General features: G+C 37.8%; 120 protein-coding genes, 2 tRNA genes and 2 pseudogenes. 58 read left to right on the top strand and 66 right to left on the bottom strand.

All coding sequences use genetic code 11. The features are described 5' to 3' along the window. The first annotated feature begins 254 nt into the window (after positions 1-254). Together BC008_RS08465 and BC008_RS08470 are read left to right on the top strand one after the other, a co-directional pair. On the top strand, positions 255-3,695 hold the full coding sequence (locus tag BC008_RS08465) for an Ig-like domain-containing protein (RefSeq protein WP_456152288.1): 3,441 nt from the start codon (positions 255-257) through the stop codon (positions 3,693-3,695). A gap of 1,018 nt (positions 3,696-4,713) precedes the next feature. Further along, the gene (locus BC008_RS08470; RefSeq protein ID WP_058183426.1) at positions 4,714-10,152 is read left to right on the top strand and encodes an Ig-like domain-containing protein; all 5,439 of its coding nucleotides are present in this window, start codon (positions 4,714-4,716) and stop codon (positions 10,150-10,152) included. 262 nt (positions 10,153-10,414) lie between these two features. On the opposite strand, the gene BC008_RS08475 is transcribed toward BC008_RS08470, so the two are convergent. Then, on the bottom strand, positions 10,415-10,903 hold the full coding sequence (locus BC008_RS08475; protein ID WP_027846734.1) for a hypothetical protein: 489 nt from the start codon (positions 10,901-10,903) through the stop codon (positions 10,415-10,417). 170 nt (positions 10,904-11,073) lie between these two features. On the opposite strand from BC008_RS08475, the gene BC008_RS08480 reads away from it, so the two are divergent. Next, entirely contained in the window at positions 11,074-13,095 is a 2,022-nt protein-coding gene (locus tag BC008_RS08480) for a protein kinase domain-containing protein (RefSeq protein ID WP_063800753.1), read from the top strand. A 222-nt stretch (positions 13,096-13,317) separates the two neighbouring features. Next, complete coding sequence (locus BC008_RS08485; protein WP_058183427.1) at positions 13,318-13,638, top strand: GIY-YIG nuclease family protein; 321 nt, start codon at positions 13,318-13,320, stop codon at positions 13,636-13,638. A 605-nt stretch (positions 13,639-14,243) separates the two neighbouring features. Here BC008_RS08485 and BC008_RS08490 read toward each other — a convergent pair. From BC008_RS08490 to ndhL, 7 genes are all read right to left on the bottom strand, one after another. Continuing rightward, positions 14,244-16,037 (bottom strand): SdrD B-like domain-containing protein, encoded by a 1,794-nt coding sequence (locus tag BC008_RS08490; RefSeq protein ID WP_027843954.1) that lies wholly within the window; start codon positions 16,035-16,037, stop codon positions 14,244-14,246. A 133-nt stretch (positions 16,038-16,170) separates the two neighbouring features. Further along, a complete protein-coding gene (locus BC008_RS08495) occupies positions 16,171-18,504 on the bottom strand; it encodes an OmpA family protein (protein ID WP_082650514.1) in 2,334 nt (777 codons plus the stop codon). Between the two features lie 4 nt (positions 18,505-18,508). Continuing rightward, positions 18,509-22,471, bottom strand: a complete 3,963-nt coding sequence (locus BC008_RS08500; protein WP_235595825.1) for an Ig-like domain-containing protein — start codon at positions 22,469-22,471, stop codon at positions 18,509-18,511. Next, on the bottom strand, positions 22,468-23,394 hold the full coding sequence (locus tag BC008_RS08505) for a DUF11 domain-containing protein (protein WP_027843952.1): 927 nt from the start codon (positions 23,392-23,394) through the stop codon (positions 22,468-22,470). The genes BC008_RS08500 and BC008_RS08505 overlap by 4 nt, the downstream gene beginning before the upstream one ends. Positions 23,395-25,589: 2,195 nt before the next feature. Continuing rightward, positions 25,590-26,252, bottom strand: coding sequence for a hypothetical protein (locus tag BC008_RS08515; RefSeq protein WP_027843951.1), 663 nt, complete (start codon positions 26,250-26,252; stop codon positions 25,590-25,592). Between the two features lie 926 nt (positions 26,253-27,178). Continuing rightward, a complete protein-coding gene (locus BC008_RS08520) occupies positions 27,179-27,487 on the bottom strand; it encodes a DUF3007 family protein (RefSeq protein ID WP_027843950.1) in 309 nt (102 codons plus the stop codon). A gap of 25 nt (positions 27,488-27,512) precedes the next feature. After that, positions 27,513-27,761 carry an NAD(P)H-quinone oxidoreductase subunit L gene (gene ndhL, locus BC008_RS46180; RefSeq protein ID WP_072207702.1) on the bottom strand — a complete coding sequence of 83 codons (249 nt, stop codon included), beginning with the start codon at positions 27,759-27,761 and terminating at the stop codon, positions 27,513-27,515. Positions 27,762-29,236: 1,475 nt separating this feature from the next. On the opposite strand from ndhL, the gene BC008_RS08525 reads away from it, so the two are divergent. Further along, entirely contained in the window at positions 29,237-30,547 is a 1,311-nt protein-coding gene (locus tag BC008_RS08525) for a hypothetical protein (RefSeq protein ID WP_027843949.1), read from the top strand. Positions 30,548-30,567: 20 nt separating this feature from the next. On the opposite strand, the gene BC008_RS08530 is transcribed toward BC008_RS08525, so the two are convergent. Beyond that, on the bottom strand, positions 30,568-31,500 hold the full coding sequence (locus BC008_RS08530; protein ID WP_027843948.1) for a lysylphosphatidylglycerol synthase domain-containing protein: 933 nt from the start codon (positions 31,498-31,500) through the stop codon (positions 30,568-30,570). 2,145 nt (positions 31,501-33,645) lie between these two features. Here BC008_RS08530 and BC008_RS49330 point away from each other — a divergent pair. Further along, positions 33,646-33,795, top strand: coding sequence for a hypothetical protein (locus tag BC008_RS49330; protein WP_161938090.1), 150 nt, complete (start codon positions 33,646-33,648; stop codon positions 33,793-33,795). 542 nt (positions 33,796-34,337) lie between these two features. On the opposite strand, the gene larC is transcribed toward BC008_RS49330, so the two are convergent. Next, positions 34,338-35,627 carry a nickel pincer cofactor biosynthesis protein LarC gene (larC, locus tag BC008_RS08540; RefSeq protein ID WP_027842004.1) on the bottom strand — a complete coding sequence of 430 codons (1,290 nt, stop codon included), beginning with the start codon at positions 35,625-35,627 and terminating at the stop codon, positions 34,338-34,340. 305 nt (positions 35,628-35,932) lie between these two features. On the opposite strand from larC, the gene BC008_RS08545 reads away from it, so the two are divergent. The 3 genes from BC008_RS08545 (at position 35,933) to BC008_RS08555 (ending at position 39,155) form a co-directional block, all read left to right on the top strand. Next, positions 35,933-36,574, top strand: a complete 642-nt coding sequence (locus BC008_RS08545; RefSeq protein ID WP_027842003.1) for an L-threonylcarbamoyladenylate synthase — start codon at positions 35,933-35,935, stop codon at positions 36,572-36,574. A gap of 386 nt (positions 36,575-36,960) precedes the next feature. After that, positions 36,961-38,184: a HetZ-related protein gene (locus tag BC008_RS08550; protein ID WP_027842002.1), complete on the top strand. Its 1,224-nt coding sequence runs from the start codon at positions 36,961-36,963 to the stop codon at positions 38,182-38,184. A gap of 482 nt (positions 38,185-38,666) precedes the next feature. Next, positions 38,667-39,155, top strand: coding sequence for a PD-(D/E)XK nuclease superfamily protein (locus BC008_RS08555; RefSeq protein WP_027842001.1), 489 nt, complete (start codon positions 38,667-38,669; stop codon positions 39,153-39,155). A 27-nt stretch (positions 39,156-39,182) separates the two neighbouring features. Here BC008_RS08555 and BC008_RS08560 read toward each other — a convergent pair whose 3' ends face one another. After that, positions 39,183-40,016: a DNA adenine methylase gene (locus BC008_RS08560; RefSeq protein WP_027842000.1), complete on the bottom strand. Its 834-nt coding sequence runs from the start codon at positions 40,014-40,016 to the stop codon at positions 39,183-39,185. 257 nt (positions 40,017-40,273) lie between these two features. Here BC008_RS08560 and BC008_RS08565 point away from each other — a divergent pair, with 257 nt between their 5' ends. The 3 genes from BC008_RS08565 (at position 40,274) to BC008_RS08575 (ending at position 43,154) form a co-directional block, all read left to right on the top strand. Continuing rightward, positions 40,274-40,480 (top strand): DUF751 family protein, encoded by a 207-nt coding sequence (locus BC008_RS08565; RefSeq protein WP_058183430.1) that lies wholly within the window; start codon positions 40,274-40,276, stop codon positions 40,478-40,480. A gap of 458 nt (positions 40,481-40,938) precedes the next feature. After that, the gene (rbfA, locus tag BC008_RS08570; RefSeq protein WP_027841999.1) at positions 40,939-41,346 is read left to right on the top strand and encodes a 30S ribosome-binding factor RbfA; all 408 of its coding nucleotides are present in this window, start codon (positions 40,939-40,941) and stop codon (positions 41,344-41,346) included. Positions 41,347-42,911: 1,565 nt separating this feature from the next. Then, positions 42,912-43,154, top strand: coding sequence for a DUF4327 family protein (locus BC008_RS08575; protein ID WP_058183431.1), 243 nt, complete (start codon positions 42,912-42,914; stop codon positions 43,152-43,154). Positions 43,155-43,636: 482 nt separating this feature from the next. On the opposite strand, the gene BC008_RS08580 is transcribed toward BC008_RS08575, so the two are convergent. Further along, positions 43,637-43,996, bottom strand: a complete 360-nt coding sequence (locus BC008_RS08580; protein WP_027841998.1) for a hypothetical protein — start codon at positions 43,994-43,996, stop codon at positions 43,637-43,639. A 354-nt stretch (positions 43,997-44,350) separates the two neighbouring features. Here BC008_RS08580 and BC008_RS08585 point away from each other — a divergent pair, with 354 nt between their 5' ends. Continuing rightward, positions 44,351-48,880, top strand: coding sequence for a WD40 domain-containing protein (locus BC008_RS08585; RefSeq protein WP_027841997.1), 4,530 nt, complete (start codon positions 44,351-44,353; stop codon positions 48,878-48,880). Positions 48,881-48,968: 88 nt separating this feature from the next. On the opposite strand, the gene BC008_RS08590 is transcribed toward BC008_RS08585, so the two are convergent. Next, positions 48,969-49,178, bottom strand: a complete 210-nt coding sequence (locus tag BC008_RS08590; protein ID WP_027841996.1) for a hypothetical protein — start codon at positions 49,176-49,178, stop codon at positions 48,969-48,971. Further along, a complete protein-coding gene (locus BC008_RS08595) occupies positions 49,168-49,611 on the bottom strand; it encodes a PIN domain-containing protein (RefSeq protein WP_235595827.1) in 444 nt (147 codons plus the stop codon). Before BC008_RS08595 ends, BC008_RS08590 begins: the two co-directional genes overlap by 11 nt. 425 nt (positions 49,612-50,036) lie before the next feature. Here BC008_RS08595 and BC008_RS08600 point away from each other — a divergent pair, with 425 nt between their 5' ends. Beyond that, positions 50,037-52,055, top strand: a complete 2,019-nt coding sequence (locus BC008_RS08600) for an ABC transporter ATP-binding protein (protein WP_082650515.1) — start codon at positions 50,037-50,039, stop codon at positions 52,053-52,055. Between the two features lie 150 nt (positions 52,056-52,205). On the opposite strand, the gene BC008_RS08605 is transcribed toward BC008_RS08600, so the two are convergent. Further along, a complete protein-coding gene (locus tag BC008_RS08605; protein WP_407657042.1) occupies positions 52,206-53,210 on the bottom strand; it encodes a mechanosensitive ion channel family protein in 1,005 nt (334 codons plus the stop codon). Between the two features lie 153 nt (positions 53,211-53,363). Here BC008_RS08605 and BC008_RS08610 point away from each other — a divergent pair, with 153 nt between their 5' ends. From BC008_RS08610 to BC008_RS08630, 5 genes are all read left to right on the top strand, one after another. Further along, positions 53,364-54,281, top strand: coding sequence for a histone deacetylase family protein (locus tag BC008_RS08610; RefSeq protein WP_027841993.1), 918 nt, complete (start codon positions 53,364-53,366; stop codon positions 54,279-54,281). Positions 54,282-54,518: 237 nt separating this feature from the next. After that, positions 54,519-55,655 (top strand): glutamate--cysteine ligase, encoded by a 1,137-nt coding sequence (gene gshA, locus BC008_RS08615; RefSeq protein ID WP_027841992.1) that lies wholly within the window; start codon positions 54,519-54,521, stop codon positions 55,653-55,655. Positions 55,656-56,271: 616 nt separating this feature from the next. Continuing rightward, the gene (locus tag BC008_RS08620) at positions 56,272-56,733 is read left to right on the top strand and encodes a tRNA (cytidine(34)-2'-O)-methyltransferase (protein ID WP_058183432.1); all 462 of its coding nucleotides are present in this window, start codon (positions 56,272-56,274) and stop codon (positions 56,731-56,733) included. 833 nt (positions 56,734-57,566) lie between these two features. Beyond that, on the top strand, positions 57,567-59,696 hold the full coding sequence (locus tag BC008_RS08625; RefSeq protein ID WP_027841991.1) for a peptidoglycan DD-metalloendopeptidase family protein: 2,130 nt from the start codon (positions 57,567-57,569) through the stop codon (positions 59,694-59,696). 241 nt (positions 59,697-59,937) lie between these two features. Beyond that, a tRNA-Met gene (locus BC008_RS08630) sits at positions 59,938-60,011 on the top strand. A 295-nt stretch (positions 60,012-60,306) separates the two neighbouring features. On the opposite strand, the gene BC008_RS08635 is transcribed toward BC008_RS08630, so the two are convergent. Beyond that, the gene (locus tag BC008_RS08635; protein ID WP_027841990.1) at positions 60,307-62,418 is read right to left on the bottom strand and encodes an amylo-alpha-1,6-glucosidase; all 2,112 of its coding nucleotides are present in this window, start codon (positions 62,416-62,418) and stop codon (positions 60,307-60,309) included. A gap of 142 nt (positions 62,419-62,560) precedes the next feature. Here BC008_RS08635 and BC008_RS08640 point away from each other — a divergent pair, with 142 nt between their 5' ends. Both BC008_RS08640 and BC008_RS08645 read left to right on the top strand, forming a co-directional pair. Next, positions 62,561-63,172, top strand: a complete 612-nt coding sequence (locus BC008_RS08640) for a peroxiredoxin (RefSeq protein WP_027841989.1) — start codon at positions 62,561-62,563, stop codon at positions 63,170-63,172. A gap of 523 nt (positions 63,173-63,695) precedes the next feature. Next, a complete protein-coding gene (locus BC008_RS08645; protein ID WP_027841988.1) occupies positions 63,696-64,232 on the top strand; it encodes a peroxiredoxin family protein in 537 nt (178 codons plus the stop codon). Between the two features lie 48 nt (positions 64,233-64,280). Here the strand turns inward: BC008_RS08645 and BC008_RS08650 are convergent, their stop codons facing one another. Further along, the gene (locus tag BC008_RS08650) at positions 64,281-64,508 is read right to left on the bottom strand and encodes a hypothetical protein (RefSeq protein ID WP_235595828.1); all 228 of its coding nucleotides are present in this window, start codon (positions 64,506-64,508) and stop codon (positions 64,281-64,283) included. A gap of 672 nt (positions 64,509-65,180) precedes the next feature. Further along, the gene (locus BC008_RS08655) at positions 65,181-66,551 is read right to left on the bottom strand and encodes a pyridoxal phosphate-dependent decarboxylase family protein (RefSeq protein WP_027841987.1); all 1,371 of its coding nucleotides are present in this window, start codon (positions 66,549-66,551) and stop codon (positions 65,181-65,183) included. Between the two features lie 738 nt (positions 66,552-67,289). Between BC008_RS08655 and BC008_RS08660 the strand changes: the two genes are divergently transcribed. Beyond that, complete coding sequence (locus BC008_RS08660; protein ID WP_161938092.1) at positions 67,290-68,465, top strand: pentapeptide repeat-containing protein; 1,176 nt, start codon at positions 67,290-67,292, stop codon at positions 68,463-68,465. Between the two features lie 18 nt (positions 68,466-68,483). Here the strand turns inward: BC008_RS08660 and BC008_RS08665 are convergent, their stop codons facing one another. Next, positions 68,484-69,854, bottom strand: a complete 1,371-nt coding sequence (locus tag BC008_RS08665; RefSeq protein ID WP_027841986.1) for a lipid-A-disaccharide synthase-related protein — start codon at positions 69,852-69,854, stop codon at positions 68,484-68,486. A gap of 137 nt (positions 69,855-69,991) precedes the next feature. Between BC008_RS08665 and BC008_RS08670 the strand changes: the two genes are divergently transcribed. Beyond that, positions 69,992-72,421, top strand: a complete 2,430-nt coding sequence (locus BC008_RS08670; protein ID WP_082650516.1) for a BamA/TamA family outer membrane protein — start codon at positions 69,992-69,994, stop codon at positions 72,419-72,421. A gap of 480 nt (positions 72,422-72,901) precedes the next feature. Continuing rightward, positions 72,902-74,563 carry a serine/threonine protein kinase gene (locus tag BC008_RS08675; protein ID WP_036266278.1) on the top strand — a complete coding sequence of 554 codons (1,662 nt, stop codon included), beginning with the start codon at positions 72,902-72,904 and terminating at the stop codon, positions 74,561-74,563. Positions 74,564-74,585: 22 nt separating this feature from the next. Here the strand turns inward: BC008_RS08675 and BC008_RS08680 are convergent, their stop codons facing one another. Then, complete coding sequence (locus BC008_RS08680; protein WP_235595829.1) at positions 74,586-76,142, bottom strand: mechanosensitive ion channel family protein; 1,557 nt, start codon at positions 76,140-76,142, stop codon at positions 74,586-74,588. A gap of 1,792 nt (positions 76,143-77,934) precedes the next feature. Between BC008_RS08680 and BC008_RS08685 the strand changes: the two genes are divergently transcribed. Further along, positions 77,935-78,312: a hypothetical protein gene (locus BC008_RS08685; protein WP_027844369.1), complete on the top strand. Its 378-nt coding sequence runs from the start codon at positions 77,935-77,937 to the stop codon at positions 78,310-78,312. 609 nt (positions 78,313-78,921) lie between these two features. On the opposite strand, the gene cobT is transcribed toward BC008_RS08685, so the two are convergent. The 4 genes from cobT to BC008_RS08700 form a co-directional block, all read right to left on the bottom strand. Then, positions 78,922-80,175: a nicotinate mononucleotide-dependent phosphoribosyltransferase CobT gene (cobT, locus tag BC008_RS08690; protein ID WP_027844368.1), complete on the bottom strand. Its 1,254-nt coding sequence runs from the start codon at positions 80,173-80,175 to the stop codon at positions 78,922-78,924. A gap of 52 nt (positions 80,176-80,227) precedes the next feature. Then, positions 80,228-80,980: a DUF2232 domain-containing protein gene (locus BC008_RS08695; protein ID WP_027844367.1), complete on the bottom strand. Its 753-nt coding sequence runs from the start codon at positions 80,978-80,980 to the stop codon at positions 80,228-80,230. Positions 80,981-80,993: 13 nt separating this feature from the next. Further along, positions 80,994-81,113: a helix-turn-helix domain-containing protein gene (locus tag BC008_RS52640; protein ID WP_072207703.1), complete on the bottom strand. Its 120-nt coding sequence runs from the start codon at positions 81,111-81,113 to the stop codon at positions 80,994-80,996. A gap of 77 nt (positions 81,114-81,190) precedes the next feature. After that, positions 81,191-81,862 carry a Crp/Fnr family transcriptional regulator gene (locus BC008_RS08700; RefSeq protein ID WP_027844366.1) on the bottom strand — a complete coding sequence of 224 codons (672 nt, stop codon included), beginning with the start codon at positions 81,860-81,862 and terminating at the stop codon, positions 81,191-81,193. Positions 81,863-82,684: 822 nt separating this feature from the next. Here BC008_RS08700 and BC008_RS08705 point away from each other — a divergent pair. Both BC008_RS08705 and BC008_RS08710 read left to right on the top strand, forming a co-directional pair. Next, positions 82,685-87,172, top strand: a complete 4,488-nt coding sequence (locus tag BC008_RS08705; RefSeq protein WP_027844365.1) for an acetate and sugar kinases/Hsc70/actin family protein — start codon at positions 82,685-82,687, stop codon at positions 87,170-87,172. A 393-nt stretch (positions 87,173-87,565) separates the two neighbouring features. Continuing rightward, positions 87,566-88,720 carry an extracellular solute-binding protein gene (locus tag BC008_RS08710; protein WP_027847021.1) on the top strand — a complete coding sequence of 385 codons (1,155 nt, stop codon included), beginning with the start codon at positions 87,566-87,568 and terminating at the stop codon, positions 88,718-88,720. A 235-nt stretch (positions 88,721-88,955) separates the two neighbouring features. Here BC008_RS08710 and BC008_RS08715 read toward each other — a convergent pair whose 3' ends face one another. From BC008_RS08715 to BC008_RS08730, 4 genes are all read right to left on the bottom strand, one after another. Next, the gene (locus BC008_RS08715; protein WP_027846863.1) at positions 88,956-89,468 is read right to left on the bottom strand and encodes a hypothetical protein; all 513 of its coding nucleotides are present in this window, start codon (positions 89,466-89,468) and stop codon (positions 88,956-88,958) included. A 489-nt stretch (positions 89,469-89,957) separates the two neighbouring features. Beyond that, on the bottom strand, positions 89,958-90,827 hold the full coding sequence (dapF, locus tag BC008_RS08720) for a diaminopimelate epimerase (RefSeq protein WP_027846862.1): 870 nt from the start codon (positions 90,825-90,827) through the stop codon (positions 89,958-89,960). Further along, positions 90,824-91,582 (bottom strand): sulfite exporter TauE/SafE family protein, encoded by a 759-nt coding sequence (locus tag BC008_RS08725; protein ID WP_027846861.1) that lies wholly within the window; start codon positions 91,580-91,582, stop codon positions 90,824-90,826. Before BC008_RS08725 ends, dapF begins: the two co-directional genes overlap by 4 nt. 76 nt (positions 91,583-91,658) lie before the next feature. After that, positions 91,659-92,414 (bottom strand): class I SAM-dependent methyltransferase, encoded by a 756-nt coding sequence (locus BC008_RS08730; RefSeq protein WP_027846364.1) that lies wholly within the window; start codon positions 92,412-92,414, stop codon positions 91,659-91,661. 450 nt (positions 92,415-92,864) lie between these two features. Here BC008_RS08730 and BC008_RS08735 point away from each other — a divergent pair, with 450 nt between their 5' ends. Continuing rightward, positions 92,865-93,755 (top strand): LysR family transcriptional regulator, encoded by an 891-nt coding sequence (locus BC008_RS08735; RefSeq protein ID WP_027846363.1) that lies wholly within the window; start codon positions 92,865-92,867, stop codon positions 93,753-93,755. A 123-nt stretch (positions 93,756-93,878) separates the two neighbouring features. On the opposite strand, the gene BC008_RS08740 is transcribed toward BC008_RS08735, so the two are convergent. Next, on the bottom strand, positions 93,879-94,310 hold the full coding sequence (locus tag BC008_RS08740) for a hypothetical protein (protein WP_027846362.1): 432 nt from the start codon (positions 94,308-94,310) through the stop codon (positions 93,879-93,881). Positions 94,311-94,499: 189 nt separating this feature from the next. Next, positions 94,500-94,763: a hypothetical protein gene (locus BC008_RS08745; RefSeq protein ID WP_027846361.1), complete on the bottom strand. Its 264-nt coding sequence runs from the start codon at positions 94,761-94,763 to the stop codon at positions 94,500-94,502. 652 nt (positions 94,764-95,415) lie between these two features. On the opposite strand from BC008_RS08745, the gene BC008_RS08750 reads away from it, so the two are divergent. From BC008_RS08750 to BC008_RS08760, 3 genes are all read left to right on the top strand, one after another. Continuing rightward, entirely contained in the window at positions 95,416-96,960 is a 1,545-nt protein-coding gene (locus BC008_RS08750; RefSeq protein ID WP_027846360.1) for an HlyD family secretion protein, read from the top strand. A gap of 333 nt (positions 96,961-97,293) precedes the next feature. Then, a complete protein-coding gene (locus BC008_RS08755) occupies positions 97,294-98,559 on the top strand; it encodes an ABC transporter permease (RefSeq protein ID WP_027847029.1) in 1,266 nt (421 codons plus the stop codon). Between the two features lie 218 nt (positions 98,560-98,777). Beyond that, a complete protein-coding gene (locus tag BC008_RS08760) occupies positions 98,778-99,440 on the top strand; it encodes an ABC transporter ATP-binding protein (RefSeq protein ID WP_027843211.1) in 663 nt (220 codons plus the stop codon). Positions 99,441-99,525: 85 nt separating this feature from the next. Here the strand turns inward: BC008_RS08760 and BC008_RS08765 are convergent, their stop codons facing one another. From BC008_RS08765 to BC008_RS08775, 3 genes are all read right to left on the bottom strand, one after another. Continuing rightward, a complete protein-coding gene (locus BC008_RS08765; RefSeq protein ID WP_027843212.1) occupies positions 99,526-100,644 on the bottom strand; it encodes a geranylgeranyl reductase family protein in 1,119 nt (372 codons plus the stop codon). Positions 100,645-100,914: 270 nt separating this feature from the next. Further along, a complete protein-coding gene (locus tag BC008_RS08770) occupies positions 100,915-101,364 on the bottom strand; it encodes an FHA domain-containing protein (RefSeq protein ID WP_058183435.1) in 450 nt (149 codons plus the stop codon). A gap of 686 nt (positions 101,365-102,050) precedes the next feature. Continuing rightward, entirely contained in the window at positions 102,051-104,618 is a 2,568-nt protein-coding gene (locus BC008_RS08775) for a U32 family peptidase (protein ID WP_027843213.1), read from the bottom strand. Positions 104,619-104,817: 199 nt separating this feature from the next. Between BC008_RS08775 and BC008_RS08780 the strand changes: the two genes are divergently transcribed. After that, positions 104,818-107,376 (top strand): CBS domain-containing protein, encoded by a 2,559-nt coding sequence (locus tag BC008_RS08780; RefSeq protein ID WP_058183436.1) that lies wholly within the window; start codon positions 104,818-104,820, stop codon positions 107,374-107,376. Between the two features lie 48 nt (positions 107,377-107,424). Here BC008_RS08780 and BC008_RS46195 read toward each other — a convergent pair. Then, a pseudogene (locus BC008_RS46195) lies at positions 107,425-107,595 on the bottom strand (U32 family peptidase); the annotation flags it as partial. Positions 107,596-107,721: 126 nt separating this feature from the next. Here BC008_RS46195 and BC008_RS08785 point away from each other — a divergent pair. The 3 genes from BC008_RS08785 (at position 107,722) to BC008_RS08790 (ending at position 111,231) form a co-directional block, all read left to right on the top strand. Beyond that, positions 107,722-109,185: a CBS domain-containing protein gene (locus tag BC008_RS08785; RefSeq protein ID WP_058183437.1), complete on the top strand. Its 1,464-nt coding sequence runs from the start codon at positions 107,722-107,724 to the stop codon at positions 109,183-109,185. A gap of 310 nt (positions 109,186-109,495) precedes the next feature. After that, the gene (locus tag BC008_RS52045; protein WP_268768206.1) at positions 109,496-109,624 is read left to right on the top strand and encodes a hypothetical protein; all 129 of its coding nucleotides are present in this window, start codon (positions 109,496-109,498) and stop codon (positions 109,622-109,624) included. Further along, positions 109,591-111,231, top strand: a complete 1,641-nt coding sequence (locus BC008_RS08790; RefSeq protein WP_027843215.1) for an alpha-keto acid decarboxylase family protein — start codon at positions 109,591-109,593, stop codon at positions 111,229-111,231. The genes BC008_RS52045 and BC008_RS08790 overlap by 34 nt, the downstream gene beginning before the upstream one ends. Before the next feature lie 102 nt (positions 111,232-111,333). Here BC008_RS08790 and BC008_RS08795 read toward each other — a convergent pair whose 3' ends face one another. After that, positions 111,334-111,921: a metal-dependent hydrolase gene (locus tag BC008_RS08795; protein WP_027843216.1), complete on the bottom strand. Its 588-nt coding sequence runs from the start codon at positions 111,919-111,921 to the stop codon at positions 111,334-111,336. Between the two features lie 241 nt (positions 111,922-112,162). After that, positions 112,163-113,485, bottom strand: coding sequence for a dGTP triphosphohydrolase (gene dgt, locus BC008_RS08800; RefSeq protein ID WP_027843217.1), 1,323 nt, complete (start codon positions 113,483-113,485; stop codon positions 112,163-112,165). Between the two features lie 353 nt (positions 113,486-113,838). Between dgt and BC008_RS08805 the strand changes: the two genes are divergently transcribed. Beyond that, on the top strand, positions 113,839-114,510 hold the full coding sequence (locus BC008_RS08805; RefSeq protein WP_027843218.1) for a hypothetical protein: 672 nt from the start codon (positions 113,839-113,841) through the stop codon (positions 114,508-114,510). Positions 114,511-115,065: 555 nt separating this feature from the next. Continuing rightward, entirely contained in the window at positions 115,066-116,307 is a 1,242-nt protein-coding gene (locus BC008_RS08810) for an S-layer homology domain-containing protein (protein WP_027843219.1), read from the top strand. A 217-nt stretch (positions 116,308-116,524) separates the two neighbouring features. Here the strand turns inward: BC008_RS08810 and BC008_RS08815 are convergent, their stop codons facing one another. After that, positions 116,525-117,844 carry a sensor histidine kinase gene (locus BC008_RS08815; protein WP_027843220.1) on the bottom strand — a complete coding sequence of 440 codons (1,320 nt, stop codon included), beginning with the start codon at positions 117,842-117,844 and terminating at the stop codon, positions 116,525-116,527. Positions 117,845-118,115: 271 nt separating this feature from the next. On the opposite strand from BC008_RS08815, the gene BC008_RS08820 reads away from it, so the two are divergent. Continuing rightward, complete coding sequence (locus BC008_RS08820) at positions 118,116-118,439, top strand: DUF3155 domain-containing protein (protein ID WP_027843221.1); 324 nt, start codon at positions 118,116-118,118, stop codon at positions 118,437-118,439. 498 nt (positions 118,440-118,937) lie between these two features. Here the strand turns inward: BC008_RS08820 and BC008_RS08825 are convergent, their stop codons facing one another. Then, positions 118,938-119,468: a cofactor assembly of complex C subunit B gene (locus BC008_RS08825; RefSeq protein ID WP_027843222.1), complete on the bottom strand. Its 531-nt coding sequence runs from the start codon at positions 119,466-119,468 to the stop codon at positions 118,938-118,940. Between the two features lie 52 nt (positions 119,469-119,520). Beyond that, positions 119,521-119,868, bottom strand: a complete 348-nt coding sequence (locus BC008_RS08830) for a PadR family transcriptional regulator (RefSeq protein ID WP_027843223.1) — start codon at positions 119,866-119,868, stop codon at positions 119,521-119,523. Positions 119,869-120,760: 892 nt separating this feature from the next. Between BC008_RS08830 and BC008_RS08835 the strand changes: the two genes are divergently transcribed. From BC008_RS08835 to rpsN, 6 genes are all read left to right on the top strand, one after another. Then, positions 120,761-121,342 (top strand): DUF3611 family protein, encoded by a 582-nt coding sequence (locus tag BC008_RS08835; protein WP_027843224.1) that lies wholly within the window; start codon positions 120,761-120,763, stop codon positions 121,340-121,342. Positions 121,343-122,149: 807 nt separating this feature from the next. Next, on the top strand, positions 122,150-123,541 hold the full coding sequence (locus tag BC008_RS08845; protein WP_027843226.1) for an RNA-guided endonuclease InsQ/TnpB family protein: 1,392 nt from the start codon (positions 122,150-122,152) through the stop codon (positions 123,539-123,541). A gap of 205 nt (positions 123,542-123,746) precedes the next feature. Beyond that, on the top strand, positions 123,747-125,027 hold the full coding sequence (gene serS / locus BC008_RS08850) for a serine--tRNA ligase (protein ID WP_027846669.1): 1,281 nt from the start codon (positions 123,747-123,749) through the stop codon (positions 125,025-125,027). A gap of 646 nt (positions 125,028-125,673) precedes the next feature. After that, entirely contained in the window at positions 125,674-126,768 is a 1,095-nt protein-coding gene (rseP, locus tag BC008_RS08855; RefSeq protein WP_027846670.1) for an RIP metalloprotease RseP, read from the top strand. Positions 126,769-126,826: 58 nt separating this feature from the next. Beyond that, positions 126,827-127,495: an endonuclease III gene (gene nth, locus BC008_RS08860; protein WP_058183438.1), complete on the top strand. Its 669-nt coding sequence runs from the start codon at positions 126,827-126,829 to the stop codon at positions 127,493-127,495. Between the two features lie 253 nt (positions 127,496-127,748). After that, positions 127,749-128,051, top strand: a complete 303-nt coding sequence (gene rpsN, locus BC008_RS08865) for a 30S ribosomal protein S14 (protein ID WP_058183439.1) — start codon at positions 127,749-127,751, stop codon at positions 128,049-128,051. Positions 128,052-128,127: 76 nt separating this feature from the next. Here rpsN and BC008_RS08870 read toward each other — a convergent pair whose 3' ends face one another. Next, on the bottom strand, positions 128,128-128,457 hold the full coding sequence (locus tag BC008_RS08870; protein WP_027846533.1) for a hypothetical protein: 330 nt from the start codon (positions 128,455-128,457) through the stop codon (positions 128,128-128,130). Between the two features lie 415 nt (positions 128,458-128,872). Between BC008_RS08870 and aat the strand changes: the two genes are divergently transcribed. Together aat and BC008_RS08880 are read left to right on the top strand one after the other, a co-directional pair. Beyond that, positions 128,873-129,451, top strand: coding sequence for a leucyl/phenylalanyl-tRNA--protein transferase (gene aat / locus BC008_RS08875; protein ID WP_027846534.1), 579 nt, complete (start codon positions 128,873-128,875; stop codon positions 129,449-129,451). 90 nt (positions 129,452-129,541) lie between these two features. Then, on the top strand, positions 129,542-130,501 hold the full coding sequence (locus BC008_RS08880; RefSeq protein WP_036268569.1) for a threo-3-hydroxy-L-aspartate ammonia-lyase: 960 nt from the start codon (positions 129,542-129,544) through the stop codon (positions 130,499-130,501). On the opposite strand, the gene cobD is transcribed toward BC008_RS08880, so the two are convergent. From cobD to pilM, 6 genes are all read right to left on the bottom strand, one after another. After that, entirely contained in the window at positions 130,485-131,630 is a 1,146-nt protein-coding gene (gene cobD / locus BC008_RS08885) for a threonine-phosphate decarboxylase CobD (protein ID WP_027846536.1), read from the bottom strand. The two genes, BC008_RS08880 and cobD, sit on opposite strands and share 17 nt — an antisense overlap. Before the next feature lie 26 nt (positions 131,631-131,656). After that, complete coding sequence (locus BC008_RS08890) at positions 131,657-131,941, bottom strand: HU family DNA-binding protein (RefSeq protein WP_027846537.1); 285 nt, start codon at positions 131,939-131,941, stop codon at positions 131,657-131,659. A gap of 792 nt (positions 131,942-132,733) precedes the next feature. After that, positions 132,734-135,166, bottom strand: coding sequence for a type IV pilus secretin family protein (locus BC008_RS08895; RefSeq protein ID WP_027845781.1), 2,433 nt, complete (start codon positions 135,164-135,166; stop codon positions 132,734-132,736). Between the two features lie 362 nt (positions 135,167-135,528). Beyond that, positions 135,529-136,293 (bottom strand): hypothetical protein, encoded by a 765-nt coding sequence (locus BC008_RS08900; protein ID WP_027845782.1) that lies wholly within the window; start codon positions 136,291-136,293, stop codon positions 135,529-135,531. Then, entirely contained in the window at positions 136,290-137,054 is a 765-nt protein-coding gene (locus BC008_RS08905) for a PilN domain-containing protein (protein ID WP_027845783.1), read from the bottom strand. The genes BC008_RS08900 and BC008_RS08905 overlap by 4 nt, the downstream gene beginning before the upstream one ends. Positions 137,055-137,158: 104 nt before the next feature. Then, positions 137,159-138,265: a type IV pilus assembly protein PilM gene (pilM, locus tag BC008_RS08910; RefSeq protein WP_027845784.1), complete on the bottom strand. Its 1,107-nt coding sequence runs from the start codon at positions 138,263-138,265 to the stop codon at positions 137,159-137,161. Between the two features lie 953 nt (positions 138,266-139,218). Between pilM and BC008_RS08915 the strand changes: the two genes are divergently transcribed. Then, positions 139,219-139,707 (top strand): hypothetical protein, encoded by a 489-nt coding sequence (locus tag BC008_RS08915; protein WP_058183440.1) that lies wholly within the window; start codon positions 139,219-139,221, stop codon positions 139,705-139,707. A gap of 110 nt (positions 139,708-139,817) precedes the next feature. On the opposite strand, the gene BC008_RS08920 is transcribed toward BC008_RS08915, so the two are convergent. The 3 genes from BC008_RS08920 to BC008_RS08935 all read right to left on the bottom strand — a co-directional run bounded on the left by BC008_RS08920 (position 139,818) and on the right by BC008_RS08935 (position 142,364). Beyond that, the gene (locus BC008_RS08920; RefSeq protein ID WP_027845785.1) at positions 139,818-141,137 is read right to left on the bottom strand and encodes a bifunctional folylpolyglutamate synthase/dihydrofolate synthase; all 1,320 of its coding nucleotides are present in this window, start codon (positions 141,135-141,137) and stop codon (positions 139,818-139,820) included. A 359-nt stretch (positions 141,138-141,496) separates the two neighbouring features. Next, positions 141,497-141,622, bottom strand: coding sequence for a photosystem II protein Y (locus tag BC008_RS08930; protein ID WP_027842249.1), 126 nt, complete (start codon positions 141,620-141,622; stop codon positions 141,497-141,499). Between the two features lie 208 nt (positions 141,623-141,830). Further along, entirely contained in the window at positions 141,831-142,364 is a 534-nt protein-coding gene (locus tag BC008_RS08935; protein ID WP_027842248.1) for a gamma carbonic anhydrase family protein, read from the bottom strand. Between the two features lie 282 nt (positions 142,365-142,646). Here BC008_RS08935 and BC008_RS08940 point away from each other — a divergent pair, with 282 nt between their 5' ends. The 6 genes from BC008_RS08940 to BC008_RS08965 all read left to right on the top strand — a co-directional run bounded on the left by BC008_RS08940 (position 142,647) and on the right by BC008_RS08965 (position 151,362). Continuing rightward, positions 142,647-143,156, top strand: a complete 510-nt coding sequence (locus tag BC008_RS08940) for a TIGR02652 family protein (RefSeq protein WP_058183442.1) — start codon at positions 142,647-142,649, stop codon at positions 143,154-143,156. A 52-nt stretch (positions 143,157-143,208) separates the two neighbouring features. Next, positions 143,209-143,652, top strand: a complete 444-nt coding sequence (locus BC008_RS08945) for a VOC family protein (RefSeq protein ID WP_027842247.1) — start codon at positions 143,209-143,211, stop codon at positions 143,650-143,652. A 386-nt stretch (positions 143,653-144,038) separates the two neighbouring features. Then, entirely contained in the window at positions 144,039-146,723 is a 2,685-nt protein-coding gene (locus tag BC008_RS08950) for a M16 family metallopeptidase (protein WP_058183443.1), read from the top strand. A 250-nt stretch (positions 146,724-146,973) separates the two neighbouring features. Further along, positions 146,974-147,801: a type I methionyl aminopeptidase gene (gene map, locus BC008_RS08955; RefSeq protein WP_027842246.1), complete on the top strand. Its 828-nt coding sequence runs from the start codon at positions 146,974-146,976 to the stop codon at positions 147,799-147,801. 534 nt (positions 147,802-148,335) lie between these two features. Continuing rightward, complete coding sequence (locus tag BC008_RS08960) at positions 148,336-149,763, top strand: amidase (RefSeq protein WP_027842245.1); 1,428 nt, start codon at positions 148,336-148,338, stop codon at positions 149,761-149,763. A gap of 702 nt (positions 149,764-150,465) precedes the next feature. Beyond that, positions 150,466-151,362, top strand: a complete 897-nt coding sequence (locus tag BC008_RS08965) for a cation diffusion facilitator family transporter (RefSeq protein ID WP_027842244.1) — start codon at positions 150,466-150,468, stop codon at positions 151,360-151,362. Between the two features lie 538 nt (positions 151,363-151,900). Here BC008_RS08965 and guaA read toward each other — a convergent pair. From guaA to BC008_RS08985, 4 genes are all read right to left on the bottom strand, one after another. Next, entirely contained in the window at positions 151,901-153,523 is a 1,623-nt protein-coding gene (guaA, locus tag BC008_RS08970) for a glutamine-hydrolyzing GMP synthase (RefSeq protein WP_027842243.1), read from the bottom strand. A 633-nt stretch (positions 153,524-154,156) separates the two neighbouring features. Continuing rightward, a complete protein-coding gene (locus BC008_RS08975; protein ID WP_027842242.1) occupies positions 154,157-154,456 on the bottom strand; it encodes a DUF7734 family protein in 300 nt (99 codons plus the stop codon). A 253-nt stretch (positions 154,457-154,709) separates the two neighbouring features. Continuing rightward, the gene (locus BC008_RS08980) at positions 154,710-155,300 is read right to left on the bottom strand and encodes a DUF3177 family protein (protein WP_027842241.1); all 591 of its coding nucleotides are present in this window, start codon (positions 155,298-155,300) and stop codon (positions 154,710-154,712) included. A 446-nt stretch (positions 155,301-155,746) separates the two neighbouring features. Beyond that, positions 155,747-155,968, bottom strand: a complete 222-nt coding sequence (locus tag BC008_RS08985) for a Calvin cycle protein CP12 (RefSeq protein WP_027842240.1) — start codon at positions 155,966-155,968, stop codon at positions 155,747-155,749. 441 nt (positions 155,969-156,409) lie between these two features. On the opposite strand from BC008_RS08985, the pseudogene BC008_RS08990 reads away from it, so the two are divergent. Beyond that, positions 156,410-157,480, top strand: a pseudogene (locus BC008_RS08990) (FIST signal transduction protein); the annotation flags it as partial. Here BC008_RS08990 and BC008_RS51210 read toward each other — a convergent pair. Beyond that, on the bottom strand, positions 157,475-158,728 hold the full coding sequence (locus BC008_RS51210; RefSeq protein ID WP_082650518.1) for a metallophosphoesterase family protein: 1,254 nt from the start codon (positions 158,726-158,728) through the stop codon (positions 157,475-157,477). The pseudogene BC008_RS08990 and the gene BC008_RS51210 sit on opposite strands and share 6 nt — an antisense overlap. 464 nt (positions 158,729-159,192) lie before the next feature. Here BC008_RS51210 and trmB point away from each other — a divergent pair, with 464 nt between their 5' ends. After that, positions 159,193-159,831, top strand: a complete 639-nt coding sequence (trmB, locus tag BC008_RS08995; protein WP_027842239.1) for a tRNA (guanosine(46)-N7)-methyltransferase TrmB — start codon at positions 159,193-159,195, stop codon at positions 159,829-159,831. A gap of 352 nt (positions 159,832-160,183) precedes the next feature. Here trmB and BC008_RS09000 read toward each other — a convergent pair whose 3' ends face one another. The 6 genes from BC008_RS09000 to glmM all read right to left on the bottom strand — a co-directional run bounded on the left by BC008_RS09000 (position 160,184) and on the right by glmM (position 168,577). Next, on the bottom strand, positions 160,184-160,591 hold the full coding sequence (locus BC008_RS09000; protein WP_027842238.1) for a response regulator: 408 nt from the start codon (positions 160,589-160,591) through the stop codon (positions 160,184-160,186). Positions 160,592-161,134: 543 nt separating this feature from the next. After that, positions 161,135-162,349 (bottom strand): hormogonium polysaccharide biosynthesis glycosyltransferase HpsP, encoded by a 1,215-nt coding sequence (gene hpsP / locus BC008_RS09005; protein ID WP_027842237.1) that lies wholly within the window; start codon positions 162,347-162,349, stop codon positions 161,135-161,137. Between the two features lie 69 nt (positions 162,350-162,418). After that, entirely contained in the window at positions 162,419-163,594 is a 1,176-nt protein-coding gene (hpsO, locus tag BC008_RS09010) for a hormogonium polysaccharide biosynthesis glycosyltransferase HpsO (protein WP_027842236.1), read from the bottom strand. A 230-nt stretch (positions 163,595-163,824) separates the two neighbouring features. Beyond that, entirely contained in the window at positions 163,825-164,835 is a 1,011-nt protein-coding gene (gene hpsN / locus BC008_RS09015) for a hormogonium polysaccharide biosynthesis glycosyltransferase HpsN (RefSeq protein ID WP_027842235.1), read from the bottom strand. A gap of 187 nt (positions 164,836-165,022) precedes the next feature. Continuing rightward, positions 165,023-166,687 carry a hormogonium polysaccharide biosynthesis protein HpsL gene (gene hpsL, locus BC008_RS09020; protein ID WP_036265001.1) on the bottom strand — a complete coding sequence of 555 codons (1,665 nt, stop codon included), beginning with the start codon at positions 166,685-166,687 and terminating at the stop codon, positions 165,023-165,025. Positions 166,688-167,113: 426 nt separating this feature from the next. Continuing rightward, the gene (gene glmM, locus BC008_RS09025; RefSeq protein WP_058183444.1) at positions 167,114-168,577 is read right to left on the bottom strand and encodes a phosphoglucosamine mutase; all 1,464 of its coding nucleotides are present in this window, start codon (positions 168,575-168,577) and stop codon (positions 167,114-167,116) included. A gap of 569 nt (positions 168,578-169,146) precedes the next feature. Between glmM and BC008_RS09030 the strand changes: the two genes are divergently transcribed. Both BC008_RS09030 and BC008_RS09035 read left to right on the top strand, forming a co-directional pair. After that, positions 169,147-169,863, top strand: coding sequence for a biliverdin-producing heme oxygenase (locus BC008_RS09030; protein WP_027842233.1), 717 nt, complete (start codon positions 169,147-169,149; stop codon positions 169,861-169,863). Positions 169,864-170,069: 206 nt separating this feature from the next. After that, complete coding sequence (locus tag BC008_RS09035; RefSeq protein ID WP_027842232.1) at positions 170,070-170,531, top strand: ABA4-like family protein; 462 nt, start codon at positions 170,070-170,072, stop codon at positions 170,529-170,531. A gap of 148 nt (positions 170,532-170,679) precedes the next feature. On the opposite strand, the gene BC008_RS09040 is transcribed toward BC008_RS09035, so the two are convergent. The 6 genes from BC008_RS09040 to moaC all read right to left on the bottom strand — a co-directional run bounded on the left by BC008_RS09040 (position 170,680) and on the right by moaC (position 175,172). Next, on the bottom strand, positions 170,680-171,252 hold the full coding sequence (locus BC008_RS09040; RefSeq protein WP_153009552.1) for a YqhA family protein: 573 nt from the start codon (positions 171,250-171,252) through the stop codon (positions 170,680-170,682). Positions 171,253-172,111: 859 nt separating this feature from the next. Continuing rightward, entirely contained in the window at positions 172,112-172,420 is a 309-nt protein-coding gene (locus BC008_RS09045) for a DUF3181 family protein (RefSeq protein WP_027842231.1), read from the bottom strand. Positions 172,421-172,548: 128 nt separating this feature from the next. After that, the gene (locus BC008_RS09050) at positions 172,549-172,797 is read right to left on the bottom strand and encodes a 2TM domain-containing protein (RefSeq protein WP_027842230.1); all 249 of its coding nucleotides are present in this window, start codon (positions 172,795-172,797) and stop codon (positions 172,549-172,551) included. 124 nt (positions 172,798-172,921) lie between these two features. Further along, the gene (locus tag BC008_RS09055; RefSeq protein ID WP_027842229.1) at positions 172,922-173,506 is read right to left on the bottom strand and encodes a fasciclin domain-containing protein; all 585 of its coding nucleotides are present in this window, start codon (positions 173,504-173,506) and stop codon (positions 172,922-172,924) included. A gap of 378 nt (positions 173,507-173,884) precedes the next feature. Beyond that, positions 173,885-174,463 carry a TetR/AcrR family transcriptional regulator gene (locus BC008_RS09060; RefSeq protein ID WP_058183445.1) on the bottom strand — a complete coding sequence of 193 codons (579 nt, stop codon included), beginning with the start codon at positions 174,461-174,463 and terminating at the stop codon, positions 173,885-173,887. A 196-nt stretch (positions 174,464-174,659) separates the two neighbouring features. After that, positions 174,660-175,172 carry a cyclic pyranopterin monophosphate synthase MoaC gene (gene moaC, locus BC008_RS09065; protein WP_027842228.1) on the bottom strand — a complete coding sequence of 171 codons (513 nt, stop codon included), beginning with the start codon at positions 175,170-175,172 and terminating at the stop codon, positions 174,660-174,662. Between the two features lie 38 nt (positions 175,173-175,210). Here moaC and BC008_RS09070 point away from each other — a divergent pair. Continuing rightward, a tRNA-Arg gene (locus tag BC008_RS09070) sits at positions 175,211-175,284 on the top strand. Positions 175,285-175,538: the final 254 nt, after the last annotated feature.

Below are 175,538 nucleotides of genomic sequence, written 5' to 3' on the forward strand. Positions count from 1 at the left end.
TCGATAATGGTCCTGTTAGGGTAGAAGCAATTTCCACTGATGCAGCAGGTAATCCTTCCAATCCTGTTAGTGAAACAATTACTCTAGATAAAACTCCACCAATCACACCAGCTATCAAAACTCCAATTGAGGTTGATGATGTTGTTGACGCTACAGAAATTGGGGATGTTCTAGTTGAAGGTACAGCAGAACCTGATAGCACNACAATTACTCTAGATAAAACTCCACCAATCACACCAGCTATCAAAACTCCAATTGAGGTTGATGATGTTGTTGACGCTACAGAAATTGGGGATGTTCTAGTTGAAGGTACAGCAGAACCTGATAGCACCATTGATGTTAAATTTACTGACCCCAATGGTAATCAAGTTACTACTCAGGTTAAAACAAACCCCAATGGTGATTGGACATTAACTGGAAATGAAGTTGATTTAACACCTTTAGATGATGGTCCTGTTAGTGTTGAAGTAATTTCCACTGATGCAGCAGGTAATCCTTCCAATCCTGTTAGTGAAACAATTAATCTAGATAAAAATCCACCAGCACAACCAGCTATCAAAACTCCCATTGAAGTTGATGATATTGTTGACGCTACAGAAATTGGGGATGTTTTAGTTGAAGGTACAGCAGAACCTGATAGCACTATCGATGTTAAATTTAGTGATCCTAATGGTAATCAAGTTACTACTCAAGTTAAAACAAACCCCAATGGTAATTGGACATTAACTGAGAATAAAGTTGATTTAACACCTTTAGATGATGGTTCTGTTACTGTCGAAGCAGTTGCAAAAGATGAAGCCGGAAATAAGTCTGCACCTGTGAGTGAAACAGTCACCAAAGACATTACTTCAAATCCACCGATCGCTCCAGATTTGGAAGCAAGCGATGATAGTGGAGTATCTGACACAGACGATATTACATCAAACACTACACCAACATTTACTGCTCCAGCAGAAACTGCGACCCCTGGCGATACAGTTACTCTTTACGCTGATGGAAAACCAGTTGGTACTGCAACGATTGAAGCAGATGGTAGTTATAGTGTCGTTCCTGACAGCCCATTATCAGAAGGTAAATTTGATATCGGTGTTACTTTTAAAGATTCTGCAGATCCAAATGCTACTGAGTCACCTTTATCTCCTGTATTACCAGTAACTATTGATAGTTCTACTCCTGAACCAATAATCACTACTCCCCGAAAAACTGGCGATATCACACCAGAAATTACTGGTTCCGCAGAACCTGGAACTACAGTTACTGTTGGTGTCGATATAAATAGTGATGGTACGCCAGAAGCTATCTATGAAATCATCACAGACGTTGGAGATAACTGGAACATAGATCTGGAAACTGCAATACCTAATATCGGTTCTACCCCCACATTTAATGATGGTGATAGACCCACAATTACTGCGTTCGCAACTGATGAAGCAGGTAATACGAGTCCAGAAGCAAGTAAACCTTTAGAAATTGATATTGATATCCCTGCACTGACCCCACCTACCATCACTTCAGCTGCAACTACCAGTGACACCACACCAGAAATTAGTGGTACCGCACAACCTAATATCAAATTAAGCCTAGAGATTGATGCTTCGGATGATGGTACCCCAGAAGCAACTTATGAAACTACTGCTGACCCACAAGGTAATTGGAGGATCGACCTAGAAACTGCGACTCCAAAAAATGGCGCTGCTCCCACATTCAATAATGGCGATCGAGCAAATATTAAGATTATCGCAATTGATAATGCTGGTAACAGCAGTGATGCTGCAACTCAACAACTTATCATTGACCAAGCTGTAACAGATGCACCGGTAATTAATTCTCCCACTATTACTAATGACACTACACCTGAGATTACTGGTACTGCACAACCCGGTATTAATCTCACAATCGAAATTGACAGCGATGGTGATGATACTCCAGAAGCGACCTACCAAACCACTGCTAACGATCAAGGTAGATGGAGAATTAACCTGGAAACCGCTGACCCCATTACCGGTTCTACTCCTAAACTAAGTGATGGCGATCAGGTTGGTATTACAGCGATCGCTATTAGTCCCGATGGTAATAATAGTCTAGAAGTAAATCAAAAGCTAACGATTGATACTACCGCACCCACAATTACAATTAATCCTCTAACAACTAGAGACAAAACTCCGGAGATCGCGGGTACAGTTAACGATCCACAAGCAAAAATCTCAATTACCATCGATGGTATTAATTACGATGGTATTAACAATGGTAATGGTTCTTGGGTCCTGACTGATAACACTATTGCTAGCCCTCTACCAAATGGTAGTTACAGCATCATAGCTTCTGCTACTGACCCTGCAGGTAATTTTAGTCAGTCTGAGAATCGACTAGTTATCGCCGCTCCACTCCCTAAAGACGATAACATCAGAATCCCGAGAGGTCCCAGTGGCGATATTAGGATCGACGTTCTAGCTAATGACTTGGATCTGCAAGGGGAGATTTTATCTATTATTGATGTCAAACAACCAAAGAATGGTCGCGTTTCCATTGATGATAATGGTACTCCCAATGACTCAAGTGATGACCGCTTAGTTTATATTCCCAGTGCTAATACAACTAATAACGTTGTGATTAAGCAAAGTAATATTAGCAGGGGTGTTTTCTCGCTTGGTGGCGATTCATTCCAAGATAGTTTCTCCTATACCGTTCGCGACTCCAGCGGTAACGAGCAAACCGCTACGGTAAATGTGAAAGACCAAGTCAAACTGAAATTCAACTTGGATATAAATAACGCTGATTGGCGTAATGAAATCGGTATCTTCAAAGTTGATGATGCTGCTGGTACCATCAATGGTATTGCTCCCGGTCAACCCGGTTATATAGAAGCTGCTTTGTCATCTGGAAAGGTTATTTTCTCCGCTTTGAGTCAAAAGTCTCAGCTATTTGGTCAAAACCCAACTCGTATTATTGATAGCTTCAGTAGTAACGATAATCTTGGTTTCTTCTTGGTACAAAACAGTACTGTTGATGCTGTCCTTGCGGGGGGTAACGCCACTGTTATATTTGGTAGTGCAACTGCTAATGGTGACCAATTCCAGAACTTAAATGCTGCTCAAATTGCTAGCGGTCAATTCACCTTGAATTGGGAAGATACCACTGGTGGTGGTGACCAAGATTTCAATGATTTGGGTTTGACTGTAGAAACTACTACCGAAGATGGTCCTCTTGGTTCTGCTTTACAAGGTGGACAAAATCGCGAGTTAATTGACGTTACAGAAACTAATTCTGCTGTTACTTCTACTCAAAAAGTGATTGCGACAATGGAAGTATTTGGCGATTCTGCTTTCGATAACGTTACTGGTTTGTACCGCATTGCTGATGAAAGTGGAAAAATTATTGATTCTCTTACCGGTCAAACTTTCAATCCTGGTGACCAAGGTTACGCCGAAGCTGCGATGAGACAAAGTATGGGTCAATTTAGCGAAGACGATAATGGTGCAACTATTACCCTTGATGGTGATGCTCTTTATGCTCCTTATCTTCTTGCTAATGGTAACACCGATGATATTTACTTCACCTTTTTAGATGCTAACAGCGATGGTGCTGACCACATTCGTTTACTTGGTGACAATACCTTTGGTTTTGAAGACCTTAGAGGTGGTGGCGATCGCTCCTTTGATGACCTAGTTGTCAAGATGAATCTCACTATTGGCTAATATCAATCCAAATAGGGCTTTGCTGCAATATTGTGCCAAAGTCTGCTTATTCAAATAATGGTAGAGAGATTCTATATTCTTTGTTTAATTACCTTATCAGTTAAAACACGTGTATTGTCATTAACACATAGTAAAGCTTTTATACTTTTTATATTACATTGTTTTGTACAGGTAAAAATACTGATGTTATAAGTCACTTATAACACTATTATTAAGGTTAGATTAATATTGACTCTGTGTGACTGTTGTTATTCAAAATAAAATATTAAATATGGTGAGATTAGCTGTCGATAAGTTTTACGAAAATTCAAAAAATTGGTGTTTCCATAAAAGCAAGACTCATGAGGCAATTTCGTACCCATTCCTTTCATAGGGTAAATGGAAAATACCTTATGGCTAAAATTGATGCAGCAATAGATTGAGCAAGGGCAAGAATTAAGTGAGAATTATCGCAATATTCTTTTACGGCTAACTTTAAATAGGCAAATTTAATTTTTGAGTATCTTCAACAAAAATTTATCTAGAAAATAATCATCAAATATAGGTAGCTCAATAACAACAGTAAATCCATAAATAGCTCTAAAAGAGAGGGAATATAGCACTACGTGATTAGCAAAGTTAAAAAGTTAAGAAATTGATGAATGCTGAAATATTTAACTTGTAAACTTATGTCCTAGGGACACGCATTCACGCAGTGTGACGCGTTCATAAAGTGTTAGCAAGGCGGGGCGTAAGCACAGACACTGAAGTGTCTACAGCGTCATAACCTATAGCTGCGCTACCTACGGATCCGGTACGCAATAACTACGTTACGCTAACGCTAGCCGCTAGGCGCTAATGCATTTTGCTGTCTTTATACCCGGCTACATTAATGCCGTATATACAGTATTTTGAGTTTTTTATTTGACTCGCGTGTAGTGCTATAGCCTTATTACCATTTCAGTTTTCTGGACTATCTCAATTACACAATTTCAATACTACTCACTGAATAGACTCAAATATAAGGATTATACCAATTATGACTATTGACGCATATCAAGTTACTAAGTTTCAAGAAATAGCTTTTTTTGATAGCAATGTCAGCGATTATCAAGGTTTGATTGCTGGTTTGAAATCCGGAATTGAAGCAATTATTCTCGATCCAACAAAAGATGGTGTCGAACAAATTACGACTGTGCTGGCTAATCGTTCCAATATTGCCAGCATTCACATTATTTCCCATGGTTCACCCGGTTGTTTGTCTCTCGGGAATACTGAACTTAGCCTTTCCAGTCTCAACCGTTATACTGAGTATTTGAAAAGTTGGTTCCAAAATAGCTCCTCACAATCCCAACTCCTCCTTTACGGTTGTAATGTTGCTGCAGGAGACGCAGGTGAAGAGTTTATTACTAAGCTCAATCTCTTCACTAGAGCCAGTGTGTACGCTTCTACGACTAAAGTTGGTAACTCAAACTTAGGAGGGAAATGGGAACTGGATGCAATTATTCCTACATCTACCCTCAAAAGTGAAATTCAGGAAATCTCACCTTCTCCTTTTTCCCAAGAAACTCTCAGGCTCTACTCTGGAATTCTAGCTGATACAGATGGTGATGGTGTTGATGATGACTCCGACCTAGACGACGATAACGACGGTATATTGGATACGCAAGAAGGGTTTGTCCCTGGAGGCAATACAGGAAAGGTTGTAGATATCCTTCCTGGAAAAACAGGAAGTTACACTATCGGTGGTGCAAGCTTTGGAAACCTTAATTCAAAAGTCAATAATCCCTCCAACTTTGGAACTGGCGGAACAGTCACCGAAGCTGCGGTCACGATTAAGAGCCAAACCGATACGATTGATGCGACCTATCTCGACCAAGGAAATCTTCTTTTTGGTGGATATAACTCTGATGGTTCCTACTCTGCAGCAGAATTCACCGCGATTGAAAATTGGTTAAATAATGGTGGTGTTTTCCTATCAACCAATGATAATAATAGTTACGATCCTGTTTCAGAGCATTTTGTATTGCCTGCAGGTTCTAACCGGAATGTTTCTACGAACTGGATCATTCAGAATGTGGATCACCCGTTGGTAAATGGTAATAGCGGTTTAGGCGTCGATCTTCGCGGTAAGACGATTGTTGCAACTGGCGCTTATAGTGGCTTTGCTGAAGCAGATCTTCTACCCAGTGATATTGTCTTAGCACGAGATAGTGCAGGTGCAAATTTACCGACTGTTGTGCTCCGAGAGTTTGGTGACGGTTACATCATCTTCACAGGAGATGAAGGGATATTCCGTAATGTTTCCTCAGGTTCATCTTTCTTATCTTCAGATAACGAAGATGCTTTTGCCGCAGCCATCATCGGCTGGGCTGTAAATACTGCAAGTACCCCCGCAAGCACGGATACTGACGGTGATGGTGTCGCTGACTACTTAGATCTTGATAGCGATAATGATGGAATCTCAGATTTGATAGAAAGTGGTCAGGATGCGAGCGCTGTCGATAGTGATGGCGATGGTATGCACAATGACAGTGGTGAAACTTACACTGATGGGGTATCTGATGATGCAAACGGCGGTGCAGGAGTAACCCCAGTTGATAGCGAAGCTACCAAGGATGGCGTTGCCGATTTCATCGATCTCGATTCCGACGACGATGGTATTCCTGATGCGGTGGAAGCCCAAGCTACTAGTAGCTATACTGCCCCTGATATTACCAATAACGCTACCAACAATGGGGTCAACGACAGCGGTTTATTCGTTCCCATTGATAGCGAAGCTACCCCCGATGGTACCCCCGATTTCCGGGATACCGACTCTGATGATGACACCACAGATGACGCTACAGAATCTGGTTTAACTCCTGGTGCTGACAGTAATGGGGATGGTATTGGTGATGGAATTAATGCGTCTTACACTGACCCCGATGGTGATGTGAATGATCCTGCAACAGACTTGGCGGAAGCGGACGGTAACACTAGTGACGTCGATTTTCGTTCATTACCCAACCTAGATCCACCGATCGCTCCAGACTTGGAAGCTACTGACGACAGTGGAGCATCTGACACAGACAATATCACCTCGGAAGACACACCAACATTTACTGCTCCTGCAGGAAGTGGTAATCCTGGAGATACGGTTACTCTCTACGCAAATGGAGACCCAGTTGGAACAGCAACGGTAGACAAAGATGGTAGTTACAGCGTCAATCCTGATGACCCATTACCAGAAGGTACCCATGATATTGGTGTAACCTTCACTGACYCARCAACTGGTACTGAATCACCTCTATCTCCTGTTYTACCAGTAACCATTGATAGTTCTGCTGTTGACCCAATAATTACCACTCCAATTGAAGGTGATGACATTATCGATTCGGGTGAAGTTGGTGATGTGGTGGTAGAAGGTACTGGTGAGGCTGATAGCGTTGTTGCTGTCAAATTTACTGACCCAGCAGGTAATGAAGTTACTGCTACTGTGACCACAGATCCCAATGGTGATTGGACATTAACTGGTAATGAAGTCGATCTAACTCCTCTGGATGATGGTCCGATCACTGTAGAAGCAATGTCTACAGACCCGGCAGGAAATGAATCTGCACCTGTAACTGCAACTGTTAATAAAGACACTACTCCAGATACACCGATCGCTCCAGACCTAGAAGGTACTGACGACAGTGGAGCATCTGACACAGACAATATCACCTCGGAAGACACACCAACATTTACTGCTCCTGCAGGAAGTGGTAATCCTGGAGATACGGTTACTCTCTACGCAAATGGAGACCCAGTTGGAACAGCAACGGTAGACCCAGATGGTAGTTACAGCGTCAATCCTGATGACCCATTACCAGAAGGTACCCATGATATTGCTGTCAGCTTTACCGACCCAACAACTGGTACTGAATCACCTCTATCTCCTGTTTTACCAGTAACCATTGATAGTTCTACTCCAGAAGTAGCAATCACAACTGATGAAACAACTAACGACATCACACCAGAAATAACTGGTACCACGGAACCGGGAGCTAAGGTTAGTGTCAAAGTTGATGTTTCGGATGACGGTACTCCAGAAGCAACTTATGAAACCGTTGCAGATCCAGAAGGTAACTGGAGTGTGGATCTAGAAACWGCAACACCAGTAGATGGTACAACTCCCACACTTAATGACGGTGACGTACCCAAGATTACTGCAACTGCAACTGATGAAGCGGGTAATACCAGCCCAGAAGTGAGCAAATCTCTGGAAATCGATACTGCTGCTCTAACTCCACCTGTTATCACCTCACCTGCGATTACCAGTGACACCACACCAGAAATAACTGGTACCGCACAACCAAATATCAAACTAAATCTGGAAGTTGATGTAGATGATGATGGTACCCCAGAAGCTACTTATGAAACCATTGCTGATGATGAAGGTAACTGGAGTGTTGATTTAGAAACTGCAACACCGATAGATGGTAATACCCCTGTATTAAGCAGTGGAGACAAACCTCAAATCAGTGTGACAACAGTTGATGCTGGTAACAGCAGCGACCCTGCAACTCAACAGTTGACCATTGAACAGTCTGCACCTGATACACCTGATACACCGGTAATTAATCCCCCCAATATCACAAACGACACTACCCCTGAAATTACTGGTACCGCACAACCCGGTGTTAACCTCACAATCGAAATTGACAGCAACGGTGATGACACTCCAGAAGCAACCTATGAAACCACTGCTGATAACCAAGGTCGATGGAGAATTAACCTCGAAACTCTAGCACCAAAAACTGGTTCTACTCCTATACTCACAGATGGTAACCGGATTGGTATTGCAGCAATTGCTATTAGTCCTCTTGGGAACCCTAGTCCCAGAGCAAATCAGCAATTAACCATTGATACTGCTGCACCCGGTATCACCATCAATCCCCTTAGAACCAGGGATAACACTCCACAAATTACTGGTACGATTGACGACCCACAAGCCAAAATCTCCATTACCATCGACGGTATTAACTACGATGGAATTAATAATGGTGATGGTTCGTGGATTCTTGCCGATGGTGCGATCGCTAACCCCTTACCAAACGGTAGTTACAGTATTATTGCCACAGCTACTGACCCTGTAGGTAATTCCAGTCAGTCTGAGAATCAACTTGTTATCAATGCTGTGCGTCCTCAAAATGATAATGTCAGAGTTCCTAGAGGTGGCAATGGTAACATCAGGATTAATGTTCTTGCTAACGACTTTGACCCTGAAGGAGAAACTTTATCCATTGTCAGTGTCAGACAGCCAAGAAATGGTAGTGTTTCAATTGATGATAACGGTACTCCTAACGACTCAAGTGATGACCGCTTAGTTTACACTCCCGGCGCTGGTACAACCAATAACGTTGTCATTGAGCAAAGTAGCATTAGCAAGGGTGTTTTCTCACTTGCTGGCGATGCATTCCAAGATAGTTTCTCCTACACCGTTCGCGATGCTAGTGGTAACGAAGAAACCGCCACAGTTAATCTACAAGACCAAGTCAAACTTAAATTCAACTTGGATGTCAATAACGCTGATTGGCGTAATGAAATCGGTATCTTCAAAGTTGACGATGCTGCTGGGACCATCGACGGTATTGCTCCCGGTCAAGCTGGTTACATCGAAGCTGCTYTATCATCGGGTAAAGTTATCTTCTCTGCTTTGAGTCAAAGGTCTCAACTATTTGGTCAAAACCCAACTCGTATCATTGATAGTTTTAGTAGCAACGATAATCTTGGTTTCTTCTTAGTACAAAACAGTACTGTTGACGCTGTCCTCGCTGGTGGTGGAGCCAATGTTATATTTGGTAATGCATCCGCTAATGGTGGTCAGTTCCAAAATTTGAATGCTGCTCAAATTGCTRGCGGTCAATTCACCTTGAACTGGGAAGATACCACTGGTGGTGGTGACCAAGATTTCAATGACATTGGTTTGACTGTAGAAACTACCACTGAAGATACTCCCCTTGGTTCTGCTTTACAAGGTGGTCAAAATCGCGAGTTAATTGATATCACYGAAGCTAATTCTGCAGTTACTTCCACTCAACAAGTGATTGCAACAATGGAAGTATTTGGTGTTTCTACTTACAATAATATTGCTGGTTTATATCGCATTGCTGATGAAACTGGCACAGTTATTGACTTTGTTACTGGTCAAACTTTCAATCCTGGGGATGAAGGTTATGCTCAAGCTGCTTTGAGACAAAGTATCGGTCAATTCGGTGAAGAGGATACTGGTGCAACTATTACCCTTGATGGTGATGCTTTGTATGCTCCTTATCTCCTTGCAGATGGTAACACCGATAATATGTACTGTGCCTTTTTGGGAGCTAACAGCGATGGTGCTGACCACATTCGTTTACTTGGTGACAATACCTTTGGCTTTGAAGACCTTAGAGGTGGTGGCGATCAGTCCTTTGATGACTTAGTTGTCAAGATGAATCTCACTATTCGCGCTTAGTCAATTAAAAATAACACTTTGCCACGATACTGTAGCAAAGTTCTAATTTCATAAGTTTGTAGAGATATTACTTGCGGTATCTCTACAATTTTTTTGATACAAGTGACGTAGTCGTAGCCTCTAATTTTTGGTACATCTCTACCTCATTACTTGCTGTTACTTATTACTTATTACTCATTACTGTGCGCTGTCGCGCCCCGCAATACCTTACGGTACGCTACCGCTAGCTGCTAACATTACTCATGACTCATTCCCCAATTTCCTAATCCGGTAATCCAGCAAACACCTGCTTAACTATTTCCTTAGTTTTTTCATCCAGATTATGCCAATCTACATCTCCTGTCTCATCAATTAAAGTAGTATCGATCGCAACATCTGAATTTTCTGTGGAAGAATAATCTAAAAAACATATTCGATAACACAATTCCCACATATCAATATTTATCTCTTTCCCTTGACGCTGCAAACACAGATGATATCCTGGTTGTGGGGTTGGTAACTCGGCAAGATTTTGTCTAATTTTTAAAGCTTGTTCAGGTGTAGCACTTTCTAACTCTTTAAGTAGCTGAGTTACAAGTGTCTTTACTTCATCTGTGGTATCAGGATTCCAAATAGTTACATCTTGGTAATTTCCCTTCCAAGAAGAAATTTCTAGTTCTTTGCGGATATTATCAACCAAACGAATAAATGCAGGTTGCATCAAAATTTCAGCCTGTTGCCACGTAACAGAATCTGATATGGTTGGCGGCATATGTATAAATCGGTATAAAAAATAGGTTATAAAAAATTTAACAAAGTGGAATGAGAAAATTAAAGTTCTTCTCACAAATCTTTTTTTTCAAGATAGCGGATTTTGTTCGCCAGAGAGTGGAGATATTTATTATCACCTTTAAAATCGGGTGTTAACACTGGGGAGGGATTATGATAAATACACTATTAGACCATCGATATCAAATAATTAGAGTTTTGGCAACTGGAGGATTCGGTAAAACTTATATTGCCGAAGATACAAAAAGACCAGGACGTCCTATTTGTGTAGTCAAACATCTTAAGCCCACCAGTGAAGACCCAAAAATTTTTGAAACAGCCAAACGTTTATTTCAAAGTGAAGCAGAAACTTTAGAACAACTAGGTAACCACGACCAAATACCCCGTTTGCTAGCATACTTCGACCACAATCAGGAATTTTTCTTAGTACAAGAGTTTATTGAAGGACATACTCTGAGTGATGAACTGGTTACAAACCAAAAATGGAGTGAAAGCGAAGTTGTAGAACTTTTAGAAGAAGTTTTAAGTATTCTGGAGTTTGTCCACGATCAAGGAGTAATTCACCGCGATATCAAACCGGATAATATTATTCGTCGCGCTTCAGATAATAAATTAGTTCTGGTAGATTTTGGGGCTGTCAAACAGTTGCGCGGTTCTCACCCCCATGGAATTGGTATTCCTCAACATACAGCAACAGTAGCAATTGGTACCCCTGGTTATATGCCCACGGAGCAAGGACAGGGTAAACCCCGTCCCAACAGCGATCTGTATGCTTTGGGGATCATTGCAATTCAAGCACTTACGGGTGTAGCACCAATCGACCTACAAGAAGACTTGGATACGGGCGAAATACTATGGCAAAACTTAGTTGCAGTTGACGATCAGCTAGCGGCATTTTTGAACAATATGATATCTTATCATTTTAAAGACCGCTATCAAAATGCAACTCAAGCCTTAAAGGTATTGCATTCCTTTACTCCTGAAATCTCAAATCGAGGATACGCTCGTCATTCTAGAAATTTGGGTGTTGGGTCAATGCGTGTAAATACACAACAAAAAACAATTGCATTTGCACCCGCAAACCCGGATATTCCCGCAGAAAAACCAATAGAAGTACGAAGGAGATCGAATCGTCGTGATTCTGGGGGGTTCGATTTCTTACAAGTTCTTTTTTTAGCAATGTTAACTGGTGGTGCAGCAGTTGTTACTCCTTTAGCAGTTGAAGCATTCCAAGGTCTAACAAATAATTTCTCCTTTGCTAGCAACACTTTACCTGGATATTGTGTTGCTGTAGTTGCGGGTGATAGCAACATCCGTACGGAACCAAGTTCTGTAAATCCAAGAACTATTGTCAAAACTCTTAGTAAAGATACTAAATTAGAAGCTATAGGTAAACGTACTACCCGTGGTTGGGTACAGTTAAAACTTAATTCCGGAAAATTGGTTTGGGCGCATTCAGATGCAATTAAAAATAATGATGAATGGAAGTCCTGTCTGCGAGATAAACATATTACTATCACGACTGTTGATGATCGCAGTTTAGTTGCAGATATTCCCGTACCTCAAACCCAAAGAAAATCTTCTCAGGAAACACCAACTACTTCCGATGAAGTAACAGAATCTCCAAAAGCTTCTTTCTGGGATTTATTTAAAAATAAAAAACAGGAAAAAACAGATTCTGCGACTCAAGAGGGGAATCGAGGAGATAAAGCTGTTAAAGAAGCTAGAGAAAAATATGAAAATGGGGATATTAAAGGAGCAGTAAGCATACTACGTTCCCTTGAATCTAAAAAAAACCAGGTTAAAGAAACAACTGATATGATTTCCCAATGGCAAAAAGATTGGGCTAAGGCGGAATCTTTATTTGAAGATATTGATCGCGCAGTTTTAGAAGGTAAGTGGGATAAAGTACTCGAATATAAAAATAACCCAGAAAAATTACCCGATATTGAGTATTGGAGAAAAAAAATAGATCCTTTGTTTCAGCAAGCGAACAAAAATTCAGTTGATGATAAAACTAATGGGAGTGAAACAACTGAAACTGCTCGAGCAAAAGAGTCTAAAGCTGACAAAGAATCTTCTGATACTGGGAAATTAACAGAAAATAAAAATATTAAACCTAAGCCAGAAAAATCACTAGCTGACAATATTCTCCAATGGTTTGAAGGTAATTAAATTTTATGTTTTATTAAAAGCTAAGTAAAGCTCTTGTAAATTGCAATTGTAGCTGAGTTAATCCTTCTTTCAATATTTGGTTTGGCGAGAGTTCGATCTGACAACAGCTTGTGAATTTATAAGCATCGTAATAATTTTTCAAAATGTGTCTTATTGTATAGGTTGACTGACTTCCTAAATGAGCTGTGTCATTATTCTTTCACCAAACCTAAAAAAGATAAGATGATCGTTCCCAAAGCAGTCAAACCAAAATTATTACCTTCTATAAGATTAGACAATCTAGAAAAATTACCTGAGATCGCTGCGATCTATTTTGTTCTTAACGATAAAGAAGAAGTTCTATACATAGGAAAAACCGAAAATATAAAACAGAAATGGAATAGCAATGCTAAACAAGAATTATTAAAAGTGACGAGGAATGCAATAATAACCTACTTCCCAGTAGCTTCTGCTGATAGTTTGAATCAAATTGAGACAACTTTAATCAAATGGTTCAAGCCAGAATACAATGTCACAGAGAAAAATGACTGCCAATTTCGATAAAAAATATAAATTTCAAATCTCAATTTTTATCAATCATTTTGATTTTGCAACGCTTCAAAACCCCAGTCGTATTACGTCCGGCTAAACAGTTATCACATCTGTGGGGGCGAAGTGATGAGTAATAAGTAATAAGTAATAAGTAATAAGTAATAAGTAATAAGTAATAAGTAATAAGTAATAAGTAATAAGTAATTGTTAGCGTTCACCGCAGGTGCATCTTGGACGCGCTTACAGCGAACAGCGGGGCGCGTAGAAGCAAGCACGTGTACCGGTTTGGACGCGTCTAAAGACGAATGCACGCGTCTGACTACGTTAGCGCAGCAAGAGGCTTTGCCGTCGCCTTTCTGCTCTAGGTATTGCGCACAGTAAAAGGGTTATTAGGTAATAACCGCCGTCTTTTCAATAGGGTTATATAGTAATACCAATTTAGAAAAATAATCTGTTGCAATGATTTATTTAGTTGGTATTACTAATTAAAATTAAGCGGACTTGATATCAAATAAGCAAAATATAATACAGGGGCTTACTTGTCGTAAACCCCTGTGAATCATCAAAGAAAATATGGCGTAAATTGTTTTTTGAAAAGTAATTTTACCAATAAATGGCTAATCAATTTTTACTCGGAAACGAATCAAACCAAAGTTATCAGGAAGAATTTCGTTAATATTGACAACTACTGCACCATCGGGATTATTAGGATTTTGACAGGCGTCTCCACCGGTTCGATCTGCCAAAGGTCTGAGGGGAGAATAAAATGTTCCTCCGTCTGTATCTTCAGTATTTGTCAAACTCCTTGCTGATGCATTCCCCTGTTGTAAACTAATTCCCCTACCAACACCAAAAGTATTTAGACTAAAGGATGTTCCCTGAGGAATCAAGTCACATATACGGACGTTTTGCTGCGGTGCACCACCTTCAGCTAAGAAGTAAATTGTATATTCCACCTCATCGCCACTTTTTGTTGGCAGTTCCAGTACGCCAAAAAGTCTATTCCCCAACGCTCGATTTAATACATTATCATCATTGCCAGTACCGTCTACAAAAGTATTAAATGAACCAATAGGTTGACCGTTGCTTCCAAATGCACCGGTAATTCGTTTCACCAACCGCAGATTAGTTGGAGCTCCTTCGCCAACATTTCCGCCACGCAGACCAAAATCAACATCATCTACATTTTGTCCGATGAGAAGATTAACTGTTCTTTGCGAACTACCAGTAGTAATTTCAGGAAAATTATCAGGAGGAGTAAGGGTTACTCGATAAGGACCAGGAGGTAAAAGCTCAAAGCGATAAAACCCATTGTCATTGGTGGTAGTTGTCCTGTTAATGTCATCAGCGGTGCCTAACTGATTGTCTTGTCCAGGTAAGGTAAGAGTTACAGTTGCGTTAGGAATTCCAGGTTCGCCCTGATTTTGAACCCCATCACCGTTACGGTCATTAAAAACTGTGTCGCCTATAGAACCAGGTCCAATACAAAGATTGAATCTGGTTAAACCAATAGTCTCATCCTGTTGGGGTACCCCGAATTCCGTTCCTGCTGTATATTGAATTTGAATTTGGGTTACCGGAGCAGTAATTGTGGCTTCTACATTACCATCACTACTATCACGAGTAGCATTTTCGTTAACACCTCTAGCGACATTATTATCTACAGCAACGTTTGGTCCAAGCGCTGTAAGATTTACGCCCACGGGTGTATTAGCGTTGAATGCTCTAACCGTTACCTGGTCTTGAAAAGTAAAGCCAAGATCGCGCTCTCCGTCACGGTCGATATCCACTAAAAGCAAAGGATCGAGCTGAATTGGTTGAGAAAAATTTATGGTCAAAGTCGCGCTACTACCTGGTGGTGCTGCTCTATCTTCTGCTCCAGTTGGATCCTGCAAACCTATATTGAATTCTAAATTGGGACCGGGTTGTCCTCCATAAACCCCGGAAGTAATTCTAGTTTCCTCATTGTCAATTACTTGTCCGGGGATACTTTCAGTAAATTGAAAAGTTGTTATAACTCCACCTGTATTTGGGCTTTGACTTTCAATTCCCGCTCGATTATCCGTAGGAGTCCAATTAACGACGGTTGGAGTTGTTCCCGCAGGACAACTTGTAGTTGGGGTTTGTGCCAAAACTCGATTATCTTGTAACAGGTTTCCCCCAAATATCAGTTGTGGTACGGTAAAAACCAAAGTTAGGAAACTGCTTCCCAAAGGTTTCATCATTCCCCTGAGCATGGGCTGAGTCTGAGAAGGGGAAAATAAAATTGGGAATGAATACTTCTGATTAACAGATACTTTGGTTGAAATTTTATCGTATCTTATTGGCGAGTTATTCTTCGAACTACAAGGCTCGCGATCTTGTCCGCGATTATTTGGTTTTGCCAGTAAATGTTTAAATAAAGCTTTCATTTTTAGCTTGCTAAACAATAAAAAATGACCAGTTGGGCTGGGAATTATGGGTTACTAAGGACTGCCTGGAATTGCAAACTGGAAACAAATTAGGAACCAATTACCAATTACCGATTACCAATTAGCAAAACCTTTATCTTCCTTCTCTTTTACGTCTTCTTTCGATTTGCAAATCATCTTCTTGTTCTTCAATAATTAGATCGACCCCTCTAATATCCTTGAAGATAATTTCAACGCGGCGATCGCGAGCATAATCTACAACACCTGTACCATCTGGAACTTTACGTTGAGATTCACCAAAAGTACGGATCGTCATTCTTTCCGGAGCAATACCTTTGCGGAGTAAATAATTTCTTACGGATAACGATCGCCTTTTACCCAAAGCTAAATTGTAAGCGTTACTAGCACGGGGGTCAGTATGACCTTGCAGTTCCACCACAATGAATGGATATTTCTGTAATACTTCTGCTACGCGATCAAGAACTTCCCCACTAGTTTCACTAATAAAAGATTTATCTAAGGCGAAGTGAACGTTACGTGGAACTTTGATTTTAAGTGGTGGTGGTGGCGGTGGCGGTGGAGGAGGTGGTGGTGGTGCCGGTGGAAGCGGTCGAGAAATACATTGGGGTATCGGTATGGGGGTTTGTTTCTTCGGACTAGGACCAATATTGGGTTTAGTTTGAGGTGTCCCAATTAATGCGGCAGCTGCTGGTTCTGAGGTACCGTATTTGGGATCGCTTGCGATCGCACTGACTAAATCCCCAGTTTTTAAATTATTTAACTGAACTGTGAATTTACCATCTTCATTAACTGGTACCTGGGTTAGGATTTCTGATAGTGCTCCATATCCAGGAGTATAAATTGCTTGCTTTCCTGTTTGATAATCACTAAGGCGATAAATTGTTACTTCACTGCCCCGATCAGCTTTTCCTTCCACAGTGACTGTAGTACCATTAGGAGCAAATGTCCGAGAAGTAAATTTGGGAGCATTAATTGCTGCATTTCCCGTATCTCGACGTCGGTTAGAAGAATTTCGCTTGGGGTTAGGACCATCTCCCCTTTGAAAATCAGACACTCCTAAATTTCGTTGAGTATTTAGATCGATACTCAAACCTTCTAAGGCAGTAAATTTATTTTTTTGAATTAAATTACGTTTTGTTTTAGGGAAAGCAGAAACTACAACCCCAGGACCTGTTTGATTGTCAATTTCATTACCAGTAACCCGGTGGTCGCTACCCATCAAATAGACAGCCGCTCTACGCAAACGTCTGCCATTGTAAGTAATTTTGTTATTTTGCAGCAGTACATTACCTTTTGGTTTAAATAAATATACTCCAGCGCCATCATTCGCACAAATTAAATTTCCGGTAATTTGGGAATTATTAACTATGCCTTCAAGCCTAATGGCGTCGGGCATTCCAGCAATTCCGTTACCTATGATAATATTTTCAGTTACTGCGGTATTCTCCGCCCTGACTGAAGTAATAATTGCACTACCTTCATGAAAGGAAATTCGGTTGCGACGAATTGTTGCACCTTGAGAATTGAAAGCGTATATTCCAAAAGCTGACGTTTGTTCCGGAAGTTTTTCATCTCGGGTCAAACCCAACCAATTATCTTCAATGACAACCCCCTTCGGCGCTACGTCTTTGTCATAAAAGGGAAAGTTATCATTGGGGGGTTGTTGTTGGCTGGTATCGGGCGGAGGTAAGCGATGGGCAATGACAATATCTCCTGGTGGAGTAGTCAAAGTTACTGGTTTGGGAACACCATCGTAAACTAATAAGTTACCCAATTGTTGCTTAATTGGGCTGGCATTAAACCCGTACAAATTTAAACCGCGAATAGTAATTCGATCTGCAACAACAGTTAAACCCCGAAATATTTCTTTACCAGCACCTGGGGTAACTGTCACCACTGGAATTGGAATTGCAATTTCAGCCGTTGCAGATTTATCGGGCTCGTATCCCGGTTGGGTAGTACCATCGACGATTAATCCTGGTACAGCTAAATCTGGTAACTGTTTGTGCAGTTCAATCGTAGTCGCGTTAGGCAAATTAAATTCAATTCGGGAAGTGCTCCTATCACCCACAGCTTTAACTTGCGCTCGTTCGCGATCGCTGAGTTGCTCGATGGTTAATGTGCCATTTACCAGTTCAATAGCTTCCCGTAGTGTTAGCTTTTCATCAGGTTGAACGTCACCATCTCCCTCGCTATTTACTACTACCTGCAAAGGTGCAGGTAAAGTAACCCCTGAGTTTTTTCCTGGTAAATTTTGCTTTTGAGCAAGCGCTAACCCTGAGGGAAACAGGTAAAAAGAAACAGGTAACAGATATAACGGAGCAGGTAAAAATTTAGCTTTTGGTATTCGGATAAACGAATGAAAATTGGGGGTGGGGAGTTTACCTCTCCCCAATCGCCAGTTCCCACTCACCATTCGTTTAAGATGAACTTTGAAACTGGGCATTAAATCACTCCTTTCGCACCACACTTGGTTTGTCTTGTTGCTGTTTAAGGTTATTTATCTGGTTAATTTGAGAATCTTGAGAAGTCTGAAAATTATTGTTTGACTGTTGTTCAACATGTTGTTCAACATATTTTCTCGGTTTATTGTCTTTGTTAGATTGATTGTCAACAGTTAGCAAATAATTAACAGGATTAGAACTAGATTGGGGTGGTTGTTTAACATTTAACGCTTGTTTTTGTTTTAAAGTGCGTATTAAACGTTCTTGGGAAGTTTTTTCCTCCGAGTTAGGTTTTTTTCGTACCAACGATTCACTTTCAGACTCCTGTTGCTGTTTGGGTACGGGCTTTTGTAGTCCAAAACCATTTAACAGTTCGTTCAGCTTCAAACTGACATTCAGATACACACCACCCCGAGAACGATAACCAGAAAAATCCCGATCGTCGACACTACCAAAGCTGTATCCTACACCAAGTCGTAAATCGGGCGATAAATAATATCCACCTTCCAATGCCCAACCAAATTCATCAAAATTTGGATTATTGTTGGAATTTTGACCAATCCAGCGTCCTTCTAGAGCTAAATCTGTACGATAGCCAGTACGGTAAGTTGCTCGCATTTGCGCCAAGTTAACATTACCGTTAAATCTATCGCCGTCAAAATAAGTGACACCATTACGGAATGCATATTTACCATATAATTCCCAGCGCCAATTTGGGGCGTAGATACCTTCCGCAGACAAGGTATGACCTGTAGCCGTAGAACCAGTAATTTGGTTTTCTATTGTCGAGTCAAAGTTTTGTCGCCACTCATATTTGAGCAAAGCATTGAATTTATCGTTGTTAGGGTCGCGATATGCCAAACCAACTTTTAGATTAGCGGTGTCTCCTAACTCTTGGAATCTTGTTCCACTGGCCCCAATATCGCTTACATTTGAAGGTAAGAACACATTTGCCTCACCTGCTTGCTGATAACGAACAAGTGCTGTGAGGGCTGGGGATATTTTACCGGCAGCCGCTGCAGAAATTACTGTATTATTACCTTCGGCACCGTCGCGATATTCCATCCTGGCACTAGCTTTTAAGTCAGGATTATCCGTGTATTCCAGACCCACGCTATAAACTGAACCAGAAAATAGCCCTAAAGAGGATGCAGTTTGTCCAACTGCGTAATACTGGGGAAATGTATTACCTGAACCTGTAGCGTTAAACACGTTTTTGAATACGTATTCATAACCGACATTCATGCGTAATCCTGGTGCTACAGCCCAACCATGACCTAAGCCGACGGCTCCTTGACCTTGCAAACCATTAAAGCCTGAAAGTACGGAATAACGACCTGTCAGGGCTGTATTTTCCGAAAATTTATGATCTAAAAGCGTGTCAAAAGTTGTAATAGAATTACCTTTGAGCAGCTCGCTACGGTCGTAGAATTGATGTGCTAGTCGAAACGTCACACCCGGATAGGCTTTCCAGTCCATTGCCAAGGTGGTACGGTTTGGATAAAGGGGATCGCTATCGCCCAAATTTAATTCATTTTGCGCCTGAAAAGTTAAAGATTGGGTTAAGGGTAACTTGAGACCGGAGACTAATTGGTTTGCATCTCCATCAAAGCGATCGCTAACTCTATCTTCTCTCGAGCGATTAACATATTCCAGGTTTAAATCTGCATTGCCAAACTTTTGCAGTATTCCCGCCCGGAAAGTTCTCAATTCATTATTGACTCTTTCACCCGGACGTGCTTGTGGTTGTGGGTCAAATAGATCGAAGAAATTAATTAAATTACTGGCTGCGACACCATAGTTTTCTTCAATATCGTAGGATGTCCGCAAGCTGGTTGTGTTAGTAATTTTGCTCAGCAAAGATGCCCCATAACGAGTTTGTCCGGGGAAAAAGCTAAACGTGGCATTATTAACAAAATTTGGTTCTACTGCTCGGTAATAAGCTGTACCTTCAAAATTGCGACTAATTTTACCAAAAGCTTCTATGCGATAAGCATTACCGCTAACATCTCCACCGTTGAGTAAATCACTGTTAGAACGAGCATACTCACCAATGATTTTACCTTTATCTCCCAAAGATACTTGGAAGTCTGCACCAAATAGCTCAAAATCTCGATCGCCTTGGTCTTCTAACAAATAACTCCCCGCAACGAAGGATTTTTTTTCGGCTTCCTGGGAGAAGTTATATTGCAAGCGTCCGCCAAATAAGTCAGAATCATCACCACCATCATTTTGGTAGGTAACTACTACTTTTCTAACTAAAGTGGTGCCAAAACCAGGATTGAGTTCCGTTGCCAAAATTGGACGCCGAAACAGTAAGGTACCCCGGTCATAATCTATGTCATAATCCTGACCGCGAAATAGTTGTTTGCGTTCAACTACTGTTCCTGGACGGTTAATTTCTTCAGATTCTAAATAAACGGTTTCACTACCAGGAACTAATAAGCGTCGAGACAGGAAATAGTTACCGCTGGTACCGTTGGGAATAAAGGTGTCCCTTTGGAAACCCTCAATGTTATTTGCATACAAGCCTGTAAATTGCAAATTCCCAAAATTATAGTTGGCTTTGAAACCATGTAATTGTCGCGACGTCGCTGTATACAACTGGGAAGACCGAGTAAACTCTTTGGTGTTGTAATCCCCCCACATGAAGTAATCTGGCTCTGCTCCTGGAATAGAAGGAGTACGTTCCAAACGAGCATAAAAACTATCTATAGAAGGAGCAGTGGAAGTAAAGGAAGAACTATCGCCGTAGACGGGATATTTCTGTTCGCAAAATTGAACCCCGCCAAATAAACGATTTCGACCTTCACAGTCTTCATTCAAAGGACGATCGCTATTAAAAGCTCCTGTAAACAACCATTCTCCAATGGAACCAGTAGCAAAAACAGCCGCATCAACATCAAATTCAGTACCACTGTCTCCCGGTCTGAGAAATTCACTCCGGCTTCCCCAATAGTCAGTACCTTTAGCACCAAGGCGAAGATTAACAACTCCTGTAACCAAAGAAGGTCGCAAATAAGTGGTAAATTCTACCTGCGTGTAGGCTTGAATTGGTTCATCTTGAAATCTATTCCAGGCTGTAGAGTCAGTTTGCTGGGGAAATGATGGGTTTCCCAACAGACCTGTTTCTCGACGTAAATTGGGGGATGGCTTTCTAATTTTCACAACAGCAGCCCGAATGCGAACTTGTTGCGCCTTAATCCCAGATTTCAGAGTGGCTATAAATTCTCCACCCCTAGCTATAACCTGAAATCCTGGTTGGTCTTTATTTTGGTCTGCACCAATAAATTTCCCCGCAGAACTAGTCAAAGTTACCATCACATCATCATTGATGGGTTGATTGTTCGCGTCGGTAATTTCCCCTCGAATTTTAATTGTGGAACGCCCGTCAGCTTGTATTCGCGGTTCCCCTATGGGTGCAATCTCAATTTTTGGTACTTCTTGACGAATTTGTTTTAAATTATCGATTTTGTCAGTACCAGTTTGTGCAGTTTCTGGTTGGGAAGATATTTGAAACTGTTTTTGATTTTTATAATATTTTTTTCCTTTTTTGAGTCGTTCGCGTAACTCACTTGTGCTACGAGCAAACTTTGTACTTGCAGGATTTGTACTTGCAGGATTTGTATTTGCAGGGTTTGTATTTGCAGGGTTTGCCTTTTCTTGGAGAGATTCTTCCAATGAAGGAGTGTTCTGGCTTTCCTGAGGGTGGAAATCAAGTAACTTATTTGAAGCAGATACAGTTGACCGATCGCCAATACCACTTCCTTTATTTAAGTTTACTTTTTGATTTTTATCAGATTCTTGAGCAAAAGTTTTGCTTGAATAAGCAGCTTCAACCCCCAAAAATGCCGGTACAACAGTTGCAAAAACCGCAGATAACATACTTGCGCGATTGCGACTGATGAGGATAAGTCGCAAAATACTAACATTTTTGGCAATGAATACTCCTAGTTTTTGACGTTTCATCGCTTTTCCTCCGAAAAAGCCGGTGTTACCGCAAAATTAACCCGCACCATGCTGTTAGGTGCTATTTTCACTAACCGTGATTGGCTGTTCCTTTCGATGAAATATTTATTGGGAGCAAGGGCATAGCCGGGTAAACTACTTAGATCGAGGGCAGCTGTTCGAGAACCAGATACAACACCAGGCAAAGAGTACAAACCTTTGGCATCAGTGACAATCCGATTGCCATCATCCATAAAAATTACCGCATTCGGTACTCCCGGTTCATTTGGTTGTTGTTCGCCATCAAAGTTTTTATCAACGAATACCCTACCAATTAGGGTGCCACAATCTGATAGAATACCACCCCTAATGCGGACGCGAAAACTGCTAGGTGGACTATTATTGACCTGTGCAACGTTTATACCATCTCCCCTAATAGCGTCTGGAGTAACTTCCAGAGCATAAAATACATTCAAAATTTCATTTGGCTGCAACACTTCATTTGTTGCAATAGAAATAGTGCGACTGGAGGTCTGATTGGCGGTTAAATTAACTGTTCTATCTCCTGTTCCCCCTTGTATAGTTCCTTTAAGAGATTTAGAAATAAACCGCAAGCCCACAGGTAAGCGATCGCTGATGGTTAAAGACTCTGTTGCTGCATTTCCAGTATTCTCAATTGCGAGCCGGTAGATTACAGTATCCCCAGGTTCAGCCGCAGCTCGATCCCCAGTTTTAATAATCCTTAAGTTTGCTTGAGAAGCTGTGAGAGTTACAGTATTCGACTCTACTTGTTCGTCAGGTTGATTGTCGGTTCTGGCAGTAGCTGTATTATTTATCGTTCCATTTTGGGCTATACTTACTCCACTACCGTAAGTATAAATACCGAAAAATAAAAAAGTTAAAAAGAGGCCGTTATGCCTCAACCAGGAGCTGATCTGTTTCATGGGAAGGCATCAATGGTGTATGTATATTTCCCAAATTTTTTAGGGTTTTATATTTACAAAAGACTGTACTTTAGCGTATTTTTTTATACGTTAAAGATGTGAGGATGCTTCCAGTTACATTATGGAGAAACTATCAGAAACTCATCCATTTTTAGCTGATTCGCAAACACTTTTACAAACTCTTCAATCTTACTTTAAGAATATTTCTTTCCCGAGATAGATATATACTTACTAATGCTTCAGAAGGGTAAAGATGTGATTTTTTTATTGTCATGGCAAATACAACCCAACTCCTCAAATATATGTGTATTTCAACACCAAAATTCAATCTTTAAGTAAAAAAAGCTCTGAACTCAGAATCACTTTGTCAGATCGCTAAAATCGATACTAGCTTGACATTAGTAGCTTTCAAAAGAAATGAAAGCCTGAAATCATGGCTAAAACCAAATTACAACTTGCAATCCATTAGGACATCAGCAAGTTAAGGTTGATTCCTTATATTTCATTCTAGGTTTTACATTATCTTCACATAAATAGAGTTTTTTATTACTCCTTTACAAAATCTTTGTTTTTGTTCTAAGAGCATATTATCTAATATCCAATATCCTCAACAATAATATTGTTGATTTTTTTTGATGCTGGATGCCACCTTGTAATTAAACTTTGAAATATAAATGTATATTTCAGATTCAAAATAATTCAAAATGATAGGAAGCAAAAAGATATTATTTGATATTGACATGTTCCACAAAATCAGTATTTTACCCACGAGCAAAATTGAAAATAATTAAAACAAGTTAAACGCACAGATGTAGACAAATAAATGAATCATTTGTCATCCATGATAATTTTTGACAGCAAAACTTTAATTTGCGTTGACTTTCTCCACACCGAGATGTAATGGAACCACACCATGAAAGCAATGCTTAGCAGGTATGCTTTTTGGAGTATCGCAATTTTCGTCTTACTTCTAACTGAACTCTTGGAAGGCGAACAAAATAATAAGGTCATTGTGCCTGGGTTATTCCGAGGAGTATCCCCAGTTTTGCCTGCTCAAGTAATTATATTGAACTCAAGCACTCTGATAAGTGGAAGTATGCACCAGGTTGCTTGCCGAATCTTAAACTTTTGAAGGTCACACTTAAGTAATATTACCTGTGGATTATACACAATTAATCACTATTCACAAAACTTTCTCAGTAATTTTTCTTGTTTTATAAACTGTATTATATTTATCCAAGGCTTGACTGTTAAATAAATCATAACGGAAAAATATAAAAAAATACACTTTTTTTGCTGATAAATTTACGGCTGTCAATTAAACTATCTTATTTGACTAAATCTCCTATTTTTATCATGTTTGCAGTTGTTGCAGTTATACTACAAAGTTATATAAAATACACTATTTTCTCTAGTCTATTTTTTCATTTCTAAATTTTAGTCTTTGAAATCGTATAATTTTAAATTTCAAAAAAATATAAAATTATGATTGAAATTCGAAATTAGAGAAAATGGATTTATACGCAAAAATTTGTCATTATGTATTTGTGCATACATGCAGCTGTTAGTATTACGAGTTAACGAGAACTATTTTTCTATACATTTCTCATATAGTATTAGGCGCAAGTGAAAGTTTTTTAAATTCATCAATCTTCTAACCCAATTACGCAGTGTTATATATTTAAATCAAGCGGGCGTAGATAACCAAGAATAATCACTCTATGGTGAATTATGAGATACGATGACGCCTTCATAATTTCGGTTCGGGTTTGGGAAAGCGTCCTCAAGGAGTTCTGTTATCAAGAAGGAAAAAGGACTTAGTGCTTCAGAGTATTGGAGAGATTGATTATAAAAGATTTGAACTGCACCTCATCCGGTGAAGCCATCCCGTAGGGTAAGGTGCTTGCACTATATCCCACCACTGAAGCGCGTGGGTTTTGTGCTCCGATACTATAAATTTGAAGAGTTTTGTAATTGTGTAGATGCTGTAATGGTAAAAATGTCCTAACCTTTATAGGCAATAATCCATCTCCATAAATTAATTTAGGGTTTTGAGCGCAATTCCGATCAAACCCAGGATAAAGACAATTCTGCAAACAAGATAATACCTCCGCGCAACTATGTGGTGGAGGTTTCTTAAAATGAGATTCTAGATTAATCAGACAAGAAAAAATGTCAGACAATATAAAGAATATTTAGTATATATCCTCATATTCTGTAGCTTCAGCCCTTCTGTGTTCTGGGCGTGGTGGCAAAAATTCCGCACGTCTCACAGGAGTTAATGTTGGATTAGGAGAATTATAAGGATGAATTACCTGTACAGCACGAGTAGAACGTGGTTTTTGGGAAAACAAAGCAGAAACTCCCGCTACCACAACTCCACCACCGACAGTAAGAGCCATTCCACCAACTGCTCCCCACAAAATACCTGAAGACCACCACTGATTTTCAACAGCAAGAGGTGAAGCGACTTGTTGTGGAGTATGCTGAATAGTTTGAGGATTTAGAACCTGTAACTGTGCTTGATATTGTTGACTAATTTGAGTTTGCAACTGCTCGTTACGATTTCTCAGTCGATCATTTTCCCGTTGCATGTTTTCCATTTGCAACTTCACGCGATCCACATCAGAGCGTAGTTGCTCGTTGACTAGGCTCCCAGGAGAAGATGAAGGATTTTGCGGTACATAAGAATATTGATTCGCAGGTGGAATTGCAGGTGGAGCAACTACAGGTTGCTGTGGTTGCTGGGAAGATATGGAAAAATTCTGTGCTGCATTCCCACCAGCTCCTTTTAATAGCAAAAGTGCCGCTAAGCCTGCTACAGCGACACCACCGATAAATGCCATACTTTCACTCATCGTCTTTGCCCCCTAACCACGAAACCAATATTTACTGATAAACAATTACACTCTCTCACATTCATAAATTTACTACCCTAGAAGACTTTTCATAAAATTTATACTTTAACAAATTGTACCTTAACGGTAATAATAAATAGTTTTTTCACCGTCTAATATGTGCCTTATATATTCAAGATCATATCCGTTAAATTGTCTACTCGAAGAGATGATAACAAACATTAGAGTTATATATTTTTAATATTCTCTTCCAATTCCATCAAAATTAATAATTGAGTCATATTACAGATTGACAGACCGGACGTCCGGATTTTACAAGAATTTACTTTAGCTCCAGATCTCCGATATACAGGCAAATCTTTACATTTATTTGAAATTTTATCTGAAAAATATTTAAAGTTAGTAAAAATATTATTACCTGCTGGGACTGGCTTGAAAAGCTAGGGGCGCAATCCTAAAGATTTTAAATTTCATTTATGAAACCACTAGACATCGTAGGTAGCGCAGCTAGAGGCTAGAAGCTAGAGACTAGAGGCTATCACTAACGTCACCTTGGGGATCCGCCGACGCCATAAACGCTCTAGCCATAACATGTCCGTAGTACAAACAGGATTACAAATGTCCTAACCTTATTGCGTAGTCCTACAGATTAACCGATGTAGATTTAATCAATTTTTGTGGGGGACAAGAATATCTACTCCACAGTAGTTAAATTTAAAATTCCCCTTGATAATTCCGACTGCAGTTAACGATTTACTTTATTGTTCTGACTACGTCAACTTGATAACTACAGACGAATAATGACAGACAATTAAATTTCAAATGAATAATAAAAATTAATAGTAATTTTGAACTTCTAAGAAAAATATAAGCGCTTAACAGAGTTAGGAATAGATGAAAACACAAAATCTATTTACAAAATATGTTTAGTTATTCATTTTTTCCTGTTCTATCTCAGCTTGTATTTTTGCTAATTCTTCCTCAGAAAGTTCATCCAAACGTTTTTGAAAAAAAGCTTGTTCGTATTCTTCCCGTTGTTGATGGTAGGTCATTTTATTGCCCACTGCACGAAACAGATAGGTGAATAACCAGCCAAGCAAACCGCCAACTAGTAATACCTGGCTCCAAATACCAGCAGACTGGCTATCTAAACCAACTTGTTGCAGCACCAAATATATCAAACCACCTGCAACAAAAACACCTAAACCAATTCCAATCGCGTCAATGCGTCGCATCCAATTTATGACCTACCAATTAGGACTACACTACAATTTTGCGTCGCCGGGGTCGCAAGTTTACGATGGGCGAGAGCAACAATAAACCAGGGAAGAAAAAGAAAACTAAAAAGTACATAAAAGCGCGCTCTAGTGAACTGGCAACATACCAGCGAAAATTGAGATATAGCAAAATAAAAACAGGCATGACTAATAAGTAAGTTCCTGCCAAAGCCAGATATAGTAGCGCTACAAGCATCTCTTTTACTTTGTACTCATTAAGGACATACAACATGTTCCGCTTGAAAAAGTCTAGCAATACTAGACCGAACTCCACGGAGTTTGTTTGGTTAATGGTAAGCCTTAGCCCTTAGTTCCTTTGCCTTAACGGTGTGGTTCCTCGAGCAATAACGAAAATACTGCAAGCTGCAGCACAAGGCCTTATATTATCATAACGCTTGCTTTTAATTTATTTCACATTAACCTTCGTACTTTGTTTTTGTGTTTGGTTTTATTTACTTTCCTAAAATTCTTTAGTTTCAAGAAGTCATTATTTTGACGATAGTATAACTTAAAAGTCAATACTGGAGAGACTTGTAAGATTTTTGAACACTGTTGATTTATTACAGTAAACTGCAAATGTTCATACTTAATCCCAAGAGGTCGAAAAAAAAAATTCAAAATTTAATGGACAAAAAATACAATTCATGCTGGAATATATGAGGAGGTTTTTTCGGGCCTAGCTTAGCAACAGGTCTAAAAAGTCTTCAGTTATGTTCAGTTTCGGGGGTGTGGCGGAATGGTAGACGCTACGGACTTAGAAAACTGAGCCTTGATAGAGAAATCTTTCAAGTGGAAGCTCTCAAACTCAGGGAAACCTAAATCTAATTAACAGACATGGCAATCCTGAGCCAAGCCAATTAAGATTTACTATCTTTAATTTGGAAGGTGCAGAGACTCGACGGGAGCTACCCTAACGTTTAGGACGAGGGTAAAGGGAGAGTCCAATTCTCAAAGTCTAAAGAGTTGATTTAGCTTGTAGACAGTAGCGAAAGCTGCGAGAGGATGAAAATCCGTTGACCGTAAAAGGTCGTGAGGGTTCAAGTCCCTCCACCCCCATTAGATAAATTAAATAATTATAAGTTCGGTAGTAAGGATAGTCTCTTACTATCGATATTTTTTATTGTGAAGTGAAATAAACATACCGTGCGACAATCTTTATCTCTCATAAAACCAAGACTTACACAAACCAACTTGGATATTCTTTTTTAAAGATTTTAGCCCAAGGGTTAATTAACGGTTGGATGGGAGCTTTTGAAACTTTATGTTGATGCTGCAATTGAATTTTTGTGACATCTTCCACTCAAACCTTCTTCCTTCCGACGGAGTCGGTCACGCTTTGCTAACAGCTACGCTGCGGGCTAGTATTAGCGACATTGCTATCTCCCTTTGGGAGACGTAATACCTATAGCTGCGCTACCTTACGGATCCGCTTACGTTGCGTAAGTCCTATTAATAAAATTGTGAAATAAAAAATTAAATAGAAAACTATTACTAGCAAAGTTTTGTACGGAAATAAAAAGTATAAAAAAAATAATAATTAAGTATTTTCTACTGAATTCCGAAGTATTTTAAAGTCGTATTTTAATATTCTGTCAGAGTTGTGTAAAAGAAATAATTAGATATGGAATATCACATTGATAGTGCAGAATACTAAGGTTAAGCTGAGAAAACTATCAATACCTAATGTTCGAGTTTTGAGTAACTATAATGAGCGAGAGTAGGTTACTAAGAATTCAGGGTCGTCATCTGATTTCAACGAGTGAGCAGTTAACGCTTAATATACAAACACTACAAGATAAACTATATTGTTTTTTATTAGAAATTGTTAAAGTCTCACATCCAAAGGATGTATTAAATGAATTCAAATATTTATTTATCGAGCCTTTAGAAATATACGAAACTGATGCATATCTTGGAATATACGAGATTTTTGTCGGCTGTGATGAAATTGAATTCCGTAATACCCTAAAGCGATGCTGCTATATACTTATCAATAATTGGGAAAGTCGTAGAAATCACAAGTATATTCAAGACTTAGTTCATCTATTTGCTGAATATAAACCTCAGGAACAGATCACAAGATTTCCCAAGCTCAATATATTTCGTTCTTGGCTTAAAAACTTTATTAACAGTGATGATTATAAAGGGTTAAATTTATTTGTATCCAAACATGAAGGACAATTTCAAAATCATTGGGTAAATCGCTATCGTTCTTATTTACTAGTTAATCAATATTTAAATAAAGATAATCCTATAGAACAAAAAGAAGCTGCAAAAAAACTATCTAAAAAGCTCAAGGATAAATATAAGTTCGAATTAGCAATGTATATTGCTCACTCCCAATCTAACTATTCCCATGTAAATAAATATCAAAATCCTAGTATTTTAGGGGAAAAGGTTTTATGTCTAATCAAATCAATCGTCATAAAAAAAGGAATATTTAGCCACGCTAACATTGCCAATATTTTTCTAAAACAAACTCAAAGTCAAAATTTTCAAGAGTTTAAAGTAAGCTTTGAAAAATACTTGATTTTTTCTCTTAAAAAAGAAACGGAAATTGAATATATTCGAGAACAACTATCAAACAAACTTTTTAACTGGAAGCAAAAATATCACGATTACCAAGTCAGTCAAGGATTAATTCTCAGAACTTGCACCAAAGTAATTGATTTTCTCACCGTCGAAAATGGGAGTAAACCATCACCAATATTTATTTCTTTGCTTGAAGAAGGACATCCCTTAACTCTGGTAGTGATACTACTAAAAATTATTTTAGTGTGCAAAAATGCTCGTAATCATTTAGAAATGAGAATTGGAAATCTGATTTGCTACTACGAAAGTTATCCAGAGCAAGAATGTCAAAAAATAATTAATTTTCTTGAGATTTTCAATATTACCTTTGCAATTTATGCAGATGACGTTGAATATAATCTGATTAATATGGAAACTAAAAGTAATTCAAAAGCAGACTTAGAAGGTTACCATGTCTTTTCCTTAATCAAGGGACATAGTAAATAATCAAGGGACGTAGTAAATAATTAAGCGAATAAATATCTATCTAACCAAGACAAACCAGCTGCTACGCTTTCTGCAATTATACTTATGATTCTATATAAAACTGTAGCCGTCACTATTTGCGCTTCAGGAATAGTGTACTGAAGAATTGCAATTGCAGTAACTTCAAATATACCCAGACCACCAGGTGCTCCTGGGGTAACTAAACCCAGTAACCAAGAAAAACTAAAAGCTCCTACGAGTAAGGGTAGTTGATTTAAATCTACCGGACCAATTGCATAAAGGGTGAGAATAAAGCCGATACTACGCAATCCTAAGAAACCTATCTCTCCAAGTAGGGGTAACAAAGGATATCTACGAATGCTCTTAAGCATACTGGACATGCTTCCACTTTGATTTTTTTTGATTTTTAAGCGTTGTAAAAAAATCACAACTGGATTTAAAATCCATGGGTGGATCCCGCAAAGTACAACAGCCAAGGCGAAAACTTGTGCAATTACGATCCAAGCTGATGTATTATAAGCAACGAATATTCCCCCAACTAAAACAGTAATTAAAGCTGCTGCTGCCATTAATAGCGGTTCCAAAATTACACTTAAAGCGGCTACAGCAGTCGAACCACAGGCTTTAGTAGCAGCATTAACCCGCAAAATATAATGCCAAACGTTACCAGGAAGATACTTGGCTAAGTTTGTATGTAGATATACAGGTATCAATCCTGAAGAATCGGTTCTTTGGTCAAACTCTTTGATTATCCAAGTCCATACTAATCCCGACCAAGTATGTGCGAGTAAAGTCACCCCAGTTGCAATCGCTAAAATTATTTGTTCTGCGTTACTAATTTGTCCGATTTCTAGAGTGATTTTATCCCAATTACTGGCTAGGGTTTTAAATAAAAAAAATAGTGTTATACCTAGAATTAGGTATTTTAAGAAGGGAATAATTTTTTTCTTCATTTTAGTAGTTTAAACAACAACTATAATTGGGAATAGCCACATCAAATCATATGGGAAGATATATTTATTCACCAAGCTTACAGACAACTTTGTTAATTTATATTTGAGTTTATGTTCTGAATACTACAAGTTTTAAATTTAACTTTAATTTTCTATTAATTAATAAGATATCAACTTTGATTTTTTGTGATTAGTACTTTCGGCGATTAAAAATAATCCAAACTTTTACTAAGGAAAAAAATTACACTACTTCAAAATACTAATTTTTTATCTGAGCCATATCTATTATTTTCTAACAGCCAGACTAATTTAAGCTGAATATATAATTTTGATTTGTGTACAAAAAAATACTAAAAAGGTATGCAGTTATTTTACCGAACTATGATTTTCAACAATTCAGGTGCTTCTAAACTTTATAGTTTCATCATTTAACTAAATTTTAATCTTAATATTAATTTATCTTTTCTTTTTAGATTTATTAATTGGCTATTGACATCTAAAATATCAAAATGTTTTGTATTGCTGTTTCGTCAGGCATCAATGCAAAACTGGCTATGTTATTGGCTCCATTTTTTAACTTCCCATTAATTCACAAACAAAGTAATCCGATGAGAGGGGAGGAGAGTGACTCGAGACAAGCTTAGCATAAGTAATTTTAATGTTTGCAGTGACTTAGGTACAGAATAAGCAATATATTTCTTAAGACAGAAACTAGCTTTCCATAATCTGCCAGAAGATAGTCAAAAAAATATAGCTTTTTGTAGAATATGATGTTATTTTCCTATTTGTGAGATTTAGCATTTATCTCTTTACTATTTAGCAGAGGTAATTTCGATCGTGTCCCATATAGCCAATATTGGCAAAACTATTAACGAAAAATATTTTGCTAATTACTAGTAGCAGATTGTAGGTATTGCTAATTCAGTTTATTTATACAATTTGAGTGTAAGTCAGCTTATAAAGTTTATTAATAATTTCTTTAGGAATGTGGAGGTTTCATCTGATTGCTTAGAATTTAATTGTTAAAGCTAGATATTTTTATATGGTTATTCCTGTGTAAAATTTGTATCTCGAGCAATATTTATATATCAGATAAAATTATTATATTTCCGCTAATTTCATGTAAATAGCATAAACAAAAACAGATATATAATTTATATTTATAATAGTTTATCCCTCAATTTTGCCAATAGATTATATATCTGTTTATGTATATTGGTTTTAGCATTACTCCTAAACAATATACAGATTAATTTTCTCAAAGAAGTGTTTATCCAAAAAAAAAATTATATTGTTTCATTTGCTTTTATACTAATCGTAAATTTTATCAAAATCAGTTCATGGATTAAGGATATTTCGTTTTGTTTTTAGTCAAAGCGAATCTATGTAGATTGTCAAACATGTAGAGAATATAGGAGTGTTCAAGAGTATGAATAGTTTATTTACTTGGCTAAGAAAAATTCAGTTCAAGCAAATTCTAATTACTTTAATTGCGGGAATATTTTTGTTTTTTACACAAGCTTGTAGTACCATATCCGCGTACAATACGACTTCTCCATCTGTAGGCGAAGATTTAGGTACCAACGCCAAAGAAATTTTTGATGAAGCTATTAAAAATGCAAATAATTTTGCAAATACCTTCAAAGAAGGTACTGAAGATTTGTCACATCTGATTCAAGATAGTACTAGCAATTTAACTACTGAGATACAGGAAGAAGTACAAGCACCTGTAGAAGAAGCTGCAAGTAATCTAGAAACTAAAGTCAGTGAAGATATCGAAACTACTAGTACTACATTAGAAAAAACTGCCGAAACTATAGAAGATAAGACCAGCCAAGATATTAAAGCTACAGCAGAAAAATTAGAAACAGCTAGCAAAGTAGTTGAAGATAAAGTTGAAGAAACTCAACAACCTTTGGAAACAGCTAGCAAAGTAGTTGAAGATAAAGTTGAAGAAACTCAACAACCTTTGGAAACAGCTAGCAAAGTAGTTGAAGATAAAGTTGAAGCAACTCAACAACCTTTGNTCAACAACCTTTAGAAACAGCTAGCAAAGTAGTTGAAGATAAAGTTGAAGAAACTCAACAACCTTTAGAAACAGCTAGCAAAGTAGTTGAAGATGAAGTTGAAGCAACTCAACAATCTTTGGAAACAGCTAGCAAAGTAGTTGGAGATGAAGTCGAAGCAACTCAAAAATCTTTGGAAACAGCTAGCAAAGTAGTTGGAGATGAAGTTGAAGCAACTCAACAACCTTTAGAAACAGCTAGCAATCTGCCTCAAAACATTGTTAACTAAGTAATTGACTGTTTGCTCAATTTACCTGGTGGTGGTAAAAGAACATTTGCTTTAGTCTTAATTTTTGGTAACTTCAAGACAATTTTCTGGATAAATCATAAAAATTTATGGGATGCATGAGAATTAATTGTCTCATGCATTTTTTTTATCACTGTCAAATTTGGACAAAATCAATGCATATATAACTTGTGCAAATCTGTATAAATATACTCAAAAATTAATTAAATTAGATAATTGGATATATTTGCTTTTATTGTATAAATTTATTTGATTTTTTTAAGCTTTGCTAGGGCTCAATCCAAAGGTTTTAATCGCCCGTAGCAACAAAAAGAGTTATGCAATGAAGATTGGTCATTGCAACCGGAATGCAGTACAGGGTTAGCGTAAGCGCGTAAGCGTACAGGACCGCAGGTAGCGCGTGTACGCTATCGCTTTTCCTTACGGAAAAGTTACACTAACGTAATTACGTAATTACGTTTATTTTGCGTCAGTCCTGAGATATATGAGTTGGGATTGATTATCCTGCTTGGCAGAACATGAAATTATTGCTGCATCTCAGAAGCTTGCTTTTGGTACCAGTTCTGGAGAGCCAGACGTTGAACCTCTCGCCATGGAACATTTTGATTGCGGGCTATTTCGGCACAATCCTCAAATTCAGGTTGAACATTGATTATTAATTTTTCTTCTCCATTTCCTTTCCATGCAACCTTTACCCTAACTTCACCGTATTCAGTTTCAACATATTGAATTTGTCTTTGCAAGATAGCCCGTTCTTGGAGCAAACGCCGCACTCCCAAAGTACTTGTCTCGCGAAATAATACTGCTTCACAGTCAGCTATTTTTGCGGGAGGACAAACTACACTTAGCAATATTCCGGGACGAGATTTTTTCATCCCAAGGGCTTGGGTAAAGACATCTAGAGCTCCTACGTTAAATAAGGCTTCAAAAATATAGCCAATGGCTTGGGGACTCAAGTCATCTATTTGAGTTTGCAAAACATAAATTTTTTCCAGACTAGGACTGATATTTGTCTGTGCAAAATTATGGGTATTAGTTGGTTTTGTAGTGCGATCCCCAACCCACAAACGTAAAATATTGGGAACTGCCAAATCCATAGAACCTGCACCCCATCCAACTTTTTCGATACTCATGGATGGGGGTGCACCAAAATCGCTTGCTAAAGTCGTCACGATCGCAGCACCTGTAGGAGTGACTAATTCTTTATTTATGTTGTTGCTATAAACCGGACAACCACGCATTTCCCACAACTTTAATACGGCTGGAACCGGTACCGTCATCTCACCGTGGGCTGCATGAACGGTCCCGCCGCCAGTAGGTTGTTCCGAACAGAATAATAATGGAAATTCCCGCTCATTATTATCAATTCCCAGCCAGTCTAACCCCAAACAAGTCCCAACAATATCAACGATCGCATCTACTGCTCCTACCTCATGAAAATGAACCTTTTGGGGATCTATTCCGTGCACCGATCCCTCTGCAATTGCCAAGTTCCGAAATATGGCTAAGCTCCATTTTTCTACTCTTTGAGGTAGTTGAGCCCCTACGATAATTTTTTCAATCTCAGGTAGATGACGCCCGTGATGGTGTTGATGTTCCCGAGCGCGATCGCAAACTAAATCGACATCTACTTTTGTCGCTTCTTGAGTTCCCCTGCGAACAAGTTCAGCCCTCAGGCGATATTCACCTCCAATTCCTAACAGATTCAACTTGTTTATTAAGTACTCCAAAGGAATTCCCAAACTGACCAAAGCACCCAAAAACATATCACCGGAAATACCTGTTGGACATTGAAGATAAATAATTTTACTCATGGTTAAAATTCCTGAAAACACTTGCCTTTCTAGCTTTAGGCTGAAACTCTATGGAGAATTTTTATGCCCTCAGGGTAAATTATGCCTGTTTGGAACGCTTAAATATACGAATGAATTAGGTGTTGCTCCCCTGAGGGAGGTACGATAGCGAAAATATTTCCTGTAAGGAAATGCTGACAACTGATTCTTATATCCTGATTCCAAGAATGAGAATCTTCAGACTAATGACTAACTCTTAAAACTTGCTGCTGCGTTTGTTGAGAGTTTTGTTGACTTTTCCTCCGGTCCCATTCTTCCAGCGATTTATGGCAAAAATTCTGACAGTCCATCCTGATAATCCGCAAATACGCCGAATAGAAGAAATAAAAGCAGCGCTGCAGCGTGGTGCATTGATGCTTTATCCCACAGACACAGTCTATGCAATTGGTTGTGATTTGACTGTAAAGTCGGCAGTAGAGCGAGTGCGGCAAATAAAAAGCCTAGCAAATGATAAACCCCTAACATTTCTATGCCCCTCTCTTTCTAATGTTGCATCTTACGCCTTCGTGAGTGATGCTGCCTATCGAATCATGAAAAGGTTGATTCCCGGTCCTTATACCTTTCTATTACCCGCGACGAAATTGGTTCCAAAGCTGGTGCAAAACCCCAAACGTAAAACAACTGGAATTAGGGTACCCAAGCACAACGTGTGCTTGGCTTTATTGGAAGCTCTAAGTAATCCAATTATCTCCACTTCCGCCCACTTCCCAGCAACAGAAACAGAAGACATAAATCTACCAATGACACGAATGGAATTATTTGACCATTTGGAAAATTTTGTTGATGTCATTGTAGACACCGGCAAAGAACCAACAATCGACGTATCCACAATTATCGACTTAACAGGAGACCCACCGAATATTATTCGACAAGGCTTGGGTTGGCAGGAAGCTGAAGTCTGGCTGTAGAAAATTACTGCTACAGCAAGAACAATGTTTTTTAAAACACTAGCCGGGGTGCTCCAGTTTTAGGATTGTCATACTCAAAACCCGGAGGTTAAGTCTGCCACAAATCACGGCAAACTTAATTCTATCAAGGGTTTGAATGTATTTATCCTAATTTTTTTGGGTGGTGTGCCACTCACAATTAAAGTTGCTTGCCAATAAACCGACACATGAATATCACCGTAACTTTTTTAGATTTTTTACAGTCATATATGTAAGCGGTAACCACAAGCAGAGCTAATAGATGGCAGCATCGGGCTAGGAAAACATTTAACCCTGTACTCTGATCGCTTTTGGTACTGTCTCAATCAATTGTAGTTAATGGTGCTATACCAATCTCATAAAAAATTATGAAAGTCAACCTTGCTAATCTACCAACTTGCAAACCCGAATCAGAAACACAAGTTTCTAGTACTGAATTTTCCCCAATATCTCATGATTCATTCGTAAAACTACTGTGTCAGGAAATACAGCCTCAAGTTAAGGTCGGATCTCATAAAGGTGTAGAAGCTTTAGCCAAGCGCATCGCTTACGAAGTAGAACGTATATGTACAAAAAGCTCTCGAATTCAAACTTCAGGTGAAATCAGTTCCTGGAAAATGACTTTGGCACGTCACAGGTTACAAAAGTGCCTGCGTTACTACAAACTCGGTTCCCAAAGAGGAAGGGTAGAATTACATAGTAGCCTGGGAGCGATGGTTTACCGGCATATTTCTACTCCCAATGGTCATCTCAGCTTTGATGGACGTTACAACTTAATAGAAGATTTTTTACAAGCGTTCTATATCGAAGCAATTAAAGCCTTCCGGAGAGAAAATGAACTTCCTGAAGATTACACTCCCCGGACTCGCTTACAACTAGCGGAATATATGGCATTTACAGAACAATATGCCAAGCGTCGAATTAATTTACCCGGACGTTGTAATCAACAGTTGATTATTTTGCGTGCCCAAGGCTTTAGCCGTCGTCAGCCCCAAGAAACGACTGTAGATATTGAAATGGCTGTGGAATCGGCAAGATCGGAAGATGCAGAAGCTTATCAGCGCAATTCCGCAGTACAGCAAGTTAGAGCACAAATGGTTGCTCAATCTCAGTACGATATTGCAGAGGATGCGGAGCGCAGCCGTGTAGTTAATGAACTAGTCAAATACCTAGAGTCCCAAGGTCAACAAGATTGTATAAATTATCTTGCCCTCAAACTTCAAGATTTAAGTGCGCCGGAGATAGATCAAATTCTTGGTTTAACTAGTCGCCAAAGGGATTATTTGCAACAACGTTTCAAATATCATGTGGAAAAGTTTGCTCGCACCCATCACTGGCAATTAGTTCATCAATGGTTAGGTGCTGGACTAGAACAAAAATTAGGATTGTCTTCTAACCAATGGGATAACTTCTGGAACCAACTCTCCGAGCAACAACGGCAGATGTTCCAACTCAAGACAACTCAAGAAAGCGACCAAACTATTGCCAAAAAGCTTAAATGTACTCCTAAGCAATTACAAAAACGTTGGTCTCAGTTACTAGAACTTGCATGGAATATCCGTAACACTAGCCAGGAAGCGCTAACAAGCTAAAGCCTAATGAACTTTTATTTGCAAAACCTAAAGTAATTCATCATTTTTGGCTTTATTTCGTCGCTCATTATAGTTAGTTAAGCATGATAGCTGCCGATATTCAATCTACTTCATCTTATCTTTTCCAAATTTGGAAGGAATAGTAAAGAATTTCAAACCTTTCACAGACCGAATAATTCAAACAGAATCATCATTTGTGTGAGAAAAAAAGCTAAGAGTTGTTCCCTCAGATCTCGGATATCCAGTTAATTATTGCATTGAAAAGTTCATTTAATTCATGAGTCTTTCTCGATAGAATTAAGACATTTCTATTAATACATTTGTATCTTTGTCGAGTGCATCTGTACCATCAAAAACCGTCATTTTTAATGTTTTATAGAGATTGAAAATAGAAATGGATAATTCATATTAAGTAAAAGAAAAAAATCTGCTATTTCCGCGAAAATTTAAAATAGTCGGCATTTATAGCAGAGACCCAAAAGATGGTATTAACAAAGGGTGCACGAGCAAATAAATCTGGGATAATTTTAGAAAATCAAGTTGAGAATATATTAAGGACGTACAATTATTTCCAGATATCTCCCCATTTACCCAAAAAACAACAAAGAGAATTTATTCTCAATTCAATTCTTTTGCCCAAACGCTATGCCAAACAAGTACATATTGGGACGGGGATTTATCATACAGATATTTATGTTGATTTTTTCGTCGTTGGTTTACCTGAAATGCCTAAAGGTTTAATCATCGAATGTAAATGGCAAGAAAGTGGTGGATCTGTAGATGAAAAATTTCCTTATTTAAACTTAAACATTCAAAATTCATATCCTGCTCCAACCATCATAGTTATTGGTGGAGAAGGAATGCGAGGAGGAGCAATTGACTGGTTAAAAGCAAGAGTTAAAGATAATCACAATTTAGTTGGCGTTTATACTTTAGATCGCTTTATCGCTTGGACTAGCAAGCATATTTAGTATCAGTATTTCGCCTGATTTTCGCTGTTAATATGATGTAATTATTAACTCATCAACAGTGCCGCGTTTTTTGACATTAGAATTAATTGCCCTGTTGGCTTTAATAGGGTAAATATTGAAGTTTACTTCACTGTAAATTTGCCTAATGAATTGGCAATCAGAGTTAGATATCATAACTTTTACGCCCCGCGAAGCTAATTCAGCACAACTGTCTCGTAATCGTGTTTGTTCGATTTCACCAAAGGGATGCCTACTGTAAGCGGTAAAATAGCTAGTGTCGCTAATTGGGTGATAGGGCGGGTCTAAATATACAAAATCATCACTACCGCGAGCGCGATCTAAAATTTGCTCAAAATCCGCAACTTTCACTTCAGCATTTTTGAGTAATTCAGATGCAGAAAATAACAAATCTATCTGACAAATTTTCGGGTTATTGTATCTACCTAAAGGTACATTAAACTCGCCTTTGGAGTTAACTCGATAAAGTCCGTTAAAACAAGTCCTGTTGAGATAAATAAATCGAGCCGCAATTTCTACATCGTTTTTGCCCGGTTTTGCACGTAGATTATAATAGTAATCCTTAGAATGATAATGTTCGTGTTCTTTCAGTAACGAAATTAATTCTTGCAAGCGATCCCTGACACAGCAATAAGTAGTAATAAGATCGGGATTAATATCTGTTAATATAGATAACCTAGGCCTTAAGTAAAAAAATACGGCACCACCACCTAAAAAAGGTTCGTGATAATTGCGGTAATTGGTGGGAAAGTGCTTAATGTACTGTCCTATTAGTCTGCCTTTACCCCCAGCCCATTTAAGAAACGGACGGGGTAAAGATGGTTTATATACTTCACGTAACATTAAATTGTAATTAAATTTACCTATATTGATTATGAGAATTGGAGAATCATATATTATCTTACCGTCGTAGCATCTCATTCTCTCCATTAAGATCCTAGCTATACTTTGGTAGTTAATTAATAATTAGGATTATTAATTCCGAATGTTTTAATTTAGGTTTAAATTTAGGAAGTGGCAAGTCGTAGATTACAATAAAACTGCTGTTGGCAAATCAAACAAACAGCCGTATTGTTTAGAAAAATAAACTCTAAGTCAACATGTTTGACGGATTTTGGGACAACGTTATTCGCTATCAACGCTATTTCATCAGTACTCTGTTGGGCTTGTTGTTAAACACTTTTGCCCCTGTGATTCCACTGTTAAAACGTCCAATAACCTCAATCGCCATTGTGGGGATCTTTGTAGGTACTTTAGTTTTTTTAACTTTCACATTGCGGGCAATGCTAGGTTTAAGTACAACTTGATGAAATTTAGATTTTGGGGGCGAACGCCCCCATGTTAGTGTAACGATCCCTAAATTTAAAACTAATTTTAAAACTAAATAAAAACACTAATTGACACATATAGAGGACTATAGATACTCACTGCATCAATGGCTACATTAAAGTTTCATTAGCACCATCCAAAATCGCTATCGTTACAGGCATCATGGTGATATATTGGGAACTGGTTGTAACCCTGGCAGACTATTTAAACACTTGCACAAGTACTAAGATAGTAACTTCAACTGTCAATCATTGATATCGGTTGAGATGGAAAACAGGAAACATAACAACCAAATAGATCCATATACGGATCTACAGGTGGATGTTGCTGAAAAATACTCACTATAGTGTGTTCCAAGCAAGCTGGTTTAGTAAAAAAATCTCGCGTTATTCGCGAGGGTATTAGTGGTACAACCTCTGTTAGGAGGAATTAGTTTATGGCTACAAATCGCCGTGTATCTCGCGTCGCGGAATTAATTAAGCGAGAAGTTAGTCAATTGCTGCTTAACGGTATTAAAGACGATCGGGTAGGTAGCGGTATGGTTAGTGTCACCAATGTTGACGTTTCTGGCGACCTCCAGCATGCTAAAATCTATGTGAGCGTTTACGGAACGGAAGAAGCAAAAGCTCAAACAATGGCTGGTTTAAAATCAGCCACAGGTTTTGTTCGTAGCGAACTTGGAGCAAGAGTGCGTTTGCGTCGAACGCCGGAGGTAGTATTTATTGAAGATACTGGGATCGAACGTGGTAGTAAAGTACTGTCTATATTAAATCGTTTAGAACAAGAACGTTCGCCGAAAGATATGCCAGAGGAGAGTCAAGAAGTTGGTGAAATAAGGGAATAAATTTTAACCTGCTAATATCAGCATAGATTCTCCAAAATAGATTTTCTTGCATGTATTTTCCGACTAAATCCTGAAGTGAATTGTTACTAGTCGAACTCACCAAATAATTTTGTCGATTTGTTTAAGCTGTAAAATATAAGCTGTAGATTTGAGATTATAGAATTTAGCTATAGCCCTTTAATTACAGAATACAAGCTTCGTAATCCTACGCGTGAAATTTTAAGTCAGCTAGTAACAATTCACTTAAAGTAATTAGCAAAATATATGACAGAAACCATAAATATATATTTGCTTAAATAAAACCATAGCTGAAGGAAGTATCAGGAAATTACTTACGTAACCTTGTCGTCATATTATGTGTGCTTTCTAGGTGGTGTGAGTGCAAACTAATTAATATCCACGAGGAGAGCATATAGTTAATGGTAAACCGTTTGGAAAAACAGTTCCCATTATTTCATGATTACTATCAGCTATCAAAAATAATCAGTTATACAGCCACCAATTAGCCTTATCTAACCAAGCCAAAATTTCCATGCAGCGAAAAACGCTTCATAGTAACAAATAATGCACAGTTAACAATACTGTGCTTTTTACTTATTGCTTTTATTAAAGTATGTTGAACTTTATTCAATTCGATAAGGTTAAGCAAAGATAAACTTTTAACTATGATACCGAATACAAATACTTTAAATTTCTATGAAAGATGTAATTAATTTACACTTATCTTAACCCATAATTATATATTTATCGCTTCTTTGTATTTGAAATAAAATCACAATACTCAATAAAATTTAATATCAATTAATTAGCAAAAAAATAAGTTAGTCTTTATATCTCTAGTATATGAGTAAAACAAATTACTTTATGCCATACGTTATATTACTTGTACATTTGCACCTATTTTTCACTCCTACGCTTGTTTGTAGGGTTAGAGCAAATAACAGACAAGGATTGACCTGTATAAGGTTGCTACACTTGCTACTTCAGGGTAATATCTTGCGTAATAGCGCCAGACTTATGCAAAATTTCGTTTATTTAGTTAAGAATTTATTAATAATAAGTAATCTTAAAGCCTTATTAGTGTACGGTAGCCCTTATATCAAGAAATTATCTACATCTCTGCCAGGAATTCATATACTTACTGTATTCCTTCATAAATTAATGAATGCTATCAACCACAGTTTTAGGTACTTTTCTTACCATAGTCAGTTATTTTTTGTGAGTCACTAAAGCAACTTCCTATTATAGGCAATTCCTATCTCAAACATCAAAGAGTAACATGGCGACTTTTCAATAAATCCACAGCTATCAAAAAACTGCGTTGAGCATTCACTAAGTGCTAATTAATACTTGTTATCCAGTTACGAAACACATTCAAACAAAATGTTATGCTTTGCTGATAAAATTAACATAACTTTACATATTTTCAGGATGTATAGCGTCAAAATGAAAATAGTTCCGTATAGTAAACTACAAAAAATTAGCGGGTAGTTTATTGCGATGTCGTGATTTGTTCCTAATTATTTTGGGAACACTAAATAGGTGTTACTTTGTGAGTCAAAACAATGAGTGTAAATACGGTGCCTTCTATTTCTACTAGCTACTATTCTCTGGGGGTAATTCAAGACGAAGCACGTCGATTAGTGCAGAAGGGAGTAGTTAGTCGTCAACAGCCAATCTATACCCTGTGTCAGTACATACCTGCGAGGGAATGGGTTTGTATTGAGTGTGAATTAGAAAAGTGTGAATTTTTATTGCGCGATCGCATTGCAGACCTGATTGGTCGGGAAGTTTGGGAAAATGATTAATTGATGTGGCATCGAGCTTTGCTGTTTTGGATTGGAAGTAGACTAATTGGAGACGTAGGTTTGCAGTTATGGATTTGGAAGCAAAACGTAAATCTTGAGACTACACTGTCAAGTCCAAACCGTTCATGTTAATCTTTGATTTTAATATCCATTTTGTCGATCCAAATTTTTAACTTTCCCAGCCGTTCGGCACGATCTGAATAAAGTTTTTATCGAAAAAATTTCAATGAAATGCGATAATGCAACCTTTTGACAGTCGCTCGCGCGCTGTTTTTTCAGTTATTTGGTTGTAGTCAGTTGAATAATAACTATCTAGATCCGGAGCAATTTACGATTTCCAATTGCTCCGGTAATTTTTCTGTGGGTGAAGGGATTGGCGACTGGGGACTGGCGATTGGGTACGGTAAAGATTGATTTAGAATACAGTCTTTTTTATTATCTTCCGAGTCGCCATACAGCTAACGCCATGCTAACGCTAGTCCCTAATCCCCAACTTGTTCCAAATACTGATTTAAATCTTCAATAACCCGGGTCAATTCGGCTTCTGTAGACAGACGAAGGTTAGAGTCACGGATAGTTAGCAGAACTTTGGCTGCAAAAGGACTAGCCCAAATATTAGGGTTACAAAAAACTTCTAAAAATACTTCTTCTCCTTTATGGCGGTATTCCATAGGTTTTTGAGGGTTGGGTTTACCACTGCTGGGAGTTGTTTTACTTGCGACAGCCTTAAGACGATTCATCAACTCATCGATTGATGCTTTCAATTCTCGTGCTGCGGTTGGTGAGAAGCTGAAGGAAACAGAACCTTCAGTTAGATTTAATGTCAAATTAGCTGAGGACATAGGAGCTATAACTAATAGTTCTAAATGGAAAGTTTGACAATGTCCTCAAGCTTTTATTTAGGGTGACCTTGAGGAACTTGGTTTTGCTCTTATCTGTGAAAGACAAGTGGTTAAAGCTGTTCGGAAACGCCTAAGTCTATTACTTGAGAACTCATCATATTACTGGAATATTGTACGGGAATATTTCCTTAGCGCTTGTAATCAAAAATTAAGTATATAAATTGCAAAATTAAGAAGTTAGGATTCTAAATCCAATGAGCACAAAATCTACTCTGCAAACAAAGTCTATTATCTGTTATCTGTAATAGTAGTAACTACGTAGCAGTTGAAACGCTTCCTATTTTCTGGAGTCTCATGAGCCCAATTGACCTGGATTTACTTTTTAATGCAATTAGTATTGTCAATCCTTTGATTAAAGATAAATTTCAGCGTAATGAGACTGTAATTAAATTACTTCAACAATTTAATCTCGATTCAGAACATCCACCTGCTGATTTTAGTGGGGTTTATACCTATACCCTTGTAGAGTATGGTGTTGGGAAGCCTAAACCTGTTTTAGAACTGTTCCGTAAAGAAGAAATTAAAAAAGCCTTTCGCCAAGCATTCGATCGCAATAACGCTTCAATATTGCTCTTGGAAGTCGATCATTTTATTGATAGTTATGCTTTAGGTGATGAAATTAAAGATTTAAGAATTGATCTTAGGCGGGAAATTGCAGCGTTTTACATTATCTTTTCCGAAGTTGTTAAACGTACTCGCAACCCAGCAGATACAATGATGAGTCAGCAAATTGGCTCTTTGCACAGAAGTATCACCGACATCCAAGAACAACTTAAGCAAATACCAACTCTCGAAGGTATTCGTACAGAAATCGCACGTTTAGCATTACCCGAAAATGTAGAGACGTTACATGTAACGTCTCTACAAGACGAAAATAAATGTCGTGCTGTAGCGTTAGCACAAAAAATGCGCGGTTGGTTTGAAACTTTGGGTTATGACTTTGAAAAATATGAGGTTCGGGCGGAAGAATATTTCGAGTTGATTATCGACATTCCGGTGAGACGTAGCTTTGACCGGATCCTAGTGCGTGGGATCGCAGGTGAGGTAGGGTTAAGTGATGTAATTGCGTTGCGTCAGTCAGTACAGGAGCAAAAAACTGATGAAGGTTGGTTGGTTACCACCCGGCGAATTTCCCGAGCAGCACGGGATGAAATTAAAAAGAATGAAAATCGCGATCTGGATTGTTATACCTTTGACGAACTGATCGACCTTGATGCTGATTTTAGCGGTTATCTAAAGTGGTTGGAAGCAGAAATTAAACGCCGGGAAATTGATACTAAATATGTACCACTAGCCTGCACTAAAGAAGAAATCGATCCACTTACCAAACAACGAATAGGGGTAAGCCATTACGAGGAAGAAGACGGCTGGATTGATGGGTATATTGACCTTTGGCTAGACGATCCTGCAAAAGAACATATTTCTATTTTGGGGGAATTCGGTACTGGTAAAACTTGGTTTGCTTTCCACTATGCTTGGATCGCATTACAAAGTTACAAGAAGGCTAAAGATCGTGGTTTGGAACGCCCCCGCTTACCCGTCGTAATTACCCTGCGGGATTTTGCTAAAGCTTTAGATGTGGAAAATGTTTTAGCAGGGTTCTTTTTTACTCAGCATAATATCCGCATAAATAGCGATGTGTTTGACCAACTCAACCGCATGGGTAAGTTGCTACTGATTTTTGATGGTTTCGATGAAATGGCGGCTAAAGTCAATCGCCAGCAGATGATAAATAACTTTTGGGAACTAGCGAAAGTTGTGGTTCCCGGTGCAAAAGTGATTCTTACTTGTCGTACAGAACACTTTCCTGAAGCTCAAGAAGGAAGGGCTTTATTAAATGCTGAATTACAAGCCTCAACTGCTAATTTAACTGGCGAAACACCCCAATTTGAAGTTTTAGAACTGGAGAAGTTCAATGAAGAACAAATTAAACAGGTTTTATCTTTCCAGGTTGAGAGTTCAATAGTTGAGCAAGTGATGGGTAGTTCTCAACTATTAGATTTGGCTCGTCGTCCTGTGATGACTGATTTAATTTTGGAAGCTTTACCAGATATTGAAGCGGGTAAAAAATTAGATATATCCCGTGTTTATTTGTATGCAGTCCGGCGAAAGATGGAACGGGATATTAAAGCAGAACGGACTTTTACTTCCTTAGCAGAGAAACTATATTTTTTGTGCGAACTGTCTTGGGAAATGCTTTCCACCGATCAAATGAGCTTGAATTATAAATTATTTCCCGATCGCATTCGCCGCTTATTTGGTTCCATAGTCCAAGAACAAACCGATTTAGACCATTGGCATTATGACATGATGGGGCAAACAATGCTGATTCGTAATGCTAATGGGGATTATACTCCCGCTCATCGTTCGTTATTAGAGTTTTTTGTCGCGTATAAGTTTGCGGCTGAGTTGGGTGCTTTAGCTGATGATTTTACTGAATTAGCCCGAGCACAGTCTTGTTTAGATGGGAGCGCAGAAGGTATTGAGTATAGTTGGTCTAGTTATTTCTCGCGTCAGTTAGATGAAACAGGACGAAGTATTGCAATCCCGGCGCTAAAGGGATTTACTAGCGAACCTTTAGAGAAGTTAAAAGAAACTTTTGGGCGATCGCCACTCACCAAAGCGGTGATAGATTTGATGTTGGGGATAGTCGATGATAATGACGCACTAATTAAAGTTATTGAAACAACGCGGGGGAGAAGTGAAGATGAGGTTGGTTATGTTGGTGGGAATGCGGCGACTTTGGTGGTAAAGCTGGATAAAACAGCTTTGGAAGGAAAAGATTTTTCCGGTGGGGTAATTAAACATGCGGATTTTTCTAATTCCAGCTTAAGACGCGTTAATTTTTCAAAAGCAAATTTAACTGACTCGATTTTTGCAAAATTTTTAGGACGTGTTTGGTCAATTGAATTTAGTCCTGCTAGCGCAGTTTCTCCTGATGGGACTGGTGAAATTTTAGCAACTAGCGATAATAACGGTGTCATCAACTTGTGGGAAACTTCAAGTGGTAAAGAAGTTTTGAGTTTAAAAGGACACAGTCGCGGTGTAGACTGCGTTGTTTTTAGCCCAGACGGTCAAATACTGGCTAGTGGAAGTCGCGACAATACAATGAGATTATGGAACGTCAAAACAGGTGAGTGCTTCAAGGTTTTTGAACACGGACATAAAGAATGGGTTAAATCACTTGTTTTTAGTCCAGATGGTAGATTCTTTGCTAGTGGGAGTCACGACTACACTGTAAAACTATGGGATACTCGCACATATGAATGCTTACAAGTTTTCCAAGGTCATACTGATCGGGTACGTTCCATTGCTTTTAGTGCAGACGGTGAAATTTTAATTAGTGGTAGTTACGATGGAACAATTCGCCAATGGGATCCCCACACTGGTGAATGTGTGAGAATCTTCGACGGACATAGTGGTAAAGTAACCTCAGTTGCCTTTCATCCCCAAGCTTCAATTTTTGTTAGTGGTAGTCACGACCGCACTATAAAGATATGGGATGCTCTTTGCGGTCAATGCTTGAGAACTTTGCGAGGACATACTCATATCGTTAGTATGATCGCACTGAGTCCTGTTAGTGCAGCGTTCCCACAGGGGATTGGTAAGACTATTATCAGTGGTAGTCACGATAAGACTGCTAAATTGTGGGATATAAACACAGGGAAATGCTTAAAAACCTTTGAGGGTGATGGTAGCAGAGTTGTTTCCGTCAAATTTAATCCTGATGGTAAAACTATTGCTACTGGGAGTGCAAAGCAAGCAGTAAGAATACTGGATGTAGTAACAGGTGAATGTATAAGAACTTTACAGGGACAAAGTTATTGGATCCGTTCAATTACCTTTAGCCATGACGGTAAAACAATCTTTAGTGGTAGCAACTACGAAGTTATACGCCAGTGGGATATTAATACAGGTAAATGTATCAAAACTTTAGAAGGACATACAGGTTCTGTCAGTTCAATTGTGCTTAGTCCAGATGGTATGTTGCTTGCTAGCTGTAGCGATGACGAAACAATTAAAATTTGGCATCTAGATCGCGACAAATGCATTAAAACATTACGAGGACATCAAAATTGGGTAAATTCAGTTGCATTTAGTCCTAATGGTCAAATTATTGCAAGTGGAAGTAACGACAAAACTATTAGACTATGGGATGTAGCGACAGGTGAATGTCTCCAAGTTTTACAGGGTCACCTCAGCAGTATCAGGTCAGTCATTTTTAGTTACGATGCTCAGATACTGGTAAGTGCAAGTGATGACAAAACTATCAGACTGTGGAATACATCTACAGGAAAATGCTTCAAAATTCTTCAAGGACATACTGATTGGGTGCAGTCAGTAGCTTTTAGTTCCATTAGTACTAAAGGTCTTGGGGAAAATAAGACAAAACTTGTTAGTTGCAGTAGCGATCGCACAATTAGAATTTGGGATATTTCCAGTGGTGAGTGTCTTAAAATTCTGCAAGGACATGACTATGCAGTTTTTGCAGTTGCGTTTAGCCCAGACGGTCGAACCGTTGTCAGTGCTAGTCGGGATCAAACACTTAGAGTATGGGATATTAACAGTGGCAGATGTTTGCAAGTCCTGCGGGGACATACCAACTCAGTAATTTCTGTTGCATTTAACCATGATGGTAGTCTTATAGCCTCATCGAGTGGAGATGACAGCATAAAAATTTGGGATTTTAAAACAGGTAATTGCATCAAAACATTGAAAAGTGAAAAAACCTGCTTTGAAATGAATATCACTGGCGTCAAAGGTTTAAGCGAAGCCGAAAAATCTACCCTCAAAGCTTTAGGTGCGGTGGAAGAAGTTGAGTAAATTGTTTGATATTTCCCCTACTCTGTCCATTTCCTCTACTCCCTAACTAGCAAATAAATTTATTCTCATGACAAACAATTAACAATTTTCAGTGAGAATCTTGATGTATTTTGATCTGTTCGTAAAGACTAGCAACGGTTTCTTTGTCAAAAACCTTATCTTTCAATTGGAGATAATCTCCCTTACCTAGTTTACAAGCTGACCAAAATTTTAATACTTTTGATGGTTCCAAATGTGTTATCAAAACTTCCATTGCTTCTTGTAAAACCTGCTGTTCGTTCATTACTTTAATTGTCATCTTCTATCTCCAAAATAAAATCTGTTGGATTGATAACCTGAAGTGTCAATCCTCTACAACGGTTAATTAGTCTTTTGTCGCAAGTGATGAAATAATCACTCTTAGATGCTTCAGCACAGGCTACGTGAAGTGCGTCAATTGCTTTAACTCCTTGTTTTTCTAGTTCCTGTGCTCTTTCCCTGGTAGTTTCGTTCACTTCTTGTTTGATTGTTGCTATTTGTAAATAGCGCTTCATCGTTTGTTGATTAACTAAAACAGAGTTACGGCTATTTTCGTATTCTAAAACTGATGAATTGACTAGTTCTATTAATTTAGCTTCGACCATTTGCAAAATTAAAATTACTGCTTGGGTTTCCAAAAATATTTTTGGCTGTGTTTGATCATCAAAAGGACGATTATAAATACTAGTATCTAGATAAACTTTGGTCATCATATAGTACCTATCATTTTATCCACTTCCTTCACCCTGCTCCTTCTTGATAGGAGTTTAAGTCATAAAGTGTCATAAATTGAGGTACAGATGAGAGATTGTCCGCAGTCAGCACTTATTTCTTTCGTTCAAGAAAACAAGAATTTATGCGATAAACGCCGTACAGAGCTTTTGCGTTCGCATCGCTTGTTACTTTGAAAGAACAAGAAGAATTTACAAAAGCTTTCAAATCTTGCTTAAGTTCAAAACATTACAGAAAAATGTGTGTATAAATATAACCTAAGATACAAAAAATAAGCTCCAGAGTGTAAAAATCAAGAAACACTACTGGCAGTCAATGCGATAACAATATAAATTAAGATATTAATCTGCTGCTACAATCCAGATAATTTTAGTGACAATTTAGTAACAAAATCTACCCGACTGGTATGAGAGAAACTATCCTAGATGTCCGCGACCTACAAGTGGAGTTTAAAAGCGATCGCAACATTGTTAAAGCAGTAGATCGTGTTGGATTCGAACTGCATCGTGGCGAAACCCTAGGAATAGTAGGGGAATCGGGTAGTGGAAAATCAGTTACATCCTTGGCGGTAATGGGTTTGATACAAGATCCAGGGAGAATAGCAGGCGGTGAAATTTGGTTTAACCCCCAAGAAGATGGTACGCCAATCAATCTGCTAGATTTACCTCCCGAAGAAATGCAATTATACCGGGGTGGGGACATTGCAATGATTTTCCAAGAACCAATGAGTTCCCTTAACCCAGTATTTACCATTGGTTTTCAACTGATTGAAGCAATTACCAGACATCAAAACATTTCTCCCCAAGCTGCACAACAAAAGGTAATAGAAAGTCTGCAAGAGGTAAAATTACTTCCCAGTGATGAAAAAATCACTCAACAATATATTGATGAAGGTATATCAGCCGAAGACACTCGCAGATTAGCCCAGTTAGTACAGCAACATAAAGAATCAATTCTCGAACGCTATCCCCATCAACTTTCTGGGGGTCAATTACAACGGGTAATGATTGCAATGGCGATTTCTTGTAATCCAATGTTGCTAATTGCTGACGAACCAACCACCGCCTTAGATGTAACAGTACAAGCAACAATTGTTGAACTATTGCGGGAATTACAGATACGTCGCAACATGGCGATGATTTTTATTAGCCACGATTTAGGATTGATTGCTGAAGTCGCCGATCGCGTTGCAGTTATGTACCGGGGAAAAATTGTCGAATCCGGTGCAGCAAGGGAAATTTTTACCGATCCCCAACATCCTTATACCAAAGGTTTAGTTGCTTGTCGCCCCACATTAGATCGTCATCCCCAGAAACTACTGACCGTTGCTGACTACATGACTGTTGAGGAAACAGCCACAGGGGAAGTGGTGATTAATCCCAAGGAACCCCCAAAAGAATTGGAAGTAACATCAGCAGAAATAGAGCAAAGACGAGCAGAATTAGAAAGAAAACCAACCGTCCTTCAAGTAAAAGATCTCACAGTTGGTTTTCCTGTGAAGGGAATATTTGGTGGTACAAAACGCCATTTTATGGCAGTTGATGGGGTTTCTTTTGATGTCAAACAAGGAGAAACCTTGGGTTTAGTAGGGGAATCAGGTTGCGGTAAAACCACCCTGGGTAGGACTTTATTACAATTAGTCAAACCAATGGGGGGTCAAGTTCTTTTTGAAGGTCGGAACATTACTGATATTAAGAAAAAATCCTTGCAGCAATTGCGACGGGAAATGCAAATTGTGTTCCAGAATCCCTTCAGTTCCTTGAACCCGCGTTTAAAAGTGGGAGATATTGTCATGGAACCTTTAGTGATTCATTCAGTTGGTAAAACCAAGCAAAAGCGGCGAGAACGTGCTATTTATCTTTTAGAAAGAGTGGGTTTAGATGCGGGAGCAATGAATCGTTATCCCCATCAGTTTTCTGGAGGACAGCGTCAGCGGGTTTGTATTGCTCGTTCCTTAGCATTAAATCCCAAATTTATTATCTGTGATGAATCCGTATCAGCCCTTGATGTATCAGTTCAAGCACAGGTACTAAATTTACTTAAGGAACTGCAAGAAGAATTTAATTTAACCTACATATTTATTTCCCACGATTTGAGCGTCGTTAAATTTATGAGCGATCGCATTTTGGTAATGAACCAAGGTCAAATCGTCGAACGAGGTGTAGCAGAGGAAATATATCGCAATCCCAAAAAAGAATATACCCGCAATTTAATTGCTTCGATTCCTACAGGTTCTCCAGAGAGAATGCGACAGCGTCTTCCTAAAACTCTACCTCAATTAAAAGATGAACTTTTAGGATTAGTCCAAGGAAATTCCGCTACAGTCCAAAATTTAATAGAAGCTCAAAAAAGCAAAACCCCAGACGAATCAGAAGAATGGATTTTGCAAAAAGTTATCCAGGATTTAATTAGAGACAGAAATTAGGTTCAGTTAACAGTTAATGCGCAATACTTACAGTACGCTTACGCTAGGTCGCGCACGCAATACCTACGGTACGCTTCCGCTAGGCGCTAACAGTTAACAGTTAACAGTTATCATTTAACCAATAACCCTAACTACCCGATCCCCAACCCCCTAATTATTCTGCAAATTAATATCTCGAATTGGGAACGGAATATTAATTCCTTCTTGAAGATAACGTTTGTGTAATTTTTTGATAAATAAATGTTTTGCTTCCCTTTGGCTGAGAAACTCGCTTACAGGAATATAAACTTTATAATCAATACTAAAATCATTAAATGTATGAAATAAAATGAAAGGCTCTCTTTCAGTTATATCTGGCGATATTTCCTGCATTACTTCTTTAGCTACATCTACAGTAATCCGCTCTACTCTTTCCAAATCGCTACTATAGCTAACTCCTACGTCCATTGTTACTGTAAGTTGTTTGATCGGTAAATGATAATTAGTAAATATTGCTGAACCCAACTGAGAATTAGGAATAATCACTACATTATTTGCCAGACTTTTAATAGTAGTAGTTCGCCATGTAATATCTGTGATATATCCTTCTTGAGCATCTTGTAATTTGATATAGTCTCCAGTTTTAACTTGCTTGGAAAGAATCAAATAAAAGCCAGCAAATAAATTTGCTAAAGTATCTTGCAGAGCCAAGCCTACTGCTAAACCACCAATTCCTAAGGTTGTAACAATTGCAGCAATTTCAATTCCTATGGTTTGTAATATAATTAAAATTCCTAAAACCAAAACAACAGTTTTAGCAAGGTTAGAAATTAAAGAAGCAGAAATGCCTTCTTTTCTTTGAATAAATAGATTGACAAACCCAGAAGTTAGTCTGGCAGAAACTAAGGTAATTGAAAATAAGAAAATTACAGTGATAAACTTTTGTAGTGCCTCTGTGACATCTGGTTTTAACTGATAGGTGATAATCGCTGCAAATAAACCTGCCAGAAATAACCAAGTAAAAGTCATTCGATGCAAGGATGAAATAATAATATCACTACCTGGTATTTGCTTGCTGATGACAATATTTCTGACCTTACTGAAAACGATTTTTTCACCAATTAATCCAGCAAATAAACCAATTAGAATACATGCAACTGGCACAATCCATTGCATCGTCATAAAAAATCCTATTTATTACAATCAAAATTAATTTATCAAAACCTGTGTTGTTTTATAGTGTTTCAAACATCACACTGAAAACTAAATGAAATTTTAAATACAAAAATTCTTTGTCTGGCTTGCACTTCAACGTTCCATAATTTAAGCATGGACTTGCCAATCATTTATCACCCGGACTACGTTACCCCCTTACCTTCAGGACATCGCTTTCCGATGTCTAAATTTGGACAACTCTATGAACTACTTTTAAATGATGGGGTTGCAAATAGAAAACAATTCTACTCACCCGAACGTCCTGCAAAAGAATTAATTGAGCTAATTCATATCCCGGACTATGTGGAAGCATATTATCAAGGAACCTTGAACCCCAAAATGCAAAGACGTATCGGGTTACCTTGGTCACCCCAAATAGTTAATCGTACTTGCACGGCTGTTGGAGGTACAATCCTCACAGCAAAATTAGCATTGCGTCATGGTTTAGCTTGCAATACTGCAGGTGGAACTCATCACGCTTTCCCCAACTACGGTTCTGGATTTTGTATTTTTAACGATTTAGCGATCGCACCTCGGGTCTTGCAAAAATTAGGTCTTGTATCCAAAGTTTTAATTGTGGATTTGGACGTCCATCAAGGGGACGGTACAGCATTTATCTTCCAAAATGATGACAGCGTATTTACATTTTCGATGCACTGTCAAATTAACTTTCCTAGTACAAAACAACAAAGTGATTTAGATATTCCCTTGGAAGTTGGAATGGAAGATGATGATTATTTACAAACTTTAGCCAACTATCTACCAGACTTGCTCTCACAAGTAAAACCAGACTTAGTCTTATATGATGCTGGAGTCGATCCACATATTGGCGATCGCTTAGGAAAGTTAGCTTTAACTGATGCTGGTATTTTTCGTCGAGAAATGCAAGTTCTTAGTACCTGTGTTGGTGCGGGTTACCCAGTTGCTTGCGTCATTGGTGGTGGTTATGCAGATGACATGAAATCCTTAGTTTGGCGTCATTCACTTTTGCACCGAGCGGCTACAGAAGTTTATCAACAATATCGACTTTGATTTAATTGTTAGGGAACAGGGAACAGGGAACAGGGAACGGGAAATGGGGAAAGTTAATCCTAGGGTGGCGTTAAAAATAGTCTGAACAGTCACGACTACAAACTACTAATTACACAAAATTTTACTGACACTTAATATTCTTATTAAATCTAAAGACTTAGTTAACGCGACAGATGCAGTATTTCGTTACCTCCGATACAATTTAATTAATAGGAGAGTCTAGGAGAAATAAAAAAGGTGCTATCAAAAGGCTTTGAAATTGAAATGTACACTGGTACGCCTAAAGCTGATGTCGTGGGACTCTCCGACAAGATTGTCTCTGCTCTAGATGGATTTGTTCGCGAACCAGATAATCGTAATGTCGAATATATAACTGCTCCATCTATCAATTACGAACAGCAGTTATGCGCTTTGTTACGTCCTCGGATGCAATTAAGGAAATATCTTCAAAGTTTAGGGAACTATACCTTAATTCCGGGAAGTACTTTGTCACTGGTTGAGGATGATCGCTTTTTCCGTTCTGACCCAACTAATCCTTACCATAGCCACATTGAAAACGCTTACGGAACCAAAGTAGTTACCGCTAGCGTTCACATCAATATTGGGATTGACAATCCAGAAACATTAATGCGAGCTTGTCGAGTAATTCGACTTGAAGCACCTCTTTTCCTTGCTTTGAGTGCTTCATCTCCGTTTATTAAGGGAAAAGCTTCCGGTTTCCATTCCACTCGATGGGGACTTTTCCCCCAAACACCCGAACGCGTTCCCTTATTTGAAAGCCATGCTCATCATATAAATTGGGTAGAAAATCAATTAGCTGATGGAAACATGTACAATGTTCGCCACCTATGGACATCAGTAAGACCAAATGGCGATCGTCGTCCCTACGATCTCAATCGTTTAGAACTACGGATTTGCGACTTAGTTACGGACCCTATTGCTTTGTTAGCGATCGCAGCTTTTCTAGAAACCCGTCTAATACAAATTATTGATAATCCTAATCTCGATCCTTTAACGCAGTCCAAATTTTCTCCAGAAGATTTACTTACCATTACCACAAATAATGAAATTGCAGCCGCAACATCTAGTCTTGATGCTCAGTTACAACACTGGGAAGATGGTAGAAGTATAACTGCTCGAGATTGGATAACCTATCTTTATGAAGATTTGCGCATCATAGCCAAAAGGAATGGTTTTAGTTGCTTCCTTTCTCCATTATTAAAGATTTTGCAAAGTGGTAACGAAGCCCAACAGTGGTTACAACTTCATGGTGTTGGCTTTAGCGCCAGAGATGTACTTATTCAAGCAATAGATACGATGAAAGAACGGGAACTTGAACTCGAAGATAAGGTATGTTCTTCCTTAGCTGCTTGATATTGAATGCTTGAGATTGAAGCTTCAATCGTAACGATATTAAATCAACCGATGAGCAGTTAGCTTCTGTCTAACTGCTTTTTTCATTAATTTCTCTTATCTACTAAGCATTATTCTGACAGACAGTTACTGTACAGGCATATTTCAGGTTCGCGCAATACTACATTTCCCATAGAATATATTGCGAACACTTGTAAACAAATGGATTGATCCACCAAAAAATAATTCTTTGAAATAAATTTATCGAGTATTTAATCGGTTAATTACTCCCACGACCTCAAAATTTTAGTCGAGCAAAAGCCAATAAATAGTTTTTTAATATTTCCTATCCTGTATTCTTTTGTTCATTTATCGTAAATTTTCTTTACCCGAATAAACCCTAACAATACTTAGGTAATTTCAAACATCTACTTACAGCGAGGGATACTATTATTTGTTCTATTGAGTAAAAATACGCTTTTGCAAGCACTTTGAGGAAGATTTATCGTGACTTTTAAAATTCTAATCAATGCAAGTCGGTTGAGAAATATTAACAAAACCTATCAAATAACACTATCTTAAGGTAGATTACGTACTTGTCTTACATTGTTTTTCTTAATACATAAATTGATTATATATGCCCCAAGTAGTATTAGTAAATCCCTTAATTCCCCCAAATACGGGGAATATTGCTCGAACTTGTGCAGCGACCAATACACAATTACATCTAATAGGACCTTTAGGATTTGAACTCAGCGATCGTTACCTCAAAAGAGCGGGTTTAGATTACTGGGAATTTGTTAAACTGCACTATCACGAGTCATTAGAAGCTTTTCGTAGGCAACATGAAGATATAGGAGGCAGATGCCTAGGATTCAGCGTTCGCGGCAGTATTAACTATATTGAGTTTGAATTTCAGCCCAATGATTGGTTACTATTTGGCAGCGAAACTGAAGGTTTACCACCGACAGTAATTTCCGAATGTGATGCAACTATTCATATCCCAATCAGCCAAGAGGGTGTTCGCAGCTTAAATTTATCTGTAAGCGTTGCTGTAGCGTTATTTGAAGCTCGTCGCCAGTTGGGTTATCTTCAATAAATTTAATTAATCACACAAATCATCATAGTTATTGTTAATTTAAGTGTAAATACACAACAAAATTAATTAAAAAGTTTAAAATTAATCAAAGATAAAAAATATACTTACACATCACATATTGGTTGTGTAAAAAATACAAATTTGTATAGTAGTTTTCCTGACGATCGCCAAATCTGCCAGTAATACCTCAAAGCAAGTGGGCCTAATATATAAGGAATTTATATAATTCATCTGATTCAGTCTGAGGATCGAATGATATATTTTAGTGATTTCGTATTTTTCCGGACTAAGGCCAAAGAAGGGTGAAAAGTTGTCTGAGCAGGAGTTTGAGCGAACGCCCCCAGAAATTCCACTATTGTGACAATTTGGGAGCGCAAAAACTCCTGCGAATTTATACGGTTGAATTCTTAAGCAAAATCAACGTACATTCACTTTTTGAGTAGGCAAGTTAACTTGTAGAAATCTAAGGGATTACTACAGCAGGGAAACACCTCTTTTACGAAGTCTTTACATAAGCTTCCTTAGATAGCCAGTAAACTCGTCAAATATATACTTGTCTAGTTCTGGTTGGAAGGGGTAAAACAGATGAAGACATGTGTAATAGAGAGACACGATAAGATAGCGGACTGTGAAACTGATTATTCAAAAACAAAAAAATTTATTCTTGTGTTTAGGGTGTGAACTTGTCTAAAACTAGAGAAGCAGGTTAATCTTGCCTAATAATCTCTAGTGGAAGTGATCTTGATCAATTTTTATTAGCGATCTAAATCATTGACTAGTATCCGACTAGAAATCGAGGTCAGTTAAGCGCTAGCGATCATAGGAGGTCGTCTTTGAAACGAGCATTAAAGAAGAGAGCAAATGCTGTGGTTGAAAACACTGTCAGCGATGATGCCTCGATGGGGCAGATAGAGGAATTGGATAATTCCAAGGCTTGTCGTCGAGCACGTACCAAAGCCGCCATGATTGGTTTGGCTATCTCGATGGGAGCTACCAGCCTTTTGGTGACTCGACAAAGCGATCGAGCCCTGGCAGCAGAATCTGTAGGCAGCCAAAAAGCAGCCTCTTCTCTTCCTGCTGCTTCTGAGAACGATGTAAATTTTGCCCCAAGAAAAACTTCGGAGTATGGAGTTTTTCCTAATGTAAGCGTACCGGATAACCCACAGACGGTAGATATCAAGGCAATACCTGAGTGGAAAAGGCTTGGCACAAAAGGACAAATAGCGGCACTGAAGTCAGCAAAACTTCCTTTACCTAAAGTAGTTTCTTCGCAAAGTGCAGTTAAGAATACAGCTTCGCTCAAGGAAACTCTTAAAACAGCCAAGCAGCAAACAGCAGTAAAAGTCTCTGGTCAGAGTAACTTTGCTGGCGAGCAAGTCGTATCATCCAACAGTCGCCCACGGACAATAGTCCCAACGACAAGCTTGGATACAAACGTTAATGCTCAACTTAAAGCTCAACAAGAGTTTGCTATTCAACGCTTACAGGAAAAATCTAATAACCTAAGAGCAAGTTTGGCAAAGCTGCGTTCTGGGGGAACCAAGAGTCCATCTGCACTTTCCCACAACTCAGTCAAGTCATTAAACTCAACTGAAAAATCAGTCAACAGTGTTGCTCGGAATGGAAGGCAAATTTCGGATAATGTAAAAGCTTCCGAACAAGCCAAATCCATCAAAAGGTTTAACCCTGGTGTAGTTGCCAATATACCAGCACTTCCAGGTGTTGTTGCACCAAAAGAAACTCAACCTTATTCTGTTAAGTCAGGAGATACTCTAGGTGAAATAGCACAAAGTTACGGTACTTCTGTTACCGAACTTGCAAGGGTAAATAAGCTTAACGATCCAGATAAGCTACAAGTAAATCAACAGATAGTTATACCTGGTCAGCAAGATCGCATTACTACTAGTGTAACAACAATTGCTTTTAACCCTCAATTTAAATCAAACGACCACTATCATGGTGGCAAAAATAAAGCATCTACACTTGCATCAAGTAAAATTGTTGGGGTAGATCCAACTTCTACTATTGGTTCAGAATTCATCAGTAGCATAAATCAATCCTCTACCGGAGAAGCAGCTTACGGTATGGGTGGTGAAGCTACACCCCTAGTTTTCGCTGAAATGCGCTTGGCAAAAGCTAAAGCAGCAAGTGATAAAAACCCGAAGTATAATCAACGTCTTCGCAGTTTAAAAGCAGAAATCGAAAGATTGCGGGCTAAGTACCGCGCTCAAAAATCTCGTGAAGGTAAAGCATCTGAAGTGGAAGCAGTTACACTTCCCCAGAACAAAAATGCTTCAACCTCTAGAAGATACATCAAACAAAACAATAATGTATCGGTACCAATTGCTGTTCCCACAGCAGGTAGCTCAAAATTAGCTACACAAAACAATGGGGCAGTGCCCATTCCCGTACCTCAACCAAAATCAGTATCTTCGATTTACGGTAGCCGCAATAGTTCACAGTTTATTCAACGGAATAACTCAGTTGTTACTCCCAGAACGAATAATCTTTCTACACCATTACCACCTTTAGCGGCGGCTGGCAGATACTTGCCCAGACCAATCGAAAATATTCAACCCAAATCCAAAGGTTATATTTGGCCAGCGAAGGGAGTTCTTACTTCTGGATATGGTCCACGTTGGGGAAGAATGCATAAGGGTATTGATATTGCAGCTCCCACTGGAACTCCAATCCATGCTGCTGCTGCAGGTATTGTTAAAAAGGCTGGCTGGAACAGAGGTGGTTACGGCTACCTTGTAGATATTCGTCATCCAGACGGTACCATAACTCGCTATGCTCACAACAGCAAGCTTTTAGTTAAGAAGGGTCAGCAAGTACAGCAAGGACAGAAGATTTCCTTGATGGGAAGTACTGGATTTAGTACCGGTCCCCATTTGCATTTTGAAATCCGTCCAAATGGTCGGGCGAAAAACCCAATGGCTTTCTTGCCGAAAAAGAGGTAAATTTTCTCCGAATACAACTGAATAATATACCGTTCAGTTGAGGGAGTTTTTCTCCCTCATTTACTTTTTTCTCGCCAGTAATTGTAATAGATAATTAGCGAGTGATAATTTATTATCTCTTTTCCCGGTAGTCAATTTACTCTGATTTAAGGATTTATTAAAAATTTCCGTCAAGGGGTAGTCAAGAGTAGATTTGTATGATAACTTAATAATTAATGGAAAGCCTTAGTAGCTTAAGTATGGCTCAGTAGCTCAGTTGGTTAGAGTAGGGGACTCATAAGCCCTTGGTCGTCAGTTCGAGTCTGACCTGAGCCACTACAAACCTAATAAATATAAAAAAATAGTAACCGATATTTGCAGATTCTACTAATAAAGTAGGTTTAAGTATCGGTATTTTTTGTTTTCATATCTATCTACTACATCGTCTAGTACACCGTGGCGGAAATAAAGCACCCGTTTATAAAAGCTCAAAGCTAGAAAAAACAGTACTTTTACTGTGCTAACGCCCCGCTAGACTGCACCTACGGCGAACACTAACGTCCACAAGGACGCAGTCTCTTATGTCTTACAGACACGCGAAGCTAATGACTTCCGCGCAGCGGTACTAGTATTACTTGGGAAAATGGCGAATTATTTCTGCTACCGACCAAGCTTGGGCAACTGCACCTCTAGGATTATGAGGTGGATCGCCATCAAAAATTTCTGAAATCGAACCGATACAAGCTTGATTCAAAAAGCTGTCAAGTATTGGCTGCCAATCAAAAGGTAATGGTTCGTCGGGATAAAAGCGTTCCCAAGACCTAATAAAAGGTCCAATCAGCCAACTCCAAACAGTACCCTGGTGATAAGCACTATCCCGTTGAGTTGAATCCCCTACGTATCTACCAATATATTCTGGATCGTAGGGGTCAAGACTGCGCAGACCATAGGGAGTTAGCAGTCGTGACGTTGCTAATTCAAGTATCTGTTCCCCTTGTGACTGGGAAAATCCACAATGGTATAAAGAAAGTGCTAAAACTGCATTGGGACGAATTTGACTATTGCGACGGTCATCTGGCTCGATGCTATCGTACAAATATCTCAACTGGGAGTTCCAATACTTTTGTAAAGACTCTTTTACTTGTTGTGCTTGTTGACTATACCTTTGAGCTTGTTTGAGAAATTTTAAAGAATCTCCAACGTGAATTTCACTTAAACGTTTTGCCCATTGGGCAGACCAACATAAAGCCGAAAACCACAAGGCATTTACTTCTACAGGTTTACCACGTCGAGGTGTAACAGCTTTTCCTTCAACTAAAGCGTCCATCCAAGTTAATGCGACTCCACGAGCGTCCCAACTAATAAGTCCATCGGTAGAATCAACTTGGATATTATAAAGAGTACCACCAATAAAAGCTTTATATATTTGTTGTACTACTGGATACTGAGCAACTAGAAAATCCCAATCTTGGGTTGCTTCTAAATAAAGTCCCAAAGTTTCAATCCACCAAAGAGCAGCATCAATACTGTTATAAGATGGCTCCCCATCAATATCTGGAAAACCGTTTGGTATAAGCCCATGGCGACAATATCTGCCAAAAGTCTCAAGTAGTCCTTTGGCTAGTTTAAAACGCCCTGTTACTAATGTTAAACCTGGTAAAGCTATTAAAGTATCCCGTCCCCAATCATTGAACCAATGGTAGCCAGCAATGACGCTTGGTCCAGAAATAGAAGTACGATGAACAATAAATTGTTCGCTAGATCTGAGTATTTTTTGCCACAGAGTATCGCGTGGCATATATGCAGCAGGGTTAGAGTTGTTAACTAAATTTTCTTCTAATCCTCTTGGTGTCCCTTTTGACATGCTCGTTGAGCTAAATATCTGATTCAATCTACTTTCTTCGGCTTCAACGGCCTTGGAAAAAGTTTCATAATTTAGTGGGGTTTGATCGTTACTTGGAAAACCTACTTTTGCTTCTAAAGTAACTGTATCTCCTGGTTGGAGAATTACATTCAAGTAACCTGGGCTGTAAAGGTCTTCGCGATCGCCTAATCCTCGTCGCGTTTCTTCTGGGAGCCCGTAATTCCAGTACCAAACGGCTTCTGCTTGATATTCTCCTCGGGTCCAACGTAATTGCCAAGGAGTACCAAAATCCCCAGCACTAATTGATTGGAGACAGATTACCCGTTCTCCAAGAATTTGTGAAAACAGTAGATCTGAAGTTTCTTTTTGTTGATGATGAAAATTCCGATTAGCGATTAACAGGCGCAGTCTTAACACCCCAACATCATTGCCTTCATAGGAATAATGAACTAAAATTCGGTGGCAATATTGATTATTAGGGATTTTGGAAAATGATGCTTCTTCTCCTATCCCACCCGTCGGGCACAAAAAATTTTCTCCCAATCCTGAGGGCATTATCATCCGTCTGGTAAGTTGCCACTCTTTATCCCCCCAAACCCATTTTGGAACAGGATTAATCTGAAAATAACGTAATAATTCGTAACCAGTTGGTTCGATCTGACCGCTACCCCAAAAATTAGTCCCTGCAACTACAACTTCGCCCCCAATCTCCAAGCTAGCTTCCAAATGCGATAGCAGAAGTGTTCTTCCTGAGGGTGGACTAGTTGCAGCAAACAACCAACCATGATAGGTACGAGTCCTAACATCCGAAACAGTACCACTGGCAAAACCCCCTAAGCCATTGGTAAGCAACCATTCTCTTGTATCTAAATCAGCCATTTATACTCAAAATCGTTATGACTATGATATAGTCGTAACAGTTCGTAATTTAATTGTTAGTTGATGGATTAGCGAACTTTAATAGACGGATCCATCTTCACAAAGCAGTAAAACTTGTATAGCTTTAAGGAGATATATTACTATGCCTCTGACTTACGCAACAGAAGGATGCCTTCGAGTCGGTCAACAAGCACCAGACTTTACAGCTACTGCTGTAGTGGATCAAGAATTTAAAACAGTTAAGCTTTCCGACTATCGCGGAAAGTATGTTGTTTTATTCTTCTATCCTTTAGACTTTACCTTTGTTTGTCCTACAGAAATTACTGCTTTTAGTGATCGTTACGAAGACTTTAAAAAACTGAACACCGAAATTCTTGGAGTTTCTGTTGACAGTGAGTTTTCCCACCTAGCATGGATTCAAACTGACCGCAAACAAGGTGGCGTTGGCGATCTTAATTATCCCCTAGTTTCAGATATTAAGAAAGAAATTAGTGCGGCTTACAACGTCTTAGATCCTGAAGCAGGCGTAGCACTACGGGGTTTATTCATTATGGATAAAGAAGGCGTAATCCAACACGCGACCATTAATAACCTTTCTTTCGGTCGTAACGTTGATGAAACTCTCAGAACATTACAAGCTATTCAATACGTCCAAACCCATCCTGATGAAGTTTGTCCTGCGGGTTGGCAGCCTGGAGAGAAAACTATGAATCCAGATCCTCAGAAGTCTAAAGTTTACTTTGCATCCATTTAAGTATCGTTACTTAATACTAGATTGATTGCCGTCAGCTATAAAGTCATTTGTGAAAAAGTGCCTTCAATTTTCTGAGTAGGTTTTAGTACCACAAAAATGGGAACTAGAACTATTCAGGCAGAAAGTGACCATGGGTAGATAGAATCGGCAGTTGGGAAATTGTCGATAAATCCTGCTTAGTGTAACACTATCATTTTTGGCTTCTGCAAAACCTGACGGCAAATATATCTATCCTTGAGATACAATTGTGCAATTATTTTGAACTAAATATTTTTGAATTAAATATTCTTGAAGAAAGTATCAAAGCCATATCTTAAATATTTAAATTATCTGAAGTCTTGAAAGTTGAATTTTGATCCAGTCTCAAAAGCTAACTAATTAACTCAAGACAAATTAAACAGTAAAAATAGTATAAAAAATCTCAGGATTCATCTCTACAGAGATTCATATTTACAGAGTTGCAAAATTAGGAATAAAAAAATAAATTTTTTAACTGCCAGGATAAATTAAAAATATTTTTACTATGCCTAATCCAAGTGATTTTAGCGGTTTGCTTAACAAACGTTTCCTGGATAATTTCCTTCCTATTCCTGCCACCAATAGATTTCAATTAGGAAATTCAACTCCAGACTTTAAATTACCAGATATTACCAATGGTAAATCAGTCAAGTTATCAGAGTACAAAGGTAAACAGCCAGTATTACTGGCATTTACACGTATTTTTACAGAAAACCAATATTGCCCCTTTTGTTTCCCTCACATCAAAGCCTTGAGAGATAATTACGAACAATTTCAAGACCGGGGCATAGAAGTTCTCTTAATTAGCAGTACTGACGAACGACAAAGCAAAATAGTTGTACAAGATTTAGGCTTACAAATGCCTTTACTTAGCGATCCTAGCTGTCGTGTATTTCGCTCTTACGAAGTTGGACAAGCATTAGGGGCACCTTTACCAGCACAATTTGTTTTAGACCAAGATAGAAAACTACATTACAAACACTTATTTTCTTTCTTCGAGTCTAATGCTGCTATTGATACCTTATTAAAGCAATTCGACTGAAATACTTTATTTTTGGTTTATTTTTTAATTCTTCATATTTTTGATTCTTCATACGCTGCTCATTTGTCTCGAAGCAGCTATGTCGCGGATCAAAGGAAGTCTAGAACGAATATATGTCTTAATCGTTTTTGCTTCTACCCGATCTAATCTTTTTTCCTCAAGTTGTCCTAGCAGTTGTTCGATTAGTTCAGTATCGCTAAATTCAAGAAGGATACTTGCTTGAGTTTCTTCAACTACAGACCACAAATGTCGCAATGTTGATGATGAATTTTTCACGGGACCTACTCCCACTGCAAATACTGAATTTTTGCAGTTTGTATAATTTTGCTATTGACAGATAACTGTGTAAGAATCAACAGAAATCTTGATAAATATTTTTCTTTGTTTCTAATTTTTAGATGTCATCATAAATTTATACATGTATGACATTAGTGTTTTAGAAAACAAAAATTATATTTAGAGATATTTTGAGCAGTAAAAGTCAAGAATTATTGAAAAAGTAAAAAACAAAGCTATCAAAGTGAGAAAATAATATTTCTTTGTTTGGCTATATTCTTCACCTACCTCTTCTGATTTTTTCTGTTTGTATCGAGCAAAGTAGTACTTATTTCTCGGATAAATTTTGAAGACCTTCTTAAAGACGAAAATTAGTTTATCTTTGCCTAATAACTATCTCTATAAAAATATTAGATGACAAATCTAAAGAAAAGATTAAATTTTAAGAATTATGTCTGATTTGATAAAAAACTCAACAAACGCTCAAGTTTAAACACTAAAACAGTTAAGCTCTATACCAATTCCAGAGAAATTAACTGTAGGAAGATAAATTTTGGGAAAATAAATTTCAGAAAATAATCTTACATGTAAATCTTTGTAAGGTTGACTCAAGAAAAATCTACAAAAAAGTGTATATTCTAAGAATTTAATTGCGCTTAACGCCATAAATCCTCAAAATCTTTTTGTTTTCAATACCTCATTTGTTACTGCGTCTAAAATCTCCCAAATTCGCTCTAACCAATCAAGATGTTCTGGTTTCATCAAACAAGAGCGCAAACAGGTAATGTACTTTTCATCCCATTCAATATCTATTTGATCTCCCTGCTGAAAAAACTCAATGGGAAGCTTAGCTAAGGCTAAATGTAAATTTTGGACTGCAGATTTTTCAAAAATTTCTTGGGATAGTAGTGAAGCTTTACTGACCTTGTCAGCTTTTGGAGCCCAGATTACTATGTCCAACTCAGGTGGGAAAGCAGTAATAAATTTATGATCGCTTTGTAGTTTTTCAAATAGATTGATTGCAGCTTGTCTAGCTTTACTCAAATCAATCGCAAATTCACCATCTCGAATCATTGGTAGTAATTTCTGAGTTGCCCATAATGCTACAGCAGCTGAGCCAGGACGGGAACATTCTAGGCTAATTTCTCCCAAATGTAATTCCTGGGAACTAAAGTAAGTGTAGGGTGAATCATGTTTATAAAATTGACCCACTGCAGGGTCTTTAAATAAAATACAGCCACAACTATAAGGCTGTAATCCGTGTTTGTGGGGATCGATAACAATAGAATCAACTTGTGAAATCGAATCAAAAATAGCGCGGGTACGATCGCTTAAGTTATCGATTAAAGTAAAATAACCGCCATAAGCTGCATCGACATGGATACGGAAATTATATTTGGACTGTAACTCAATAATTTCTGGTAATGGATCTACAGAACCTGTGGCTGTGGTACCCAGTGTAACTACAACTGTACCAATATCCTCTCCATCTAAAAGTTTTTCCAGGTTGCTCAAATTCATGCGTCCTTGGTTATCACACTTCACACTTTGAAATGGAAGACGTAGAACGTTACAAAGTCTTTGGTGGGTGTAATGTGCTTGAGAAGAAGCTACTATTTTGCTTTTTGGATGTTGCTTTAAACTTGCTACCCATAAACCTTCCAGGTTAGCCATAGTTCCACCACTACACAAATGTCCCAGGTGGATTTCCCAACCAAACATTCGAGCAATTTCCCCAACTGCTTCTTTTTCCATTACCGAGCTACTGCGTCCCCCATCAAGAGCGTGGTTGTTGGGGTTAATCCACAATGACAGCATATAAGCAAGACGGGCGATCGCTGTTGGTGGCTTGAGCATTTGTCCCACATATAAAGGATGATGGTAGGGGAAATTATCTTGCATGCGGGCTGCAACTTGGAGCAAAACAGGTTTAATTGTTTCTAGATCGGGAGTTGGATCGAGTTCGGGAAGGTCTTGGAAACCATAATCAAGTTTTTCTAAAGCTTCTTGGAGTAAGTTGAGGCTTTGTTTTTCTAAAGTCATTTATTTCTGTGTATCCAGAGTAATTCGGTATATGGGGTGAGCAAAAAATAAAGAGATTAGTAAATATTTGGAGCTAATAGAGGATTTTACTGAGGCTGCTTATAACCAGCAATTACTATCCTATATTCATAGTCATTACTACTGAAATATTATAAAAATGAATTTTTTTTAACTGCTCATCATACTGGCTAGATGATTGCGATTATTTTTGCAACAGTGTTACTCAAACAAGTCAAATTACTTATTTTAAGATTACTTGTTTTGAATTTACGGAAATGTACGCAAATTATTTTTACTGACTCATATAAATCGTATCTTGGGAAGCATAAATTATTTTTCACCTATCGTTCGAGCTAAATATTTTGGTTCGAATTTGATTTAATATATTTTCACTATATTTTATTCATCAAATTTTAAATATCTACTTTATAACTGAATGTTTGTTATACAAATTAATCATTGTAAGTTGGTAAATAATCTTAGAATATGTTATTGAAATAACAATTTCGTGACTAAATAATAATCATCTGGTATCTGTATAAAACTAGACTTTACGTCTATATGACTTCTGTTCTTTGATAAAAATTAGATTCAATTTTTGATTACATAAATGTTATGAATAACCATATACAAAATTGGCTAATATACCGTGATGCAAAATCATATAGATATTTACTCAATCTTCAAATTTTAAAATTTTTGTTTATTTTATTGTTTTTTACAATTTCTATATATGTCATGTTTTTTACGAATTCAATCAATATTATATTTTTTTGTATATTTTCCGTAATCATTTATGCTTTTTTAAGAAATAGAAAAAAAATAGAAAAATTTACATCTAAGTCAAAAGAAGTTACATACAAAGATTTAAAAGTTAAAAATGAGGGAGCAACTCAAGGCGATTTACATATAAATTTAGAAAAATTACAAAGCACAAATATCAATACAAGAATATCTGGAATTCATGCCTTAGAATCTGTCGTTCAAGATTCACCTCAACTTTATTGGCAGACAATGGAAGCTATCACCAATTACGTAAAGCAGAATTCTCCTATTCCGAAGATAAAGGATAATAAAGAAAATCTTCGGATTACCAAAGATATTCAAATTGCTCTGAATTTTCTTGGGAAAAAGAGTAGCAGTGAAAATGAAAATAATAGAATAAATCTTATAAACTGCGATTCATGTAGTAGGAATTTTGTTAATACCGATCTCAGCACAACTAAACTTACTGCGAGTAGTTTTTGGCATGCAAACCTCAGTCACACTAATCTTATCGGTGCTCAACTTGAAGGTACCAACTTTAGTAATACTGACTTTAGAGGTGCAGACCTCAGTAACGTGCAATTTGAGGGTGCAGACCTAAGCACAGCATTGCTCCAAGACGCAAATCTCAGTAATGCATTATTAGAAAATGTTAATTTTATTGGTGCCCAACTTGAAGGTACAAACCTCACTAACGCCCTAATTGAAGGTGCAGATCTGATTTGTGCCAAATTAATCCGGGCTAAACTAATTGGTGCAAACCTCAGTGGAGCAGATCTTACTTCTGCAAATCTCAAAGCGGCGCAACTTCGCGGTGCTAATCTGATTTATAGTGATTTAAGCGGTGCAAATCTGGTTACTTCTCAGTTAGAAGAAGCAGACTTGAGTGGTGCGAACCTCAGTAGCACACAATTACAAGATGCCAATCTCATTAATACCAAATTAGAAGGCTGTTACCTAATTGATGCTGACCTCAGTAACGCCCAACTACAACATGCGAACTTGAGTAACGCTCAGCTTCAAGGTGCTAACTTGAGTAACGCTAACCTTAGTAATGTAAATGTTAATAATGCCCAATTTGGTCACAACCTGGGAATTTCTGAATCTACCAAGCGCGATCTAATTAAACGTGGGGCAATTTTTACCTGAATTTAGAATTAGCTATTGTCAACTGAATTGTTCCAATAAGCATTCAGCAATTCTTTTTGCAGCTCCAGGTTTACCCATACGGCGAACACCATTTTTAGCAATAAGATGAAACTTATCAGGATCTTCTAATAGAGAACATATTTTCTTTGTGAGATCTGCTGGTTGTTCGACTAAAATTATCGACGATCCTAAATGACGACTTTGGGCTTCAGCAAAAGCAGGATTAAATTGGGGACCTTTACCGGGAATGGTAATTGCTGGTTTACCTAAACCCACAAATTGTTCTGTAGCGGTACCCGCCATGGCGATCGCTAAGTCTCCTAAATGTAAGCATTCATTATAAGCATTTTGAGTCAGTATTGTATAAGCATTTTTTTGTTTAAAGGTCAAAATATGGGAGTCGGGAATTTGGATTGGAGATTCTGTGTAGGAACGCCAACCCTGATTTTCTAAACTTTGACATACAGTATTCAGATCTAAGTTTGGTGCGATCGCGCCTAAAAATATGATTGTTTTTGAAGTATGAGTAACTAATTCAGGTTCTCGGAACCAATCCGTTAGTTCTGAGACAGCATTCATAATTACTTCCCAATTAGCATAAGCTTCGGGAGAACGGGAACCGGGAAGAAGAGTTACGATTAAAGGACGTTCCATTTCTTTGAGTTCTCCATCGCCTCGATATAAATTTTGGGTAGGAAATCTTGGTTCTAAGCCGTCCATCATCGGATTACCCACATCAAAAGCAGGAATATTTTTCCAAGTATGTAATATTTCGGTTGTCAGAGAATCTCGAGGAAACACCGCTTTACAACGGGAACGACTCATCAACCATCTTTCCCAAGGATGGTAAATAGAACCAGAAAAGTTTTCCCAACGGGCTGAACCTTTTTTAGTACGCTCGAGCAACCCAACCTCATCCCGGACGTAATATTCTGATTTTGCTGTACCAACAAAAGCATAATTGGCACCGCTAACCCAAGCAAATAATAGGGGGACAATATCCCCAACTGCTAACACTGCAGCCTTTTGACCTAGTTTTTGCTGGCTTTTAACCCATTGTCTGACTGCTTTAATTTGTTTCCAGGTTAGTTGTACTAAGCCCCCACGTACATCGCGTATTAATTGCTTATTATCCATATATATAAACCCACCAGAAGGCATAGTGCGTACCGAACCAATCAAAGGAATATCCAATTTGTGGTAGGCTTTTCCTTCTCCAACTAAAGGTAAGGCGTAAATATCTGGGGGATGGGATTGTTTTTGTAATTCTTGTAAAATCGATCCGGCAATTACATCTTCGCCATGACCATTGCTCAAAACCAATAACTGCAAGGAAGATGATGTAGTTTGTGGGTCGGAAACTAAGGGTAACGGCGATAAATCATTCATAAGAAACAAAGTTTATAAAATAAGTGTCTTTAAGGGTAAGAGGAAGAGAACGGGTATCAAAGAATCATTAAGGAAGTTAGTCTTATTCCCATTGTCTAGCCTCAAATCACTAACTCCTAATCGATCGGACTATAACTATGCGAGTTTCTTCGGCAACAATTTTTACATTGGCGACTTTAGCGGCTAGCAACATTACAACGAAAGTAAATGCTGCAACTCCGAATCATGAAGCCCAAAAAGAATCAGCTGATAGTGTTGTGGTTCCTACAACCGAAGAAACACCACCGCAGGTTGAAAATGTTGCTGCACCAGAAACGGAAGAAGTCCAACAATTTTCCCAAAATCATTCTCGGGTGGAAAGTGGAAAGAGTAACAATTTGCCAGTTATTGGGAGAATTCAGAATAAAGTTGAAGAAATTCAAAACCAAGAAGTATCTGAATCTAAGCAATCTAACAAATCAAATAAATTTAACAAATCTAGAGAAATAGATAATTCTCCTGTTGTCATTTCCTCTTCTCCAGAAATTAAAAAAAATATTTCAGATCGACAGGTTTCAGTTCAAACTACTTCAAATCAAAGCACCTCAAATCAAAGCACTTCAACTCAAAATATTTCAAATCAAAGTACTTCAACTCAAAGCATTTCAAATCAAAGCACCTCAAATCAAAGTACTTCAACTCAAAATATTTCAAATCAAAGCACTTCAACTCAAAGCATTTCAAATCAAAGTATTTCAAATCAAAATACTTCCGATAAGAATATTTCAAATATCAAGCAAACTACACAAACACCTCAAATACAGCGCGATAATACAATTCCCGACAATAATGATTTAGTAGTTCCAGCAATCGAGGTACGAGTAGTTGGTGCGACACAAGAGTTAGAAGCAATAATTCGCCAAGTCATAAAAACACAAGTTGGTGGAGATACAAACCAAAGTCAGTTACAAAAAGATGTAACAGCAATTTTGAATACTGGTTTATTTAGTAACGCCAATGTCAGCAGTGGTGAAACTGAGTTTGGTTTAAAAGTGGTATATCGAGTCGAACCTTTAATAGTTCGCTCTTTGCAGCTTTCCGGTGCGAAAGCATTGAAATATCAAGTAGCAATTGAGCCATTTAAATCCCAAATTGGTCAACCCATTAGTCCATCCACGCTAAAAAATGCCGTTAAAGAAATTAATCAATGGTATAAAGACAACGGTTACAGTTTGGCAAGAGTATTAGAAATTAAACCCAACCCCCAAGGAAGTTTAACTCTACAGGTCGCAGAAGGGGTAGTAGGTGAGATTAAATTTCAGTTTGTGAATGAGGAAGGTGAAACCGTAAGCGATCGAGGTAAAGCTGTAAAAGGTCGAACAAAACCTGATTTTTTACGACAACAGCTGCAGTTAAAGTCCGGTGCAGTTTTTCAAGATAAAGTAGTACGACAAGATTTGCAAAAACTTTATGGTTTAGGGTTATTTGAAAGTGCCAATGTAGCCTTAGATGGTGACGCAAATAAAGTTGATGTAATTTATAAACTTAAAGAACTTGGAGCCCGTTCTGTCAACTTGGGTGGTAATTTCAACGCCGATCAAGGTATCGTGGGTACCTTTACTTATCGCGACCAAAATGTTCGCGGTACCAACGATAATCTAGGAGTCAATGTCCAAGCAGGTAGACGCCATTTAGGATTTGATGCTAAATTTACTAGCCCCTATCGCTCCAGCAATCCCGATCGTTTGGGTTACAGTATTAATGCTTTTCGTCGTCGCGGACTTTCCGAAACATTTGATGATGAAATTAAACTAGTCAACGGAGACAAAGTACGCCAAGGTAAATTTGGAGCAAGCTTCCAACTGCAAAAACCAATTGATGATTGGAATGCGACCTTGGGACTAAATTACACCCGTACTAGTATTCGCGATCGCAAAGGTCGAGTTACCGCTAAAGATGAACTCAACAACCCACTAACTTTAAGTGGTACTGGTGTAGACGATTTAACAACTGTTTCCTTAAGTGCGACAAAAGACCAAAGAGATAATCTTATTAATCCTACAAAAGGCTCTGTTTTAACCCTAAGTTCCGAACAATCTATTCCTTTGGGACTAGGTAATATTTCCATGAATCGCCTGCAAGCCAATTACAGTCAGTACGTACCAGTAAAGTTATTTAAATCTGACAAAACTCAAGTTTTTGCCTTTAACGCCCAAGCAGGTACTGTAATTGGCGACTTACCACCTTATGAAACCTTCAATTTAGGTGGTTCCCACTCAGTACGCGGTTACAGTGGAGGTAAAGTTGGTAGCGGTCGCAGTTATATACTTGCTTCTGCTGAATATCGTTTTCCTCTTCCCGTTGTAAAATCCCTCGGTGGAGTAGTATTTGCTGATTTTGCATCGGATCTTGGTTCCGGAGATACTGTATTGGCAGATCCTGCAGGAGCAAGGGGTAAGCCTGGTAGTGGTTTTGGAGTTGGTGCAGGTATTAGAGTGAACTCTCCCCTAGGCTTAATTCGCGCTGATTATGGTATTACCGATCAAGGAGAAAGCCAACTACATTTTGGTTTTGGTCACAGATTCTGATATCTTATACAGATTTAAATGTTAATTTTAGATATGATTATGTGCACTTTTTTAGCGCATAATTTTTTGGCAACCGTAATAAATAATGTTGGGAAATATCTAGATTGAAAAATCATATTAAATTTATATCCGTAACAGAAAAAGCAGGTAATATGATGTCAGTCTAATTACGCATGTAATTCTAATTGCCCCGATTGAATTAATTAACAATTGAGGGTTTACATCTTAACTATCACAAACAGCAAAAATGCTGGTTTTTCAATCCTAGTTTCTGTTTCAGCAACTGATGAATCCAAAGATTAAAGTTTGATTCTGTAGGTTTTAATTCTGTAAACTTTGATTCTGTAAACTTTAATTTTGGATTTTAATCTTGGATTTTAATTTAGAATACTAGGCTTACTGGTAGCCCTCCTCTAAAATCAAATAGACTGCCTAGACTAACTTTTAAAATCAATTGCAAATCTAACACTTTAAATCACTATGCTAGTTGGTACAACCTTGCAGGGTGGAAAATATACTCTAAACCAAGAAATAGGTAAGGGTGGCTTTGGTATTACTTACAAAGCAACTCATGAATACTTAAATCAGGAGGTAGTAATAAAAACAATCAACCAAAAACTCCAAAAACATCCTGATTTTGCTAAATTTCAGCGCCAATTTCAAGATGAAGCAAGAAGACTAGCAACTTGCAGCCACCCAAACATTGTCCGGGTGAGTGATTTTTTTGTCGAAGATGGATTGCCTTACATGGTAATGGAATACATTGATGGAGAGACATTGGGAGAAGCATTTGTTCTGCCCAATATTCCTTTACCAGAAAAAACAGCAGTTCACTATATCCGGCAAATTGCTGCTGCATTACAGGTTGTACATAAAAATAATTTATTACATCGGGATATTAAACCAGATAATATTATTTTACGCCGAGAAACTCAGGAAGTAGTTTTAATTGACTTTGGTATAGCTAGAGAATTTAATAACGGCGTCAAACAGACACATACTGGCATGGTTTCCGAGGGTTATTCTCCCATCGAACAATATCTCTCCCATGCGACTCGTACCCCAGCAACAGATATTTATGGTTTGGCTGCAACTTTATATGCACTCTTAACAGGAAGTATACCGCTACCAGCCTTACTGCGGGATAGAGAAAAAATGCCCGCACCAAGGGAACTACAACCTCATTTAAGTGCAGCAGTAAATCAAGCAGTGATGCGTGGGATGGCTGTAGAAGCGAAGTTTCGTCCCCAAACGATTGATGACTGGCTAAAATTACTGCCAAGTAGCGAAAGTAGTTATGTTGCTCAACCAGTACCAACACATATGGTACAAACCATCGATTTATCTGCTAAAGTTCATCCGGAAAATTTACCCCAGCCAGAAAGGCATAGTAAACTTGCCGTTAATTATCCAGTATCAGAATCAGATCGAAATACTCGCCCCAAAGATAAAAAAAATTTATCACCTAAGGTGTTTATTTTTGCTGGAGTGGCTGTAGTTACTGCTACCACTAGTTTTGCTGTAACTAAAATGGCTTCCCAAAACCAACTACAGCCTTCTGAGTCTTTCAGCAATCCGATGATAGGAGAATCTGAAAATAATAATGAGAATAAAAATGTAACGAAATTATCAAAACCAGAAATTAAAGATTTACCAGCAAAGAAAACAAAGTCCACTACGAAGGTTACACGCAACACTAATAACCAAAGAAACTCAAAGCCAAATAGAAATTCAACAAAAACTGCAAATAGTAGCCAACAAGAGTTGCAAATTAATAAGGTTACTTCAGAAGAAGCATCAGGAAAATCGAGTTACAACAACACTACAAATACTTCATCTCAGTCAACAAATGTAAAAGCAAAAAATATCCAACCTCGTAGTTCCGAACGGTCACCAATTAAACCAAAAACATCCCCTTCCCCATCTTTAATAGAGAGACTGCGACAAATCAGAGAATCTCGTCAGTCTCCATCTGCTCGAGAAAAATCAGCATCTCCAGAAAAAAATGTGAACTCCAAGTTTCAAGCCAAACCCAAAACAACAGGTTCTAATCCTGTAGTTGTACCAACGCTACCATCAAATACTCAAACTAAATCAAACTCAGATTTTAATCCTTCCTCTGTGGAAGTACCAACAAATTAAATGCTGTTGGAAGACATATGCTTTAATATCCAGAATCTCTATCATTGCGAGTAGAATTACCATTATTCATATTCAGTGAACACCTCAAAAGTTGTTCTACTTCTGGGGATATTTGAATTGGTAACTCTCCAGAACGAATATGTACGTCTGTTTGAGGAAATGGAATTTCGATTTTATGTCTTTCTAAGGCTGCTTCTACATAGAAATTGAGGTCGCTTTTTATGTACTCTTGACTTGGAGGTCGATCTATCCAGACGAGTAATTCAAAGTTTAAAGAACTATCGCCAAATCCCTTAAAAAATACTTGTGGTTGCGGAACCTTGAGAACTTCTGAGTGTTTTGCAGCGGCTTCTAATAAAGCTGTTTTTACCAAATAAACATTAGAACTATAGGAGACCCCTACTGGTAAATGGATGCGGGAAATAGGATTACCGTGACTCCAGTTAATAACTTCTGATTCCAAGAAGCGAGAATTAGGCACAATAATAGAAACGCGATCTAAGGTGCGAATTGTCACGCTGCGAGCACCAATCTGTTCTACTGTTCCTGTATGGTCTCCTACTTTAATAAAATCCCCTACTTGAATTGGACGCTCGAAAATTAATACAATTCCACTACCAAAGTTTTTAGCAATATCTTGGAAACCAAAACCGATACCTACACCCAAAGCACTTGCCAAAATTGCTAAGGAACTTAAATCTACACCCCATATTTGGAGAAGAATAATTCCTCCAATCGCAATTATCAGGTACTTAAATACGACTGCAGCAGCTTCTTGTGCTCCCCGACTAATTCGCAATAATCGTAAAACTCGAGAGCGTAATATATTGGTAGCTGCACCTGCAACAATAAATAATCCACAAAATAAGCAAGCCAGAATCAGTATCTCGATAACCGAAGAAGACTTTCCTCCAAAAGGTAAAATCTTTGCCGTAAGGCTATACAGTATCTGGTTGGTGATATTGAAACTCCACCGGCGAGTTAATGGGAACAGGTTGCTGATGTAAAGTATTATGCCAACCCATAAAGCTGTTCGTACCAGTATCAGAGTAGATTTTAAAAGAAAATTGAATGTTTTGTACTGCTCCTCATCATTCTTACCATTAGATGATTCGTCATCGGTTGATTGATTTGAACCCAATAGTGGAGTCAATCTATTACGTGCGATTTGCCATAAACCACCCAAAAGCTTATGACACACAGCCCCTAGAACTACAATTACTGTACTTACAATTGAGGCATAACGAATAAAACTTGCACTTCTTTCTCTTCGAGCAGCATTAATTGCTCGAGTTATCTCTTGTCGCCAAAAATTAGCTTGTGCTTTACGATCTGCGTTATAAGGTGGAACAGTATCATTATTAGTAACCGTAAATAAATCTTTGCCGTTGATCGTGATTACGGGAGATCGATCTTTTGTTTCAATTTCAACTCTCGGTGCTTCTTCAGATTGAATAAATTTTTCTAGCTCCCGATTTACTTTTTTAGCCCTTTCTTTAGGTTCTAAATTCTCGCTACCCGCAAGTCTAAAAAGTTTGTTTCCATCAACGACAACAGGAGCTGTTTTATCGTTATCCAATAGAGCCGAAGCTGGGTTGGATACGAAACAAAACGAGAGCAAAAAACCAAGGAGCGCAATACTGATAAATTTGAATGTTGAATTTTTCAGGTAACTTCGGTATGGAAGCATACCAATACAACGCATCTTTCTCATATAAGCAAATAGTTGTGGAGGAGCTGATAGCAGGAAAGATAAACAATAATTTATGTTTCCCAATTGTGTAGTTTAGCGAAAATTCCTATCAGTTTTTATGTTTTATCAGCTTCAGTAGAAAAAACTACCCATTCACCAATAGAAGTTGACTTGTATAGATGTGTCTTCAAGTTTTGAAGTCTAAGGTTGAAATTTTCAAGTTAAAATACTTGACTTCCTATTGTGGAAAGACTTTTAAGAAACTTGTCAACGACCCCGCACTACTGTTTTTACTCTTGTTAATATTCCACGGACAATCCTCTTGTCCCGTGTCGTTTTTCCTCCCCGACTTATTCGGTGCAGCCACCTCGTAGGATAAAGTACGGGGTTTCCGAACTCCCGCGAGATTTTTATGAATTTCTAATATACTTCTAATGTGAATTAAATTTAGTTTTGTTATATCAAAGGTTTCAAGAATCGGCGTAAATCACATTTGTGATTATTCCCACGAATTTACGTTATTCCAGCTTCTAATTCACATAAGGTGTAACACGTAAGTTTATCCCAAAGTAGATCTGACCAGTTCTTCCGAGTGGTAATTATTGGCGATAAATTTCTTAATATTAATTTATACCAAGCATAAAGTCAGCAAGTACAAAAAACTGTAGGATAGATCGACCAAATATTCTACTCTGAAATAAAATTAGGTACAGAGTGGACTTAAGAAAGTATTAAGTCTCTGCACAATATCAATTCTATATATTGATCACATCCTCAATGGATTAAACTATATAGCAATATAGTTAATTAGTTTTTGGTCGTTATTTAAGTCTCTTTATGTGGGCTTTTCTGTTGTTAATGACGGATTGCACTTATTTTCTCTAATTGAGGTTATTAGTCAGCTTGCAATAAATACAACAAGCAATTTAAGTTTTAGTTAATACTTGAATCTCAGTATTTTTGGTTTTCAGTATTCAATGAAATACACTTACCTGACAAGAGAAAGAACTCTGTAGCATTTGGAGTCTTAGTATCGGAATATCAACCTTGGTTTAAGTTCATTACAACTTAATGAAACCTTGACAAAAAATGTCTTAACTATAATTTCATAGACTAGTACATATTTTATTTATATAGTTTTTGAAATATATGAAAATCTAAACTTGTCAATCTACCATTATAGCTTAAACATCAAATAATTTAATACCAAGTTCAATTTAAAAATACTTGTGTATTTATTAAAAATCAAGAAACTTTGTTATGAGAACTTAATGCTTCCAATATGAAATTTACCTATATTTTAACTTGAATAAGTGCAATAAGTTGCTGTATTTTTCATGCTTTATAAACTAAAGCTATATTCAGTCATAGATTATGGATATTAATTGAAAATCCTCTCTATGAGGAGGTTGTAAAGCTTTTTTTCAAAGAGAATGATTGATAATTAAAATTTTGTTAAATAATCTGTAGTTTTTTTTGAAGAAATATCCCTTAATTAATCTTGCTTATTACTCATACAGGTAAAGGACGAGAAAAATATTGATTTATATGACTAATTACTGATTTAAATTATCAAATCCAAAAAAAAATTTTAAAAGTTAAAAAAATCGTAAGTATAGTTAATTTAAGCAGTTAATTGAATAACATAGAAACAAATCAATTTAATCTGGTGTATTAGATGGAATCAGTAGAAAAACAAATTCTGACTTTGAGTTATAAATTAGATGCTCTCTGTCAAAAAATTGAAGTACTCGATCAAAAACTTTCTCAAGTTATATCTAGTTGTGATTCAGAACGAAAACAATCAATACAAAACCTGTGGGAAAACATCGATGTTGAAAACTATCAATCGAGCGTACGCTTCAACACAGAGCCAGAACTGGAACACAAGGACATATTGAGTGATGGTATTTATCCTGAAGGAAATCTAGATGGTGGAGAAAAGCAGTTAACCCCAGAGATTCAAATTCAACGGCTAACAGCCCAATTAACTGCTGCATATAATCGTATTGCAGCTTTAGAAGAGCAGCTATTACTCAAGAGGATTAAATCTTGAAGCGCAGCAACAGCATATATTTTTCCTAGAAATCTAAAGTATTTATCTGTAAGTAAGACAAGAGAAAACTCATTTTTTCTTTGCCACCATAAAGATAGTGAGCGATTACAAGTAAATTTAGTTAAAAGGACTTTACAAAAAAAACATAATTCTAAGCTCCATAGTTTTCAAACCAGAGATCCTATAGGAATAAAGATGGTAAACCCAATATGCTAGTCACTTCTTAACATTTGACAGTCAATCTGGTGCAGCCGAAATGGCAAATATCTATAAAGCAAGTTGCTAGATGCATTGGACATGGGGTGATAGATCCCAGTCTCTGGCGTTTGAATTTTAATTCGTTTAATTTGAGCTCAAAGGATTTATGTGTCTCATTTAGGTCGTCAGACTCTCTTTTGACCGCAAACAAAAAATAGGATTTGACAGACAGATATTTCCCAATAAAATGCTGCATCAGCAAAGCGAACAATGATTGAAGCAACAAGCCTAAAAGATTATTTCTGCTAAAAGCCTAAATTCTACCCCAGAGGAGTGTAAGACAGGCGCAGACTTTAGCAGAGTATCTTTATCTTGGAGATATTGGAAATCCAAAGTGTGAGAGATTGTAAATTAGCGATTGTTCGAGGGAGGACTGTAGTAACGTTCAAGTTGTCCTTCTATAGCTTGCAAAAATTGCTTCTGTTGCCAATCATGACTTAGAGAAGCAGCAATACAAAGACCTCCAGCACCTACACCTTCTTTAACAAAACCTTGTTCATAAATTTGCAGTTGAGAATAGCGAGAATTAGTAAAATAGAGTTGAGTTGCAAGTAGTACTGGGGTTTGTTCTCTGAAGTTTTTTTCTTTAATAGTTTTTTCAGTAGTTTCTTCAGTAAATTTACGTTGGTGTTTACGTTGGTGTTCGCGAAGGAATTTATATTCGTGAGAACCAATTTGTTTTGCTAATTCAACGGTTCCTCCTGTGGGGTCTTCTGCAACCCAACGTGTTGTACCTACTACTACTTGTTTGGATTCCCAATTAAGATTATTTTCGTGAGCGATCGCGCTCGCTAAAGCATAAACAGCCAGCATTTGTGTACCTCCTGCTAGCAACACGCCACAGTTACGACTAGCAGCAATTGTCATTCCCGCAACAAAAACCTGCATGGGGTCGCCAACCGCAGCAATTAATTGTAATGGGCGATGAACGATATCAGTACGGAAGTCAGAGAATTGTCTTCCTGGGAATATTCTCTGATTCATCATCTCCAAACCTGTTTGCACTAGCTGTAATTTTTGTTCGTGATTACAGACTGGATGACTGCTGTTTACCTTGCCAGCGGCATTAATACCCAAAGCTGTTAAGATAGCTAGTGCCGTGGTAGTACCACCAACAACACATTCACCAATAATCAAGTACCTGTTGTGAATTTGTTTGCTTAGGCGTTCTCCCCAAAGTAAACCTCTTTCTAGTAAATGCTGTACCTTGGATAGTTCCATTGCATTTCCCTGACTCAAGCATCTTGCTGGTACGCCACCCACATCAATTACCGGTACTGGGGGGGGTTGAGGTAATCCTGTATTAAATACATGAAGTGGTATATTTAGTGATTCTATTATTGCCCTGGAAATAATTGTGGGAGAAGCTCCTGCGATTAAGGGCGGTAAAGGGTATTTAGGTTGATGGTTTGCACCATAATATAAAAATTCAGCATCTGCACAAGCAGTATATTTTCGATTTTCTGGAGTTTTACCCGCAGCAGAAATACCAGGAATTAAGGCAGTTTCTGTAAATCCTAAAACACAAGCAAAAGTAGGCTGACAGTCCCTGTATTGTTGCAGCCATTTTTTAGCTTGTTCTGTTTGAGTATAAATACGAATCACTGGTAATTAAAGATTCTTATTTTTCCTCCCCTACCCGTTCCTTATTTATTAATTACTCATAATCCATGAGTATTTGCACCCAACGAGGTGGACGGGGTATAGAATTTCCCAGACGGTCAAAAAGCAACCAAGCAGCAATATGCACTACAAATAAGTACACAAGGTTACTGGTCATAATTAGTCCCATAACTCCAATTTGAATCATTAATTCTGAAGGAGTTGCTAAAATACCAAGTTTCAAAAACAACCATTCCAGTAAATTTGTTACCTGGGATATGGTGTAGACCCACAGGTCTTGACCAGCTAAAACGGATAGCAGCCACAAACGAAAAAAGGTTCCCAAGGCTCCCAACATTGCACCGAGAGGAATAGAAACGCTCCAAGGTACGCGACGATTCCAAGTAACCCCTAGCAGGACCCCCATTAAGCCATAAGGGATAACGAACAATAAGCTACGGGTCGGTCCCATTAAAACCAACAGCAGCAACCCGGAAACCACTGCCGAAATCCACGAAGCTCGCTTACCCCAACGGAGATAAACTAGGGCAATTGGTAAGGGAAAAAACATCCGCAATAGCCCCAAAGGAATGTAGTAGTTGAGATACCAAATCAAGCTGGAGGTACTAGCTAAGAAGGCAGTTTCTACCATCCGCAACGGGGCTCCAACGGATAATTGCGGTTGAATCAGGTTGCTTGGTTGGTTTAGGTTTTTATTCAAATTTATTTGTGACTGCAGATAATCTCCGGAGGACGATCCCCTGGAATTACCTTCGGTTTCATCTGGCAGAGAATCCGAAATGCTCATATCCGAACAATTGTTACACTATGATTTTTTCCAAGGTTGATGTATCAAGAATCAAATTAAAATCATAATTCTGTTCGATCAACCCTTTCTTTTGTAACTTAGTTAAAGCCTGTGTAACTGTTTCTCGTATCAAACTGTTCGAATCTCATTTGTCATTTTTCATTTATTACCTCAACTTACCACCTTAATTTGTGACCTCAAAAATAATTGCTACACGATCATTTTTTCTAGTGCTGATATGTTGGGAATGCAGATGAAGTCATGATCCCGCTTAATCAAACCTTTCTTTTCTAACCTGGTTAAGACTCGTGTAACTGTTTCCCGCGCCAAGCCACTCAAACTACTTAATTCCCGATGGGGTAAATTCGGAATTTCAGTTCCTGATGTTCCTTGTTTACCCTGACCCTCGGCTAAAAATAGTAATGTATCTGCAACTCGCGACTGACTATCAGACTCTCGCAAGCGCAATCTCCGATTAACTTGGCGCAAACGTCTTGCCATCAACTGCGATAACCTCACTCCAGCAAGGGGTTCTGTGTGCAGTAATGTGACAAAATCCTGGGATGGCATACTGCCAATAACCGTTGGTGTAAGAGTTATCACGTCAGTAGAACGGGGCACTTCATCGAGTGCAGCCATTTCACCAAATAATTCTCCCTTACCTAAAATATTAAGGGTTACTTCTCTGCCTTCTAAGTTGTAAGTACGAATTTTGACATATCCATCCACAATAAAATATACTGAGCCGCCCCAATCATTTTCCAATAAAATTACTTGGTTCGATGGATGAGTGCGACTAACAAGATGTATGAGTGCTGGTCCTATTACTTCCTCTGATAGTCCTTCAAAGAAAGGAGCATGACGAATCCAAGAGTCATCCATTACGGCGTCTTTACTAAAGCTGCAATATACACAACAAACAAAAAAACTACTTTCAGCCTAAGCTATCAAAGCACAGCATTCTCCAAATAGAAAGCTAAACTATGTTACACAACTTTCACAAACAAGGTATTTTTTCCAATACTCAAAAATATTTACTTATGGGTTTAAACTGAGTAAATGTTTTACATCAACCCATATTTAACAAAACGTATCCAATCGGTTAAAATATTGTGCCTCATCTAGTAGACGGACTAAGTGCTGCACGGCATAATACTGTTTTTGATATCCTATTTCCGACATGAAAGTTATAACAAAGCAAAAATTAGGATCCTCAAAGGGGATTAAACCTTTATTATCACAGTGTTTACGCCCCGGACGACCTGTATCAGCAGAAATCATCCATTATGTTTGCTTTTGGTATCTATTAGGACATAAGTTTTGTCTTTTTCCCTTGAAACTTAATATGAATAATTGGTTTACTTCCGTTATCTTGTACTAAAGAAAATACATGTTTAAGTGATTCGTAACATAAATACATAAAGTTTACATTCCTCAGAGTAATTAATTTTTGCAAAATAAAGACTTGACAACAGTTGCGATCTAATATTCTCAACTGTGTGTCGAGAACTTGAAATTAACTTTTGCTGTATCCCCGGAAATGGTTGTGATCCAAAAGAAAGTTAAGGCATATAAACAGAATCATCGGCAACTAAATGAACGCGTTCAACTTGATCGTTTTACCTGTAGTAGTCGTTAAAGGTCGTAATTGCTAAAGTAATTTCCACATCCTCAGACGTAAAGTTCAAAAAACGGTATACCACTGTGACTTCCCGCACAACCGAAATCCAAAGGCTGATTGCAGATATTGAAGGTTTACTTGCCCATAAAGGCAAGCGCTTACATCGAGTTCTGGCTCAAGAGCAGGACGCACGAGAAATTTTAGAAAAAATCCGTGCTTTTCTTGTCAATTTACAAGAAAGCAATGCTGTTAGAAGCCTGGGAGAATCTGATGGCGAGCAACAGCTATCTCCATTGCTAGCAAGGTTTGTCAATCAAAGCGGTCAACTATCTCCTGGAGAGGAAGCCCAAAGCTCAGGCGAGTTGGGAATATCGCCAAGGACAGAGTTGAGAACTTTGCTCGAGCCATTAAAGCTAGAAATGCAAACCTTGTTACAAGAAAGGGCTAAGCTGGTCGAGGAAATTAGGCATTTAGAGCAAAAACGATTACAAAACTACTCGTTAGCGCAGCAAGTTGCAAATCAAGAAAGAATGATTTCCGAATTTTTGCAGGTGCTGATGAATCGTGTTCGCCCAGGTGTTAATTATAAAGCGGATGCACCACAACAAGATTTCGGTAGACAAGTAGGACAAGAAGTAGAACAAAAAGCTTTACCTGAGTTCGGTGCTGCTAGTTCCTCTACGGCTAGCAGCGACTTAAATCCAGAAGCGTTGATAGTTTCATCTGCTCCGGCTTTATCAGATTCTCTCGATCAGTTACAGCAGCTAACAAGACTTACTGGCGATTTAGACCATCGCTTGTTAGCGCTAGATAGCACCGTCAACGCGGTGTTTAACGCTTTAGAGCGTAATATTCTCACCTACCATGATTCGTTGTCTCAATCACTCTCCAGAATGCATTCTAAAGGAGTGCAAGGTGAGACATTACTGACCAATTTAATTGATAATTTAAGTCAGCATCTGCGCTCTGATAATACCATTCAAAATGCGTCTCAAAACGAAACTAAACTTGAAGATCGCAATAATTTTACAAATGTAGATTCTTTGGTTTCGCCAACTGAAGATATTCAATCATCTACTTTGATGACGGGTAATGATACTGATGCAGGTATTGTTGATAGTACAGATTCTATACCAGACTTAGATTCGATACTTTTAAATCTAGATAAAGCAAAAAATGATACTTTAGAGCCTTCTTCGGTTAATAATATACATGAAAATTCGGTAAGTTTGGACTTTGAAGATACCCAAACTGCACAATATGAGCCACAAGATAAGCCACAAAATCAGATATCTGCAAGTAATGATGTTGATGAACTATATGCCAGTTTATTTGGTCCTGGTGACATAGTTGATACTGCTGAGAATGTTAATTCACAAGATAGTACCCGAACACTGGATAATATTACAGATGAAGAGCGCAGGATAGAAGGTACTAATTTTGACTCCTACACTGTCCCTGGAACTGATACTTCTTCTCGTGAAACTGCTGCGGTAAGTGGTGAAGAAAAAGATAGTAAAGCAATCACAGAAACAAATCTTAATATTTCTGATGGGCAAAATGTTGCCGATATAACAGAACGATTAACAGTAGAAGCTAATTTGCTAGCCTCTACACCTAAAATTGAGTTACCGGTTGAACCCGAGGAAACATTCCTGGATTTGGATTCTGATACGGAAGAAAATATTCCTTCATTAAGTATAGAATCTGCCATATCCACCACAGATTCAGAGGAGTATGAAAGTCAAAATACGGTTAAGACTCTCCCGGACATTGTTACCGCTGAAGAAGTCATGGAGGATATGTGGAATACATTTCCCTTGGAAGAAAATATAGGTACTGAGGCAGAAGAGACTAAGGAAAGTGCGGAAAGTATTGTCACAGAGGATAATGTAAATAATGACACTCTTAGGTCTGATGCTTCTTTTAAGTCTGATATAATTCCAGACTCAAGCCAAGTTCCTGAATCGGAAGCAGTTCCAGGAAGGGAAAATATTCCCAACGGTGGCGATACGATCGCAGCTTTGACAGATTTATTGCCAGAACTAGGTATTCAAGGGGATATGTTTGAGGTGGAAACTTTCACTCAAGACCAAAGTATACAGAAGCAAGAAGGTCAAGATCCCCTTGATTCAGTACACCCAGCAGAAAATCAAAATCAAGAACAAACTTCATCAAGCATTTCAGAAGAAGCGGAGAAATCAGATGACTATCTTCCTGCTTCACCAGAAGAGGATTTGCTAACACAAGAACAAGCTGCAATTGATAGATCGAATCTTGAAATTTCCTTAAATTCCGAACAGCGACAACAATTAAATTGGGATTTAAATAATTTTGATGCGGAGCAAGCTCCACAGCCTCAATTAGAAAATCACGCTGAAAGTAATACTCCTCTGAGCACAAGTGCAAAGGATCTACCCAAATTAGAAATTTCTGCTTGGGAAACACCTCCTGGATATTCTGACTCAGATTCAGACTCAAAACCTACAGAGAAGTGCGCTGATACTCAGTTAGATTTAAGCCCGACTCTAGGACTTACGGAGGAAATTTCAACCCAGAACATTACTATTAGCAATACTCAAAGCAGTGATTTACAAGCCAATGATTTATCTTCCGCTACAGGAAATATAGATCCGGCTCAAGTGGATGATAAGATCAGAAATTCAGTTTGGTACTTGGGAGTCGATCTGGGTACTACTGGTATTTCTGCTGTACTATTAAATCGCTCGACCCAAGAAGTTTATCCTTTATATTGGTCCGCTCCAAACCAACCCCCACTAAATTCCGTTCAACGTTCTTTCCGCTTACCAGCTGAAGTTTACTTACCCTCCTCAACGGTTGCTTCCGAACAAACTTCAGTCAGTTCTCTAGACGAAGCTGCTGAGAAACAACCTAGATCGCCAGCCTTTGATCGCAATCTATTTTCAGCCTACTTAAAACCTTATTTACAGGTCGCTTTACCTTACAAAAACCATTCCGAAATTTCTTTGAATAAAGGGCGACAAAAATGGGAACCTCTATTACAACTCAATGAACTGTCTACCATTCCTCTAGTTTGGGTTGTGCGATCGCTCTCAAAATTATTGTTAACTTTTAAGTCTGATCGTAAAAGTACAACTTTGGGCTTAACTGCAGCAGCAGATGGTTTACCCTCTGAAACTTTTGATGTAGTCATCAATAATCTTGCTGGTGTTATCTGTACCTGTCCGTCTAATTCTTCGGAACAATATCGCTTCAATGTTCGAGAAGCTTTACTTACAAGTAAACTTGTACAACACCCCCAACAAGTATTTTTTGTAGAAGAAGCCGTTGCTGGTTTACTAAGTGAATTAGATGGTGCAAGGGGTGAAACAGTTAAATTTAAGGGTTCTAAACGCTCTTTGTTCCCCAAAAGCAATTCCCAAAGTTTTATTGGTAACACTTTGATCGTTAATATTGGGGCTAGTGCGACAGAAATGGGACTTGTTGATATACCCCAAAACTTACATGAATTAACTCATAGCAAGTTCATGTTGCATAATTTCTTCTATGCAGGAAAAGCGATCGAGCAAGATATTGTTTGTCAGTTGCTAGTTCCGGAAAAATGGCGGGAATCTCGTTTTAGCAAGCCAGAAAGTGCAAGCACCCAAAGTAATACTTCATGGAAACCATCGGTTCCTGGATTAGAGCAAATGCGCTTATCTAGTTTAGGACTGGATAAGTTGGAGTTACCGCGTCCTGGAGAAGCGGATATCAAAGCTCGGATTCGTTTGCAACAACGATTAGAAAGTTCTGTATTAGGACAAGCGATACTTAACGCTGCTGGTGCTTTAAAATTAATTTTGCAACAACAAGAATCTTTTCAGATTGAACTAGCAGATCAAAGATGGGTTTTACAGCGTAGGGATTTAGAATCTCAGGTATTTGTTCCTTTTGTTAGACGTTTGAATCGGGAAATTAATCGATTGCTCGTAGCTCGTGGAATTCCGACAGAAGCTGTTGACCAAGCAATTCTAACTGGTGGTGTTGCTTCATTGGGTTCTGTAAGTCGCTGGTTGCGCCAAAAACTTCCCAATGCCAAAATTATCCAAGATTCCTATCTTGGTGAAGATAATACTCCTAGATGTACGCGTGTAGCCTACGGTTTAGCTTTATTAACCTTACATCCCCAAGTATTGGAAATTCCCAGACAACAATACACCGATTATTTTCTGTTTACAGAATTATTGCAGTTACTACCCCAACGAGCGGTATCATTTGGCGAATTAATTCAGTTATTTGAAGGTCGTGGAATTAATACTCGTAGTTGTCAGCAACGTTTATTAGCTTTTCTTGAAGGTGAATTACCCCAAGGTTTGATACCTGAAGCTGAGAATTCTCAATGGATTACCCATGGTTCTTTAGAAAACCCTTATTACAAAGCAATTGCAAATGCACCTTTGTTTGAAAAACAAGGTAGTCTTACCTATCGTCCAAATTTAGGACAGTTGGAGCGTTTACGTCGCTACTTAGATGTAATTCAAGCAAGTACTCAGCAATCCTTAAAAGAACCTTACACTGTGAATTTTGTTGTGGGTGTGCAAAAGGAATGAGTAACAAGTAATAAGTAATAAGTAATAAGTAATAAGTAATAAGTAAGGAGTAAGGAGTAAGGAGTAATAAGTAATAAGTAATGAGTAATAAGTAATAAGTAATAAGTAATAAGTAAGGAGTGAAGAGTTCAGGAGTCGGGAGTTGTTTAACTTATGTCCTACGGACACGCTAGAGCCTGCGGCGACGGCGGAGGGAGCCTCTAGCTATAGCTGCGCTACCTACGGAGCCGCTACCTTACGGATCCGCTAATGACTTATGTCCTACGGACACGCTGTGCTAATGAATTTTGACTTTTAACTTCCCCTGGGGTGCTTACTACTCAGTATGAGAAAATACCCGACAATGAAAAAACATTAGGATATTACTGGACTTATATTGGGAACTTTCAAGCGATGCAGCGACGGTCTTTTTTAGTTACAGCTAGTTCATTTGCTCTATCACAGCTGCTAGTTGGGTGTGGAGGGAGAAATCAAGAAACCCTGAAAGTTTCCTTATTAAATGGTTCTATCCCGGGTCAAGTTGTGGGGAAGTTTCGTAAAAGTTTGCAAGGAGGGGTAAATCTAAATTTTTCGGCGGTAGCACAGTTAAAAAGTTCATATAAGAATTTACAAACTTGGCATTCTCGAATCAATGGTAAAAAAGACGAAGGTTGGCTTTCTTCATTACCTTTTGGACCATGGCGTCCCCTTCCAGTAGCAGATTTGGTCACATTGGGTGATTATTGGCTAGCAGCAGCAATCGAGCAACAATTAATTCAACCACTTGATGTAAGTGAAATCAAAGAATGGTCTAACTTAGATCGAAAGTGGCAAGAATTAGTTAAGCGTAATGATAAGGGTTTGGCAGATTCGAAGGGAAAAATTTGGGCTGCACCTTATCGTTGGGGTAGTACGGTTATTGTTTATAATCGCGATAAATTTAAAGATTTTGATTGGAAACCCCAAGACTGGAAAGACTTATGGCGTCCGGAGTTGCGATCGCGAGTTTCTTTGCTGAACCAATCAAGAGAAGCGATCGGTTTAACTTTAAAAAAAATAGGTAAATCTTACAATACTCAAAAGCTGAGTGAAGTACCTCAACTAGAGTCTGAACTTCGCGCTTTAAATAAACAAGTAAAACTGTATAGTTCCGATAGATATATTGAACCGTTAATTATTGGTGATACTTGGATCGGTGTGGGTTGGTCAAGTGATGTACTTCCCTTAATTGCTCGTTATCCTCAACTTACTGTAGTTATCCCCAGTTCTGGAACAGCACTATGGGCTGATTTATGGGTACATCCAACGAATAAAAACACAAATAAAACTAACTTATTTTATAAGTGGATTGATTTTTGTTTGCAAAAAGATATTGCTAAACAAATTTCTTTATTAACTAAAACTAATTCCCCAATCAATCTTAAAATATCAGCAGATGATATTTCTCAGCCTTTGAACAAAATCTTGACTGATAACTCATCTACTTTGGAAAAAAGTGAATTTTTATTACCTTTACCAAAGGAAGCAGCCCAAGAGTATGATTCTTTATTTGCCAAAATTAAAAGTTAGCAGAGCAGGAAGCTTTTACCGCTTTGCGGAGGTCATTAGCATCGCGTGTCCGTAGGACATTAGTTAAACGACTCCTGAACTCCTTACTTCTTACTCCTTATACCAAATCCGATTTTTAAAACCCCTTTATATTTTTTGGGATTTTCCCCCACACTTCCCACACCTCCAACACTTCCCTCTCTCATTCTAAAAAGGGGTAATTAATCCGGATTTAGTATTACTCCTGACTCCCAATCTAAAAACTCATCTCTAAAAAAGTTTGAGTATTCATCTTTATCTGACACAAAGGTTTAATAGTTTGAAAATTGCAAGTGTAAGTTGCTAAGAGTTCCTTTTGATAATTAAAAACTCTCATGTTGTATTTGTTACCGCGTACTACACCACCCAAGTAATTAACAAAGTTGTAACGCTCTAGATAGTCAAGCAGCGTCCAAATTTGTTCGTTTACAATTAAATCTACTCGCCCGGGTCTGATTTTAGTAGCAGGATATGCAATCCAATTATCCAATAATTTGTTCTGTGAATTTTCTTTTGCCCACCACAAACTAGGAATAGTGAGTTGCTCTTGGGAAATTGTGTTAGCTGTTCTAACTAAACCTCTGGGATTATTCAATAATTCCAGTTGTAGAGGTTCGTCAGAAGGTAATGGGATGGGGGCAACAGAAACATCTTCTGCTGCAGAAATTTCACTTCTGAAACAGAAAATCGTGCCAAGTGTAATACCTAAGATTAGTATTGCCGGTCGCATATTTTATCCGGTTTTCTATTAAATATTGGTTTAACAGATTCAACTAATAGTTTTTCTTGACAATCTATAAACAACCAGGGATTTTTTCAAAATCGAGACTTACAACAGTATTAGATTTTATTTTGAGGACTTGGTTATGATGATTTTAGTTTCCAATTTTTTGAACTATTCAATTTTTTGAACTATTCAATTTAGTGACAGATAAATTAACTAAAATGCTATTTTAGCAAAGGCAAATTAATTTTAGGTATTTTATCAATATTTTTTCATGATTAACGGTAGATAAATTTTCATTCTCCCTGTAGATACAGTAAGGTGAAATAATTTGGGAATATTTATTCATGTATCAAAAATATTAATTGTTGATTTTGTATTTAAAAGTTCATTCTAGTAGATAAAGATAGTCACACTACATAGGCACAAAATGATATTTATGTAAGATATATTTCAATCAAATAGTATTCCCACATATTCATTTTTGAATACATGTCAAATATCAAATATTTCCTGGGATATTTTTCCCGAAGCGACTTGGGTTACTGCACCACTCATTATAATATTAAAATCTTCATTTACTCGAATTGAAATTAAACCACCTGGCATTTTTACAGTAATTTTTGTATCACATAAACCGAGTTTATAAGCCACTGCTGCAGCTGCGCTACTACTGCTACCTGAAGCTAACGTATAACCTGCACCTCTTTCCCAAATTTCAATTTGAATATTATTGCGATCGAGTATTTTCATAAACTGAACATTGGTACGCTGGGGAAATAAAGGATGGTTTTCAATCTGTGAGCCATATTTTTTTGCTATTTGTGAATCGACTTCTGGCAAAATAATTACACAATGGGGATTCCCGATGGTTGCAGCAGAAAAGTTAAACTCCTTATCACCAAGATTAATTTTTTGATTGATAACTTCTCGAGCTTCTCCTGCGACAGGAATATCATTACTCCAAAAACTAATTTTTTCCATTTCTACCCGAACCATCTGTCCAGAATTATCAACTACAGATTTAACGATTCCTCCAATTGTTTCAATTGAAAATTGTTTGTTTGTAACTAATCCCATATCCCATAAATAGCGGGAAAATATTCGCAGTCCATTACCACTTTTTTCTGCTTCACTACCATCAGGATTAAAAATGCGTAGGGAAAATCTGTTCGTTTTAGGTTGTATTGTTCCGAGTAAAATTCCATCAGAACCAATTCCAAAATGACGGTCGCATATTTTCTGAATATTTTCGGGTGTCAATTCAGTTATTAAACCCTGAGAGTTTAACTCTTGAGAGTTTAAATCCTGAGAATTAACAACTAAATAGTCATTACCCAGTGCATGATATTTATGAAATTTCATTTTATGAAGAAATAAATACTTAAACTAAAACCAACTCCAGCGATCGCATAACCGATCAAAATAGGATTTAATTTACGAGCAATATAAGCACTTCCATATCCACCAATTAAAGCGCCAACACCCATGATTATTACTCTGTCCCAAACTATCGCATCTGACAGTGCTAAATTTATAATTGCTACACCATTAATACAAGTAGCTAACCAACATTTGTAGGCACTCATGATATGTATATTCTGAATACCAGTCATATTTAAAACCGCAAGCATCAATATACCTGCACCTCCACCAAAAAAACCACCGTAACTTGCAACAATTAACTGCAAAAGCACAACTATTAATATTCGTAGACGCGAATTAGTTTTAAACGATCGCTTGACGCCAATTTTTAACCTCAATTTTCTCAAAGCAAATATTCCAGTTGCACCTAACATTAAGAATGGAATTAAGCGAGCAAAAATTTGCGGTGGTGTGTATAGCAGTAAATAAGAACCAAAAATTCCTCCCACTACACTCGTAATAGTTAATAAAAATAGTTCCGATCTGGGATTGGAAAGTTCTTGACGGTAAGCAATAGTACTCGCAAAAGTACCGAACCATAAAGCAGTCTTATTTGTTGCATTAGCGTAAATCGGTGGTACTCCTACAATTAAAAGTGCGGGAAAAGCAATTAACCCACCACCTCCAGCTACGCTATTAATAATTCCTGCACCTAAAGCTGCTAGAAATAGTAAAAATGGTGAAAAATCATGCATTTATGAGTAATAGGTAATTGGTAATGGGTAATGGGTAATTGGTAATGGTAAGCAAGATGAAGAATTTAGTTTTTGACTAGTTTTTGACAGCGACAATGCGAATTCGCCAATAGTCAGCAATCCAGGTACCTTCTTGATATAAAGTCGGACGTAACATTTCCTCTACTTTGCTAATTACTTGAGTTTTTTCTTCTGTGGTAATTCCCGTGAAGAAACGATCGCAGAACATCTCAATCCAGTTTCTTAAACCTGCTTCTCCATCAGCTAAAGGTGTTGGACGAGGAACTAAAACAGCATAATTTACATCAAGACCATGTTTTTCTAACTTATTTGCATACTCCCCAATACTGGGAAAATACCAAGGATGATCTTGAGTAATTCCAATATCCTTGAGTGCTTGGGATAGAGCAGTAGTTATTGCTTGAACATCTCCTTTACCACCAAACTCTGTGACAAAACGTCCACCTACTTTGAGAGATTTAGCAATGCGATCGATTACTGCATCAGCTTCTGGAATCCAATGTAGAGTTGAATTAGAAAAAACAGCATCAAAGGTAGTATCAAACTGGAAATTTCTGGCATCAACAACATTAAACTGTAAGTTGGGATAGTTCTGTTTCGCCTTTTCAACCATGTTTTCAGAACTATCAATTCCCATTACTGTAGCCCCACTTTGGGAAATTTTTTCTGTTAACTGTCCGGTTCCGCTACCGATATCGAGGATATTTTCTCCCGATCTGGGAGCAAGTAACTCTAACAAATCTCCTGCATTTTGCCATACAAAACTGTGCTTACCCTCATAAAGAGTAGCTTTCCAATTATTCTTAATCATACAAAAATTCCTTAGTTCTCTTGTTTAGACCGCTAACAGTTGATAGTTGAAGGTTAAGAAAATTTCTTAGGTTTAATGATGTTGCTACGCTTACACCAACATGCATGTAATCTCTGTAACAACCTTACTTTTACAATAAATAAGCTTTTAAATAATGTCCAATATATTTTTCACTACCTATTAATATCTAAAATATATTTATTGGGTTAGAGGGAATGGAGAACAGCAGTGCGTTAGTGTAACTTCTCCCTCCTGGGACAACCCCGCAACAACGCAAGTTACAATTCGGCTTTTAGCGACCCCGCAGGGTGGGAATGCGCACCAAGACAGGGAAAAAGATTAAAAATATTTACTTGTTACTTATTACTGTGCGCTGTCGCGCCCCGCTTCGCTAACATTACTTATTACCCATTACCAATTACCAATGACCCATTACCAATTCCTCAAAATATGGAATTAAGACACCTGCGATATTTTGTGACATTAGCAGAAGAATTACATTTTGGACGTGCTGCTCAAAGGTTACATATTGCTCAACCACCTTTGAGTCAACAAATTCGCCAATTAGAAAATGAGTTAGGTTTTGAACTTTTTTATCGCACAAAACGCCAAGTGCAATTAACTGAAGCTGGAGAAGTTTTTCTCCATGAGGTTCAGCACATTTTTCACCAATTAGAACAAGCGATCCAAACGGGAAGACAGACAAGTCGAGGAGAGAAAGGAAAGTTAGTAGTTGGTTTCGTCAGTTCTGCTGCGTATAACATTTTGCCCGATATTTTACGAGAATTTCGCAGTCATTTTCCCGATGTAAGTCTAGAATTACACGAACTAACTACAGACGAACAATTACGACAACTTGATACAAATCAAATTGATGTGGGTTTTGTGCGTCCCCCGGTCAATGAAGATAAATTTGACTGGAAACAAGTTTTTCAAGAATCGTTGATGGTAGCAATTCCACAAACCCATCCACTAGCAAATGAACCGGTGGTAAGTTTGAAGTCTTTTATTGACGAACCCTTTATTTTATTTCCCCGGTTTCTCGCACCTGGACTGTACGATTCTGTTATTAGTCTTTGTCAGCAAGCGGGTTTTTGTCCCAACGTGGTTCAAGAAGCGATCCAAATGCAAACTATTGTGAGTTTGGTTGCTGCAGAGATGGGTGTAGCTATTGTCACAGAGTCTTTGCAGAATTTACAACGCACAGGCGTGGTTTATAAACCTTTGCTGGAAGCAACTCCACAGGTCAGCATTGCGATGATTTGGCGGAAAAATAATACTTCTCCTAGTTTGGAGAATTTTTTGGTGATGTGTTGTGGTAAGGTGGGTAGCAATTATTAGGGGAATGTAAAAACGCTATATCGCAGATTCTGGAGTTTGGGTAATTTTAGCAACTCTATTTTACCCTCATTAATAATCTGTATTTTTAACTCATAACCTTAGTTTATCAGGCGTTTTATTGACTTAAATACCAACTCTTAGCTTTTCCCTTAAAGGTTGGAGTTCGGAACGAGTATTTTTAACAAGGGAAATTGCTATTTGTACGTCCTCATTGGTAGTAAACATCTTTTCTTCCCCAGAAATACTTATTTGCTGTGCTTGTTTCATAGCTGCTAGAGATGCAGCTATTTCCTCCTGATATGCTTGTTCAATTTGTTTTTCAATTTTGGTCATTATTTGAGCGTATATATCAGTGATTTTTTCCAGGATAGAATCTTTCAATTCTGGTATGTATTCTTGTAGTTTTTGACGATAAGTAATCGCATGTTTTGATTTTTCTGACTCTGTTTTTTGATGAATAAATAAATTAGTTAAAAGCTGCGGAATTTCATCAATACCTATTTCATTTATTAATAGATTTAAAGTATCTATGTTTGTCCATATAACATCCTCCAAATTAGGAGAGTTTACTGAACCTAAATCTACTTCTATCTTGGGAATATCAGCAAACTTGCGAACACCTTCAAATATAGATGTTTTGGTTTTTTCAGTAATTTTGATTATAGCTGGTTGATGAATATTGAGGCATTGCTCAATAGCTTGACGTAATTTATCTGTTAAGAAAAAATGAAAGTTTGAGCGAATTTAATTTAAGTCAAAATTAGTAATAGAAGCGATTGCTTCAGTTTCTAACCTCCCGATAAATTCATCTATCCAGTGAAGACTTTGCTCGCGTAGTTTAGAGATTTCCTCCCTCATTTCTTGCTTATATTTATCAATTTCTTGATATAAATTTGATGCATTATCTTCACACTGTTTGATTGATGCTTCTAGACGTAACTTATCTGCTTGCATTGCATTACTTAGAAGAACAATCTTAGATTCAACTACTTGTAATAGCCTTATCATTTGAACCTTGTATATGTTTAGCTGGATGCTAAATTGACTTATGCAGTTACAGTGGCGTTTTATTCTCTTAAGCGTAAGTATTTCAAAATTATCACTTGACTAGACGACTTCATGCTAGAGCCTTAAAGGGTAAAAGGACAGATGGTTCACGTCCGGATAAGCGAGGAAAAATGTCACAATTACCTCTGCGTTGATATAAAATTTTTGTTACTGCTCCCTCACATTATTTTTAAGTATCAGTCTTCAGATAAAATGTAAATACTGAATACATGACTTTAGTCACACTACAACAATCACTTTAGTCATGAATTAATTTAGGAATTTTGATTGATGTAATACTCGAATAAAATTTTTACAATGAAGTTGTTAGTAAAAATTAATTATTGCTTGACAAATTATACGAATAAACATTGCGTTTAAAGCCTTTGTAATAAGTATTTTGATTTATTGTCTATTTTATTGAATAAAAAATAGCATAAAAGACTTTAATACAATTCGTAATTCTAAAAACATATTTAATTAATGTATGTCAATAAGAAATTATTTTTTACAGTTTAAATTAAAGCTTTTTTACACATTAATAATATCGAAAATTAATTATTTGCTCTCATAATCAATGGAGTTTTGTAGTATTTTTAAATAGGTTAAATAAATGAAATTAGATTCTTCACAAGATAAACAAGGGAATCAAAATAAAAAATTTCTCGAGCCACTACCAGTATCAAAAAAAAATAATAAAAATAATTGGTTATTTTGGGCGCTGATAATTTGCTTTTTAGTAGGGGGAAGCTTTATTACTTATCGTCAGTTAGTTATTATTCCCAGGCGAGAAGCAAGAAGAAATGCCCAAACACTGCTTGTAGAAAGGGGAAACCTGGCAGTTACTATTGCAGCAAATGGTACCGTTCAAGCTCAAATGTCAGTTAATGTCAGTCCCGAAAGCTCAGGTACCGTAAAAAGCTTAAAAGTAAAAGAAGGGGAGCGAGTTAAGCAAGGACAGGTTATTGCTCATATGGATAACTCTAACCTTCAAGGTCAACTTATCCAAAGAAAAGGGGAGCTAGCACAAGCCGAAGCGAATCTGCAAAAGCTAATTGCAGGTAATCGACCAGAAGAAATTAATCAATCACAAGCCCAATTAGAACAAGCTAAAGCGAATCTGCAAAAGTTGGTTACAGGTAATCGTTCCCAAGAAATAGCCCAAGCAGAAGCAAGATTAAACAGCGCTCGGGCTACCCTCAACCAAAAGCAAGCTGATTTCAGCAGTTACGAGCAACTATACAAACAAGGAGCTATTTCCCGAGAAACTTTTAACCAAAAAAAAGCCGAACTAGAAACCGCTCAAGCACAGGTAGCAGAAGCACAACAAGCCCTTGACTTACAAAAAGTAGGGACCCGACAAGAAGAAATCCAAGAAGCACAAGCACAAGTCAAACAACAACAGCAAGCTTTAACGCTTCTCAAAGCAGGTACCCGTTCAGAAGAAATTCTGCAAGCCCGTGCTCAGGTTACTTCTGCCCGTGGTTCATTGCAATATATTCAGAATCAGGTTGATGACGCTATTGTTACGGCTCCCTTTGACGGACAAATCAGCAAGATATATGCCGATCCTGGTTCTTTTGTGACTCCTACGACGTCAGCAAGTACTGCTACCTCTGCTGTTTCTTCTTCTATATTGTCCTTATCTTCCGTTAAAAAAGAGATTATCGCCAATGTAGCTGAGGCAAATATTGGCAAAATCCGTTTAGGTCAAAAAGTGATTATTAAAGCTGATGCCTACCCACAAAAAAAATTCGAGGGTAAGGTATCGCAAATTCTCAGTGAAGCCACTATCGAACAAAATGTTACTAGTTTTGAAGTCAAAGTAGCACTGGTTTCTGAGGAAGCTCAAAAAATGCTCTTGTCGGGAATGAACGTGGAAATGGAATTCCAAGTTGATGGAGTAGAGAATGTGATTGTTGTCCCCTCTGTAGCGGTTGTTCGGCGAAGAAATGCAACTGGTGTTTATGTTGTCGAAAGCAATGGCAAACCAAGATTTAAAGTAATTGAAACCGGCGTTGCTGCGAATGGCAAAACAGAGGTTAAAGCTGGCTTAAAAGGAACAGAAAAAGTATTAGTTAACTTTCCTCCCGGTTCCCGTCCCAAGTCAAGGCGTCGCGGTCTACTACCGGGTGGTGGTTCTAGGAGTAATAAGTAATAAGTAATAAGTAATAAGTAATAAGTAATAAGTAATAAGTAACAAGTAATAAGTAATAAGTAATGAGTGATGTTAGCGCAAGCGGGACGCGTTATAGACAGCAAAGCTGTATGACTACGTCACGCAATACCTACGGTACGCTACGCTAGCAACGCTAACATCCGCTAGGATGCGGGCAAACACAAAGTGTTAGCAAGGCGGGGCGTAAGCACAGACAATGAGCGTGTCTACAGCGCACAGTAATGAGTAATAAGTAATGTTAGCGCAAGCGGGGCGCGACAGCGTACAGTAATGAGTCAGAAGCCAGGACAGATAGCGTCCTTATTAATAAATATGTTTTTTTTTCGTCCTCCCCATAAAGGCAGAGTATCAAATCTAGAAATTTTCTCCATGGCAGTTGAGGCACTATGGAGTAATAAATTACGCACAGTACTAACCATGCTAGGTGTAATTATTGGTATTACTTCGGTGATTGCTATTACTTCCATCGGTCAAGGGGTGCAAAAAGGAGTCGAACAGCAAATTTCAGCCTTAGGGACTGATGTTTTACAAGTTAGGGCTGGTGCAGCTAGAAGTGGGAATATCCGTCAAGGGTTGGGTTCGAGTAGTACTCTAACTTGGGAAGATGCTCAAGCGATCGCTAGTCAAGCCCCTTCAGCAAATGTTGTCTCTGCTTATCTACAACAAAATACCCAATTAGTATATGGTGGTGAAAATACCTCAACCACTGTCTACGGCACAGATTTAAACTACCCAGAAGCAAGAAATACCTTTCCCGAACAAGGCAGATTTTTCGATCAAGAAGAATTAGATATCGCCAAACAAGTAGTTGTCCTTGCTCCCACGGTTCAAGAATCACTTTTTGCTACTGGTGTGAATCCAATTGGTAAAAATATTCGGATTCAAGGAGAAGCTTATCAAGTGATTGGGGTGATGGAAGCTAAAGGTTTCCAAGGTCCTCGAGATAGAGACGATGCAGTGTACATTCCTCTGACAACCATGTCAGCCCGAATAGTTGGTAATAATGCTTTAACAGGTGTTTCCGTAAGTGGAATTTATGTCCAGAACAGTAATCAAGAAGCTTTAAATGCAGCTCAATTCCAAGTCACTAATCTTCTTCGTCAACGACATAATATTTATCCCCCGGAAGAGGATGATTTTAGTATTAGGAATCAAGCCGAACTTATAAGTACTTTAAGCAGTGTTCTAGGTTTATTGACCTTAATGGTGGTAGCGATCGCGGGAATTTCCTTGTTAGTTGGTGGGATTGGAATAGCCAATATTATGTTAGTTTCTGTGGTTGAGCGCACCCGAGAAATAGGAATTCGTAAAGCAGTCGGAGCCACATCTTCAGCCATACTCACTCAATTTTTAACAGAATCGATATTTATTTCTATTGTTGGTGGTGCGATTGGAATTTTTAGTGGAGTTGCGATCGCAATTATTGCTTCAATCGTATTTGAATTTCCATTAGTTATCTCGGTCTTGTCAGCGATCGCTGGTGTTGGACTTTCATTTCTAGTCGGTTTACTTGCAGGAGTTATCCCCGCGAAAAATGCTGCGAAATTAGACCCGATAACAGCTTTGCGCAGTGATTAGGAAATGAGTAACAAGTAATAAGTAATAAGTAATGTTAGCGAAGCGGGGCGCGACAGCGCACAGTAATAAGTAATAAGTAATAAGTAATAAGTAATAAGTAATAAGTAATGAGTAAATTTTCGCTCCTGACTTCTGACTCCTGTTAGCAAAGCGGTGCGCTACCGCGCACAATTCTGACTGATAACTGATAACTGATAACTGATAACTGATAACTGAAAATGATTTGGATGGAATCAATTACTAAGGCTTATATATTAGGAGAAGTGGAAGTTCCGGTTCTCAAAGAGATTAATTTATTTATTGAAGAAGGTGAATATGTAGCAATTATGGGAGTATCAGGTTCGGGAAAGTCAACATTGATGAATATTATTGGTTGTCTGGATCGTCCGACATCTGGATTGTATACCCTTGAAGGTCGAAACCTAACTAGCCTTGATGATGACGAATTAGCGTATATTCGCAACCAAAGAATAGGTTTTGTGTTTCAGCAATTTAATCTGTTAGCACGAGCAACAGCTTTAGAAAATGTGATGCTACCAATGATTTATGCTGGTTTTTCTAAATCTAAGCGTCGCGAATTCGCCCAAGAAGCTTTATCTAGAGTTGGACTTGCAGACAGAATGTCAAATCGTCCCAGTCAACTTTCGGGGGGACAACAACAACGGGTTGCGATTGCACGAGCTTTAGTTAATCGACCTGCGTTAGTTTTAGCAGACGAACCAACGGGAGCATTGGATACTAAAACTTCCCATGAAGTGATGGATTTATTAACGGAGTTGAATCACCAAGGAATTACAGTTGTACTTGTGACTCACGAACTAGATGTAGCGGAAAAAGCAAAAAGAACCATCCGAGTTCAAGATGGTTTGGTTGTAGTTTGATCAATAGGGAATAGTTCTTTTATTATTCTTTACCCTTATTGACTCCTCTACAGACGTAGCACGCTACGTCTCTACTTCCAATAAATCAACCAAAAACTGGATTTAACCGCTTGAGAGCGCGACCTACCACATCGCTATATCGCAATTCACCACAAAGAATTTTACCCATAACCTGTGGAGCCGAAGGACGTTTAACGCCTACTTTATAGCCAATACCGGGGAAATGATAGAAGACATTAGCTAATTTTTGCGCCCAAGCCATATCAGTACCCCATTGTTCGTTGATGATATTGGAGTACTCTTCTAAAGCATTAATATCTCCTGTAACAGCTTTATGAATTGCTTCTGCTGCTTTTAAACCACTAAAAATTGAAGGTCTGATTCCTTCTGCAGTAAATGGGTCAACTACACAAGCAGCTTCCCCTGCTAAAACAGCACGTTCGGTATGCAGTTTTTGAGTACCATTCCACAAAGAAATTCCATAACCGTACTGTTTATAAGTTTGGACATCCAAACCAAATTTATCCCCGTATTCCTGCAAAATCTTTTTGAAGTTTTGGGATTTTCCACCAAGAAAGCTACCGATACCAATGGAATAACCATCTGCTTTGGGAAAATTCCACAGGTAACCGTTTTTAACCATCCCAAACTCAAAGTGAGCGATATTCGCATTCTCTACCTTTGCTGCAGCTTCAGTTTCCAAAGCGCCGACTAGACAACGTTTGCGTTCCTTAAAACCCAACCATTTCGCCATTGGTCCTGAAGTACCATCAGCAGCAATTAAATAACGACCGCTGAAGGAACCATTAACTGTATTGACTTGCCAATGGTCACCTTTAAATTCAATACCAGTAGCTTTAGTATTATCTCTTAGTTCAGCCCCTTGTTTTTCAGCTTGTTTAACTAAAAAATGATCGAATATATCTCGTCGCACCATCCATACTGGTTCAGGAGTTTTTAGTTCCGCTTCCACCGGATCACCCATATTCCAAGTACAGCGAATGGTGTTAGCCTTACTGGAAATTGCCGGACTGAAATCAAAATCAAACCATTGAGCAATCATCGGGGATACACCACCACCACAAGGCTTATATCTGGGTAATGATTCTTTTTCTAAAACTAATACTGAGTTTCCCCGTTTTGCTAAATGATATGCAGCTGTTCCACCTGCTGGTCCTGCGCCGACAATAATGCAGTCATACATATGCTTGTAGTTTTACTCCTGAGTCAGTTAAGTGTCGGTAGAATGCTCCGGAAGGCTTTTATTACTGTTGTGAATTATCAACGAGTATCAAAAAAATCAGCGAACACTCATGGATATTACATAGTGAACGCCAAACATACAAGTCATTTATATTACATTATTCTCGTAAGCGCTAGTACTGTTCTATTTTGTAGCTTTTTTACCTCTTATATTTACTCAGTTAAGAAATGATTTTTTCTGAGATTTATTAATAACTAAAATTATTAATAACTAAAATATTGGCAGTTTATTTCTTTCTTCACTTAAAGCTTGCATACTCGTATCAGAGTTAGTACTTATAGTATCTATATAAGAAGATTTATAATTATTTTGATTTTCTGTTAAAAACCAGTGATGTTGGAATTTCTCTGTAGTTTCTTCAAATAAGAGAATAAAATCACCAACTTGGATCGTATCACCACTATTTAAAATATATTCTTGGTTCAGTTCAACTTTTTGATGATTGATAGATGAGCCATTAGTACTCGCAAGGTCAGTAAAACAATAATTATCTTTAAATTTAAGGATAATAGCATGAACGCGACTAATTTCTGGACTGTTGAGAATTAAGTCACACTTTGGATATCTACCAATTAAGTATCGTTGTAATTTTTCTGTTTTTGATAAGAGTATTTCTTTTTGGAAGACTCCTGTAAATTTATTAAAAGCTATTATTCTCATAATTATTGAAACTCTAATTTTATTGATGATTATAAGTTAATTATTAATTTATTATTTATTGTTATCGACTGTAAAAAATAACAGTTTTAATTTTAAATTTATCAATGTAGTAATTCTAGACAGATAAAACCCTACACAGATAACTTTTGGTAACAATATATAAATTGGATTAATTATTAGTATCGGTTATTAACCTGAGTTCTTGCTGATTGTTACCTGAGAATTAGTTAAGAATTAAATGAGAGAACTGAGAAAGGTAAGTGGTTTTTAAGGAAACACAACAGAAAATAGGGATACTGATAACTTGCAACAGTCTCAATAACCGCCTTGGAACAAACTCCCAGGCTAATAGACGAACTCTGCTAAAGCAGACTAGGTAAGGCTTGTAGCTGTCTTCTATACTGTGTTAACAAACATGTCAACACCCGTATAGAAGATGCACCATTTTTATTCGGCTTCCTCCCCTAATGCTGACGCATCGCTTCCGCTAAGGGGAGGCTAGGAGGGGGTTTATCCCACACTTCCCTTACGGGTACGATGTGGGGCTTACGCCGTTTTAACTAAGTAAGGTGACTATGTTAGGGTTGACGTGATTTGTATAAATGGTTGTGACAAAAAAACTATTAGACTTCGCACTGCAATAGATCAACTTATGAGTTGGTAATTTCAATCTTCTAATTTCTTTATCAACTAACAACAGTTCCCCGAGTTACACCCAACTGACTTTGCAATCTCAACTCTCGCCACAATTGGGAACCTGTAATGTATCCTTCGAGTAATTGCTGATAAAGATGTATTGTTTGGGTTACCTGCTCTGGAGTTTCATTCACACACTCAACTCGGAAATTTTGTAAACCAAGTTTGATTAAATGTTCTACGTACTCAGCACCAGTTTGAGCGGTACCATTAAATACCGTATTTCGACAACCAGCATCAGCTTGGAGAATATGTTCCGTACCCACGCGATCGCGAAGTTTAACTTGATGTTTTTCACAAGGACGACCGCAATCCCGAAAATCAATCCCTTCGGAAAGAAAGGCACAAAACACACAATGTTCCATATGAAACATCGGCATATGTTGGTGAATTGTTACTTCAAACCATTGGGAAGGAGCACTTTTCAATAAATCTTCAAGCTGATTAATATTAAGGTCATAGGAAGCGGTGAGACGTTCTAAACCGAAACGATTTTTAAAGTAATCTGCAGTTAGAGCGTTAGCCACATTTAAGGAAAAATCCCCAATACAATTTTCTCCAGCAAAATACCGTAAATGGTCGTAGCTACGAATCAAATAACCATCCGCATTACTGGAACGAACCTGCTGTAAAATCCAGTTTTCTGCTGGTTTGGTAATTCTCGGAGGTGCAACCCAGATTTGAGGGGATGGGTTAGGGGATGAATAATTAGAAAATTGAAGATGAGAAGATTGACGAACTATTTGGACAGCTTGTTTATATTTACGCGGGTCTTCAAATTCACAGTAAATGGTTTCGATTCCTGCTTTGAGTGTTGCTTCAAGTTGTTTAAGGTTACGAACTAAAACAATCAACTGAGGAGAAGGAAGTATAAGAGAATCCTTAACAGGAAGTAAATCTGATAATGAAGCGTTTTCGTTAATTTTCCAGAGCTTGGGTTGAGTTCGTAATTCTTCCAGTCGAGCGACAATTTCCCGACGCATTTTATTTAATTCACTCACTGGTAACATTAATTCACCTTCGAGGTGATTTTTCAACTCTCCCAAACAAAATGGAGTATTACCCAAACGTCCAAACTGTTCTTGTAAACGTTCCGTGGAAAGGGGCTTATTGCGAGCTTCGACCAGCGTAATTGATGATTTAACTTGCACCACATGACCGATTTCATCCCGTGCAATTGCGACTAAATTTTCATTTAATTCCCCGTATAGTTCCACAAAAATCGGACGCTGAAATTGGGGTTTTTCGCTAGCAAAACTCTGACGCACTTGCTTATCTAATTCTGGATCGCTGGTCTTCCAAATGCGATCGCCAATATGAATTTTTCTCAGATTTAAATCTCGTTTTCCAAAACGCAGTATAGTATCTTTTCCTTTACGCAATACCCCATAAACTCGACCCCCTTCTTCCTTCCTTTCGGGATGACCGCAATCAAAAACCACACCATCACCGGCTTTCACTGGCGCTTCCAAGCGGATCGTTATTTCTTCTCTACCCACCTGTTTAACTTCACCTAGATATACCCCACGCTTTTTTCCAAAGCGAGCGTGAACTAACTCTTGATTATTAATTCCTTCAAACCATCCCGTATATAAACCCCGAGAAAATGCCATTTCTAGGTTGTAGTGTTCTTGATTTCCCTTTTTAATCAGGGTTTTTTGTTGATTTTCAGGGATATCGGGAATATCTTTGATGACATTGTCTAATGCTTGTCGATAAACTCGGGTGACATTAGCAACATACTCAGAAGCTTTTAACCGTCCTTCAATTTTCAAACAACTCACCCCAGATTTTACTAACTCCGGGATAACTTCCAAACCCGCTAAATCTTGAGGACTAAGTAAATATTTGCGATCGCCCAAGTTTACTATTTCCCCATCTGATATTAAATCGTAAGGCATGCGACAAGCTTGAGCGCACTCACCACGGTTTGCAGAGCGTCCTCCCAAAGCTTCACTGGTTAAACACTGACCGGAATATGCGACACATAAAGCACCATGAACGAATACTTCTAAAGGTAAAGACTTTTGATGGGAATTCTCTACACTGATCTGCTGCTGTATTTTATTAATTTCTTTAATGGAACATTCCCGCGCCAAAACCACCAAATTACAACCAAGTTCCTTCGCAAATTCCACCCCAACTGCACTAGTAATCGTCATTTGAGTAGAAGCATGAATGGGAAAGTCAGGTGATATATGACGAATCAGACGACAAATTCCCACATCTTGAACGATGACTGCATCTACCCCAGCAGAAATAATTGAACGAATATATTGTTGTGCATCTTTCAGTTCTTGGGGAAAAACTAAAGTATTGAGAGTGACATAACCCTTAACTCCCCGCAGATGGAGAAACTCCATTAATTCGGGTAAATCCACCTCAGTAAAATTTTCTGCTCGCATGCGCGCATTAAACTTATCCAAACCAAAGTAAATTGCATCCGCTCCGTTTTCTACAGCAGCTTTCGCACATTCCCAGTTACCTGCTGGAGCGAGAAGTTCGGGAACTTGAAGGTTATGAACCTTGGAGGTTAGAGAGTTAGGTTTGGCTGTCATGACACTGGGAGAAGTAGCTACACCTTAGTGATTTTATCGTTGTTGGCAAAAGATGGTGGATTGTCTTTCTGAGCTTCCAATCAATAATCGGCTGAGGAAACTGTCTTTCTCCTGGAATATTACACAAGTTTTAAATTTGTTATATCGTAAATATTGGAGATAAATTGTTTTTGCTCCAATACTTCTACCTGTAAGCTTTATGCAGCAGAACCAATGGTTCTCCTTGACAGAGGCAATTTGCAAACCTCTGGTAGTGACCCCTGATACACCTGTAGTCGAGGTTATCGGTTTGATGAGTCAGGGGTGGGTTGGAAATTGCCGACTAGATAATTATGATTCCCCTTCAGATGAAAATTTGGTTATCCAAGAAAATACTAGCGATTGTGTTTTAATCATCGATGATAGACAGTTAGTTGGTATTTTCACAGAACGAGATGTAGTGCAACTAATTGCTGCTGGGAGAAACTTAAAGGGAATAACTATTGCAGAAGTGATGAGCCGAGAACTGGTTGTTCTTAAAACTAATGATACTAATCAAGATATTTTTGCCGCCAGAAATTTAATGCGTCAACATGGCATTCGTCATCTACCCATTATGGACGAGTGTGATCGAGTCTTGGGAACTATCTCCTCTGAAGGAATACGACGGGCGCTGCGTCCTACCCAATGGCTAAGATTTTGCAGAGTTCGTGAAGTGATGAATGTCCAAGTAGTACATGCACTTCCAACAGTCTCCGTGTTAGATGCAATTAAATTAATGATTTATCATCATGTTAGTTGCATTGTCATTGTACAGGAAGTAAGGGGAAATAGAAAATATAGTAATTCTGGGGTTTCTAACTTACTCCCGATTGGAATTATTACTGAGCGCGATATTCTACAATTCCAGAGATTAGAGTTAAATTTAGAATCTACCCAAGTAGAAGCGGTGATGAGTGCGCCCCTTTTTCTTGTAAGTCCAGAAGATTCTCTATGGGTGGTACAGTCCTTAATGCAGCAGCACCGAGTGCGAAGGTTAGTAGTTGCTAACTCCGAAAAAGAGCTAGTGGGAATTATTACACAAACTAGTTTGCTACAAGCACTAGACCCAACTGAAATGTATGGAATTTTAGAATTATTGCAGCAAAGGGTGGGGGAGCTAGAAACAGAAAGAAAAGAGCTTTCGCAAAGTTACACTACCCAATCTCAACTTTATCGAGAAACACAAAAAGCATTAGAAGAACGTCAGCAAGCAGAAAAAGCACTTCAGCAAGAAAAAAATTTAATATCTGCGATTTTAGACGTTGCTGCGGCTTTAATTGTTGTACTCGACCGAGAAGGTAACATAATCCACTTTAACCAAACCTGTGAAACAATCACGGGTTACAGTTTTGCAGAAATTAGAAATAAGCAGGTATGGGATTTCATACCTCTAGAAGAAATAGAAACTACTAGAGAAGTTTTTGAAGAGCTTAAAAGAGGTGAATTTCCCAATCAAAACGAAAATAATTGGCTCGCAAAGGACGGTAGTCGCCATCTTATTTCTTGGTCAAATACTTGTTTGATTGATGATAATGGCTCAGTAAAATATGTTATTGCCACTGGAATTGATATTACTGAAAAAAAGCAACTCGAACTACAGTTTCTCCGCACACAACGTTTGGAAAGTATTGGTACTTTAGCAGGTGGTATCGCCCATGATTTGAATAATATTCTCACACCAGTTTTAGCAATTGCCCAACTTTTACCACTCAAACTACCCAAAACTGACAATCAAACTCAGTATTTATTTGAAATGCTGCAAAATAGTGCTAGAAGGGGAGCAAATTTAGTTAAGCAAGTATTGTCATTTGCACGCGGTGTGGAAGGCGATCGCACAACATTGCAAATTAAGCACATAATTTCTGAAATTAGAGAATTTGTTTGTAACACCTTCCCTAAATCCATTGAGATTGAAGTGAGTATAGCCAGGGATTTACGCCCTATTTATGCTGATGGGACACAGTTACATCAGGTATTCATGAATCTTTGTGTTAATGCCCGCGATGCCATGCCCAATGGCGGTAAATTAATTATCGGTGCGAAAAATATCGAACTAGATCGAAACCATGCGGCTATAAGTGCAAATAGCAATTTGGGAGATCATGTTGTAGTTACAGTTTCCGATACAGGGATAGGAATTCCTCCAAAAACTTTAGAAAGAATTTTTGAGCCGTTTTTCACCACCAAAGAACAAGGTAAGGGTACAGGATTAGGACTTTCAACCGCACTTGGTATCATCAAAAGTCACGGTGGTTTCATCAATGTATATAGTGAAGTGGGAAAAGGGACTCAATTCACAGTTTATTTACCAGCAGTACACACAGTAGAAACCACACAAAATCGCCAAGAAGAAGCATCAATCGGAGGGGGAGAATTAATTCTTGTTGTAGATGACGAAGCAATAATTAGGCAAATCAGCAAAACATCCCTGGAAGAATATAATTATCAAGTACTTACAGCCAGTAACGGAATTGAAGCGATCGCACTTTATGCCCAATATAAAGATGATATTAGTGTGGTTGTAATGGATATGATGATGCCTTCAATGGATGGTTTGACTGCGATCTATACCTTGCAGCAAATCAATCGCGAAGTAAAGGTTATTGCTGTTAGTGGACTACCCTCAAGTGAAAAAATAGCTACAGCAAATCAGGCTGGAGTTAAAGCATTTTTAGCTAAACCCTACACTAGCCAAGAACTGTTGAGGAATTTACACTTGGTAATTCATAATCCGTAATTTTCCCAATCAAAGATATCAAAAAGCCTCAAGCCTAAATCCAAAAAAATATTTGCGATCGCCCAAATTTACTATTTCCCCATCTGAAATTAAATTGTAAGGCATGGGACAAGTTTGAGCGCACTCACCACGGTTTTCAGAACGTCCCCCCAAAGCTTCCCTAGTCAAACGCTGACCGGAATATGCAACGCATAAAGCACCATGAACGAATACTTCTAATGCATGAATTGGTATAAAAGCCTAAAAAATGGGCAATCAGGAAGATTACACAAGCCTTTAATTTGTTGTATCCTAGAATATTAGAGATTAATTTTTCTTGCCTCAACACCTCTAATAATAAGGTCTATGTCCGTAAACCAATGGTTCTCCTTGGAAAAGGCAATTGAGCGTGAACCTTTGATTGTTACCCCTGACATAACCATAGTTGAAGTTATTGGTTTGATGAGTCAGGGGTGGGTGAGAAATTGCCCCCTGGATAATGATAATTCCACAGATGATAACTTTCCTGTTCGGAAACATTCCAGCAGTTGTGCTGTAGTAGTTCATGATGGACTATTAGTTGGTATTTTCACCGAGCGAGATGTGGTGCGGCTGATTGCTGCTGGTAGAACACTACAGGGAATAACTATTGCAGAAGTAATGAGCCGAGAACTTGTTACTCTGAAAACCGATCGTACCAATCAAGATATTTTTGCTGCCAGAAATTTAATGCATCAACATGGCATTCGTCACCTACCGATTATGGACGAGTGCGATCAACTTTTGGGAATCATCTCCTCTGAAGGAATACGACGACAGATACGTCCGACCCAATGGCTGAGATTTTGTAAAGTTGCTGAAGTGATGAATTCCCAAGTCGTTCATGCACCTTTAACGGTGTCTTTAATGAATGTCATTAAATTAATGGCTAATCATCATGTTAGTTGTGTGGTACTCGTACAGAAAGTAAAGGAAAGGGTACAAAAGTTAACAGGAAATGAGGAATCTAGTGATACTGAGGCTTGTGCTTTACTCCCAATTGGAATTATTACTGAGCGTGATATCCTGCAATTTCAGAGATTGGAGTTAAATTTAGAATTTATCCAAGCACAAGCGGTGATGAGTGCACCACTTTTTCTGATCAATCCGGAGGATTCTCTTTGGGCTGTACAGTCTTTAATGGACTACCACAAAGTACGCCGGTTAGTAGTTGCTAGTTCGCAAGCAGAACTGAGGGGAATTATTACACAAACTAGTTTACTACAAGCACTTGATCCAACTGAAATGTATGAGGTTTTAGAATTACTAGAACAAAAAGTAGAGGAACTAGAAACAGAAAAAAGAAAGCTTTCAGAAAGTTACACAACCCAATCTCAGCTTTATCAGCAGACACAAAAAGCATTAGAAGAAAGTCACAAGGTAGAAAAATCACTCCGAAAAGAAAACAATTTAATATCTACAATTTTAGATGTTGCTGCAGCTTTAATTGTTGTACTTGATAAGGAAGGAAAAATTCTCAGCTTTAACCAAGCCTGTGAAATAGCCATAGGTTATAGTTTTGAAGAAGTTGAAAGTAAACAGGTGTGGGATTTAATCGTTCCAGAAGAAATAGAAACTACTATAGAAGTTTTTGAGCAGCTGCAAAGAGGTGAATTTCCTATTCAATACGACAACCATTGGATCGCGAAAGATGGAAGTCTCCGTCTGATTACTTGGTCAAACACTTGTTTGATTGATAATGATGGTTCGGTAAATTATATTATTGCAACTGGAATTGATATTACTAGAGAAAGCAAATTGAGACTCAGTTCCTGCGCACCCAATATTTAGAAAGCTAGATAAAGGTACAAAAACAATAAAAATCGTTAAGATATTCTTTGACTGCTAAGTGCTGAAAACCCTACTGCAGGGGAATAACTCTCCACTTCTCCTTAATCCAGCTTTTATCATTTGGCACAGAATTAGCAAAATATAAGTAATACTTGTAGTACATGATCATAAAAAATCGATTTCAAAACTTCAGTCAGCCTAGGTTTTAAGAAGCTGCACCGCGAATAGTTTATTTCTGCTGGAATTTTTTTTGAATTCAAAAAAATTATATTGAAAACCTTGTTCACAGTTAGCAATACTCACACTGAACATGAGGTTTATCGCCAAGCTTCATAAAACTAAGCCACTAAATAGAAAAGTTGGCTGGGAAAACTTTTCTGTTCCAGGAGAAGGAGAAGCGAACCTATGGAAACAACAAACTCTATTGGAACCTATTTAATTGAAAAACTTTATCAAAATGGAGCACATCACGTTTTTGGTGTACCTGGTGATTTTGTCCTAGGATTTAACAAACTTTTAGAAGATAGCCAGATCGAATTTATTAATACCTGTGACGAACAGGGAGCCGGTTTTGCAGCAGATGCATACGCTCGCTTAAAAGGATTAGGTGCTGTTTGCATTACCTATAGTGTTGGTGGATTAAAGATTGCAAACACCACAGCGCAAGCATTTGCAGAAAAATCTCCAGTTGTGGTTATTAGTGGTTCACCCGGTACAAATGAACGTATAAAAAATCCCTTACTACATCATAAAATCCGTAATTTTGATACGCAGTACAACATTTTCAAAGAACTCACCGTTGCTTCAACAGTACTGGATAACCCCAAGACAGCTTTTGAAGAAATTGATCGCGTGCTTGCTGCAGCCAAAAGGTATAAACGCCCAGTTTACATCGAAATCCCCCGGGATATGGTCAATAAACCGGGAAATATAGACTATTCTTTGGATCTGCAGCCACAAGTTAGTAACCCTGAAGCTTTAGCAGAAGTCTTGAGAGAAGCTGCAAACAAAATCAACGCAGCCAAACAACCCGTAATTCTTGCTGGTGTGGAAATGCATCGATTTGGATTGCAGGAAGAATTACTCAAGCTAGTCGAAAAAACAAATATCCCGATCGCAGAAACCCTGTTAGGAAAATCAACAATTAGCGAGATGCACCCCAATTATATTGGTATCTATGAAGGTGCAATGGGGAATAAGTTTACACGTGAATATGTCGAATCCAGCGATTGTTTGATTATGCTGGGTACCTTTTTATCTGATGTTAACTTGGGTATCTTTACTGCTAATCTCGAACCTAAATATTCAATCTACGTAACGAGCGAGAAAACATCTGTCGGTTTTCATAGTTATGATGAAGTTTATCTTAAGGACTTTGTTCTCGGGTCACTCAAAGCAAATATCCATCCTCGAGAACTCAATGTTCCTAATGACTTTAAGCCTCCAAGAGATTTCTCAGTCATCAGTGGTAAACCAATAACAATCGCCAGATTATTCGAGTGCTTAAACTCTTTCTTAAGCAAAGATACTATCGTAATAGCCGATGTTGGGGATGCATTGTTTGCAGGTTCGGAGTTATTTGTCTACGATAAAACTCGATTTTTATCACCTGCTTATTATGCTTCTTTAGGATTTGCTGTTCCTGCTAGCATCGGAGCTCAGTTTGCTAATTCTAGTGTTCGTCCGTTAGTGCTAGTCGGTGATGGAGCATTTCAAATGACGGGAATGGAATTATCAACTATTGTTCGTTATGGATTAAATCCGATTGTAATTGTTCTAAATAACGGTGGTTACGGTACAGAGCGTCCAATATTAGACGGTGCATTCAATGATATTTTGCTGTGGAAATACAGTCGAATTCCAGAGGTATTAGGTGCAGGTCTAGGATTTGACATTCAAACTGAGGATGAACTAGAAACAGCCCTACTGCAAAGTCAAACACACTCTGAAAGTTTCTGCATTTTAGATATTCATTTAGATCCAGAAGATACATCACCCGCTCTCAAGCGATTAAGCCGCGCATTAGGAGAACGCGTACAAAATTAATCTCCCATCACAACATAATATATTTTCTGTAGGGGCGCACCGACGTGCGCCCTATCAGTAGTCTATTTTGTACATAACTTCACACGACATCATTTCTTCGAATTATTTTCTCGAATTTCTTCCCCACTTCTTATTGTGAATAAACTGTGTTACTCGCCAATACAGCAAATAAACCAACAACATTAAATCTAATATCAATTCAAATACAGCAAATTCTCTACCATAGTATCGGGGGTCCCAATAGCTGATTGGACTATTAAAACGAATGCTCCACTCAAATGGAAAAAATAATAATGGTCCATCATCAGCATGAGTAAAAATATCTACAGTGGTATGAAATAGACAAGCTAGTAAAAACCAAAAAAACCACCTTTCCCAGCTACCAATATGTTTTCTCTTGGGAAATGCGATCGCCAAACCTGATAAGAGCAAAATAGGCGAGTGCAACAAATTACAAAGCCCTAACCATAAAGGATGATGAAAATACAATTCGTCAAACATCAAACGAAAAGTATCGCCCATACTCCAACCTAGAATTAAGTGGTAATAAATAATGCCACCAATCGATAACATCCACAATGCAATATCAGGAGCAACCGAACCCAGTAAAAAAGCAGATTTGACAATCGGAACTCGCTTTAAAACCTTATCTAATCCGGCTGTCATCAGAAAATGAGAAGGAGTATTCATGCTTTTTACTAGCAACTAAAAATACTTGTTCTTCACTTAGAATACGCGAAAATAATTAATTTTGAACACGATATCTTCCTCCCCTTGGGGAGGTTAGGAGGGGGTCACTTGGGGAGGTTAGGAGGGGGTCACTTGGGGAGGTTAGGAGGGGGTCACTTGGGGAGGTTAAGAGGATGTTAAGAAACTTAGGACGGTGTCATTTACCAAAGTTTTCACCACAAACAAAGCGAATAAAACTGCACTAACCCAAAGAAATACCACTCAATTCCTGAAACAAACTAGTTGCATAAGAATCAGTCATTCCGGAAATATAATCCGTAATTTTTAGAATTTTGCTATAGGTATCTTCATCACTATTAGATCGATATTCTTCCGGAAGCAGGTAAGAAATTAACTTTCCTTTCTCACTATTTGTGAGAGCTGCATTGACAAACTTCGCAAATAATTTACCTAAAATTTCGTACCCAGCAATACGAATCCTTAAAACATCTCGATGCTGGAAAACTTTGCTAGCGATCGTTTTGCGAATTTCTTCCATATTTTGTGCGTAACTTCCCAAAGATAATAAATCTCGATCAAACTCTCCGGAAAGGATTTTTGGTTCGTAATCTAGGAAAATTTCTGCAGCTTTAGTGACAAGCTTATTAATGGATTCAGCCCGTAGATGCTTAATAATTTCTGCTTCCTCTTTATTCTTTAAGTTAAGACCTGCAATATCTTGAAGTAAATTTCGGGCTTCATGAAAGGAAAGATAACCCATGCGGAAAGCATCTTCAATATCAACAATCGAATAACAGATATCATCAGCAGCTTCCACCAGAAATGCAAGAGGATGTCGCGACCACCAAGCAACACTATCATTACGACGAATTAATCCAACAGTTTCAGCCACTTGAGTAAATAAATCTTTTTCAGCTTGAAAGAAACTATATTTTTTAACACTGCTACCAGAATAACCATTAAGTATATGTTCGGGAATAAAAGATTCTCTGGGATATTTTGTAAAAGCCGCTAAAGTTGGACAGGTAAGCTGCATTCCCCCTAAACGTGGCGACATTTCTAATTTTGCGATTGTTCGAAAACCTTGAGCGTTTCCTTCAAATAATTCAAAATCAGCCTTTTGCGAATCATTGAGCAACTTCTCAACTGAATTGTCATAATTCCCAAACCAAGACTCGAATCCAATTTGGATTGCATCTTCACCAGCATGACCGAAGGGTGGGTTACCAATATCATGGGCTAAACAAGCAGCAGAAATAATATCGCCAAAATCTGCAGCACTAAAACCATCTCGGTCGAGCTTGTGTCTGTTAACGATTTCGCAACCAACCATTCTCCCTAAAGAACGACCAACACAAGAAACTTCCAAACTATGGATTAGACGAGTGCGAACGTAATCGTTGGTGGAAAGAGAAAAAACTTGGGTTTTATCTTTAAGACGACGGAAGGGAAATGAAAAAACTAAGCGATCATAATCTTTCTGAAAACAGGTTCTATCCCAGTGGATATCTTCTGACTCTGATTTTCCCAATCTTTGTGGAGTGAGAAGTTTTTTCCAATCCATAATTGATATTTTGTGTAGATATTACTCAGATAAATTTATTTATCGAAATTAATTAGCAAAAATACATTGTTATTCTAGTGATTTTCTCAACTAGCAAACAAAAAATTATCCTGACATTACTCAACTCACTGTTGAAGAAAGAAAAACAACCAAATAAAGTATGTAGATTTGGACTATGCGATCGATAAGTGAAACTTCATACTGAAGCAAATTTGTATAAGGGAACAAAAAAACTGTGTGTAAATCTTATTTACCCCACAAGAATGAAAAATCATAAATCACCACTCGTATAAGAAACAATCTGCATCACTCCACGTCATCAAACACAACTGCTTGAAGAGGAAATCGAAGCTATGGCTAGCTTTCGTCGTTGGAAAAATGGAACTGCTGCATTTCTTGCAATAGCAATCTCAACAGGGACAATAACTCCTTTATTTAGCTTGAATCGAGCAAACGCCCAAGTCATTTTCGGAGAACCAAGGAGAGTTTCAATCTCCGCTGGAGCAACTCTTCCTGTTACCTATGAAAAAGATAAAATTGTTGTTGCTCCTGATGAAACTCTGGATTTAACTTTAAAAGTAGCGAGTGATATTGTTGACAGGTCTGGTAATCTCTTAATTCCCAAAAATACTGAAATTAAAGGTGAATTGAGACCTGCAAGCGATCGAGACTCAGATAAAGGTTCTCAGTTTGTAGCTGAAGAGTTAATTTTTCCCAACGGAGATCGTCAATCCATTGACGCAGCTTCGGATGTAGTCACGAACATAGAAAAAATCAAAAAAGGTTCTGACTCAAGCAAAATATTGCAAGATGCAGCTATCGGTGCGGGTGCTGCTGCTGTCATAGAATTGCTTACAGGTGACAGGGATATAGATATTTTAGGTCCAGTAGCTGGTGCTGGTGCTGGTGCTTTAGCAAGCGTTCTGTTACGAAAGAAAACAGTTGAAGTTGTTGTCATCAATCCCGAAAAAGATTTAGATGTCACCCTAGATTCGGATTTAGTAATTTCCTTGTCCCGTAATTAATAATTATTTTTTCTTTCTTTTTAACCTTAATCATCCTATTAACTGGGTTCTCATTAAAAGAACCCTTTTTTTATGCGTTTTTATAATGATGAAATTGAATGAAAATTCGGCGATTTTATATAAATACACCGTTTGAGGATATTAACGATTTTTTATTTATAGTGTAAATCATCCGAAAAGGCGACTAAGAGAAAATACGAAGTACATTGATTTATATCTAGTAATACTCCGCAGATTCTCGTTGGTGCAAGCCTACATCATGGGTTTAAAATACCTGTGGGTAAAGTGAAATTCCATTATCAACAACAAAAATAAAGTCATATTCACTTCTATATAGTTTATTATCTCATTTGCTAAATAAAATAATTTTCTGGGAAAAGTAAGCAACTATTTGATTGTGAATACGTCAAGATTATTTCATTATTTACCTATACTTTTAATTATATTTTACTTCAGCAAAAATATAATTTTCATTAGTTTAAAATGGAACATTTTATTTTGAGTATTGTCTGAATAATTAACAGAATTAAACAGAATAAATTGGGGTTAAAATAAATGTTTGGAAAATCTAGTTGGCAATCTAAATGTGCTGCAGTTATGGCAATTGGAATTACAGCCGGAAGTATTGCACCGTTAGTTGCTTCTGCACCTGCTTTGGCTCAATCTAATTTTTATGACGTTTCATCTAATTATTGGGCTGCAGAATTTATTCAAGAGTTAGCACGACGAGATGTCATTGCTGGATTTCCCGATGGTTCTTTTCGTCCAGAGCAACCAGTCACCCGAGCTCAATTCGCTGCAATGATTCGTAAAGCTTTCCAAAAAGCACCTGAACGTAGAGCAGTTAATTTCAACGACGTATCTAGAAATTATTGGGCTTACGGCGCAATTCAAGAAGCTTACACCACAGGTTTCTTGTCTGGATATCCCGGTAATCGCTTTGCACCCAATCAAAATATTCCTCGGGAACAGGTCTTAGTTTCCCTTGCTAACGGCTTAGATTACAGCCCAAGCAATAGCTCAATCAACACGCTGCAGTACTACAATGATTCGTTTAATATTTCCAACTACGCTCGTCGTCCAATTGCTGCAGCAACAGAAAAACAAATAGTAGTTAACTACCCTAACGTTCAGTCCCTCAATCCTAAAGCAACAGCAACAAGAGCCCAAGTTGCAGCTTTTATTTATCAAGCATTAGTTAGTAACAACCAAGCGTCAGCAATCTCCTCCCCCTACATCGTAGCTTTTAAATCATCTCCACCCACTCCTGTTGCAGTTACCATTCCTGCAGAAACCGTAATTCCTGTTAAATACGACAAAGCAGAAAAAATTCTGGTGACAAAAGATGAGACTGCACCTTTGACGCTCACGGTATCTCAAAACGTAATTACAGATAGAGGAGATATTGTAATTCCTGCTGGTAGCCAAGTTATAGGAGAACTCAAGCCTGCTGAAGGTGGCTCCCAATTTGTAGCTCAAAAATTAGTTTTAACTTCTGGTCAAGAGTACAATATCGATGCAAATTCAGAAGTGATTACTAAAACTGAAACAGTTAAAAAGGGCAGTAGACTTCGCTCCACCCTCAAAAATGCAGCCCTTGGTGCAGGTGCAGCAGCAGCGATCGCAGGAGTAACTGGCGATCGCGCAATAGCAACAGAAGAAGTCTTAGGTGGTGCTGCAGTTGGTAGCTTAGTTGGTCTTTTCTTTGGGAAAAAGAGTGTTGACCTGATTGTCATCGATCCAGATACTGACCTGCAAATGACAATTGAAGAACAGTTTGAAGTCTCATTGCGATGATTGTCTTGAAATTCAGGAATCAGGACAGAAGTAATGAGTAATGAGTAACAAGTAGTAAGTAATGAGTAATAAGTAATGAGTAATGAGTTTGGATTTATGAGATAGCTTTAGCTAATACAAATGTATTATTATCCAGTGAATGCTTATAGATTATTGCATTAAGAACTTCCCAATCCCTATATGACGCTGTCGCGTCACGCTAAGCTAACGCCAATCCCTAACCCCCAACAGACGGTAACCAAATTAAAAATGTAGTTCCAGGTTTGTCAGACAATGGGATTGCTGAGTTTAAAGCAGGGCTAAAAATCTGAATCTCGCCCTGCATTTGCTCTATCAATTGTTTGGCGATAGTTAAACCCAATCCCGTACCAGGAATTTCTGTTTCAGCTTGCGCTCCACGGTAACCACGTTCGCCAATATGCTTTAGATCCATTTGCGAAATACCAGGACCATTGTCACTAATAGCTATTCCTTGAAAGCCGTCTTTTTCGTGACCTACTGTAATCGCAACCTTACCACCGGCAGGAGTATACTTCAAAGCATTGTCAATAATATTACTGAAAACTTCCGTTAGGGCTTTAGAGTTAGCATTTACAGGAGATAAATTGGCAGGTATTTCTGCCGTTAATCCCAAACCCCTCTCTTGAGCGATTGCACGGGCCGAAATCAGTAAAGGGTCTAATATATCTTCCAAGTAGCATTCACCCCCTTCCTCGCCCGCTCCGGGCAATAATAATGGCACATCTGAAGAAGGTTGTTGTACAGTTGCTTTCACTAAGACTTTATCCCCCGGCAACTTAGGAGCGACTATATCTGCTGTTGTAAGGTTAATAACCTCGTCAAAATGAACTAGTAATTCCCTTAGGCGATCGCTCTCCCGAATAATCGATGTGGCAACGTCTCTGTTTACATCCCCGGGACGCAGGCGCTTGACCAATAGTTTGCCAAAAGTTCGTAATGCGGTAAGTGGATTGCGAAATTGATGCAGTAAATTGTCTAATAAATCCTGTTGCTTTTCCTGAAGGATTTGTTGTTGTTCTAGCTCAGAACGCAACCATGCTTGTCGACGATCCAAAATGCAGGCGATCGCCAGCGTTCTTGCAATTCTTTCAATCTCATCCCGTTCGCTATCTTTCCAGCCACGGTCATCTCTCACCGTCACAAATAACCCCATAATTGCATTTTCATGAACTAGGGGTAAAACAATTTGGTCGCCACGAAATAAATATTCTTCCTGGGAGTGGCAATTCTCTTCATCTCCTCCCTTAGATTCTTGCGGAACTGAAATTAATTCTTGTACACCTGTTAATAGCTTCTGATTCAGATTGGGCAAAACTTTATTTTTATCGCTTTGTTGCCATAATCCTGTCTCTGGATAAACTGCAATTGGTACTAATTTAGCTTCGCTTATTGAAGAGGCTTCTACCAATTCTTGGGTCAAATACACTATGCTCAAAGACGCTCCCAGCCCTTGGGCTAACAGTGCCATCTGCTCTCTACAAAGAGCCACATACTCAGAACTGGCGGTGCTTAACATTTTGTAACGCTTACTTGCAATCAATAACTAGAAAAATAAAATCTATTTGTTTTTCTCTTCCTATAAAGATTAATTAAACCACTGAAAGTTATGCATTCCCCAAATGTATTATATATCGATATTCTAATGGTTTATATTCGTTTAAAGATATTATTTCTATGGTATGCAAAAGTTAAAAGCAGTTGATTTTTAGGTTTAAAACTTTTATAATTACGACGGGTTTTGTAGCTATCACTACAATCTATTAAGCTTGAAAGAGGAGGAAAATAGGTTGGCTAGGAGACGCAAGCGCAAGAGTCGTCGTCGCCAAGAAGGACGTCGTATTTTAGAGAATGTGCCTCAGTTTAGCATAGAGAGTGGCGATGATAAGCCTGTAACAGCAGCAAGAAAATTTATTCAAGCAGAAGGTATTGTCCCACCAGCTTTGTTACTTGTAAAGCGTAATGAGCATACAACCGATCGTTATTTTTGGGCAGAAAAAGGACTGTTCGGTGCTCAATACGTTGAGGAAAACCACTTTTTATTTCCTAGTTTGAGGACATTAGAGGAGGATTCTACTCGAGAAATGCTAGCTGTTGTAGCTGCTGCTCGTTAGTTAAAGGGGTTGATAATTTTATTTATTTTTATCTCTCCTTTAGAGTTTGAATACAGTTCTTAAAAACTATTAACTGGCAAAAGTGATTAGTTTGCATCTAAAATTCAGATTTTTTTAAACTTTTTTGCAGGATTGCCAGTAAATTACTTCCTTAATGAGTTAAGGGCAATTTTGACTACCCTCAACTGCCGTTTTGTTACGGGGTAGATTTTTACACAAAAGAATGCACCAAACAATTGCAATGAAGCAAATTATCCCAAGTAAAGCGTTGGTATATCATCCACGATATTGCCTGGGATAATTTGTTGTAAATGCTTCCGAGCTATCCTAACCTTAGTATGCTCGTCTTGTCACTAAGTGTACTCTTTCAAGAAAGATTGTTTTTCTCCACGATATTACATCGTGGAGATTCATAAAGTTTTTGTTTGTAATTCTCCCAACTTTCTGTCTTTAAGAACTGAAACTCAAACTCGCAGGCTTGTTACGAACAGTGTTGAGTTATTCAACAGTCTTTAACTGTAATGTCCGCTGTAACTCTATGAGTTCATCTCGGTGGGCTATTACAGTTATTTTGCTTGGGAATTTTTGTTTGCTATCGCTTGCTTCCAGTCGAAGCAAAACATTCTCAAGCTTTTTAGCTTTTTTCCAATAAAATATACCGCTTGCAGGTGAAAGTAAGACTATCCCCAAAAAAGCAATACTGAAGCGGGGGAAAAGCTGTGATAAAACCAGCGAGATACACAGTAAACCAATTGCTGACAATAGCGTGAGAAAGATAGCTAGAAACCAGCTTGGTCTAACAAAGCCAGTCATGGTCACTTGGTTCGCTTGCGGGTCCACCGCTGTCACTCGGTAAGACCTCGCTTTAAAATAATCCTGCAACTGAGGCATTAAAGTAGCTTCATCTTTTTCTGATGCCAGTTGTGCTGTTTGTGTCCGGTCTTTAGTCGATGCACGAATAAAGAAGAATTGACCGACACAGAGCAATAAGGTTAGCAACAACGTAGATGGCAGGATAGGGGTATCCATGGCTAATTATTAGTTCCGTAATGGAGGCGACTTGTTCATTATTAATTATTGGCTAATTTGTCCTCTTACTGATGTACTGTTGCCATAGATTCGCTAAGTCTTGTGCTTGAGTTTGCCACTGGGGAGAAACTTGGTACATCCGTCGAGGACGTCCGCGTCCCTCGAGTTTTTTCCAATAACCGGTGATAGCCTTTTCGTCTTCCAAAAATTTGATTGCACTATAAAGCACTGTATCTGAAAGTCGATAGGTCGTATATTCGGTTTCTAATTTTTGGATCAACTCGGTTCCGTACGACTCTCCTTGTAGCAAAACATACAAGATATAACAGACTGCTAGTTCTTGACAAAGATAAGTTGGCGGAGGATTCTCAAAGTACTGATATATATCCTCAAGTCTCATGGTTAATGAATGGCTAAAAAATATGCCCGATAATTGAGCCTAAATCTCGATTGTGAGTATATAGTGCAATCCCTCAATAAGTAAGTGTATAACGCTACTTAAACTGAATTGCCAAACCACAAACGAAATAAAGTAATGTTTACACTAACACCTTAGGGAAAGATTAGGCAGCACAGGGGCTCTAAGAGTATACAATTACTCAACCTATAGGCTGCATGTGAGGAGCATTTGCTGACAGCAGCATTGCTACCGTCTGTGTGTCGAGTGATGCCGAGCGTGTGAGGACTGCCTAAGCATAAAATGGCACCTAAGCAATTTTAAAGGCAAAATGCGTTTTTTTACATAAAAATTAACAAATACTTTGTTTGACGGTAATTATCCCAGTATTAGTGGTTAAAGATGAAGCATCTTTAGCCAGTTATTTCAAAGTACTTGTACTTAAGCCTTTGTTAGCTAGACTTCTCATACCTACACTTGCTGCAGTGTAAATATTTTTTTGATGTCAGCAGGGTGTAACCCCTCACTGAGGTATTTGAGTTGATATCAAACGATTGTAGATAATTTGCAGCTTAATGGTTATATACAAAATTTTCAAAAAAAATAATTTAGATATAATTTACTCCCTTACCGATGTGATTTATGAAGTTTTACTTCCTATGGTGGTCTTACCTCAATGGTAATAAACTAATGCAAAAGGATTGTTGGAACTGAGCTAGCCGCAAATATCATGCAAGCAGAGTGTTTAATCTGGCTTGTATCGAGTTTAGGTTAATCAATTCAAACATAATTATCAGTATTAATCACAGATTCTGCGTACTTGAAATATTATTAGAGCAATGTGATAAGTGTCATAGTGAATTTATCAAACGCCTAGCGCGTGGACGATCAATATATGTCAGATAAGTCCGATACCCAATCCTCTTCTACGAACATCCGCTCAATCGGTCAAACGTTTCGCCTTACTGGTTGGATTAGTTTTTGGACTCAGTTGGTGCTAGGTGTCGTAGCGGGAGGAATTTTATTGTTTGCTATTTTCAGTCAGAGAACTGGAGGTAGAAACAGCAATCCAGGCACCGGCTTTGGTATATTTTTGGCTGTTAGTGGACTAATTGCTTTGATTGGGGGGATAGTTGTCGCTTTTCGTTATACGCGAATTGGCAGAGACCTTTTATCTCCTAATCCTGTCAACCGTCCGCGCAAAGCTGAAACAGTTCAAGTTTTACGCTTGGGGATGATAGTGCATTTTGTCGGCATGCTGTTAACTTTGTTTGGCGCACAAGCCATTGTGGGAACTTTATTAACTAAATCCCTCACCTCACAGCAAATAGGTACTGGAATTATTGCTCAAGCCGACCCAAGTCGTTTTATTCAACCTTTGGATATTTTTGTCGTTCAAGCAAATACTAATACGGTCACAGCCCATTTTGCTGGGCTAGTGGCTTCGGTTTGGTTGCTTAACCGCATAACCCGGTAGGTGGATTAAGGAAAATATCTATAAATTCACCACTAATCAAAATATGTCGATAAAAACATTGGTACTAAAATATGAGTACTAAAAATCGGGAAAATAAATCGATTTTTGTAAAACTGAGTAAATTCTAAAATTAATGAATACAAAGGAGAATCTAGACAATAAATAGATTTTCCTTTTTTATTTATTTACCCAACCGATTAGCTTTTTGGGTTCTAGCATCCTTCAGACAATCTTTGGAAACAAATCTGGATTTTTAGGGGTTAGGAAGAGTTTTGGAATTTATGGAAATTTTGAGGGGAATTCCAACAACTACATAAGGGATATCAAGATATGATATTAGATTTGGGTTAATTACCCCCTTTAAGAATGAGAGGGGAGGTGTGGGAAGTGTGGGAAAATCCCAAACAATATAAAAGGGTTTTTAAAATCGGATTTGGCATGACTAAAGAGAAGATAGCAGGAAAATTACCCCATAACTACAAATAGAAAGAAAATATCAAGTAAATGCAGGAAGATGATAACCCCTCTGTTTTAACGAGGGGTGGAAATCTGACACGGCAAGATTTATCTTACTGTGTCTCTTATCCATCGTTCAACGTATTCGCTAATGCTTATACCTTTCTCTTTTGCTCTCCTTTTTAAATCATTCCAAGCCGTAGGCGTCAAATATATTGCGTGTTGTTGCTTGATTTCGTCGTAGTAATAAGGAGTATCTTTTAATCCTTTTTGACCTTTTCTTGTGAACATCATCTAGCTCCACGTGCTAACCTAAGCGTAGGTTAACAAAGCTAAGGAGGTGAGTCAAAATTGTACAGAACGATTCCAGTTAGAGCTAAATTTAATGATTGGGAGAATGATTATTGGGCTGACCAATGTCGCAACTCAAACAGTTTAATTAACTGTGCGATTTATTATGCTAAGCAAAAACATTATTCTGCATTAGCTGAGATGGGTAATGCACAATCATTGTATTGGCGAGGCGATGAATTACGTAGTGGGTGGAAAACTTATCGATGTGACATTAAGTACCCAGAGTTAGACAAAGCCTTAAAACAATCCCCGCATTACAAAGCATTAGCAGCGCAAGCCGCGCAACAAACATTAAAGTCTGTTGGTGAATCAATAACCTCTTACAACGGGTTGGTAAAGGCTTACTACAAAGGTGAGGTTGATAGACCTAGGTTGCCTAAGTACCGTAAGAAGGGTGGCTTAGCTGCCGTTACATTCCCGAAACAACTTTTAAGATTGATTGATGGTCGGGTTTATCCACCAATCAGCAAAGAAGTTAAGCCACATTTGATAGACGAGATATCTTTGCACTTGCCAGAATTCATTGATTTTGACTGGGTAAAAGAAGTAACAATACGTCCTAACTTAGGTGAATTCTGGGTTGATTGGGTGATAGACGATGGTAAAGAACCTATTACTCATAACCCTAACCTTGATTACTCGCAAGCATGGAGTTTTGACCACGGTGGTACTAATTGGCTCACAGGTGTTTCAACTCGTGGGAGAAGTTTAATCATTGATGGTCGCAAGCTTAAATCAATGAATCAGGGTTACTGTCGTTTGGTTGCCAAGTACAAACAAGGTAAGTCAGACTTTTATTGGGATGCGAATCTTGATAGAGTACAACGTAAACGTAATAACCAGACGAGAGATGCTATCAATAAAGCAGCCAGATTTATTGTTAATCGTTGTCTAAATGATGGTATTGGTAATTTGATCATTGGATGGAACAACGGTCAAAAGCAGCGTTCCAAGATGAGTAAACGCAATAATCAAAACTTTGTAGTAATTCCCACGGGAAGATTGATTGAGCGTTTAAAGCAATTTTGTCCAGAGTACGGAATAGTTTTAACGATTACCGAAGAAAGCTACACCTCGAAGAGTTGTTTTTTGAGTGATGATTTTCTGCCGAAGGTGGGTGAAAAACCCCAGAACTGGAAACCCTCGGGAACAAGAGTTAAACGCGGTATGTACAAAACTGGCTCATGTTTTTTAATTAATGCTGATTGCAATGGGGCAGCGAATATTGCAAGAAAAGTAGCCACACAGTTAGGTATAGACCTAACCAAGGTGGGTAGGGGAGCTTTGACACTCCCAAAACGATACGACTTGTTAAGTGATTTAACTAGAACGTACCGTAAGCGTTGCCTAAATCGGACAATATCCGAGAAACTCACAACGGTCGCGTAGTCCGAGGAATCGAGAAACTCACAACCGTTGCGTAGTCCGGATTCCATCTGACGTAGCAATATCAGCTTAGAATCCCCCGTGTTTTAACCGGGGGAGATGTCAAATTTCTAGCCTTCTTAAATCCAGCAGTCACAGTCAGTCAAAATTGCTATATTCTGTTGTGTTGGCAGACAATCAATATTTAGCAGAAAACTGAGAAAAATCCGTGCTCGATATCAAGCAAATAAGGGAAAACCCAGAATTTGTGCAAGAAAAGTTGGTTCTTCGTGGCGATCGCTACGACCTTCAACCAATAATTGAGTTGAATCAAAAACAACGTGAATTAGAAGCGAAGCGCAACCAACTTCAAGCACGTAGCAATGAAATTGCTAAAACTATCCCGACAAAAATCAAAGCAGGTAGCGACCCTAAGGGCGATGAGATTAAAGCTTTACGGGAAGAAGGTGCTTCCATTAAGGCTGAAATTGGTCAGCTAGAACCTCAAGAAAAAGAACTGTTGGGTAAAATCGAGGAGCTTTTATTGGCTCTTCCCAATTTACCCAGCGGCTCAACTCCCGTGGGTAAAAGTGAGGAAGAAAATGTAGAGGTTCGACGTTGGGGAGATGAATATATCCCCAAAGATGAGAGTATACTTCCCCATTGGGAAATTGCTGATAAATTAGGTATTCTCAATGTTGAGCGTGCTGTAAAGATAGCACAAAGCCGTTTTGTGGCGCTGTTTGGGGCTGGTGCAGCATTAGAAAGAGCATTAATTCAATTTATGCTCGACCGTCAGGTGGAAGCCGGTTATCTGGAAGTCATACCACCAGTTTTAGTAAACACCGAATCTTTGACAGCAAGCGGACAGTTACCCAAATTTGCTGAAGAAAGTTTCAAATGTGGGGCTGACGATTTGTGGCTAGCACCAACTGCAGAAGTTTCTCTGGTCAACCTTTATCGAGGAGAAATTTTATCTGCGGAGGACTTACCAATTTATCACTGTGCTTACACTCCCTGCTTTCGTCGAGAAGCTGGAAGCTATGGGCGCGATATGCGCGGTTTAATTCGCTTACATCAATTCAATAAAGTAGAATTAGTAAAATTTGTCGCTCCAGGTGATTCTTTCGAGGAATTAGAAAAATTACTCAAAGATGCAGCAGCTATTCTAGAAGCATTGGAGTTACCTTATCGAGTATTAGAACTATGTACCGGAGATTTGGGATTTTCCTCAACCAAAACCTATGACTTAGAAGTTTGGTTACCTTCTGCCGGTACTTATCGGGAAATTTCTAGTTGTTCTAATTGTATAGACTTCCAAGCACGAAGGGGTAATATTCGCTTTAAAGAAACTGGTAAAAAGGGAACCCAATTTGTCCATACTCTTAACGGTTCTGGTTTAGCAGTAGGAAGAACAATGGCAGCGATTTTGGAAAATTATCAACAACCAGATGGAACTGTCAGAGTACCAAAAGTACTGCAACCTTATTTGAAGCGGGAGATATTGTGATTTGGGATTGGGGACTGGTGATAGCACTGCGTGCCGCCTTGCGGCATATGGCGACTAGGGATTGGGAAAAAAATTCGGGCGATTCTTAATACCATATGTTGCAGGCGTCACACAGTACCTATGGCTAAAGCCAGGTTAGTACTTAACCATATTAATTTTGTCGGGTTTATACCCAATGATCTAGGGACTGTAATGTAAGTCCCTATCTAACAGCACAAATTCTATGAATAGGACTGGGAAATACTCCTTATAACTTATGTAGTGAAGTACTAAATACTTACGCCGGTGTCCCAGATTATAGCTGAGCTATCTGCGAATTTGCTAACGTAAATCCTAATCGCTAGTCCCCAATCCCCATATGCCGCTTGCGGCGGCACGCAGTGCTATCCCTAATAGCCAATCCCCAAAAAATATCATCCAGATTCATTCCGGACTGTAACAGATCTTAAAATAAGAATATGTATTTCCTAATCTATTGATGAGGGGAGTAATTAAGCCGCTACATTGCTCTTTCAGGGCTTTAGTAAGTGGCGTATAACTGTGTCTTGTAAGAAGAATATCTTGCAAATTGAAAGTTTTATAGTAAAATGCAATATTTTTCTGTAAAACCTGTAACTATAACCCAATAAATTCGCTAATTATTCCTATGTCAGTTTTAGCAGCTTTCGCGGCGATCGCAGTTGTGCTGGTTTTAGTTTTTGTCCACGAACTCGGACATTTTCTTGCAGCTCGCTTCCAAGGAATTCACGTTAACCGATTTTCAATTGGTTTTGGTCCAATAATTTTGAAATACCAAGGAGCGAAAACAGAATATGCTGTTCGGGCTTTTCCTTTGGGTGGATTTGTAGCTTTTCCTGACGATGACCCGGATAGTGATATTCCTCGTAATGACCCTAACTTATTGAGCAACCGCCCTATCTTAGATCGGGCAATTGTCATCAGTGCTGGAGTGATAGCAAACTTAATATTTGCTTATTTGTTATTGGTATCTCAAGTGAGCTTTGTTGGTATCCAGCAAATTGTTGATACTAAGCCTGGTATTGTCATCGAACAACTCGCGCCAGAAGTAAGTTCTGCAGCTACTGATGCAGGAATTAAAGTAGGAGATGTAGTCTTAGCAGCAAACAGCCGGCAATTTAGTGATTCACCAACAGAAATAGAAAGTTTTCAGAAAATTGTTAAAAATAATGCTGGGAAAGAAATCCAGCTACAAATTTCCCGTGGTGAGGAACAACTATCTTTAACCATAGTTCCGGAAGCTAAAGCTAACGGTGGAACCATTGGGGTTGGACTGACACCAAATGTCAAAACTGAGCGCAAACCAGTACGGAATATTGTCAAAGCTTTTAGTCTGGGTGCTACTGAGTTTCAGCGCATCGTTACCATGACATTTCAAGGTTTCGGTCAATTAGCTACTAACTTCCAAGAAACGGCTAACGATCTGGCAGGGCCAGTTAAAATTGTAGAAATTGGGGCTAACATTGCTCAAAATGATGTCGGAAATTTATTTTTCTTTGCTGCTTTAATTAGCATCAACCTAGCAATTATTAACATTTTGCCTTTACCTGCTTTGGATGGTGGACAATTAGCTTTTCTAATGATTGAAGGTGTGATGGGTAAGCCATTACCCAGCAAGATTCAAGAAGGAGTCATGGGAACGGGTTTTGTGCTGATTCTAGGATTGGGGATTTTTCTGATTGTTAAAGAAACTACCCAGCTTTTATATCAAGCACTCAATTAGATTTCTCAGGGGATAAGAACGTCTATAATACCCAAAAATCATTAATTTTTATTTATGGGTGCAAAAGCAGGTGAGTGGTAAAGCAAAACGTTCATCTCAAAAAATTAGGGCGCTGGAAATTCTCATACGCTTGAAGCGTTTGTATCCAGATGCAACTTGTTCTTTAACCCACGACTCACCAGTGCAGTTATTGGTAGCAACTATTCTCTCCGCTCAGTGTACGGATGAGCGTGTGAATAAGGTAACACCCGATTTGTTTGCGCGATTTCCCGATGCAGAAAGCTTAGCAAATGCTGATTTAGAAGAGCTAGAGCAATTAGTGCGTTCCACAGGTTTTTATCGTAATAAAGCTAAAAACATCCGAGCTGCTTGTCGAAAAATAGTTGATGACTTTGACGCTCAAGTTCCCGGACGTATGGAAGATTTATTGCAGCTTTCCGGTGTTGCGAGAAAAACTGCTAATGTTGTTCTTGCCCATGCATTTGGAATTAATGCAGGAGTCACCGTAGATACTCACGTTAAACGTCTTAGTCAACGTTTGGGTTTTACCAAGCATCAAGACCCCGTCCGCATCGAGCGTGACTTAATGAAACTTTTACCGCAAGCAGATTGGGAAAATTGGTCTATTAGGTTGATATACCACGGTCGAGCTATATGTAAGGCGCGTTCTCCTGCTTGTGAGGTTTGTCAGTTAGCGGATATTTGTCCTTCGGCTAATATTGGGTAATGGGTAATTGGTAATGGGTAATTGGTAATGGGTAATGGGTAATTGGTAATGGGTAATTGGTAATTGGTGAAAAGTCTTGCTTGGGTGAGAATTACCTGATCCCTAGTTTCTAACTACCAGTTTCTAATTACCAATTTCTGGTAATCAATTTCTGGTAATCAATTTCTGGTAATCAATTTCTAGAATTTATGTCACAAGGCATTCCATTCGCTAAAATAGACTGTGCTGTTTTATAAAACAACTACTAGAACTTATGGCAAAAAAAGGTATGGTTGAGCGTGAAAAAAAGCGCGCTAAGTTAGTAGCAAAGTACGCAGCTAAGCGGGAAGCATTGCTAGAAGAGTTTAGAACCACAGAAGACCCATTGGATAAACTGGAAATTCATCGGAAAATCCAACGTCTTCCCCGTAATAGTTCTCCTACTCGTCGCCAAAATCGTTGTTGGGTAACTGGTCGTCCTAGAGGTGTTTACCGTGACTTTGGTCTTTGCCGAAATGTACTGAGAGATTGGGCGCACCAAGGACTTTTACCAGGTGTAGTTAAGTCTAGCTGGTAAATAAAAGTAAGAATTAAGAAGTAAGAAGTAATCTAACAACTTTACTTTTTACTCTTAACTCTTTACTTTTTAGTTTTTATTGTCCGCAACATTTATCAATACCTAAACTTTCCAAAAGAAGATCGCTAACAGCATTAGCGATCGCAAACTCTCCATAGAAACTTTTGGAAAAATCAAAGGATTGCATTTCGGTGACAATTGCGAGCGTTAGAGAACCTAAATCGTTTTCTCCTTCCATTCTTTGGCGCATAAAAATTTGTGCTGCTCGTTGTGCTATTTCTTCATTGATAGCTTCGGGAATAAACTCGGTATTCAGCCAAGAATGTAAGCTTGTTTGTAACCATTCTCCCTCCTGTTCGGGATTTTCTGCTGGTGGTAGGGTGATTGGTGGAATTGGTTCAGTCATTTTTTTATTTTTTGTATTTAACGCAGATTCAAACAAATTAAATTCAAACCAATTAAATTCAAACCAATTAAATTCAAACAAATTAAAACAGGTTTGATTTTACGTATACATATCAAAGAGATATTTCAAAGAGATATATCAAAAATATACTCCACGGAAAATTATCTGTTGACAAACTATCTCTAAGTTTGGAAGAGTATTAAACAAATGATACTTAAATTAATTATATTTTGACTTATTAGGATAGAGATTCTAATTATGATTGTACTCAAGGCTTAGCAAATAATATTTATAAATTTGAGTTGTACGAATATTCACTTTCATAAATATTAATTTTTATGTCATGATTTAGAATTGATTGCTAAATCACCTCAATAAAAGGGTGTTTATTTGCATTTTATTTAGTTTGTAATCTATGAGATATAATGTCTCTGCCATCATCGAAGGATATGCCCAAGGCTATTTCCTTATGGGTGATGATGATAATAACCTCGGATGGTATGGCAGTCGCGATCGCACTTTAATTCCTTTGGATGAACGTTTCCGTTATCCTAAATCTTTACGACGCATTATTAATCAAAATAAGTTTAGCGTTGCTATTAATCGCGATTTTCAATCTGTTGTTGATGGTTGTGCAGATCGAGATACTACCTGGATTTCCCCTGATTTAAAAGAAATCTATCAGGAATTACATTATAGTGGTTGGGCACATAGCTTTGAAACTTGGGAAGGGGATGAACTTGCAGGGGGAATTCTTGGAATTGTGATCGGCGGTGCTTTTATTGGCGAATCAATGTTTTACCGCATACCCGATGGTTCCAAAGTTGCGATGGTAAAACTAGTGGAAAAATTGCGAGAAAAGAGATTTATTATATTTGATGCTCAAATGATGAATCCCCACTTGGAAAGATTTGGGGCTTATGGTGTTGGCAATTTAGAATATCAAGATTTACTCACTAAAGCAGTAGCAATGACTGAATTAAATTTTGTTTAGTCTGAATAATTCTTTGTTTTATGTTCCCTGTTCCCAATTCATAATTATCTGTTTCCCGTTTCCTGTTCCCTGTTTAATGTTCCCTTTTCAATGCAAAACTCTATTACCATAGATGATATCCAAGCGGCAGCGAATCGCCTCAATAGTATTGCAAATCGTACTCCCGTTCTGACTTCCCGTACTATCAATAAACTCACAAAGAATCAAGTTTTTTTGAAATCAGAAAACTTTCAAAGAACTGGCTCTTTTAAATTTAGAGGAGCATTTAACGCACTGTCCCAATTATCAATAGAACAAAAAGAACAGGGGGTCATTACATTTTCATCAGGAAACCACGCTCAAGGGCTCGCTTTAGCCGGTAAATTGCTTGATATACCAACTACCATTGTTATGCCGGATGATGCTCCTGCAGTCAAACAAGCAGCAACTCGGGGTTATGGTGCAGAAATTGTTTTGTATAAACGTAAGGAAACAAGCAGAGAAAAATTAACTCAGGTTTTAGCAGAACAAAAAGGTTTGAAAATAATTCCACCTTTCGATCATCCTCATATAATCGCAGGACAAGGAACAACTGCATTGGAATTGATCGGGGAAGTGGGAGAACTCGATCTACTTTTGGTTTGTTGCGGTGGTGGTGGATTAATTTCTGGTTGTGCAATCGCAACAAAAGCACTTGCTCCAAATTGTAAAGTTATTGGGGTCGAGCCAGAAAAGGCTAATGATGCAACTCTTTCCTTCTACAGTAAAACTATACATGTCATAGAAAATCCCAATACTATTGCTGATGGTGCTCGCACTCATAGATTAGGCGAATTGACATTTCCTTTGATACTCCAACATGTAGATGAGATGGTGACGGTTTCAGAAGAAGCGATTATTCGTACCATGTTGTTTTTATGGGAACGCCTGAAGATAGTTGTGGAGCCAACGGGAACTTTAGCTGCTGCGGCTTTACTTGAAGGCGTTGTGAAAGCACCGGGAGCCAGAGTCGGAGTAGTTATTAGTGGTGGAAATGTGGATTTAAGGAAATTTTTTAGGGAATTTCAATAATTTGATTTTCCAAAACCAATGAAAGGACTTTTATTAGACGTTGGTTATTTTTTTCATTTAAAACAGCAACCCGAAAATAATTATCTCCCAGTTCGGGAAAACTCTTGCAGTTACGAATTAAAATGTGATGTTCCTTGAGTAAGCGTTCTTGAAGTTGGATAACGCTGTGCTGAGAACGCACCAGTAAGAAATTTGCAGAACCAGGTAAAGGTTCTAATCCAGGTAAACTGACTAGATCGCGAAACAATTGTTCGCGCGTCGGTGCAAGCCATTCCCAAGTTTGCCTTTGAAAATTCTTATCTTTCAAAGCTGCGATCGCTGCAGCTACAGCTAAAGAGTTGACAGACCAAGGATCACGCCATCTATCCCAACGACTCAAGTAATCGGGATGAGCAATCGCATATCCCAAGCGCAACCCTGCCATACTGTAAAACTTGGTTAGCGATCGCAAAATAACTAAATTTGGATATTTTTCCACCATTCCAATTAAGCTTTGCTCTTGGTCTGGCGGTAAAAAATCCATAAAAGCTTCATCAACTACAACTAAAGGTAATTTCTTCAGATAGGGCAGAATTGCTTGCCGCGACCACAACTTTCCGGTTGGATTATGGGGGTTATTAAGCAGCAAGCCATGCCTTGAAGATAAAGCAAAATCGTTAAGAGGAAGAGAAGACAAAGGTTGAGTAAAACTTACCTTTTCCATGTCTTCCCGATTTCCTTCTTCTTTAGCATGATTTTGTCTTGCCAAAGAAAAAGGAAACTCCAGTACTTTCGCATCATAAGCAGCTAATGCTCGATAATAATCGCCAAAGGCTGGAGTAATTAAAGCTGTTGCGGCAAATTTGGCAAATTCTCTACCAACATACGTAAGTAATTCTGCAGAACCGTTACCGGGCAAAATCCACTCAGGATCTAGTTGGTGATATTGACTCAGCGCCAGTCTGAGTTCTGTGTAATTAGGGTCTGGATAGTGCTTTATATAACCCATGTGAGACGAAATAGCAGTTAAACTGCTATGGGGAGGTCCCAATGGGCTAATACTGGCAGAAAAATCCAGAATTAAATCCTGTGGGCAGCCAGCGATAGCAGCTGCCCAAGCTAGATTACCCCCATGTCCTCTTTGCCGCACCAAAAAGTAGTTGCTCCCAACACTACTTATGATTTTGGGGGCGCAACTCTTTCTCTGAACATTTTTCCTGCGGAGAATGCGGGAACCTTAGTTGCAGGGATTTCCATTTTTTCGTTGGTTTTGGGGTTACGACCTTCACGAGCTTTACGTTCCCGTGACTCAAAAGAACCAAATCCAACTAGGGTTACCTTATCGCCAGAGGAAACAGCTTCAATAATTGTTTCTAATGCAGCGCTTAGGACTGCATCAGCTTGCTTTTTAGTTACGCTAGCCTTTTCAGATACAGCATCAACTAATTCACCTTTATTCATGTCAAACTCCTTGAAATTTACTTGAGATTATTTATTGACACACCCAGACGTATGTTTACCGAAATCTCTGTTTAGAGATTTACCAAAAAAACGTTTTTTGAGTATTTATGCCTAAAAGGGCTGTAACTCCTGTTGGCTGAACTTTTCAATGAATCATTCTAATGGGTACAAGCCAGAAGTGGATAGATGAAACCATTAATTTATATAGATTTCAGGATTCGTTATCATTTTCTGGCTTTTGTTTTCCTAAAAACCCACCTCCGAGTAGGGAAAAATACTTAGTAAAAACCCCTATCCCGAAAGGAATAGGGCAAACTAGGGGATAAAAAATCGAAATTTAATGGAATTGTAAAGAGGTGACAATTCTTTACAAAATATTTTTAACAATAGTCCAAGAAACGGTTTATTGCAACGCCTTTTCAGAAATTAATTAGAATTCAAGAGCCATGGTTCAGGGTTAAGAAGTAAGGAGTAAGGAGTAAGGAGTCAGGAGTCAGGAGTAAGGAGTCAGGAGTAAGGAGTCAGGAGTCAGGAGTCAGGAGTAAGAAGTCAGAAGTAAGGAGTCAGAAGTAAGGAGTCAGAAGTAAGGAGTCAGGAGTAAGGAGTCAGAAATCAACATTCAGGTTATGAACTAAGTTAGTACTATCCTCATGGAAGCCATAAATGGGGAATATAACAACATAAAGTACTTCTGTTATGAGATGAGCGAATGTTATGAGATGAGCGAAAAAATCTGTTCCCTGTTCTCTCCATTCAATCCAAAATATTCAAAAATGATACGTTTATAAACTTTTATTTCCTGCGAGGAATTTTTAAGCCCCGGCGTTCTAGCATTTGTCTCACTGAAGGACTAGGTTTGTAGTTATAGCCGAAAGATGAGTTTTGAGTGTCATCCATGACTTGAGGTGTTAGTAAAACGATTACTTCTTGGCGATCGCTTGTTTTATTTGTCCTTCTAAACAACGAACCCAATAGAGGGATATCACCCAAAATTGGTACTTTAGAAACGCTTGTACGGTCCCGATCTCGGATAATTCCACTTAGAATTAGGGTTTGACCATCTCGCAACCTAACTAAACCTGATTGAAGCGAGCGTTTAGAAACTAAAGTCACTAAACCTGCTCCCGTGTCAACTTCACGTACGGGTGCGCTCACATTAGGAGCAACCGAAAGAGACACAAAACCATTATCATCGATGCGTTCTATCTTGACACCCAGAGTTAAACCTACTTCCTCTTTAGTAACTTCTTGTGTTTCCCTCGACCCACCAGAAGTGTCAGTTATTGTTATATTTGTCTGTCCAACAACTTCCTCGGTTAGATTTACCTGCGCTTGCTGACCTTCCTGAACAATTAAGCTTGGGTCTGTCAAAATTTTGGCATTACCGCTTTGTACTTGGGCTTGTAAGCTTGCTAGGAATCGTTTGGGAAACCGGAATAACGACGGTAAGCCAAACTCAGCGTTAGCTCGACTTCCTTCAGCAAAATCAGCTGTTCGCTGTCCAGTGGTAGGATCGGTTGTGATGGTAATAGTATCTGGTGTCCCTGGAGTAAATCCAGAAATACCAGGTGCAGTTGGATCTCCGTTAGCACCAAGAGGAGTTCTTGGATTTAAGAAAGTTGCATCACCAGGAGTATTTTGTGTAAGAAAGCCATCATCTACAACTCTTAGACCTGTACCACCATTAGGAACAGTAAGTGTACTATTTGGGTCGAAAAATGGTTCTCCTGAAATTGGATTGGAGATGACTGGTTGGCTAGTTACACTATTAGCTGCTTCGGAACTGGTTGGAGGTCTCGAACCACCGAAATTAACCACAGCAGCACCACCATCATTGGAAAAGAAATTATTCCCTACACCAAAAGAAAAACTACTGTTAAAGTCTTTAATATTTGAAAGATTGACGTCAACAATCTTGACATTAACTACTACTTGACGACGACGTACATCAAGTTGAGTTAATTGCGTCATCGCCATTTCAATTAACCTTGGACTACCAATCAAAGTGACTGAGTTTGTGCGTTCGTCTCCTAGTGCTTGCAAGCCTCTAAGTATAGGGTTTGTATATTTTGAGTCATCAAGACTAAGGCGTTCTATTTTAGTTTCTGTGGTTGTCTGTGTTTGAGTAATAGGAGTTGCACCACTACCTACAGGTACAGCACTTACACTGGTAACTTGTCGTTCTCGACTTACCGCACTTTCTGCACCCATACCAACTAGAAAGTTTAATGCAACATCTACAGAAACTTGATTGAGTCTTATGTTGCGCATCACCACATCGCGGGTGGAATTAGGTAGATTTGGACCCACAAAAATTGTCCGACCGCTACGATTTGCTTCTAAACCACTTAAGCGCAGAACATAGTTGAAAACATCCTGCACGGGCTCATTTTCAATATCTAAAGAGATTGTTGGTCCTTCAGCATTGCTACTTTGTGTTTCTGAAGCATTTCCCTCCTTATCTCCAGCGGTGGTGTAAGCCAAATTCATTCCTGCTGCACGGGCTAGCAGTGACAATACTTCACGTACTGGAGCATCTCGTAATACCAAACGAGGAACCCGTTCCTGAGTACCCAGATCGATAACGGTGGGAGAAGCATCAATATTCGAAATAGCAATATCTCCAACAGGTGGAGCAACAGCCCTGGGAAGAAATGGTGGAGCCGGTGTAGAGGGCTGACCTGGACCCGCAGGTTGGGCTGGAGTGGTGTTGATATCTATTTGAGGCTTAGGAGCAGGAACTGTAGAAGGAGGAGCGGGAGGAGCAGGGGTATTATTTGCTATTGTGCTGGGGTTTGATGGAACAGATGCGGATGCAGGAGAAGCTCCAAAATTCAGAGTCACACCATCTTTTTTGCGCGCTATGGGTAGACTATTAGGAACATTTTCTGTACCGGTTACTAATATTCGAACACTGTTTGCATCTAGCTGATTAATCGTAACTAAAGCAATTCCTGGTGCAGGATTTTCCTGACTGAAGCTATCGCCTTCGGGTAACTTTAATTGAGTATTAATAACATCTGCAACTAAAACATTTCCTCTTTTAGTTGTAAATACCTGCGGACGCTTACTAGAGGATGTTTTTAACTTCAGGCTTATTCCGTTATCAACTGGCTTTAAATTCACTCCAGTAATTCGAGCAGTTTGTGCCCAAACAGGTTGAGCTACAAGAAGTATAGTTGCGGCAGTACCTAAAATAATATTGTTACCGTGAAGCTGTTTCACAGTCCATTCCTCACTAAAAAATAATAGGGTTAATCTGAATTTAAAAGTTTAAGTTGAAAAATTTGAATTTAGAATCTTGAATTTTAAATTTTGAATTTTAAATCTTGAATTTAGAATCTTGAATTTTAAGTTTAATTAAAAAAAAATTGAGTTGAAAATTTTAGATTTTTGTTCTGACTTTAACGTTTTGGGTTTACCTTTAATACAAATAAGAAGAAATAGTAAATAAATAAAAATAGAAATTGTAATTATTTAATCATTAGTCATGTCTAGGTTTGTAGTTGCGCTTTAGCGCACTTTCTTAGCACAACTGCAAACCAAAAATTTACCCACATATTACTTAACAAGGGTATTTGTATTTACTACTCTGCTTCTGCGGCTTTCGCTGCTGCAGCGATTTCTTCTGGGTTCATCGGCATTAAGGCTTCTAGTAAAAAAGAGGTTTTGATTGGTGCAGCACCCACCCTAGGTTTTACTTTTCCGTCCCTATCAACAGGATCGGATTCTAAAACTGATTTATATTCTTTAACAATTAGTAGCGGTTGTAAGCGCTCAATATTACGGATAATTGATTGAGTTTGCTCGTAAGTTCCTATTATTTCAATATTAGTAGTACTGCTTTTTAACTTACCGTCTACCTCTGCACCGAGAGAACCATCAGTTATTGGTTGAAGTTGATTTTCACCAGGCGCGAACTTTTGAAGTTTTGCATTTATTGCATTGGTCGGTAATTGAGTATTTCCTGCTTCCACCAATCGGTTTAAGTCTATAAGTAAAGTGTCAAGGGTTTTCTCATTTGCAAATACCGATAAAACCTGAATCTGCTGTTGCTTAGTTTTTGCTAATTCTTCTTTAACTTCATCAATTTTATCGATACTGGCTTTTTTATTCTCAATCTGTGTTTTTAGTTCGCTCTTTTGTGTTTGCTTTTCTTGAAATGTTTCCCAAGTTGGCATTAACAGGTTCATAAGCATATAAGCCGCTCCCGCTAATCCTAAAAAGCCAATCAGGATACCGCTAACTTTTGGCGTTAGGGTCACCCCAAATACGACGGGATAATTAGAAGAATCATCCTCAAATCCTCCGCCTTGCTCTTCAATAAAATTAAAATCTTCACTCAGTGTCATTTTTGCAGAATTCCTGTTCCTTGCAGACTACGTATTCTGGCTACTAGCCCAACTGTCCCTTTTTGTTCCAATTCACGTATCAATTCCGAAGCTGGAACATCACTTAAACTGGATTGAATTTCGTATCTAACTACCTTCGGTAATTTAATTAGTTCGCTATTCTCAGCTTGACTAACTTCCGGAGGAATAGGAGCATCGACTAATTCAGCACTCAAAATTCTGCTTTCTGAAGGTTTAAATAAGCGAGACTGTTGTAAGCTCAGTAAAAAATCATTAACGTCATTAAACGATCGAGCATATCCACTTAACTTGACGGCTCCAGCTGAATTAGGTTTATTTCCATCAGTTTCTGCTGGTGGTGTTTGCTCAATATTTTCCAGCTGTACCCTTCCCGGAATGCGATCGCGTAAATCTTGTAACATTGCAGACCAAGGGCGGATCTGATCGAATACCGTTACTAGGGCTTGATTTTCTCCCTTAATCTTGTCAGTCTCCGCTTTGATTTTATTAATGTCTCCTATTTCTGTTTCTAGCTGTTGATTCTCTACTTCTAGCTCAGCAATTTCTGATTCTAGGGTGTTATTTTGAGTACTTAAGATATACCAAGCACCACCAACAAACACAGGAAGACATATTGCAACCGCGAGTCCAACAAACAACGGTATTAACTCTCCACCTGAAGTAGTATTTTTAATGCTACTTTCAGATTTCTTCTGGTGGGATGGACGGTCTTGAAGAAAGTTGATATCTAGGCTGTACATTGTGCTATGTCATACCCCCTGATAGTGGCAAAGCTTTCGATAAATATTTTCGGTAAATATTCAGTTATGAGTCCAGTAAAAAGTTAAGCAACAATTTGAACCTCTTAAACTTCACGCATCCCTAAACCTAGTACAACCCCCAAGCCGGGACGTTGTACCGCACTGTATTCGGATTCATCTAGCTCTATTGATAGTGATTCTACGGGATCGATTTGAACTGTCGGTAAACTTAAACGCTGTGTAAAAAATTCATCTAACTGTTTCAACCCGCCTCCTGGTCCAGCTAAAATTAGTTGTGCAACCTCTAAATTTTCACTTTGATTGAGGTAGAAGTCGATGGAACGACGAAGTTCGTCGGTGATTTCTCCCAATACCCTGATTACAGCTGCCATACCGGGGTTTACTTCAGTTTGACCTGTTTTTCCTGCTTCCATTGCTGTGGTGGGAACAGTCATACTTTCAAGTAATTCCATATCTCGGGATGTAGGCAAACTCATAGCCCTTGATAAAGCTAATTGGAGTTGAAATGTACCAATTGGTACAGTTCTTGAAAACTGGGGTACTCCGTTCACCACGATCGCGATTTCGGTGCTATCAAATTCGATATCCACTAATACCACGGCTTCTTCTCGGTCAAATTGCCGTAATTGGTCCCTTATGGTTCGAATTAAAGCAAAGCTATTGATTTCAAGGATATCGACTTGCAAGCCGGCTTGTTCAAATGTATTGACATAGGTATCGGTAATTTCTTTACGAGTAGCAACTAGAAGTACCTGTACTTTTTCAATTCCATCTTCATCAACAAAATATCCAAGCTTCTGATAGTCAACATCAGCTTCTTCACGGGGATATGGCAAATACAAACTAGCCTCATGATTGAGCACCATCTCTCGTAGTTCTTTATCATCCAACTCTGCTGGTACAGGTATTAATCGGATGATAGAGTCTCTCCCAGATACAGCAGTCGCAACACGGGAAGCTTTAACTTTGCTTTGAATCAATGCCTCCTGAATAATTTGTGCCATAGTCGGAGGATCGATGATTTGCCCTTCTGTAAATACGTCTTCTGGTACGTTTATAGATGTCAAAGCTTCTACTTTCAAACCTTGACGCTGTTTGCGTAACTGAACCAGATTTACTCTTTGAGGAGCAAGTTCGATTCCGACACCTTGATTAGATTTACTAAAGAAACTATTTAAACTTTTAATCACGGCTTTGTCCGCAGGACTTCTAAAAAAGAAAATGTAAATCGGATGAAAATGAGATGAGAATATAAATGATATTTAGAGGTCAAATCAATCTCTAGTGACAATCATAGATAAGTTGTGAAGAAGTTGTAACAAAAACTAAATTCAACCTTAAATAGTAAACAGTTCGGCTTACAAATTATTAAAATATACAAACAGAACAATTAATTACTTGATACCTCGAAAATGTTCAAAATCACTAACTAGGTATAATTGGGGCGAAAAATCTGCCTTGTCAAGAAAAAAAATATGGCTAGCTCAGACAGCTAAAAAATAATTAGTATTTTGTACTTATTTAGGGTTGATTATTTTTTCAAATTTAATTATGACTAGAAACAAATCATCTGTAAAAAATTCAAATCAAGATAACAAATCCTATTGAGACACAATAAAATTACAGCCAAATTGACAGAAAAACTACAAGATAATATTTAATTCAATGACTCAATCTTTTTCAAGAGAATTTCAAAAGCAAATTATTGCTAATTTATTACGAGGATTTTTTGTTTGAATGTAGATATAAGATGACAGAAATATAGACACTCCTCCTACTCATATATTTGTAGATTGGACCAGCTTAATATTTTACAGGCAAGTATTTACTGCAAATTAACGAACCGGTTAATTATTTATAACATCGATTCATTAAAACAGACAGTTATTAATAAAGTACCCAGTACTTATACGGAATTAACATGATTGGCTAAAATTTTTAAATTTAAAATTTGTAAATTCTTCAAAAGTACCTTTATTTAAGTTTCTTAAGGGTTGCTTTAGTATTTTTGTTGATAGTGAAAAAATAGTTAAAAGCGTTTGCATTAGATATTACCCAACGTACTTACCCTGAAGGGTAAAAATATATTAGCCACAAGTTGATAAACGATCGGATTTACCTACTTTAGTTGAGGAGATAAGTCATGAGAATACAGCAGCTTGCAAACCATTTTGTGAAGCAAATATTTAAGCTCACTATTGCTTCATCCTTGTTGATTCCCTTAGTTGTTACCGCTAATAGTAAAGAAGCGTGCGCTTGCTCCTGTCTCCCTCCTGGTCCTCCAAAATCTGAGTTAGATCGTTCTGAAGCTGTTTTTGCGGGAAAAGTCATGAGAATTAGGCGTAAAAACTCAGAGGTTAGGGTCAAATTTAAGGTTATGACATCTTGGAAAGGTGAAGTAAATAAGAAGCAAGTAATTACTACCCAAATTAATAGTGCTGCATGTGGATACTCCTTTGAGCGAGGTCAACAATATCTCGTTTATGCATCAAAGTTCGACAATAAGTTATTAAGTACGAATATATGTAGTCGAACAAAGCTACTCGCTAATGCAGAAGAAGATTTATCGGAACTCGGTGAAGGTTCTCCTGTTAAAGGAAAATTGAGAAAAACAGAAACAGGAGATGATTAAACTTTCGCTGTTAATACCAGTTTTAAAAAATACTGCTACAGATCAATTCTTTGAATCTTTTCCTATTCCCTGTTATAAACGAATCGTAGCCGTATTAAAGGAAATTGGTATTAATTACTTCGATTGGCGAAAAAATATCCCACTAAATATAGCGAACCACACAGAACTACTAAATCTTGACTTTGATCGCTTTTACTGAAAGCTGTGTCTAAAGCTGAAAATAAATCTGTATGAACATTACAGAATTTCAATCGCGGACAAACTTCTGCAGCTAGTTTTGCTAAATTCTCAGGTTGGGCTGAACTATGGTCTGCAACTGGAAGTAGATACAGTTTATCTTCAGGTCGGAGTAGTGCTTGAAAAACTTGGGTATGGTCTTTAGTAGAAAGCATTCCCATCACCCAAAAAATAGATTTAACCCCAAGTGTATCAACATAATCTCGTAAAGCTTTAGCTGAAGCTGGGTTATGAGCACCATCAACTAATAATCTTCGATCTGTAAATTCTCTATCTTTCCAAGTTGTCCATTGCATTCGTCCCAACCATTTAGTTTTTTCCATCCCAGCAATAATTGCTGATTCAGAAATCAACCAACCCTGGTTTTGCAATATTTCTACCGCAGCTAGGACTAAGCTAGAATTTGCTAATTGAATTGCTCCATGTAAAGACAAAGGATATTGAAGAGATTGATAATTTTTGATATCTTTTTCTTTACTTTGCGAATAACGATATTCTGCCAGGGTTGGACTAAATTGACGAGCAATGTGAGGGGAAATAATTGGACATTCCAACTCTTTAGCGCGCGTTCGCACTACTGTTTCAGCATCTGCTGGTAATGGTCCCATAACAACGGGGCATTTATATTTGAGGATACCAGCTTTTTCTCTCGCAATATCACTAATTGTTGGACCGAGTACCTGCACGTGGTCGAAACTAATAGAAGTAATAATTGTCACCAAGGGTTCTTCGCATACGTTAGTTGCATCTAAACGTCCCCCCAAACCAACTTCCACAACAGCAACATCAACTTGTTTCTTGGCAAAATATAACCAAGCAGCAGCAGTTAAAACTTCGAATTGAGTTGGTGAAGAGGTATCTGAATTGTTCGCCTCGCGCGTTGTGATCGCAGTTTTAACTTCTAGTAATACTTGCTGTAGTTCCTCAGAACTAATGGGTTGCTCATTGAAACAAATTCGTTCCGTCCAATCAATTAAGTGAGGAGAGGTATAACGACCAGTACGATAACCTGCAGCAGTGAGAATAGAAGATAAATAAGCGCATACCGAACCTTTACCATTAGTACCAGCAACATGAATTACTGGAACAGATTTGTGAGGATTTCCAAGATTTTTTAAGAGCTGCAGAATTCTCTCAAGTCCAAGATTAACGCCAAAATGCTTAAAAGGTGTCAGCAAAGAATCAATATCCACAAAAACCGTTTTTTATTTTTAAGTTTATTTTTTTATTTATATATAACAAAACAGTGAATTATACCAATTCAATAAATCATTGCAACAGATTACTCCGTAGAGACGCGTTAGCGCTTAGCGATAGCGTACCGTAGGTATAGCATGACCGTTAGGTCATCATGTCGCGTCTCTACAAAAATTTATTTGTCTCATTATTTTTCCAAATTGGTATTACGTCTAATCCATTACCAATTACCAATTACCAATTACCAATTACCAATTACCCAAACCCCGATAAAAATAAAATCGACTGTTCTTTAAATAGAGATACAGTCGATAACAACCCAAGCGGGTTCAAGCTTGTTTTTTAAAAAATGAATTTAAGCTTCTCTATTTAAAAAAGTTTGAATTTGTACAAGTGCAGCTTTACCAATATTAAAAACTGCCCAGCCAGCGGCAATCACAATTGGTGCTAAAACCACCGCTACGCGAAAATCAAGATCCATATCTATTACTTCCTCTTATTAAGCGACATTCAAGTATTGCGATCGAGCCTCATCTTATTGTTAGCCTAACTGAGTACTTTTTCCATAGCAAAATGTTAAGAATATTTACAATACCCAATATGATTTTATAACAAAAGGATCCAGTTATACATCATTAATCGCTTTGATCCTCCCTGTTCGCTAATTCTTAATCCCCAGTCGCCAGTCCCTAATCCCCATTCTTTATAAAACCAAGGTCAGTACCTTTACCAGCATGTACTAAAGCTAGTTTTTGATATTTTTCTGCATGCTCAATTAATTCAGCCGCTTCAGTAGAAGAAATTTGTCGTACAACTTTTCCAGGGATGCCAACAACTAATGAGTGAGGTGGTACATTTTTTGTTACTACAGCACCTGCACCAATAATGCTACCAGTACCTACTCGTACTCCATCAAGAACTATAGCTCCAATCCCTATCAGGCTACCGCGTTCGATGTGAGCGGAGTGTATGACAGCGCGATGTCCAACAGTGACGTAATCTTCTAAGATAGTTGGTTTTCCAGGATCTCCATGTAATATCGCACCATCTTGAATATTAGTAAATTCACCAACTTCAATGATTTCAACATCCCCTCGGATCGTTGCTCCATACCAAATGCTAGCCCCGAATGCAATTTTCACTGAACCAACAACAACTGCGTTTTTAGCGACGAAGGTTGCTTGAGAAATGTCAGGAGAAAACCAGTAGGAAGGAAGAGACACGATAGAATAGAATTAAGGTACTCAGAAATACTGAAAGAATTCCAACCATATAAGGCTGGTAGACTTTAAAAGGGTATCATAGCGTTATATTTGAATCCAATTTAAATCTCGAAATAGTGATTCTAAAATTAATGATTTTAAATTAATGATTTTAAAATAATGATTCTAAAATTAGTGATTTTAAAAATAGTCATTAACTAAGTATCTCTCCGAACCAAATAAGAGTATCATTTTAAACCGAGATTCTATATAAGTAATGAATATATTTTTACCCACTTCACAATGAAACCAGGTTTACAGTATCCAATATTCGGCCCCGAAATAAAGTGTCCCCACTGCCATCAAACCATCCCGGCATTGACACTTACTGATACTTATTTATGTCCTCGTCATGGAGCTTTTGAAGCAAACCCAGAAACCAAAGAATTAATTCATTTGCAGTCAGGTCGTCACTGGCGAAGATGGAATTCCAAATGGTTTAGACAACATACCCATCCTGATGGTATTAGGTTTGAAATCCATGAAGCACTAGACAAACTTTATACTCAGGGCTATAGAGCAACTAAAGTAATTATTGCTACTCGATATCAAGAACTCATGAGTGGCTATTTGGAGCGCAGTAGCCCCTGGCGTTCTGGACAGTCGGAGATAGCTTCAGGGCGACTTTATGGTTTACCAGTTGATTTTAGCCCTGACCCCCAAGAAGAACCACGTTGGAATGTGATCAATTTTGACTTGGAAAAAGAGCCGGGTGTACCAGTACGTTACCCTTACTTCAAGTTGTTTGATTAGCTTTAATGGGGAATGGGGGTAATGGGTTAAGATAGTTACTTTCAGTGTAGAAATGCATCACGCTTCTATTAGGACGGCTAATATTCATCGGGCGATCGCCTTTTACGAACAATTGGGGTTTGAAGTCTGCGAACGCTTCAGTACGGGCTATACCCTTGCTTGTTGGCTTGAAGGACTTGACAGCAGACTAGAGCTAATTGAAATTCCCAATCCCAAACCAGCAGCAGATGCATTTGGAGATGAACATTATGTAGGCTACTATCACTTATCTTTCGATCTTACTCAAAGTACTCCCGACCTACCTAGCTGGTTGACTGATTTAAAAAAACGTTTTGTGGTGGGTGTAGAACAGGATTCTCAATTATTAAAACCCTTGGTTGTACTTTTAGAACCAACACAACAGCAAATTGGTAGTTGTATTTACGAAGTAACTTTTATTGCTGATGCTGACGGGTTACCATTGGAATTCATCAGACTACTGAAGAAAATGACTTAAAAATGAGACAGCACGTCTAAATTTCGATGTATACGAATATTGATTTATGTTTATTTGACCTGTACTGAATTATGATTTCCATAATTACTGCCAGTATCTTTTTAGCATTATTGAAGTGATATATTTACAGAGATATTAACTACTATTCAAGAGTATTAATTTTGTGGCGAAGTTCAATAAGTTTCTGTGCGGAATTTATCGTTCTAAATTTGTAATTTTTCCCGTACCATGATGGTTATATTATTTTTTGTGATTTAACAACTCATGACTAATTGCCAAGTCAATTAAATGTTATAGAATAGATTTTCCGAGATTGAATATTTCAGAGCTAAATATTCAAAAATATCAAAGTATTACAGTTTCAAAAAACTTCATTATTATTATCAGTGACAGAAAAGGTCAAAAAAACAGTATTAGATAATGGTCTTACTGTTCTAACAAAAGAAGTACATACTGCACCAGTCGTAACTGTGCAGATTTGGTACAAAGTCGGTTCCCGTAATGAAGAACCTGGCGTAAGTGGAATCACGCATCAGTTAGAACATATGATGTTTAAAGGCACTAAAAATCGTCCAATTCAGTTTGGAAAATTGTTTAGTGCTTTAGGTAGTGACTCGAACGCATTCACTAGTTACGACCTAACGGCGTACTACAGTACAGCAGAACGGGATAAGTTGGAAGCCCTGTTAATTCTGGAAGCAGATAGAATGCAAAATGCTCTAATGAGTGAAGAATCTCTAGCTAGTGAAAAAAAAGTTGTTATTTCTGAGTTACAAGGCTATGAAAACGATCCAGAGTATCGTCTTGAGCGTTCAGTAATGCAGCAAGCGTTTCCCAATCATCCCTATGGCTTACCCGTGGGTGGTACGGAAGCAGACGTAGAAAAATTCACTATTGAACAAATAGAAGATTATTATCACCAATACTATAGTCCTAATAATGCAGTTTTGGTCATAGCTGGAGATTTTGATACTCCTGAAGTTCTTGGTCGCGTGAAGGAAATCTACAGCAAAATTCCTCAGCATGTAAATCAAGATTATTTAGATCTTGAATTTGAAAACCAAGAAAATTCTACAAGTAATTCTAAGACTTTCATTTCTGAAAATAGTGGAGTACCACCAAAGAAAATTCTACTGCGCGAACCTGGAGCAACTGGACTATTAAAAGTTGTTTATCCTTTAGTAGATATTAATCATCCAGACGTTCCAGTTTTAGATGTTTTAGATTATATTTTGACTGAGGGTCGAAACTCACGCTTAGAGCAAAGATTAATCGAAACTGGGATTGCTACAGACTTAGAAAGTACCGTAGTGAATTTAATTGATACAGGTTGGTATGAATTATTAATAACAGCAGATCCCGAACAAGATTTGAGTAAAATCGATTTCTTATTAACTGATACAATCGCTAAATTATCAGAGCGAGAGGCAACGCCACAAGAGCTAAAACGAGCAAAAGCACAATTAGAAGCAGCAATAATTTTAGATAACCGTGATATCACTTCCCAAGCAATGCAGCTAGCCAACGATGAGATAGTCGCTGGCGATTATAATTATATGGATTATTATCTGGAAGCAATTAAGCGAGTAAGTGCTACTGACGTACAGCTAGTAGCACAAAAATACTTCCAGCAAACACAAAGAACTGTAGGTTTTTTTGAACCAACTCAAACACTGTTACAAAATAGAAGCACAGGGAAATATAATACTCATAAATCAACAAAACTGACGGAGCAATTTTCTCATCAAAAAGTCGTAGAATTTGCAGATGTCGTCAAGTATTTACCTCCATTAAATGGTATAAATATTTCTCTAGCTAGTCAGTTACCAGAAGAATTTACCTTAAGAAATGGTTTGAAAGTCTTGCTTTTGGCTGATAATAGTACCCCAACCATTACCCTTGCAGGATATATCAAAGCTGGTTCAGAATTCGACCCAGAGAATATGTCAGGTTTAGCATCCTTAGTCGCAGAAAATTTAGTCAATGGGACAAAAACAAAAGATGCTTTAACCATTGCTAAAATACTGGATGATAATGGCGCTAGTCTTGATTTTCAAGCTTTCCGTGAAGGTGTGCAAATTCAAGGTGATAGCTTAGCCAATGACTCAGATGTATTACTAAGAACCCTAGGGGATATACTTCAAAATCCAATTTTTCCCCAAAAAGAATTGCAACTCAGCTTTCAACAAGCCTTGGTTGGTTTAAAACAAGAAAGTGACGAACCAACCGAAGTAGCAAAGAAAACTTTTGTTCAATCCATTTACCCTAAGGAACATCCGCTACATGCTTTCCCAACTGTAGAAAGTTTGCAGCAAATTCAACAAAAAGATGTAATTGAATTTAAGCAAAAATACTATCGTCCAGACCGAACAATATTGGTGATGGTGGGAAACTTTGTTCCAGAAGAAATGCGATCGCTAATTGTTACTGAACTTGGTGATTGGGAAACCGAAGGTGAGGCTCCAATTGTAGAGTATCCAGATATTTCAGCGCCACAAAAAATTATTAATTTAAATCCTGTAGTTCCTGGTAAAACCCAATCCATTACATACATTGGTAATACAACTATCAAGCGTCAAGACCCTCAATATTACGCCGCGATAGTTTTGAACCAGATTTTAGGGGGTGATACCCTATCGAGTCGTTTAGGTACAGAAATTCGCGATCGCCAAGGTTTAACTTATGGAATTTATAGCAGCTTTTTGGCGAGGAAAAACTTTGGGACTTTTTTGATCGAAATGCAAACTAATCCAGAAAACGCTAAAGATGCGATCGCCAAAACTCTCCAAGTTTTAGAAGAAGTTCACCAAAAAGGAGTAACACAAAAAGAGCTAGAAACAGCAAAACGTAATTCGATCGGTAATTATAATGTTTCCCTAGCTAACCCAGAAGAATTAGCCCATAGAATACTCAAAAATGAAATTTATGATTTAGACAAAGAAGAACTGCGCACCTACATCGAAAAAATTAATGCTGTTAATCTCACTGAAGTAAATCAGGCAGCACGAAACTTAATTCAGCCAGATAAAATTGTTATAGTCACTGCTGGTCCCGAAATCATTGAAGATTGATTTCCTAACCTCTAGCTGCACTAATTTGCAAAATCGCTAACATTACCCACTGCATACTAGAATCATTTATCACCAGTGTTCTGGCAAAATTCATTTCACCATGGCAAAATTAGGGCATTAGCACTTGGTATTACAGCTTCAAGCAAATCATAAAATAAGTTAACTTAAATATAGATATTGTTGCTTCATTCTTCGCAGAAGAATTACTGAAAAACCTAGCTGCAAAGCGTAATTAATTATTAGTTTCCCCATGAACATTCTTAGCAACCTGCTTTCTCAACCAACTCAAGATAGCCGTCCCAAGCGCCAACGTCGAGGAATAGAAATTAAATCGCCACGAGAAATTGAAATTATGCGACAGTCCGCGAAAATTGTCGCAACTGTACTTAAAGAGATTTCTGAGTTGGTAAAGCCAGGAATGACAACCGCTGATTTGGATGCTCATGCGGAAAAACGTATCCGGGAAATGGGTGCTACACCCAGTTTCAAAGGTTATCATGGATTCCCCGCTTCCATTTGTTCCAGTATCAATAATGAAGTCGTACATGGTATTCCCAGCGCCAAAAAAGTAATTCGCTCCGGGGATGTTTTAAAAGTTGATACAGGTGCTTTTTTCCAAGGCTTTCATGGCGATTCCTGTATCACCATTGCTGTTGAAGAAGTAACTCCAGATGCAGCAAAATTGATTCGGGTTGCTGAAGAAGCCCTTTATAAAGGTATTGAGCAAGTTAAAGCTGGAAATTATTTAATGGATATTGCTGGTGCAATTGAAGATCATGTCAAAGCTAATGGCTTTGCAGTAGTAGAAGATTTTACTGGACATGGTGTAGGTAGAAATTTGCACGAAGAACCTTCAGTGTTTAATTTCCGCACTCGCGAAATGCCTAATGTTAAGTTGCGTGCAGGAATGACACTAGCCATCGAACCAATCGTTAATGCTGGTTCAAAACATACACGTACGTTATCTGACCGGTGGACAGCAGTTACTGTGGATAAATCTCTTTCGGCACAGTTTGAACATACTATTTTGGTGACACAAACTGGCTATGAAATTTTGACAGACAGAACAAAAATTTAAACTTAAAGAAATTTACTCAAAATTAATTAATTTTTGCCAGGTGAGCACTGTTGCTCGCCTTATTTATTTTTGCTGGTATTCCAGTCCGCCACATTATAAGAATATGTACTATATGTAACCCTAGGCACATTTATTTAAATCAAGCTAAAATTGCGGCTGAATATGATTAATAAATTCTAAACACAACCAAGTTTTGTCTTTCGGTTGTAGAATATTGTGCATCTACAAGTACTAATACACTTATATGTTAATTGATTTTTCTTTTTTAGAAAAAATCGAAATAGTTGCAAATAGTTGCAAATAAGATTCCCCCTCTAGAATACTGATTCAGTAATACCAAAACTCTGCTTAGGTGAAGGAGTACAGGAAGAGTCGGAAAAGGTGGAAGAAAAAGAGTTTAAAAAGTTTATACTTACTTATTCTCCCCACATCCCCTCACATTTTCCTCTCCCACTCAATTGATGATTGTTCTTGAGTACTGAGTTTATGTTCTAGATGGTTGGGGCTTTTTGTTTCTTAAGGGTAATTTAGTCAATGAATCTAGTTGATTTAGTTTTTACTCCAGCATTGGAGTTAGCAAAATTAATCCATTCTGGAGAAATTTCGCCACTGGAATTAACGGAAATATATTTAGAACGTATCCAGCTTTTAAATCCGAAATTAGGGAGTTATGTAACAGTAATGGCTGAACAAGCAATTGAAACAGCCAAAATCAAAACCGATTTATTAGGGAATAAAAAAGATTTACCCCTATTATTTGGTCTACCTATTCCCATCAAAGACCTGAATCCTCTTGCAGGTGTTTCCTGTAGTTTCGGTAATGCAGTGTTACAAAAAAATAATATTCCCACATATGATGATGCTGTCATCCTGAAAATTAAGCAAGCTGGAATGATTCCCATCGGGAAAACTGCAACCTCAGAGTTAGGTTCCTTCCCTTACACTGAATCAAAAGGTTTTCCTCCAGCAAGAAATCCATGGAATTTAGAATATACTCCTGGTGGTTCTAGTGGAGGTGCAGCAGCAGCAGTAGCAGCAGGATTAGCTCCTTTCGCTCATGGTTCTGATGGTGGTGGTTCGATACGGGGACCAGCAGCTTGTTGTGGAATAGTAGGAATTAAACCTTCACGGGGTCGCATATCTAATGGTCCAGGAGGCGATCGCTTTTGTGGTGTTGCAACAAATGGACCTTTAGCAAGAACTGTCGCTGATGCGGCTGCGCTGTTAGACGTAATGTCCGGATATGTAAATGGCGATCCGTATTGGTTACCCGAACCAGAGTTATCATTTTTAGCAGCAACTCAGGTACAACCTGTTCAACTCAAAATTGCTTTTGCGACAAATATACCTCCCTTTGGCAAAGTTGATGCTAATTGTGAGCTAGGGGTTTTACAAACAGTTAAATTTTTAGAAGAACTAGGTCATATAGTAGAAGAAAAATGTCCTGATTTCAGCGATCTAGTTCAACCCTTTCAAATTATTTGGCAAAGTGGAACTGCTGCTTCGGATATTCCCGTAGAAATTTTACAACCGATGAATCAGTGGTTGTTTCAGCAAAATTATTCTGCAACTGAATATCTTAACGCAGTATTCCAGATGCAAATTGCTGCACGTAAAATAATTAGCTTTTTCAATACAGTAGATGTTTTAGTATTACCAGTTTATAGACATTCTCCCATTCGTGTGGGCGAGTGGTCTAATTTAAGTCCAGAAGAAACATTTGAGAAAATTGTTAATTGGGTCGCTCCCTGTCCTCCAGCGAATGCTACGGGTCAACCCGCGATCGCACTTCCTGTCGGTCTTGACAATAATGGTTTACCTATCGGAGTTCAATTAGTAGGAAAACCTGCTGCAGAAAGTACTTTGATTGCTCTTGCAACACAACTTGAAATGGTTAACCCTTGGCTCAAACGCCGCCCAAAGCTATATGCAAGTGATAGCCAATCGATCATCGTGAAGTGATTAATATTGCAAACAATTATCCAGCATACAAGTAAACAGGCAGACTTTTTGTCTGCCTAATGTTGTTATGAGGAAAATTATGGAAAGCGATTGTCTAAATGGATGTGCTTGGTGGCTCTTCCTTCAACATTCGCCCCTTTAAATTAGCATTTATCTGAAAAATATCTTGTTTCTCTTGATACCAAGTTTATATATAAATATAGTCAGAAGTACGATTAAACTCAGAAATACGATTTAACAAGAAGTATTTGATTGATGTCTCCGTTCCTTAAGGTTTAATTATCAGAAAATAAAAATTCTAAACTTTATTCTCCACAATAATTTTAATAAAAATCTAATCATGTATCAAATAGTAAAAGTTAATTTCAAACAATAATTATAAATTACTATTAATGATAAAATTTGATACACCACAATTATATCAATTCTTATTTCTAAAGAAGTCAACTGTAAGAATAAATTATTGCTTTGGGCATCATCAATCACTCATTAAGACTTGTTATTCTTTGAAGTAATTGACAAAAAAAATCATTAACCAAATAAAGTAATTACTAGTCTTACTTTTCTTGTAATCTTCTGAAAATACTTGATCGCATAAATAATATTTCTTTTGTTCTTGGAATAAAAAATTGCCAAGAATTCTATCCTTGGCACTGATAGTAACTGTGCAAAATACTAATTATTAAAAATAAAAAATACTTTATGAATTACGATAATCGCCCTACAGTTCAAAAAATTTTAATAATTACTCTGATACTCAACTTAATTGTGATGTTCTTAAAGTTCGGAGTTGGTCTAATAACTGGCTCTCTGAGCTTAATTGCTGATGCATTGCATAGTGTCACAGATAGTGCCAACAATATTTTAGGGCTAGTTGCCAGTTATTTCTCTTCACCTTTACCAGATCGCAAATATCCCTACGGACATCAGAAATTCGAAGCATTAGGTGCATTAGGGATAGCTGGTTTTCTAGGAATAGTTTGTTTTGAAATTATTCAAGGTGCAATTGAAAGAATTATTCATGGTAGTCAGCCGGTCAATATATCACCAGCACAATTATGGATTCTACTAATTGTATTAGGGATTAATATTTTTGTGGCATTTTACGAACGCAGCGTTGGTAAACGAGTTGGTAGTCCAATTTTAATTGCAGATGCCAAGCATACAATGAGTGATATTTGGGTAACAATTACAGTTATTGCTGGTTTGATTGGTGTTTGGCTTGGTTATCAATGGTTAGATATCGTTTTAGCTTTCCCTGTCGCAATATTAGTTTTTTGCAGTGCTTGGTCAGTTTTAAAAGATAATTTACCTTGGTTGGTAGATGAGATGGCGATCGCACCAGAAGATATTTACGCCATAGCCATTTCCGTTGCTGGAGTTATCAATTGTCATGACATTGCTTCTCGTGGAGTGGTTGGTCGTCAAATCTTTATTGAAATGCATTTAATTGTGGATGCTCCCGATGTAGAGACCGCACATCGCATAACAGAAGAAGTTGAATCTCGTTTGGAAGAACGTTTTCGACCAGTACGAATTTTGATTCATGTTGAACCACCAACCTATAAAACTGACCATATAACTTTTGGTGATTCCTGATTCGATAATTCCTATTTGATGATTTCTGATTTGGCGGTTTTGACAATGTGAGCAATTATTCTTACATCAATGTTGAGTCTTTTCAAGCATTACGTGCAATCTCTGATGGAAAGATTTATTCTTTGTAATTAAAATCGAATCACACTCACAAAGTACACTTAAAATTATATCTTGCATCATATTTACTAAGAATAAAAAAATCTAAGAATAAAAACTCTATTCTTCTGTTATCAGCTTAAAACTGGTAATAAGAGATCTAGAGGTTTGGCTCTTAGTTCTTGTAAGTAATGCAATATATCAGCTTGCTACGGTTTTTATTTGTTTGAACCACACATCTGCAAACTACAACTTTCGTAGAGATGAATCAATAATTCGACTCTACGGAAGAATTTACTGATTCGAGCTAGATAAGGAGAAATACCTATTAATCAATAGGTTGTTGGGAATAATTGGGAAATCAGAATCAAATTACATTCTGTATTTTTAATTCTGACTTCCGAACTTAAAGAAGATATTTGTTACATTTGAGCGATCAACTCTATTCCCATTCAATAGTTCCAGGTGGTTTAGAAGTAATATCAAAAACTACACGATTAACACCCTTCACTTCGTTAACAATTCGATTGGAAATAACTTCTAAAACATCGTAAGGTACCCGCGCCCAATCAGCAGTCATACCATCTTCACTTGTAATAATCCGTAAGACAATAGGGAAAGCATAAGTACGCTTGTCGCCCATGACACCAACACTGCGAATTGGTAATAACACAGCAAATGCTTGCCAGTATTCGTTATACAGACCTCTTCGGTTAATTTCTTGACGCACAATTAAATCCGCATCTCTTAAAATATTTAACCGTTCGGCTGTGACTTCGCCAATAATGCGAATCGATAAACCCGGACCAGGGAAAGGATGACGTTGAACTATCTCCTCTGGTAGACCAATAGAACGTCCAACTTTACGAACTTCATCTTTAAAAAGTTTGCGCAGTGGTTCGACTAATTTGAACCTCAGGTCTTTGGGTAATCCCCCCACATTATGGTGACTCTTAATTTTAACTGCGACACGCTCTCCAGTTCCGGGATCCATGTTTGTGTCAGCAGATTCAATTACATCTGGATACAAAGTTCCTTGTGCGAGATAATCAAAAGGTCCCAATTCTTTGGAACTTTCTTCAAAAACACGGATAAACTCGTGTCCAACAATCCGACGTTTTTCTTCGGGATCTGTGACTCCATTCAAAGCAGATAAAAAGCGTTCGCGGGCATTTACATACTCTACGGGAATGTGAAACTGCTCTTGAAATAGCTTAACCAAACGCTCTGGTTCGTACTTACGCATAAAACCTTGATCGATAAAAACGCAAGTTAACCGATCCCCAATCGCTCGATGCATCAAAAATGCCAGTGTAGAAGAATCAACTCCTCCAGATAAGGCTAGTAATACCCGTTTGTGACCAACTTTGGCACGAATTTCACGAATAGCTTCCTCAACAAAAGCCTCGGTAGTCCAAGTTGGTTTGCAATTGCATATTTGAAAGACAAAGTTTGAAATTAAAGCTGAACCACCAATGGAATGTACTACCTCCGGATGAAATTGAACTCCATAAAGCTTTCTTTCATGATCTGCAATTGCTGCACAGGGAGTATTCTCTGTATGAGCTAACAAATCAAATCCAGGTGGCATTTTCTGTACGGAGTCTCCATGACTCATCCACATAGTTGTGCCATCCTCCACATTGGTAAGCAAATCTGTGGGGTCATCTATATGTAAAGATGCTTTACCATATTCAGCCAAATCGGCTGTTGTAACCTCTCCCCCCAGTTGCTTCACCATCAGCTGCATTCCATAGCAGACTCCCAAAATAGGTATACCCAAACTCCAAATTTCTGGGTCACATTTAGGAGCATTTTTGTCATAAACCGAATTAGGACCACCAGAAAACACAATCCCTTTGGGATTTAATTTGCGCAGTTGTGCTGCAGTTGTTCGATAAGAAAGAACTTCTGAATAAACTTGAGTTTCTCTGAATCTCCTGGCTATAAGTTCTGAATACTGAGAGCCGAAGTCGAGAATCACAATCATTTGACGATTTACCTGTCCCAAAGATTTTTCTTCTTGAGACATCACTTCTGTTGGTAGAGTCACCGCTGTAGTCATGATCGGGAGAGTGTGAGTTGAATTGAATGACAAAAATAGTGGCTATTCGGTTTAGTTGAATACCATTTTTCGCTCTTTTCGCGTTGCTAATGGTATTAAATCGTTGTCAATGGTATTAGATACCATGCAGACACATGCTCACATGCGTCTGTTCTTACCCAGATACGTATAAATGGTATTAAGAAGAAAAACTTAGTCTGGTGTGGTTACCGAAAAACTATTAATTGGTTTTCACTGTTTGTGATTATTCATATAAAGTTAACATAATTTTGTCGGTCACACGCAATTTGTTTGAGTTCTCACAATATCTTGACAAAGGTATTAAAACAAGTAATAGCTTAATTTACTACTTGGGTATGAGTAGTATTACTCAAAGTAAATAAGATTTTTTTTATTGTCTCAAAAGTACATTATTTTTATTAAAATCACGTTGTTTTATATGGCGTATCACGTCTCTTTTAATACTGACAAACTACATTTGCTTCCCACAAATACTGTCAAAATTAGTGTAAAGTAATTCATAAGACAATAAAGATGATAATTAATAAGTGACAAACTGTAAAAAATGAGGAATATTGAAGTTTACCTTCTCCATTCCTCTAAATTAAGTCTGTATAAAGTTTTTTCGGTATATTAAATTCCGACAGATGATAGTAAAGATTCCATGTTTTCCCTGGACATTCCTTGTTCGATATAGCGAGGAGTTTCGGGATTGTAAGGACTTTCAAGGCGATCTATGGTGATTATGGTTGCATTATCCGGCAAAACGGGAATATCTGGGTCGAAGGAGGTCGGACGCATTAAGGAACTAGCGAATCCTCGAAAAATTGCTATTCGGTCTTCTTCACCGTTAATTTTCACTGACACAAGTAAAACTTCTTGGGGGTAATTGGCGGTATATTTTTCCAACCGCTTACCAATTGTATCTTGCATAAAAAATTCAAAACTAATTTGGATTGGAGATATCAAGCTGACTATAAGATGCCAAATAGAAGCAAAGGAATTTTTAACTGGTAAATATCCAACTATAATGTGCGCGAAGATAGTTACCCATGTTAGCCCGAGCACAGTGCTCTTAAAAGCGAAGATATTGAATAATTATGTTTTGGAATTCCCAACTTCAATAGACGATCTATTTTTGTAATATTCCAAGTAATATTCCAGGTGATATTCCAATTCAAAAGCATTACTGTTTAATTGCCGAACGTCCGCGCTTATTTAGCTTAACAAATGCAAAATAGCAGAAATAAGCTATGTACATTGTTAAACCAACAATACCGAAATTTCCTAGACCACTTACATCATTATCATGATGAAAATATTCTTTGAAAATTGATGGGGCTTGTAACCAGACTTGACAAAAATCTGTCTTGAAGTTTGCAGGTGAAACACAATTCAAAAAAGGTAAAGTAGCGATCGCGCCCAAAACGCAATATAAAGTGATAGCCCAGCGCCAAGAAGAAAAAATCAGTTTTAAGGGACTATTAGGCTGATATTCAATCTCATCGTTCAAGTCTACCCAAAACCACAGGGAAATTGGAATTAGGATTCGTCCTGCGAGTCCAGAAATGAAAGCTATTCCATGACCACCCATCATTAAATAAATGGTAATTAAAAGCAAACTTGCTACGCGCCAGTAAATAATTAACAAGCGCTGCATAGCTTCTGCTTTCTCTACAAATACCCAAGCTAGTAGAATCAGGGGTAAGATTACTGTAAACAATACTGCTAGTCGGTAATCCATCCACACTAGCCCGGTAAACCAAAGGTCATTCATAATTTTTTTAGTGACAATCAATCGGGAAACCTGACTCGGTAGCTGTTTGCTAACAGCGTTACAAATCCTTGCTACTAGCCAGTTAACAACTGAACATATAATAATCAGTAATTTGACTGTGGCAAAGATATTTTGATGCTCAGTGAAGAATTTTGACAGATTTTAAGTTTTATTCGCTTTTATTGCCTAGGAGATGGCACATTCCTTACTTGGTATTGATTTATGTACAAGTAATTTGTAATAAATAACTTGCAATACATAAATCCTCCTTTTGTCCCTTCCAGATCGAAAATCAAGAACAAAAGGAGGTTATTGTTTGCGAATATAAAATATGAACTGTTATTAGTCAATGTTAGGGAGTTCAGGATTATTCCCCCACACTGAATAATTTATTTAGGTTGTTTGCTGCCTAAAAACTCAAATTACAAGCTGAAAGTTGATATGGTCTAATCGTCGTATACTCTGCATTCTGCAGCTTCAGGATTGTCGTCACAATATTTTTCGAAAGAGGTTTTTTGCTTCTCTTGACGTTGATGGGATGCTTCAGCTTGCAATTCTTCAACTGCATCCCAAGCTGCTGCACATTCTGCAGAACTGTCGCCGGAAGTATCGCAAACCTCACGAGCTTGTTTGACCTCTTCACTAATTTTATTCTGGATATCACTCATTGTTTTTCTTACCTTTATGTTGTTAATACAAGTATAGAAAAATTCCTACATAGGCAATTAATATCCCTATGTGTCTTCATTTTACATAATCAGACTACGACCTTTAGTAATTTATTACTAAGTGAGATTGGCATCATATTTAGCTCACATAAGTCATTACCGAACTTTGAGGGTAATTATTTTTAGGTTTTCATCCTTTGGATCTTTTAATATTTTTATAAATTATTATTCATCAAAAATGAATAATAGAATGTCTGTGGACTATATTTGTAGGACAAGCCAGAAATTAAATGTCTGCTCGATCCTAAATGGGGCAAGACACTATGATTTTTATGCTTGGCAAGTCTTCCGTAGGATATATTTTATACTTTTATGGGAGAAGTAAAGAGTAAGTAAAAGCCTCAAATAAAGCAAGAGGAATTAAGATTAATGTCAGACAAAATGCGGTGGGCAAATGCTCTCTCAACCCGTCCTTCCTTAGAAGCAGCAATTACAGATGTTGTGGAAAAAGCAACGTCTTTGCTCGCAGTGCCTGCAGATTTAGGACTGGTTTTCATTTCGTCTGCATTTACCAGCGAATATTCCCGACTCATGCCTTTACTTGCTGAAAAACTCTCAGTACCGGTACTAATTGGTTGTAGTGCTTCTGGTGTGATTGGGATGACAAAATCAGGAGTGAGTCAAGAATTAGAAGCGGAGCCAGCTTTAAGCTTGACATTAGCCTACTTACCAGACGTTGAAATCGAACCTTTTCACTTGATAGCTGAAGAACTACCGGACTTAGATAGTTCTCCGGATGAATGGGTAGATTTAATTAATGTTTCACCTTCTTCTAAGCCCCAATTTATTTTATTTGCAGGTCACGATCCTGCTGGTATTAATGATTTATTACAAGGGTTAGATTTTGCTTATCCTGGTTCAGTGACTATCGGAGGACAAGCAAGTTCCAGTATCGGCGGTCGCGTTGCACTTTTTTATCAAGATCGCTTGTATCGGGAAGGAACTGTAGGTATTGCCTTAAGCGGGAACATTATTCTAGAAAGTATTGTTGCCCAAGGGTGTCGACCTATTGGTCAGCCTTATCAAATTACTAAGGGTGATAGTAACATCATATTAGAATTAGATCGACAAGTCCCATTAATTGTGTTGCGCGATCTAATTGATAGTCTTACAGAAGAAGAACGAGTGTTAGCGCAAAATTCCTTGTATGTGGGCGTGGCGATGGATGAATTTAAATCTTCTTTGGGACGAGGAGACTTTTTAGTTCGCAGATTATTGGGGGTTGACCCCTCCGCTGGAGCGCTCGCCATTGGCGATCGCGTCCGCAGAGGACAACGCTTGCAATTTCACATTCGGGATGCTCGGACTTCTGCTTCGGATTTAGAGTTACTCCTAGAGCAATACCAAAGTCAGCCCGATAATAAAGGTCAAGCAGCCTGTGCTTTAATGTTTTCTTGCTTGGGTAGGGGAGAAGGACTCTACGGTAAACCCAATTTTGATTCTGAATTATTTAGACGCTACATTAAAGATATCCCTTTGGCTGGCTTTTTCTGTAGTGGTGAAATTGGTCCTGTGGGCGGTAACACTTTTCTGCATGGTTTTACCTCGGTATTTGGTATTTGCAGACAAACCGGAGAGTAATAAAGTACTGCAGTTATCAATCAGATTTAGGGTGCCATCTTCAGCTAATGCAGCATATTTTTTAAAGTAATTACCAATTTTAGCTGGGAACAGATCGCAATCAAATTTCGCTGGGAACAGATTGCAATCAAATAAAGTATCTCCATCAGCAATATTTGCCCAAAATTCCCGTAAACTGGGAGCCATTGCTTCTGCTTGAGCTAACGGAAGATTTAAGGGTGGCAATGTCAGAAACTTAACAAGAAAAGGGAAGCTGCGATCGCCCATCCACTTGCGGGAACTGTATTGCAGATTGGGAAATTCTGGTACTGACTCGACACGATAGGACATTACCTGCAACCATTCTCTGCCATATTTATCTTCATGGAATTCTAGCAACCTATAGGGATGGGGATAGCTGACCAAAGAACCTGTTGTTACTTCGTATATTCCCTCATTGTAAGCAACATCCTGTACGTGTAAATGTCCTGTAAATATTAATTTCACTCCGTAGCGTCGGAGAATAGCCAATAAATCTGGAGCATTATCCAACATGTAACGATTTGCCATTGGATGACGAGATTGATTGGGCAAATGCTCGATTACGTTGTGATGTACCATCACTAGAACAAGCTCATTTTTTGCTTGTGTCAGTACTTTTTCTAGCCAGCGTAATTGTTCATCGCCTAAATGCCCGATCTGATTTCCTTGTTCGTTAAAATAGTTGGAGTTTAGACCAATTAATCTAACTCCAGGGATTAATTCACAAGTGTAGTAAAGTTCTTCAGTATCACTGTAACCAAACTTGCGATAGTAACTAGGAAAAGTAGAAAAAGCTATGGATTGTTCGTTTGCTTCTAGTACGGGAACATCATGATTTCCTGGTATGACGTAAGTAGGAAAAGGTAACTTACTTAATTTTTGTTGTAACCAAGTATGATTTTTTGCTTCTCCGTGTTGGGTTAAATCTCCTGGCAACAATAAAAAATCAAGGTTTAATTGTGATAAATGTTCGAGGGCGCTTTCGAACGCTGGAATACTCACTTCCACTAAGTGAAATCTACTCGGATGATCCCAAATTGTTTCGGGAAGTCCAATATGTAAGTCACTGATAATGGCAAACCGAAATTTAAGAGTCATTGAAATATAAGTAAAATTTTCAAATGCGAATTTTAAAAGGCTTTTTAAATGAGTATAACTTTCTTTACCAGTAATAGTACAAATAACAGGAACTTAATATTTGTATATATTTAGTCTCAAAGAAAAACATATTCACTTAAATCATAATTACGACTGATTGACATTTGAACGCGTCAGTGAAAGTATTTTAATTCTTTGTTGTATGGTCTGTGGAATTGACAAAAGTTAATGTTTTGTTTTTAGATAAAAATCTAATAGTTTCTATTATGATTCTGATGTTATTAGCAAAACTGATATAGAATTGCTCCTTCATCTCCACTCGAAATTCAGTATAATTTATGTTCTCTATTAAGAATTTGTCTAATTTTAAGAGTAAATATAACTAAGCAGTATTTCTGCGATCGCAAGTGAAACTGAATTTTTATATATAAATATGTAATTTGTCGCAAAAAGGAATGTAAATTTTGGCTGCAATCAGAGTTCGTCAACATGTAAATCCACTTTCCCGCAAATACCAACAAAAAATTACTGCGATTGATTGGGAGAAAATTTATGCTCAACCAAAGCAACCACTGCTTCTCGATATTGGTTGTGCAAGAGGAAAATTTATATTGAACATGGCGCAAGTGGAACCGGATTGGAATTTTCTTGGTTTGGAAATTCGAGAACCTTTAGTTCATGACGCCAATTATTGGCGAGATTCCTTGGGGTTGAACAATCTTCATTATTTGTTTTCCAACACTAACAACCCATTACGAGATATGTTATCTTCTTTACCTAAAGGTGTTTTACAACGGGTGACTATTCAATTCCCCGATCCTTGGTTCAAAAAACGCCATGCAAAAAGGCGTATGGTACAGCCCCAGTTAGTTAATGAGATTTCTGAGTATTTAGTATCTGGAGGTATGGTATTTTTACAATCTGACATTGAGTTTGTTACTCAGGAAATGTGCGATCGCTTTAACGAGCATCCGGCTTTCTATAGAGAAAATGAACAGGGGTGGCTGACAGAAAATCCTTTACCAATACAAACTGAAAGAGAAATATATACTTTAGAAAAAGATAAGCCGGTATATCGAGCTGTATTTATAAAGAAGAAATAGATAGCACACAAGCACAAAGTATCAAAAATTTAGAATTACTTTATAGGGTTTTCCCCATAAATTTATTTAAGGCAAGATTGAGTATTTGCTTATCCTATGTTTTGCTCACAAAAAACTGCCTTGTCTTGTCAAGGCAGTTATTAAGGTCTTGTTAGGGTTTTATTATGAATGTGATGTGTCTGATTTTTTCATAAATCTGTTTTGAAGGCAGGTATACTCAGATACAAAATGAGATGATCTTTATCACAAATACTGCAAACTCTGGCAAACTAGTCTTAATTTCTCTTCATATTTTGATTTGCTAGTATATATTTCACCTTTTTCACATATATCTTTCACATAAATATTAGTATTAATGGCTGACTGATACTTTTGGATAGCTTAAAGATTGTATGAGATTGATCAATCTTTCAATCTCTAATGGTTTAGAGATAAAAGCATCAACCATTCCGAGACATTCTTTACCAATATCTGAAGGAGAATGTGCACTCATCAAAATAATAGGGAAAAAATACTGTGTCGAGTTCTGTTTAAGATGTTGAATAACTTGATATCCATTCATTCCCGGCATCATAAAATCTAATAATAGTAAGTCGGGAATTTTCGATTCAATCTTGTCAAGTGCTGCTTTTCCACTGTAAGCAACATCAACTGTATAGCCAGCAGCAACTAAAACAACTTGTAATAAGAGTGAATTATCTACGATATCATCACAAACAAGAATATGTTTGATCTCATTATTTTTGTCTGAAAAAGTCATATTTAAGCATCAAAAACGAAGTGTAAAAATTTTGTAGATGCTTCTGCACATTATTTTGAATATAGAATACAGAGTTAATAGAATACAGAGTTAAAAGTATTATTATCTACTTCAGTTACCTGTAATCATTCTCTATGAAATCAATAGATAAACAATGACGTAAATCACTATGAAATTACAATACTTTTTAATTCCAAAAGTGAATTTTATTTAGATTATTTGTGTTAATCAATACTTTATTTGCAGCTTGTCTGCATTAAGTAAACAAAAGTGATTTTAATCACTGCTTTTTTTCTTGAACAAAATAAGATCAATGTATCTTGCCCATACAATCTATCACTCGTAAATCTTCAATGCCAGTTGCATTTGCTCTGGCTTTTTCTATTAAAAAATTAACTATTATTTACACCCAATATTGTAATCATGCTTCAAATTTATAACTATATAAAAATATGATAACTAAATAGTGAAGGCGAGATTAAATTGATTGTTATGGGTGTAAAGTTACAATTTAATTAACTAAATTTTTAATTAATTAGAGTTTTAACTAATCAGAACTTTGTTTTGGCTAATAATATCTCGATATTTCATAATTATTTTACTGGCGATAGCATCCCAACTATAATGCTGCAATGCATATTGCTGTGCTTGTAAACCACGGTACTGTCTTTCTTCAGGCTTTCTTAAAGCTTCCCGTAATACATTTGCTAGAGCTTTTGTATTTACTTCACATACCCATCCAGATTTACTATCGCGTACTTCATTGGAAATATGCACTTGGTCTGAAATTATAACTGGTGTTCCGACCACCATTGCTTCAGCAACAGCTATTCCAAAATTTTCGTAGTAGGAGGGTAAAACAAATAAATCAGCAGCTTGTAATAATACAGATTTCAACTCTCCGGTAACAAAACCAGTTATGGTAGTACAATTTTTTAGTTCTGAAGCTTCAATCTGTTGTTTAATTTTTTGTTCATAACTTAGATCTTGCGGGTTGGTACCTGCTAATACAAAATGAAATTTTAAATTTTCTGATAAAAGTTTTTCCAAAGCTGGAATTAAAATATCTAAACCTTTTTTTGGGTCGATTCTAGACATGAATAATATTAAAGGAAAATTTCCAGAAATATTATATTTATCTAGGATAATTTTTTTTCTCTCATAGTGAATCACTTCACTATATTTCTCTTCTAATTTAGCGACCCCTAAAGGAAGTACCAAATCTTTTGTTACTCTTCCAAATCGTTCCGAGACTTTTGCTTCTTGTTCGCTAGTAAAATGAACTGCAGCAGCATTTCCTAAATTAGAAGACTCTAAAACCGCTGCATAAAACTTTTTTAATTTTTGTTTCTTTTGTAGATCCGCAGGGTCTAGAGTTCCTAAGGGACGTAATATGTAAGGTATTTTATGATGACGACAAATTTTCGCAGCAATACTACTAACTGGTGAGAATAAAGCATGAATATGGGCTAAATCGAATTCATGAGCGTGACGATTTAACCAACTGAACAAATCAATAGAAAACTTATAGCGACGAAATGGTGCACATTTAAAATAAATTATTTCATAACCATCTTGTTCTATTGCTCTATTTAAAGGTACGTCGAGACCTTTTTGACCAGTATCACCGTTACTATTAGTGGTAATAACAGTTACTTTTATATCTTGTTGTGCTAATGCAGGTGCTAATCCTAGTATCATTTGACTAGGACCACCATAAATTAGGGAAATTGAAGGAACTATTTGAAGTATTCGCATTATTCTATTTACTTACTTATTATTGTTATTCGTATTATTCCTTTAATCCTTCCAATCCCCAATCCCTAATTACCCATTACTAATAACTTCTTGGTAAAACTCTAATTGTTGTTTTGCTAAAGCTTTATTAGTATATTGAGCGATAACTTTGGTGTAACCCATCAAACCAATATTTTGGGCAAATTCAGGTTTTTCTATTAGTTGCAATAAACAGTTTGCAAGTGCTTTGACATCACCTTCTGGGAATACCAAACCTGCATCACCAATTACATGAGGTATTTCTCCAGAATTAGAACCAATGACAGGTACTTGACATGACATTGCTTCAATAATTACGTGACCAAATTGTTCTTTCCAACCTACAGAAGTTAAAGTTTTAAACTTATACGTAGTTTCAGAAGGTAGAACTAAAGTATTCATTAAGTTGATATAGTTACAAACTTCGTGGTGGGGAACACTTTCAACTAAAATTATTCGGTCTTGAATATTATTTTCCTTAGCTTGACTGATAATTTCTGATTTTAATTCACCTCTTCCTAGTAATAAAAACTTCCAAGGTTTATCCTTGATACTGATTAAAGATTTGAGTAATGTTAGTATCCCTTTTTCCTGAACAAATCTACCAACAAAACCAATTATAAAATCTTTATCTGTAACACCTAATTGTTGTTTTAATTCTGGCTGTAGATTAGGTTTAAATAATGTATCATCTACACCTAATTGCGGCATCACTTTAATTAAACCTTGATAACCACGCTGACGAAGAATTTCTGCTCCATCCTGATTTCCAGAAATAATTCCATGACTATATTTGAGATTATATTTTTCTAATAAACTAGCTAGTAAATTTAACTGATATGGGAGATTCCACCAGGTAAAGAATATATTTTTTGCTTTTATTCCTAATAAATTATTTAAAGTAATCATTTCTGCATAAGCTAATCCCCTCGAACCTTGCTCTACTTGAATAATATCAGGATTAAACTTACGGATAAGTTGAATTAAATCGGTTCCAAATGTTAACAAACCTTGGTGATTTTGACTGAAGTTAGTAATGGGAACTATACGAAATGAATCTTCTTCATAATATTGAGCTTCAATAATTTTTTTTTGTACTCCACCAGGTTTCCAACGTTTTGGTACTACAACTATTACTTCAATATCTGGTGCTAATTTAGATAAAGCTCGTAGCTTTTCACTATTCAGATTAACGATATAAGTATGACTTGCTACTAATATTTTCATTTATATCTTGGAGATTAGCTATTGGCGTTAGTAAAGTGTGACACAACAGCGTCATATAATAATTAGAAAATAGCTGATGACAAGTAATTAGCCATGGGTCTAATCACCTGATTTATATATTCTCTAGTTGCCTCTCTATTTATTTTATTTTCTAATTTATTAATTATTAAAAATAGCCAGTTCAATTATGTCGCAAAATATAATCCAAATTTGGATAGACAATATTTTGGTTATACATATTCTCGATCCAAATTAGTGTATATTTGACCATCATTCCATAACGATTTAATATAAGTCCCCAATGCTTTCATAAAACCTAGAACATAAAAGATAAAGCGAGTAAGAATTTTAAGTGGTGAAGTACTTTTATGACAGGGAGGACGTCCAAGAACATGACAATCAAATAACCTTGCATAGAGACGAAGTGCTTGACTTATATTCAGGTTTTTTAAACCCATCAAAAAATGGTTGTGATAAAAAGTTAATTGATACTTGAGGGAACGCATACTAATATCATGACAACCACCTGTCTCTTCCCCCAAATGTACTAAATGCGCTTCTGGGTCGTACCAAATATGATATCCAGTTTGTCGTAAACGCAGACAAAAATCTGATTCTTCTCGAACAGCACTACCACGAAATCTTTCATCAAATTTGAGCCCATGTTCAGTAAATATTTCGCGTCGGAAAGACATGTTACAACCCCTTGCTGTTAAAACTTGCTGGGGCTTGATTGTATGTACCAAATCAATGTAATACCAAGCAATACCAGGATCCATTGCTTGAGGAGGTAAATAATCTATTGTTTTATAAGCAGTTTTTTTATCTCCCTGAGTTTTCCCCTCAGCTGAGTCTGCTATTTTCATTCGGTCAAAAACTCTTCCAGCAACTGCTCCGATTTGGGGTTTATCAATATAATTTTTTGCATGAGCTGCTAAAAATTCGGATTCCAGTTCGACATCATCATCAATAAATAAAATAATCTCACCTATTGAACGCCTTACTGCATAATTACGAGCTCCAGGTAAACTAGCCCAATTCAAGCGATACCATTTAATTTTATTTAGTGCTGTTTGTTCTTCTAAAAAAGATTGAATTTCTGGCTGATGATTTAGCGTTTGATCTACAACTAAAACTTCAAATTTGGGGTAATTTTGTTTAAGGACATCAAGAATGCTATTTCTTAATGCCTCTTCACGACCATATGTTGGTATTACTACGGATATAAATGGTAAATTCATATTGTTTCAATTTTAAGTTATTGATTTATAGATTGTTATTTAATAAATTGATTTTATAAATCTAATGTGATTTATTAATGCCAGTTTAAATATTGAAAATTTATTTTTTTAGAGTTTATCATTTAAAGCTTTTGATTTAGATTTATTAATATATGGCTTTAAATTTTATGCATGTGAAAATGAGATTTTATTTGAACCTTTTCTTCCCCTTCTTATTTTGATTTTTTCCTGGTTTTACTTGTTCTTGTTTGAGTTGTTCTATTTTGTCTATTTCTGGTAGTTTCAAGAGAATACCTGCGAAAAACCAGTAATAAACAGCGACTGGATCGACATCGAGAGGATAGTAGTAAGTGTTGTAACTAATAAATAATATAAACACCCATAAAGCCGATGCGTAACCACGGAAAATACGGTTTTTTATACGACGATATGTCCGAAAGCAAATTATTGTCAGGGTTGTTACTAATGCTAGAAATCCTAAAGCCCCAAATACTCCAATTTCGTACATAATTTTAGGATAATAAGTTTCTAGAAGTTTAGTTTTACCTAATATTCTCGCTGAGTTGGTAGCTCTACCTAAACCCATACCTAAGGGAGTTCCATCTCGATCTAGAAAATGTAATACTTCGTGAAACTGATTAGTAATAAACTCGTAAGGTGGTGAAGCTTCCCAACGACCAATAAAACTATCCAAGCTAGATAGAATAATTTCGGGATTACTGGCGATCGCACCTCCCAAAATTAATACTAGTCCAACCATTATAGGAATAAATCTTTTAGGACTGGAAAGTTGGCCGGTCAACAACAATAATAAAATAAAACAAGTTGGAACTAATGCTAAAGCTATTCTCTGACCGCAAATTACAGCATTAACAAATACTAATGCCAAAGAACTTAAGCTAAAAATACGCCATAGAATAGAAGGATCGCTAAAACCAGTTGCAAAGGTAAAAAATGTACTGGAAATTAAAAACCATCCCCATTGCCAAGGAGCAACAAAAGTACCCGGAAGACGAATCATAAAACCCGGGCTAAAAACTAAAGAACCACCAATAAAACAACGCGCATCAAGAGTTGCTTTAAATAATGCTCCGCCTACTACTCCCCTTGTACCTTGGCATATCCCAACTTCTAACATGACCCGTTGAATGAGTCCCAACACACAGCAAGCAAGAATTAAAGACACTTGCAAACGCGATAAAAATAAAAAATCTCGCTTATTTTTAATCAGATAATATCCACAAGTAATTAAGGGTAAATAACCTAAGAATACTTTTAAACCTAAAATACCCATACCCAAAGGCATTTCTTTAGTCGGAGGTGCAAAAGCTTTGGGTGGAGGAGGACTAATTTGCTGCAAACCATTAACGCATAACAGAGTCAGCAAACACAAACCTAACAAAATAAATAAGGGTGTTTTAATTCCTTGGGGAATCAGAAAAGGCATTCTTTGCTTGCGGGTATTTTGCCAAATTGCAATTACGGCGGGAAGATAAAAACCATCTTTGGCTAGTTGTAAGACTGGAGAGTTACCCAACAAGTAAATAATAGTTCCCCCAAAAGGTACATAAATCATGAAAACATACAACGCCGGAAATGGATACTTATAGGAAAGGGTTAGTACTATCACCGCCATCATCCCAGGAAGTGCTAACTTTATTCCAGCCACTAAAAAAAGTATTACCCCTAAAAAAACACCGCCACCGATGGCGGTACTTAGCAGACTAGTTAATTCTTTTCGTGCTTTTGCAGCCTTACGCTTTTGAGCTAACTTTTCTTTAAGGCTAAGGGTTGGAGTTTCTGGTTTTTGCTGTTTTTTTGTAGATTTTTTTTTCTTTTTGTTTTTTAACATTGGGGGTCAGTACTGAGTCCTGTTAGCGTAACCCTGACCGTAATGGTCAAGTTCTGTAGTTGCTCCTTGCGGTGCTTCTAACAGAGTATTTTGAGTAAAGTAAAAATCTTGTTATCTTTTTAACCTATTTTTATCTCAAAGAAAAACCCCGAATTAAGTTACATTCAAAGAGAAAATACTTACAGCTAAAGGCCAAATGGCAATATTTAAAAGCGCTGTAGGCAAATTACTGCATTTGAATGCAACTTCTTCCAATTTTTTATTCTCAGTAATATAAAGTAGAAGATAACAGATAAATAATACTCAGAATACTGACCCAATGATTTGCATCGCCAAAAGAGATATTAAAAAATTCTCTGACCGCTCTAACCTTAATAGGTGTTAGCAAAAATACTTAAGCTAACAGAATTTAATACTGAAGTACCACTATTCCCCAAGTTGTTGCTGAACTATTGAAACTAATTCCTGCGTCCAATGCTGAGTTATTTCCAGATCTTCGGCTTCCACCATTACCCTTATGACTGGTTCAGTCCCTGATGCGCGAACTAAAACTCTACCAGCATCTCCCATAGCATTTTCAGCATGAGAAATTGCTTCTTGCAGAGTTTGACATTCTTGCCACTTAGCACGTTTATCCCTATCTTTGACATATACATTTTGCAAAATTTGCGGATATGTCTCAAAGCTGTTATCTACTAAATCGGAAAGTGAAACTTTTGCTGAACGAACTAGAGCAGCCATATGTAATGCAGTTAATAAACCATCTCCAGTGATACCGTAATGTCGACACAGAATATGACCGGATTGTTCGCCACCTAACATTCCACCAGTTCGTAACATTTCTGCTTGGACATGTTGATCGCCTACTGCGGTACGAATTAATTTACCACCTTGTTGATTCCAAGCCCTTTCAAAACCCAAGTTTGCCATCACGGTGGAAACTATTAGATTATGAGGTAAATTTTTATTTTGCTGTAAGTTACATCCCCACAAGTAAAGGATATAATCGCCATTAACTGGACGTCCAAGATTATCAACAGCTAATACGCGATCTGCATCTCCGTCAAAGGCAAATCCAATATCTGCTTGGTTATCTAGAACAGCTTGCTGGAGAATTCCTAAGTTAGTAGAACCGCAGTTGACATTGATTTTGTTACCATCGGGTTCACTGTGCAGACACACAACTTCTGCTCCCATCGATTCAAATATCGAAGGTGCTAAACCTACCGCTGCACCCCAAGCGACATCTAAAACAATCTTCATCCCTGCAAAGTTAACTATATCATGCAGAGGTGCTTTTAAGGCCCCTGTATAGTCTTTTACTAGTTCCGGACGCGGGTAATGACRTCCGCAAGCAGTTACAATAGTGCTAGAGATAGAATTTCCAGTACCACGGAGTCCAGCTTCAATTTCACCCTGCAAGTTTTTCGATAACTTTACTCCAYCATCAMMMAAAATTTTAATTCCATTGTCTTCGGGCGGGTTATGACTTGCAGAGATCATCACACCACCAATAGCAGCAGTTACACTGGTGAGGTAAGCAACGCAAGGAGTTGGGCATAACCCTAAATACCAAACTTCTATTCCTGCAGCTGCTAGACCTGCACTCAAAGCCATTGCTAGCATATCTCCAGAATTTCGAGAATCCTGTCCGAGAATGACGGGACCTAGCTCCTGGGTATGGGTGCGTAATATAACACCTGTCCAAAAGCCGACTTGCAAAGCTAGGGGAGCACTTAATATTTCTCCCACTTTGCCACGGATACCATCTGTACCAAACAGAGGTGTTACTGGCAGTATCAACGAGTTAAACACTGAGTTATGAGAATTATCAGACTTAACAGCAGAGTTTCCACCAATATCTGAAGTTCGAGTTATAGATGAGACCATAGGTTTTTACGCTCCACACAGTCAAACTGGAGAATATCACTTTAAAGCTCTTCCAACAATTCCCCTGGATTACCTTTTGGTCAGGACTTTTTACAAACTTCATCAGAATTTATTACTAAAAATTATTTTTTATACAAATAAAATAATACAATAAAATTGTACGTATAAACACTAGTTTAATATAGCAGTTATTAATTTTTATTTTTTAAAGCACTCAGTATCAAAAATTTCTATGTATTCATGAGCGTTATGGGAATATATTTCTTAGCGATAATCTATATAAAATGCACTTTTCAAATTGCATATTTTGCTAAAGGTTAATTTTCTTTTAGAACTGTTACTCAGATCGAAAAGTTAAAAATGTCTTCACTACCAATTATCTCATCAACTTTGCATAAGGATATTTTTTGGGAAAATTTTGAAATAACAATTATCTTCTTAAATATTTTTAACAAAAATTCTCATCAAATAGCTCTAATGTAAAAAATTAGTAGGTTTTTTATTTTTTGGTAAATCAAGATTTAGGCAACTAATCAAACTATCAAATTTATAAAGTTGGGAAAATTAGGATGAGTAGCAATTTAGCAAGCAAACTACGTGTTGGCACTAAAAAAGCCCACACAATGGCAGAGAATGTTGGATTTGTCAAATGTTTTTTAAGGGGAGTAGTTGAGAAAAACTCTTATAAAAAACTAGTAGCTAATTTTTACTTCATCTACTCAGCGATGGAAGAGGAGATGGCAAAGCATAAAGATCATCCAATTGTTGCAAAGATAGATTTTCCACAACTACATCGCAAGCATACTTTAGAAACCGACCTTAATTACTACTACGGTTCCAATTGGAGAGAGGAAATTAAACTATCTCCAGCGGGAGAAGCATATGTTCAGCGTATTCGGGAAATATCCGCAACAGAGCCAGAATTGTTAGTTGCTCATTCTTATACTCGCTACTTGGGCGATCTATCCGGTGGACAGATTCTGAAAAATATTGCTGTAACAGCAATGAATCTTTCTGATGGAGAAGGTACAGCTTTTTATGAATTCGAGCACATAACTGACGAAAAAGCTTTTAAGAAACAGTATCGTCAAACTTTAGATGAGTTACCTGTTGACGAAGCAACTGACGAGCGCATTGTTGATGAAGCAAATGCAGCTTTCGGGATGAACATGAAAATGTTTGAAGAGTTGGAAGGTAATTTAATCAAAGCTATCGGGGTCATGCTATTCAATAGTTTGACTCGAAGACGTTCTCGCGGTAGCACAGAATTAGCTACAGCAGACTAGGCTATCCAAACATAAATATGTGAAATAATAAATCTTAGGGACAGTAGCCTTGAGATTATCTGTAGTCTCATATAGATAAACCCAAGGTTACTGTCCCTAACTTGTTGTAATCTCATGTTGCAATTTTATTACTGCAATCCTAGGCTATTGCAAATTTACTAGCAAGATAGAATTGATACTCTTACATCAAATTTACACTTATTTTTATGCCTGTAACTCAAATCTTTAACATCGCCAATGTTTTTGTTTTACCATTTTGGGTATTAATGATTTTCTTGCCAAAGTGGGAAATTACACAAAAGGTGATGAAATCTTATATTGCTTTTATACCTTTGGCATTAGCTTATCTATATCTGTTTATTATTAGTATTACACCAGAAAATGCCCAAGCTTTATCCAACCCTCAATTAGTAGATATTGCAAAGTTTTTTGCTGAAGAGAAAGCTGCTGCTACTGGTTGGATTCACTTTTTAGTCATGGATTTATTTGTCGGACGTTATATTTATTTAGAAGGTCGGAGAACTGGAGTTTGGACTGCTCATTCTTTAGCTTTTTGTTTATTTGCAGGTCCTTTAGGTTTACTTTCTCATATTTTGACTTATTGGACTACACAAAAATTCTTTTCTTCCAGCGACAATAAAGACATAGTAGAAGATGCAATAGTTTAATCATTTCTCCAAATTTATTGTCGTAGACGCACGTAAAACCGATCTAAAAAGGGAACACAGGAACACAGATAAAATTAAAGTTGGGCTTATTTAGCGCCCACGACATTTTTGGAATACTAACCGCATTAACTGGATGAGTACTAAAGCTTTAATTTGCTTCTATATTAGTGCTCTCAATTTGATGATGGTCAAGTTTGTGATTGTCAATTTTATGATTATTTGGTTTTACTTTTTTTTCAGTTTTCTGTTTTTCACTCAAGAAATAGGTTAAAGCAGTAATAACTAAAGCCACACTTATTCCGAAAGGTAATATTTCCGTTCCAGTTTCCCACTTAACCGCTTGTCCTAGGAATACGACACCTAAAATAACAACTACTACACTAGCAAGCTTGTCTTTTAGGTCTTCAATATTATTAATAGCTAACCAACTAGGAACCTTAATACGATTATCAATAAAAAGCTCATAGAGCCCAACTCCGGTGATATATAACACCGTTGCAAGGAGAAACAAATCGATGATTTCAATAAATGATAAAATCAAGAACTTTGCTTCTTTACTAGATACTTCATTTGCAGTTATCGCATGACCAATAGTAGCAAAAGTTTCCCTTGCACCGTATATTAAGAGTGTGATTGCTGCCAATAAAGAACAAACTACAGCGAGCATAATCGATATACGACTACCAACTAAAACTCGCCCAACCATGGTTCTGAACAACATATATTTATTTCTCCTGTAGATAACCCTTGGAATACGGGAGCATCATAATTTACAACTATTTATTTACAATTAAAAAACGTGCTTCATCTTAATCGGTTGATTGGGACAAACTGGTGACAAATCTGATATATGAATAAAACTTTGTAAATTTTGACATCCTCTAGAAGACTGAGCTTTCTCTATAAGAGGGTGGATATTTCACTGATGATAAAACATTATTGTTGAAAACCCTTGCTTTAATATAATTTCTATTGTTAGGAAAGCTTAATTTAAGTGCTGGTATCAATTACACACCAGGCTTTGAAGATGTTGCGTAAGATAATTGTGATTTTACTAAGAAATCAATCACAATATTTTGCTTGACTTACTTGTATATTTTTCTAAACCACCACATTTTTTTGTGGCTTCTTAATAACCAATTATTCTCTGTTAAATTTAATAATTATATTTACGTATTCAGCTGATATATTATTTTTTAATGTTTTTAAATAAAATAATTAGTGTTTAGTGAACTTTTACTGTACCAATCAATGAAATATTAGATATTCGCTTGGGTGTCTGTATCTGAAAATTTAGATTTTAGTTGTCTTTATGTTTTATTTTGTTTTGTGAGAATTTTAATAAATTTATGAGTAGATGTAGATTCTAATTTTCATAGTTTTGTAATACCGAATAGATTGATTCCCATTATATTTATAGCTGCGATCAAAGTGCCAAATTTAGTCAGTAGCACTTTGATCGCAACTAAATGTGTTGATTGATTGTATGCTTATTTATTAATCAATCAGATGGATATACTACATCACTTTGATATATCTGTCTCCTTATCTTTATTATCTCTAAAGGATAATAAGAATAATTACATTTCCTGCTGAAACTTTTCTAGAATTTCCATAAGTTCTACCAAGCATTGGGATGGTAGAAAATCAAGTAAGGCAATTTCTTTTTTTCCAGCACCGATTTTAACAGAAATATTTCCGAGAACTTCTTTAACCCGATTCTCACTTAGTGAATTATCGGTAATTAAAGAATACATTTGTTCGGCAACAATCGTATGTAGTTTGGCATTCGCAAGATAAAGATGCCATTTTGCGACATCTATATAAACATTTTCGCCAATTTCTGCTGCTAAAGCTTCCAGTAGTTCCGTTGTATTAGCCATTAGAATAACCCCAAATAATAAGGAATAAATTTATGCTGGTTGATTATGACTTAACTACTCAGCCAACTTTGCTATCCCAAGTAACAATCATCTGAATATGATGATGCTAATAAATTTCCTCATCTGGGGGTAATCTAGGTAGCGTCTGTTGAGTAGTCAGCGATCGCCGAAATGTAAATGAAATGAACTAACAAAATAGCAGCCCAAGCAAGTGTTAACCAAGGTAACCATTCCCAGTTTGCTTTTTGCAAATTATGAAAAAACCACAAACCAGAATTAGTAACGGCGAATATTGCCACATGAACAGCAAAATTCATCCGGTCATCTAGTTTGCGGTAATCTGGATCTTTACGGTCGGGTTTGCGAGGCCAACGAGGAGGCATAAATTTTTACTGTAGACTTGCACTAACTAAGCTATATGCCTTATTTTAATTTTTTTTGTGGAATTGTCGTTATCCTCGATGCAAATTTATGGTCAACAGCAACTTCCGCCACAAGCAAACTCAACTATTTCAAATCGGCAGGTAAAAGTACTCTATCGATGACATGAATGATGCCATTACTACCTTTTATATCTGCCTTGATGACTTTAGATTTATTTACTTTAATCCCATTATCTTTGACTTGAACCTTGACAGAGCTACCTTCCACGGTGTCTACATCACCAGATTTCAAGTCACCGGACTCAACAGCACCGGAAACAACATGATAAGTGAGAATTTTTTGCAGGGTTTCTTTATTTTCTGGTTTGAGTAATTTATCTAGAGTCCCCTTTGGTAAAGCAGCAAAAGCCTCATTTGTAGGTGCAAAAAGAGTAAAAGGACCATCGCCGGATAGTGTTTTTACCAAATCTGCAGCTTTTACTGCTGTTACCAAAGTTTGAAAATTGGAGTCTGAGGCAGCAATGTCAACAATAGTGCTATTTCCATGATTTGTTTGGGATACTACAGTACCTAAAGTTTTAGTACTTGAAGTTTTGGGAGTGGCGAAAGACTCTGCATAATTTGGAATATTTACCACGACACTAAGGCTCGCGAAAGTTGCAACAGCAAATGCTTTACCCAACAGATGCACAAATGTTTGATTTCTCATTGATGTTTATCCTCTAGGAAAAAATAAGATATCCTGTCTGCAAACTCAAGTTACTGAAATAAATTTGCCCTTGCTGCTTTTTCAAGCCATCAACTGTAATTTTCAAATCGTTACTTGTTGCAGCTTTAGCATTGAAAACTAGCACCAAATTCCCCAAAATCGCCAAGGATGCAATTAAAAATCGGAACTATTGCCACATTAATTTTTCCAGGGAGTGGACAATGATTTTTGATAAAAAATAGCTTAGGTTTATACTCCGGAATTTACGGAATTACTTACCTAAAAATAGGTAGGCAATATTTAAAATGTACATATTTTCTTAACAATTTGCAACCTAAACTATTTCAGATAATCTTATGCAATCTATCGAAAAATGAATTATTGAATTAAAGCCCCATAAAGTACTAGGCTTATCAACTCAGCAATCATTTCGTCTTTGGTTTTGTTACCGTATTTTTGGACAGTCGGTAAGGGTTCAACACCACACAAAAAAATACCCGCAATAAAACCTGGGTCTCCTCTTAACTGCGGTTGGTATTGTGCAAATAATTTTTCTACAGGTGCGTGAACGCAACGACCAATTGCTTGCTCAATTTCAATTGCTTTTTGAGCATTAATCTCTGTTAGGTCGGTATGAATAATACGGTTAGCATTCAGGGGGGGTTGCTCCCAAAGCCATGCTGCTAGCTCAGCTAAACAACCTTCTAGACTTTTGGATTCGGTTGCAATAATTTGCTCCAAAGTTACTCTTCGCCGCTCTAAATGACGCAGCATAACTTCAACAAATAAATCTTCTTTTCCCCCAGGAAAATGGTAGTAGAGGGAAGCTTGTTTAATGCCAAGTTTCTTAGCTATATCTTTTAGGGTCACAGCCCCATAGCCTTGAGAGGCAAATAAATGCTCGGCTGCATCAAGAACTGCTGTGCGTGAGGAACTTATATTCGATTTTTGACTCATTCTGATGAACTTAATTTAGGTGAATAATTTTTGTCAAGAACTGCTTTGGGGTGGTTTTGCCAAATTTTATTTTTTTGTCAAATTTAATTGACAGCAGATTATGCAAGTCCTCAGATACACAAATTATTAAGCCTTGGGGAGTCAAAAATCTTGAATAAACCTTTATGATTTTCCTTTTAAGGATGTGATTCTTAATTCATTCATCACATTTGCGCAAATAATCACCCGATTTTCCCCCAGTCTTGCTTACCAAATGAATAGATCCAATTTGAATTGACTTTTCTAAAGCCTTTGCCATGTCGTAGAGAGTAAGAGCAGCAACAGAAACAGCAGTTAAAGCTTCCATTTCGACTCCTGTTTCAGCCTTAGTTTTGACTGTGGCTTGAATTTCGTAACCAGGTAGTTGTGGTTGGGGATTAATTTTAACTTCAACCTTTTGTAGCGGTAAAGGATGACATAAAGGAATAAGGTTGGCAGTTTGTTTTGCAGCCATAATCCCTGCAAGTCTCGCAGTACCTAAAACATCTCCCTTAGGAGCATTTCCAGCCTGAATTGCACCAAAAGTTTCTATGTGCATCTTGACTTTACCTACTGCTGTTGCTTGGCGAACTGTGGGGATTTTACTGGAGACATCCACCATTTGAGATTGTCCCAAATGATCTAGATGACTTAAAGCTGGAGAATTATCGAAAATTTTTTCTTGCGTCATGGCGTGTAGATGTGATACTCTTATATCCGGTAAGGCAAGGACGTGTAGCTCAGTGGACTAGAGCACGTGGCTACGGACCACGGTGTCGGGGGTTCGAATCCCTCCTCGTCCGTTTATAAGATGTAGCACATGCATAGAGGTAATACTTCTTCATTAAGATATATTTCCTCAAGGAATGATTTGGCTTTTATATAAGTATTTATTCCTAAGTGCGATGTTATTGAGATTATAGAGACTTGCAGTATTCGTATTGCTGATACAAGTCTCAAAAATTATCCTAGGTACTTTAATTGGTATCCGCTCAGTAAGTCGGGGTAAGAAGAAAAAAGAAGAAGGAACAAAAGTAGAGCATGTGTCGTAGAATAT

The sequence above is a fragment of the Mastigocoleus testarum BC008 genome (genome assembly GCF_001456025.1).
Classification (GTDB): Bacteria; Cyanobacteriota; Cyanobacteriia; order Cyanobacteriales; family Nostocaceae; genus Mastigocoleus; species Mastigocoleus testarum.

What these genes read in the sequence shown, in the direction of transcription:
- BC008_RS08475 (WP_027846734.1), bottom strand. Translation starts at nt 10,903, where the DNA reads ATGCCGCCAACCATATCAGATTCTGTTACGTGGCAACAGGCTGAAATT.
- BC008_RS08480 (WP_063800753.1), top strand. Translation starts at nt 11,074, where the DNA reads ATGATAAATACACTATTAGACCATCGATATCAAATAATTAGAGTTTTG.
- BC008_RS08485 (WP_058183427.1), top strand. Translation starts at nt 13,318, where the DNA reads ATGATCGTTCCCAAAGCAGTCAAACCAAAATTATTACCTTCTATAAGA.
- BC008_RS08490 (WP_027843954.1), bottom strand. Translation starts at nt 16,037, where the DNA reads ATGAAAGCTTTATTTAAACATTTACTGGCAAAACCAAATAATCGCGGA.
- BC008_RS08495 (WP_082650514.1), bottom strand. Translation starts at nt 18,504, where the DNA reads ATGCCCAGTTTCAAAGTTCATCTTAAACGAATGGTGAGTGGGAACTGG.
- BC008_RS08500 (WP_235595825.1), bottom strand. Translation starts at nt 22,471, where the DNA reads ATGAAACGTCAAAAACTAGGAGTATTCATTGCCAAAAATGTTAGTATT.
- BC008_RS08505 (WP_027843952.1), bottom strand. Translation starts at nt 23,394, where the DNA reads ATGAAACAGATCAGCTCCTGGTTGAGGCATAACGGCCTCTTTTTAACT.
- BC008_RS08515 (WP_027843951.1), bottom strand. Translation starts at nt 26,252, where the DNA reads ATGAGTGAAAGTATGGCATTTATCGGTGGTGTCGCTGTAGCAGGCTTA.
- BC008_RS08520 (WP_027843950.1), bottom strand. Translation starts at nt 27,487, where the DNA reads ATGCGACGCATTGACGCGATTGGAATTGGTTTAGGTGTTTTTGTTGCA.
- ndhL (WP_072207702.1), bottom strand. Translation starts at nt 27,761, where the DNA reads ATGTTGTATGTCCTTAATGAGTACAAAGTAAAAGAGATGCTTGTAGCG.
- BC008_RS08525 (WP_027843949.1), top strand. Translation starts at nt 29,237, where the DNA reads ATGAGCGAGAGTAGGTTACTAAGAATTCAGGGTCGTCATCTGATTTCA.
- BC008_RS08530 (WP_027843948.1), bottom strand. Translation starts at nt 31,500, where the DNA reads ATGAAGAAAAAAATTATTCCCTTCTTAAAATACCTAATTCTAGGTATA.
- larC (WP_027842004.1), bottom strand. Translation starts at nt 35,627, where the DNA reads ATGAGTAAAATTATTTATCTTCAATGTCCAACAGGTATTTCCGGTGAT.
- BC008_RS08545 (WP_027842003.1), top strand. Translation starts at nt 35,933, where the DNA reads ATGGCAAAAATTCTGACAGTCCATCCTGATAATCCGCAAATACGCCGA.
- BC008_RS08550 (WP_027842002.1), top strand. Translation starts at nt 36,961, where the DNA reads ATGAAAGTCAACCTTGCTAATCTACCAACTTGCAAACCCGAATCAGAA.
- BC008_RS08555 (WP_027842001.1), top strand. Translation starts at nt 38,667, where the DNA reads ATGGTATTAACAAAGGGTGCACGAGCAAATAAATCTGGGATAATTTTA.
- BC008_RS08560 (WP_027842000.1), bottom strand. Translation starts at nt 40,016, where the DNA reads ATGTTACGTGAAGTATATAAACCATCTTTACCCCGTCCGTTTCTTAAA.
- BC008_RS08565 (WP_058183430.1), top strand. Translation starts at nt 40,274, where the DNA reads ATGTTTGACGGATTTTGGGACAACGTTATTCGCTATCAACGCTATTTC.
- rbfA (WP_027841999.1), top strand. Translation starts at nt 40,939, where the DNA reads ATGGCTACAAATCGCCGTGTATCTCGCGTCGCGGAATTAATTAAGCGA.
- BC008_RS08575 (WP_058183431.1), top strand. Translation starts at nt 42,912, where the DNA reads ATGAGTGTAAATACGGTGCCTTCTATTTCTACTAGCTACTATTCTCTG.
- BC008_RS08580 (WP_027841998.1), bottom strand. Translation starts at nt 43,996, where the DNA reads ATGTCCTCAGCTAATTTGACATTAAATCTAACTGAAGGTTCTGTTTCC.
- BC008_RS08585 (WP_027841997.1), top strand. Translation starts at nt 44,351, where the DNA reads ATGAGCCCAATTGACCTGGATTTACTTTTTAATGCAATTAGTATTGTC.
- BC008_RS08590 (WP_027841996.1), bottom strand. Translation starts at nt 49,178, where the DNA reads ATGACAATTAAAGTAATGAACGAACAGCAGGTTTTACAAGAAGCAATG.
- BC008_RS08595 (WP_235595827.1), bottom strand. Translation starts at nt 49,611, where the DNA reads ATGATGACCAAAGTTTATCTAGATACTAGTATTTATAATCGTCCTTTT.
- BC008_RS08600 (WP_082650515.1), top strand. Translation starts at nt 50,037, where the DNA reads ATGAGAGAAACTATCCTAGATGTCCGCGACCTACAAGTGGAGTTTAAA.
- BC008_RS08605 (WP_407657042.1), bottom strand. Translation starts at nt 53,210, where the DNA reads ATGCAATGGATTGTGCCAGTTGCATGTATTCTAATTGGTTTATTTGCT.
- BC008_RS08610 (WP_027841993.1), top strand. Translation starts at nt 53,364, where the DNA reads ATGGACTTGCCAATCATTTATCACCCGGACTACGTTACCCCCTTACCT.
- BC008_RS08620 (WP_058183432.1), top strand. Translation starts at nt 56,272, where the DNA reads ATGCCCCAAGTAGTATTAGTAAATCCCTTAATTCCCCCAAATACGGGG.
- BC008_RS08635 (WP_027841990.1), bottom strand. Translation starts at nt 62,418, where the DNA reads ATGGCTGATTTAGATACAAGAGAATGGTTGCTTACCAATGGCTTAGGG.
- BC008_RS08640 (WP_027841989.1), top strand. Translation starts at nt 62,561, where the DNA reads ATGCCTCTGACTTACGCAACAGAAGGATGCCTTCGAGTCGGTCAACAA.
- BC008_RS08645 (WP_027841988.1), top strand. Translation starts at nt 63,696, where the DNA reads ATGCCTAATCCAAGTGATTTTAGCGGTTTGCTTAACAAACGTTTCCTG.
- BC008_RS08655 (WP_027841987.1), bottom strand. Translation starts at nt 66,551, where the DNA reads ATGACTTTAGAAAAACAAAGCCTCAACTTACTCCAAGAAGCTTTAGAA.
- BC008_RS08660 (WP_161938092.1), top strand. Translation starts at nt 67,290, where the DNA reads ATGTTTTTTACGAATTCAATCAATATTATATTTTTTTGTATATTTTCC.
- BC008_RS08665 (WP_027841986.1), bottom strand. Translation starts at nt 69,854, where the DNA reads ATGAATGATTTATCGCCGTTACCCTTAGTTTCCGACCCACAAACTACA.
- BC008_RS08670 (WP_082650516.1), top strand. Translation starts at nt 69,992, where the DNA reads ATGCGAGTTTCTTCGGCAACAATTTTTACATTGGCGACTTTAGCGGCT.
- BC008_RS08675 (WP_036266278.1), top strand. Translation starts at nt 72,902, where the DNA reads ATGCTAGTTGGTACAACCTTGCAGGGTGGAAAATATACTCTAAACCAA.
- BC008_RS08685 (WP_027844369.1), top strand. Translation starts at nt 77,935, where the DNA reads ATGGAATCAGTAGAAAAACAAATTCTGACTTTGAGTTATAAATTAGAT.
- BC008_RS08695 (WP_027844367.1), bottom strand. Translation starts at nt 80,980, where the DNA reads ATGAGCATTTCGGATTCTCTGCCAGATGAAACCGAAGGTAATTCCAGG.
- BC008_RS08700 (WP_027844366.1), bottom strand. Translation starts at nt 81,862, where the DNA reads ATGGATGACTCTTGGATTCGTCATGCTCCTTTCTTTGAAGGACTATCA.
- BC008_RS08710 (WP_027847021.1), top strand. Translation starts at nt 87,566, where the DNA reads ATGCAGCGACGGTCTTTTTTAGTTACAGCTAGTTCATTTGCTCTATCA.
- BC008_RS08715 (WP_027846863.1), bottom strand. Translation starts at nt 89,468, where the DNA reads ATGCGACCGGCAATACTAATCTTAGGTATTACACTTGGCACGATTTTC.
- dapF (WP_027846862.1), bottom strand. Translation starts at nt 90,827, where the DNA reads ATGAAATTTCATAAATATCATGCACTGGGTAATGACTATTTAGTTGTT.
- BC008_RS08725 (WP_027846861.1), bottom strand. Translation starts at nt 91,582, where the DNA reads ATGCATGATTTTTCACCATTTTTACTATTTCTAGCAGCTTTAGGTGCA.
- BC008_RS08730 (WP_027846364.1), bottom strand. Translation starts at nt 92,414, where the DNA reads ATGATTAAGAATAATTGGAAAGCTACTCTTTATGAGGGTAAGCACAGT.
- BC008_RS08735 (WP_027846363.1), top strand. Translation starts at nt 92,865, where the DNA reads ATGGAATTAAGACACCTGCGATATTTTGTGACATTAGCAGAAGAATTA.
- BC008_RS08745 (WP_027846361.1), bottom strand. Translation starts at nt 94,763, where the DNA reads ATGATAAGGCTATTACAAGTAGTTGAATCTAAGATTGTTCTTCTAAGT.
- BC008_RS08750 (WP_027846360.1), top strand. Translation starts at nt 95,416, where the DNA reads ATGAAATTAGATTCTTCACAAGATAAACAAGGGAATCAAAATAAAAAA.
- BC008_RS08755 (WP_027847029.1), top strand. Translation starts at nt 97,294, where the DNA reads ATGTTTTTTTTTCGTCCTCCCCATAAAGGCAGAGTATCAAATCTAGAA.
- BC008_RS08760 (WP_027843211.1), top strand. Translation starts at nt 98,778, where the DNA reads ATGATTTGGATGGAATCAATTACTAAGGCTTATATATTAGGAGAAGTG.
- BC008_RS08765 (WP_027843212.1), bottom strand. Translation starts at nt 100,644, where the DNA reads ATGTATGACTGCATTATTGTCGGCGCAGGACCAGCAGGTGGAACAGCT.
- BC008_RS08770 (WP_058183435.1), bottom strand. Translation starts at nt 101,364, where the DNA reads ATGAGAATAATAGCTTTTAATAAATTTACAGGAGTCTTCCAAAAAGAA.
- BC008_RS08775 (WP_027843213.1), bottom strand. Translation starts at nt 104,618, where the DNA reads ATGACAGCCAAACCTAACTCTCTAACCTCCAAGGTTCATAACCTTCAA.
- BC008_RS08780 (WP_058183436.1), top strand. Translation starts at nt 104,818, where the DNA reads ATGCAGCAGAACCAATGGTTCTCCTTGACAGAGGCAATTTGCAAACCT.
- BC008_RS08785 (WP_058183437.1), top strand. Translation starts at nt 107,722, where the DNA reads ATGTCCGTAAACCAATGGTTCTCCTTGGAAAAGGCAATTGAGCGTGAA.
- BC008_RS52045 (WP_268768206.1), top strand. Translation starts at nt 109,496, where the DNA reads ATGAGGTTTATCGCCAAGCTTCATAAAACTAAGCCACTAAATAGAAAA.
- BC008_RS08790 (WP_027843215.1), top strand. Translation starts at nt 109,591, where the DNA reads ATGGAAACAACAAACTCTATTGGAACCTATTTAATTGAAAAACTTTAT.
- BC008_RS08795 (WP_027843216.1), bottom strand. Translation starts at nt 111,921, where the DNA reads ATGAATACTCCTTCTCATTTTCTGATGACAGCCGGATTAGATAAGGTT.
- dgt (WP_027843217.1), bottom strand. Translation starts at nt 113,485, where the DNA reads ATGGATTGGAAAAAACTTCTCACTCCACAAAGATTGGGAAAATCAGAG.
- BC008_RS08805 (WP_027843218.1), top strand. Translation starts at nt 113,839, where the DNA reads ATGGCTAGCTTTCGTCGTTGGAAAAATGGAACTGCTGCATTTCTTGCA.
- BC008_RS08810 (WP_027843219.1), top strand. Translation starts at nt 115,066, where the DNA reads ATGTTTGGAAAATCTAGTTGGCAATCTAAATGTGCTGCAGTTATGGCA.
- BC008_RS08815 (WP_027843220.1), bottom strand. Translation starts at nt 117,844, where the DNA reads ATGTTAAGCACCGCCAGTTCTGAGTATGTGGCTCTTTGTAGAGAGCAG.
- BC008_RS08825 (WP_027843222.1), bottom strand. Translation starts at nt 119,468, where the DNA reads ATGGATACCCCTATCCTGCCATCTACGTTGTTGCTAACCTTATTGCTC.
- BC008_RS08830 (WP_027843223.1), bottom strand. Translation starts at nt 119,868, where the DNA reads ATGAGACTTGAGGATATATATCAGTACTTTGAGAATCCTCCGCCAACT.
- BC008_RS08835 (WP_027843224.1), top strand. Translation starts at nt 120,761, where the DNA reads ATGTCAGATAAGTCCGATACCCAATCCTCTTCTACGAACATCCGCTCA.
- rseP (WP_027846670.1), top strand. Translation starts at nt 125,674, where the DNA reads ATGTCAGTTTTAGCAGCTTTCGCGGCGATCGCAGTTGTGCTGGTTTTA.
- rpsN (WP_058183439.1), top strand. Translation starts at nt 127,749, where the DNA reads ATGGCAAAAAAAGGTATGGTTGAGCGTGAAAAAAAGCGCGCTAAGTTA.
- BC008_RS08870 (WP_027846533.1), bottom strand. Translation starts at nt 128,457, where the DNA reads ATGACTGAACCAATTCCACCAATCACCCTACCACCAGCAGAAAATCCC.
- aat (WP_027846534.1), top strand. Translation starts at nt 128,873, where the DNA reads ATGAGATATAATGTCTCTGCCATCATCGAAGGATATGCCCAAGGCTAT.
- BC008_RS08880 (WP_036268569.1), top strand. Translation starts at nt 129,542, where the DNA reads ATGCAAAACTCTATTACCATAGATGATATCCAAGCGGCAGCGAATCGC.
- BC008_RS08890 (WP_027846537.1), bottom strand. Translation starts at nt 131,941, where the DNA reads ATGAATAAAGGTGAATTAGTTGATGCTGTATCTGAAAAGGCTAGCGTA.
- BC008_RS08900 (WP_027845782.1), bottom strand. Translation starts at nt 136,293, where the DNA reads ATGACACTGAGTGAAGATTTTAATTTTATTGAAGAGCAAGGCGGAGGA.
- BC008_RS08905 (WP_027845783.1), bottom strand. Translation starts at nt 137,054, where the DNA reads ATGTACAGCCTAGATATCAACTTTCTTCAAGACCGTCCATCCCACCAG.
- BC008_RS08915 (WP_058183440.1), top strand. Translation starts at nt 139,219, where the DNA reads ATGAGAATACAGCAGCTTGCAAACCATTTTGTGAAGCAAATATTTAAG.
- BC008_RS08930 (WP_027842249.1), bottom strand. Translation starts at nt 141,622, where the DNA reads ATGGATCTTGATTTTCGCGTAGCGGTGGTTTTAGCACCAATTGTGATT.
- BC008_RS08940 (WP_058183442.1), top strand. Translation starts at nt 142,647, where the DNA reads ATGAAACCAGGTTTACAGTATCCAATATTCGGCCCCGAAATAAAGTGT.
- BC008_RS08945 (WP_027842247.1), top strand. Translation starts at nt 143,209, where the DNA reads ATGCATCACGCTTCTATTAGGACGGCTAATATTCATCGGGCGATCGCC.
- map (WP_027842246.1), top strand. Translation starts at nt 146,974, where the DNA reads ATGAACATTCTTAGCAACCTGCTTTCTCAACCAACTCAAGATAGCCGT.
- BC008_RS08960 (WP_027842245.1), top strand. Translation starts at nt 148,336, where the DNA reads ATGAATCTAGTTGATTTAGTTTTTACTCCAGCATTGGAGTTAGCAAAA.
- BC008_RS08965 (WP_027842244.1), top strand. Translation starts at nt 150,466, where the DNA reads ATGAATTACGATAATCGCCCTACAGTTCAAAAAATTTTAATAATTACT.
- guaA (WP_027842243.1), bottom strand. Translation starts at nt 153,523, where the DNA reads ATGACTACAGCGGTGACTCTACCAACAGAAGTGATGTCTCAAGAAGAA.
- BC008_RS08975 (WP_027842242.1), bottom strand. Translation starts at nt 154,456, where the DNA reads ATGCAAGATACAATTGGTAAGCGGTTGGAAAAATATACCGCCAATTAC.
- BC008_RS08980 (WP_027842241.1), bottom strand. Translation starts at nt 155,300, where the DNA reads ATGAATGACCTTTGGTTTACCGGGCTAGTGTGGATGGATTACCGACTA.
- BC008_RS08985 (WP_027842240.1), bottom strand. Translation starts at nt 155,968, where the DNA reads ATGAGTGATATCCAGAATAAAATTAGTGAAGAGGTCAAACAAGCTCGT.
- BC008_RS51210 (WP_082650518.1), bottom strand. Translation starts at nt 158,728, where the DNA reads ATGACTCTTAAATTTCGGTTTGCCATTATCAGTGACTTACATATTGGA.
- BC008_RS09000 (WP_027842238.1), bottom strand. Translation starts at nt 160,591, where the DNA reads ATGACTTTTTCAGACAAAAATAATGAGATCAAACATATTCTTGTTTGT.
- hpsP (WP_027842237.1), bottom strand. Translation starts at nt 162,349, where the DNA reads ATGCGAATACTTCAAATAGTTCCTTCAATTTCCCTAATTTATGGTGGT.
- hpsO (WP_027842236.1), bottom strand. Translation starts at nt 163,594, where the DNA reads ATGAAAATATTAGTAGCAAGTCATACTTATATCGTTAATCTGAATAGT.
- hpsN (WP_027842235.1), bottom strand. Translation starts at nt 164,835, where the DNA reads ATGAATTTACCATTTATATCCGTAGTAATACCAACATATGGTCGTGAA.
- hpsL (WP_036265001.1), bottom strand. Translation starts at nt 166,687, where the DNA reads ATGTTAAAAAACAAAAAGAAAAAAAAATCTACAAAAAAACAGCAAAAA.
- BC008_RS09030 (WP_027842233.1), top strand. Translation starts at nt 169,147, where the DNA reads ATGAGTAGCAATTTAGCAAGCAAACTACGTGTTGGCACTAAAAAAGCC.
- BC008_RS09035 (WP_027842232.1), top strand. Translation starts at nt 170,070, where the DNA reads ATGCCTGTAACTCAAATCTTTAACATCGCCAATGTTTTTGTTTTACCA.
- BC008_RS09040 (WP_153009552.1), bottom strand. Translation starts at nt 171,252, where the DNA reads ATGTTGTTCAGAACCATGGTTGGGCGAGTTTTAGTTGGTAGTCGTATA.
- BC008_RS09050 (WP_027842230.1), bottom strand. Translation starts at nt 172,797, where the DNA reads ATGCCTCCTCGTTGGCCTCGCAAACCCGACCGTAAAGATCCAGATTAC.
- BC008_RS09055 (WP_027842229.1), bottom strand. Translation starts at nt 173,506, where the DNA reads ATGAGAAATCAAACATTTGTGCATCTGTTGGGTAAAGCATTTGCTGTT.
- BC008_RS09060 (WP_058183445.1), bottom strand. Translation starts at nt 174,463, where the DNA reads ATGAGTCAAAAATCGAATATAAGTTCCTCACGCACAGCAGTTCTTGAT.
- moaC (WP_027842228.1), bottom strand. Translation starts at nt 175,172, where the DNA reads ATGACGCAAGAAAAAATTTTCGATAATTCTCCAGCTTTAAGTCATCTA.